Annotated in this window: 223 protein-coding genes, 1 tRNA gene and 2 pseudogenes (2 of these 226 running past the window's edge); 103 read left to right on the forward strand and 123 right to left on the reverse strand. The window is 58.6% G+C overall.

Annotated features, from left to right (window positions below):
- The 9 genes from flgJ to flgB form a co-directional block, all read right to left on the reverse strand.
- On the reverse strand, window positions 1-690 hold the 5' portion of the coding sequence (flgJ, locus tag AACX99_RS04965) for a flagellar assembly peptidoglycan hydrolase FlgJ (RefSeq protein WP_339409971.1). The gene continues 483 nt to the left of window position 1, outside the view; only the first 690 of its 1173 coding nucleotides appear in the window; it begins with the start codon at window positions 688-690; the stop codon falls past the left edge of the window.
- Between the two features lie 13 nt (window positions 691-703).
- A complete protein-coding gene (locus AACX99_RS04970) occupies window positions 704-1807 on the reverse strand; it encodes a flagellar basal body P-ring protein FlgI (protein ID WP_339409972.1) in 1104 nt (367 codons plus the stop codon).
- 11 nt (window positions 1808-1818) lie between these two features.
- Window positions 1819-2559 (reverse strand): flagellar basal body L-ring protein FlgH, encoded by a 741-nt coding sequence (gene flgH, locus AACX99_RS04975; RefSeq protein ID WP_339409973.1) that lies wholly within the window; start codon window positions 2557-2559, stop codon window positions 1819-1821.
- 123 nt (window positions 2560-2682) lie between these two features.
- Window positions 2683-3468 carry a flagellar basal-body rod protein FlgG gene (gene flgG, locus AACX99_RS04980; protein WP_274088298.1) on the reverse strand — a complete coding sequence of 262 codons (786 nt, stop codon included), beginning with the start codon at window positions 3466-3468 and terminating at the stop codon, window positions 2683-2685.
- Between the two features lie 46 nt (window positions 3469-3514).
- Window positions 3515-4255 carry a flagellar basal body rod protein FlgF gene (locus AACX99_RS04985; RefSeq protein WP_339409976.1) on the reverse strand — a complete coding sequence of 247 codons (741 nt, stop codon included), beginning with the start codon at window positions 4253-4255 and terminating at the stop codon, window positions 3515-3517.
- A 205-nt stretch (window positions 4256-4460) separates the two neighbouring features.
- On the reverse strand, window positions 4461-5777 hold the full coding sequence (gene flgE, locus AACX99_RS04990) for a flagellar hook protein FlgE (protein ID WP_339409978.1): 1317 nt from the start codon (window positions 5775-5777) through the stop codon (window positions 4461-4463).
- A 42-nt stretch (window positions 5778-5819) separates the two neighbouring features.
- Window positions 5820-6488: a flagellar hook assembly protein FlgD gene (gene flgD / locus AACX99_RS04995; protein ID WP_339409979.1), complete on the reverse strand. Its 669-nt coding sequence runs from the start codon at window positions 6486-6488 to the stop codon at window positions 5820-5822.
- A gap of 25 nt (window positions 6489-6513) precedes the next feature.
- Entirely contained in the window at window positions 6514-6957 is a 444-nt protein-coding gene (flgC, locus tag AACX99_RS05000; protein WP_339409980.1) for a flagellar basal body rod protein FlgC, read from the reverse strand.
- 15 nt (window positions 6958-6972) lie between these two features.
- A complete protein-coding gene (flgB, locus tag AACX99_RS05005; RefSeq protein ID WP_339409982.1) occupies window positions 6973-7380 on the reverse strand; it encodes a flagellar basal body rod protein FlgB in 408 nt (135 codons plus the stop codon).
- Between the two features lie 393 nt (window positions 7381-7773).
- Between flgB and AACX99_RS05010 the strand changes: the two genes are divergently transcribed.
- Window positions 7774-7992 carry a bacterioferritin-associated ferredoxin gene (locus AACX99_RS05010; RefSeq protein WP_339409984.1) on the forward strand — a complete coding sequence of 73 codons (219 nt, stop codon included), beginning with the start codon at window positions 7774-7776 and terminating at the stop codon, window positions 7990-7992.
- Window positions 7993-8187: 195 nt separating this feature from the next.
- Window positions 8188-8658, forward strand: coding sequence for a bacterioferritin (bfr, locus tag AACX99_RS05015; protein ID WP_339409985.1), 471 nt, complete (start codon window positions 8188-8190; stop codon window positions 8656-8658).
- A 212-nt stretch (window positions 8659-8870) separates the two neighbouring features.
- Here the strand turns inward: bfr and grxD are convergent, their stop codons facing one another.
- Together grxD and AACX99_RS05025 are read right to left on the reverse strand one after the other, a co-directional pair.
- Complete coding sequence (gene grxD, locus AACX99_RS05020) at window positions 8871-9197, reverse strand: Grx4 family monothiol glutaredoxin (RefSeq protein WP_339409986.1); 327 nt, start codon at window positions 9195-9197, stop codon at window positions 8871-8873.
- A 118-nt stretch (window positions 9198-9315) separates the two neighbouring features.
- On the reverse strand, window positions 9316-11424 hold the full coding sequence (locus AACX99_RS05025) for a molybdopterin oxidoreductase family protein (RefSeq protein WP_339409987.1): 2109 nt from the start codon (window positions 11422-11424) through the stop codon (window positions 9316-9318).
- Between the two features lie 309 nt (window positions 11425-11733).
- Between AACX99_RS05025 and argF the strand changes: the two genes are divergently transcribed.
- Both argF and AACX99_RS05035 read left to right on the forward strand, forming a co-directional pair.
- The gene (gene argF / locus AACX99_RS05030; protein WP_339409988.1) at window positions 11734-12654 is read left to right on the forward strand and encodes an ornithine carbamoyltransferase; all 921 of its coding nucleotides are present in this window, start codon (window positions 11734-11736) and stop codon (window positions 12652-12654) included.
- Complete coding sequence (locus AACX99_RS05035; protein WP_339409989.1) at window positions 12651-13757, forward strand: ABC transporter ATP-binding protein; 1107 nt, start codon at window positions 12651-12653, stop codon at window positions 13755-13757. The genes argF and AACX99_RS05035 overlap by 4 nt, the downstream gene beginning before the upstream one ends.
- 1 nt (window position 13758) lies before the next feature.
- On the opposite strand, the gene AACX99_RS05040 is transcribed toward AACX99_RS05035, so the two are convergent.
- Complete coding sequence (locus tag AACX99_RS05040) at window positions 13759-14559, reverse strand: PhzF family phenazine biosynthesis protein (protein WP_339409991.1); 801 nt, start codon at window positions 14557-14559, stop codon at window positions 13759-13761.
- A gap of 340 nt (window positions 14560-14899) precedes the next feature.
- Here AACX99_RS05040 and AACX99_RS05045 point away from each other — a divergent pair, with 340 nt between their 5' ends.
- On the forward strand, window positions 14900-16129 hold the full coding sequence (locus tag AACX99_RS05045) for a hypothetical protein (RefSeq protein WP_339409993.1): 1230 nt from the start codon (window positions 14900-14902) through the stop codon (window positions 16127-16129).
- Window positions 16130-16194: 65 nt separating this feature from the next.
- The gene (locus AACX99_RS05050) at window positions 16195-16977 is read left to right on the forward strand and encodes a type IV pili methyl-accepting chemotaxis transducer N-terminal domain-containing protein (RefSeq protein ID WP_339409995.1); all 783 of its coding nucleotides are present in this window, start codon (window positions 16195-16197) and stop codon (window positions 16975-16977) included.
- A 96-nt stretch (window positions 16978-17073) separates the two neighbouring features.
- Here the strand turns inward: AACX99_RS05050 and glpK are convergent, their stop codons facing one another.
- Both glpK and ybaK read right to left on the reverse strand, forming a co-directional pair.
- Window positions 17074-18561, reverse strand: coding sequence for a glycerol kinase GlpK (gene glpK / locus AACX99_RS05055; RefSeq protein ID WP_339409997.1), 1488 nt, complete (start codon window positions 18559-18561; stop codon window positions 17074-17076).
- Between the two features lie 39 nt (window positions 18562-18600).
- Complete coding sequence (gene ybaK / locus AACX99_RS05060) at window positions 18601-19071, reverse strand: Cys-tRNA(Pro) deacylase (RefSeq protein ID WP_339409998.1); 471 nt, start codon at window positions 19069-19071, stop codon at window positions 18601-18603.
- Window positions 19072-19168: 97 nt separating this feature from the next.
- Between ybaK and AACX99_RS05065 the strand changes: the two genes are divergently transcribed.
- Together AACX99_RS05065 and glpD are read left to right on the forward strand one after the other, a co-directional pair.
- Complete coding sequence (locus AACX99_RS05065; protein ID WP_339409999.1) at window positions 19169-19927, forward strand: DeoR family transcriptional regulator; 759 nt, start codon at window positions 19169-19171, stop codon at window positions 19925-19927.
- Window positions 19928-20091: 164 nt separating this feature from the next.
- Window positions 20092-21633 carry a glycerol-3-phosphate dehydrogenase gene (gene glpD, locus AACX99_RS05070; RefSeq protein WP_339410000.1) on the forward strand — a complete coding sequence of 514 codons (1542 nt, stop codon included), beginning with the start codon at window positions 20092-20094 and terminating at the stop codon, window positions 21631-21633.
- Between the two features lie 199 nt (window positions 21634-21832).
- Here glpD and ccoM read toward each other — a convergent pair whose 3' ends face one another.
- The 4 genes from ccoM to AACX99_RS05090 form a co-directional block, all read right to left on the reverse strand.
- Complete coding sequence (gene ccoM, locus AACX99_RS05075; protein WP_325175658.1) at window positions 21833-21949, reverse strand: cytochrome c oxidase subunit CcoM; 117 nt, start codon at window positions 21947-21949, stop codon at window positions 21833-21835.
- Window positions 21950-22104: 155 nt separating this feature from the next.
- Window positions 22105-22266 carry a hypothetical protein gene (locus AACX99_RS05080; RefSeq protein ID WP_090248299.1) on the reverse strand — a complete coding sequence of 54 codons (162 nt, stop codon included), beginning with the start codon at window positions 22264-22266 and terminating at the stop codon, window positions 22105-22107.
- Complete coding sequence (locus AACX99_RS05085) at window positions 22263-22865, reverse strand: alpha-ketoglutarate-dependent dioxygenase AlkB family protein (RefSeq protein ID WP_339410566.1); 603 nt, start codon at window positions 22863-22865, stop codon at window positions 22263-22265. Before AACX99_RS05085 ends, AACX99_RS05080 begins: the two co-directional genes overlap by 4 nt.
- A gap of 11 nt (window positions 22866-22876) precedes the next feature.
- Window positions 22877-23176: an aspartate-semialdehyde dehydrogenase gene (locus AACX99_RS05090; protein WP_339410001.1), complete on the reverse strand. Its 300-nt coding sequence runs from the start codon at window positions 23174-23176 to the stop codon at window positions 22877-22879.
- Between the two features lie 173 nt (window positions 23177-23349).
- On the opposite strand from AACX99_RS05090, the gene rapA reads away from it, so the two are divergent.
- The 4 genes from rapA to AACX99_RS05110 all read left to right on the forward strand — a co-directional run bounded on the left by rapA (window position 23350) and on the right by AACX99_RS05110 (window position 29698).
- Complete coding sequence (rapA, locus tag AACX99_RS05095; RefSeq protein ID WP_339410002.1) at window positions 23350-26193, forward strand: RNA polymerase-associated protein RapA; 2844 nt, start codon at window positions 23350-23352, stop codon at window positions 26191-26193.
- Window positions 26194-26446: 253 nt separating this feature from the next.
- Window positions 26447-28294, forward strand: a complete 1848-nt coding sequence (locus tag AACX99_RS05100; protein ID WP_339410003.1) for an adenylate/guanylate cyclase domain-containing protein — start codon at window positions 26447-26449, stop codon at window positions 28292-28294.
- Window positions 28287-28790 carry an SH3 domain-containing protein gene (locus AACX99_RS05105; protein WP_339410004.1) on the forward strand — a complete coding sequence of 168 codons (504 nt, stop codon included), beginning with the start codon at window positions 28287-28289 and terminating at the stop codon, window positions 28788-28790. The genes AACX99_RS05100 and AACX99_RS05105 overlap by 8 nt, the downstream gene beginning before the upstream one ends.
- 20 nt (window positions 28791-28810) lie before the next feature.
- On the forward strand, window positions 28811-29698 hold the full coding sequence (locus AACX99_RS05110; protein WP_339410005.1) for a M48 family metalloprotease: 888 nt from the start codon (window positions 28811-28813) through the stop codon (window positions 29696-29698).
- Window positions 29699-29799: 101 nt separating this feature from the next.
- On the opposite strand, the gene AACX99_RS05115 is transcribed toward AACX99_RS05110, so the two are convergent.
- Both AACX99_RS05115 and AACX99_RS05120 read right to left on the reverse strand, forming a co-directional pair.
- Complete coding sequence (locus tag AACX99_RS05115; RefSeq protein ID WP_339410006.1) at window positions 29800-31758, reverse strand: HD domain-containing phosphohydrolase; 1959 nt, start codon at window positions 31756-31758, stop codon at window positions 29800-29802.
- 110 nt (window positions 31759-31868) lie between these two features.
- A complete protein-coding gene (locus tag AACX99_RS05120) occupies window positions 31869-33200 on the reverse strand; it encodes a spinster family MFS transporter (RefSeq protein WP_339410007.1) in 1332 nt (443 codons plus the stop codon).
- A 418-nt stretch (window positions 33201-33618) separates the two neighbouring features.
- Between AACX99_RS05120 and AACX99_RS05125 the strand changes: the two genes are divergently transcribed.
- Window positions 33619-35706 carry a hypothetical protein gene (locus AACX99_RS05125; protein WP_339410568.1) on the forward strand — a complete coding sequence of 696 codons (2088 nt, stop codon included), beginning with the start codon at window positions 33619-33621 and terminating at the stop codon, window positions 35704-35706.
- A 46-nt stretch (window positions 35707-35752) separates the two neighbouring features.
- Here the strand turns inward: AACX99_RS05125 and AACX99_RS05130 are convergent, their stop codons facing one another.
- The 4 genes from AACX99_RS05130 to AACX99_RS05145 all read right to left on the reverse strand — a co-directional run bounded on the left by AACX99_RS05130 (window position 35753) and on the right by AACX99_RS05145 (window position 38280).
- Window positions 35753-36535, reverse strand: a complete 783-nt coding sequence (locus tag AACX99_RS05130; protein ID WP_339410008.1) for a hydroxypyruvate isomerase family protein — start codon at window positions 36533-36535, stop codon at window positions 35753-35755.
- Complete coding sequence (locus tag AACX99_RS05135) at window positions 36532-37437, reverse strand: NAD(P)-dependent oxidoreductase (RefSeq protein ID WP_339410010.1); 906 nt, start codon at window positions 37435-37437, stop codon at window positions 36532-36534. Before AACX99_RS05135 ends, AACX99_RS05130 begins: the two co-directional genes overlap by 4 nt.
- A gap of 81 nt (window positions 37438-37518) precedes the next feature.
- On the reverse strand, window positions 37519-37887 hold the full coding sequence (locus AACX99_RS05140) for a DUF5064 family protein (protein WP_339410011.1): 369 nt from the start codon (window positions 37885-37887) through the stop codon (window positions 37519-37521).
- A gap of 75 nt (window positions 37888-37962) precedes the next feature.
- Complete coding sequence (locus tag AACX99_RS05145) at window positions 37963-38280, reverse strand: DUF2288 domain-containing protein (RefSeq protein ID WP_339410012.1); 318 nt, start codon at window positions 38278-38280, stop codon at window positions 37963-37965.
- A gap of 309 nt (window positions 38281-38589) precedes the next feature.
- On the opposite strand from AACX99_RS05145, the gene AACX99_RS05150 reads away from it, so the two are divergent.
- The 12 genes from AACX99_RS05150 (at window position 38590) to AACX99_RS05200 (ending at window position 49014) form a co-directional block, all read left to right on the forward strand.
- Entirely contained in the window at window positions 38590-39711 is a 1122-nt protein-coding gene (locus tag AACX99_RS05150; RefSeq protein ID WP_339410013.1) for a branched-chain amino acid ABC transporter substrate-binding protein, read from the forward strand.
- Between the two features lie 118 nt (window positions 39712-39829).
- Window positions 39830-40753, forward strand: a complete 924-nt coding sequence (gene livH, locus AACX99_RS05155) for a high-affinity branched-chain amino acid ABC transporter permease LivH (protein ID WP_339410014.1) — start codon at window positions 39830-39832, stop codon at window positions 40751-40753.
- A complete protein-coding gene (locus AACX99_RS05160) occupies window positions 40750-42018 on the forward strand; it encodes a high-affinity branched-chain amino acid ABC transporter permease LivM (protein ID WP_445261835.1) in 1269 nt (422 codons plus the stop codon). The genes livH and AACX99_RS05160 overlap by 4 nt, the downstream gene beginning before the upstream one ends.
- Entirely contained in the window at window positions 42015-42782 is a 768-nt protein-coding gene (livG, locus tag AACX99_RS05165) for a high-affinity branched-chain amino acid ABC transporter ATP-binding protein LivG (protein WP_339410016.1), read from the forward strand. The genes AACX99_RS05160 and livG overlap by 4 nt, the downstream gene beginning before the upstream one ends.
- Complete coding sequence (locus AACX99_RS05170; RefSeq protein WP_339410017.1) at window positions 42782-43483, forward strand: ABC transporter ATP-binding protein; 702 nt, start codon at window positions 42782-42784, stop codon at window positions 43481-43483. The genes livG and AACX99_RS05170 overlap by 1 nt, the downstream gene beginning before the upstream one ends.
- Window positions 43484-43653: 170 nt before the next feature.
- On the forward strand, window positions 43654-43740 hold the full coding sequence (locus tag AACX99_RS22130) for a hypothetical protein (protein WP_442963444.1): 87 nt from the start codon (window positions 43654-43656) through the stop codon (window positions 43738-43740).
- A gap of 302 nt (window positions 43741-44042) precedes the next feature.
- Window positions 44043-44753 carry an rRNA pseudouridine synthase gene (locus AACX99_RS05175; RefSeq protein WP_339410018.1) on the forward strand — a complete coding sequence of 237 codons (711 nt, stop codon included), beginning with the start codon at window positions 44043-44045 and terminating at the stop codon, window positions 44751-44753.
- 48 nt (window positions 44754-44801) lie between these two features.
- Window positions 44802-45263, forward strand: coding sequence for a YehS family protein (locus AACX99_RS05180; protein WP_339410020.1), 462 nt, complete (start codon window positions 44802-44804; stop codon window positions 45261-45263).
- A gap of 120 nt (window positions 45264-45383) precedes the next feature.
- Window positions 45384-46154 (forward strand): SDR family oxidoreductase, encoded by a 771-nt coding sequence (locus AACX99_RS05185; RefSeq protein ID WP_339410022.1) that lies wholly within the window; start codon window positions 45384-45386, stop codon window positions 46152-46154.
- Between the two features lie 163 nt (window positions 46155-46317).
- A complete protein-coding gene (tsaA, locus tag AACX99_RS05190) occupies window positions 46318-47013 on the forward strand; it encodes a tRNA (N6-threonylcarbamoyladenosine(37)-N6)-methyltransferase TrmO (RefSeq protein WP_339410024.1) in 696 nt (231 codons plus the stop codon).
- Window positions 47014-47091: 78 nt separating this feature from the next.
- Complete coding sequence (locus AACX99_RS05195; protein WP_339410025.1) at window positions 47092-47505, forward strand: VOC family protein; 414 nt, start codon at window positions 47092-47094, stop codon at window positions 47503-47505.
- Between the two features lie 174 nt (window positions 47506-47679).
- Window positions 47680-49014 (forward strand): diguanylate cyclase domain-containing protein, encoded by a 1335-nt coding sequence (locus tag AACX99_RS05200; RefSeq protein WP_339410026.1) that lies wholly within the window; start codon window positions 47680-47682, stop codon window positions 49012-49014.
- A gap of 48 nt (window positions 49015-49062) precedes the next feature.
- Here AACX99_RS05200 and fpr read toward each other — a convergent pair whose 3' ends face one another.
- A complete protein-coding gene (fpr, locus tag AACX99_RS05205) occupies window positions 49063-49842 on the reverse strand; it encodes a ferredoxin-NADP reductase (protein WP_339410028.1) in 780 nt (259 codons plus the stop codon).
- Between the two features lie 123 nt (window positions 49843-49965).
- Between fpr and AACX99_RS05210 the strand changes: the two genes are divergently transcribed.
- Window positions 49966-50892, forward strand: coding sequence for a LysR family transcriptional regulator (locus tag AACX99_RS05210; RefSeq protein ID WP_275961221.1), 927 nt, complete (start codon window positions 49966-49968; stop codon window positions 50890-50892).
- An 11-nt stretch (window positions 50893-50903) separates the two neighbouring features.
- Here the strand turns inward: AACX99_RS05210 and AACX99_RS05215 are convergent, their stop codons facing one another.
- Complete coding sequence (locus AACX99_RS05215; protein WP_339410571.1) at window positions 50904-51275, reverse strand: diacylglycerol kinase; 372 nt, start codon at window positions 51273-51275, stop codon at window positions 50904-50906.
- 52 nt (window positions 51276-51327) lie between these two features.
- Entirely contained in the window at window positions 51328-51978 is a 651-nt protein-coding gene (gene erdR, locus AACX99_RS05220) for a response regulator transcription factor ErdR (protein ID WP_339410031.1), read from the reverse strand.
- Window positions 51979-52177: 199 nt separating this feature from the next.
- On the opposite strand from erdR, the gene AACX99_RS05225 reads away from it, so the two are divergent.
- Complete coding sequence (locus AACX99_RS05225; RefSeq protein ID WP_339410033.1) at window positions 52178-53065, forward strand: DMT family transporter; 888 nt, start codon at window positions 52178-52180, stop codon at window positions 53063-53065.
- A 3-nt stretch (window positions 53066-53068) separates the two neighbouring features.
- On the opposite strand, the gene AACX99_RS05230 is transcribed toward AACX99_RS05225, so the two are convergent.
- Together AACX99_RS05230 and AACX99_RS05235 are read right to left on the reverse strand one after the other, a co-directional pair.
- Window positions 53069-53779, reverse strand: coding sequence for a tRNA-uridine aminocarboxypropyltransferase (locus AACX99_RS05230; RefSeq protein ID WP_339410034.1), 711 nt, complete (start codon window positions 53777-53779; stop codon window positions 53069-53071).
- Window positions 53780-53934: 155 nt separating this feature from the next.
- Window positions 53935-55632 (reverse strand): OmpP1/FadL family transporter, encoded by a 1698-nt coding sequence (locus AACX99_RS05235; RefSeq protein ID WP_339410036.1) that lies wholly within the window; start codon window positions 55630-55632, stop codon window positions 53935-53937.
- A 308-nt stretch (window positions 55633-55940) separates the two neighbouring features.
- On the opposite strand from AACX99_RS05235, the gene AACX99_RS05240 reads away from it, so the two are divergent.
- Window positions 55941-56342: a quorum-sensing-regulated virulence factor family protein gene (locus AACX99_RS05240; RefSeq protein ID WP_339410037.1), complete on the forward strand. Its 402-nt coding sequence runs from the start codon at window positions 55941-55943 to the stop codon at window positions 56340-56342.
- A 3-nt stretch (window positions 56343-56345) separates the two neighbouring features.
- Here the strand turns inward: AACX99_RS05240 and AACX99_RS05245 are convergent, their stop codons facing one another.
- Both AACX99_RS05245 and AACX99_RS05250 read right to left on the reverse strand, forming a co-directional pair.
- Complete coding sequence (locus AACX99_RS05245) at window positions 56346-56546, reverse strand: hypothetical protein (RefSeq protein WP_339410038.1); 201 nt, start codon at window positions 56544-56546, stop codon at window positions 56346-56348.
- 36 nt (window positions 56547-56582) lie between these two features.
- The gene (locus tag AACX99_RS05250; protein WP_339410040.1) at window positions 56583-56747 is read right to left on the reverse strand and encodes a hypothetical protein; all 165 of its coding nucleotides are present in this window, start codon (window positions 56745-56747) and stop codon (window positions 56583-56585) included.
- A 396-nt stretch (window positions 56748-57143) separates the two neighbouring features.
- Here AACX99_RS05250 and AACX99_RS05255 point away from each other — a divergent pair, with 396 nt between their 5' ends.
- Complete coding sequence (locus AACX99_RS05255; RefSeq protein ID WP_339410041.1) at window positions 57144-58265, forward strand: LOG family protein; 1122 nt, start codon at window positions 57144-57146, stop codon at window positions 58263-58265.
- Between the two features lie 130 nt (window positions 58266-58395).
- Here AACX99_RS05255 and recX read toward each other — a convergent pair whose 3' ends face one another.
- The 3 genes from recX to AACX99_RS05270 all read right to left on the reverse strand — a co-directional run bounded on the left by recX (window position 58396) and on the right by AACX99_RS05270 (window position 60517).
- The gene (gene recX / locus AACX99_RS05260) at window positions 58396-58860 is read right to left on the reverse strand and encodes a recombination regulator RecX (RefSeq protein WP_339410042.1); all 465 of its coding nucleotides are present in this window, start codon (window positions 58858-58860) and stop codon (window positions 58396-58398) included.
- An 11-nt stretch (window positions 58861-58871) separates the two neighbouring features.
- Entirely contained in the window at window positions 58872-59915 is a 1044-nt protein-coding gene (recA, locus tag AACX99_RS05265) for a recombinase RecA (RefSeq protein ID WP_339410044.1), read from the reverse strand.
- Window positions 59916-60004: 89 nt separating this feature from the next.
- Entirely contained in the window at window positions 60005-60517 is a 513-nt protein-coding gene (locus AACX99_RS05270; protein WP_339410046.1) for a CinA family protein, read from the reverse strand.
- A gap of 78 nt (window positions 60518-60595) precedes the next feature.
- Between AACX99_RS05270 and mutS the strand changes: the two genes are divergently transcribed.
- Window positions 60596-63169: a DNA mismatch repair protein MutS gene (gene mutS, locus AACX99_RS05275; RefSeq protein WP_339410048.1), complete on the forward strand. Its 2574-nt coding sequence runs from the start codon at window positions 60596-60598 to the stop codon at window positions 63167-63169.
- 138 nt (window positions 63170-63307) lie between these two features.
- Entirely contained in the window at window positions 63308-63631 is a 324-nt protein-coding gene (gene fdxA / locus AACX99_RS05280) for a ferredoxin FdxA (RefSeq protein WP_090248347.1), read from the forward strand.
- Window positions 63632-64200: 569 nt separating this feature from the next.
- Here the strand turns inward: fdxA and rpoS are convergent.
- The 9 genes from rpoS to AACX99_RS05325 all read right to left on the reverse strand — a co-directional run bounded on the left by rpoS (window position 64201) and on the right by AACX99_RS05325 (window position 72232).
- Window positions 64201-65211, reverse strand: coding sequence for an RNA polymerase sigma factor RpoS (rpoS, locus tag AACX99_RS05285; protein WP_339410049.1), 1011 nt, complete (start codon window positions 65209-65211; stop codon window positions 64201-64203).
- 105 nt (window positions 65212-65316) lie between these two features.
- The gene (locus tag AACX99_RS05290; RefSeq protein ID WP_339410051.1) at window positions 65317-66177 is read right to left on the reverse strand and encodes a peptidoglycan DD-metalloendopeptidase family protein; all 861 of its coding nucleotides are present in this window, start codon (window positions 66175-66177) and stop codon (window positions 65317-65319) included.
- Window positions 66178-66227: 50 nt separating this feature from the next.
- A complete protein-coding gene (locus AACX99_RS05295) occupies window positions 66228-67166 on the reverse strand; it encodes a DUF368 domain-containing protein (RefSeq protein WP_339410053.1) in 939 nt (312 codons plus the stop codon).
- A gap of 24 nt (window positions 67167-67190) precedes the next feature.
- Window positions 67191-67826 carry a protein-L-isoaspartate(D-aspartate) O-methyltransferase gene (locus AACX99_RS05300; protein ID WP_339410572.1) on the reverse strand — a complete coding sequence of 212 codons (636 nt, stop codon included), beginning with the start codon at window positions 67824-67826 and terminating at the stop codon, window positions 67191-67193.
- Window positions 67827-67867: 41 nt separating this feature from the next.
- Complete coding sequence (gene surE, locus AACX99_RS05305) at window positions 67868-68617, reverse strand: 5'/3'-nucleotidase SurE (RefSeq protein WP_339410054.1); 750 nt, start codon at window positions 68615-68617, stop codon at window positions 67868-67870.
- Window positions 68605-69663, reverse strand: a complete 1059-nt coding sequence (gene truD, locus AACX99_RS05310; RefSeq protein WP_339410055.1) for a tRNA pseudouridine(13) synthase TruD — start codon at window positions 69661-69663, stop codon at window positions 68605-68607. The genes surE and truD overlap by 13 nt, the downstream gene beginning before the upstream one ends.
- Complete coding sequence (gene ispF / locus AACX99_RS05315; RefSeq protein ID WP_339410056.1) at window positions 69660-70133, reverse strand: 2-C-methyl-D-erythritol 2,4-cyclodiphosphate synthase; 474 nt, start codon at window positions 70131-70133, stop codon at window positions 69660-69662. The genes truD and ispF overlap by 4 nt, the downstream gene beginning before the upstream one ends.
- A gap of 100 nt (window positions 70134-70233) precedes the next feature.
- Complete coding sequence (fghA, locus tag AACX99_RS05320) at window positions 70234-71079, reverse strand: S-formylglutathione hydrolase (protein WP_339410057.1); 846 nt, start codon at window positions 71077-71079, stop codon at window positions 70234-70236.
- Between the two features lie 40 nt (window positions 71080-71119).
- On the reverse strand, window positions 71120-72232 hold the full coding sequence (locus AACX99_RS05325) for an S-(hydroxymethyl)glutathione dehydrogenase/class III alcohol dehydrogenase (protein WP_339410059.1): 1113 nt from the start codon (window positions 72230-72232) through the stop codon (window positions 71120-71122).
- A gap of 122 nt (window positions 72233-72354) precedes the next feature.
- Between AACX99_RS05325 and AACX99_RS05330 the strand changes: the two genes are divergently transcribed.
- The gene (locus AACX99_RS05330) at window positions 72355-73242 is read left to right on the forward strand and encodes a LysR family transcriptional regulator (RefSeq protein ID WP_339410060.1); all 888 of its coding nucleotides are present in this window, start codon (window positions 72355-72357) and stop codon (window positions 73240-73242) included.
- A gap of 138 nt (window positions 73243-73380) precedes the next feature.
- On the opposite strand, the gene ispD is transcribed toward AACX99_RS05330, so the two are convergent.
- The 23 genes from ispD to rpsB form a co-directional block, all read right to left on the reverse strand.
- On the reverse strand, window positions 73381-74091 hold the full coding sequence (gene ispD, locus AACX99_RS05335) for a 2-C-methyl-D-erythritol 4-phosphate cytidylyltransferase (RefSeq protein WP_339410061.1): 711 nt from the start codon (window positions 74089-74091) through the stop codon (window positions 73381-73383).
- Window positions 74088-74369, reverse strand: coding sequence for a cell division protein FtsB (gene ftsB / locus AACX99_RS05340; RefSeq protein ID WP_090248365.1), 282 nt, complete (start codon window positions 74367-74369; stop codon window positions 74088-74090). The genes ispD and ftsB overlap by 4 nt, the downstream gene beginning before the upstream one ends.
- Before the next feature lie 65 nt (window positions 74370-74434).
- Window positions 74435-75724: a phosphopyruvate hydratase gene (gene eno, locus AACX99_RS05345; RefSeq protein WP_339410062.1), complete on the reverse strand. Its 1290-nt coding sequence runs from the start codon at window positions 75722-75724 to the stop codon at window positions 74435-74437.
- Between the two features lie 145 nt (window positions 75725-75869).
- Window positions 75870-76715, reverse strand: coding sequence for a 3-deoxy-8-phosphooctulonate synthase (kdsA, locus tag AACX99_RS05350; protein ID WP_339410063.1), 846 nt, complete (start codon window positions 76713-76715; stop codon window positions 75870-75872).
- Between the two features lie 4 nt (window positions 76716-76719).
- The gene (locus AACX99_RS05355) at window positions 76720-78351 is read right to left on the reverse strand and encodes a CTP synthase (RefSeq protein WP_339410064.1); all 1632 of its coding nucleotides are present in this window, start codon (window positions 78349-78351) and stop codon (window positions 76720-76722) included.
- Between the two features lie 166 nt (window positions 78352-78517).
- The gene (gene tilS / locus AACX99_RS05360) at window positions 78518-79834 is read right to left on the reverse strand and encodes a tRNA lysidine(34) synthetase TilS (RefSeq protein WP_339410065.1); all 1317 of its coding nucleotides are present in this window, start codon (window positions 79832-79834) and stop codon (window positions 78518-78520) included.
- A gap of 60 nt (window positions 79835-79894) precedes the next feature.
- Window positions 79895-80845 (reverse strand): acetyl-CoA carboxylase carboxyltransferase subunit alpha, encoded by a 951-nt coding sequence (locus AACX99_RS05365; protein WP_339410066.1) that lies wholly within the window; start codon window positions 80843-80845, stop codon window positions 79895-79897.
- Between the two features lie 161 nt (window positions 80846-81006).
- Window positions 81007-84528, reverse strand: a complete 3522-nt coding sequence (gene dnaE, locus AACX99_RS05370) for a DNA polymerase III subunit alpha (RefSeq protein ID WP_339410067.1) — start codon at window positions 84526-84528, stop codon at window positions 81007-81009.
- A 111-nt stretch (window positions 84529-84639) separates the two neighbouring features.
- Window positions 84640-85236 (reverse strand): ribonuclease HII, encoded by a 597-nt coding sequence (rnhB, locus tag AACX99_RS05375; RefSeq protein WP_339410068.1) that lies wholly within the window; start codon window positions 85234-85236, stop codon window positions 84640-84642.
- On the reverse strand, window positions 85236-86369 hold the full coding sequence (gene lpxB, locus AACX99_RS05380) for a lipid-A-disaccharide synthase (RefSeq protein ID WP_339410069.1): 1134 nt from the start codon (window positions 86367-86369) through the stop codon (window positions 85236-85238). The genes rnhB and lpxB overlap by 1 nt, the downstream gene beginning before the upstream one ends.
- Window positions 86370-86372: 3 nt before the next feature.
- Window positions 86373-87149, reverse strand: coding sequence for an acyl-ACP--UDP-N-acetylglucosamine O-acyltransferase (lpxA, locus tag AACX99_RS05385; protein WP_339410070.1), 777 nt, complete (start codon window positions 87147-87149; stop codon window positions 86373-86375).
- A complete protein-coding gene (gene fabZ, locus AACX99_RS05390) occupies window positions 87146-87586 on the reverse strand; it encodes a 3-hydroxyacyl-ACP dehydratase FabZ (protein ID WP_160015687.1) in 441 nt (146 codons plus the stop codon). The genes lpxA and fabZ overlap by 4 nt, the downstream gene beginning before the upstream one ends.
- 48 nt (window positions 87587-87634) lie before the next feature.
- Window positions 87635-88696: a UDP-3-O-(3-hydroxymyristoyl)glucosamine N-acyltransferase gene (gene lpxD / locus AACX99_RS05395; protein WP_339410573.1), complete on the reverse strand. Its 1062-nt coding sequence runs from the start codon at window positions 88694-88696 to the stop codon at window positions 87635-87637.
- On the reverse strand, window positions 88696-89199 hold the full coding sequence (locus tag AACX99_RS05400) for an OmpH family outer membrane protein (protein ID WP_090248384.1): 504 nt from the start codon (window positions 89197-89199) through the stop codon (window positions 88696-88698). Before AACX99_RS05400 ends, lpxD begins: the two co-directional genes overlap by 1 nt.
- 43 nt (window positions 89200-89242) lie before the next feature.
- A complete protein-coding gene (gene bamA, locus AACX99_RS05405) occupies window positions 89243-91591 on the reverse strand; it encodes an outer membrane protein assembly factor BamA (protein ID WP_339410071.1) in 2349 nt (782 codons plus the stop codon).
- Window positions 91592-91680: 89 nt separating this feature from the next.
- Window positions 91681-93033 (reverse strand): sigma E protease regulator RseP, encoded by a 1353-nt coding sequence (gene rseP, locus AACX99_RS05410; RefSeq protein ID WP_339410072.1) that lies wholly within the window; start codon window positions 93031-93033, stop codon window positions 91681-91683.
- Window positions 93034-93054: 21 nt separating this feature from the next.
- A complete protein-coding gene (ispC, locus tag AACX99_RS05415) occupies window positions 93055-94239 on the reverse strand; it encodes a 1-deoxy-D-xylulose-5-phosphate reductoisomerase (protein ID WP_339410074.1) in 1185 nt (394 codons plus the stop codon).
- Window positions 94236-95051: a phosphatidate cytidylyltransferase gene (locus AACX99_RS05420; protein WP_339410075.1), complete on the reverse strand. Its 816-nt coding sequence runs from the start codon at window positions 95049-95051 to the stop codon at window positions 94236-94238. Before AACX99_RS05420 ends, ispC begins: the two co-directional genes overlap by 4 nt.
- Window positions 95051-95806, reverse strand: coding sequence for a polyprenyl diphosphate synthase (gene uppS / locus AACX99_RS05425; protein WP_339410077.1), 756 nt, complete (start codon window positions 95804-95806; stop codon window positions 95051-95053). The genes AACX99_RS05420 and uppS overlap by 1 nt, the downstream gene beginning before the upstream one ends.
- 16 nt (window positions 95807-95822) lie before the next feature.
- The gene (gene frr, locus AACX99_RS05430) at window positions 95823-96380 is read right to left on the reverse strand and encodes a ribosome recycling factor (protein WP_090248391.1); all 558 of its coding nucleotides are present in this window, start codon (window positions 96378-96380) and stop codon (window positions 95823-95825) included.
- Window positions 96370-97119: a UMP kinase gene (pyrH, locus tag AACX99_RS05435; RefSeq protein ID WP_339410079.1), complete on the reverse strand. Its 750-nt coding sequence runs from the start codon at window positions 97117-97119 to the stop codon at window positions 96370-96372. The genes frr and pyrH overlap by 11 nt, the downstream gene beginning before the upstream one ends.
- A gap of 189 nt (window positions 97120-97308) precedes the next feature.
- Entirely contained in the window at window positions 97309-98175 is an 867-nt protein-coding gene (tsf, locus tag AACX99_RS05440; RefSeq protein WP_339410080.1) for a translation elongation factor Ts, read from the reverse strand.
- 181 nt (window positions 98176-98356) lie between these two features.
- A complete protein-coding gene (rpsB, locus tag AACX99_RS05445; protein ID WP_339410081.1) occupies window positions 98357-99100 on the reverse strand; it encodes a 30S ribosomal protein S2 in 744 nt (247 codons plus the stop codon).
- A 285-nt stretch (window positions 99101-99385) separates the two neighbouring features.
- Between rpsB and map the strand changes: the two genes are divergently transcribed.
- From map to AACX99_RS05480, 7 genes are all read left to right on the forward strand, one after another.
- Window positions 99386-100168, forward strand: a complete 783-nt coding sequence (gene map, locus AACX99_RS05450; RefSeq protein ID WP_339410082.1) for a type I methionyl aminopeptidase — start codon at window positions 99386-99388, stop codon at window positions 100166-100168.
- Between the two features lie 169 nt (window positions 100169-100337).
- Window positions 100338-103040, forward strand: coding sequence for a [protein-PII] uridylyltransferase (locus AACX99_RS05455; protein WP_339410084.1), 2703 nt, complete (start codon window positions 100338-100340; stop codon window positions 103038-103040).
- A gap of 69 nt (window positions 103041-103109) precedes the next feature.
- Complete coding sequence (gene dapC, locus AACX99_RS05460) at window positions 103110-104306, forward strand: succinyldiaminopimelate transaminase (protein WP_339410086.1); 1197 nt, start codon at window positions 103110-103112, stop codon at window positions 104304-104306.
- Complete coding sequence (locus AACX99_RS05465; protein ID WP_445261836.1) at window positions 104306-104650, forward strand: ArsC family reductase; 345 nt, start codon at window positions 104306-104308, stop codon at window positions 104648-104650. The genes dapC and AACX99_RS05465 overlap by 1 nt, the downstream gene beginning before the upstream one ends.
- A gap of 39 nt (window positions 104651-104689) precedes the next feature.
- Entirely contained in the window at window positions 104690-105724 is a 1035-nt protein-coding gene (gene dapD / locus AACX99_RS05470) for a 2,3,4,5-tetrahydropyridine-2,6-dicarboxylate N-succinyltransferase (protein ID WP_339410088.1), read from the forward strand.
- A gap of 126 nt (window positions 105725-105850) precedes the next feature.
- The gene (locus AACX99_RS05475) at window positions 105851-107056 is read left to right on the forward strand and encodes an aminotransferase class V-fold PLP-dependent enzyme (protein WP_339410090.1); all 1206 of its coding nucleotides are present in this window, start codon (window positions 105851-105853) and stop codon (window positions 107054-107056) included.
- Entirely contained in the window at window positions 107053-107487 is a 435-nt protein-coding gene (locus AACX99_RS05480; RefSeq protein ID WP_339410092.1) for a SufE family protein, read from the forward strand. Before AACX99_RS05475 ends, AACX99_RS05480 begins: the two co-directional genes overlap by 4 nt.
- On the opposite strand, the gene AACX99_RS05485 is transcribed toward AACX99_RS05480, so the two are convergent.
- Entirely contained in the window at window positions 107466-108269 is an 804-nt protein-coding gene (locus AACX99_RS05485; protein WP_339410094.1) for a substrate-binding periplasmic protein, read from the reverse strand. The two genes, AACX99_RS05480 and AACX99_RS05485, sit on opposite strands and share 22 nt — an antisense overlap.
- A 74-nt stretch (window positions 108270-108343) precedes the next feature.
- On the reverse strand, window positions 108344-109165 hold the full coding sequence (tcdA, locus tag AACX99_RS05490) for a tRNA cyclic N6-threonylcarbamoyladenosine(37) synthase TcdA (RefSeq protein WP_339410096.1): 822 nt from the start codon (window positions 109163-109165) through the stop codon (window positions 108344-108346).
- Window positions 109166-109405: 240 nt separating this feature from the next.
- Here tcdA and AACX99_RS05495 point away from each other — a divergent pair, with 240 nt between their 5' ends.
- From AACX99_RS05495 to AACX99_RS05510, 4 genes are all read left to right on the forward strand, one after another.
- Window positions 109406-112000: a glycosyltransferase gene (locus AACX99_RS05495; protein ID WP_339410097.1), complete on the forward strand. Its 2595-nt coding sequence runs from the start codon at window positions 109406-109408 to the stop codon at window positions 111998-112000.
- A gap of 93 nt (window positions 112001-112093) precedes the next feature.
- Window positions 112094-113251, forward strand: coding sequence for a succinyl-diaminopimelate desuccinylase (gene dapE / locus AACX99_RS05500; protein ID WP_339410098.1), 1158 nt, complete (start codon window positions 112094-112096; stop codon window positions 113249-113251).
- A complete protein-coding gene (locus AACX99_RS05505) occupies window positions 113245-114048 on the forward strand; it encodes a putative RNA methyltransferase (RefSeq protein WP_339410099.1) in 804 nt (267 codons plus the stop codon). The genes dapE and AACX99_RS05505 overlap by 7 nt, the downstream gene beginning before the upstream one ends.
- Before the next feature lie 2 nt (window positions 114049-114050).
- Window positions 114051-114422 (forward strand): hypothetical protein, encoded by a 372-nt coding sequence (locus tag AACX99_RS05510; protein WP_339410577.1) that lies wholly within the window; start codon window positions 114051-114053, stop codon window positions 114420-114422.
- Between the two features lie 100 nt (window positions 114423-114522).
- Here the strand turns inward: AACX99_RS05510 and fadD1 are convergent, their stop codons facing one another.
- Together fadD1 and fadD2 are read right to left on the reverse strand one after the other, a co-directional pair.
- Window positions 114523-116211 carry a long-chain-fatty-acid--CoA ligase FadD1 gene (gene fadD1 / locus AACX99_RS05515; protein WP_339410100.1) on the reverse strand — a complete coding sequence of 563 codons (1689 nt, stop codon included), beginning with the start codon at window positions 116209-116211 and terminating at the stop codon, window positions 114523-114525.
- Between the two features lie 380 nt (window positions 116212-116591).
- Complete coding sequence (gene fadD2, locus AACX99_RS05520) at window positions 116592-118280, reverse strand: long-chain-fatty-acid--CoA ligase FadD2 (RefSeq protein WP_339410101.1); 1689 nt, start codon at window positions 118278-118280, stop codon at window positions 116592-116594.
- 185 nt (window positions 118281-118465) lie between these two features.
- Between fadD2 and AACX99_RS05525 the strand changes: the two genes are divergently transcribed.
- The 4 genes from AACX99_RS05525 (at window position 118466) to AACX99_RS05540 (ending at window position 121322) form a co-directional block, all read left to right on the forward strand.
- Window positions 118466-119194 carry a substrate-binding periplasmic protein gene (locus tag AACX99_RS05525; RefSeq protein ID WP_339410102.1) on the forward strand — a complete coding sequence of 243 codons (729 nt, stop codon included), beginning with the start codon at window positions 118466-118468 and terminating at the stop codon, window positions 119192-119194.
- 72 nt (window positions 119195-119266) lie between these two features.
- Window positions 119267-120229 carry an alpha/beta hydrolase gene (locus AACX99_RS05530; protein ID WP_339410103.1) on the forward strand — a complete coding sequence of 321 codons (963 nt, stop codon included), beginning with the start codon at window positions 119267-119269 and terminating at the stop codon, window positions 120227-120229.
- Window positions 120226-120696 (forward strand): MaoC family dehydratase, encoded by a 471-nt coding sequence (locus tag AACX99_RS05535; RefSeq protein WP_305590930.1) that lies wholly within the window; start codon window positions 120226-120228, stop codon window positions 120694-120696. Before AACX99_RS05530 ends, AACX99_RS05535 begins: the two co-directional genes overlap by 4 nt.
- A 119-nt stretch (window positions 120697-120815) precedes the next feature.
- On the forward strand, window positions 120816-121322 hold the full coding sequence (locus tag AACX99_RS05540; RefSeq protein ID WP_339410106.1) for a DUF1993 domain-containing protein: 507 nt from the start codon (window positions 120816-120818) through the stop codon (window positions 121320-121322).
- A gap of 265 nt (window positions 121323-121587) precedes the next feature.
- Here AACX99_RS05540 and AACX99_RS05545 read toward each other — a convergent pair whose 3' ends face one another.
- On the reverse strand, window positions 121588-122577 hold the full coding sequence (locus AACX99_RS05545) for an alpha/beta fold hydrolase (protein ID WP_339410108.1): 990 nt from the start codon (window positions 122575-122577) through the stop codon (window positions 121588-121590).
- A 178-nt stretch (window positions 122578-122755) separates the two neighbouring features.
- Entirely contained in the window at window positions 122756-125062 is a 2307-nt protein-coding gene (metE, locus tag AACX99_RS05550) for a 5-methyltetrahydropteroyltriglutamate--homocysteine S-methyltransferase (protein ID WP_339410110.1), read from the reverse strand.
- A gap of 149 nt (window positions 125063-125211) precedes the next feature.
- Here metE and metR point away from each other — a divergent pair, with 149 nt between their 5' ends.
- From metR to AACX99_RS05585, 7 genes are all read left to right on the forward strand, one after another.
- Window positions 125212-126132, forward strand: coding sequence for a transcriptional regulator MetR (metR, locus tag AACX99_RS05555; protein ID WP_339410112.1), 921 nt, complete (start codon window positions 125212-125214; stop codon window positions 126130-126132).
- 50 nt (window positions 126133-126182) lie between these two features.
- A complete protein-coding gene (locus tag AACX99_RS05560; protein WP_339410113.1) occupies window positions 126183-126947 on the forward strand; it encodes a substrate-binding periplasmic protein in 765 nt (254 codons plus the stop codon).
- A 108-nt stretch (window positions 126948-127055) separates the two neighbouring features.
- Window positions 127056-127724 (forward strand): TetR/AcrR family transcriptional regulator, encoded by a 669-nt coding sequence (locus AACX99_RS05565; RefSeq protein WP_339410114.1) that lies wholly within the window; start codon window positions 127056-127058, stop codon window positions 127722-127724.
- A gap of 5 nt (window positions 127725-127729) precedes the next feature.
- Entirely contained in the window at window positions 127730-128812 is a 1083-nt protein-coding gene (locus tag AACX99_RS05570; RefSeq protein WP_339410115.1) for an efflux RND transporter periplasmic adaptor subunit, read from the forward strand.
- 1 nt (window position 128813) lies between these two features.
- The gene (locus tag AACX99_RS05575; RefSeq protein ID WP_339410117.1) at window positions 128814-131960 is read left to right on the forward strand and encodes an efflux RND transporter permease subunit; all 3147 of its coding nucleotides are present in this window, start codon (window positions 128814-128816) and stop codon (window positions 131958-131960) included.
- 123 nt (window positions 131961-132083) lie between these two features.
- Window positions 132084-132821 carry a glutathione S-transferase family protein gene (locus tag AACX99_RS05580; protein WP_339410119.1) on the forward strand — a complete coding sequence of 246 codons (738 nt, stop codon included), beginning with the start codon at window positions 132084-132086 and terminating at the stop codon, window positions 132819-132821.
- A 25-nt stretch (window positions 132822-132846) separates the two neighbouring features.
- Complete coding sequence (locus tag AACX99_RS05585) at window positions 132847-133176, forward strand: DHCW motif cupin fold protein (RefSeq protein WP_339410121.1); 330 nt, start codon at window positions 132847-132849, stop codon at window positions 133174-133176.
- Between the two features lie 16 nt (window positions 133177-133192).
- On the opposite strand, the gene AACX99_RS05590 is transcribed toward AACX99_RS05585, so the two are convergent.
- On the reverse strand, window positions 133193-133612 hold the full coding sequence (locus AACX99_RS05590) for a VOC family protein (RefSeq protein ID WP_339410123.1): 420 nt from the start codon (window positions 133610-133612) through the stop codon (window positions 133193-133195).
- Between the two features lie 25 nt (window positions 133613-133637).
- Window positions 133638-134324 (reverse strand): class I SAM-dependent methyltransferase, encoded by a 687-nt coding sequence (locus tag AACX99_RS05595; RefSeq protein WP_339410124.1) that lies wholly within the window; start codon window positions 134322-134324, stop codon window positions 133638-133640.
- Window positions 134325-134624: 300 nt separating this feature from the next.
- Here AACX99_RS05595 and AACX99_RS05600 point away from each other — a divergent pair, with 300 nt between their 5' ends.
- Entirely contained in the window at window positions 134625-137708 is a 3084-nt protein-coding gene (locus AACX99_RS05600) for a transglycosylase domain-containing protein (protein WP_339410578.1), read from the forward strand.
- A 58-nt stretch (window positions 137709-137766) separates the two neighbouring features.
- On the opposite strand, the gene cheR is transcribed toward AACX99_RS05600, so the two are convergent.
- Together cheR and AACX99_RS05610 are read right to left on the reverse strand one after the other, a co-directional pair.
- Window positions 137767-138594: a protein-glutamate O-methyltransferase CheR gene (gene cheR / locus AACX99_RS05605; RefSeq protein ID WP_160015726.1), complete on the reverse strand. Its 828-nt coding sequence runs from the start codon at window positions 138592-138594 to the stop codon at window positions 137767-137769.
- 44 nt (window positions 138595-138638) lie between these two features.
- Entirely contained in the window at window positions 138639-139571 is a 933-nt protein-coding gene (locus AACX99_RS05610) for a chemotaxis protein CheV (RefSeq protein WP_339410128.1), read from the reverse strand.
- 73 nt (window positions 139572-139644) lie between these two features.
- Here AACX99_RS05610 and flgA point away from each other — a divergent pair, with 73 nt between their 5' ends.
- From flgA to AACX99_RS05630, 4 genes are all read left to right on the forward strand, one after another.
- On the forward strand, window positions 139645-140403 hold the full coding sequence (flgA, locus tag AACX99_RS05615) for a flagellar basal body P-ring formation chaperone FlgA (RefSeq protein ID WP_339410129.1): 759 nt from the start codon (window positions 139645-139647) through the stop codon (window positions 140401-140403).
- Window positions 140404-140560: 157 nt separating this feature from the next.
- Entirely contained in the window at window positions 140561-140905 is a 345-nt protein-coding gene (gene flgM / locus AACX99_RS05620) for a flagellar biosynthesis anti-sigma factor FlgM (RefSeq protein WP_339410130.1), read from the forward strand.
- 85 nt (window positions 140906-140990) lie between these two features.
- Complete coding sequence (locus tag AACX99_RS05625) at window positions 140991-141458, forward strand: flagella synthesis protein FlgN (protein WP_339410132.1); 468 nt, start codon at window positions 140991-140993, stop codon at window positions 141456-141458.
- 81 nt (window positions 141459-141539) lie between these two features.
- Window positions 141540-142289: a flagellar brake protein gene (locus AACX99_RS05630; protein WP_339410133.1), complete on the forward strand. Its 750-nt coding sequence runs from the start codon at window positions 141540-141542 to the stop codon at window positions 142287-142289.
- A gap of 2 nt (window positions 142290-142291) precedes the next feature.
- Here AACX99_RS05630 and AACX99_RS05635 read toward each other — a convergent pair whose 3' ends face one another.
- The 4 genes from AACX99_RS05635 to AACX99_RS05650 form a co-directional block, all read right to left on the reverse strand.
- Entirely contained in the window at window positions 142292-142903 is a 612-nt protein-coding gene (locus tag AACX99_RS05635) for a TIGR04282 family arsenosugar biosynthesis glycosyltransferase (RefSeq protein WP_339410134.1), read from the reverse strand.
- The gene (locus AACX99_RS05640; RefSeq protein ID WP_339410135.1) at window positions 142900-143592 is read right to left on the reverse strand and encodes a TIGR04283 family arsenosugar biosynthesis glycosyltransferase; all 693 of its coding nucleotides are present in this window, start codon (window positions 143590-143592) and stop codon (window positions 142900-142902) included. Before AACX99_RS05640 ends, AACX99_RS05635 begins: the two co-directional genes overlap by 4 nt.
- On the reverse strand, window positions 143589-144905 hold the full coding sequence (locus AACX99_RS05645) for an MFS transporter (RefSeq protein ID WP_339410137.1): 1317 nt from the start codon (window positions 144903-144905) through the stop codon (window positions 143589-143591). Before AACX99_RS05645 ends, AACX99_RS05640 begins: the two co-directional genes overlap by 4 nt.
- A 225-nt stretch (window positions 144906-145130) precedes the next feature.
- Complete coding sequence (locus AACX99_RS05650; protein ID WP_339410579.1) at window positions 145131-146372, reverse strand: glutamine synthetase family protein; 1242 nt, start codon at window positions 146370-146372, stop codon at window positions 145131-145133.
- A 448-nt stretch (window positions 146373-146820) separates the two neighbouring features.
- Here AACX99_RS05650 and AACX99_RS05655 point away from each other — a divergent pair, with 448 nt between their 5' ends.
- Window positions 146821-147207 carry a phage infection protein gene (locus AACX99_RS05655; protein ID WP_339410139.1) on the forward strand — a complete coding sequence of 129 codons (387 nt, stop codon included), beginning with the start codon at window positions 146821-146823 and terminating at the stop codon, window positions 147205-147207.
- Window positions 147208-147257: 50 nt separating this feature from the next.
- On the opposite strand, the gene AACX99_RS05660 is transcribed toward AACX99_RS05655, so the two are convergent.
- Complete coding sequence (locus AACX99_RS05660; RefSeq protein WP_339410141.1) at window positions 147258-147917, reverse strand: YceH family protein; 660 nt, start codon at window positions 147915-147917, stop codon at window positions 147258-147260.
- Between the two features lie 273 nt (window positions 147918-148190).
- Between AACX99_RS05660 and sstT the strand changes: the two genes are divergently transcribed.
- The 3 genes from sstT (at window position 148191) to AACX99_RS05675 (ending at window position 150221) form a co-directional block, all read left to right on the forward strand.
- Window positions 148191-149408 (forward strand): serine/threonine transporter SstT, encoded by a 1218-nt coding sequence (gene sstT / locus AACX99_RS05665; RefSeq protein WP_339410142.1) that lies wholly within the window; start codon window positions 148191-148193, stop codon window positions 149406-149408.
- Window positions 149409-149535: 127 nt separating this feature from the next.
- On the forward strand, window positions 149536-149817 hold the full coding sequence (locus AACX99_RS05670; protein ID WP_339410144.1) for a peptidylprolyl isomerase: 282 nt from the start codon (window positions 149536-149538) through the stop codon (window positions 149815-149817).
- Window positions 149818-149969: 152 nt separating this feature from the next.
- Complete coding sequence (locus AACX99_RS05675) at window positions 149970-150221, forward strand: hypothetical protein (protein WP_339410145.1); 252 nt, start codon at window positions 149970-149972, stop codon at window positions 150219-150221.
- Window positions 150222-150395: 174 nt separating this feature from the next.
- Here the strand turns inward: AACX99_RS05675 and AACX99_RS05680 are convergent, their stop codons facing one another.
- On the reverse strand, window positions 150396-151280 hold the full coding sequence (locus AACX99_RS05680; protein WP_339410146.1) for an EamA family transporter: 885 nt from the start codon (window positions 151278-151280) through the stop codon (window positions 150396-150398).
- A 272-nt stretch (window positions 151281-151552) separates the two neighbouring features.
- On the opposite strand from AACX99_RS05680, the gene AACX99_RS05685 reads away from it, so the two are divergent.
- From AACX99_RS05685 to AACX99_RS05715, 7 genes are all read left to right on the forward strand, one after another.
- Entirely contained in the window at window positions 151553-152254 is a 702-nt protein-coding gene (locus AACX99_RS05685; RefSeq protein WP_339410147.1) for a YebC/PmpR family DNA-binding transcriptional regulator, read from the forward strand.
- A 189-nt stretch (window positions 152255-152443) separates the two neighbouring features.
- On the forward strand, window positions 152444-153058 hold the full coding sequence (locus AACX99_RS05690) for a hypothetical protein (RefSeq protein ID WP_339410149.1): 615 nt from the start codon (window positions 152444-152446) through the stop codon (window positions 153056-153058).
- Between the two features lie 96 nt (window positions 153059-153154).
- Entirely contained in the window at window positions 153155-153763 is a 609-nt protein-coding gene (locus AACX99_RS05695; RefSeq protein ID WP_339410150.1) for a hypothetical protein, read from the forward strand.
- 14 nt (window positions 153764-153777) lie between these two features.
- Window positions 153778-154356, forward strand: a complete 579-nt coding sequence (locus AACX99_RS05700) for a hypothetical protein (protein ID WP_339410152.1) — start codon at window positions 153778-153780, stop codon at window positions 154354-154356.
- A 141-nt stretch (window positions 154357-154497) separates the two neighbouring features.
- On the forward strand, window positions 154498-154824 hold the full coding sequence (locus AACX99_RS05705; RefSeq protein WP_339410153.1) for a DUF2025 family protein: 327 nt from the start codon (window positions 154498-154500) through the stop codon (window positions 154822-154824).
- A gap of 124 nt (window positions 154825-154948) precedes the next feature.
- On the forward strand, window positions 154949-156691 hold the full coding sequence (locus tag AACX99_RS05710) for an N-acyl-D-amino-acid deacylase family protein (protein WP_339410155.1): 1743 nt from the start codon (window positions 154949-154951) through the stop codon (window positions 156689-156691).
- 115 nt (window positions 156692-156806) lie between these two features.
- The gene (locus AACX99_RS05715) at window positions 156807-157694 is read left to right on the forward strand and encodes a hypothetical protein (protein WP_339410156.1); all 888 of its coding nucleotides are present in this window, start codon (window positions 156807-156809) and stop codon (window positions 157692-157694) included.
- On the opposite strand, the gene AACX99_RS05720 is transcribed toward AACX99_RS05715, so the two are convergent.
- The 4 genes from AACX99_RS05720 to AACX99_RS05735 all read right to left on the reverse strand — a co-directional run bounded on the left by AACX99_RS05720 (window position 157672) and on the right by AACX99_RS05735 (window position 162415).
- The gene (locus tag AACX99_RS05720; RefSeq protein ID WP_445261837.1) at window positions 157672-158994 is read right to left on the reverse strand and encodes a phospholipase; all 1323 of its coding nucleotides are present in this window, start codon (window positions 158992-158994) and stop codon (window positions 157672-157674) included. The two genes, AACX99_RS05715 and AACX99_RS05720, sit on opposite strands and share 23 nt — an antisense overlap.
- Before the next feature lie 128 nt (window positions 158995-159122).
- Entirely contained in the window at window positions 159123-159983 is an 861-nt protein-coding gene (locus AACX99_RS05725; RefSeq protein WP_339410157.1) for an FHA domain-containing protein, read from the reverse strand.
- 132 nt (window positions 159984-160115) lie between these two features.
- Window positions 160116-161618: a serine/threonine-protein kinase gene (locus tag AACX99_RS05730; RefSeq protein WP_339410158.1), complete on the reverse strand. Its 1503-nt coding sequence runs from the start codon at window positions 161616-161618 to the stop codon at window positions 160116-160118.
- A 23-nt stretch (window positions 161619-161641) separates the two neighbouring features.
- Window positions 161642-162415, reverse strand: coding sequence for a PP2C family protein-serine/threonine phosphatase (locus AACX99_RS05735; protein ID WP_339410159.1), 774 nt, complete (start codon window positions 162413-162415; stop codon window positions 161642-161644).
- Window positions 162416-162632: 217 nt separating this feature from the next.
- Here AACX99_RS05735 and AACX99_RS05740 point away from each other — a divergent pair, with 217 nt between their 5' ends.
- From AACX99_RS05740 to AACX99_RS05765, 6 genes are all read left to right on the forward strand, one after another.
- The gene (locus AACX99_RS05740) at window positions 162633-163067 is read left to right on the forward strand and encodes a GNAT family N-acetyltransferase (RefSeq protein WP_339410161.1); all 435 of its coding nucleotides are present in this window, start codon (window positions 162633-162635) and stop codon (window positions 163065-163067) included.
- A gap of 130 nt (window positions 163068-163197) precedes the next feature.
- On the forward strand, window positions 163198-164229 hold the full coding sequence (locus tag AACX99_RS05745; RefSeq protein ID WP_339410163.1) for a GGDEF domain-containing protein: 1032 nt from the start codon (window positions 163198-163200) through the stop codon (window positions 164227-164229).
- Between the two features lie 146 nt (window positions 164230-164375).
- Complete coding sequence (locus AACX99_RS05750) at window positions 164376-164930, forward strand: magnesium transporter (protein ID WP_339410165.1); 555 nt, start codon at window positions 164376-164378, stop codon at window positions 164928-164930.
- Between the two features lie 117 nt (window positions 164931-165047).
- On the forward strand, window positions 165048-165563 hold the full coding sequence (gene msrB, locus AACX99_RS05755; protein ID WP_339410167.1) for a peptide-methionine (R)-S-oxide reductase MsrB: 516 nt from the start codon (window positions 165048-165050) through the stop codon (window positions 165561-165563).
- 2 nt (window positions 165564-165565) lie between these two features.
- A complete protein-coding gene (gene msrA / locus AACX99_RS05760) occupies window positions 165566-166228 on the forward strand; it encodes a peptide-methionine (S)-S-oxide reductase MsrA (protein ID WP_339410169.1) in 663 nt (220 codons plus the stop codon).
- 120 nt (window positions 166229-166348) lie between these two features.
- Window positions 166349-166786, forward strand: a complete 438-nt coding sequence (locus AACX99_RS05765) for an abscisic acid-deficient protein Aba4 family protein (RefSeq protein WP_339410170.1) — start codon at window positions 166349-166351, stop codon at window positions 166784-166786.
- 1 nt (window position 166787) lies between these two features.
- On the opposite strand, the gene AACX99_RS05770 is transcribed toward AACX99_RS05765, so the two are convergent.
- Window positions 166788-167123 carry a hypothetical protein gene (locus AACX99_RS05770; RefSeq protein WP_339410172.1) on the reverse strand — a complete coding sequence of 112 codons (336 nt, stop codon included), beginning with the start codon at window positions 167121-167123 and terminating at the stop codon, window positions 166788-166790.
- A 282-nt stretch (window positions 167124-167405) separates the two neighbouring features.
- Between AACX99_RS05770 and AACX99_RS05775 the strand changes: the two genes are divergently transcribed.
- The gene (locus tag AACX99_RS05775) at window positions 167406-167942 is read left to right on the forward strand and encodes a thermonuclease family protein (protein WP_339410174.1); all 537 of its coding nucleotides are present in this window, start codon (window positions 167406-167408) and stop codon (window positions 167940-167942) included.
- Between the two features lie 284 nt (window positions 167943-168226).
- On the opposite strand, the gene AACX99_RS05780 is transcribed toward AACX99_RS05775, so the two are convergent.
- The 9 genes from AACX99_RS05780 to qatA all read right to left on the reverse strand — a co-directional run bounded on the left by AACX99_RS05780 (window position 168227) and on the right by qatA (window position 178672).
- Window positions 168227-169501 (reverse strand): hypothetical protein, encoded by a 1275-nt coding sequence (locus AACX99_RS05780; RefSeq protein WP_339410176.1) that lies wholly within the window; start codon window positions 169499-169501, stop codon window positions 168227-168229.
- Window positions 169502-169656: 155 nt separating this feature from the next.
- Window positions 169657-170955: a ParA family protein gene (locus tag AACX99_RS05785; RefSeq protein ID WP_339410177.1), complete on the reverse strand. Its 1299-nt coding sequence runs from the start codon at window positions 170953-170955 to the stop codon at window positions 169657-169659.
- Window positions 170952-171365, reverse strand: coding sequence for an SAM-dependent methyltransferase (locus tag AACX99_RS05790; protein ID WP_339410178.1), 414 nt, complete (start codon window positions 171363-171365; stop codon window positions 170952-170954). Before AACX99_RS05790 ends, AACX99_RS05785 begins: the two co-directional genes overlap by 4 nt.
- Before the next feature lie 358 nt (window positions 171366-171723).
- The gene (locus tag AACX99_RS05795; protein WP_339410180.1) at window positions 171724-171972 is read right to left on the reverse strand and encodes a hypothetical protein; all 249 of its coding nucleotides are present in this window, start codon (window positions 171970-171972) and stop codon (window positions 171724-171726) included.
- 212 nt (window positions 171973-172184) lie between these two features.
- Entirely contained in the window at window positions 172185-173486 is a 1302-nt protein-coding gene (locus AACX99_RS05800) for a hypothetical protein (RefSeq protein WP_339410182.1), read from the reverse strand.
- A gap of 227 nt (window positions 173487-173713) precedes the next feature.
- The gene (gene qatD, locus AACX99_RS05805; RefSeq protein ID WP_339410184.1) at window positions 173714-174481 is read right to left on the reverse strand and encodes a Qat anti-phage system TatD family nuclease QatD; all 768 of its coding nucleotides are present in this window, start codon (window positions 174479-174481) and stop codon (window positions 173714-173716) included.
- Entirely contained in the window at window positions 174478-175854 is a 1377-nt protein-coding gene (qatC, locus tag AACX99_RS05810; protein ID WP_339410186.1) for a Qat anti-phage system QueC-like protein QatC, read from the reverse strand. Before qatC ends, qatD begins: the two co-directional genes overlap by 4 nt.
- Window positions 175851-176714 carry a Qat anti-phage system associated protein QatB gene (qatB, locus tag AACX99_RS05815; protein WP_339410188.1) on the reverse strand — a complete coding sequence of 288 codons (864 nt, stop codon included), beginning with the start codon at window positions 176712-176714 and terminating at the stop codon, window positions 175851-175853. The genes qatC and qatB overlap by 4 nt, the downstream gene beginning before the upstream one ends.
- 8 nt (window positions 176715-176722) lie before the next feature.
- Entirely contained in the window at window positions 176723-178672 is a 1950-nt protein-coding gene (gene qatA / locus AACX99_RS05820; protein WP_339410190.1) for a Qat anti-phage system ATPase QatA, read from the reverse strand.
- Between the two features lie 475 nt (window positions 178673-179147).
- On the opposite strand from qatA, the gene AACX99_RS05825 reads away from it, so the two are divergent.
- Window positions 179148-179573, forward strand: a complete 426-nt coding sequence (locus AACX99_RS05825) for an MbcA/ParS/Xre antitoxin family protein (RefSeq protein ID WP_339410192.1) — start codon at window positions 179148-179150, stop codon at window positions 179571-179573.
- Window positions 179574-179683: 110 nt separating this feature from the next.
- Window positions 179684-180463 carry a hypothetical protein gene (locus AACX99_RS05830; RefSeq protein ID WP_339410194.1) on the forward strand — a complete coding sequence of 260 codons (780 nt, stop codon included), beginning with the start codon at window positions 179684-179686 and terminating at the stop codon, window positions 180461-180463.
- Window positions 180464-180961: 498 nt separating this feature from the next.
- Here the strand turns inward: AACX99_RS05830 and AACX99_RS05835 are convergent, their stop codons facing one another.
- Both AACX99_RS05835 and AACX99_RS05840 read right to left on the reverse strand, forming a co-directional pair.
- The gene (locus tag AACX99_RS05835; protein WP_339410196.1) at window positions 180962-183391 is read right to left on the reverse strand and encodes an LPD7 domain-containing protein; all 2430 of its coding nucleotides are present in this window, start codon (window positions 183389-183391) and stop codon (window positions 180962-180964) included.
- Entirely contained in the window at window positions 183381-183779 is a 399-nt protein-coding gene (locus AACX99_RS05840) for a plasmid mobilization protein (RefSeq protein ID WP_339410198.1), read from the reverse strand. The genes AACX99_RS05835 and AACX99_RS05840 overlap by 11 nt, the downstream gene beginning before the upstream one ends.
- A gap of 699 nt (window positions 183780-184478) precedes the next feature.
- Between AACX99_RS05840 and AACX99_RS05845 the strand changes: the two genes are divergently transcribed.
- The 11 genes from AACX99_RS05845 (at window position 184479) to AACX99_RS05895 (ending at window position 191924) form a co-directional block, all read left to right on the forward strand.
- Complete coding sequence (locus AACX99_RS05845) at window positions 184479-184871, forward strand: hypothetical protein (protein WP_339410200.1); 393 nt, start codon at window positions 184479-184481, stop codon at window positions 184869-184871.
- A 14-nt stretch (window positions 184872-184885) separates the two neighbouring features.
- Window positions 184886-185611 (forward strand): conjugal transfer protein TraL, encoded by a 726-nt coding sequence (locus AACX99_RS05850; RefSeq protein ID WP_339410202.1) that lies wholly within the window; start codon window positions 184886-184888, stop codon window positions 185609-185611.
- Between the two features lie 3 nt (window positions 185612-185614).
- Window positions 185615-186334, forward strand: a complete 720-nt coding sequence (locus tag AACX99_RS05855; protein WP_339410204.1) for a hypothetical protein — start codon at window positions 185615-185617, stop codon at window positions 186332-186334.
- Between the two features lie 178 nt (window positions 186335-186512).
- On the forward strand, window positions 186513-186875 hold the full coding sequence (locus AACX99_RS05860; protein WP_339410206.1) for a hypothetical protein: 363 nt from the start codon (window positions 186513-186515) through the stop codon (window positions 186873-186875).
- Window positions 186862-187323, forward strand: a complete 462-nt coding sequence (locus AACX99_RS05865) for a hypothetical protein (protein ID WP_339410207.1) — start codon at window positions 186862-186864, stop codon at window positions 187321-187323. Before AACX99_RS05860 ends, AACX99_RS05865 begins: the two co-directional genes overlap by 14 nt.
- Window positions 187316-189628: a DotA/TraY family protein gene (locus AACX99_RS05870; RefSeq protein ID WP_339410208.1), complete on the forward strand. Its 2313-nt coding sequence runs from the start codon at window positions 187316-187318 to the stop codon at window positions 189626-189628. Before AACX99_RS05865 ends, AACX99_RS05870 begins: the two co-directional genes overlap by 8 nt.
- Window positions 189629-189741: 113 nt before the next feature.
- Window positions 189742-190014 carry a hypothetical protein gene (locus tag AACX99_RS05875; RefSeq protein ID WP_339410210.1) on the forward strand — a complete coding sequence of 91 codons (273 nt, stop codon included), beginning with the start codon at window positions 189742-189744 and terminating at the stop codon, window positions 190012-190014.
- A 24-nt stretch (window positions 190015-190038) separates the two neighbouring features.
- On the forward strand, window positions 190039-190212 hold the full coding sequence (locus tag AACX99_RS05880) for a hypothetical protein (protein ID WP_339410212.1): 174 nt from the start codon (window positions 190039-190041) through the stop codon (window positions 190210-190212).
- The gene (locus tag AACX99_RS05885) at window positions 190212-190724 is read left to right on the forward strand and encodes a hypothetical protein (protein WP_339410214.1); all 513 of its coding nucleotides are present in this window, start codon (window positions 190212-190214) and stop codon (window positions 190722-190724) included. The genes AACX99_RS05880 and AACX99_RS05885 overlap by 1 nt, the downstream gene beginning before the upstream one ends.
- Before the next feature lie 243 nt (window positions 190725-190967).
- Window positions 190968-191303: a hypothetical protein gene (locus AACX99_RS05890; protein WP_339410215.1), complete on the forward strand. Its 336-nt coding sequence runs from the start codon at window positions 190968-190970 to the stop codon at window positions 191301-191303.
- A 6-nt stretch (window positions 191304-191309) separates the two neighbouring features.
- Window positions 191310-191924: an HAD domain-containing protein gene (locus tag AACX99_RS05895; RefSeq protein WP_339410216.1), complete on the forward strand. Its 615-nt coding sequence runs from the start codon at window positions 191310-191312 to the stop codon at window positions 191922-191924.
- A gap of 66 nt (window positions 191925-191990) precedes the next feature.
- On the opposite strand, the gene AACX99_RS05900 is transcribed toward AACX99_RS05895, so the two are convergent.
- From AACX99_RS05900 to AACX99_RS05945, 10 genes are all read right to left on the reverse strand, one after another.
- A complete protein-coding gene (locus AACX99_RS05900) occupies window positions 191991-192272 on the reverse strand; it encodes a bacteriocin immunity protein (RefSeq protein WP_339410217.1) in 282 nt (93 codons plus the stop codon).
- A 9-nt stretch (window positions 192273-192281) separates the two neighbouring features.
- Window positions 192282-193535 (reverse strand): S-type pyocin domain-containing protein, encoded by a 1254-nt coding sequence (locus AACX99_RS05905; RefSeq protein ID WP_339410218.1) that lies wholly within the window; start codon window positions 193533-193535, stop codon window positions 192282-192284.
- Window positions 193536-193683: 148 nt separating this feature from the next.
- On the reverse strand, window positions 193684-194430 hold the full coding sequence (locus AACX99_RS05910) for a metallophosphoesterase (RefSeq protein ID WP_339410219.1): 747 nt from the start codon (window positions 194428-194430) through the stop codon (window positions 193684-193686).
- A 9-nt stretch (window positions 194431-194439) separates the two neighbouring features.
- Complete coding sequence (locus AACX99_RS05915; RefSeq protein WP_339410221.1) at window positions 194440-195174, reverse strand: CPBP family intramembrane glutamic endopeptidase; 735 nt, start codon at window positions 195172-195174, stop codon at window positions 194440-194442.
- Between the two features lie 201 nt (window positions 195175-195375).
- Complete coding sequence (locus tag AACX99_RS05920) at window positions 195376-196242, reverse strand: replication initiator protein A (RefSeq protein WP_339410223.1); 867 nt, start codon at window positions 196240-196242, stop codon at window positions 195376-195378.
- A 128-nt stretch (window positions 196243-196370) separates the two neighbouring features.
- Window positions 196371-196574, reverse strand: coding sequence for a helix-turn-helix transcriptional regulator (locus tag AACX99_RS05925; protein WP_339410225.1), 204 nt, complete (start codon window positions 196572-196574; stop codon window positions 196371-196373).
- Window positions 196575-196711: 137 nt separating this feature from the next.
- Window positions 196712-197428 (reverse strand): hypothetical protein, encoded by a 717-nt coding sequence (locus AACX99_RS05930; protein WP_339410227.1) that lies wholly within the window; start codon window positions 197426-197428, stop codon window positions 196712-196714.
- Window positions 197425-198645 (reverse strand): tyrosine-type recombinase/integrase, encoded by a 1221-nt coding sequence (locus AACX99_RS05935; protein WP_339410228.1) that lies wholly within the window; start codon window positions 198643-198645, stop codon window positions 197425-197427. The genes AACX99_RS05930 and AACX99_RS05935 overlap by 4 nt, the downstream gene beginning before the upstream one ends.
- Window positions 198646-198832: 187 nt before the next feature.
- Window positions 198833-198908: transfer RNA gene (locus AACX99_RS05940), tRNA-Thr, on the reverse strand.
- A gap of 135 nt (window positions 198909-199043) precedes the next feature.
- Complete coding sequence (locus AACX99_RS05945; protein ID WP_339410229.1) at window positions 199044-199886, reverse strand: CvfB family protein; 843 nt, start codon at window positions 199884-199886, stop codon at window positions 199044-199046.
- A 311-nt stretch (window positions 199887-200197) separates the two neighbouring features.
- Here AACX99_RS05945 and AACX99_RS05950 point away from each other — a divergent pair, with 311 nt between their 5' ends.
- Both AACX99_RS05950 and AACX99_RS05955 read left to right on the forward strand, forming a co-directional pair.
- Window positions 200198-200386, forward strand: a complete 189-nt coding sequence (locus AACX99_RS05950) for a hypothetical protein (protein WP_169852821.1) — start codon at window positions 200198-200200, stop codon at window positions 200384-200386.
- 229 nt (window positions 200387-200615) lie between these two features.
- Entirely contained in the window at window positions 200616-202841 is a 2226-nt protein-coding gene (locus AACX99_RS05955) for an LTA synthase family protein (RefSeq protein WP_339410232.1), read from the forward strand.
- 10 nt (window positions 202842-202851) lie between these two features.
- On the opposite strand, the gene AACX99_RS05960 is transcribed toward AACX99_RS05955, so the two are convergent.
- Window positions 202852-203574: a substrate-binding periplasmic protein gene (locus AACX99_RS05960; RefSeq protein WP_339410234.1), complete on the reverse strand. Its 723-nt coding sequence runs from the start codon at window positions 203572-203574 to the stop codon at window positions 202852-202854.
- A gap of 192 nt (window positions 203575-203766) precedes the next feature.
- A complete protein-coding gene (locus AACX99_RS05965) occupies window positions 203767-204159 on the reverse strand; it encodes a transcriptional regulator (protein ID WP_339410236.1) in 393 nt (130 codons plus the stop codon).
- 206 nt (window positions 204160-204365) lie between these two features.
- On the opposite strand from AACX99_RS05965, the gene AACX99_RS05970 reads away from it, so the two are divergent.
- The 3 genes from AACX99_RS05970 to AACX99_RS05980 all read left to right on the forward strand — a co-directional run bounded on the left by AACX99_RS05970 (window position 204366) and on the right by AACX99_RS05980 (window position 207630).
- On the forward strand, window positions 204366-206132 hold the full coding sequence (locus AACX99_RS05970) for a S8/S53 family peptidase (protein WP_339410238.1): 1767 nt from the start codon (window positions 204366-204368) through the stop codon (window positions 206130-206132).
- A 93-nt stretch (window positions 206133-206225) separates the two neighbouring features.
- On the forward strand, window positions 206226-206528 hold the full coding sequence (locus AACX99_RS05975; protein ID WP_339410240.1) for a hypothetical protein: 303 nt from the start codon (window positions 206226-206228) through the stop codon (window positions 206526-206528).
- A gap of 121 nt (window positions 206529-206649) precedes the next feature.
- Complete coding sequence (locus tag AACX99_RS05980) at window positions 206650-207630, forward strand: zinc-dependent alcohol dehydrogenase family protein (protein WP_339410242.1); 981 nt, start codon at window positions 206650-206652, stop codon at window positions 207628-207630.
- A 37-nt stretch (window positions 207631-207667) separates the two neighbouring features.
- Here the strand turns inward: AACX99_RS05980 and AACX99_RS22135 are convergent.
- The 3 genes and pseudogenes from AACX99_RS22135 to AACX99_RS05990 form a co-directional block, all read right to left on the reverse strand.
- Window positions 207668-207937 (reverse strand): annotated as a pseudogene (locus AACX99_RS22135) (DUF1294 domain-containing protein); the annotation flags it as partial.
- A gap of 150 nt (window positions 207938-208087) precedes the next feature.
- A pseudogene (locus AACX99_RS22140) lies at window positions 208088-208189 on the reverse strand (hypothetical protein); the annotation flags it as partial.
- 4 nt (window positions 208190-208193) lie between these two features.
- Entirely contained in the window at window positions 208194-209543 is a 1350-nt protein-coding gene (locus tag AACX99_RS05990; RefSeq protein WP_339410244.1) for a DEAD/DEAH box helicase, read from the reverse strand.
- A gap of 253 nt (window positions 209544-209796) precedes the next feature.
- Here AACX99_RS05990 and AACX99_RS05995 point away from each other — a divergent pair, with 253 nt between their 5' ends.
- From AACX99_RS05995 to AACX99_RS06005, 3 genes are all read left to right on the forward strand, one after another.
- A complete protein-coding gene (locus AACX99_RS05995; RefSeq protein ID WP_339410245.1) occupies window positions 209797-210480 on the forward strand; it encodes a 7-cyano-7-deazaguanine/7-aminomethyl-7-deazaguanine transporter in 684 nt (227 codons plus the stop codon).
- Window positions 210481-210537: 57 nt separating this feature from the next.
- On the forward strand, window positions 210538-210951 hold the full coding sequence (locus AACX99_RS06000; protein WP_339410246.1) for an anti-virulence regulator CigR family protein: 414 nt from the start codon (window positions 210538-210540) through the stop codon (window positions 210949-210951).
- A gap of 86 nt (window positions 210952-211037) precedes the next feature.
- Window positions 211038-211592 carry a dihydrofolate reductase family protein gene (locus AACX99_RS06005; RefSeq protein ID WP_339410247.1) on the forward strand — a complete coding sequence of 185 codons (555 nt, stop codon included), beginning with the start codon at window positions 211038-211040 and terminating at the stop codon, window positions 211590-211592.
- On the opposite strand, the gene rarD is transcribed toward AACX99_RS06005, so the two are convergent.
- The 3 genes from rarD to AACX99_RS06020 form a co-directional block, all read right to left on the reverse strand.
- Window positions 211587-212483: an EamA family transporter RarD gene (gene rarD, locus AACX99_RS06010; RefSeq protein ID WP_339410581.1), complete on the reverse strand. Its 897-nt coding sequence runs from the start codon at window positions 212481-212483 to the stop codon at window positions 211587-211589. The genes AACX99_RS06005 and rarD overlap by 6 nt on opposite strands.
- A 198-nt stretch (window positions 212484-212681) precedes the next feature.
- Entirely contained in the window at window positions 212682-213281 is a 600-nt protein-coding gene (locus AACX99_RS06015; protein WP_339410248.1) for an FMN-dependent NADH-azoreductase, read from the reverse strand.
- Window positions 213282-213438: 157 nt separating this feature from the next.
- Window positions 213439-213753 (reverse strand): 3-phosphoglycerate kinase, encoded by a 315-nt coding sequence (locus tag AACX99_RS06020; RefSeq protein WP_339410249.1) that lies wholly within the window; start codon window positions 213751-213753, stop codon window positions 213439-213441.
- A gap of 77 nt (window positions 213754-213830) precedes the next feature.
- Between AACX99_RS06020 and AACX99_RS06025 the strand changes: the two genes are divergently transcribed.
- The 4 genes from AACX99_RS06025 to AACX99_RS06040 all read left to right on the forward strand — a co-directional run bounded on the left by AACX99_RS06025 (window position 213831) and on the right by AACX99_RS06040 (window position 218214).
- The gene (locus AACX99_RS06025; protein ID WP_339410250.1) at window positions 213831-214757 is read left to right on the forward strand and encodes a LysR family transcriptional regulator; all 927 of its coding nucleotides are present in this window, start codon (window positions 213831-213833) and stop codon (window positions 214755-214757) included.
- A gap of 15 nt (window positions 214758-214772) precedes the next feature.
- A complete protein-coding gene (locus AACX99_RS06030; protein WP_339410252.1) occupies window positions 214773-215585 on the forward strand; it encodes an alpha/beta fold hydrolase in 813 nt (270 codons plus the stop codon).
- 11 nt (window positions 215586-215596) lie between these two features.
- Window positions 215597-216151: a peptidylprolyl isomerase gene (locus AACX99_RS06035; RefSeq protein WP_160085194.1), complete on the forward strand. Its 555-nt coding sequence runs from the start codon at window positions 215597-215599 to the stop codon at window positions 216149-216151.
- Between the two features lie 230 nt (window positions 216152-216381).
- Entirely contained in the window at window positions 216382-218214 is a 1833-nt protein-coding gene (locus AACX99_RS06040) for an ABC transporter ATP-binding protein (protein ID WP_339410254.1), read from the forward strand.
- A 30-nt stretch (window positions 218215-218244) separates the two neighbouring features.
- On the opposite strand, the gene AACX99_RS06045 is transcribed toward AACX99_RS06040, so the two are convergent.
- From AACX99_RS06045 to AACX99_RS06055, 3 genes are all read right to left on the reverse strand, one after another.
- Entirely contained in the window at window positions 218245-218985 is a 741-nt protein-coding gene (locus AACX99_RS06045) for an MgtC/SapB family protein (protein ID WP_339410255.1), read from the reverse strand.
- Window positions 218986-219138: 153 nt separating this feature from the next.
- Window positions 219139-219615 carry an REP-associated tyrosine transposase gene (locus tag AACX99_RS06050; RefSeq protein WP_339410256.1) on the reverse strand — a complete coding sequence of 159 codons (477 nt, stop codon included), beginning with the start codon at window positions 219613-219615 and terminating at the stop codon, window positions 219139-219141.
- Between the two features lie 142 nt (window positions 219616-219757).
- On the reverse strand, window positions 219758-220882 hold the full coding sequence (locus AACX99_RS06055; protein ID WP_339410258.1) for a GNAT family N-acetyltransferase: 1125 nt from the start codon (window positions 220880-220882) through the stop codon (window positions 219758-219760).
- Between the two features lie 102 nt (window positions 220883-220984).
- On the opposite strand from AACX99_RS06055, the gene AACX99_RS06060 reads away from it, so the two are divergent.
- A complete protein-coding gene (locus tag AACX99_RS06060; protein WP_339410260.1) occupies window positions 220985-221584 on the forward strand; it encodes an inorganic diphosphatase in 600 nt (199 codons plus the stop codon).
- 314 nt (window positions 221585-221898) lie between these two features.
- On the opposite strand, the gene AACX99_RS06065 is transcribed toward AACX99_RS06060, so the two are convergent.
- The 4 genes from AACX99_RS06065 to AACX99_RS06080 all read right to left on the reverse strand — a co-directional run.
- A complete protein-coding gene (locus AACX99_RS06065; protein ID WP_339410261.1) occupies window positions 221899-222816 on the reverse strand; it encodes a ParB/Srx family N-terminal domain-containing protein in 918 nt (305 codons plus the stop codon).
- Window positions 222817-222903: 87 nt separating this feature from the next.
- Window positions 222904-224238, reverse strand: coding sequence for an OprO/OprP family phosphate-selective porin (locus tag AACX99_RS06070; RefSeq protein ID WP_339410262.1), 1335 nt, complete (start codon window positions 224236-224238; stop codon window positions 222904-222906).
- A 228-nt stretch (window positions 224239-224466) separates the two neighbouring features.
- A complete protein-coding gene (locus AACX99_RS06075; RefSeq protein ID WP_339410263.1) occupies window positions 224467-225066 on the reverse strand; it encodes an HvfX family Cu-binding RiPP maturation protein in 600 nt (199 codons plus the stop codon).
- Between the two features lie 45 nt (window positions 225067-225111).
- Window positions 225112-225380 carry the 3' end of an HvfC family RiPP maturation protein gene (locus tag AACX99_RS06080; protein ID WP_339410264.1) on the reverse strand. The gene runs 439 nt beyond the window's last position, so only the last 269 of its 708 coding nucleotides appear in the window; its start codon lies beyond the right edge, outside the window — the gene reads right to left on this strand; its stop codon occupies window positions 225112-225114.

Consider the following 225380-nt stretch of genomic DNA (forward strand, 5'->3'; position numbering starts at 1 on the left):
CTCATCCTTCGAGCCGAATGCGGCTTTACCCGGCGCCAGTGGCGGCTGGGCAATCCGCCGACCGGTGATCGCGTCCATACCGCTCAAACCCAACGCGGTATCGGCGGGGGCGGCAAAGGCCTTAGCGGGAATCCAGTCGTTCTGTGCCAACGGCTGGCCATCGGCGGCAGTGGCCGATGGCACGATGCCGGCCAATAGGCGATCAGTCAGCTTGCCCGGCAGAGAGAGACGGCGCTGGTTGATCAACGAGGTGTCGTCACGCGCGCTGTCGACCTTGGCCAATGGTTTGCTCGGCGCACTCGGCACCGGTTCATTCACCTGGGCAAAGGGATTGGGGCGGCTGCTGGCGTCCTTGATCTTCGACATCTGCCGCACCAGCACGTCGGCCAGGCCGATGCCGTTCTGGTGGTTGGACAGGGTCACCGACAACTGCTGGTCGTGCATGTCCTGATAGGTCTTGCTCTCGTTGCTGTTCATGAAGTTGCCTTCACCGAACACTTCGTTGGCCGAGCGCATGGCCTTGAGCATCTCATTGAGAAACAGCGACTCGAATTCCTGAGCCACCTTCTTGATGTTCTTTTCGCTGTCGCCGCCGACCTTGAACTGGTTGAGGCGATTGAGATCGTTATAGGCACCGCTGTCGACGGTGCTGGCGCCGCCGAGCAAACCGGCTGAAAGGCGAGAGTCCATAACGTGCGCTCCCTTAAATTACGATCAGGTCAGCCTGCAGAGCGCCGGCTTGTTTCAGCGCCTCCAGGATGGCCATAAGGTCGGAAGGCGAAGCGCCCACCTGATTCACCGCGCGGACAATTTCATCCAGCGTGGTCCCGGGACCAAACTTGAACATTGGCTTGGCCTCTTCGTCGGCATTCACCCGTGAACGCGGCACCACGGCAGTCTGGCCACCGGACAGTGCTTCCGGTTGGCTGACAATCGGGTCTTCGGTAATGGTCACGGTCAAGCTGCCGTGGGTCACTGCGGCAGGCTGCACGCGCACGTTCTGACCAATCACGATGGTGCCAGTGCGCGAGTTGATGATGACCTTGGCAACAGCCTGGCCGATCTCGACTTCGAGATTTTCCAGAATCGACAGGTAGTCCACCCGCTGGCCCGAATCCAGCGGCGCACTGACGCGAATCGAGCCGCCGTCCAGTGCCTGCGCAACGCCTGGGCCGAGTAATTCGTTGATATGGTCGACGATATTTTTCGCCGTGGTGAAGTCCGGACGATTAAGGTTCAGCGTCAAGGTGCTGCCCTGATCGAAACCGCTTGGTACCGGCCGCTCGACCGTCGCACCACCAGGAATGCGCCCGGCTGACGGGACATTGACGGTGATACGTGAGCCATCGCCGCCTTCGGCGTCAAAACCGCCGACCACCAGGTTGCCCTGAGCAATCGCGTAAACGTTGCCATCGATACCCTTGAGCGGGGTCATCAACAGACTGCCGCCACGCAGACTCTTGGCATTACCGATGGAAGATACGGTGATGTCGATGGTCTGCCCGGGCTTGGCGAATGCCGGCAGGTCGGCATGGATCGACACCGCAGCAACGTTCTTCAGCTGCACGTTGCCGCCCTGCGGTACCTTGATGCCGAACTGCGCCATCATGTTGTTGAAGGTTTGCACGGTAAACGGTGTCTGCGTGGTCTGGTCGCCACTGCCGTTGAGGCCGACCACCAGGCCGTAACCAATCAACTGGTTAGTCCGTACGCCCTGGATACTGGCCAGGTCCTTAAGCCGCTCGGCTTGAGCCAGCGAAGCCAGCAACATCGCGGCCGCAGCCAGTAGGTACTTGGAAAGGGTCATGGTAGCCATCCTCAGAACGGCCACATTGGGCTAAGAAAGAAACGGCTCATCCAGCCCGGCTGACTAGCGTCGGCAAAAGCACCAGTTCCCGAATAGGTGATGCGTGCATTGGCAATCCGGGTCGAGGACACGGTGTTGTCGGTGGCGATGTCATCCGAGCGCACCAGACCGGCAATGCGTACCAGCTCATCACCGGTGTTAAGGGTCATCCACTTTTCCCCGCGCACCAGCAGCACACCATTGGGCATCACCTCGGCCACCGATACGGTGATCGAGCCGGTCAGACTGTTGCTCTGCCCGGCTGCGCCGGAGCCATCAGCCGAACGGGTGGCGTCAAAACTTGAGCCCAAACTCAGGTTCTCAGCAGTCATGCCAAGCCCTTCGGCCACTCGCCCCAAGCCACCAATTGCTGTCAAAGGATTCTGGGGGGACACCGTCATACCGAACAAATTAGGTACACCCAAGTTGGCCGAGCTGTCCTTGCTGATCTGGCTATTGGTGTTCTTACTGGCCTGGGTGCGCTCATTCAGGGTGATCGTGATGATGTCACCCACGCGGTAAGCCTTGCGGTCACCGAACAGACCGTTCTCGAAACCCGCCTGATAAATCGAGCCATTGTTCTGCGCTGCCGGCAGCGGCGTACGCGGCATCACCGGAGCGTAATAGGGATCATCCGGCTTAGGCGCAGGAGCCATACAGCCGCTCAAAGCCAGAGGGCCAAGCAGTGCACTTATGATTATCAGCCGGTTCATATCTACTACCTCATGCGTTGCCTGGGATGGTGCGTACAACCTGTTTCACCAGTACCCGTTCAAGCCATTCCTTGCTGTTGTCTGGGCCATGCCAGCCGCTGCGCGACTAGCCCGCCTTACCTATCAAAGATTCTGTGAAATAAAGCCGAGCATCTGATCCGCAGTGGAAATGACCTTGGAGTTCATTTCATAGGCGCGTTGAGTGGTGATCATGTTCACCAACTCCTCCACCACGCTGACGTTGGAGTTTTCCAAGGTGTTCTGCAGCGTGGTGCCCAAACCGTTCAGGCCTGGCGTTCCGACCTGCGGCGCGCCGCTGGAGGCGGTCTCCAGAAACAGGTTGTTGCCGATTGCTTCCAAGCCCGCCGGGTTGATGAAATCAGCGGTCTGCAGGTTGCCGACGATCTGTGGCTGCGGGTTGCCGCTGGTGGTGACCGACACGGTGCCGTCCTCACCCACGGTAAAGGTGCGCACCTCGTTGGGCAGCACAATGGCGGGTTCCAAGGCATAACCGTTAGACGTCACCACCTGGCCATCGGAGTTCAGATGAAAGCTACCGTCGCGGCTATAGGAGACCGTGCCGTCAGGCAGCAAAACCTGGAAGAAACCACGGCCATTGATTGCCATATCCAGCGGCTGCTCGGTGGTTTGCAAGCTACCGGCAGTGAAGATCTTCTGCGTACCCACCACGCGCACACCGGTACCCAGCTGCAGGCCGGACGGCAATTGGCTGTCCTGGCTGGACTGGCCGCCGGGCTGGCGGCGGATCTGGTACAGCAGATCCTCGAACTCAGCGCGATCACGCTTGAAGCCGGTAGTCGAGACGTTGGCCAGGTTGTTGGAAATGGTGGTCAGGTTCATGTCCTGAGCGGACAGACCGGTCTTGCTGACCCACAGTGCCGGAAGCATATCGATTCTCCTCGGGCGCCGTTTTAACGGCGCCGCGTGCTGATAATTAGGTCATCTGCAAGACGCGCGCCATAGCCGCCGAATTGTCTTCGGCGGTGCGCATCATCTTCACTTGCAATTCGAATTGGCGAGACAGCGAGAGAATCGCGGTCATCTCTTCCACGGCGTTGACGTTGCTCGATTCGAGAAAGCCCGAGGTGATTTCCATATTGGCGTCCGCCAGCACAGGGCCCTGGCCCTTGAAGCGGATCATGCCGTCGGTGCCCTTCTCCATCTGCTTGAGGTCCGGGTTAACCAGCTTTAAACGATCCACCTCAGCCAGCACGTTAGGTGCCTCGCCCAGAGCGCGGATACTGATGGTGCCATCCTTGCCGATTTCGATTTTCTGCTCTGGCGGTACCGCAATCGGTCCGGCGTTGCCCATCACCGGCAAGCCGTTGCCGGTACGCAACACGCCCAAGGCATCGACGTTCAGACTGGCGGTACGCACATAGGCTTCGCTGCCATCCGCTGCCTGCACCGCCAGCCAACCCTTGCCGCCCACTGCCACATCCAGATCGCGACCCGTTTCCTGCAGCGAGCCTGGAGTGAAGTCAGTGCCCGGGCGTTCGCTCATGGCATAGACCCGCGACGGATAACCGTCACCAAAGATCGGCATGGAGCGCGCCTGCTCAAAATCCCGACGGAAGCCGTTGGTGGTTATGTTCGCCAGGTTGTTGGCGTGGGCACGCTGGGCCAGGGTGTTGTTATGGGCGCCAGTCATGGAAACGTACAGCATCTTGTCCATGGTTATTCTCCGAGTGGGCTTGCCGCCTCGCTGCTCTATGCAAGCTATAAAGCAATGGCTGTGCCAGCACTCGAAAAATAATTATAAGCGCTTGATAAATATGGTTTTTAAAAACAGAAAAGGCTCCGAATGGAGCCTTATAAACGCCAACGCGGCGTACTTTTGCCGCCCACGACAGGCACGCGCCTGCCGCAGGCAACACTTATCAACGCAGGTTGATAATGGTCTGGGTCACCGCACTCTCGGTCTCGATGGTTTTGGCATTGGCCTGGTAGTTGCGCTGCGCCACGATCAAGTTGACCAACTGATCCGACAGCTCGACGTTGGAGTCCTCCAGCGCCCCCGACTGCAGCGCACCCAGGGTGCCGCTACGCGGCGTACCAACCACCGGCTCACCCGAGGCAAAGGATTGCACCCAGGCGGTTTTGCCCACAGGCGTCAGCCCCTGCACGTTGGCGAAATTAGCCAGAATCACCTGCCCCTGGATGTTCGATTGGCCATTGGTATAGCGAGCAAAAATCACCCCGGTGTCATCAATCTCCAGCCCCGCCAATTGACCGGTGGTGTAACCGTCCTGACTAACGCGGTTAACCGCAAAGGAACTGGCAAACTGGGTGGACTGGCGCAAATCGATATTCACACCAGTGGCACTGGCATCAGCACCGTTGGCCGACCATATCGGCGGCACCGAAGTATCTGGCGCGGCAGGCACCCAGGTAGTCAGGTCAATGGTGCCATCAGCGCCAACCGTGAAGCCGGTTGGTGTCGAGGCGATGAGGGCAGCCACATCCAGCTGACCAGCCGTGGTGAATTGCAGATCCACCGATGAGGGTGTGGTCAGGGTCGGGTCGTCCGGGTTGCGTCCATCGATCAACACGTTCATCTGCCAGGTATTGGGCCCGGTCTTGAGGAAGTACTGGGTGAATACGTGGGAGTTGCCCTGGGTGTCGTAGATATTGGTCGAGGTTGAAGAATTGTAGGACGTCGGGTCAGTCGGATCGAATGGCACCGTGGTCGGCACAACATTGGTCGAATTAAGGTTGAAGGTCTGATCCAGGTTACTGGTCGGCAGCGGTGCCTGACTGGCCGTCTCAATCTGCAGGTCGCTGATCACGCCATTTTGCAGGTTGTTGTTGGCATCCACCGCATAGCCCTGCAGCTTGTAACCGAAGTTGTTGACCAGAAAGCCATCGCGATCAGTACCAAAGTAACCGGCACGGGTGTAGCTCACTTCGCCGTTATTACTCGTCTGAAAGAAGCCGTTGCCGTTGATCGCCAGGTCCAGAGCATTCTGCGTGTAGTTGATATTGCCCTGGTTGAACAGCTGCGACACATCACCCAGCAGCACGCCACTGCCCTGTGGATTGGCACCGGAGCCCAACACCGAAGCCGCGTAGACATCGGCAAACTCGGCACGCGACTGCTTAAAGCCAGCAGTACCGGCGTTGGCGATGTTGTTGCCGGTCACGTTAAGGTCACTGGTCGCCGCACGCAGACCGCTAAGACCGATATTGAAACCCATGGAAGACTCCTTGCCGGACAGCCGGCAGCTAAAACCTGTTAGTTACTGACCGATCACTTGGACTTGCGACATTGGCACGCTGCCAAGCCCCGCTAGGTTCAACATCAACTCTTTGCCGCCCAAGGTCACGCTGTCGACGTTGGCCGGCAGCATGGTGTAAAGCCCCTTGGTGCCGTCTGCGTAGGTAGCCTGCGCCTCGAACTTGTAAGTGCCGGGCGGCAACAGATTGCCGCTGGAGTCCTTGCCGTCCCAGATGAAGCTGACATTACCGGCCGCCTGCTCGCCCAAATTGACGCGCCCTACCGCAGAGCCGGCCTTGTCATAGATATTGACGTAGACGTTACTGCTGCTGGCCGGCAACACCAGGCTGGCCTTGAAACTCTCACTGGTATCGACCACGGCCTTGTCACTGGGGATGATCACCTTGCGCCCGACCAGCGAAGATGCCTGCAGCGCCTGGGAGGATTGATAACCGGTGAGCAGCGAGCCCATGCTGGTGTTCAACTTCTCGATCCCCTCAACCTGGCTGAACTGCGCCAGCTGGGCGATAAACTCGCCATTGCCTTGTGGCTCCAGCGGGTTCTGGTTATTCAACTGAGCCACCAGCAAGTTGAGGAACTCATTCTTGCCAAGATCCTTGTTTGTCCTGGTCTCATTCTTGATCTGGTATTGATCCAGTGCCGAACCACTGACATCGCCAACAGTACTCATAAGTCTGCGCTCCTTATCCGACGGCTTACTGACCCAGGGTCAATACGCGCTGCAGCATTTGCTTGGCGGTGTTCATCATTTCAACGTTGGTCTGGAAGGCCCGGCTGGCGGAAATCATGTCGGCCATCTCCTCCACCACGTTGACGTTGGGGTAATACACATAGCCGCCGGCATCGGCCGCTGGATGGTTCGGTTCATAACGCGGCATCAGACTGCTCTGATCTTCGACCACACCCAGCACCTGCACGCCGACACCCGCCTCATCCTGTTCGGCGAACAGCGAACCGCGATCACCGTTCTGCGCCGACTGGAACATGGTGGCGAATACCGGATGACGCGCGCGGTAGGTCTGGTCAATGCTCGAAGAGACGGTCTCGGCGTTGGCGATGTTGCTGGAAATGGTGTTGAGTCGAGTGCTCTGGGCGCTCATACCGGTTCCGGCAATGTTGAAAACACTGGCTAGTGACATGGCATCAGGCTCCTATTAATCGCCGCGCAGGGCGCTGACCAGCCCTTTGAATTTGCTGTTGAGCAGGGTAAAGCTGGCTTGGAACTGCACCGAGTTTTCCGCGTAATTGGACTGCTCGATCTGCAGGTCAACGGTGTTCTGATCAATCGATGGATGGAACGGGTTGCGATACGCCAGGCTGGCATCACCGACAATCACGCCATCAGCAGGTATATGCTGGCTATCAGTACGGTTCAGGCTGACCGGGCCACGCTGAGCCTTGGCACTCTGCTCAGCCAGCACGCTGGCGAACTGCAGATCACGCGCCTTGTAGTGCGGCGTGTCGGCGTTGGCGATGTTATTGGCCAGCACCTCGGCGCGCTGAGCGCGAAAGCCCAATGCCTGTTCATGTATGCCGAGTGCCCGTTCAAAACTGATGCTCATGGTCAGAAACCTTTGTCGGTTGCCGTTACTGTTTTCCGTACAAGACCATAAGCAATGCCTGTGCCATATTATTTTTTGCTTATTTATCAATGAATTAGATTTAAAAAACATCAATTAAGGCGGCAAAGCGGCAAGCGTTTTCCGCCTGTAGGCAAGCAAGCGGCAAGCGGTTTCTGCCTATTGCCACTCGCCCGGCAACCCTGCCGCAAGATTCAGCAAAAACTGCATTGCAACGACTGCTCAGCACAGGCAATCGCCGCGCGTGTCGTCATCAAATACACGCCAGCACCGCCCGTCAGGCAATTCTTAATCAGTAGCACACAGTTTTGACAAGCATTCTCATTAGCATTAGTATCCTTCGCATTAGCCACTGCCCTGCCACGAGCCTTAATCATGTACGTGTGTCTCTGCGAAGGTGTTACTGACGGTCAGATCCGCGAAGCCATATATGAAGGCTGCTGCAGCTATCGTGATGTGCGCGCCACCCTCGGCGTTGCCAGTCAATGCGGCAAATGTGCATGCCTGGCCAAGCAAGTGGTACGTGACACCCTGAATGAAGTGCAGAGCAGCCAGGCCGTCATGGCCTATCCAGCAAGTTTTGTTGCAGCCTGAATTTAGCGATAGAGAAAACCGGACCTGATGTCCGGTTTTTTTATGCCTGAAATTCAATACCTTAGCGCCAAAGTGCAGAACTTAAGCATTCGTATTCATATTAATTTTAACTTTAAATTCAAATACTTAGGTTTGACAGCTGAAAACCATCGGCTCAAAATTTAACGCTAACTCCCCTGCAAGGCAGACGCAGATATGAAAGGCGACAAGAAGGTCATCCAGCATCTGAACAAGATCCTCGGTAACGAGCTGGTCGCGATCAACCAGTACTTCCTACACGCCCGCATGTATGAAGACTGGGGCCTGAAGAAGCTGGGCGAGCACGAGTACCACGAGTCGATCGACGAGATGAAGCATGCGGATAAGCTGATCAAGCGCATCCTCTTCCTTGAGGGTCTGCCCAACCTGCAAGATCTCGGCAAAATCCTGATAGGGGAAAACACCCAGGAAATGCTTGAGTGCGACCTGAAGATCGAACACAAGGCACATATCGACCTGAAAGCGGCGATTGCCTACTGCGAAAGCATCGGCGACTACGCCAGCCGCGAACTACTGGAAGAAATCCTCTGCTCCGAAGAAGACCACATCGACTGGCTGGAAACCCAGCTCAGCCTTATCCAGGCCGTGGGCCTGCAGAACTATCTGCAGTCGCAGATGGACGAATAAGAACCTGCTTACGATCAGCTACGCGTCGGCCCTGCGTCGTTAAAAACAGACTCGGAATGCTCATGTACAAAAGTACACTCCGCTTCCTCGCCTGTTTTTGCCTTGCAGGACTCTAGCTCGCAAGATCGCCAACAGGTTCTGCCGCGCATAACGCCGCTCCATAAACAACAAACCCCGCACTTGGCGGGGTTTGTTGTTTATGTGCAGCCGAATTAAGCGTCGGCTTTCTGCACAGCGCCCTTGATCAGACTCTGCAGTTCACCCTTCTCGAACATCTCGACCAGGATGTCGCTGCCGCCGACCAGTTCACCACCTACCCACAATTGCGGGAAGGTTGGCCAGTTGGCGTATTTAGGCAGGTTGGCGCGAATTTCTGGGTTTTGCAGGATGTCGACATAGGCGAATTTCTCGCCACAGGCCATCACTACCTGTGAAGCTTTGGAGGAAAAGCCGCACTGCGGAGCGTTCGGCGAGCCTTTCATGTACAGCAGAACCGTGTTGGCGGCGATCTGCTCTTTGATGGTTTCGATGATATCCATTGGGCACCTCAGGACTTAACTTACCCGACTCACGGGTCGGCACGGTGGCGGCATTGTAGCGAAAAGCCGAGCGTAATGCTCGGCCTTCCCTGCCGCTTCCGTCGGTTGCGCGGCTCTGTTAAGCAGCCTCGACCTCAACAGGCACCCCATTGAGCGCCGCATTGCCCGACAGACTGTCGAGCTGACGCTCATCGGTCAGATCATTGGCACTGGCGCCTGGCTGCTCGCTGGCGATGCTCATTTTCACGCCAGGCCGCGCATGACCCCAGCCATGCGGCAGGCTAACCACGCCAGCCATCATGTCTTCACTGGCGGCCACCTCTACCTCGATGACTCCGACCCGCGAACGCACACGCACCAACTGGCCATCAGTGAGTCCGCGCTGGTTTAGATCCGCCGGATGCATCAACAGCTGATGCCGCGGCTTGCCCTTAACCAGGCGGTGATAGTTGTGCATCCAGGAGTTATTGCTGCGCACGTGGCGCCGGCCAATCAGCAGCAACTCATCAGCCTTGGCGGTAGGCTGCGAGGCAAAGCGCTGCAGATCGGCCATGATCACCGCCGGCGCAGCCTGAATCTGCTTGTTGGCAGTTTTCAGGCGCCCGACCAAGTTGGGCTTGAGCGCGCCCAGGTCGAGTCCATGCGGATGCTCGCGCAGCGCAGCCAAAGACAGCTTATGTTCCGACTTGTCGCCGTAAGTACCAATGCGCAGACCCATATCGATCATCTGCTCAGGTGCCATGGTCGGCTTGAGTTCTACGCCGGTCTTGTTTGCAAAGGCCTTGGCCAGGCCGACAAAGATTTCCCAGTCATGCAGCGCGCCCGCCGGTTTGGCCAGCACTGCCTCATTGAAGCGGGTGACATTGCGCACCGCGAACATATTGAAGGTGGTGTCGTAATGGTCGTGCTCCAGCGGCCCGGTCGGCGGCAGGATCAGATCGGCATAGCGGGTGGTTTCATTGATGTAGAAGTCGATGCTGAGCATAAACTCCAGGCCATCCAGCGCCTGCTCCAGCTGCCGACCATTGGGCGTGGACAGCACCGGATTGCCAGCGACCGTAACCAGCGCACGCACCTGCCCTTCACCCTCGCTGAGCATTTCCTCGGCCAGGGCCGACACCGGCAATTCGCCGCCGTACTCCGGCAAGCCGGATACGCGACTCTGCCAGCGATTGAAATGCCCACCGGAAGTCGAGGCCACCAGATCCACGGCTGGCTCGGTGCAGAGCACACCACCGACGCGATCGAGGTTGCCGGTTACCAGGTTGATCAGCTGCACCAGCCACTGACACAGCGTGCCGAAGGCCTGGGTCGACACACCCATGCGGCCATAGCACACCGCCGATTCGGCAACGGCAAAGTCCCGCGCCAACTGGCGAATCGTTTGCGCCGGTACGCCACAGCGGGCGCTCATGGTTTCGGCAGTAAAACCGGCAATCGCCTGACGCACTTCATCCAGTCCTTCGACCGCCAGGTGACTGGCACGGCCAAGGTTTTCTTCAAACAAGGTGTTGAGCAGGCCGAACAGCAGCGCAGCATCCTGACCAGGGCGGACGAATACATGCTGGTCAGCAATCGCCGCAGTCTCGCTACGGCGTGGGTCGACCACCACCAGTTTGCCGCCGCGTTTCTGGATGGCCTTCAGCCGCTTTTCCACGTCCGGCACGGTCATGATGCTGCCGTTGGAAGCCAGCGGGTTGCCGCCAAGGATCAGCATAAAGTCCGTGTGGTCGATATCCGGAATCGGGATCAGTAGGCCATGGCCGTACATCAGGTAGCTGGTCAGGTGATGCGGCAGCTGATCGACCGAGGTCGCGGAATAACGGTTACGGGTTTTCAGCTGGCCGAGGAAGTAGTTGCTGTGGGTCATCAGGCCGTAGTTATGCACGCTCGGGTTACCCTGATAGACCGCCACGGCGTTCTGCCCATGCTGCGTCTGGATCACGCTCAGACGCTCGGCCACCAGTTCGAAGGCTTCATCCCAGCCGATGGCCTGCCACTCATTGCCGACGCGGCGCATGGGCTGGCGCAGGCGGTCTGGGTCGTTCTGGATATCCTGCAAGGCAACGGCCTTGGGGCAGATATGGCCGCGGCTGAAGCTGTCCTGGGCATCGCCCTTGATCGAGCGGATCTGCGTGGAACCGTCGTCTTGCACTTCGGTTTCAATGCTCAGGCCACAGATGGCTTCGCAAAGATGGCATGCACGGTGATGGAGGGTCTTGGTCATGGCCGGGCCTCTTGTTTTGATTCGATGCTCCAAGCACCGTAAAGCATGACTATGGCGGCTGTTCGGAGACTGCACCAGCAGGGTTCGCTACGTGAATTGCGCGGCATCAGGTCAGCGGATATAGGGATATTGTCCCCCGCTCGGCGCATCCAGGTACGGCAGGCAGTTTGCGCCTGATCGGCGTTTGCTTATAAGATCGCGACTTCCCCGTTTCGTCGCATAGTGCGGCCCCCCAGCCGTAGGTTCTGCCGTTTCTTCTATTTAACTAGGCCATTGAACCTGCGCCCTGCTGTCAAAAGGTAGTTAACGATGAGCGCAAGACACTTTCTCTCGCTGATGGATTGCACACCGGACGAACTGGTGAGCCTGATCCGCCGCGGCATGGAGCTGAAGGACTTGCGCAACCGCGGCGTACTGTTCGAGCCGCTTAAGAATCGCGTGCTGGGCATGATCTTCGAGAAGGCCTCGACCCGCACCCGCCTGTCGTTCGAAGCCGGGATGATTCAACTCGGCGGCCAGGCCATCTTCCTCTCGCCGCGTGATACCCAGCTGGGCCGTGGCGAGCCGATTGGCGACGCTGCAATCGTTATGTCGCGTATGCTCGATGCGGTAATGATCCGCACCTTCGCCCACAGCACCCTGACCGAATTTGCCGCCAACTCGCGCGTGCCCGTGATCAACGGCCTGTCCGATGACCTGCATCCCTGCCAATTGCTCGCCGATATGCAGACCTATCAGGAGCTGCGCGGCAGCATCAAGGGCAAGACCGTGGCCTGGATCGGCGACGGCAACAACATGTGCAACTCCTATATAGAAGCGGCCATGCAGTTCGACTTCCAGCTGCGTGTAGCTTGCCCCGAGGGCTACGAGCCGAACGCCAAGTTCCTCGCGGCTGCTGGCGAACGGGTACAGATCCTCCGCGACCCGCGCGCCGCCGCTGCTGGCGCCCACCTGGTAAGCACTGATGTGTGGGCCTCCATGGGTCAGGAAGACGAAGCAGCCGAACGCCTCAAGCTGTTCCAACCCTACCAGGTCAACCGAGCGTTGCTCGATGCCGCGGCAGAAGACGTGCTGTTCCTGCACTGCCTACCGGCCCACCGCGGCGAGGAAATCAGTGAGGACCTGCTCGACGACCCACGCTCGGCAGCCTGGGATCAAGCGGAAAACCGCCTGCATGCGCAGAAGGCGCTGCTCGAATTTTTGGTTGAGCCGGCGTACCACCACGCATGAACCAAACCCTGCTGAACCTGCGTGAGCTGAGCTGCGGCTACCCCGGACACAAGGTGGTGCAGAACCTCAACCTGCACCTCAATGCCGGCGATATCGGCTGCCTGCTCGGCCCTTCTGGCTGCGGCAAGACCACAACTCTGCGCGCGATTGCCGGCTTCGAGCCAGTGCTGGAAGGCGAGATTCAGCTGGCCGATCAGGTTATCTCCAAGGCCGGCTTTACCCTGGCCCCAGAGAAGCGCCGGATCGGCATGGTGTTCCAGGATTACGCACTGTTTCCGCACCTGAGCGTGGCCGAGAACATCGGCTTCGGCATCCGCAAACAAGCCAACTGCGAACGGATTACCCAGGAGCTAATGGAGCTGGTCAAACTCGGCCACCTCGGCAAGCGCTACCCGCACGAGCTGTCCGGCGGCCAACAGCAACGCGTGGCCCTGGCCCGCGCACTGGCCCCGGAACCGCAACTGCTGCTGCTCGACGAGCCGTTTTCAAACCTCGATGGCGAGCTGCGCCGGCGCTTGAGCCATGAGGTGCGCGATATCCTCAAGGCACGCGGCACCAGCGCGATTTTGGTGACCCATGACCAGGAAGAAGCCTTCGCCGTCAGCGATCACGTCGGCGTGTTCAAGGAAGGCAAACTGGAGCAGTGGGACACCCCGTTCAACCTTTACCACGAACCGCTAACGCCGTTTGTCGCGAGCTTTATCGGCCAGGGCTACTTTATTCGCGGCCAGCTGCTCAGCCCGGACTCCGTGCAGACCGAACTGGGCCTGATTCGTGGCAACCGCGCCTACACCTGGCCAACCGGCAGCGCGGTGGACGTGCTGCTGCGCCCGGACGATATCGTCTATGACCCGGACAGCACACAAAAGGCGCTGATCGTCGGCAAGACCTTCCTCGGTGCCGCCACCCTCTACCGCCTGCAGTTACCAACCGGCAGCCAGCTGGAATCAATCTTCCCCAGCCATGCTGACCACCTGCCCGGTCAGCAAGTCGGTATTCGCGTTGCCGCCGACCATCTGGTGGTATTCCCCGCGCCGGGCAGCATCGCCGCGCAGGTCAATCTGGGGGAGTCGGGAGTACGCCGCTACAGCAGCGACAGTTAACTCACGCCAACAATAGCCGGCCACTGGCAATCAACAGCGCCTGGCCGGCAATCTTCACCCGCTGACCAATCAGCTCGCAGTGCAACTCGCCGCCGCGCGCCGAACACTGGAAAGCACTCAGCCGGGACTTGTCCAAGCGCTGCGCCCAGTAAGGCGTAAGGATGCAATGGGTCGAACCCGTCACCGGGTCTTCATTGATGCCGATGGAGGGGGCAAAGTAACGCGAGACGAAGTCATGCTGAACACCAGGTGCGCTGATCAGCAAGCCCAGCCCTGGCAACTTGGCCACGGCTGCCAGATCAGGCCTATAAGCCCGCACCGCAGCCTCGTTCGGCAAAATGGCCAGCAGCTCCTGAATCCCCTGCCCTTCATACAACGCCAACACGCTGTCTACCGGCAGACCCAAAGCCAGTTCAACCTCTGCCTGTAAGTCGCACGACTGCGCCTGGCGCACAGGAAAATCCAGCACCAACTGGCCACCTGCACGGCTGACCCGTAGCGCGCCAGACAAGGAGGTGAAATCAATCACCTCACCCGGCTCGTCATAAACCTCGAACAGCACATGGGCACTGGCCAAGGTGGCATGCCCGCACAGCGGCACCTCCGCCGCCGGGGTAAACCAGCGGATATGCCAGCTTGCGCCGTCCCGTACCAAAAAAGCGGTTTCCGCCAGGTTGTGCTCGGCGGCAATCTGTTGCATCAGCGCATCGTCAAGCCAGCTATCCAGGCAATACACCATCGCTGGATTACCGGTAAATGGCTGCGTGGCAAAAGCATCTACCTGATGAAATTCAAGTTGCATGGGGCGACTTTCCTTATCTGTGATTGAGCAAAGCATGCCGCAGCACGCCAACGTACGCCCACTACAGCGGCCGACAATTGCGCCGGTACAGCTGCACTGTCTGAATGCGTACCGGGCTGCGACGGTGCACCGACTAATCGCAAAAGGTTCTTAAAAACCCACTAATTCTTAACAAATCAGCAGCTTATAAATTCTGGCACGCCGCCTGCTATGAGCCATCCCGGTCAGCACAACGGCGTGTCTGCCACTCAACCGACAACGACGTCACAGCACCCTCTCCTTTCGAGACATGGGCACTGTGGCGTTTTTTTTTGCGTTTTTGGCTTACAGGAAGACCGCTATGCGCATGATTAAACCGTCCCTGCTGTCACTGGCCATTGCCAGCGCCACCCTCAGCCACGCCGTTATCGCCGATGAGGCATTCAGCAACCTGTTCACCCAGGGCAAGCCGATTGTCGATGCTCGCTATCGCTTTGAACACGTCGACCAGGACAACGCCTTGAACAACGCCAACGCCCAGACCCTGCGCACCCGTATCGGTTTTCAGAGCGGTAAGTGGTACGGCCTCTCGGCGCTGATCGAAGCCGATAATGTCAGTCGCATCGGCGATGCCAGCTACAACAGCACACGCAATGGTCAGGGTGACTACTCAGTGGTCGCCGACCCGGACGGCAGTGAGGTCAACCAGGCCCTGCTGCGCTATGACCATCACTACGGCAGTGCAGTACTCGGTCGCCAGCGCATCAACCTGGACAACCAGCGCTTCGTTGGCGGCGTAGCTTGGCGGCAGAACGAGCAGACCTACGACGGCGTGCTCGGCCAGCTCAAGCCCCTGGACGGACTGACGCTGACCTATGCCTATATCGACAACATCAACAGCATCTTCGGCCCCGGCGACAATCGCTTCGATACCGCCGCCAACCCGGCCAATATCGAAGGCCACAGCCACCTGCTCAATACCCAATACGTGCTGATGCCAGAGCTGACCGCCACCGCCTACCAGTATCGCCTCGGTCTGGACAATCTGGCCGCCGGCAGCCAGTCGAGCAAAACCACTGGCCTGCGTCTCAATGGTGCCATCGCTGGCGTTAGCTACGTGCTGGAATATGCGCAGCAAAGCGAATACGCGGACAACCCGCTGGATCTCGACAGCGATTATTACCTGGCCGAACTTGGTTACAGCCTCAAGGGCGTGGCACTGAAGGCCGGCTACGAAGTACTCGGCGGTGATTCTGGCCTTGGCAACCGAGCGTTCCAGACGCCACTGGCGACCAAGCACGCGTTCCAGGGCTGGGCCGATATCTTCCTGCTGACACCGGCCGCCGGTGTCGAGGATGCTTATGTAGGCCTGACCGCACCGTTACTGGGTGGCACCCTGCAGGCCTGGTACCACGACTTTCGTGCCGAGGAAGGCAGCAGCCAGTACGGTGAGGAAATCAATGTTTCCTACGCCCACCCGATTCCAGGCGTGAAGGGCCTGGTTGGGCTGGTCAAATACGCCAGCTACGATGCCGACGACTTCTCTGTCGACACCGACAAGCTCTGGGTACAGCTGCAATACAGCTACTGACAGCCCCGCCCCCCGATCTACTAATGGACGCGCGGCGCTGGCGCCGCGCGTTTGTGGAGAGCCCTATGAATAGTCGTCTTATCGTTCCCCTGATCCTGCTCTGCAGCCTGCTCAGCCCAACAGCCTGGGCCACCATTAACGCGGCCGAAGCGATGAACCTGTCGGGCATGCAGCGCATGCTCAGCCAGCGTATTGCCAAAAGCTACCTGATGCTGGGGGCCGGGATTCGCCCTGAGCAAGCCGAACAACAACTCGACCAAAGCATTGCCAAATTCGAAAGCAACTACCTGGCCCTGAGCGAATACGCCCCCACCGCAGAAATCCGCAGCGCCCTGCTAACGGCCGGCGCAACCTGGCAGCGTTACCGCGAACTGGCGTTGTCGCGTCCCGATAAGCAACAAGCACTACTGGTACTGGAACTCAGTGACCAGTTGCTGAGCCACAGCGAGCAGGTGGTGCAACTACTTGAACGCCACAGCGGTGGCGGCAACGCGATGCTGGTCAACCGCAGCGGTCGCCAACGCATGCTCAGCCAACGTATCGCCAAACTGTACCTGGCCATCAGCTGGCGTTTACCGGTCGAGGGCCTGCAGCAGAGCTTCGAGCAAGCCGTCGGCGAATTTGAAGTGACCCTGCAAGAGCTGCAGCAGGCCAGCCAGAACACCGCCCAAATCAGCAAGGGCCTGACCCAGGCCGAAGCGCAATGGCGCTTTACCCGCGCAGGATTCAATCTGGCTAGCGATTCACGCTACGTGCCGACAGTAATCGCCACCACGACCGAGACCCTGCTGTGGCAGATGAACGAGCTGACCAGTCAGTATGAAGGGGTAATGCTGGCGGGCTCATGAGCCCTGCAGGAGCCCGCTTGCGGTGGTCCGGCAATGCGGGCGAGCGCTTGAAACGACAAGCACCGCCAGCAAACGTGCACCTAGAGCGCGTTAACCTCAGCCCTCGCTGCGCACCCGTTTCACCGCATCCAGCCAACCGTCATAGAGTTTGCTGCGGTGGTTACCCGCCATCCGTGGATCGAAGCGCTGCTGACGGTGCCAATGCCGAGCGATGCTTGCCAGATCCTTGTAAATACCGGCATGCAATCCAGCCAGATAAGCCACACCGAGGGCTGTGGTTTCGGTGACCTCCGGACGTTCCACCGGCACCCCGAGGATGTCGGCAAGAAATTGCATAACCCAGTTGTTTTCCACCATGCCGCCATCGACCCGCAACGCACTTGGCTCGGCCGCGCCATCCTGGCGCATGGCTTCGAGCAGGTCACGGGTCTGGTAACACACCGACTGCAGCCCGGCGGTGACGATTTCCTTGATCCCGGTGTCGCGGGTCAGACCAAAAATTGCACCCCGGGCTTTCGGGTCCCAGTACGGCGCCCCCAGCCCGGTAAACGCCGGCACCAGATACACGCCACAGGCATCACCGGTCTGCTCGGCCATGGCCTCGGTATCGCGGGCATGGTTGATCAGCTTGATGCCATCGCGCAGCCACTGCACAGCGGCGCCGGCAACAAAGATGCTGCCCTCAACCGCATAAGTGACCTTGCCGTTAAGACGATAGCCGACGGTGGTCAGCAAGCGGTTTTTCGAGGTGACCGGCGTACTACCGGTGTTCTGGATCATGAAGCAGCCCGTGCCGTAGGTGCTTTTGACCATGCCCGGTTCAAAGCAGGCCTGGCCGATCAGCGCGGCCTGCTGATCACCAGCCATACCGAACACAGGAATGAGCGCACCGAGCAGATTGGCTTCGGTGATGCCGAAATCAGCGGCGCAATCGAGCACCTCGGGCAACAGGCTGGCGGGAATCTCGAACAGTTTGAGCAACTCCTCATCCCACTGCTGGGTGTGGATGTTGAACAGCAGGGTGCGCGAGGCGTTGCTGGCATCGGTCTTGTGTGACTTGCCACCGGTCAAACGCCACAGCAGGAAGGAGTCCACGGTGCCAAACCGTAGCTCGCCGCGTTCGGCGCGCTCGCGGGCGCCAGGCACCTTTTGCAAAATCCAGCGCAGTTTGGTTGCCGAGAAATACGGATCGATCAACAGCCCAGTCTTGGCCGCCACGGCAGCCTCATGCCCGGCTTCTTTCAACTCGGCGCAGTAATCGGCGGTGCGGCGGTCCTGCCAGACAATCGCCGGGTGAATCGGCGCACCGGTCTGCGCATCCCAAACCAGAGTGGTTTCACGCTGATTGGTAATACCGATAGCGGCCACATCACTGGCATTCAAGCCGCTCTGTTTGAGAGCTTCGCGGCAGACCTTCAGGGTGCTCAGCCACAGCTCTTCGCCATCATGCTCAACCCATCCGTCCTGAGGGAAATACTGCTTGAACTCCTGCTGCGCGCGAGCGATGGGCAAGCCCTGAGCACTGAAGACAATCGCCCGGCTGCTGGTAGTGCCTTGGTCGATGGCAAGCAGGTAATGAGACATGCAGATTTCCTTGTTTTTATAAGTTGAAAAATTGAACGACTAGCCGCGTCCGATGGGCGCAAACAGCGCCTGCGTTAGCTGCGCCAGCACAGCGGCTTCCAGCTGCACTTCCAGCCCGCGCCGCCCGGCGCTGACGTAGACACTGGCAAACTGCTGCGCAGACTCATCGATAAAAGTGCGCAAACGCTTCTTCTGCCCCAGCGGGCTGATGCCACCAAGCAGGTAACCGGTAGCCCGTTGCGCTGAGGCGGGGTCGGCCATATCGGCTTTTTTCACCCCGGCGGCGTGAGCCAGGGCTTTCAGATCCAGCGTACCGGCTACAGGCACTACCGCTACCAGCAACTCGCCCTTTTCACTGGCAGCCAACAGAGTCTTGAACACCTGAGCAGGTTCAAGATTGAGCTTTTCCGCAGCTTCCAGACCATAGGAAGCCGCCTTCGGATCGTGGTGATAACTGTGCACTTGGTGCGCAGCTTCGGCTTTTTTCAGCAGATCAATGGCAGGCGTCATGTTCGAATGTGAAAACAATCTGACAAAGTTGGCGTACCTTAGCCTCAATTTGGCTGCGACGACAGCCTATAATGTCGCGCACTTTAAAGGACTCACCATGACCCTGCCGCCCCGCCAACACGATATTCTCGAACTTGCCCGCGAGCGCGGCTATGTCAGCATCGACGAGTTGGCCCAGGCATTTGCCGTTACCCCGCAGACCATTCGCCGCGACATCAACCAGCTCGCCGAGCAGGGCCTGCTGCGTCGCACCCACGGCGGCGCAGCGAGTGAAAGTTCCAGTACGCAGAACACCGCCTACAGCATGCGCGCCGGGCAGATGCGCGATGAAAAGCAGCGCATCGCCGCCGCCATCGCCGCGCAAATCCCCAACCACGCCTCGCTCTTCATCAACATCGGCACCACCACCGAAGCCATTGCCCGTGAGCTGCTCGGCCACAAGGGTCTGAAGATCATCACCAACAACCTACACGTGGCCGCCCAGCTCAGTGCCAAAGCGGACTTCGAGGTGCTACTGGCCGGCGGCACGGTGCGCAGCGACGGCGGTATCGTCGGCCAGGCGGCGGTGGATTTTATCCAGCAGTTCAAGGTCGATTTCGCCCTGGTCGGCATCAGCGGCATCGATGAAGACGGCAGCCTGCTCGACTTCGACTACCAGGAAGTACGGGTCTCCCAGGCGATTATTAACAATGCGCGCCAGGTATTTCTGGCCGTCGACTCCAGCAAGTTCGGCCGCAACGCTGTGGTGCGCCTGGGCTCGGTCACCCTGGTCGATCGGGTATTTACCGATGCTGCGCCGTCCACTGCGATCAACCGCCTGCTCGCAGAGCACAAAGTGCATCTCGACCTGGTGTAAACCCGCCAGCGCAGGCCAGGCAACCGCTTAGCCCCACTCCTCAGCCGACACCTGACAACCGCCGGGCGCGAAAGCGCACTTCGGGGTGGCGAAGTCGTGCATATTCGACTAGCATATTTTCGAAAGTGAACATTTTAAGTTCAATACTGACTTTCGGTGCCGCCATGTCTACTCATCCCGCCAGCAACACCCCACTCGCTGAAGTCTATGACCTTGCCGTGATCGGCGGCGGCATCAATGGTGTCGGGATTGCCGCCGATGCGGCAGGGCGCGGCCTGTCCGTATTCCTTTGCGAAAAGGACGACCTGGCGCAGCACACCTCATCGGCCAGCAGCAAGCTGATCCACGGCGGCCTGCGCTACCTGGAGCACTATGAGTTTCGCCTGGTGCGAGAGGCGCTGGCCGAGCGCGAAGTGCTGCTGAACAAGGCCCCACATATCGTCAAGCCCATGCGTTTTATCCTGCCGCACCGCCCGCACCTGCGGCCGGCCTGGATGATCCGCGCCGGACTGTTTCTCTATGACCACCTGGGCAAGCGCGAGAAGCTGGCCGGTTCACGCGGCCTGCGTTTCGGCGCCGGAAGCCCGCTGCAAGCGGAGATCAGCCGCGGTTTCGAATACTCCGATTGCTGGGTCGATGACGCCCGCCTGGTGGTACTCAATGCCATGGCTGCCCGCGAACAAGGCGCACACGTGCACAGCCGCACCCGCTGCGTCAGTGCACGACGCAGCAAGGGCCTGTGGCATATCCATCTGGAGCGCAGTGACGGCAGCCTGTTCTCGATTCGCGCCCGCGCCCTGGTCAACGCCGCCGGCCCTTGGGTGGCGCGCTTTATTCGCGAAGACCTGAAGCAGCAATCGCCGTACGGCATCCGCTTGATCCAGGGCAGCCATATCGTTGTGCCGCGCCTGTTCGACGGCGAGCAGGCCTACATCCTGCAAAACGAAGACCGCCGCATCGTCTTCGCCATACCCTACCAAGAGCGCTTCACCCTGATCGGCACCACGGACCGTGAATACCAAGGCGACCCAGCCAAGGTGGCGATCAGTGAGGAAGAAACCGACTACCTGCTGAATGTGGTCAACGCCCACTTCAAGAAGCAGATTCAGCGCAGCGATATCCTTCACACCTACGCGGGTGTGCGGCCGCTGTGCGATGACGAGTCGGACGACCCATCGGCGGTCACCCGCGACTACACCCTGTCAATGTCTGGTCACCCTGGCGAAGCGCCGCTGCTCTCAGTGTTCGGCGGCAAGCTCACGACCTACCGCAAGCTCGCCGAATCCGCGTTGGCGCAACTGGGGCCCTTCTTTCCCAAGATGGGCCCCAGCTGGACCGCCAGCAGCCTGCTACCCGGCGCGGAGCAGCTGGACAGCCAAAGCACGCTGGTGGAGGCGCTGTGCGCCCGCTTTGGCTGGCTGCCCACCTCACTGGCGCGGCGCTGGGCCAGCACCTACGGCAGCCGCAGCTGGGTGATGCTCAAAGGTGTCAGCAACCTCAGCGACCTTGGCGAACACCTGGGCGGCGGCCTATACACCCGTGAAGTCGACTACCTGTGCCAGGAAGAATGGGCCATGCAGGCGGACGATATTCTCTGGCGCCGCAGCAAACTCGGCCTGTTCACCACCCCGACGCAGCAGGCCAAACTCGACAGCTACCTGCGCATCCAATCACCGCGTAGCCCGGAAGATGCGCACGCGGCATGAGCGTCAACACCATATAAATCGCAGCCATAAAAATGATCAGGAATCATTATTAGCGTCGCGCAGCGACGGCCCGCAGGGTAGCCGCTATGGATGGCAGGCATAAAAAAGGGCGACCGAAGTCGCCCAAATTGCCTTGCGTGCCCCTTCGAACCGATTCAAAGCCTGCTGCACGGGCCTTGAATCGATCCTTCCAGCAGAATCAGCTCTGCTTGCGCTTGTGCGAATCCTGCCAGATGAAATAACCGACACCGGCGAAGAAGGCGACCATCAGACCGACGGTGCCGATACCGGCGAGAACTACGACATCGATAAACATGGTTGCCTCCTGCGTGAAGCCTGTGTGGGTATGGCTTCAAATTAACAGGGGCTGCAGAGGCGCTATTGATCCAGATCAACAAGCGGCGGGCGCTGGTAGGATGAAGCTGTCCTTAGCTGATCCAGATCAATAAATCAGCCTATAGCAGAGCGGCTTCAAGGCTTTTTGGGTTTGCCCTTGGGTTTTTTCTTGCCCTTAGGCAGCGGCAGGGCCTGCTCGAAGGCATCACGCATTTCATTGAGTTTCTTGTCGCGCAGGTCATGGATGCGCTTGTCGCGCTCGGCGGCGAAATCAATCAGCTTGTCGTCTTTGCTCATGGTCTCGGCTTGATCAAACGAAAGGTCAGGTTCAAACGTGGCGCACAGGCGCTGCGCGTCTTCGCCACTTGATGCTGCCAATAATGCTGGGTTGGCCCGCGCATGACCAGCAGCGAACCATGTTGCAGCGGCAACGAGTGCTCAATACGGCTCTGCCCTTTACGGCGCAGATCGAAGCGGCGAGTGCCTCCCAGGTTCAGCGAGGCAACCAGCGGATCGGGGCCCAACTCGGCTTCATCGTCGCTGTGCCAGCCCATGGAATCCTGGCCATCCCGGTAGTAGTTGAGCAACGCGCCATTCAGCGGCTGCCCCACCGCCTGCTCCACCTGCGCACGAATCAGGGCCAGCAGTGGCGTCCAGGGCAGCGGCTGATGAGTTTGCCCAGAGTAGCGGTAACTGGCCTCGGCATCGCCATACCAAGCCACTAGACGCGGCACAGGCAACTGCCGCCCGTAGATCTGCACCTGCGGCTGCTGCCAGGGCGTTTGCGCGCTCAACTCGGCTAGCCAGTGGTCGGCGGTCGCTAAATCCAGCCACTGCGCATGCAGCTGCAAGTCAGCGTTGGGCAGCTGCAATGGGCTGTCGGCAAATAGATCCATGGATAAATCACTCAAACTTCCACATCCACCCACAGCCCCTGGCGCGGCAGCTCACTGATCACGGCCTCATCAGCCTCGGCCACTTCGCCTTCGGCCAGCTCTTCTGGGCTGTAGCCATGGCGACGTTGCCGCCGACGTTGCTCCTCGCGCAGCAGGGCCTCGGCTTCCTGCGGGTGGCGCTTATCCAGGCTGACGCCACTTTCCTTGGCGCTTTCGGCCGTGGCGGTAACTGGCGGGATCTCCGGACGCGGCTTGACCACGTCCTGCTGAACGGTCACCGGAACCAGGCTGTGAGGAATCGGCGGCAGCATCTATTAGCCCTCCTTTGGTCAGACTGTCGGCCAGCCAAGCCACGACTTGAGCCCCGTCTCGCTACACTTTCGAGCTACCTAACCACACAAAGTGCCCGATGCGCAGCAATGCGCCTTGGGCCTGAGCGCAGGGTTCCGTTAACATAGTCGGCTTTTTCACGCGGGAGACAAGCATGGCGCAGTATGAACCGGGGCAACGCTGGATCAGTGACAGCGAAGCGGAGCTGGGGCTGGGAACCGTTCTGATGCAGGACGGCCGCATGCTCACCGTGCTCTACCCGGCCACCGGCGAAACCCGCCAGTACGCCCTGCGCAATGCGCCGTTGACCCGCGTACGCTTCTCCCCGGGCGATGAAATCACCCATTTCGAGGGCTGGAAGCTGACCGTGCAGGAAGTCGACGACGTCGACGGGCTGCTGGTCTATCACGGCCTCAATGCCCAGCATGAAAGCGTCACCCTGCCGGAAACCCAGCTGTCGAACTTTATCCAGTTCCGCCTGGCCAGTGACCGCCTGTTTGCTGGGCAGATCGACCCACTGCCCTGGTTCGCCCTGCGCTACCACACTCTCGACTACACCAGCCGCCAGTTGCAGTCCAACCTCTGGGGCCTGGGCGGCGTGCGTGCGCAGCCTATTGCGCACCAGCTGCATATCGCTCGCGAAGTCGCCGACCGCATCGCCCCGCGCGTATTGCTGGCCGACGAAGTAGGCTTGGGGAAAACCATCGAAGCCGGCCTGGTGATCCATCGCCAACTGCTCTCCGGGCGCGCCAATCGTGTGCTGATCCTGGTACCAGAGAACCTTCAGCACCAGTGGCTGGTAGAAATGCGCCGGCGCTTCAACCTGGATGTCGCGCTGTTCGACGAAGAGCGCTTTATCGAAAGCGACGCCAGCAACCCGTTTGAAGACTGCCAGCTGGCGCTGGTTGCACTGGAATGGCTGTGCGACGACGAGAAAGCCCAAGACGCGTTGTTTGCTGCTGGCTGGGATTTGCTGGTGGTCGACGAAGCGCATCACCTGGTCTGGCATCCGGAGCACGCCAGCCGCGAGTACGCGCTGGTTGAACAACTGGCCGAAGTGATTCCCGGTGTGCTGCTTCTCACCGCCACCCCGGAACAGCTTGGCCAGGACAGCCACTTCGCCCGCCTGCGCCTGCTCGACCCGAACCGCTTTCATGACCTGGCCGCCTTCCGCGCCGAAAGCGAGCACTACAAGCCGATTGCCGAGGCCGTACAGGAGCTGCTGGATAAAGGCCGCCTGTCCGATGCTGCGCACAAAACCATTCACGACTTCCTCGGCGCTGGCGGTGAAGAGCTGCTAAGCGCCGTCAACAGCGGCGACGGCGAAGCTTCGGCGCGTCTGGTGCGTGAGCTGCTGGATCGTCACGGTACTGGCCGCCTGCTATTCCGTAACACCCGCGCCGCCGTGCAGGGTTTCCCGGATCGCGAGCTGCACCCCTACCCGCTGGCCAGCCCCGATGAATATATGGAGCTGCCGATTGGCGAGCACGCTGACCTGTACCCGGAAGTCAGCTACCAGGCGCAGCCGGATGTCGATGAAGAACAGCGCTGGTGGAAATTCGACCCGCGCGTCGAGTGGCTGATCGACACCCTGAAGATGCTCAAGAAGTTCAAGGTGCTGGTGATCTGCGCCCACGCCGAAACCGCCATGGACCTGGAAGACGCCCTGCGTGTGCGTAAAGGCATCCCGGCCACGGTGTTCCATGAAGGCATGAGCATCCTTGAGCGCGACCGCGCAGCCGCCTATTTCGCCGACGAAGAGTTCGGTGCCCAGGTGCTGATCTGCTCGGAAATCGGCTCGGAAGGTCGCAACTTCCAGTTCGCCCACCATCTGGTGCTGTTCGACCTGCCGGCCCACCCGGACCTGCTTGAGCAGCGCATCGGCCGCCTCGACCGGATCGGTCAGAAGCACCGCATCCAGCTGCACGTGCCGTACCTGGAAAACAGCCCGCAGGAACGCCTGTTCCAGTGGTATCACCAGGCGCTGAATGCCTTCCTTGCCACCTGCCCAACCGGCAACGCCCTGCAGCACCAGTTTGGCAGCCGCCTGCTACCGCTGCTGGAAAGTGGCGACGACGATGAATGGCAATCTCTGGTCGACGAAGCCAAGACCGAGCGCCTACGCCTGGAAGGCGAGCTGCACGCCGGCCGCGACCGCTTGCTGGAGCTTAATTCCGGCGGTGCCGGTGAAGGCGAAGCACTGGTCGAGGCGATTCTTGAGCAGGACGACCAGTTTGCCCTGCCAATCTATATGGAGCAGTTGTTCGACGCCTTCGGCATCGACAGCGAAGACCATTCCGATAACGCGCTGATCCTGCGCCCCAGCGAAAAGATGCTGGATGCCAGCTTCCCGCTGGGTGACGACGAAGGCGTGACCATCACCTACGACCGCGACCTCGCACTGGTGCGCGAGGACATGCAATTTCTCACCTGGGAACACCCCATGGTGCAAGGCGGCATGGACTTGGTGCGCTCCGGCTCGATGGGCAACACCGGCGTTGCGCTGATCAAGAATAAAGCGCTGAAACCTGGCACCGTGTTGCTGGAACTGCTGTATGTCAGCGAAGTGGTGGCACCACGCGCGTTGCAGCTGGGCCGCTACCTGCCGCCTATCGCCCTGCGCTGCCTGCTGGATGCCAACGGCAACGACCTGGCGGCCAAGGTCTCGTTCGAGAAGCTCAACGAGCAGTTGGAAACCGTGCCGCGCGCCAGCGCCAACAAGTTCGTCCAGGCCCAGCGTGACAGCCTCAACCCGCTGATCAACGCCGGCGAAGGCAAGGTCGCCGAACGCCACACGGCGCGCGTCGACGAGGCCAAGCGGCGTCTGGCTGCCGAAACCGACGAAGAACTGGCCCGCCTGATCGCCCTGCAAGCGGTCAACCCAAGTGTGCGTGACAGCGAACTCAAGGCCCTGCGCCAGCAGCGCGAACAAGGCCTGGCCATGCTCGACAAGGCGGCGTTGCGTCTGGAGGCCATTCGCGTACTGGTTGCGGGTTAAGCAGCATTGGCTACTGACCGTTGAAACGTAGGCGAGGCCGCCGAGACAAGGCGAAAACAGGCGAGGAAGCAGAGTTTACTGCTGTAAATGAGCATTACTCTTTTCACTCGCCCTTCGGGCCGCGCTAAAGCGCGTTAGCCACAAGAGGCTTACCGAGCCTGTTTTCAACGCAGTATCGGCAACGCAGGTAGTTTCAACGGACTGCTAGAGTCAGAAGCAATACTTCTGTCACTCCAGCCCACAGGAGCTCCCCGTGCCTGCACGCGCCACCTCGCGCCGGTTTCGCCACAGTCTCGGCGGGCTCTGCCTGCTTGCGCTGCTCCTGCTTCCTTTGCTGCATCTGTGGCCCGCGCTAAACGGGCTCAATAACGCTCACCTCGACTGGCTGATCCGCCAACGCGCAGCGGAACAGACGCCTGACCCACGTCTATTACTGATTGATATCGATGACCTGAGCCTGCAAGTGCTGGCCGGTGAAGCCGGTAAATGGCCGTGGCCACGCTCGCTGCATGGCGAGCTGCTGGAATACCTGCTCAGCCAACAGCCCAAGGCTGTGGCTTTCGACATCCTGTTCAGCGAACCCGATCAGTTCAACCCGGACGCCGACAGCTACTTTGCCGAAGTGCTGCAACGCAGCGCCAACACCTACCTCGCCGCCCTGGTTCAGCAAACAGAAAAAGGCAGCCAGCCGCCACTGCTGCGCGACTATCCCGCAAGCACCTGGCAAGCGCCCGGGCAACGCGGTGCGGAGGATCAACGCGGCCTACTCCTGCTGCCCAACGCCTTCCCCAACGAACTCTGGCGCCTGGGCAGCATCAACTTTCGCCCCGACAGTGACGGTATCGGCCGGCGCTATGAGCTGTACCGCAGCTTTGCCGACTGGCGCCTGCCCAGCCTGCCTGCGCGCATCGTGCATGACCTGACCGGCAACGTGCCGCAGCAACAGAACCTGCTGCTGGACTGGCCCGGCACCAGCCGCCTGCCCTACCCCCGCCTGCCCTACGCCGCCGTACTGGCAGCAGCGCGCAATCAGGGTGAGCCGCTGGCAGCCGAACTATTCAAAGACCGCATCATCGTTATCGGCACCACCGCCGCTGGCCTGCACGACCTGCGCCCGACACCGCTGGATACCCTGTATCCCGCACCGTTTATCCTGATGACCGCCATCGATAACCTGCTCAACAACAACCAGTTGCACGAAGCAGAGAGTTGGCTGGAGTTGCTCGGCCCACTGCTGCTATTGCTCGGCCTGAGCCTTCTGCTGCTACGTGAGCAGTTACCAGCAGCCTTTGCCCTGTGCCTGCTCGGCAGCCTGGCGCTGTTTGCCGGCAGCTATTGGCTGGCCTTACAGGGCCTGCTGCTCGGCGTGCTGCCGGGGCTGATCTGCCTGTGGCTGCTCCTAGCTATCGCGCTCGCGCTGTTCTACCTGCGCAGGCGCCAGCAATTGCAGGACACCATTCGCCTGTTCAGCCGCTTTATGGACCCCGAGGTAGTCAACCAGCTGGTATCACGCGATGACCCGGAAGCCTTGCTCGCGAGTAAGGAATGTCAGCTGACGGTGTTGTTCTCGGATATCCGCAGCTTTACCACCCTCTCCGAGCAGCACACGCCAACAGAAATCGTGCACCTGCTCGAAGGCTATTTCAGCAGTCAGGTGGAGGTGCTGTTCAAGCACCAGGCGACCCTCGACAAGTTTATCGGCGACGCCATCATGGCCTTCTGGGGCGCGCCACTGGACAACCCGCAGCAGGCCGACCAAGCCATACTCGCCGCCATGGAAATGCTGGAGAATCTCGACGCCTTTCGCCGCGACTACAACTGCCCGGACTTCGACATAGGCATCGGCCTGCACACAGGACCAGCGGTCGTCGGCCTGGTCGGCGCAAAACAGCGCTATGACTACACTGCAATAGGCGACACGGTGAACCTGGCCAGCCGCATCGAAGGGCTGACCAAGGGCCGCGCCCATCTGCTAATTTCTGCCACCACCCGTGAGGCCTGTACCCTCGATCTGGACTTCGTGCCTCAGGGCGAACACCAGGTAAAAGGTCGCGCCGAAGCCGTAATGCTCTTTGAGCCGCGAAGGAGACATGATGAATAAAGGCCTCTGCAGTGCCCTTGCGGCGCTGGTATTCAGCTTCTACGGCTTTTCTGCGCTGGCCGAGGTACGCCTGGCGCATACCCTGCAAGACAGCGCCCTGCGCGCCGAGCCCAACGCCTCGGCTGCCAATGTGGGTCAGGTCGGCAAACAGACGCAGGTCGGGGTGCTGGAGCGCCAGGGCGGTTGGTACCAAGTGCAAACATCCAGCGGCCAGCGCGGTTGGTTGCCACTGCTCAGTCTGCGCTTTGCCAAGGACACGCAAGCCAGCCGCAACAATGACCTGGGCAGCCTACTCAAACTCGGCAATCAAGCCTCTCCCGCCAGCGGCGTAGCCACCGGTATTCGTGGCATCAGTGACGAAGAATTGCGCAGCGGCAGTGCCAACACTTCGGCCAGCGTGCAAAGCCTGGATGCCTTCGCCGCCAGCCCGGGCGAGGCGCGCAGCTTCGCTCAACAAGGCGGTCTGCGCAGCCAGAACCTGCCCTACGCCCGCTAACACGCCGCAAGGAGAGTGACATGCAAACAGCCGTATTACTCAAATGCGCCAGCCTGCTCGGCCTGATCGTTAGCCTCAGCGCCTGCCAGGGCTTGGAAGGCATGCAGATCCAGGGCGTCGATCTGGGCAAACTGGCCAGCGCCGGCCAGCACCTGACCAACATGGGCGAGAAAAGCGTCGATGAAGAGCGGGTAATTGGGCAGAACACCGCCACCATTCTGCTGAGCAAGGCAGCTGTGCTGAACAACCCGCCGCTGCAGGCCTATGTCAATCGCGTCGGGCTGTGGGTCGCCCAACACAGCGAACGCCCCGATCTACCCTGGCGTTTCGTCGTACTCGACAGCCCGCAGGTGGCCGCCTACGCCGCACCCGGCGGTTACGTGTTCATCACCAGCGGCATGCTGACGCGAATGAACAGCGAGGCCGAGCTTGCAGGGGTATTGGCCCATGAAGTGGCCCATGTGGTGCAGCAGCATCACCTCAAAGCCATTCAACAACAGGCGCAAACCGGCCTGCTGACCGACCTTGCCACCCTCGCGGTGCAAGCCGGTGCCGCCAACAAAGGCGGTAGCCAGGCCGGCGAGCTGACCGACCGTTTTAGCCGCAGCGTCAGCGACCTCTACAGCCGTGGCCTGGACCGTGGGGATGAATACGAAGCCGACGCCATGGGCGCGGTAATCGCCACCCGCGCCGGCTATGACGCCTACGGCCTGGCCGGCGTGCTACAGACCCTCGGCACCACCCGGCAGAACGATGCAGCGCTCACCAGCTTCCTCAAGGTGCACCCAGGTATCGACGATCGCCTGCAACGCTTGCAACCGGTCTATCTGTATATCGATAAGAACGCCAGCGGCCAGACTCAAAGCCTGGATGCCCGCTATCAGCAGGCGCTTAGAAGCAAACGTTAGAGGTAAAAAGCCACTTCATAACCTGCTTTTGATATCGCGAGCTAGAGCGAGCCTGTTTTTAACGCACTATCGCCGACGCGCAGCAGATCCAAAGCAGGTTCTCAGTGGGTGTGGGGATGCTCAAGGGTGCACGACGGCTCGTAATCACACACGTGATGGCTAAACGGTGAGGTGGTGTGCGAGCCCGGCGCGCCCGTCACCTGGAAGCAACGGCTGGCGATAAACAGCTGCACCAGCTCGGCATCGAGCAAACCGCTCTGCGCCTCACTCTTGAGAATATCCAGCGCCCGTTCCAGCGGCATTGCCGGTTTGTAGGGGCGATCAGCTGCGGTCAGGGCATCGTAGATATCGCAGATCGTCATGATTCGTGAAGCGCAGGGAATTGCATCGCCAATCAAGCCTTTCGGGTAACCGCTGCCATCGAGTTTTTCGTGGTGTGCGCCTGCGATATGCGGCACGCCTTGCAGGTCTGGGGTCCAGGGAATCAGGCTGAGGAACTGCTGGGTGTGCACCACATGCCGCTCAATCTCTTCACGCTCGGCCGTGGTCAGGCTGCCCTTGCGCACGGCCAGCGCGCTGAACTCACTCTCGCTAAGCAGGCTGACCAAGCAATTGCCGGGGGCCTTGACCAACTCGCCCTGCACTTCCTGCAGATGCTGGAAATCGCCCTCACTGAGCATGCTCGGCTCGTTGGCCTGGATGATGTTGCTCAGGTAGCGCTCCAGGCGCTCGCACTCATAGGCCAGCTCGGCCTCCAATTGCAGGCGCCGCTCATCGCTCAAACCGCCCTGATGGCGGTAGGCATGCAGCATCTTGCGCAGGGTCTGGTTGTGCAGATTTTCTTGAGCCAAGGCGACGCGATAACGCAGGTTTTCCAACACTGGTTCAGGCAGTTTCTTGGCTTTGACCAACACGTGCTCGCGCACGCCCACCTTGCCAAAGTCATGCAACAAGGCCGCGTAACGTAGCTCGCGTAAGCCATCGACGCTCAGCGCCTGCTCGCGCAACCGGGCTTCCGGAGCATGGGGCAACTGGTTGGCCAGGGTCAGGCACAGCTCGGCCACGCGGAAAGAGTGGCCACTGGTGGTGGGATCGCGTTGTTCAATGGCAAACACCGAGGCCTGAACGAAGCCGTCGAACAGCCTACTGATGTCATCCAGCAACTGGCGATTCTCAATGGCCACCGCCGCCTGGCTGGCCAGCGCACGCAGTGATACAGCGGTTTCTTCGTCGAAGGCAATCAGCTCCGGTTCAAGCTGGCCGCGGCCCTTACGCTGGCGGTTGATAAACTCCAGCACGCCGACCACTTCATGGCGATGATTGCGCATCGGAATCGCCAGAATCGACATGGTGCGATAGCCCATCTGCAGGTCGAAGGAACGGTTGAAACGATACGGCGCATCGGCGGCAATCGCATACACGTCCTCGATATTCAGCTCGGTACTGGTCAGCGCCACGTAGCCGGCAATCGAGGCCTTGCTCAACGGCATGCGCTGGTCCTGAAAGCTGTTCTGACTGAGCGTACCGTTCTGCGTCAGCTTGAAGATCAGTTGCGCCGGCGCATCCGGACGGCGGCTGACCAAAAACAGCGAGGCCGCATCGCTGTTGGACAAGCGCCGCCCTTCGATCAGGATCTTTTCCAGCAAACGGTCCAGATCACGTTCGGCCGACAGCGCCAGGCCCACGTCCACCAGCTTGCTCAGGTCATCATGTTTGCCGGCCAGGGCGGCGGCCAGTTGTTCGGTTTGATGACGCAGGCTGTACTGCTCACCGGCAAAGCGCAGCAGCGCCGACAGCTCCTCGACACTGGCATGCGGCGGCAACGGCAAGACACCGGGCTGATCCATGCAACCCACCAGAATCGCGCCACAAGCCAGCCAGTCGGACAACGGCCGCAGCGCCAGCAGCCGCTCGTCAAGCAGCACCAGCGCCAGGTCATCCGGTAACTCGTCAGGCGCGTCAATCGCCTGCAAGGCCAGCGGGCACTGGGTCAGAATGTTGTAGAGGGGGTGTTCGACAAGCGCATTGCTGTGGCCCAGCACAAGGCGGGAAGTGCCCATGGTGGTTGTCCTCAGTCGCAGTTGCGTGGCAGCAGTGCGACTGAGTATTGCACAGGATTTCACAGCCCACCCGACCGCCCAGCATGCGCCGGACGGCTCGGCAAAACGGCTTAGCTAGCGGGCTGCAGCTGCATGCCCTGCTGCATTGTTGTGGCGTCGGCTACGAAGCAGCGCGAGGCCTGTAACAGCGCCACCATCGTCAGCATCAAGGCCACCGGGATCAGGTACATGGCGTTGTGCAGGCCGACAGCCTTGAAGGTTTCGTTCATTTCACTGGCCCCGGCAGCGAGCATCGCCGCATGGGAGTAGTGATCCGACAGCATGCCCACCGCCAATGGGCCAAGGCCGCCGCCGAGCAGGTAAAGGCCGGCGAAGAACAACGCCATGGCCGTGGCGCGCAGACGCGGCTCGATCACATCCTGAATCGCGGTGTAAACGCAGGTGTAGAAGTTGTAGGCAAACAGCCAGCCAATGCTGAACAGCGCCACAAACACGGCGATTTCAATCCGCCCGGCCAACAGGGCGTAGCCCGTGGCGACGGAGGCGATCAACATACTCAGCGCGGCAAACAGCAGTCGCCCGGTCTGCCAGCGCTGGTGGATCTTGTCCGCCAGCCAACCACCGAGGGTCAGGCCGACCAGGCCGGTCAATCCAACGATTACCCCGGTGGCCATCGCCGCCTGCTCCAACGGCATCAGGAAGTAGCGCTGCAGCATCGGCACCATGAACGAGTTACAGGCATAGGTGGCGAAGTTGAAGGCCAGGCCGGCCATCACCAGCCACCAGAAGGTACGGATCGCCAGCACCTTGCGTAACGGTTTGTCCACCGGTGTAGTGCGCGATTGCACCCGCTCGGCCGCACCGCGCTTAGGCTCTTTGATAAAGAACATAAACAGCGCGAGGATCAGCCCCGGCACCGCCGCGATAAAAAACGGCGCCCGCCAGCTATCGAACGCCTTGACCATCGCGCCAATGGTGAAAAACGCCAGCAGCAAGCCGATCGGCAGGCCGAGCATAAAGATGCCCATGGCTCGCGCACGCTTGTGCGCCGGGAACAGATCGCCGATCAGCGAGTTAGCGGCCGGCGCATAGCTGGCCTCACCAATACCGACGCCCATGCGAATCAGCAGGAAGCTCCAGAAGTTCCAGGCCAGGCCGTTGACTGCGGTCAGGCCGCTCCAGACTGCCAGGCCCCAGCCCATGATCTTGCGCCGCGCGCCGGTATCGGCCATGCGCCCCAGCGGAATGCCGGCAATCGCATAGACGATGGTAAAGGCAGTACCAATCAAACCCAGCTGCAGGTCACTGAGACCCCATTCCATACGGATCGGCTCGATGATGATTGCCGGAATGGTACGGTCAAAGAAATTGAACAGGTTGGCAAGAAAAAGCAGGAATAGAATGCGCCAGGCATTCGCCGCTTGTAGGGACTGCTGCTGCATGGAATCCATCTCTTGTTGTTATCGAAGCAGGTCGGTGGCGCATGGCCAACCGCCGTATCCAGCATGTGCAGGTGCAATCTAGAGCCTTGCGTCTATGCTGTCTGTGACTATTTGTTGCGTGTATGCCGGGTAATGGCCGCCCGCGCAACCACGCAGATCACAAAGCGAATGGGAAAAACTCCGGATATGCCTCAGTAAAACCGGGTGAAACAGCGAGATTTTCCATTTTTCATGCTACAAACAGGCCTGTTGAGTGAAATGTGGCCATTTGCCTCTCCACCCTCGTTAGCCGCCGGACTGTCTCTAAATGAAAACAAAAAAAGACGCTGTGACCACCCCTGCGACCGAAGCCACACTGGCTGACCTGGCTGATACCCTACTCGCCCCCCTCGAGCGCCCCTCCCCGCTCAAGCCCCCCATGCGGCTGGACAGCAGCGGCGAGCAGTACATGTATTTCACCGAGCGCGACATTGATCGCATCCTCGATAACCTCGACGGCCTGCGCAGCCTGGTGTTCCCTCCAGCCCCGCAGGATGAAGACAATGAGCGGCGGGTGCAGCACTTCCCCTCCGTCTGCCTGATCGGCCTGGGCCGTTGCGGCTCGAACATCGCTTTGGATGTCGCCTCACTGGTCTACAACGCCCGGCAGTTCTACCTGAGCGAATTCAATAACGAAGAAAAAGCCGTGGCCGAGCAGGATTTCCGCCCCACACGCTGGATTCGCAGCAACCTGCTGCGCGCGCCGAGCAAGGACAGCAAGCCGGTGTTCCTGATCGAGCCCCTGGTGATGCTCGGCGACCTGGACAAGGACATTGAGGGGCGCATCCGCTTCTCTCGCAAGGGTGAAACCAGCGGGTTCCTCAGCGACTACAGCAAGATGAAGATCATGGACCTGTCCGAGGTGCATGCGGGTGGTGCCGGTAACGCGCCGATCCTCGGCCAATACCTGGCCAAGATCATCCTCAACAAGGACACCCAGCGCTTCACCAATGAAGACTGGAAGTTCATCCACAGCTACCTGATCGATTCCTGCGGCATTAAGGCCAACCAGTCGCGCCTGTACTTCTACATCTTCAGCGCCGGCGGCGGCACTGGCTCGGGGATGGCTTCGGAATTCGGCCTGGCTCAGCAATTTGCCTACATGAGCAAGACCTTCGACATCAAGAACTTCGATGAAAACCCGGAGAACCGCGACCACAGCTTCGTTTTCGAGCCAATTTTCACCAGCGGTATTTGCATCCTGCCGAATATCTCCGACCAGCGCAGCGAGATGTCCGAAGCCCTGCATATCAACGCAGGCCGCCTGCTGTGCAAGTACCTGGCCGAAGAATGGGACTTCTCCTACAACTTCGACAACGAAGAGAACAGTGAAGCCAGCGTGATGCGCCGCATCCGCCCATGGAACGCGATGATGCTGATCTCCAACGACATCATGCGCTACGCCGAAGAGAGCGACGACGGCAACATCCAGAACATCGACGTCAACGCCATGGAGCGTCACGCCAACCAGTACATCTCACAGCAGATCTTCAACATCCTCACCGCCCAGGCAGTGACCACCGACTACGACCAGAATTACTTCCGCCGCGCCGGCATCGACATCGGTGAAACCATCCGCCTGGACGCCAACGACCTGTTTATGAGCCTAGCCGGCCCGGTGGCCGTGGCGTATGCCGAATCGGTGGTGCCCGAGCAAAGCGCGGCCACGCTGGAGAAATTCCGCGTGCTGGACAAAGAACCATCGCGGCTGAATATCGACGACCTGTTCTTCCGCTCCATCGACCTGCCGCACTTCAACAAGGTGACCCAGGCCATCGAGGGCATCAGCCTGCTGCCGATCGAGTCCAAGCGTTACCGCGAAGCGCTGGATGAGTACAAAAAGTCCGACTATAACGCCGCCAAACTCAGCGACCTGCACTTCTTCAAGAACTGCTCTTCGGTGGTGTCGATCGTCTCGCTGCCGAAAGACTACAAGCTGTCCTATATGGACCTGAACCGGCTCAAGACCCACCTCAACAGCCTGTTCCCCAACACCACGTTGAAGCGCTATGCCCTGGTGATTGGCGCCTCGGCCAACCTGTCACTGACCACCCTAATCGCCAAGAGCCCGTGCCTGTCGGATGACTTCCTGACCCTGATCGTGGCCTTTATCAAGCGCTGCTTCGCCCGCGACCCGCACCGCTTTGACGAGAGCCTGGACAACGCCATTCTCGACTTCATCATGAGCGATGAGTTTGACGAAGTGCGGGTCGACGCCATGCTCAACGAGTTTGAGAACCCGGCGAAGATCCTCGATACCAACTGGTATGCGATCAAGCCGATGTACGAGAAGAAGTACCGCGAGCTGATCCACGATCAGGACAAGTTCGTCTCAATCAACGATATCCGCCTGTCACGCGACAGCGTGAAGAAAGCGATCAAGTACCTGCGCGAGATCTACCGCCACCGTATTGGTAAAACCCGGGTTATCTCGCTCAACAAGTACGCCGAAGATACGCCCGAGTAAGCCACTGCTACCTGCAACCCGAACCGTCGGGTTGCAGGTAAACGTCTCAGGCCGCTCGCCATTCACTCAACCAGCCCAAGCTGGCGTGGGTGCCCGCCTCTCCCGGTCGATATTCGGCCGCCAACCAGCCCTGATAACCATTGTCACGCAGAGCCGTCAGTAGCGGCGCAAACTGCAGCACGCCAGTGCCCGGCGCACCACGACCTGGATAGTCAGCAAACTGCACGTGGCCAATACGCCCAGCCAGCAAAGCGATACCTGCCTGCACATCCAGGCCTTGGCGCGCCATATGGTAGAGGTCGTACTGCACAGCCAGATTGGGATGAGCCACGGCTTTGAGCAGCGCATCCAGCTGTTCCGGGGTGTTGATCAGAAAGCCCGGCATATCCAGCGGATTGATCGCCTCCACCACTACGCCAATACCCAACAACTGAAAGGCTTCGGCGGTCTTGTGCAGGTTGTCGACCAGGCAAACCAGCGCCTGTTCAGGCTCAACACCTTCGGTTGGGCGTCCCGGCAGTACGTTGACCAACGCCGGTCGCACCATGGCGGCGTAGCTCAGTGCATCCTGTAGCGCCGCATCAAACTCGGCCTGGCGTGCAGGCACGGCGGCTAGACCGGCCCCGCCGCTCATCAAATCACCAGCCGGCAGATTGATCAGGCGTAGAGGCATACCAGCAGCAGCCAGCGCCTCTTTCAGGGCAATGGCCGGCAGCTCGTAGGGAAACTGGATTTCCACGCCATCAAAGCCCGCAGCGGCGGCAGCCACTACTCGCTCGATCAGCGGTAGCTCGCTAAACAGCAGCGACAGATTAGCTGCGATCTTCATGGCTGTGACTCTCGATGCTGTGGCTCCCGATACAGCTGTACCAAAGTCGCCGGATCACACTCCAGATTGCCCTGACTGCCGTGCTGACGCATCAGTTGCGCGGCCAGGCCACTGAGCGGTGTGGAGGAACCGATCTGTTGCGACAGCTTGACCGCCGTATCCAGATCCTTGAGCAGGGTGCGCACATGCCATTTGACCGGTTCGAACTGGCTCTCGGCCATCTGCGGTGCAAGAATCTGCAGCGGCTTGGAGTCGGCGAAACCACCAGCCAACGCCGGGGCGATGAGGCTGGCATCGACCCCGGCCTGTTCCGCCAGGGCCACCACTTCGGCGATCACCAAGGCATTACAAGCGACGATCATCTGGTTGCACACCTTGGTCACCTGGCCCGCGCCGACATCACCCATGCGCGTCAGGCGTTGCCCCAGGTGCGCGAGAATCGGCCGCACCCGCTCGATATCCTCAAACCGGCCACCAGCCATGATCGCCAATGTGCCATTGGCCGCGCCCGGTGTACCGCCGGAAACCGGCGCATCGACCCAGTGCATGCCGCAGCGGGCGTGCAACTCAGCAGCCATCTCGCGGGTAGCGGCCGGCTCCAGGCTGGAGAAATCCACCAGCAGTTGGCCAGGTTTGCCCGTTTCCACAATCCCGCTAGGACCAAACACCACTTCGCGCACGACCTCGGTGTTGGCCAGGCAAAGCATAACGATATCGGCCTGAGCACAGAGCTGCGCCGGGTTGGCCACCGTTTGCGCGCCCAACGCCTGCAGTGGCGCGCACTTATCAGGGGAACGATTCCATACGCTCAGCGGATAACCAGCGGCCAACAGGCGCTGGGTCATAGGCAGCCCCATCAGGCCAATACCAGCAAATGCCAAAGCAGGAAGGGAGGTGGACATAGGCAGACTCCGACTCATTGATGGCCGCCATCTTAACCCAGCGGCGGAACCTGTCCCTCCAGTCAACGCCCGAGCAACGACCTACAGGCCGTCTTTTTCCAGATGATCAAGATTGACCGGCTCGCCGCTATGCGCACCGAGCTTGGCGCGAATATCTTCGAACATCAGGTCGTACTCGGCGTGGCTACGCATGATCAGGCTGTTGTTGGTCGGCAGCCCATGCTTGTGCGCCAGGCGCGTGGCCACACTGGCGAAGTTGTAGGCAGTATCGCGGTGCAGCTCGAAGATCTCTTCAAACGCCTTGCCATCCACCTGCCCCTGCATACGCATATGCAACATTGGGCCTTCGGTTGGGTCCTGGCGCACTTCGTAGTGGAGATCAACGCTAAACAGCGGTGCGTCGTCCGTAGCCAAGGTATTGGCGCGATGTAAATGTCCGGGTTCAAACATGCTGGCAGCTCCTGCAATCAGTCTGTGGTGCTGCCAGCATAGTTACTCAGGATGACTCAAGGTGCACGCGCCAGATCAGTGCAGCGGCGCCCGCTCGCTACGCTCCTGCACCAACACCCAGGGCGCCACGACCACAGCCCACAGCTCTGGATCGCGGTTTAACAAGTATTCGGCGCGGCTATCATCAGCCTTGCTCAAGATACCCGCGGCCAGCCAGGCGGCGACTTTCCCCTCATCGTTCTGCGCCACCGCCTGCGCCACTTCGATCAGGTCTTGGCTGCCGTCGACCAGCAGCAAGGCGCCGCGAGCGAAGAAAGGTTGCAGCTCCTGCCAACTAATAGCTGCAGTTTCACCAAGCAGCTTGGCATAGAGGGTGCTAGGTTGTTCTGTCATGGATTGCCCTGTCATGGATGGCCGCTTTTTGAATCGGCCGCCATGATAGCGTCGACCAGCCCGCTGGCAAATTCGCAACGCAGTGCGCGACGTTGCCAGCGGCGATCAAGACACGCCGTTTTTCTATACATTTATTGCGTTAAAGCGACACCCCAGGGTTTTGCCCCCAGCAAGCCGCTTTTCAAGCCGCGAAGCCGCGCTCTACACTGCACCGGTACAGTTGCCGGGGGGATGACCGGGGAAACAACCCGGTTCTGCAGCTTTGGCCGCCAGAACTACAACAATGAAAACCAATAAGAGTGGAGCACTATGAACAAGGCTACTAAGCAGATTTCCAAACTGTTTGCCGCCATGGCCATGGCTGGCGTTGCCAGCTACTCGGTAGCGGCTGACACCATCAAAATTGGCCTGGCAGGCCCAGTCACCGGCGCCGTCGCGCAATACGGTGAAATGCAGTTCATCGGTGCCAAGATGGCCATCGAGCAGATCAACAAGGCCGGCGGGGTGAACGGCGCAATGCTCGAAGGCGTGGTGTATGACGACGCTTGCGATCCGAAGCAAGCCGTTGCCGTAGCCAACAAGATCGTCAACGACGAAGTTAAGTTCGTGGTTGGCCACCTCTGCTCCAGCTCCACTCAGCCAGCGTCGGACATCTACGAAGACGAAGGCATCCTGATGGTGACTGCGGCGTCCACCAGCCCGGACATCACCGCTCGCGGTTACGAGCTGGTGTTCCGCACCATCGGCCTGGACAGCCTGCAAGGCCCTACCGCCGGTAACTTCATCGCTGACCACGTCAAGCCAAAAGCTGTTGCCGTGATCCACGACAAGCAGCAGTACGGTGAAGGCATTGCCACCGCGGTCAAGCAGACCCTGGAAAGCAAAGGCACCAAAGTGGTTCTGTTTGAAGGCATCAACGCCGGCGACAAGGACTTCTCCGCGATGATCGCCAAGCTCAAGCAAGCCGGCGTGGACTTCATCTACTACGGTGGCTACCACCCAGAGCTGGGCCTGCTGCTGCGTCAGTCGGCTGAGAAAGGTCTGAGCGCCAAGTTCATGGGCCCTGAAGGCGTAGGCAACAAGGAAATTTCGGCCATTGCTGGCCCGGCTTCCGAAGGCCTGCTGGTAACCCTGCCGAAGTCGTTCGACCAGGACCCACGCAACCAGGCGCTGGTTGATGCGTTCAAAGCCAAAAATGAAGACTCCAGCGGTCCGTTCGTGTTCCCGGCTTACGCCGCGGTACAAGTAATCGCCGAAGGCATCACCAAGGCTGGCGATACCGACACCGCTAAAGTGGCCGCAGCTCTGCGCGCCAACAGCTTCGATACCCCAACTGGCAACCTGGCCTTCGATGAGAAGGGCGACCTGAAAGACTTCAGCTTCGTGGTTTACGAATGGCACCAGGACGGTACCAAGACTGAAGCCAAGTAAGCACTTCGCCTGAACCCAAAACCCACTGCTTCGGCAGTGGGTTTTGTTTATTAGAAGAAATTCCGGTTGCACGCTGCGCCATAAGCGCTGACGTGCGTGACAACCCAGGAGTTAGGCAATGCCTGATCTTTATCACTACCTGCAACAGCTGGTTAACGGTCTGACCGTTGGCAGCACCTATGCCTTGATCGCCATCGGCTACACCATGGTTTACGGCATTATCGGCATGATCAACTTCGCCCATGGCGAGGTTTACATGATTGGCTCGTACGTAGCCTTCATCGTGGTTGCCGGCTTGGCCATGTATGGCCTGGACAGTTTACCCATCGTGATGATTGCGGCCTTTGCCGCCAGCATCATTGTCGCCAGTGCCTATGGCTACAGCATCGAACGGGTCGCCTACCGCCCTCTACGCGGCGGCAACCGTTTGATTCCGCTGATTTCCGCCATCGGCATGTCGATCTTCCTACAGAACTTGGTGCTCCTCTCCCAGGACTCCAAAGACAAATCGATTCCCAACCTGCTGCCGGGCAACTTCATCTTCGGTGAAAGCGCCATGAATGGCGTGGTGATTTCCTATATGCAGGTGCTGATTTTCGTCGTCACCTTCTTTGTCATGGTCGGCCTGACGCTGTTTATCTCCCGTTCACGCCTGGGCCGCGCCTGCCGCGCCTGCGCCGAAGACCTGAAGATGGCCAACCTGCTGGGCATCAATACCAACAACATCATCGCCCTGACCTTCGTTATCGGCGCCGCGCTGGCCGCTGTGGCCGCCGTGCTGCTGGGCATGCAATACGGTGTGATCAATCCGCACCTGGGCTTCCTCGCCGGAATCAAGGCGTTCACCGCAGCTGTACTCGGCGGTATCGGCAGCATCCCTGGTGCAGTGCTCGGTGGCCTGCTGCTGGGTGTGGCCGAAGCCTTCGGCGCCGATATCTTCGGCGACCAGTACAAAGACGTGGTGGCGTTCAGCCTGCTGGTACTGGTGCTGCTGTTCCGCCCGACCGGTATCCTCGGCCGTCCGGAGGTTGAAAAAGTATGAGTACCTCCATTAAGAAAAACCTCAAGACCGCGATCTTCAGCGCCCTACTGGTGCTCGCCGTGGCCTACCCGGTTATCGGCCTGAAACTCTCCACGGTCGGTATCAAGCTCGAAGTACAGGGCGCTAGCCCGGCGGTTCTATGGACCATCTTCGGCTGCTCGATTGCCATGTTCTTCTGGCAATTGTTCCGTAACCACCTGAGCGCCGCCTGGAGCCATGCGCCCAAGCTGCCGAGCATGCCGGGCAAAGCCAGTGAGTTTCTCACCCTACCCTCGACTCAGCGCTGGATCGTTCTTGGTCTGATCGTCGTTGCCCTGGCCTGGCCGTTCTTCGGCTCGCGCGGCGCGGTGGATATCGCCACACTGATCCTGATCTACGTGATGCTCGGCCTCGGCCTGAACATCGTGGTCGGCCTGGCCGGTCTACTCGATCTCGGCTACGTGGCCTTCTACGCCGTGGGCGCTTACAGCTACGCGCTGCTGTCGTTCTACTTCGGCCTGAGCTTCTGGATCTGTCTGCCGATTGCCGGCCTGATGGCGGCGTTCTTCGGCTTTATCCTAGGCTTCCCGGTGCTGCGTCTGCGCGGCGACTACCTGGCCATCGTCACCCTGGGTTTTGGCGAGATCATCCGCATCCTGCTGAACAACATGACCTGGCTGACCGGTGGCCCCAACGGCATCGGCTCGATCCCCAAGCCAACGCTGTTCGGCCTGTCGTTCGATCGCAAGGCCGCCGAAGGCATGCAGACCTTCCACGAGTACTTCGGGGTGGCTTACAACTCGATCAACAAGGTGATCTTCCTCTACCTGATCGCCCTGTTGCTGGTGCTGTTGACCCTGTTCGTGATCAACCGCCTGCTGCGCATGCCGATCGGCCGCGCGTGGGAAGCCCTGCGTGAAGACGAGATTGCCTGCCGCGCCCTGGGTATGAACCCTACCGCGATCAAGCTCTCGGCCTTCACCATCGGCGCTTGCTTTGCCGGTTTCGCTGGCAGCTTCTTCGCCGCGCGCCAGGGCCTGGTTAGTCCGCAGTCGTTCACCTTTATCGAGTCGGCGATCATCCTCGCCATCGTCGTCTTGGGTGGCATGGGCTCGCAGCTCGGCATCATCCTCGCGGCAATCGTGATGATCCTACTGCCGGAGCTGGCACGTGAATTCAACGAATACCGCATGCTGATGTTCGGCGCGCTAATGGTATTGATGATGATCTGGCGTCCGCAGGGCCTGCTGCCCATGCAACGTCCGCACCTGGAGCTGAAGCAATGAGCCGCTCGATCCTGGAAGTAAGCGGCCTGTCCATGCGCTTCGGCGGCCTGCTGGCCGTTAACGGGGTGAACCTGCAGGTTGCAGAAAAACAAGTGGTGTCGATGATCGGCCCCAACGGCGCCGGCAAGACCACCGTATTCAACTGCCTGACCGGCTTCTATCAGCCCACCAGCGGCAGCATTCGCCTCAATGGCGAGCAGATCGAAGGCCTGCCTGGCCACAAGATCGCCCGCAAAGGCGTGGTGCGCACGTTCCAGAACGTGCGCCTGTTCAAGGACATGACCGCGGTGGAAAACCTGTTGGTGGCCCAGCATCGCCACCTCAACACCAACTACCTGGCGGGCCTGCTCAAGACCCCGGCGTTTCGCAAGAGCGAGCGCGAGGCCATGGAGTTCGCCGCGTATTGGCTGGATCAGGTCAACCTGACCGAATTCGCCAACCGTACAGCCGGCACCTTGGCATACGGTCAACAACGTCGCTTGGAAATTGCACGCTGCATGATGACCCGCCCGAGCATCCTGATGCTCGACGAGCCAGCCGCTGGCCTCAACCCACGCGAGACCGACGACCTCAAAGCACTGATCCGTGTACTGCGCGATGAGCACAATGTCACCGTGCTACTGATCGAGCACGACATGAAGCTGGTCATGAGCATTTCCGACCACATCTATGTGATCAACCAGGGCACGCCCCTGGCGGACGGCACGCCGGAGCAAATCCGCGAAAATCCGGACGTGATCAAAGCCTACCTGGGGGAAGCGTGATGCTGTATTTCGAGAACGTTTCCACCTTCTACGGCAAGATCCAGGCGCTGCATGACGTCAACGTCGAAGTCCGCCAGGGTGAAATCGTCACCCTGATTGGCGCCAACGGTGCCGGCAAGTCGACTCTGCTGATGACCCTCTGCGGCTCGCCCCAGGCGAGCAGCGGCAGCATCCGCTACCAAGGTGAAGAGCTGATTGGCCAGGACACTCCGAGCATCATGCGCAAGAGTATTGCCGTGGTGCCGGAAGGTCGCCGGGTGTTCTCCCGCCTGACCGTGGAAGAAAATCTGGTGATGGGCGGCTTCTTCGGCAGCAAGGCCGACAATCAGGAGCAACTGGACAAGGTTCTGCACCTGTTCCCGCGCCTGAAGGAACGCTTTGCCCAGCGCGCTGGCACCATGTCCGGCGGTGAACAGCAGATGCTTGCCATCGGCCGTGCACTGATGAGCAAGCCCAAGCTGCTGCTGCTCGACGAGCCGTCACTGGGTTTGGCACCGATCATCATCCAGCAGATCTTCGACATCATCGAACAGCTGCGTAAGGAAGGTGTAACGGTGTTCCTGGTCGAGCAGAACGCCAACCAGGCGCTCAAGCTGGCCGACCGTGGCTATGTGCTGGAAAACGGCAGGATCGTTATGCAAGGCAGCGGTCATGACCTGCTGAACGATCCAAAGGTACGTGACGCCTACCTAGGCGGCTAACGCTCAAACAACAGCCCTTCGGGGCTGTTGTTCATTATGCGTAGGCGCAGTGTTCGTCTGTGCACTCCAACGCACTGCTATAACCGCCAAACGGCGCTGGCATTTTGTCTGAACGATGAGCCCTCAAGTCAGTCGGTATAAAAGAACCCGACGATTTATAGGAGCTGCACATGCTGAAATTTCTCGGTAGCACCATCGGCATAATTTTCCTTATTGGCCTGCTGGTTGTAATCGGACTGTTCATGCTGGTGTTCTGATTTGTCCTAATCGCTCGCCCCGATACCACTTACTCAAGCGCTGCTGACGGCAGCGCTTGAGTGATAAAAGCCCCTCTTCACCCCTCGCCCTTTCAACGGACATGCCGTCCATTACTCAACTTCAGGTTTGACGCGGCAGTTCATGGCTAAGGTTCTCCATGACGTGATCGCGGACAAACGTATCGCAATGTTCACTAGCAACTAGCGCGGCGCCGATTTTCCGCACCGTTCACCTGATTGAGCCGCGCACAATGTTCGCGGGCAGTTACAATAGCCGCCCAATTCTGCTGACGAACCCCGTTATGACCGAGCCAACCCGTCTGTCCAAACGCCTGATCGAAGTGATCAGCTGCTCGCGCCGTGAGGCCGAACTGTATATCGAAGGCGGCTGGGTCACGGTGGATGGTGTGGTCGTAGAAGAGCCGCAATTCAAGGTCACCGAGCAGCGCGTTGAACTGCTACCCAATGCAGTGTTGGCGCCGGTCGAGCCGGTCACCCTGCTGCTGAACGTGCCCAATGGCCACAACCCCGATCGCGCAGCGGAAGGCATTAACTCAGCCAGCCACTGGCCGGAAGACGGCTCAGGCATTCGTCCACTGAAAGGCCATTTCGCCCGCCTTATCTCCTGCATCCCCCTACAAGCCGGTGCCGATGGCCTACATGTACTGACCCAGGACTGGCGCATCGAGCGCAAGCTCAAGGAAGACCTGAGCAAGCTGGAGCAGGAATATGTGGTCGAGGTCATCGGTACCTTGAGCGCCAGCCAGCTCAAGCGCCTGGCTCACGGTTTGACCTTCAACGGCGTGGCATTGCCGCCGTGCAAGGTCAGCTGGCAGAACGAAACCCGCCTGCGCTTCGCCCTGAAGAATCCGCTGCCCGGGCAGATCGTCTTTATGTGCAACAGCGTCGACCTCAAAGTGCTGGGCATGAAGCGCATCCGTATCGGCGGCGTGCCGATGGCCAAAGTCCCCGCGGGCCAGTGGCGCTACCTGGCAGGCAAAGAACGCTTCTAATTTTTTAGCTGATGCGTCTTGCGTATCAGCCCATTTCAGGACCACCCCATGCTTAATAACGACGTACTGCGCAGCCTGCGCTACACCCTAGACATCAGCGATGCGCAGATGCTCGAGATCATCCAGCTCAGCGGCAAGCAGGTCGCCCTCGACGACCTCGCGGCCATGCTCAAGAAGGATGATGAAGAAGGCTTCACCCCTTGTGACGACGAGCTGATGGCACATTTTCTCGACGGCCTGGTGTACTTCAAGCGCGGCAAGGACGACAGCCGCCCGGCGCAGCCGTTCGAGCTGCCGATCACCAACAATATGGTACTGAAGAAACTGCGCGTGGCTTTCGAGCTGAAGGAAGACGACATGCACGCGATCATGAACAGCGTCGACTGCCCGGTTTCCAAACCGGAGATGAGCGCGCTGTTCCGCAAGTTTGGCCACAGCAACTACCGCACCTGCGGCGACCAATTCCTGCGTAACTTTCTTAAGGGGCTGACCCTGCGCGTTCGCGGCTAAGTCCCAGCGCCTCACTGCCATGCCTGCCCGCATGGCAGCGTATTTCCACGGGCAATGATGACTGCCATGGCGCAGCCAGATGATTAGGGTAGTGGCACTCATCCGCTAAAAGGATTCGCCATGCACCCTTATTTCAGCCTGCAAGGCCGCACCGCCCTGGTTACCGGCGGCACCCGCGGCATCGGCAAGATGATTGCTAAAGCCTTTGTCGAAGCCGGCGCTACCGTCTATGTATGCGCCCGCGACGGCGAGGCTTGCGCGCAGACCGCTGCCGAACTGTCGGCCCTAGGCTCCTGTCACGGCATCGCCGCCAACCTGGGTAGCGAAGAAGGCGTGCAGGTGTTGGCAGAGCAGCTAACCAGCAAGATCGACAACCTGGATATCCTGGTCAATAACGCCGGCACCACCTGGGGCGCGCCACTGGAGAGCTACCCGGCCAAGGGTTGGGAAAAGGTCATGCAGCTCAATGTGACCTCGGTGTTCAGCTGCATCCAGCAATTGCTGCCGCTGCTGCGCAAAGCCGGTAGCGCGGCGAGCCCAGCACGGGTGATCAATATCGGCTCGGTCGCCGGCATCACCTCCCACGGCGAAGACGCCTATGCCTATGGTCCGAGCAAAGCGGCGCTGCATCAGCTGTCGCGCATGCTGGCCCGTGAGCTGGTCGGCCAACATATCAACGTCAACGTAATCGCGCCGGGGCGCTTCCCGAGCAAGATGACCCAGTTTATCGCCCAGGACGATGCGGCCATGGCCGAAGACTGTGCCTTGATCCCCATGCAGCGCTGGGGCCGCGAAGAGGAAATGGCCGCTCTGGCCATCAGCCTCGCCAGCACCGCTGGCGCCTATATGACCGGCGCGATCATCCCCATCGACGGCGGCTTTCACCTCTAGAAGCACTTGACCGCAACTGCCGCACATCTGTAGGAACCGCGGGATGCCTAATCCATGCGTGCGAATCGCCGGCATGGCCGGCTCCTATGCGACGGCGGTAAACGGTCTGTGACGCGACACGAGTCAGGTACTATGGCGGCGTTTTCCTGCCGATCATGCCGCCATGTCCTACTCCGTCTCCCCCATAGGTTTTATTCGTTCCTGCTTCAAGGAGAAGTTTGCCATTCCGCGCCAACCGCAACTGGCACCGGCGGCCCGTGGCGTGCTGGAACTGATCGCCCCTTTCGATAACGGTGATGCCGTACAGGGGCTGGAGCAGGTCAGCCATGTCTGGCTAGTGTTTTTGTTTCACCAGGCCCTAGAAGACAAGCCGCGTCTCAAGGTGCGCCCGCCTCGCCTGGGCGGTAATCAGTCGGTCGGCGTATTCAGCACTCGCGCCACCCACAGGCCCAATGGCATCGGCCAGTCAGTGGTCAAGCTGGATCGGATAGACGCCGGCAAGCTGTGGCTGTCCGGTATCGACCTGCTAGACGGCACCCCGGTGCTGGATATCAAACCCTACGTGCCCTATGCCGACAGCGTCGCCGGAGCCTACAACCGCATCGCCGACAGCGCGCCGGCGCTGATCGAGGTCATCTGGCAGGGCAACGCGCTGACCCAGGCCCATGAGCATGGACAACGTCTGAGTGAACCGCTGGTCGAGTTGATCGAGCAGTGTCTGGCCCAAGACCCGCGCCCGGCCTATCAACAGCCCAGCCCTGAACGCCGCTATGGCGTGCGCTTCTGGGATGTCGATGTGCACTGGCATTACCCGCAACCGGACAGTATTTGTGTGCTGGAAGTCGTGCCGGCGGGTTGATCCAGTGACGCGCATAGGCTGAACAGCTATTTTGTCTTATATTTACCAGATAAATGTATACAAAATAGGATGCTTACCATGCTCGAACGCCCCGGTCGCCTTAACGGCTTACGCCACATCGCCCTGCTGGTCCCCAATCTGGAAGCCTGCGAGCGCTTCTACGTGGATATTCTTGGCATGCAGGTGCTGCACCGCGCCAATGAAGATTTGGTCTACCTGACCTGCGGCAACGATAACCTCTCCCTGGGCCGCGCCTTTGTGCCCAGCAGCGGTGAGCAAGCGGTGGATCACTACGGTTTTATCGTCGATAGCATTGACGAGTTGCATGCCTGGCATGCCTACTTTAAAGCGCAAGGGGTAACCCTGCTCGACCGTCCCTTTGCCCATGGCGACGGCGCGCACAGCTTTCATTTGCTCGACCCCGCCGGTAACAAGGTGCAGCCGATCTACCATCCGGCCGTTTCCGGGCAGCGCTTCAGCAGCGAGCAATAGCCTGTCAGCACTGCGCTGGCTCAAGGTCCTACACTGGTTAAATGCCAGACACCTGCAGGCCGCAATCAAGCGTTCACTCTTCGGCACCATGCGGGTATGGTGAATAGGCCGTACTGCCAAAGCGCCAGCACCGGCCCAGCTGAACCATCATCACCATCAATACAATGTGAGCGCATGAAAACCAGCACCTACGTGCCGACCGAGAACCTTGTCGATTTGCTACTCGACGCGATCTGCGTGGTCGACAAACATGGACGCTTCGTTTTTGTCAGCGCCGCATGCCAGCGCATTTTCGGCTACAGCGCAGATGAGATGATCGGCCAGGTGATGATCGAGATGGTGCACCCCGAAGACCGCGCGAAAACCCTGCAGGCCGCCAAGGAAGTAATGGCCGGCGCGTATAAACCGAACTTCGAGAACCGTTATCTGCGCAAGGACGGCAGCACCGTGCACATCCTCTGGTCCGCGCGCTGGTCGGAGGATGACCAGGTACGTATCGCCGTCGCCCACGACATTAGCGAACGCAAGCGCAGTGAAGCCCTGCAGACCGCGCTATACGGCATATCCGAAGCCGCCCATTCGGCCAAGGACCTGCTCGGGCTGTTTCAGCAGGTGCACCAAATCATTGGCGAACTGTTGCCAACTATCAGTTTTTCCGTGGCGCTGTACGATGAACAGAGCGACGAGCTGAGCTTCCCCTACCCCGCCGAACAACCGCCAGCAACAGCTGCGGATACGCGATTGAATGCCGCAGCACTCACCGCGCAAGTGATTCGCAGCGGCAACACCCTGCTGCTGTCCAGCCCCTGCCCGACACAGACTAAAACCCAACATAGCTGGCTGGGCGTACCGCTACGCTCACATCGTGGAATTATCGGCGCACTGCTGGTGCAAAGCAGCGCCTCTACTCGCTACAGCGAACGGGACCGAGAGCTGCTGCAGTTTGTCTCGACCCAGGTGGCCACAGCCATCGAGCGCCAACAGATGCACAGCCGCCTGCAGTTTATGGCGCAGTACGACCAACTCACCCAGTTGCCCAACCGCGAATTGCTGCGCGACCGGCTGCACACGGCCCTGGCCCGCGCGCGCCGCGAGCAGTCGCAGGTAGCGCTGTTGTTTCTCGATCTGGACAAGTTCAAACAGGTCAACGACAGCCTCGGCCATGCCGCCGGCGATCAACTGCTGCAAGGCGTCGCCCAACGTATCCAGCTGTGCCTGCGCGAGGCCGATACAGTGGCACGCTTTGCCGGTGATGAATTCGTCGTGCTGCTGGAAGACTTTCACTCGGCCGATCACGCCAGCGTGGTGGCCGAAAAAATCCGCCAGAGCCTCAATCAGCCCTTCGAGCTGTGCGGACAGAGCCAGACCATCCTGCCGAGCATCGGCATCGCTCTGTATCCGCAACACGCCCAGGATGAACAGCAACTGCTGCAACACGCCGACAACGCCATGTACCAGGCCAAGCAGAAAGGCGGCAACTGCGCGTATAGCGCCCTTGAGCTGGAATAAGCGCGTATAAAAAACCCGCCGATTGGCGGGCTTTTGATGACTGCAGGCCTACTTCTCGACGAAGGCGCGCTCGATCAGGTAATCACCCGGCTCGCGCATGCGTGGGGAGATTTTCAGGCCGAACTCGTTGAGCACTTCGCTGGTTTCATCAAGCATGCTCGGGCTGCCGCAGATCATTGCGCGGTCGTCCTGCGGATTGATCGGCGGCAGGCCGATATCCTGGAACAGCTTGCCACTGCGCATCAAGTCTGTCAGACGACCCTGGTTCTCGAACGGCTCGCGGGTCACCGTCGGGTAGTAAATCAGCTTGCTCTTTAGCGCATCACCGAAGAATTCATTTTTCGGCAGGTGATCGGTGATGAATTCGCGGTAGGCCACTTCGTTCACATAGCGCACGCCGTGAACCAGAATCACCTTTTCGAAGCGCTCATAGGTTTCCGGGTCCTGAATCACGCTCATAAAGGGCGCCAGGCCAGTGCCGGTGCTAAGCAGGTACAGGTGCTTGCCCGGGTTGAGGTCATCGAGCACCAGGGTGCCGGTGGGCTTCTTGCTGATGATCACCTCGTCGCCTTCCTTGAGGTACTGTAGCTGTGAGGTCAGCGGGCCGTCCGGTACCTTGATGCTGAAAAACTCCAGATGCTCTTCCCAGTTCGGACTGGCGATCGAGTAGGCGCGCATCAGCGGACGACCAGTATCCTGCTGCAGGCCGATCATCACGAACTGGCCATTCTCGAAGCGCAGACCCGGATCACGGGTGCACTTGAAGCTGAACAGCGTGTCGTTCCAGTGATGAACGCTGAGAATGCGCTCGGAGTTAAGGTTGCTCATGTGCCGGGGGCTCCGAAGAATGGACTAGGTCTGCGCGCCTGTGCGCAATTGCACGGCATTGTAATGAGCGGCAGAATATCTGTTAACTTGATTATCAAGATATAGGTTATCGGTTATATAGATATGCGATTTACCCTCAGACAACTGCAAGTCTTCGTCGCCGTGGCCCAACATGAAAGCGTGTCGCGCGCGGCCGATTCCCTGGCCCTGTCGCAATCGGCAACCAGCACCTCGCTCAGCGAACTGGAGCGTCAGTCCGACTGCCAACTGTTCGACCGTGCGGGGAAACGCCTGTGCCTTAACGCCCTCGGCCTTCAGCTGTTGCCACAGGCGGTGGCGTTGCTCGACCAGGCCAAGGAAATCGAACGCCTGCTGGGTGGCAAAAGTGGCTACGGCTCGCTGAATGTCGGTGCCACCCTTACGGTGGGCAACTACCTGGCCACCCTGCTGATCGGCAGTTTTATGCAGCGTCACCCGGAGTGCCGGGTCAAACTGCAGGTGCACAACACTGCCTACGTGGTGCAGCAGATTGCCCACTACGAGCTGGACATGGGCATGATCGAAGGTGACTGCCAGCACCCGGATATCGAGGTGCAACCCTGGGTTGAAGATGAGCTGGTGGTGTTCTGCGCGCCGCAACATGCCCTGGCGCAGCGCGGTGAGGCGAGCCTGGAAGAGCTGACGCGTGAGGCATGGATTCTGCGTGAGCAAGGCTCCGGTACGCGACTGACCTTCGACCAAGCCATGCGTCACCACCCCAGCAGCCTGAATATTCGTCTGGAGCTGGAACACACCGAGGCGATCAAACGTGCGGTGGAGTCAGGCCTGGGCATCGGCTGCATCTCGCGCCTAGCGCTACGCGATGCCTTTCGCCGGGGCAGCCTGGTGGCGGTGGAAACCCCCGAGTTGGATCTGCGTCGGCAGTTCTACTTTATCTGGCACAAACAGAAGTACCAGACCGCCGCCATGCGTGAATTTATCGAGTTGTGCCGCGCCCTGACCGCAGGCGTGACGCGCAGCGATCAGATCGTCCTGCCAACCATCGCCTGAGGGCGGCAAAATTAACCGAGCAGGATAATCGCCCACACCAGGGCGATCAGGCTGAGCGCGGTGAACTGGGCGGCGCTGCCCATGTCCTTGGCATTTTTCGACAGCGGGTGCAACTCCAGGGAGATGCGGTCGATGGCCGCCTCCACTGCCGAGTTGAGCAGCTCGATGATCAAGGCAAGCAGACACACCGCAACCATCAACGCGCGCTCAACGCGGCTGACATCTAGATAGAACGCCAAAGGCACCAGTATCAGGTTGATCAGCAGCAGCTGACGAAAAGCTGCCTCACCGGTAAAAGCAGCGTGCAGGCCGGCCAACGAATAACCGGTGGCATTGAGAACACGTTTAAGGCCGGTCTGGCCTTTGAATGGCGACATCATCACAACCATCTGGAGAAAGCCCGGCAGGCTACGCCAAGCCCGGGAGAAAAGCACTTCAGCTAGACGGAATCGATTCCAGCTGCTGCAACAGCAACGCCGCCTGCGTGCGAGTGCGCACTCCGAGCTTGCGGAAAATCGCCGTGACATGGGCCTTTACCGTGGCCTCGGACACGCTCAGTTCATAAGCGATCTGCTTATTCAGCAGACCATCACAGACCATGGTCAGCACGCGAAACTGCTGCGGCGTCAGGCTGGCCAGGCCGGCGCTGGCCGCCTTGGCTTCAGCCGACAGGGCAATCGCTTCCTGAGTCTGCTGCGGCCACCAGACCTCGCCATCAAGCACCAGGCGCACCGCCTGCTGGATGGTTTCCAACGGGCTGGATTTGGGGATAAAACCGCTGGCGCCGAATTCCCGCGAACGCGCGACGATGGACGGCTCTTCCTGGGCGGAAATCATTACCACCGGAATATGTGGGTACTGCCCACGCAGCAGCACCAGGCCGGAGAAGCCGTAGGCACCGGGCATATTGAGATCCAGCAGCACCAGATCCCAATCGGTTTTCTGCGCCAGGCAGGCTTCCAGCTCGGCGATGCTGGCCGCTTCGACCAGCCGCACATCCGGACCCAACCCCAGGGTCAGTGCTTGCTGCAAGGCACTGCGAAACAAGGGGTGATCATCGGCAATAAGGATTTCAAAAGCGGCCATGGTAAATCCTGTTTTTGTTATGTGGATACCCGCCAGGGGTACTGTCCAAGGCACGGTGAGCAGTGCGCGCAGGCCACAGGGTTGCAGCGCAACCAGGCCTGAAAACGCATAAAAGCGACCAAGCATGCCCAGCACTGACGGGGTGGTCAAGCACGACGCTTTGCGGCACAGTTCGCAGCTTTGCCGACGAGAGCCTGAAATGCAAAGCCACGCCCTGCGCGCTGACCTGTTGATGCTGCTGACCGCAATGATCTGGGGCTCGGCATTTGTCGCGCAGCGCCTGGGAATGGACTCCATCGGTCCCTTCCTCTATAGCGGCCTGCGCTTTGCCTTAGCGGCACTGATTCTGCTGCCCGTGCTGCGCCTGCTGGAAGGTCGCAGCAGCAGCGCGACGGTCACGCCGTTGAACCGCCAGTTGCTGCGTGGCGGCGTGCTGATGGGTCTGGCGCTGGCACTGGGGATCAACCTGCAGCAGGTTGGCCTGCTGTTTACCAGTGTGACCAACTCCGGCTTTATCACCGGGCTATACGTGATCATCGTGCCGCTGCTGGGGCTGTTTATCGGCCATAAGACCGGCCTGGGCATCTGGCTCGGTGCCTGCCTGGCGGTGGTCGGCATGTTCCTGCTCAGCGTTGGCGAAGGCTTTACCGTGGCCTCCGGTGATTGGCTGCAACTAGCCGGCGCTTTTGTCTGGGGTGTGCATGTGCTGCTGGTGGGTTTCTTTGCCGGCCGCCATGACCCGCTGCGCCTGGCCCTGGTGCAGTTCGTCACCTGCGCGGTGATCAGCCTGGTGCTGGCGGTGATCTTCGAGGAAATCCAGCTGCAAGCGATCATCGCCGCCGGGCCGGCGATCCTCTACGGCGGCATCTTCGGCGTGGCCATCGGTTTTACCTTGCAGGTGGTAGCGCAGAAAGACGCCATCGCCTCCCACGCCGCCATCATCCTCTCACTGGAAGCGGTATTCGCCGCCATCGCCGGGGCCTGGCTACTGGGTGAATCGCTGGAGCTGCGCGGCTACTTCGGCTGCGCGCTGATGTTTGCCGGCATGCTGCTGGCACAGTTGTGGCCAAAGAAACTGGCCCACTAGCCGCTAGAGAAACTCGCGCAGGCGGTCATGCATTGGATCATCCAGCCGCACTGCGCGCGGCGCCTTGGCGGCTAGGTAGTGCTGGCTGAAGACATCCAGATAGGCATTTAAGCCATCGGCCGCGCGCTGATCGCCGGCCAGTTCCAGGCACAAGGCAGCGACCTCAGCGGTGCAGAAATGGTCGTCGCGTTTCGAGCGGCGCAGCTTGTAGCGTGACAACTGCTCGGCCTGCAGACTGAGCACCGGCAGACTATCGAGGTAGGGGCTTTTGCGAAACATCTTGCGCGCCTCGCTCCAGGTGGCATCCAGCAACACGAATAACGGCCGCTTGCCCGGTGCCGGCTGTACCTCGCTGACCACTCGCTCGGCCGCGACATATTCACCGGGAAACACCAGATAAGGCTGCCACTGCGGGTCGCGCAGCAACGCCGGCAACTCGGCATCCACTGCAACGCGTGACCAACCAAATGCCGAGGTATCGGCCAGCACGTCGGCAATCAGCCAGCCGGTATTGCTCGGTTTGAGCGCTTCGACATCGTGCATCAGCAGACACACCGCAGAGCTTGCGGCAATGCGCGGGCGCCAGGCGCACAGGCAGTGGGTCATCACCAGACGGCAGTCATCACAACGCACCGAGCGGCTGCCACGGGCAAGAAAAGGTTTGGCACTGCGGGCAATCCGCGCAGCCCGCAACCGTGCGACAGCGTGGCTCATTGCCGGCCTCGGACGCAGGCCGCGATAGATGGGCAGCTCGGTAGATAGAAACAAAAGCAGGACATGCGCGCGCCTGGCATATAACGAAGGGCGCGCAGTCTAGCAGGACAGAACGACTCATATCCCCGCTTTGCGACAGCCTGCTGAGGCGGCGATCAGAAACGATGATTCAGTGCCAGGCCAATAAAATGAATCCGTGTTTCATACTCGCCGTTGTAGTTACCGCCATTACCAGTGCAGCGCACGCCACTGTCTTGATATAGCCCTCCGCTACCCGGCACCCACCCCGCCGGAGAGCAGTTATCGGTGTAATCCATCTTCCCGGTAGCAAACTTGACGAAGCTGTAGGCCAGGTCCACCGAGGTGTCCCGGGTCACACGGTAATTGGCCCCAAGCGATAACCAGTAGCGGTCGGCATCGGGAAATGCAGGATGACGCAATCGAGTCGAATTCACTGGAGATTTGTCATAGGCCACGCCTGTACGCAGTAGCAGCTTATCGTCGTACTGATAGTTCATCCCCAGGGACAATTTGTAGGTGTCCTTCCAGTCCTGTTTAACTGCCAGATCGCCCTCGGTCACACCGTTGAAATAGGGATAACCCGAAACCTGATCAAGGCCAATACGCACCTCATCGAGACGCGAATGACGTGTAAAGGTCAGGTCGGCCATCAGCGCAATCTGCTCGTTGAGCTGATGAAAGGCATTGAAGGACAGCATTTCCGGGGTATCAATGGCCGTCTTGGCCTTGCTGTTAGGGTGCAGCCGTTCCCCGGCAAAACGCCCCGGATTGACCCAATTGCCTTCATCGAATAACTGCTGCAACGCCTCAGCGGGCGGTACATAAATGTCAAATATCGGAATGGTAACCCCGCCTTCCAACGAGGTATCCGGCGATGGAACGCCCCCCTGCACACTGGAGAAACTCCATTTACTCTCGCCTTCCAGCGTGTGGCGAATATTTGACCGGTACGACACGCCAAAGCGTGTCGATTCGGTGGGCTCCCATAAATAACCGATGTTCCAGCCAAATCCCCAGTCATCTCCCTTTACACGGAAATAACCATCGCCCTGAACGTTATCGGCAAAGTTACTCGCCACACAGTCGACGAAACCATCCCGGTCAGCCACGCCTCCGCAGGAGGTGATCTCGTCAGGCACAGGCACCCCGGCGATCAGACCTACAACCGGTCCCAGAATCGGGTCGGCGGCATTGCGGGTACTCTCGTAGTTCACATCGACAAATTGCCCGGCCAACTGCCGCGATGCACCTTTCACATCGGCCGCTCCCCGCTGCACCGATTTGATGTATTGAGCGGAGATGCCAAAACCGAAGCTGTGGTGTTCATTTAAGCGAAAAGCGAGGCTCGGGTTGAAATTCACTGTTTCCAGGCTCGCCGATTGAATGCCATAGCGTCCGGCCCAGTCTTCCTTGTAGTCGAGCTTGGCGCCAAAGGGCGTGAAGATACCCAGACCAACGCTGAGCCATTCGTTGACCTCATGTGAGAAGTAAAGATTTGGCGCGGCTGCGGCCTCAGGAAGAAAAGAGCCTGCGTCGCCGCTCACCGGCTGACCGAATACATCGGTACTGCCGGTATCCTGGTATTGGCCGTCCGGCAACAAAATGCTCAGCCCTGACGTTACCTGAGTCCCCTCAAGCCGAGCCAGACCAGCCGGATTATAGAAAATGGTCGACGGGTCGGCAGCCTCGGCACCATTGGCATGGGCAGAGCCCTGAGCAGAAACAGATTGCGAACCGAAGTGGTACCCCGATGCCTGGACCATGCCAGATGAGGCGATTAGCGGAGCTGCGGCAAACAACACCAATGACCCATAGCGTGTAATTCTTGTCATTATTGGATGCACTCCTGCGCAAGTCGGAAATACCCAGGGCGGCTCATACATCGTCTAGAAAGGCCAGAACTACGAGCAATCACACCTGAATCGCTGGAATTGCTTGGCCAGCCTATTTCTCGGACTCAGAAGATCAGCGTCCGATCCCCCGTCTTTGGTCGTGGAGGTACGCTGCAGGTAGGCAAAGGTGTCGCGATTGGTAACAACATTGAGGGCGGTACAATTCACGCGAATGCGCCCCCCCTGCACACGAACATTTTTCCCGCGAGCGGGTCTACTCGCATTAACTGATTTTAGGGAGTCACACCATGCTGCGTTTCATCCTTCCAGCTCTCGCCGTTGGCCTGTTTTTGCAGGGCGCGCAGGCAGCCTCGCTAAGCGATTACGAATTGAAGAAAACGCTGGAAAAAGTGGCGCGCGAGAGCAGTGTGGGCACGCCACGGGCGATCAATGAAGATATTCTTGATCAGGGCTACACCGTTGACGGCAGCGAACTGGTCAACCACCTCAGCGTGCGCAGCGAGCATGCAGCGCAGATGCGTGGCAACCCGGATGTAGTACGCGCGCAACTGGCCAATAGCGTATGCCGCAACGCCGGTTACCGTCAGTTGCTGACGCGCGGTGCAGCGCTACGCTATGAATTCAGCGAATATAAGAGCAACCGTCCGGTAACCACCGAGCGCTTTAGCAAAGCAGATTGCGGCCTGTAAGTTTCAACCGCCACCCTGCTGCGCGCGCCGCTGCTCATCATCGGCGCGCAGATCTGCCAGCAAAGCGTTCATATAACGCGAACGCCGCGCCGCACCTTCAAGCCGCTGCAAGCACTCTTCCTCAAGGCTCACCTGGTTTACGCGCGCGGTCTGCTGCAACAGGCGGTATAAATCCACATTAAGATCCAAGGTCAATTTAGGCATACCTGCCCCTCCTTTTCCCGCCCCCACTGGCCTGCGCTAACGCAGGCAGTGTGGTTCTCCCCGCCCTTGCACGGCTGCTTGCTCCTCGGCACTGAGCAAATCGCCAAGCGGCTTCTCCAGCAACCCAGCGGCGGCCTCCAGCACATGCGCCCAACTCGCCTGGTTGGCGAACAGCACCGAGCAGCAGCCCCAGATACCCATGGGCGACTTCTGTGCAAATACAAATCAGCAGTACGCTGCCGTGCATTGGCAACCGGGGAAAATCGCCTGTTCCCAGGTATCGCAGACCGCACGAAAACACCCCGACTCCTGCAAGTAAACCAGACGCCAAACGTATTCGGCCGTGCTCAGACGAACGGCCGCGCGCGGCATTCCCGCCAAATTTATGGCTGCCGATGGCGCCGAGCAAGGCTTTGCGGCTAACTCGCCAACATCCCTAAAGCCGGCAAGCAAATCGCCCTCTGATATTGTCCTGGCGTAGGTTGGTGGTGATAACGCGGCAGTGTGCGCCGCACAAACCATCAGCTAGCAGCCATACTAGGACAAGGCCGACGCGGCAAGTACATGCCTCGATCGGCAATCAAAAGGAGAAGTTGTATGCCCAATGAGTCGGATGATTTCCTGTCCCGGCATTTTCAGACCAGCGACGCCGACCTAACCACACGCGTGGAAGAACTGGGCATCCTCGCCGCACCGCCCGACAGCCCCAACACCAAGCTCTACCAGGCTATGCTCGGCACGGTTGTGCGCATGGCCCAGGCTGATCGCAACCGCTGGGATGCCAAGATCATGCTGCAGACCCTGCGCGAGATGGAGCATGCCTTCAGCGCCCTGGAACAATTCAAGCGGCGACGCAAGGTGACCGTGTTCGGCTCGGCGCGCACGCAGCCCAACCACCCGGTCTACAGCCTGGCTCGCGATCTAGGTGCGACCCTGGCCAAACATAATCTGATGGTTATTACCGGTGCCGGTGGCGGCATCATGGCCGCGGCCCACGAAGGGGCCGGCCTGGAAAACAGCCTGGGGTTCAATATCACCCTGCCCTTCGAGCAGGGTGCCAATGCCACTATGCAAGGCAGCAACAACCTGCTGTCGTTTCACTTCTTCTTTCTGCGCAAGCTGTTCTTCGTCAAGGAAGCCGACGGTCTGGTGCTCTGCCCAGGTGGTTTTGGCACCCTGGACGAAGCGCTGGAAGTGTTGACCCTGATCCAGACCGGTAAAAGCCCGTTGGTGCCGGTGGTACTGCTTGACCAGCCTGACGGCACCTTCTGGAGCAGTGCTCTGACCTTTCTGCAGGAACAGCTGCAGAACAACGGCTACATCCTACCCAGCGATATGCGCCTGATACGCCTGGTACACAGCGCCGAAGAGGCAGCCGAGGAAATCGCCCAGTTCTACCGCAACTACCACTCCAGCCGCTGGCTTAAAGAACGCTACGTTATCCGCCTCAATCATCCGCTGAATGAAACGGCCATACAGCAGCTGAACAATGAGTTCCTCGATCTGTGCAGCCACGGAGACTTCCAACAGCAAGCGCGCTGTGAGTCCGAGCTGGACGAACCGGAGCTATGTCATATGACGCGCCTGGTGTTCACCTTTAACGGCCGTCACCACGGACGCTTGCGCGAATTACTGGATTTGGTCAATCAGACGCACAACTGGGCGGAAATGCCTGCGCTACCACTCCCAGCCGACAAGCTGCTCGCAGGCTATCGGTAAACGCAGCTTTGCTGGCCAACAGGGGCAGATCGGCTACAGGCACTTCTGCGGCATCATCGGAGTGTGGAGTAGCTAACAGGGAGAACGGAGGGAATTGATAGCGGCTGGTAACCGAGCTGCGAGCTGCGGCTTAATCGTCCAACGAACCACGCAACAACCGCTCGATCAGCTCCGGCGGATAACCCCGATAACTGAGGAAACGCCCCTGCTGGGCACGCGCGCGAGCATCATGGGGTAGCTCACCGGCAAACTTGCGTTGCCAGGTTTCCTGCAGATGTTCACGCCAGTCAATACCACTGTCGCGCAAGACCTGCTCGACATCACTGCGAGCCAGACCGCGCTGGGTCAACTCTTCACGGATACGTAACGGTCCATAGCCGGCGCGCGCGCGGTAGCTGACAAAAGCTTCCAGATAACGCGCCTCAGACAACAGGCCTTCCTCGGCCAGACGATCAAGAGCAGCCTCGATCAACTCATCGGCCGCCCCACGACTGCGCAACTTGCGGGTCAACTCGACGCGGCCATGTTCGCGCCGCGCTAGCAGATCCATGGCCGCCCGCCGCACTGCGACGGGATTATCCAGAGCAATGGACATAGACTGATAAATCAGGCGTCGGCGTCAGCCAGGTCATCAGCCGTGGAGTTGGCCTTGACCGCCGGACTGACCACCAGCAACTTCTCGCGGATCAAGCCTTCAATAGTGCGCGCCACTTCCGGGTTGTCTTCCAGGTACTTGGCCGAGTTGGCCTTGCCCTGGCCGATCTTGCTGCCCTGGTAGCTGTACCAGGCACCGGATTTCTCCAGCAGGCCGAGCTGGACACCCAGGTCGATGATCTCGCCGTTGCGGTAGATGCCCTTGCCGTAAAGAATCTGGAACTCGGCCTGACGGAACGGCGGCGCGACCTTGTTCTTTACCACTTTGACCCGTGTTTCGCTGCCGACCACCTCGTCGCCTTCCTTCACCGCACCGGTACGACGGATATCCAGACGTACCGAGGCGTAGAACTTCAGCGCGTTACCACCTGTAGTGGTTTCCGGGCTGCCGAACATCACGCCGATCTTCATGCGGATCTGGTTGATAAAGATCACCAGGCAGTTGGCGTTCTTGATGTTACCGGTGATCTTGCGCAGCGCCTGGCTCATCAGACGAGCCTGCAAGCCCACGTGCATATCGCCCATCTCGCCTTCGATCTCGGCCTTCGGCACCAGAGCCGCCACCGAGTCAACGATGATCACGTCGATGGCGTTGGAGCGCACCAGCATATCGGTGATTTCCAGGGCCTGTTCGCCGGTATCCGGCTGCGAAACCAGTAGGTCGTCGACGTTGACGCCGAGTTTGCCGGCATAGTCAGGGTCGAGCGCATGCTCCGCGTCGACGAAAGCGCAGGTGGCGCCGAGCTTTTGCGCTTCGGCGATCACCGACAGGGTCAGGGTGGTTTTACCGGAAGACTCAGGGCCATAGATCTCGACGATACGACCTTTCGGCAAACCGCCAATGCCCAGGGCAATGTCCAGACCCAGCGAGCCGGTGGAGATGGCCGGAATCGCCTGGCGATCATGATCGCCCATGCGCATCACCGCACCCTTGCCGAATTGTTTTTCAATCTGGCCCAGGGCTGCCGCCAAGGCGCGCTTCTTATTCTCGTCCATTTAAGTCCTCACTAATCAAGAAGGGCCAGCTAGCGGCCACCAACAACTGTATAAGTAGACAGTATTATTCCACAGGGCAAGTCGCCCGCCTACCCCGCGCTTGGTTTTTCTTGCGCAAGCAGGCGCAACAGCCCAGCCAGTGCGGCCTCAACCGTTTGTCGGCGAACTTCGCTGCGGTCCCCAGCGAACTGGCGGCGCACGCTGAATAGCTGCTCACCATCGCCCCAGGCCAGCCAGACGGTGCCCACCGGTTTCTCCGCCGAACCGCCATCCGGCCCCGCGACACCACTGACCGCTACCGCGAAGCGCGCTCCACTATTAGCCTGCGCCCCCCGTACCATGGCCTCGACCACTTCCTGACTCACCGCACCAACCGTAGCGAACAGCGCCTCGGGTACGCTCAGCTGTTTAGTCTTCTGCGCATTGGAGTAGGTGACATAACCGGCTTCAAACCAGGCAGAGCTACCGGGAATGCGGGTAATCGCCTCGGCAATGCCGCCGCCGGTGCAGGATTCGGCGGTGGTCACCTGAGCCTTGGCGGCAATCAATTGTGCGCCCAGCTCGGCAGCCAGTTGGGTCTGGGCATATTCATTAGCAGTCATCTGCTCTCCGGGGTTAAAGCCAGCCAGGCCGATACCGTACACTAGGCGCTTTTGCGATTCAGCCGGACAGTTAAAACGATGAGCCAAAGCGACCTCAGTTCTCACACGCCAATGATGCAGCAGTACTGGAAGCTGAAAAATCAGCACCCGGAACAGCTGATGTTTTACCGCATGGGCGATTTCTACGAGATCTTCTACGAGGACGCGAAAAAGGCCGCCAAACTGCTGGATATCACTCTGACTGCGCGCGGCCAGTCAGCCGGCCAGGCGATTCCCATGTGCGGGATTCCCTACCATTCGCTGGAGGGCTACCTGGCCAAACTGGTCAAGCTCGGCGAATCGGTGGTGATCTGCGAACAGATCGGCGACCCGGCTACCAGCAAGGGACCGGTAGAACGCCAAGTGGTGCGCATCATTACCCCAGGCACCGTCAGCGACGAGGCCCTGCTTGATGAGCGGCGCGATAACCTGCTGGCGGCAGTATTAGGTGATGAACGGCTGTTCGGCCTGGCCGTACTGGACATCACCAGCGGTCGCTTTAGCGTGCTGGAAATTAAGGGCTGGGAAAATCTGCTGGCCGAGCTGGAGCGCCTGAATCCAGTTGAGCTACTGATTCCCGATGACTGGCCACAGGGTTTGCCCGCCGAAAAACGTCGTGGTGCACGCCGCCGTGCACCCTGGGATTTTGAACGCGACACCGCGCACAAGAGCCTGTGTCAGCAATTCGCCACCCAGGACCTCAAGGGCTTCGGCTGCGAAAGCCTGACCCTGGCCATCGGCGCTGCCGGATGTCTGCTCGCCTATGCCAAGGAAACCCAGCGCACCGCCTTGCCGCACTTGCGTAGCCTGCGCCACGAACGCCTGGACGACACGGTAATTCTCGACGGAGCCAGCCGACGCAATCTGGAGTTGGATATCAACCTCGCCGGCGGACGCGATAACACCCTGCAATCGGTAGTCGACCGCTGCCAGACCGCCATGGGCAGCCGCCTGCTAAGCCGCTGGTTGAACCGTCCTCTGCGCGATCGCACTGTACTGGAAGCACGCCAGGAATCGATTGCCTGCCTGCTCGAACGCTACCGCTTCGAAACTCTGCAGCCGCAGCTCAAGGAAATTGGCGATCTGGAGCGCATTCTCGCCCGCATCGGTCTGCGCAATGCGCGTCCGCGCGATCTGGCGCGCCTGCGCGACGCCCTCGCCGCGCTGCCCACGCTGCAGATGGCCATGACCAATCTGGAGGCGCCGCACCTGATCGAGCTGGCGGGCGTGGTCAGCACCTACCCGGAACTGGCCGAACTGCTGGCCAAAGCGATTATCGACAATCCACCGGCAGTGATCCGCGATGGCGGCGTGCTGAAAACCGGTTACGACGCCGAATTGGACGAACTGCAGTCGCTCAGCGAAAACGCCGGCCAATACCTGATGGATCTGGAAACCCGTGAAAAAGCCCGCACCGGCCTGGCCAACCTCAAGGTCGGCTACAACCGTGTGCACGGCTACTTTATCGAGTTGCCGAGCAAGCAGGCCGAATCGGCCCCGGCCGACTATATCCGCCGCCAGACCCTAAAAGGTGCAGAGCGCTTTATCACTCCCGAGCTCAAGGAGTTCGAAGACAAGGCGCTGTCAGCCAAGAGCCGCGCCCTGGCCCGCGAGAAGATGCTCTACGACGAATTGCTCGAACATCTGATCGGCCACCTCGGCCCGCTGCAAGACAGTGCAGCAGCCCTGGCCGAGCTTGATGTCCTGAGCAACCTGTCTGAGCGCGCGCTGAATCTGGACCTCAATCGTCCACGGTTTGTCGACGAACCCTGCATGCGCATCGACCAGGGCCGCCACCCGGTGGTCGAGCAGGTGCTGACCACGCCGTTTGTGGCCAACGACCTGAGCCTGGACGATGACACGCGTATGTTGATCATCACCGGGCCGAACATGGGTGGTAAATCCACCTATATGCGCCAGACCGCGCTGATCGTGTTGCTGGCTCATATCGGCAGCTTTGTGCCGGCAAAAAGCTGCGAGCTGTCGCTGGTCGACCGCATCTTCACCCGTATCGGCTCAAGCGATGACCTGGCCGGTGGCCGTTCGACCTTTATGGTGGAGATGAGCGAGACCGCCAATATCCTACACAACGCCAGCGAACACAGCCTGGTGCTGATGGACGAAGTGGGCCGCGGCACCAGCACCTTCGACGGTCTGTCGCTTGCCTGGGCCGCAGCCGAACAACTGGCCAAACTGCGCGCCTACACCCTGTTCGCCACCCACTATTTCGAACTGACGGTGCTGCCGGAAAGCCAGCCGATCGTGGCCAACGTGCACCTCAACGCCACCGAGCATAATGAGCGCATCGTGTTCCTCCACCACGTGCTGCCTGGCCCTGCTAGCCAGAGCTACGGCCTGGCTGTGGCACAACTGGCGGGTGTGCCGAATGAGGTCATCCTGCGCGCCCGCGAGCATCTGGCAAGGCTGGAAACCACCAGTCTGCCCCACGAACTGCCACCGACGCAGCCTGGTCAGGCTGCCGCACCCATGCAAAGCGATATGTTCGCCAGCCTGCCCCACCCGCTGCAGGAGGAATTACGCAAGATCAATCCGGATGATCTGACTCCGCGTAAAGCGCTAGAACTGTTATATACATGGAAGACACGCTTCTAACGTTATTGCGCGCGAACTGTTAGAATCGCGCGCATTTTTATGACTGCCCGACTTAAAGCCTGAGCCGTGGCCACTACCCCTAGCCTGCTGAAATCCGCATAGAACGGAGCAGGCTGGCGCCCGAGGAGAGAATCAGAAATGACCTTCGTCGTTACCGACAACTGCGTCAAATGCAAATACACCGACTGCGTGGAAGTCTGCCCGGTGGACTGCTTCTACGAAGGCCCGAACTTCCTGGTGATCCACCCGGACGAGTGCATCGATTGCGCACTCTGCGAGCCTGAGTGCCCTGCACAAGCCATCTTCTCCGAAGATGAGGTGCCGGAAGATCAGCAGGAGTACATTGAACTGAACGCCGATCTGGCCGAAGTCTGGCCGAACATCACCGAGAAGAAAGAATCCCTACCGGACGCTGAAGAGTGGGATGGCGTGAAGGACAAGCTGCAGTACTTGGAGCGCTAGTAGCCGACTCAGCTAGTTGCACAAAAACCCGCCTCGCGCGGGTTTTTACTTTTCTGCAGACACCAATCCACTAACGCACTTTTGACGTTACACAGCGACGGGCCGCAGAGATGGCGGACAAAAAACGCAGACAAAAAAAGGGGCGGCTTGCGCCGCCCACTCTTTTGTCCCTAGTCCCTGTATTTCCCAGCTCATCATCCTGATGAATCGCGTCTTGCGATGTCCTGATTGTCTCCCTGACAACCTGTGCTTGTCCCTAGCACAGGTGTGATATTAGCGATTCCCGGCCTCCAAACAAGCGCTGAAAATATCACCCGCACAGTATTGAACCCTGCCTCATTAATTTAATTATTGTATTAAATCAATAAGTTAATGATACCAAGAGGAGTATACCGACCTCATGCACACCAATGGCTTACGCGCTCTGTAAGCAATGACTTACACAAGCGCTCACAAAATACCGCCGAGAGTCATTCTCAGCTCCACTCCGTGCAGCCCAGGAATATATACCGGAATGGCAGGCCACAAAAAACCCGGCCTTGGCCGGGTTCAGTGTCAGCACACCAACGTCACTGAAACAGCGAGTCGCTCGACAGGCCGTTCTTTTCAAGGATCTCCCGCAGACGCTTGAGCGCTTCGACCTGAATCTGCCGAACGCGCTCACGGGTCAGGCCGATTTCCTGGCCAACTTCTTCCAGGGTGCAGCTTTCATGACCGCGCAGGCCGAAGCGGCGAATCACCACCTCACGCTGCTTGTCGGTCAGCTCAGACAGCCACTGGTCGATGCTCTGCGATAGATCATCGTCCTGCAATAACTCACAGGGGTCCGTCGGACGATCATCGGTCAAGGTATCGAGCAGGGTTTTGTCCGAATCCTGGCCCAGTGAAACGTCCACCGAGGACACACGCTCATTCAGGCCCAGCATGCGTTTGACTTCACCCACCGGTTTTTCCAGCAGGTTGGCAATTTCTTCTGCAGAAGGCTCATGGTCGAGCTTCTGGGTCAATTCGCGAGCTGCACGTAGGTAAACGTTGAGCTCTTTCACCACATGAATGGGTAGGCGAATTGTACGGGTCTGATTCATGATCGCCCGTTCTATGGTCTGGCGGATCCACCAGGTGGCATAGGTCGAAAAACGGAAACCGCGCTCGGGATCGAATTTCTCTACCGCTCGGATCAGACCGAGGTTGCCCTCTTCAATCAGATCCAGCAGGGACAAACCGCGATTGACGTAACGGCGAGCGATTTTCACGACCAGGCGCAGATTGCTTTCGATCATGCGCTTGCGGCCGGCAGGGTCACCCTTCTGCGCCAGGCGCGCGAAGAAGACTTCTTCTTCAGGGGTCAGTAGAGGGGAAAAACCAATTTCGTTGAGGTACAGCTGAGTGGCGTCGAGCGCGCGGGTGTAATCGATGTATTTATGCTGCTTGCTGCTCGCGGTGGAAGCTTTTGCTTTGCTGCGGGAAAGTGGCGGTTGCGCTTCTTCGTCTGAATCATCGTCAAGGACAATAGCGGGCTCCATCAGGAGCACTTCATCATCGACGTCAAACCCCGGCGCTTCTTTTTTATTGAGAGCCATTTTTGTTATTCCTTGCTGAGTTCGACAGCAAGCCCTAGCGCGACCACATCCCTGGTTACACCAAAGCCCGTCCCGCCCACGTGGTGGAGACAGGCTAGCGCAAGGTCAACGTCGCGGCAGGTATTGCAGCGGGTCGACAGGTTTACCTTGGCGGCGTACTTCGAAATGAAGTTTCACCCGGTCGGTTCCTGTGGAACCCATTTCGGCAATTTTCTGCCCAGCTTTGACCTGTTGCCCCTCCTGCACCAACAGCCTGCGGTTGTGACCGTAGGCGCTTACGTAGGTATCGCTATGTTTGATGATTACTAATTCGCCGTAGCCCCGTAAACCACTCCCGGCGTAGACCACTGAACCATCAGACGCAGCTAAAACAGGCTGGCCCAATTCCCCGGCGATATCAATGCCTTTATTCAAACTGCCGTTTGAGGAAAAACGCCCGATAACAGGCCCACTAGAAGGCCACAACCAACCCGATGCAGAGCGCTGGGTTGGCGGTAAGGCGGTGACGCTTGGGGTGGTTTTCACGGGTGCTGGCGGCTGCGTTTGCACAGGCCGAGTCTGGATGGGTGTAGTCGGCCGACCGGGCGGCGTGACAACTACAGGAGCCTTCGCTACCACAGGCGGGCGGCTGGCTGGCTGTCCATCGAAACGAATGATCTGGCCAACGCGGATCAGATAAGGCGGCGCAATGCCGTTACGTGCAGCCAGCGCCTTCCAATCCCAGCCGAAGCGGAAAGCAATCGAGTACAACGTATCTCCGCGCTGCACTTGGTACTGGCCACTGCTGACCGGCTGACGCTGCTGAGCCTGAGTGGTACCACCTTGGGTACGGTCAACCACCTTGACGCCACCCGGCGGCGGACTCGCACAAGCGCTGAGCAACGCACCAAGGACAAGACCACTCAACAGGGTACGAGCACTGCTGGCGCGAATCGGCAATTGAATGGCTGTGAAACTCACCTGCATCCCCCTCGGGCAAAACTGCTTACATCTAACTGGCGTGCATTGTGCCGCAATTATGGGTTATCAGCAGCGCTTTGCGGGTTGCGCCCAGCCAGCCACTCTAGGCCTAGCACCAGCAGAATAGCGGCAACCACCAAGGCAATCGCCAGGAACAACTGCGGGTCTTGGCCACTGATTTCAGCGAACTGTTGAGGCAAGAGATTGGCTTGAAGCAACGGCACCTGATCACCATGACGGTCAGTGCGCCAGGTCAGGGTTTCCTTCCAGGGCCAGATCTTGTTTAGCGAGCCGATCATCAGTCCAGTCAGAAACGCCAGCGTCAGATCACGCCAGCGCGCCAGCAGCCAGCGCAGCATCCCGGCAAAGCAAGCAATCCCCACCAGGCAACCGCTGGCAAAAATCAGCAGCACCGTAATATCCAGGCCCTTCACTGCCGTCAGCACAAAGCTGTACAGCCCCAGCAGTACCAGAATAAAGCTGCCGGAAATGCCCGGCAGAATCATCGCGCAGATGGCGATAGCGCCAGCGAAGAACAGACTCACTGGGTCATGCCCCAGCTGTAGCGGCGAGGCCACGGTAATCCAGTAAGCAAATACGCCGCCCACCAGCAGGCTGAGCACACGCGTCCAATTCCAATGCTGAATCTCGCGCACCACCAGATGCGTGGAAACCAGAATCAGACCGAAGAAAAACGACCATACAGGAATCGGTTGTTCATCCAGCAAGTAGGTAATCAACCGCGCTAGACTAAGCATGCTGGTCATGATGCCCAGTAGCAGCACCAACAAAAATGTCGCATTGGCGGCCTTCCAGGCCTCGACAATCCGTCCGCGCAAAAACAGGCCTAGCGCTACAGGGACACTCGCAATCGAGCGCAGCAATTCGTCATAGATGCCGGTAATAAACGCTACCGTTCCGCCCGACACACCAGGCACCACATCGGCCGCGCCCATGGCAATGCCTTTGGCGTAGAGCAGGAAATACTTCTTCATGGGTTCATCCGTAAACAGTTGAAATCAGGCCAAAGGCCCGTTGAGCAAGGGTACAAAGCGCACCGCATCCAGCACATGCCGGGAGAAACCATCTTCTTCACGGACGATCAGCAGCAGTTCCTGCACATCACCCGCCCCGACCGGAATAACCAAGCGCCCACCTGGGGCCAGCTGATCGAGCAAGGCCTGCGGCACATTGGCCGCCGCCGCGGTAACGATAATGCCGTTGTACGGCCCCAAAGCATTCCAGCCTTCCCAGCCGTCACCCCAGCGAAACACCACATTACGCAGGTTAAGCTGCGTCAGACGCTCCTTGGCCTTGTCCTGCAGGTTCTGGATCCGCTCGACGCTGAATACGCGCTCAACCAGCTGCGCCAGAATCGCGGTCTGATAGCCCGAGCCGGTACCGATCTCCAATACCTTGTCCAAGGGCCCAGCGGCCAGCAGCAGCTCGCTCATACGCGCAACCATATAAGGCTGGGAGATGGTCTGGTTGTTGCCAATTGGCAGTGCAGTGTCTTCATAAGCGCGATGGGCCAGAGCTTCATCGACAAACAGATGACGCGGTGTGCGGCGAATGGCCTCCAGCACATGGGCGTTGGACAGCCCTTCCTCATACAGCCGCTGAATCAGCCGCTCGCGGGTGCGCTGCGAGGTCATGCCAATGCCGCGATGGTGCAATTCGTCCTGTTCACGGCGGATCACAGCAGGCCCTCCAGCCAGGGTTGCAGACTGTTGAGCCCGTCGGCAAAGGTGCGATCCAGCTGCAGCGGGGTGACCGAAACATAGCCCTGCATCACTGCATGAAAATCCGTACCAGGGCCGCCATCTTCCGCCTCACCGGCCACCGAGATCCAGTAACCCTCTTTACCACGTGGATTGACCACCTTGACCGGTGCCGCAGCACGGGCGCGATGGCCTAGACGGGTCAACTGGATACCGCGGATATGCTCCAGCGGCAGATTGGGGATATTTACATTGAGTACAGTGCGCGGCGGCAGATCAAGCTGCTCGTGGGCCTCGACCAACTTGCGGGCGAAATAGGCCGCAGTCACCAAATGGTCCGGCATACGCGAAAGCAGGGAGAAAGCGAACGCCGGGCGAGCCAGAAAACGCCCTTCAAGGGCTGCGGCCACAGTGCCGGAATACAGCACGTCGTCACCCAGGTTGGCACCTAGGTTGATGCCTGAAACCACCAGATCCGCCACCTGCGGCAGCAGACCATTGAGACCCAGGTGCACGCAGTCGGTCGGTGTGCCATTGAGGCTGATATAGCCATTGGGCAAGGTAGTTGGGTGCAGGGGCCGGTCGAGGGTCAGCGAGCTGCTCGCGCCGCTCTTGTCCTGATCGGGAGCGATCACCGTGCACTCGGCATAGTCGGCCAACGCCGCATGCAGCGCAGCCAGGCCTGGCGCAGCAACGCCGTCATCATTGGAAATCAGAATACGCATGGGTTGTCCGTCTGCCCTGCCGGCAACAGATCGACGAGCTCACGCACCAAGACGGTGGCGAAGCATCCAGCCGGCAGGACGAATTCCAGTTGCAGAATGTCAGGCTCGGGATAATGCCACGACAGGCCGCCAATGGGGAGGCGCAGGATACGCCGTTCGTGCGTCATGTCCGCTTCTGCCAACCAATCGACCAAGACACTTTCACGCGCGCCAATCTGTTGTTCCAGCGCTTGCGCGACACCACCGGCGGTAGAAACACCCGCACCCCATAACGGGCCCGTAGGATGCAGATCGAGAATCGCCAGGCGCGGATCGTTGCACTCCGCCTCGCCGGCCGCAAAGAAGCTGCGGCTGTCGGTAAAGGCCAGCAGATCACCGAGCAGTGCCTGATTCCAGGTGCCGGCGGCGACCCGCTCAGCCAGCACCTGATTGAACAGGTAACTGCGCGCTGCCGAAAGCACCCGTGAACGCACATTGCGTTTCTCCGGCAGATTCTTGTTCGCCGCAAAGTGCCTAGCATGGGCGACATTGCCGCCTTCATGACCGAAGCGCTGCAAGCCGTAATAGTTGGGAATACCCTGAGCGGCGATTTGCGTGAGACGCTGATCCAGCGCTTCGCGATCAGCAGCCAGCTGGGTCAGACGCAGGGTAAAGCCATTGGCTGCATGGGCGCCGCGCTGCAGCTTACGGGTATGCCGCACCTGGTTAAGGATGCTCAGGCTGGCATCTTCGGCGGCCCTCAGGTCGGGATCGAGCTTGCCCGGCAGATGCAAGCTAAACCACTGACGGGTCAGGGCCTGGCGGTCCTTGAGGCCCGCGTAGCTGATCAGCTTCAGCGGCACACCAGCGGCACGGGCGAGGCGTTTGGCCGCTTCCTCGGTGTTCAGCTCGCGCTTTTCTACCCACAGCCAGAGGTGTTCGCCCTCACCAGCCAGGGGAATATCCAGCACTTCATCAACCTGAAAATCCTCCGCCACGGCCTTGAGCACCGCAGTGCCGCACGGCTCGCCATAGGCACGCGGGCCTAGCAGCTCAAGCTCGTTCATCGGGCAACCAACAGCGCAACGGCATGCACGGCAATACCTTCTTCACGGCCGGTAAAGCCGAGCTTCTCAGTGGTGGTGGCCTTGACGTTGACCTGATCCAGACCCACTTGCAGATCTTCGGCAATCCGCGCACGCATGGTCTCGATATGCGGTGACATCTTCGGTGCCTGAGCGACGATGGTGGCGTCGACATTACCGACCTGCCAGCCTTTGCCATGAATCAACCCGAGCACATGGCGCAGCAGCACACGGCTGTCGGCGCCCTTGAAGGTCGGCTCGGTGTCGGGAAAATGTTTGCCGATATCACCCAACGCGGCCGCGCCGAGCAAGGCATCGCTCAGGGCATGCAGCAGCACGTCGCCATCGGAATGGGCCAGCAGGCCAAATGTGTGAGGGATTTGCACGCCGCCCAAGGTAATAAAGGAGCCCTCACCGAAGCGGTGCACATCGTAGCCGTGGCCAATACGCATAAGAAACAACGCCCTGAAAAAGTCAGGGCGTGATTCTAACTGAAAGCTACCTATAGGGGCCGGCTAGCTGGCGAACCAAACTTTGTCCGCCAGCACCGGCTCAGCTCAATAGCGCCTTGGCGTGATGACGCAGGTGGTCATCGATAAAGCTGGCGATAAAGTAGTAGCTGTGGTCATACCCCGGCTGCAGGCGCAAGGTCAGTGGATGACCAGCGGCCTGCGCTGCCGCCTTCAGGGCATCCGGCTTGAGCTGGTTTTCCAGGAAGTCATCACGATCGCCCTGATCGACCAGAATCGGCAGCTTTTCCGTTGCTTCGGCGAGCAAGGCGCAGGCATCCCATTCGCGCCAACGCGAGCGTTCGTCGCCCAGGTAACGCGAGAACGCCTTCTCACCCCAGGGGCAGTTGCTCGGGTTGCTGATCGGCGCAAAGGCCGACAGCGACTGATAGCGCCCTGGGTTGCGCAGCGCGCAGACCAGCGCACCATGTCCACCCATGGAGTGACCACTAATGCCGCGCTTGTCGGATACAGGAAAGTTCGCCTCGATCAGCGTCGGCAGCTCCTGCACCACGTAGTCATACATGCGGTAATGCCGCGCCCAGGGCTCCTGGGTGGCGTTCAGGTAGAAACCCGCGCCCAGACCGAAATCCCAGGCTTTCTCCGGATCATCCGGCACCTCGGCGCCACGCGGGCTGGTATCCGGCGCAACAATGATCATCCCCAGCTCGGCCGCCAGCTTGTGCGCGCCGGCCTTCTGCATAAAGTTCTCATCGGTGCAGGTCAGCCCGCTCAGCCAATACAGCACCGGCAGCTTGCCGCCCTGCTCGGCCTGTGGCGGCAGGTACACGGCAAACACCATATCGCAGCCCAGCACCGCCGAACGATGGCGGTAGCGCTTGTGCCAGCCACCGGCACTCTTCTGGCAGGAAATATTTTCCAAGGTCATGAGGCCTCCATTGGGCGGCTACGACAGCCGCCCAGCGCAATCAGAAGTGGATAACGGTGCGGATGCTCTTGCCTTCATGCATCAGGTCGAAGGCCTTGTTGATGTCTTCCAGCGGCATGTTGTGGGTAATAAAGGTATCCAGCGAAATTTCACCCTTCTGCGCCTTTTCCACATAACCCGGCAGCTCGCTGCGGCCTTTGACGCCACCGAAGGCCGAACCGCGCCAGACGCGGCCAGTCACCAGCTGGAACGGACGGGTGCTGATTTCCTGACCGGCACCGGCCACACCGATAATCACCGACTCGCCCCAGCCCTTGTGTGCGCATTCCAGCGCCGCCCGCATCAACTGCACATTGCCGACGCACTCAAAGGAATAATCCACGCCGCCGTCGGTCATCTCGACGATGACCTCTTGAATCGGCTTGGCGAAATCTTTCGGGTTAACGAGATCAGTCGCGCCCAGCTCACGCGCCACCTCGAACTTGGCCGGGTTGATATCGATGGCGATGATGCGCGAAGCCTTGGCCATCTTCGCCCCGATGATTGCCGCGAGACCGATACCACCGAGCCCGAAGATTGCCACGGTGGCGCCCTCTTCCACCTTGGCGGTGTTGAGCACCGCACCGATGCCAGTTGTCACGCCACAGCCGAGCAGGCAGACCTTTTCCAGCGGCGCCTCTTTGGGGATCACCGCCAGGGAGACTTCCGGCAGCACGGTGTACTCGGAGAAGGTCGAGCAGCCCATGTAGTGGTAGATCGGCTCGCCGTTGTAGCTGAAGCGGCTGGTGCCATCGGGCATCAGGCCCTTGCCCTGGGTGGCGCGTACCGAGCTGCACAGGTTGGTCTTGCCGGAGGTGCAGAATTTACAGGTGCGGCATTCGGCGGTGTACAGCGGGATCACGTGGTCGCCGACCTGCACCGAGGTCACGCCCTCGCCAATGGCCTCGACGATGCCGCCGCCTTCATGACCGAGAATCGCCGGGAATACGCCTTCGGAATCTTCACCGGACAGGGTGTAGGCATCGGTGTGACACACGCCAGTGGCGACAATGCGTACCAGCACTTCACCGGCCTTGGGCGGCGCCACGTCGACCTCGACGATTTGCAGCGGCTGATTGGGGGCAAAGGCTACGGCAGCACGGGACTTGATCATGATCGCTCTCCAGCGGATTCAACGGTGGCGCAGAGTGTAGATCAGTGATGCAGATAGATAATCCAACAAGAAACAAAACATTCTTGCTATATAGGGACAATCAACACGCAGAGGACATTCACATGAATCGCTGGGAAGGCCTCGATGAATTTGTCGCGGTCGCCGAGTGTGGCCAGTTCACCGCCGCAGCTGAACGCCTGACCCTGTCGTCATCTCAGGTCAGCCGACAGATCGCTCGCCTGGAAGAGCGCCTGCAAACCCGCCTGTTCTACCGCAGCACCCGCCGTGTGGCGCTGACAGAGGCCGGACAGACGTTCTTACAACACTGCCAGCGACTGCAGGACGCTCGTGAGGAAGCCCTGCGTGCCGTCGGCGATCTGGGCAGCGAGCCCAAGGGGCTGCTGCGCATGACCTGCGCGGTGGCCTATGGCGAGCGCTTTATCGTGCCGCTGGTCACCGACTTTATGGTGCAGCACCCACAACTGCGGGTAGACATCGAGCTGAGCAACCGCACCCTTGATCTGCTGCACGACGGCCTCGACCTGGCCATCCGCCTAGGCCGCCTACAAGACTCACGGCTGGTGGCTACGCGCCTGGCTCCACGGCAGATGTATCTGTGCGCCGCCCCTGCATACCTACAACGCTACGGCCGGCCGCATTCGCTGTCGGAGTTGGCACGGCACAACTGCTTGATCGGCAGTTCGGATCTTTGGAGTTTTCAGGCCAGCGGCCGCGATTCCAGCCTGCGGGTGCAGGGCAACTGGCGCTGCAACAGTGGCCAGGCCGTGCTGGAAGCCGCCCTGCGCGGCATTGGCCTGTGCCAGCTGCCGGACTATTACGTGCTAGAGCATTTGCGCAGCGGCGCGTTGGTCTCGTTGTTGGATAACCAGCAGCCGCCGGATACCGCCGTGTGGGCGCTCTACCCACAGCAGCGCCACCTGTCACCCAAGGTGCGGCAGCTGGTGGAGTTTCTTAAACAAGGGTTGGCGCAGCGCAGTGAATATCGCTAGAACCAGTTTACGATCTTGCGAGCTAGAGCCCTGCAAGGCAAAAACAGGAGAGGAAGCGGAGTGTACTTTTGTACATGAGCACTCTGAGCCTGTTTTTAACGCGGCAGGGCCGACGCGCAGCAGATCGTAGATAGGTTCTTAGCTCTTGAGGTGCCAAAGGCTGGCCAAGCTGCGCAAATCTTCAGGACGGGTGACTTTGAGGTTATCCGCACGCCCTTCGATCAGCCGTGGCGCCCGCCCGGCCCATTCGATGGCCGAGGCTTCATCGGTAATCGCTACCCCAGCAATCAGCGCATCGGCCAGCGCGCGCTGCAAATCACCCAGGCGGAACATCTGCGGGGTAAATGCCTGCCAGATCGTCGAGCGATCCACCGTAGTTTGCACGCGACCATCGGCGCCGGCGCGTTTGAGGGTATCGCGAGCCGGCACGGCAAGCAGACCGCCGACCGGGTCATCAGCCAGTTCGCTGAGTAGCAGGTCGAGATCACTGCGCGCCAGATTGGGCCGCGCCGCGTCATGTACCAGCACCCAATCCTGTTCCTGAGCACCCAGTTCACTCAAACGCAGCAAACCGCTGAGTACAGAATCGGCACGCTCGGCACCGCCATCTGCGCGATGGATGCGTGGATCATGCACGCAGCTCAGGGCCGGCCAGTAGGGGTCATCCGCCGCCAGGCTGACCACCACCGCACGCAGCTGTGGATGCTCGAGAAAGCACGCCAGGGTGTGTTCGATAATGCTTTTGCCGGCCAGTTGCAGGTACTGCTTGGGCCGGTCGGCGCGCATCCGGCTGCCAATACCAGCAGCCGGGATCAGCGCCCAGAAAGGGGGTAACTCCGAGGTATTCATTCAGCCAACTGATAGAGGGTTTCGCCCTCTTTAAGCATGCCCAGCTCGTGGCGCGCACGCTCTTCGACGGTTTCCATCCCGCTTTTCAGCTCCAGCACTTCTGCTTCGAGAATCCGGTTACGCTCTTGCAGCTGCTGGTTTTCGCCCTGTTGATCGGCGATCTGCTGCTGCAACTGGGCCACCTGCGCCAGGCTGCCATCGCCGACCCATAGGCGATATTGCAGGCCTGCCAGCACGGCAATCAGCACGATAAATACCCAGTAAAAATTATTGCGCATAGCGTAAAAAGCTTCCGAACGAAAAAGGGGCGACTCGCGCCGCCCCTCTTTTACCATGCCTGGGTTCAACCACGGAACTCGGCGCGACCACGATAGGCAGCCTTGCCCGCCAGCTGCTCTTCGATACGCAGCAATTGGTTGTACTTGGACACGCGGTCCGAGCGGCACAGCGAACCCGTCTTGATCTGTCCAGCAGCAGTACCCACGGCCAGATCGGCGATGGTGCTGTCTTCGGTTTCACCCGAGCGGTGCGAGATCACGGCGGTGTAACCCGCAGCCTTGGCCATCTGGATGGCTTCCAGGGTCTCGGTCAGGGTGCCGATCTGGTTGAACTTGATCAGGATCGAGTTGCCGATCGACTCATCAATGCCGCGCTTGAGGATCTTGGTGTTGGTGACAAACAGATCGTCGCCAACCAGCTGCACTTTCTCGCCGATCTTGTCGGTGAGGACTTTCCAGCCAGCCCAGTCGGACTCGTCCATGCCGTCTTCGATGGAGATGATCGGGTAACGCTCGGACAGACCAGCGAGGTAATCAGCGAAGCCGGCAGCGTCAAACACCTTGCCTTCGCCAGCCAGGTCGTACTTGCCGTCCTTGAAGAACTCGCTGGAGGCGCAGTCCAGGGCCAGGGTGACGTCGTCGCCCAGGGTATAACCGGCGTTGGCCACGGCTTCGGCGATGGCAGCCAGAGCATCTTCGTTGGAGGCGAGGTTCGGCGCGAAACCGCCTTCATCACCGACGGATGTGCTCAGGCCACGGGCCTTCAGTACGGCTTTGAGGTGGTGGAAAATCTCGGTGCCCATGCGCAGGGCGTCGGCGAAGGTCTTCGCGCCCACCGGCTGCACCATGAACTCCTGGATGTCGACGTTGTTATCGGCATGCTCGCCGCCGTTGATGATGTTCATCATCGGTACTGGCATCGAGTAGACGCCTGGAGTGCCGTTCAGGTCGGCGATGTGCGCGTACAGCGGCACGCCCTTGGCCTGAGCAGCAGCCTTGGCGGCAGCCAGGGACACGGCGAGGATGGCGTTGGCACCCAAGGTGGCTTTGTTCTCGGTACCGTCGAGGGCAATCATCGCCAGGTCGAGGGCTTTCTGGTCAGCGGCGTCTTTGCCCAACAGTAGGTCACGGATCGGACCATTGATGTTGGCCACGGCCTTCAACACGCCCTTGCCCAGGTAACGGCTCTTGTCGCCATCACGCAATTCCAGCGCTTCACGCGAACCAGTGGAGGCACCGGACGGCGCGCAGGCGCTACCGATGATGCCACCGTCGAGAATTACGTCGGCTTCCACAGTTGGGTTACCACGGGAGTCGAGAACCTCACGGCCTTTGATGTCGACGATCTTTGCCATTGCGTGTAGCACTCCAAAAAATTGACGAAAAGGATAGTACCGAGCTGCACACTCATTGCGCACCGGTGGTTACTACGGCGCACAACATGTACCGACTATAGAGTCAGATTGTATACAAATAGCACTTTACCGGAGATTTGCCGTTTCAGGCAGTCTCAATCGGCGCAAAACTCTTGATCAAATCATCCAGCTGCTTGAGCTGGGTGAGGAACGGCTCCAGCTTGTCCAGACGCAGGGCGCAAGGGCCGTCGCATTTGGCATTGTCCGGGTCCGGATGGGCTTCGAGGAACAGACCAGCCAGGCCCTGGCTCATGCCCGCCTTGGCCAGATCGGTGACCTGAGCGCGGCGACCGCCGGCAGAGTCGGCGCGACCACCCGGCATTTGCAGGGCGTGGGTCACGTCGAAAAACACCGGGTAGTTGGTCTGCTTCATGATGCCGAAGCCGAGCATGTCCACTACAAGGTTGTTGTAACCGAAGCTGGAACCGCGCTCGCAGAGAATCAGCTGGTCATTGCCCGCCTCTTCGCACTTGGCCAGGATGTGTTTCATCTCCTGGGGCGCGAGGAACTGGGCTTTCTTGATATTGATCACCGCGCCGGTCTTGGCCATGGCCACTACCAGATCGGTTTGCCGCGAAAGAAACGCCGGCAACTGGATAATGTCGCAGACCGCAGCCACTGGAGCTGCTTGCTCAGGCTCATGCACATCGGTAATCACCGGCACGCCAAAGGTCTTTTTGATTTCCTCGAAGACCTTCATACCCTCCTCAAGGCCTGGGCCGCGGAAGGAGGTCACCGAAGACCGGTTGGCCTTGTCGAAGCTGGCCTTGAACACATATGGGATACCGAGCTTCTCGGTTACTCGCACGTACTCTTCACAGGCGCGCATGGCCAGGTCGCGGGATTCGATTACGTTGATCCCGCCGAACAGCACGAACGGCTTATCGTTGGCGATTTCAATGCCGCCAACCTTGATAATTTTCTGCGTCATATCCTTATGCCTTCTTCGCTTTCTGGGCCAGCGCGGCGTTGACGAAACCACTGAACAGTGGATGACCGTCACGCGGAGTGGAGGTGAATTCCGGGTGGAACTGGCACGCAACGAACCATGGATGGTCAGGTGCCTCGACCACTTCAACCAGTGCGCCGTCGCCGGAGCGGCCGGTAATATTCAGCCCAGCCTCGATCAGCTGTGGCAACAGGTTGTTGTTCACTTCATAACGATGACGGTGGCGCTCGACGATCACATCCTTGCCGTAGCACTCACGCACGTTCGAGCCGGCCATCAGTTGGCAGTCCTGCGCGCCCAAGCGCATGGTGCCGCCCAAGTCGGAAGCATCGGTGCGCTGCTCGGTCACGCCAGTGGCGTCTTGCCATTCAGTAATCAGGCCGACCACCGGATGCGTGCTGACGGTGTCGAATTCGGTGGAGTTGGCATCGGTCCAGCCCAGCACATTGCGGGCGAACTCGATAACTGCGACCTGCATGCCGAGGCAGATACCCAGGTAGGGAATCTTGTTCTCACGAGCGTACTGCACGGTCTTGATCTTGCCTTCCACACCGCGCAGACCGAAACCGCCCGGCACCAGAATGGCATCTACACCTTCAAGCAACGCGGTGCCTTTATTCTCGATGTCTTCGGAGTCGATATAACGCAGGTTGACCTTGGTGCGGTTCTGGATACCGGCATGGCTCATTGCTTCGATCAGCGACTTGTAAGCATCCAGCAGCTCCATGTACTTGCCGACCATGGCGATGGTGACTTCGTGCTCCGGGTTGAGCTTGGCATCGACCACACGGTCCCACTCGGACAGATCGGCACCGTTGCACTCCAGACCAAAACGCTCGACGACGAAGTCATCCAGGCCTTGGGCATGCAGCACGCCCGGAATCTTGTAAATGGTGTCGACGTCTTCCAGGGAAATCACCGCACGCTCTTCAACGTTGGTGAACAGCGCGATCTTACGGCGCGACGACACGTCTACAGGGTGGTCGGAGCGGCAGATCAGCACGTCGGGCTGCAGACCAATGGAACGCAGCTCTTTCACCGAGTGCTGAGTCGGCTTAGTCTTGGTTTCGCCAGCGGTGGCGATATAGGGCACCAGGGTCAGGTGCATCAGCATGGCGCGTTTTGCACCCACTTCCACACGCAGCTGGCGAATGGCTTCGAGGAACGGCTGCGACTCGATATCGCCGACCGTGCCGCCGATTTCGACCATGGCCACGTCGGCATCACCGGCACCCTTGATAATGCGGCGCTTGATTTCGTCGGTGATGTGCGGGATGACTTGAATGGTCGCGCCCAGGTAATCACCACGGCGCTCGCGGCGCAGCACGTCTTCGTAGACGCGGCCGGTGGTGAAGTTATTATTCTGGGTCATGGTGGTGCGGATAAACCGCTCGTAGTGGCCCAGGTCGAGGTCGGTCTCAGCGCCGTCGTGAGTGACAAACACCTCACCGTGCTGGAACGGGCTCATAGTGCCCGGATCGACGTTGATATAGGGATCCAGCTTGAGCATGGTGACCTTCAGGCCCCGCGCCTCCAGGATAGCCGCCAATGAAGCCGAGGCGATGCCTTTCCCCAATGAAGAAACAACACCACCCGTGACGAATATGTAGCGCGTCATGAAAAACCCTAGAAGTCTGCGTTAAGCGGTCAGTGCCGCCGGGAAAAGCGAAGGAGTACCCAAGCCACTTGCTGCAACACACTGCAATAAGCTAGCCCTGCCGACTCCCAAGGGAGTCAACAAAAGCACTAGTAAGACGGGAGCGTAGTCTACCGGAAAGGCCTTATCAGCTCAAACCTTGATCATTCGTCGGTGGCTGCCAATGCAATTGCCAGCTGCCATCAGCGGCACCTTGCAGACCCGGCAGGTTGGCGACTGCCACCACCTGGTTATTCAAGCGCAGCAGCGGCAGACGATCCCGCGCAAAAGCCGGAATGCGTAACTCATTGAATAACCGTTTGAGATCACGGTGACCGCGACCTGGTAACAACATCTGATCACCAACCTGGCGATAACCCAACTGCCACTTGCCCACGGGCAGCAAACCCTCAATCCACACACGGCCATTGGCAGGCAATACCACCTGCTGATTACCTTGAACCCTCACATTGACCGGCTCTGGAAAGCGCAGCCAATCACCTGACAGCCACCACAGGCGCTCATCACTGCGGCGCAACTCCCCCGCCGCCAGCTTCCAGATGGGCGCAGCATCCGACGCCGCATCGCGCAACGTTTGCCAACCAGCCCAATGCTCGCTGTCGGGCATCGCCGTCAACGGGCGTAGCCAATAACGCAAAGCATTGCGTTGGCGCGGCTCACTCAGATCGCGCAGCGCAGGCAGTGCAAGATTAGGTAGAAGCAGCCAAGCAAACTCACCCGGTACGTCGGCCGCAGCCATATCCTGCTGCGCCAACTCATTGAGCAACTGCGCAGCCTCACTCAAGTGCGCAGCGCTGCGGGCCATATTTATGGCGGCCTGTGGCCAGCGATTGAGCAACGCGGGTAACACCTGCCGACGCAGATAATTACGCGAGAAGCGCTCATCGGCATTTGACGGGTCTTCAACCCAAGACAACTTGTGTTCACAGGCATAGGCCAACAGTTCATCGCGCGAGCAGCTCAGCAGCGGTCGAACCAGCTGCCCCGCTCCCAATGCACGACTCACCGGCATGGCCGACAAACCTTGCACCCCGGCACCACGTAACAGGCGAAACAACAGCGTTTCGGCCTGGTCATCGCGATGCTGCGCGGTCAGCAGCAACTCATCAGCCCCCAGATGCGCAGCAAAGGCCGCGTAACGGGCATCGCGCGCAGCCTGCTCAAGACTGGCACCGGGAACCACCTGCACATATTCAATCTGCAGCGGTACGGATAAAGCCGCGCACAGCTCACGGCAATGCGCCGGCCAGACGTCGGCAGCAGCCTGCAGACCATGATGGATATGAATAGCGGAAAGAGGCGGCAATGCTTCGCGTTGCGCAAGACTGGCAAGCAGGTGCAACAGCACCGTGGAATCCAGCCCACCGGACAGGGCTACACACCAACCTGGGGCACTACGCCAGGACTGCAGGGCATCACACAAACGGATATGTACGGGAGTCATCGGCCAAGCTTAAAACAACAACGGGCCCGAAGGCCCGTTGTATGCGCAACTGCCGAACAATCAGGCAATCCCGTAGCTCATCAAACGCTCATAACGACGCTTGAGCAGTGCGTCAGTATCGAAAGTCTTGAGCATATCCAATTGCGTACGTAACGCCTGACGCACTGACTCGGCTGCAGCCGCCGGGTCGCTGTGCGCGCCACCGAGTGGCTCACCGATCACCTGATCAACAATGCCCAGACCTTTCAGGCGCTCGGCGGTGATGCCCATAGCTTCGGCAGCATCCGGAGCCTTTTCTGCGGTTTTCCACAGAATCGAGGCGCAGCCTTCCGGCGAGATCACCGAGTAGGTGGAGTACTGCAGCATGTTCAACTGGTCGCACACACCAATGGCCAAGGCGCCACCGGAACCACCTTCACCGATTACGGTGGCGATGATCGGAGTTTTCAGGCGCGCCATCACACGCAGGTTCCAGGCGATAGCCTCGCTCTGGTTACGCTCTTCTGCGTCAATACCCGGGTAAGCACCTGGGGTATCGATAAAGGTCAGGATCGGCATTTTGAAGCGTTCGGCCATCTCCATCAGACGACACGCCTTGCGGTAGCCCTCCGGTCGCGGCATGCCAAAGTTGCGGCGTACCTTTTCGCGAATCTCGCGGCCTTTTTGGTGACCGATGACCATCACCGGCTCACCGTCCAGACGAGCAACGCCGCCCACCAAGGCCGCGTCGTCTGAGAAGTGACGGTCACCATGCAGCTCATCGAACTCGGTAAAGATGTGCTGCAGGTAATCCAGGGTGTAAGGGCGGCGTGGGTGGCGCGCCAGCTGGGCGATCTGCCAGCTGCTCAGGTTGCCGAAAATAGTTTCGGTCAGCGAGCTGCTCTTGTCCTGCAGGCGGGCGATTTCATCGTTGATGTTCAACGAGTTGTCGTTACCAACCAGGCGAAGCTCTTCGATCTTGGCTTGCAGGTCGGCGATCGGCTGTTCGAAATCGAGAAAATTCGGGTTCATAGTCATCCGTCTTGCGTCGACGGCCAAGTGGCCGGGAGCTGTATCCGTTATCGCGCCCTACCTTATAGCAGTAGGCGCATTCAGGTCGACACCGGACTGCAGGTAAACCGTGCAGCCGTTCAAGGCGTCGCAACTGAAACGCGGAGCCTGGGCCCCGCAAATCAGCGGTAGTGCAAAAAGACGTTGTCTTTGCCGAACTGGTCACGCAATGCCTGAATCAGACTGTCCGCCGGTTCGATCCTCCAGGCTTCGCCGAACTGCAATTGCGCCTTGGCATCCACACCGCTGTAGTCAACGGTGATCGGGCACGCGCCGCGATGACGACCGCACAGCTCAGCCAACCAACGCATACGGTCGCCCTGCAAGGCACTGCTGGCAACCTTCAGACGCAGGCTGTCGGCCAGGCCGGTACGCGCCTCTTCCAGGCTCATCACCCGCTTGGCACGCAGGCGCAGGCCGCCGGAAAAGTCGTCGTTGCTCACTTCGCCTTCAACCACCACCAGGGCGTCGGTCTGCAGCAAGGCCTGAGCGCTGTTAAACGCCTCGGCAAACAAGGAGGCTTCGATCCGTCCGGAGCGGTCATCGAGGGTGATAAAGCCCATCTTATCGCCCTTCTTGTTCTTCATTACCCGCAGGGCGACCACCAGGCCGGCAATCGTCTGATCACCGCGCGCAGCTTTCAAGTCGACGATGCGCTGGCGAGCAAAGCGCCGCACTTCTCCTTCGTACTCATCAATCGGGTGACCGGTCAGATACAGGCCCAGGGTATCTTTTTCGCCTTTCAGACGCTCTTTCAGCGTCAGCTCGCGGGCGCGCAAGTGATTGAGATAGACATCCGCCTCTGCATCGGCAAACACCCCGCCAAATAGATCCATATGGCCGCTGTCGTGACTGCGCGCGGTCTGCTCGGCCGCCTGCACGGCCTCCTCCATGGCAGCCAGCAGCACCGCGCGGTTACGGTCGATATTGGCCTTGTAGGCCTTCAGCTCTTCATGAAAGTGCGGCCCCAGACGGTCCAATGCACCGCTGCGAATCAGTGCCTCCAGGGTGCGTTTGTTAATGCGCTTAAGGTCGACCCGTGAGCAGAAGTCGAACAGATCCTTGAACGGTCCTTCCTGACGCGCCTCGACGATGGCCTCTACCGGCCCTTCGCCGACACCCTTGATCGCGCCCAGGCCATAGACGATCCAGCCTTCGTTGTTAACCGTGAACTTGAATTCGGAGATGTTCACATCCGGCGCATCGAGGCGCAGCTTCATGCTGCGGCATTCCTCGATCAGGGTGACGACCTTGTCGGTGTTGTGCATATCCGCCGACAACACCGCCGCCATAAAGGCCGCCGAGTGGTGCGCCTTGAGCCAGGCGGTCTGATACGAGAGCAGACCGTAGGCAGCCGAGTGGGATTTGTTGAAGCCGTAGCCGGCGAACTTTTCCACCAGGTCGAAGATGTTGCCCGCCAGATTCGCATCAATACCGTTGCTGGCGCAGCCTTCGATAAAGCCGCCGCGCTGCTTGGCCATCTCCTCGGGCTTCTTCTTACCCATGGCGCGGCGCAGCATGTCCGCACCACCGAGGGTATAGCCGGCCATGACCTGGGCAATCTGCATCACCTGTTCCTGGTACAGGATGATGCCGTAGGTCGGTTTCAGCACCGGCTCCAGGCCTGCGTACTGATAGTCCTGATGCGGGTAGGAAATCGGCTCGCGACCGTGTTTACGGTTGATAAAGTCGTCCACCATGCCCGATTGCAGCGGCCCCGGACGGAACAGGGCCACCAGAGCGATCATGTCTTCCAGGCAGTCTGGCTTGAGCTTTTTGATCAGCTCCTTCATACCGCGTGATTCAAGCTGGAACACCGCAGTGGTCTCGGCCTTCTGCAACATGCTGAACGTCGGTTTGTCATCCAGCGGGATAAAGTCGATGTTCAGATCCGGCAAACCCTTCTTGGCCTGCTCGCGGTTGATGGTTTCCATCGCCCACTTGATGATCGTCAGGGTACGCAGACCGAGGAAGTCGAACTTCACCAGGCCGGCGGACTCCACATCGTCCTTATCGAACTGAGTGACCAGGCCACCACCCTCATCATCGCAGGCTATCGGCGAGAAATCGGTGAGCTTGGTAGGCGCAATCACCACGCCACCGGCGTGCTTGCCGGTACCGCGACAGATGCCTTCGAGCTTGAGCGACATCTCCCAGATTTCCCGGGCGTCTTCGTCGACCTTGAGGAAGTCGCGCAGCGGCTCTTCCATCTCGTAGGCTTTTTCCAGGGTCATGCCGACTTCGAAAGGAATCATCTTCGACAGGCGATCCGCCAGGCCGTAGGACTTGCCCTGGGCCCGCGCTACGTCGCGCACCACCGCCTTGGCCGCCATGGTGCCGAAGGTGATGATCTGGCTCACCGCGTTGCGCCCGTATTTCTCGGCCACGTAGTCGATCACCCGATCACGGCCATCCATGCAGAAGTCGACGTCGAAGTCGGGCATGGAAACCCGTTCCGGGTTGAGGAAACGCTCGAACAGCAGGTCATAGGCCAGCGGGTCGAGGTCGGTGATCTTCTGTACATAGGCCACCAACGAGCCGGCACCCGACCCACGGCCTGGACCCACCGGCACGCCGTTGTTCTTCGCCCACTTGATAAAGTCCATTACGATCAGAAAATATCCGGGGAAGCCCATCTGGATGATGATATCCAGCTCGAAATTCAACCGATCGATATAGACCTGGCGCTTCTCTTCGTAATTCGGCGTGGTGTCCTTCGGCCAGAGCACCGCCAGGCGCTCCTCCAAGCCCTCAAACGAGACCTGGCGAAAGTATTCGTCCATGGTCAGGCCGGCCGGCACGGGGAAGTCTGGCAGGAAGTATTTGCCCAGCTGCACTTCGATATTGCAGCGCTTGGCGATCTCGATGGTGTTTTCCAGCGCTTCCGGCAGATCACTGAATAGCTCGGCCATTTCCTCCGGGCTTTTCAGGTACTGCTGATCGGAATAGGTGCGCAGACGGCGCGGGTCGTCAAGGCTGCGGCCTTCGCCAATACACACGCGAGTTTCGTGAGCAGCGAAGTCGTCCTGCTTGATAAAGCGCACATCGTTGGTTGCTACCAGCGGCGCGCCAATCTTGTCGGCCAGGGCTACCGCAGCGTGCAGATGCTCTTCATCATTAACCCGGTTGGTGCGCTGCACTTCCAGATAGAAACGCTCGGGGAATACCGCCATCCACTCGCGCAGAATGGCTTCGGCCGCCGCAGGCTCGCCATCGAGCAAGGCATGGCCGACCTCGCCTTCCTTCGCGCCAGACAGGGCAATCAGGCCTTCGGCCGCTTGCTTGACCCAATCACGCTGGATGATCACCAGGTCATTGCTCTGCCCTTCGCTCCAGCCGCGCGAGACCAGCTCGGTGAGGTTGCGATACCCCTTGGCATCCATCGCCAGCAGGGTCATGCGGCTCAGCGGACCATCTTCTTCCGCGCTGGCCAGCCAAATGTCGGCACCGCAGATCGGCTTGATGCCACCGCCCATGGCTGCCTTATAGAACTTCACCAATGAGCACATATTGCTCATATCGGTAACCGCCACCGCCGGCATGCCGGCTGCCGCCACCGACTTGATCAGCGGCTTGACCCTTACCAGCCCGTCAACCAGGGAAAACTCGGTGTGCAAACGCAGGTGGACGAACGAAGCGGTCATGGCAGTCCTATACAAAACGCAAAAACGACAAGGCAGGGATTGTACAACCGCAGCAGCGCGCGACAAGCGCTACTGGGCAGAGGATGACGAGGGAATTTCTTAAGCGTTGTGTCAGCTGTCTAACAACGCACGGACCGGGGCAAAGGAGCGCCGGTGAATCGGCGTAGGCCCCAGACGTCGCAAGGCTTCCAGGTGGACCGGGGTGGGATAACCTTTATGCCCGGCGATACCGTAACCGGGATATTGCGCATCAAGCAGTTGCATCTCGCGATCACGGCTGACTTTGGCCAGAATGGATGCCGCAGCAATTGCGGGAACCTGGCTGTCGCCTTTGACCACCGCGGAGCTGGGCATCTGCAAAACCGGGCAGCGATTGCCATCAATCAACGCCAGCTTGGGCGTGATGCCTAAGCCCTCGACCGCGCGCTGCATGGCCAGCATGGTGGCGTGGAGAATATTCAGTTTATCGATCTCTTCCACCTCGGCGCGAGCGATACACCAAGACAAGGCCTTTTCGCGAATCTCGTCGAAGAGTTTTTCCCGCCGCGCTTCGGTGAGTTTTTTCGAATCGTTCAGCCCGAGAATCGGCCGCAATGGATCGAGAATCACTGCAGCCGTCACTACTGCACCGCAGAGCGGGCCACGGCCGACTTCATCGACACCCGCCACCAGCTCTTGCACCAGGGTGAAATCCAGTCCGAGCTGCATCAACTGCGACCTGTCAGTTGCAGCACAGCCTGAGCGGCTTGCACCGAGGCATCACGACGCAACGCCCGATGAATCACATCAAAGCCTTCGGTCTGCACCGCGCCACTATCGAGCAACGGCGCCAGCAACTGGGCCAGAGCCTCGGGCGTAGCAGCATCCTGAATCATTTCCGGCACCAGCAACCGCTCGGCCAGCAGATTGGGCAGGGATATATAGGCACTGGTAACCAGGCGCTTGAGGATGCGATAGGTCAAGGACGCAACCTTGTAAGCCACCACCATCGGCCGTTTGTACAACAGGGCTTCAAGAGTCGCCGTGCCGGAGGCGATCAACACCGCATCACAGGCGGCCAGCGCCTCATGGGATCGACCATTGAGCAAGGTCAGCGGCAAGTCGCGCCCCACCAGCATCTGCTCAAGTTGTGCACGGCGCTCAGGGCTGGAGCACGGCAAGACAAACTGGATACCAGGGCGCAAGGTGCGCAAACGCACAGCCGCATCGAGAAACAAACTGCCCAAACGCGAGACTTCGCCACCACGGCTGCCAGGCATCAAGGCCACCACAAGCTGATCCTGCGCGAGGTTTAGCGCCTCACGGGCCGCGGCGCGGTCCGCCTGCTGCGGGATGGTGTCGGCCAGCGGGTGGCCGACAAACCGCACCGGTACCTGATGATCCTGATAGAACTGCGCCTCGAACGGGAACAGGGTCAGCATCAGGTCACAAGCTTCGCGAATCTTCAACACGCGCTTCTGCCGCCAGGCCCACACGGACGGGCTGACATAATGCACGGTCTTGATGCCGGCCTGACGTAACTTGAGTTCAAGGGTCAGGTTGAAATCCGGCGCATCGATACCGATAAACACGTCTGGTTTGGCGTCGATCAAGGTATTAATCAGACGCTTGCGCCGTGACAGCAGCTCAGGTAGACGGCCCAGCACCTCGACCAGCCCCATCACCGACAAACGCTCCATCGGGAAATAGGAATTCAGTCCCTGGGCCTGCATCAGCGGGCCACCGACACCGATAAATTCGATCTGTGGGTTTTGGGCTTTGAGGGCCTGCATCAGGCCCGCACCGAGAATATCGCCAGACGCCTCGCCGGCGACCAGCGCGACACGCATCAGGTCAGTCATAAATTATCGGGTAATGCCGCGGCTTGAAGCCTGAATGGAATCGCGGAAGATCGCGACTTCGGGGAACTCAGCAGACGACTCGGCCAGTTCAATCATCGCCTGCTCAACCGTAAGCCCCTGGCGATAGACAATCTTGTAGGCACGACGCAAGGCAGCAATCGCCTCAGCGCTGAAACCACGACGGCGCATGCCTTCGAAGTTCATGCTGCGCGCTTCGGCCGGGTTGCCAAACACGGTGACAAACGCCGGTACGTCCTTGCCAATCGCTGTGCCCATACCGGAAAAGCTGTGCGCACCGATACGGCAGAATTGATGGACCAGGGTGAAGCCGGAGAGAATCGCCCAGTCATCGACCCATACGTGCCCGGCCAATGCGGTGTTGTTGACCAGAATGCAGTGGTTGCCGATCACGCTGTCATGGCCGATATGGGCATAAGCCATGATCAGGTTGTGGTCACCAAGAGTAGTTTCGCTGCGATCCTGCACGGTACCGCGATGGATGGTGACACCCTCACGGATCACGTTGTGGTCGCCAATTACCAGGCGGGTCGCCTCGCCCTGGTACTTGAGATCGGGGGTATCTTCACCCACCGAAGAGAACTGATAGATGCGGTTATGTTTACCGATCCGCGTCGGCCCCTTGAGGATCACATGGGGGCCGATCACTGTACCCTCGCCAATTTCTACATCGGCCCCGACTATCGACCAAGGGCCGACGACAACGTCGTCAGCCAACTTGGCGCTGGGATCGATGATGGCGCGAGGGTCAATCAAACTCATAGCTTGCGTTCCGCACAGATGATTTCTGCCGAGCAGACTTCCTTGCCGTCGACGCTGGCCTTGCACTCGAACTTCCAGATGCTGCGCTTGCTGCTCAGGTAGCGGGCTTCGAGGATCAGCTGATCACCGGGCACCACGGGCTGGCGAAAGCGTAGCTTGTCGGAGCCGACAAAGTAATACAGGGTGCCATCGGAGGGCTTCAGGTCCATCATCTTGAAGCCGAGAATACCGGCAGCCTGAGCCATTGCCTCGATGATCAACACGCCCGGCATGATCGGGTGCTCAGGAAAATGCCCGTTGAAAAACGGCTCATTGATGCTGACATTCTTGTAGGCACGAATACGCTTGCCTTCAATATCAAGCTCAGCCACCCGGTCCACCAAAAGGAACGGATAGCGGTGCGGCAAGTATTCGCGAATCTGGTTGATGTCCATCATGTGCAGAGAAGCCTGTAAGAGAAAAAAGAGAAGCCGGCAAACACCGGCTCAGGCATCAGATGAAGTGTCGGCAGCTGGGGTCACGGCGGCCAGCTGCTTTTCCAACTGTTGCAGGCGTCGCGCCATGTCATCCAACTGACGAATCCGTGCCGCGCTCTTGCGCCATTCAGCCGCTGGCTGCATGGCTGTACCGGAGGAGTATGAGCCCGGCTCGGTGATCGAACGGGTAACCATTGTCATACCGGTGACGAACACGTTGTCGCACACCTCAATATGCCCAACCATGCCCACACCACCAGCGATCATGCAGTTCTTGCCGATCTTGGTGCTGCCGGAAATACCCGCACAACCGGCCATGGCCGTGTTGTCGCCAATCTGCACGTTGTGCGCGATCATGATCTGGTTATCCAGCTTGACCCCATTGCCAATCAGCGTATCTGACAGCGCGCCACGGTCGACGGTGGTATTGGCCCCGATCTCGACGTCATCACCGATGGTCACCCCACCGATCTGCGCGATTTTCTGCCAAACCCCTTTCTCGTTGGCAAAGCCGAAGCCCTCACCACCGATCACCGCACCGGACTGAATAACCACGCGCTTTCCGATCCGCACATCGTGATACAGCGTCACTCGTGGAGCCAACCAGCCGTCCTCACCGATCACCGAGCGCGCACCGACAACGCACTGCGCGCCTACGGTTACACCAGCAGCGATTTGCGCGCCACTTTCGATCACCGCATAGGCGCCGATACTGGCACTCACATCGACGTGCGCATCCGCAGCCACCACAGCAGAGGGGTGCATGCCAGGCAGGGCCTGGGGCTTTCGGTCGAATAGATGAGAGAGCTCGGCATACGCCAGGTAAGGATTGGCAACAACCAAGGCATTGCCGGCATAGCCTTCGGCATCAGCAGCGGTCAACAGCACCGCGCCAGCCTGGCAGCCCGAGAGAAACTTGCGGTATTGCGCATTGGCAAGAAAGCTCAGCTGATCAGCGTCTGCCTCCTGCAAGGTGGCCAAACCGCTGACCGGCTTGTCTGTGTCGCCACGCAAGGTGGCGCCCAGACGCTCGGCCAACTGGCCAAGGGTATAAACCGTTGCACTCATGATCAGCGCAGCTGATTCATGCGCTCGATAACCTGGCGAGTGATGTCGAACTGAGGTTTGACATCAATCACCGCGCCGCGCTCCAGCACCAGATCGAAGTTACCGGTCTTGATCACTTCTTCCACGGCCTTGTCCAGATTCGGCTTGAGCTTTTTCAGCATTTCACGATCGGCCACAGCCTTGGACTCATTCAGCTCCTTGGACTGGAACTGGAAATCACGGGCTTTTTGCTTGAATTCAAGCTCCAGGCGCTCACGCTCGGCGGTCTGCATTTTTTCGCCATCTTTGACCAGCCGGTCCTGAATGCGCTTGGCGTCGCTTTCCAGGGTTTTCAGCTTGTTCAGCTGCGGGCCGAACTTCTTCTCGGCGTCTACGGCGTAACGCTTGGCAGCGTCAGATTCCAGCAAAGCCATTTGATAGTTCAATACCGCTACTTTCATCTCGGCAAAAGCCGGAGTTGCCAGCAGGGCAACGCTTAACAAAACCAGTTGAGTCAACTTACGCACGGTACAACTCCTGCAAAACTGTTGGTATTCAAAAATCCGACGTTTAGAACGTCTGACCGAGAGAGAACTGGAAAATCTGCGTATCAGCATCATCCGGCTTGATGATTGGCATGGCCAAGCTGAAGCTCAACGGGCCCAGCGCTGTAATCCAGGTCAGGCCGACACCCACGGAACTGGCCAAGTTACCAGGGTCAATACTGCCGCACTCTTCCTGGGACTTACCACAGCTAGTGTCGAAGACATTACCCACATCCCAGAACAGGGCAGTACGCAGAGAGCGCTGATCCTTGACGAACGGCATGGGGAACAGCAACTCAGCACCACCTTGAATCAGGACGTTGCCGCCGAACGGCAGTGGATCCTGATCAGGATCGAAGGCTGTACCAGGGTTAGTTCCCCGACTTGGGGTACTGCGCGGACCCAGGCTGCTGTCTTTGAAACCACGTACCGAGTTGAAACCACCGGCGTAGTAGTGCTCATAAAATGGCAAGTCGGAAGTAGAGCCGTAGCTTTCACCATAACCCAGCTGGCTATGCAGGCGTAAGGTATAGGTGTTGCTCAGCGGTTTGAAGACCTGACCACGGTAATCCACCTTGAAGAACGACAGGTCACTGCCCGGTACTGTGGTTTCGAATACCAGACTTTGCGAGTGACCACGGTTCGCCAGCACGCCACGGTTCAGTGTCGACTCAGACCAGCCAACCGACGCCTTGAGGTTCAGGTAACTGTCACCTTCGGCATCGATAAAGTCGAAGATTTCATCAACGGTATACACGCCGGTACCGATGCTGTCGTTCTGTATGGTCAAGCCATAAGTCAGACGCGAGGTGTCACTGATTGGATAACCGATGCTTGCGCCCGCACCGTAGCTGTCCACCGAGTAGCTGGATACATCAGTATTCAGCTCGTCGTAATCGGTCTCACGGAAGAAGGCGTTGTAGCCCAAGCTGACACCGTCTGGCGTCCAGTAGGGGTCCACGAAGCCGAAGTTGTAGTTGCTTTGGTACTCGCTACGGGTCAAGCCGACGCTGACCTTGTTACCAGTACCCAGGAAGTTGTTCTGGGTAATCGAGCCACCGAGAATCAGACCCGCATTCTGAGCAAAACCAACGCTGGCGGTGATAGAACCGGAAGCCTGCTCTTCAACGCTGTAGTTGACGTCGACCTGATCGTCAGTACCCGGCACCTGCGGGGTTTCGACGTTGACTTCCTTGAAGTAGCCCAGACGCTCAAGACGGGTCTTGGATTGGTCGATCAGGTAGGTCGAAGCCCAGCCGCCTTCCATCTGACGCATTTCACGGCGCAGCACTTCATCTTCAGACTTGGTGTTGCCGCGGAAGTTGATGCGGTTAACGTAGGCGCGCTTGCCCGGATCGACCACAAAGGTAATCGACACGGTGCCATCGTCATGAGCTTCTGGCACGCCGTTAACGTTGGCAAAGGTATAGCCTTCGTTACCCAGGCGACGGGTAATCAGCTCGGAGGTTGTGGTCATCACCTTGCGCGAGAACACCTGACCTTCCTGAACCAGCAGCAAAGCGCGTACATCCTCTTCTGGCACTTTCAGCTCACCGCTGAGTTTGACCTCACGCACGGTGTACTTCTCGCCCTCGTCAACGTTGACCGTGACATAGACGTGCTTCTTGTCCGGGGTGATGGATACCTGAGTAGAGCTGATATCCATATTGATATAGCCGCGATCCAGGTAATAGGAGCGCAGGCGTTCCAAGTCACCGGAGAGTTTCTCGCGGGCGTACTTGTCATCATTTTTGAAGAAGGACAGCCAGTTGGTGGTCTTCAGCTCGAACAGATCAATCAGATCTTCATCGGAGAATACCGAGTTGCCCACCACGTTGATGTGCTGAATGGCGGCAACCGAACCTTCATTGATATTGATCTTCAGCGCCACGCGGTTACGTGGCTGCGGAATCACTTCAGCTTCAATTTCGGCAGAGTAACGGCCCTGAGCGACGTACTGACGCTGCAGCTCGTTGCGCACACCTTCCAGAGTGGCCCGCTGGAAAATCTCGCCTTCAGCCAAGCCCGACTGATTTAGGCCTTTAAGCAGGTCTTCGCTGCTGATGGCCTTGTTGCCTTCGATCTCGATACTGGAGATCGACGGGCGCTCGACCACGGTAACAACCAGCACATCGCCATCGCGACCAAGCTGGATATCCTGGAAGAAACCGGTTTTAAACAGTTCGCGGGTTGCCTCAACCAGTGACCGGTCGTCGGCTTGCGCACCCACGTTAAGAGGCAAGGCTCCAAATACGCTGCCAGCGGAAACACGCTGCAGACCGGTGACCCGGATATCGGAGATGGTGAAGGACTCGGCGTGAACTTCGGTGATCATCAGTGCGGCAAGCACCGCAGGTAGCAGCAGACGTTTCATGAAGTCCTTTCTTATTCCAACTGACAATAAAAAATCTGCCGCTTAGTGCGACACGTCTTGTTCGTACCGAGAGCGTAATTCAGCAGCGGCTACAGGCGACCCAAGTCGTTTACCAGGGCCAGCAACATCACCCCGATGACCAAACTGATGCCGATCTGCATCCCCCAACCCTGTATCCGTTCCGACAGCGGGCGACCACGCACCCACTCGACCAGATAAAAAAGCAGATGCCCCCCATCCAGCACGGGAATCGGCAATAAATTAAGAACCCCCAGACTAATGCTCAAGTAGGCGAGAAATTTAAGAAAATCACTCAAACCTGACTCAGCAGAAGCGCCCGCCACTTTAGCAATGGTTATCGGCCCGCTCAAGTTTTTTACCGAGAGCTCGCCAAACAGCATTTTCTTTAGGGAGTTAAGGGTCAGAACACTCATTGCCCAAGTGTTTTTGGCACCTTCGGCGATGGCTTCCAATGGGCCATAGCTGACTTCGCGTAGCATCTCAGGCGGCCATTCGCCCCCCGCGACACCCGCTCCCATATAGCCACTGAGTGATTCACCCTCACCACGCGCAGCCAGGGTCAGCGGCACATTCAACTGCTGGCCTTGACGCTCCACCTGCAGGTTAATCTTTTTACCCGGCAAGCCGCGAAGCTGATCTACCAACTGCTGCCAATCGGCCAGAGGCTGACCATCAAGGGCAAGCAAACGGTCACCAACCTGCAAGCCCGCCGCAAAAGCCGGCCCCTCAGGATCAAGCTGCGCCAGAATCGGTTGCAGCACCGGCCGCCAAGGGCGAATACCTAAAGAAGCGATAGGGTCCGGCTCATCGGCACCGCGCAGCCAGTTGTCCAGTACGATCTGCCGAGGACTGTCGACCGAGGAACCTGGCTCGCGCACCGCTAGATCCAGGCGACCGCTCTCACCCAAGCGGCTGACTAGCTGCAGATTCACTGCAGCCCAGCCGGTGGTGGGCTGGCCATCGATTGCGACGATCTCCTGCCCGACCTGAAGACCAGCGACATCGGCCAGGCTGCCCGCCTCGACCGCACCGATAACCGGACGCACCTGCTGACTACCAAGCATCGCCACCGCCCAGAAGAACAGCAGTGCAAGCAGAAAATTCGCCACCGGGCCGGCCGCCACGATAGCAATGCGCTGGCGAACCGACTTGCGGTTGAACGATTGATCAAGCAGTTCAGGCGGCACATCGCCTTCGCGCTCATCGAGCATTTTCACGTAGCCGCCCAACGGGATGGCGGCCAAAACAAACTCCGTTCCCTGGCGGTCATGCCAACGCAGCAGCGGGCTGCCAAAGCCGACAGAAAACCGCAGCACTTTGACCCCGCAACGACGGGCTACCCAGAAGTGCCCATATTCGTGGATGGTTACCAACACCCCGAGCGCAACCAGGGTACCGACCAGCATATAAAGCGCACTCATCAAACTTCTCCGCGTCAGCGATCAGCGCCGACTCAGCCATTGCTCAGCCAGATTGCGGGCGCGGCCATCAGCGGCCAGCACCGTATCCAGGCTCTCAACCGCCAGGGCGGGCTCAGCATGCAAAACGTCTTCGATGATACTCGCGATCTCAGGAAAGCGGATGCGCCGCTCCAGAAACGCGGCAACCGCCACTTCATTGGCCGCATTGAGCATGGCCGGCGCTGTACCGCCGACCTGGGCTGCCTCGCGCGCCAGACGCAGACAGGGGAACCGCTGCTCGTCCGGTGCCTGAAAATCCAGCCGAGCGATAGCAAACAGATCCAGAGGTGCAACACCCGAATCAATACGCTCAGGCCAGGCCAGTGCGTGACTGATCGGCGTTCGCATATCCGGATTGCCCAGCTGAGCCAACACCGAGCCATCGACATAATCGACCAGCGAATGAATCACGCTCTGCGGATGCACCACTACTTCAATCTGCGCCGGTGCGGCATCAAACAACCAGCAGGCCTCGATCAACTCCAGACCTTTGTTCATCATGCTTGCCGAATCGACCGATATTTTGCGCCCCATCGACCAATTGGGATGGGCGCACGCTTGCTCAGGGGTGACCGCATGCAACTGCTCGAGCGGCATTTCGCGGAACGGCCCACCCGAAGCGGTCAGCAGAATACGTCGCACTCCGACTGACTGCAGACCGCGAGCGTAGCCGCCTGGCAAGCACTGAAAAATTGCATTGTGCTCACTGTCGATTGGTAGCAGCACAGCACCACTTTTACGCACAGCCTGCATAAACAGTGCGCCCGACATCACCAAGGCTTCTTTGTTGGCCAGCAGCACCTTCTTGCCAGCCTCAACCGCAGCCAGAGTCGGCGACAGGCCGGCCGCACCGACGATGGCGGCCATCACCGCATCCACTTCAGGATGCGCTGCCACTTCACACAAACCCTCGGGACCATGCAGCACCTGAGTAGCCAGGCCGGCAGCACGTAGACATTCCTGCAGGTGACGGGCTTGCAGAGCCTGCGGCACCACCGCAAAGCGCGGACGGTAGATCATGCACAACGCCTCCAGCTCAGCCAGGCGGCTGAAACCAGACAACGCGAATACTTGATAACGCTCAGGATGACGAGCGATGACATCGAGGGTACTTAGACCGATCGAACCGGTCGCCCCCAGCACGGTAATCTGCTGCAGTTGACTCACAACGAGCCCCAGCCCGCCAACCACAGCAACGCGGCAAACACCGGAATCGCCGCCGTCAGGCTGTCGATACGGTCGAGTACACCGCCGTGGCCAGGCAGCAGATTACTGCTGTCCTTCACTCCGGATTGGCGCTTGAACATGCTTTCGGTTAAATCGCCGACCACCGAGATCAGCACCACCACGGCCGTGCCGACCAGCCCCAGTAGCAGACTGATAAACGACCAGTCACGGTAAATCGCCACGCCCACGCAGATCAGCAACGTTGCCAGCAAGCCGCCGAAGACGCCTTCCCAGCTTTTACCGGGACTCACCCGCGGGGCCAGCTTGCGCTTGCCGAAGCGTCGGCCGGAAAAATAGGCGCCTATATCCGCACCCCATACCAGCACCATCACGGCGAGAATCAGCCAGTTTGCTTCAGGCCATTGCTTGAACAGCACAAGCCCCTGCCAGGCCGGCAGCAGAATCAGCAGACCAATCAGCAACCTGACCGGTGCCTGCGCCCAGTATCGGCTGCTGGCCGGGTAGCCCAGCACCAGAAAGGTCGCCACCGCCCACCACGCCACGCCAATCCACAGCACCCAGAGCGCCAAAGCAGGCAGCAGGTACAAGCCGAACAATAAGACAGCTACCAGCGCGGCGTAGGCCACTCGCTGCACTTGCGCAGTAAAACCTGCCAGGCGCGCCCACTCCCAGGCGCCCAGACTGACCACTGCGCCGATAAACAGTGCAAACAGCGCGCCGTCTAACAGAAAGAAGCCACCTAAGGCGAATGGCAACAACACCAGCGCCGTGATAATTCGTTGTTTGAGCATCAGCTACGGACCTCAGCAGCCACCTGATCGCTGGTTTTCCCAAAGCGACGCTGGCGGCTAGCAAAATCGGCCAAGGCTTTGCGCATGGCGTCGTGTTTGAAATCCGGCCAAAACAGGTCGGAGAAATACAGCTCGGTATAGGCCAGCTGCCAGAGTAGGAAGTTACTGATGCGGTGTTCGCCGCCGGTACGAATGCACAGGTCCGGCAACGGCAAATCGCCAGTCACCAGACAGCTCTGCAGCAATTCAGGAGTGATGTCCTCGGCACGCAAATGGCCGCCTTGAACTTCACGGGCCAAACGCTGCGCCGCCTGAGCAATATCCCACTGACCGCCATAGTTGGCCGCCACCTGCAGGACAAAACGCTTGTCACCGGCAGTCTGAGTCTCAGCTTCACGCATCGCGGCCTGCAGCTCAGGGTGAAAGCGCGAGCGATCACCGATAATGCGCAGGCTGATGCCGTTGGCGTCGAGTTTCTTCGCCTCGCGGCGCAGTGCGCCGAGGAACAGCTCCATCAGGGCGCTGACCTCTTCGGCCGGACGCTGCCAGTTTTCACTGGAGAAGGCGAACAGGGTCAACACCTCGACCCCCGCCTCAGCGCACACCTCAATTACCGCGCGCACGGCATCGACGCCGGCTTTATGGCCGGCAACGCCAGGCAGCAGACGCTTCTTCGCCCAGCGATTGTTACCGTCCATGATGATCGCCACATGCCGTGGCACAGCGAACGGACTACCGTCTTTGGTCTTTTCCATGACGATATCCTGGCCGTTAAACGGCCATCAGATCCGCTTCTTTCTGCTTCACTGCCACTTCGATTTCCGCGACGAACTTGTCGGTCAGCTTCTGAATTTCGTCGGCTGCACGGCGCTCTTCGTCTTCACTGATTTCCTTCTCCTTGACCAGATCTTTCAATTGGCTCAAGGCATCGCGGCGAATATTACGCACAGCAACACGGCCATCTTCGGCAGCATCACGCGCCTGCTTGGTGAAGCCCTTACGGGTTTCTTCGGTCAGCGCCGGCATGGAAATCAGCAGCAGCTCACCTAGGTTGGTCGGATTGAAGCCCAGACCGGAGCTCTGGATTGCCTTATCGACAGCCGCCAGCATATTGCGCTCGAAGGCTACAACTTGCAGGGTGCGGGCGTCCTTGACGGTAACGTTGGCCACTTGATTAAGCGGGGTGTCGGAGCCGTAGTAAGGCACCATCACGCCACCGAGAATGCTCGGGTGCGCCTGACCGGTACGGATACGGCTAAAGGCATGGACCAGCGATTCCAGGCTCTTCTGCATACGTACCTGGGCGTCTTTTTTGATCTCATTGATCATGTTTATCTTCCTCAATCAGAGTGCCTTCAGCGCCGCCGACTACAACGTTCAGCAGGGCACCGGGCTTGTTCATATTGAAAACGCGCAACGGCATAGCATGGTCACGGCACAGACAGATGGCCGTCAGATCCATGACACCCAGCTTGCGATCAAGCACTTCATCGTAGGTCAGGCGCTCGAATTTCTCGGCATGCGGATCCTTGAACGGATCGGCAGTGTACACACCATCCACCTTGGTCGCTTTGAGCACCACATCGGCATCGATTTCGATGGCGCGCAGGCAAGCGGCCGAGTCGGTGGTGAAGAACGGATTACCAGTGCCAGCGGCGAAAATCACCACCTCACCGGTTTTCAGATGACGCAGCGCCTTGCGCCGGTCGTAGTGATCAGTCACCCCAACCATGGAGATGGCCGACATGACGATTGCCGGGATGTTCGAGCGCTCCAGCGCGTCGCGCATGGCCAAGGCGTTCATCACGGTAGCCAGCATACCCATATGGTCGCCGGTTACCCGATCCATACCCGCCGCGCTCAGCGCCGCGCCACGGAACAGGTTGCCACCACCGATCACCAGGCCGACCTGCACGCCGATGCCGACCAGCTGCCCGACTTCCAGCGCCATACGGTCAAGCACTTTGGGGTCGATGCCGAAATCTTCCGACCCCATCAGGGCCTCGCCGCTGAGTTTGAGCAGAATGCGCTTGTAGCGCGGTTGACGACCACTCATCTGCTGAGCCATTGCGAGTCTCTCCTGCGGCGTTTGAATTCTGTGCAAACCTTAGTTCGCTTTTATCGAGCGCTTCAACAGCGCCCTGAGTTATTGACGCCAAAGCCCCAACTCCCCCACAGCTTAGCTGTGCCCTCAATTTGACAAAGAGGCCGCGCGCGTTAGCGGGCAGCCTCTTCGGGGCAACAGCGATTAGCCGTCTTACTGCTTGCTGGCAGCAGCTACTTGCGCAGCAACTTCTTCAGCAAAGTTGTCGACCGGCTTCTCGATGCCTTCGCCAACCTTGAAGTAGGTGAAGGAAACGATTTCAGCACCGGCTTTCTTGGCCAGAGCACCGACCTTGATTTCCGGATCCTTAACGAAGGCTTGCTCAACCAGGCTGGCTTCAGCCAGGAACTTGCTGATACGACCAGCAACCATCTTCTCGACGATCTCGGCTGGCTTGCCCTTGATCTTGTCTTCGTTGAGGCTGACGAACACGGCTTTCTCACGCTCGATGGCTTCAGCGGAAACTTCCGAAGGCAGCAGGAACTCAGGGTTGCTGGCTGCTACGTGCATAGCGATGTCTTTGGCCAGGTCGACGGTGCCGCCCTTGAGCACAACCACAACACCAATCTTGTTGCCGTGCAGGTAAGAACCCAGGACGTCACCTTCAATACGCGCCAGACGACGGATATTGACGTTCTCGCCGCACTTGGCAACCAGGGCCAGACGGGCTTCTTCTTGAGCTGCGATCAGCGGCTCAACATCAGACAGTTTGTCAGCGAAGGCTTTCTCGACACTGGCAGCCACGAAGTTCTTGAAATCGTCCTGCAGAGCCAGGAAGTCGGTCTGCGAGTTGACTTCGAGAATGACGGCAGTCTTGCCATCTTCCTTGATGCTGATGGCGCCTTCGGCAGCCACGTTGCCAGCTTTCTTGGCAGCCTTGATCGCGCCGGAAGCACGCATGTCGTCGATGGCTTTTTCGATGTCGCCGCCAGCCTTGGTCAAGGCTTTCTTGCAATCCATCATGCCTTCGCCAGTACGCTCACGCAGTTCTTTAACCAACGCTGCAGTAATCTCTGCCATTTCTAAATTCCTCTTGGATAGGTTTTAACCATTCCACCCGCGAACGGGCGCTCAATTCTTAACGCATCGCCGACTGTGACTTCAAACAATTGCAACTAAACGTCGGCGAGGGTTTTCAAGGTGGCAAAAAGGGGGCTAAGCCCCCTTTTCGCGAACTAAGTAAACGCTATGCGCGTTCTACTTAGCCTTCAGCAGCTTCTACAGCTGGGGCTTGCTCGACGAATTCGTCGGCGCCGCCGTTAGCGTTGGTGCGACCACGGATTACCGAGTCAGCCATTGCACCCATATACAGCTGGATGGCGCGGATGGCGTCATCGTTACCTGGGATGATGTAGTCAACGCCTTCCGGGCTGCTGTTGGTATCGACGACGCCGATAACTGGGATACCCAGCTTATTGGCTTCGGTGATAGCAATGCGCTCGTGGTCAACGTCGATCACGAACAGAGCGTCTGGCAGACCGCCCATGTCCTTGATACCACCCAGGCTGCGATCCAGTTTTTCCAGATCACGGGTGCGCATCAGGGCTTCTTTCTTGGTCAGCTTGGTGAAAGTGCCGTCCTGGGACTGAACTTCCAGATCACGCAGACGCTTGATCGAGGCGCGAATGGTTTTGTAGTTGGTCAGCATGCCGCCCAACCAGCGATGATCGACGTACGGCGAACCGCAACGTGCTGCTTCTTCAGCAACGATCTTGCCAGCGGAACGCTTGGTGCCCACGAACAGAATCTTGTTTTTGCCCGAAGCCAGCTTCTCAACGAACGACAGCGCGTCGTTGAACATTGGCAGGGTTTTTTCAAGGTTGATGATGTGAATCTTGTTGCGCGCGCCGAAAATGTACTTGCCCATTTTCGGATTCCAGTAACGGGTCTGGTGGCCGAAGTGCACACCGGCCTTCAGCATATCGCGCATGTTGACTTGGGACATGATAGTTCCTTGATAAGTCGGGTTAGGCCTCCACGTATCCCGATCTCCAACCCGGCGAACTTGTCGCAAGGCACCCAGGAAACCGTGTCGATACGTGTGTGGGTTTAAGCTTTCGGGCACACAGCCCGTAAAGCGGCGCGTTTTATACCATAAAAGTCAGGGCCAAGCTACTCGCAGACCGCAACATATACAGCCGACTCACCGCAGGTTTTCACGTGGCGCTTATGGCTGGCGGCTTGTAGCTGTTAAGATGACGCCCTTTCTGTTCGCGTTCGAGAGCCGCACATGACCGTCACCATCAAAACGCCCGACGAAATCGAGAAAATGCGCGTAGCCGGTCGCCTAGCTGCCGAAGTTCTGGAAATGATTGGCGAGCACGTCAAGCCCGGCGTCACCACCGAAGCGCTCGACCGTATTTGCCATGACTATATTGTCAACGTGCAACAGGCCATCCCTGCGCCGCTCAACTACAAAGGCTTCCCCAAGTCGATCTGCACCTCGGTCAACCATGTGGTCTGCCATGGCATTCCGAATGACAAGCCGCTTAAAGAAGGCGACGTGATCAACATCGACATCACCGTGATCAAGGATGGCTACCACGGCGATACCAGCAAGATGTTTATGGTCGGCAAAGTGCCTGAGTGGGCCGAGCGCCTGGCCAAGATCACCCAGGAGTGCATGTATAAAGGCATCGAACTGGTCAAACCCGGCACTCGCCTGGGCGACATCGGTGAAGTGATCCAGAAGCATGCCGAAAAGAACGGTTTCTCCGTAGTACGCGAATACTGCGGCCATGGCATTGGTGCGGTATTCCATGAAGAGCCGCAGGTGCTGCACTACGGCAAGGCCGGCACCGGCATGGAACTGAAAGAAGGTATGACCTTCACCATCGAGCCGATGATCAACCAGGGTCGCGCGGAAACCCGCACTCTGGGTGACGGCTGGACCGCGATCACCAAGGACCGCAAGCTCTCCGCCCAGTGGGAGCACACCATTCTGGTGACCGCTGACGGCTATGAGATCTTCACCTTGCGCAGTGATGACACCATCGCCCGCACATCAGCCTGAGAACCTACTCAAAGTCTGCTGCGCGTCGGCCCTGCTGCGTTAAAAACAGGCTCGGAATGCTCATGTACAAAAGTACACTTCGCTTCCTCGCCTGTTTTTGCCTTGCAGGACTCTAGCTCGCGCGACTTTGAACAGGTTCTGAACCTGAATATATAGAAGGAAGGCCGCAATGCCGCAGGTAGATCCCGAGCTGTTCGACCGCGGCCAGTTCCAAGCAGAACTGGCTCTCAAGGCCAGCCCTATTGCGGCATTCAAGAAGGCCATCCGTCACGCCCGAGAGGTGCTCGACGGGCGCTTCACCAGCGGCCGCGATGTGCGCCGCCTGGTCGAAGACCGCGCCTGGTTTGTCGACCAGATCCTGCGTGAGGCTTGGGAACGCCTGGACTGGAGTGAAGACGCCGATATCGCCCTGTTGGCAGTCGGCGGCTATGGCCGTGGCGAACTGCACCCCTTCTCCGACATCGACTTGCTGATCCTGCTCGACAATGCCGACCACGAGACCTTCCGCGAGCCCATCGAGCGCTTCCTTACCCTGCTCTGGGACATCGGCCTGGAGGTCGGGCAAAGCGTGCGCAGCGTCGATGAGTGCGCCGAAGAGGCGCGCGCCGACCTGACGGTGATCACCAACCTGATGGAAAGCCGCACCATCGCTGGCCCCGAGCGCCTGCGTCAGCGTATGCAGGCGGTCACCAGCACCGAGCAGATGTGGCCAAGCAAGCAGTTCTTCCTGGCCAAGCATAAAGAGCAGCGCGCCCGTCACGGCAAATACAACGACACCGAATACAACCTGGAGCCCAACGTCAAAGGCTCACCCGGCGGGCTGCGCGATATCCAAACTATTCTCTGGGTCGCACGCCGGCATTTCGGCACGCTGAACCTGCACGCCATGGTTGGCCAGGGCTTTTTGCAGGAAAGCGAATACGCCCTGCTCGCCTCCAGCCAGGAATTCCTCTGGAAGGTGCGCTACGCCCTGCACATGCTCGCGGGCCGCGCCGAAGACCGCCTGCTGTTTGACCATCAGAGCAAGGTGGCAACTCTGCTCGGTTACGAGGAAAGCGACAACAAGCGCGCCATCGAACGCTTTATGCAAAAGTACTACCGCGTGGTAATGGCGATTGCCGAGCTCAGCGACCTGATCATTCAGCACTTTGAAGAGCAGATCCTGCGCGCCGGCGAGAGCGGCCCGGCGACCCAACTCAACAGCCGTTTCCAGGTGCGCAATAACTACATAGAAGCCACCCATCCTGGCATCTTCAAGCGCACTCCGTTCGCCATCCTGGAAATTTTCGTGGTGATGGCCCAGCACCCGGAGATTGAAGGTGTTTGCGCCGATACTATCCGCTTGCTGCGTGATCACCGCTACCTGATCGACGATGACTTTCGCCGCGACATTCGTAACACCAGCCTGTTTATCGAGCTATTCAAGTGCAAGGAAGGCATCCATCGCAACCTGCGGCGGATGAACCGCTACGGCATTCTCGGCCTCTATTTGCCTGAGTTCGGCCTGATTGTCGGGCAAATGCAGCATGACCTTTTCCACATCTACACAGTCGATGCGCACACCCTGAATCTGATCAAGCACCTGCGCAAGCTGACCAAGCCGGGGGTCGCGGAGAAATTCCCACTGGCCAGCGAGCTGGTCGAGAAGCTGCCCAAGCCAGAACTGATCTACCTTGCGGGGATTTACCACGATATCGGCAAAGGTCGCGGCGGCGATCACTCTGAACTCGGCGCAGTCGACGCAGCCGCGTTCTGCGAGCGTCATCAGTTACCCAGCTGGGATTCCAAACTGATTGCCTGGCTGGTGCAGAGCCACCTGGTGATGTCGACGACCGCGCAGCGCAAGGACCTTTCAGACCCACAGGTGATCTCAGACTTTGCTCATTTAGTCGGCGATCAAACGCGCCTGGACTACCTCTATGTGCTGACCGTGGCCGACATCAACGCCACCAATCCAAGCCTGTGGAACTCCTGGCGCGCCAGCCTGCTGCGCCAGCTGTATACGGAAACCAAGCGCGCACTCAACCGTGGCCTGGAAAACCCACTGGACCGCGAAGAACAGATTCGCCTGACCCAGGTCGCAGCGCTGGATATTTTGGTGCGTGGTGGCACCGATGCCGACGTGGCCGAACAACTGTGGGCGCAACTGGGCGATGACTACTTCCTGCGTCACACCGCAGAGGATGTGGCCTGGCACACGCTGGCAATCATCCGCCATCCAAACGATGGCAACCCGCTGGTATTGATCAAGGAAACCACCCAGCGCGAATTCGAGGGCGGCACGCAAATCTTCATCTACGCCGAAGACCAGCACGACTTCTTTGCCGTGACTGTGGCGGCCATGGCCCAGCTCAACCTGAACATCCATGACGCACGGATTCTCACGTCTACCAGCCAGTTCACCCTCGACACCTATATCGTGCTGGAAAGCGAAGGCGGATCGATTGGCGACAATCCGCAGCGGATCGAAGAGATTCGCCAGGGCCTGATCGATGTACTGAAGCATCCCGACGACTACCCCAGCATCATTCAGCGCCGCGTACCGCGCCAGCTCAAGCACTTTGCCTTTGCCCCGCAAGTGACGATTCACAATGACGCGCACCGTCCCGTGACCATCCTCGAAGTCACCGCACCGGATCGACCGGGATTGCTCGCGCGGATCGGGCGAATCTTCCTCGACTTCGATCTGTCGCTACAAAACGCCAAGATCGCCACCCTGGGCGAGCGAGTCGAAGACGTGTTCTTCGTTACCGACGCGCACAACCAGCCGCTGTCCGACCCCGAATTGTGCACCCGCCTGCAGGCCACCATGGTGGCGCAACTGTCCGATGCGCCGGGGGCGCAGGTCGAACCGAGCCGAATCATTATTTAAGCCACTTGCCCTTACCTTGAGCCGCCCGATATCTAAGATGCGGGCGCTGGCAGACCTCAGGAAGCAACAATGAACGACGCGTTAAACCAGCTTCAGCCCTACCCGTTTGAAAAGCTCCGCGCCCTGCTGGGCAGCGTGCAGGTTCGCGCCGACAAGAGCCCGATCGCCCTGTCGATCGGCGAGCCGAAACACCGCTCACCGGAGTTTGTCGCCGAGGCATTGCGCGCCAACCTCGACCAGCTTGCGGTCTACCCGACCACCCTGGGCATTCCGGCGCTGCGTGAAGCCATCGCCAACTGGTGTAACCGCCGCTTTGGCCTGCCGGCCGGCGTGCTTGACCCAGCGCGCCATGTGCTGCCGGTCAACGGCACCCGTGAGGCGCTGTTTGCTTTTACCCAGACTGTGGTCAAACGCGATGTCGATGGCCTGGTAGTCAGCCCCAACCCCTTCTACCAAATCTATGAAGGCGCAGCTTTTCTTGCAGGCGCGCAGCCGCATTACCTGCCGTGCCTGGAAGAGCACGGCTTTAACCCGGATTTTGACGCCGTCAGCGACGAGGTTTGGCAGCGTTGCCAGATCCTCTTTCTCTGCTCGCCCGGCAACCCTACCGGCGCACTGATCCCGCTGCCGACGTTGAAGAAGCTGATCGCCCTGGCCGACAGGTTCGATTTCGTGATCGCTGCGGATGAGTGCTACAGCGAGCTGTATTTCGATGAAGGCAACCCGCCAGCTGGCCTGCTGACCGCCTGCGCAGAACTGGGCCGCAGCGATTTCAAACGCTGCGTGGTGTTCCACAGCCTGTCCAAGCGTTCCAACCTGCCGGGCCTGCGTTCGGGCTTCGTCGCCGGTGATGCCGACATACTGAAATCTTTCCTGCTGTACCGTACCTACCACGGCTGCGCCATGCCGGTGCAAACCCAGCTGGCCAGCGTGGCCGCCTGGAACGATGAAGCCCACGTCAAAGCCAACCGCGACCTGTATCGCGAGAAGTTCGACGCGGTGCTGGCGATTCTTGAGGGAGTGCTGGATGTACAGCGCCCGGACGGCGGTTTCTATCTGTGGGCGAAAACCCCGATAGACGATGAAACATTTACCCGCGAGCTGTTTGCCCACGAGCATGTCACCGTGGTGCCCGGCTCGTACCTGTCGCGCGCAGTGAACGGTAGCAACCCCGGCGCAGGCCGCATCCGCATGGCCCTGGTCGCACCACTGGCCGAATGCGTGGCAGCAGCCGAACGTATCCGTGATTTTGTAAAGAGCCTCTGATGAACACACTGTTTGGCATCAAAGCCTGCGACACCATGAAAAAAGCCCGCACCTGGCTCGACGAGCACGGGGTAAGCTACGCCTTTCATGATTACAAAGCCTGCGGCATAGACCGCGGCAACCTGGAAAAGTGGTGCAATGAGCATGGTTGGGAAACCATCCTGAACCGTGCAGGCACCACCTTCCGCAAGCTGGACGAGACGCAGAAAAGCGACCTCGATCAGCACAAGGCGATCGAACTGATGCTCGCCCAACCGTCGATGATCAAACGCCCGGTGCTGGATCTCGGCAACAAGACCCTGGTTGGCTTCAAGGCCGACCGTTATGCCGCCGAACTGGTTTGAACCAGCCGGCCCACACGAATTTGCGGTAAGGAAAACAACATGAGCACGACACTCTTCAGCCTGGCCTTTGGCGTTGGCACCCAGAACCGTCAGAGCAACTGGCTGGAAGTCTTCTACGCCCAGCCACTGCTCAACCCGGCCAGTGAACTGGTTGCCAAGGTCATCGAGAAAATCGACTACCAAGGTGGCAACCACGCCATCATGATCAGCAACAACCAGGCCGGCGAACTGGCCGAAGCGCTGAAAAGCATCGATGCCGCGCAATCTGCCCTGCTCACCCGCCTGGCCGAAAGCCAGAAGCCGCTAGTTGTCACCCTGATCGAAGAAGACGGCGCACTGACCAGCACACCAGAGGCCTACCTCAAGCTGCACCTGCTGTCGCACCGCCTGGTCAAGCCGCATGGCTTGAACCTGACCGGCATCTTCCCGCTGTTGCCCAACGTGGCCTGGACCAGCCAGGGCGCGGTCGACCTCGCCGAGCTGGCCGAACGTCAGCTGGAAGCGCGCCTCAAAGGCGAGCTACTGGAAGTCTTCTCGGTCGACAAGTTCCCGAAAATGACCGACTACGTGGTGCCGACTGGCGTGCGTATCGCCGACAGCGCCCGCATCCGTCTGGGGGCCTATGTGGGTGAAGGTACCACCGTCATGCACGAAGGCTTCGTCAACTTCAACGCCGGTACCGCCGGTCCAGGCATGATCGAAGGCCGCGTGTCTGCTGGCGTATTCGTCGGCAAGGGCTCGGACCTGGGCGGCGGCTGCTCGACCATGGGCACCCTGTCCGGTGGTGGCAATATCGTGATCTCGGTCGGCGAAGGCTGCCTGATCGGCGCCAACGCCGGTATCGGCATTCCGTTGGGCGACCGCAACACTGTGGAATCCGGCCTGTACATCACCGCCGGCACCAAGGTGGCGCTGCTCGATGCTGACAACCAGCTGGTCAAGGTGCTCAAGGCCCGTGACCTGGCTGGCCAGCCGGACCTGCTGTTCCGCCGCAACTCGCAAACCGGCGCCGTGGAGTGCAAAACCCACAAGTCGGCGATTGAACTGAACGAAGCCCTGCACGCGCACAATTGACCCTGGCGAAAAACTGCAAGCCTGACGCTTGCAGTTTTGTAGGATGGGTTCAGCATCGCGATACCCATCACGCTCATTATGGGTATCGCTGCGCTCAACCCATCCTACGGTCTCGATTGCCTGCCCATGCCTATCCACTCCCCCTGGCGCGCTGACTTTCCTGGCATTCTGGCCCTTGCGGCCGAAGGTCAAACCTACCTCGACAGCGCTGCCACCGCACAAAAACCCCAACTCATGCTCGACGCCCTGCTCGGCTATTACGCCGGCGGCGCGGCTAATGTGCACCGTGCCCAGCATCTGCCTGGTGAACGCGCCACCCGCGCTTTCGAAGCCACGCGGGAAAAAGCCGCGCGCTGGTTAAATGCGTCTGACGCGCAACAGATTATCTTCACCCGCAGCGCCACCGAAGCCTTCAATCTGCTGGCTTACGGCCTGGAACAACGTTTTGAACCAGGCGATGAGATCGTTATCAGCGCGCTGGAGCACCACGCCAATTTACTGCCCTGGCAACAACTGGCGCTGCGACGCCAGCTCAAGCTGGTGGTGCTGCCGCTGGATAGCCATGGCCTGATCGACTTCACACACGCCGCGCAGCTAATCGGCCCACGCACCCGCCTGTTGGCGGTCAGCCAGCTGTCTAACGTACTCGGTTGCTGGCAGCCGCTTGAGCAGCTGCTCACGCTGGCACAGGCGCAAGGCGCGTTGACTGTGGTTGATGGCACCCAGGGCGTGGTGCATGGTCGACAGAATCTGCAGTCGCTGGGCTGCGACTTCTATATCTGCTCCAGCCACAAACTCTACGGCCCTGATGGCGTCGGCCTGCTTTATGGCCGCACGCACGCCCTGGAGCAGCTGACGCACTGGCAGTTTGGTGGCGAGATGCTGCTGCACACTGATTTCAGCACCGCCAGCTTTCGCCCCGCGCCATTAGGCTTTGAGGCCGGTACACCGCCGATTGCCTCGGTGATCGCCCTGGGTGCCAGCCTGGATTATTTGAGCAGCCTCGACGCCAATACCGTCAACGCCCACGAAGCGGCACTGCATAGCGAGCTGATCGCCGGACTGCAACAGCGCCAAGGTATACGCCTGCTCGGGACGCCCAACGTTGCCCTCGCCAGCTTTGTCGTCGACGGCGTGCACAACGCCGACCTCGCCCACCTGCTGACCGAGCAGGGCATCGCCGTGCGCGCCGGCCATCACTGCGCGATGCCGCTACTGCAGGGCCTTGGTCTGAGCGGGGCAATTCGCGTATCCCTAGGGCTGTATAACGATGGCGGCGATCTGCAGCGTTTCTTCAGCGCTCTGGATCAAGCGCTGGAGCTGTTGCAGTGAGCCACCTGCCCGCCAGCGCCCAGACTGCGTTACAGGCCTTTAGCGCCTGCGCCGGCTGGGAACAGCGCGCACGCCTGTTGATGCAATGGGGTGACCAGCTTGCCCCGTTCAACGACGAAGAACGCTGTGAAGCCAACCAGGTGCAAGGCTGTGAAAGTCAGGTGTGGCTATTGGCCGAGCGCGACGGCGCGCACTGGCAGTTTCGCGCCAGCAGCGATGCTCGACTATTGCGTGGTCTGCTTGCGCTGCTGCTGGCACGGGTCAATGGCCTGGGACAAGACGAACTGATAGCGCTGGATCTTGCCGATTGGTTTACCCAGCTCGGCCTCGCCCGCCATCTGTCGCCCTCCCGCAGCAACGGTCTGCAGGCTGTGCTGACACGGATGCAGCAATTGTTGGATACGGCCGATCAGGGCTCCGTCAGCCATTGATCGGCGTCACCTGAATACAAAGCCTGCTGCAAACGTCCCAGCTCGCCGCTCTCGGCCAGGCGGCGCAAGCCGGCATTGAACACCCTGCGCAACCGATCGGCCTTGGCATCGTCTTTGCGAAACAGCAGGTGCAGCGGTTCGGTATTCAATGTGCGCGGGTGGTGGGTAATTGCCGCGCGCGCTTCAGGGCCAAACATGCGCCGCAGCATGGCGTAACCCACCGCCCTATCCTGCGGATAAAAATCCACGCGGCCCAGCTCCAGCAGGCGAAAGCCGGTGTCTTCCTTACCGCTTTGCTGCACCTGCAACTGACCGCTCTGCACCGCCGCATCGAACTGCGGGCCATAGGAGTAGCCCAAAGTGGTGGCAATGCTGAAGGCCTTGAGGTCGTCGATAACATTCCACTTCAGCTGCTGGTCGCTGCGCTGGAACAGCACAATTTCACCTTGCACCACGGGATCACTGCACTCACTGATGCGCCGCCGCGAGGCTGAGCAGGAGTAAGGCATCACCGCATCCAGCCCGCCCTGTTCGAGCATCAGCAGATTGCGGTCCCAGGGGTAGTAGACGAACTCAACCTGATACCCCTCCGCCTTGAAGATATCGCGCACCAGTCGCGACAAGGCGCCACCATCAGTACGCTGTTGATCGACATAGGGCACCCAATCACCGGTGCCAACCCGTACAACCGGATGGGCATAAGTATTCAGGCAAGCGAAAAACGCTGCACACAGCAGCACAGATCGCGGGGGATGACGTAGCACATGACGCAGCAGGGACAACACAGCACACCTCAGAAGAGAATCGCCAGCACATCCCTGCTGAACATCGACCGCAATCGGTCATTCTTTAAAGCTTAGTTAACATCATCATGTGCGGGCCGCCGCTCCGCTGGCCGCCGCGTACCGGCGACCAACTTATCGACGATACGCGCGGCGGCTACCATGCCGAACGTGGCGGTCACCATCATCACCGCGCCAAAGCCGCCGGCGCAGTCGAGCTTGACCCCTTCGCCGACAAAGGCCTTGTATTGACACACCGTCCCATCGGGCTTGGGATAGCGCAGCTGCTCGCTGGAATAAACACACGGCACGCTGTAATTACGCCCCGGTGTGCGCGAAAAGCCGTAGTCGCGGCGCAGGGTGGAGCGCACTTTGGAAGCCAGCGGATCGTTCCAGGTCTTGTTCAGATCACCGACTTGGATCTGCGTCGGGTCGATCTGTCCGCCTGCTCCGCCAGTAGTAATCACCTGAATCTTGCGCCGCTTGCACCAGGAAATCAGCGCCGCCTTGGCGTTGACACTGTCAATACAGTCGATCACCGCATCAAGCTGCTCGGTGATGTAGTCAGCCATGGTTTCACGGGTGACGAAATCCGCCACCGCATGCACCACGCAGGCGGGATTGATTGCGCGAATACGCGCCGCCATCACCTCGACCTTGGGCAGGCCAACGGTGCTGTCGAGTGCATGCAGCTGGCGATTGCTGTTGCTGACACAGACATCATCCAGGTCAAACAGAGAAATCTCGCCCACCCCAGAACGCGCCAACGCTTCAGCAGCCCAGGAGCCCACGCCGCCAATACCGACCACCGCCACATGCGCAGCCGCCAGCCGTTCGGCCCCTTCGCGACCATACAAACGGGCAATTCCGGCAAAGCGTTGTTCATCTACAGGCATTCTTCTCTCTCGCTAACTACAGCGGCGCGCATTATAGGTAGCCGGCGGACAGCACCCAAGCGCTGTATTGCACCAACGCGTACTAACCGACGAAGAGCAGTAGCACTTAGCCACGACAGGAACCTTCCACGCGCACCACCGTCCCATCAACATGCCCTAGCTATACAGCCCTGCGGCGGCGTAGCATGCGCCACCCGACGCCCGTCGCTTTTTATTGCCCCTTCGCTGGACCTGCACACTATGCCTTCGCGTAAGTTTGGACTGAACCTGGTCATGTTCCTGGCGATTGCCGCCCTGTTTACTGGTATTTGGGCCCTTTATAACCGCCCGGTAACGGCCCCGGATTGGCCAGAACAGATTTCCGGGTATTCGTTTTCGCCCTTCCGCGCCGGGCAGAACCCGCAGCAGGACACCTACCCCAGCGATGAGCAGATGCGTGCCGATCTGGAGCTGCTGAGCACCCAGACCGACAACATCCGTACCTACTCGGTGGATGGTCCATTGGGAAATATCCCTTTATTAGCCGAAGAGTTCGGCCTGCGCGTAACCCTGGGCATCTGGATTAGCCCGGACCTGGAGCGCAACGAGCGGGAAATCACCAAAGCCATCGAGATTGCCAACAACTCACGCAGCGTGGTGCGTGTGATGGTCGGTAACGAGGCCCTGTTCCGCAGTGAAGTGACGCCAGAGAATCTGATTACCTATATCAAGCGCGTACGCGCTGCGGTCAAGGTGCCGGTCACCACTTCCGAGCAATGGCACATCTGGCAGGATCATCCGGAGCTGGCTCAGCACGTCGACCTGATTGCCGCCCACGTATTGCCCTACTGGGAGTTCGTGCCGATGGAAGATTCCACCGCGTTCGTCCTTGAGCGCGCCAAAGACCTGAAGAAGCTCTTCCCGAAAAAACCCCTGCTGCTCTCCGAAGTTGGCTGGCCGAGTAATGGCCGTATGCGCGGCGGTGCCGATGCCTCACAAGCGGACCAAGCCATCTACCTGCGCACCTTGGTCAACGCGCTGAACGCTAAGGGCTACAACTATTTCGTCATTGAAGCGTTCGACCAACCCTGGAAGGCCAGCGATGAAGGCTCGGTGGGGGCTTACTGGGGCGTATACAACCTCGAACGTCAGGCCAAATTCGCCTTTGAGGGGCCGGTGGTGGCGATTCCACAGTGGCGCTTGTTGGCCATCGCCTCGGTGGTACTGGCACTGCTTAGCCTGGCCATGCTGCTGATCGACGGCAGCGCTCTACGCCAGCGTGGGCGCACCTTCCTGACGGTTGTGGCCTTCGCCGGCGGCTCCGCTCTGGTGTGGATCGGTTATGACTACAGCCAGCAATACAGCACCTGGTTCAGCATCCTGGTCGGCCTGCTGCTGGGTATCGGCGCCTTCGGCGTGTTTATCGTCCTGCTCACCGAGGCTCACGAACTGGCCGAAACCGCCTGGACCCATGCACGCCGCCGGCCGTTCCAACCGGTCGTAACCGACACGGCCTATCGGCCCAAGGTATCGGTCCACGTGCCCTGCTACAACGAGCCGCCGGAGATGGTCAAAAAGACCCTCGACGCCCTCGCCGCACTGGATTACCCGGACTACGAAGTCATCATCATCGACAACAACACCAAGGACCCGGCCGTGTGGGAGCCGGTAGAGGCGTATTGCAAAGTACTGGGCCCGCGCTTCCGCTTCTTCCATGTCGCGCCGATTGCCGGTTTCAAGGGCGGGGCGCTGAACTACATTCTGCCGCACACCTGTCCGAGCGCCGAAGTGGTGGCGGTGATCGACGCCGATTACTGCGTCGACAAAAACTGGCTCAAGTACATGGTGCCGCACTTCAGCGACCCTAAAATCGCCGTGGTGCAATCGCCGCAGGATTACCGTGACGGCAACGAAAACGTCTTCAAGAAACTCTGCTACGCCGAATACAAAGGCTTCTTCCATATCGGCATGGTGACCCGTAACGACCGTGACGCGATCATCCAACACGGCACCATGACCATGATCCGCCGCACCGTGATGGACGAGCTGAAGTGGGCCGACTGGACCATCTGTGAAGATGCCGAGCTGGGCCTGCGCGTGTTTGAAAAAGGTTATAGCGCCGCCTACGCCCACGAAAGCTTTGGCCGCGGGCTGATGCCAGACACCTTTATTGATTATAAGAAGCAGCGTTTCCGCTGGGCTTACGGCGCGATACAGATCATGAAAGGCCATGCACGCAGCCTGTTCCTCGGCAAGGATTCTGAACTCAAGGCCGGTCAGCGCTACCACTTCGTCGCCGGCTGGCTGCCGTGGATTGCCGATGGCCTGAATATCTTCTTTACCGTCGGTGCGCTGCTTTGGTCGGCGGCGATGATCATCGTGCCGCAGCGGGTCGATCCGCCATTGATGATCTTTGCCATCCCGCCTCTGGCGCTGTTCTTCTTCAAGCTGGGCAAGATTTTGTTCCTCTACCGCAAGGCCATGGGCGTCGATCTGGTGCGTTCATTCCAGGCGGCAGTAGCGGGCCTCGCGCTGTCGCACACGATTGCCAAAGCAGTGCTCTACGGCACTTTTACCAAGACCATCCCGTTCTTCCGCACACCAAAGATGGCCAGCAATCACGGCATCATGGTGGCCTTGGCCGAGGCCCGCGAAGAAGTGTTTATCATGCTGCTGCTATGGGGAGCGGCCGCAGGTATCAGCGTTGTCCAGGGCCTGCCCAGCGCCGATGTGCAGTTTTGGGTGGCTATGCTGGTGGTGCAGTCGCTGCCCTACCTGGCGGCGCTGATCATGGCGCTGCTGTCGTCCTTGCCAGCGCCACAGGCAAGCGCGCAGGAAACGGTCGCTGCCAGCTGACACTGGCTATGCCCGAATGCTAGACGGCGGCCAAGGGCCGCCGTTTTGCTTTAAGATGGCGGCCTTTCCGCTTGATGCCGCCTTGGAGCCGCAATGACCGCCAACGCCACGCCCCTCTCCCCGACGCTGGAGCTTGCCTGCGAGCTGATTCGCCGTCCGTCCGTCACGCCGCTCGATGAAGGCTGCCAGGAACAGATGACGCGCCGCCTTGCCGCCTGCGGCTTCGTCATCGAGCCGATGCGGATCGAGGAAGTGGACAACTTCTGGGCCAGCCACGGCAGCCAAGAAGGTCCCGTACTGTGCTTTGCCGGACACACCGATGTAGTCCCAACTGGCCCAGTACATAACTGGCAGCACCAGCCATTCGATGCGCTGATTGATGAAGACGGCATGCTCTGCGGCCGTGGCGCAGCGGATATGAAAGGCAGCCTGGCGTCGATGATCATCGCCGTTGAGCGCTTTGTCGCCGAATACCCGAACCACAAAGGCCGTATCGCCTTTCTGATCACCAGCGACGAAGAAGGTCCGGCGCATAACGGCACCAAGGCCGTGGTCGAGCGCCTGCGCGAACGTAATGAACGCCTGGACTGGTGCATCGTCGGCGAACCGTCGAGCACCTCCCAGGTTGGTGACGTGGTGAAAAACGGTCGCCGCGGCTCCCTCGGCTGCACCCTCACCGTACGCGGCAAACAAGGTCACGTGGCCTACCCACATCTGGCGCGCAACCCGATTCACCTGGCCGCGCCGGCCCTGGCCGAACTGGCAGCAGAGCATTGGGACGACGGCAACGCGTTCTTCCCGCCGACCAGCTTCCAGATCTCCAACCTCAACGCCGGCACCGGCGCGACCAACGTGATTCCGGGTGAGTTGAAAGCCATCTTCAACTTCCGTTTCTCTACCGAATCGACGGTCGAGGGGCTGCAGCAGCGTGTTGAGGCCATCCTCAACAAACACGGCCTGGATTTCGAGCTGGACTGGGCGCTCTCCGGCCTGCCCTTCCTCACCGAGCCGGGTGCATTGCTCGACGCCGTGGCCGCCAGTATCAAGGCGGTCACCGGCCGCGACACCAAACCCTCGACCAGCGGCGGCACCTCGGACGGGCGCTTTATCGCCACCCTCGGCACCCAGGTGGTCGAACTCGGCCCGGTCAACGCCACCATCCACCAGATCGACGAGCGCGTACTGGCCAGTGATCTGGATGTGCTGACCGAGATCTACTATCAAACCCTGGTCAATCTGCTCGCATGCTGATCTGCCCGATCTGCCAGGCGCCGCTGCAGATGCTCGACAACGGCGTCACCTGTCCGGCCAACCACCGCTTTGACCGCGCGCGTCAGGGTTACCTGAACCTATTGCCGGTGCAACACAAGAACAGCCGCGACCCTGGCGACAATGCCGCCATGGTCGAGGCACGGCGGCGCTTTCTCGAAGGTGGTCATTACGCACCGCTGGCCAAACGCCTGGCTGAACTGGCCGCCAGCTACCAGCCGGCGCGCTGGCTGGATATCGGTTGCGGCGAGGGTTACTACACCGCGCAGATCGCCGATGCCCTTCAGCAGGCTGATGGCTACGCTCTGGATATCTCCCGCGAGGCGGTCAAGCGCGCCTGCAAGCGCGCGCCCCAGCTCAACTGGCTAGTGGCGAGCATGGCCCGCGTGCCACTGAGTGATGCCAGCTGCCAACTGCTCGCCAGCGTCTTCAGCCCACTCGACTGGCAGGAAGCCAAGCGTCTGCTCGCCCCCGGCGGCGGCTTGCTGCGCATGGGGCCGACGAACGAACACCTGATGGAACTGCGCCAGAAGCTGTATGACGAAGTGCGCGACTACGATGATCAGAAGCATCTGGAACTGATCCCCGAGGGCATGCGTCTGGCTCACAGCGAAACCCTCAGGTTCAATCTGCATCTGCCCAGCAGCGAAGCCCGTGCCGACCTGCTGGCCATGACCCCGCACGGCTGGCGCGCCAGCGCCGAACGCCGCGCGGCGGTGATCGCCGAACCCTGCGACGTGACTGTTGCCATCCGCTACGACTGGATCGAGAGACTATGACCATGCGCCAACCGGATATCGAGATCTACCTGAAAGACGCCGACCACACTGCCATCGGCGAGTGGTTGAATAGCGCTCTTGGCAGCTGCACGCCCTGGCAGCAGAAAGGCCAGACCTACAAATGCATGGCCGGTAACGTACCGATCACCTGGCTGCCCAAGGCCGTCGGCAAATGGCACAGCCTGTTTCTGGAAAGCGACGCCACCCCCTGGGCCGACGACCTGGCCTGCGCCCAGGCCGCCTTCGCCGCCCTGAATGTCGAAGTGCGCTGCGCACCCGGCGGCTGGCAGGAAGAAGAAAGCGACGAGCAGGCCGATCGCTGGATGCGTATCAGCGCCGATGGGGTGGAGGAAATCACCTGGCGCACCGCTTAACCGACCGCTGAAAACTACTGCACTCGGCTAGGTTTTCAACAAGCGCTGTTAAGCAGATACAAAAAACCCCGCCTAGGCGGGGTTTTGTTTAACCGGACGTTTACTTCTTGCCCCGTTTCTTCAGTTCTTCGTCACGCAGTTCACGGCGCAGGATTTTGCCAACGTTGGTGGTCGGCAGCACATCGCGGAACTCCACGGCTTTCGGCACCTTGTAACCGGTGACGTTGGCACGCATGTGCTCCATGACCTGCTCTTTGGTCAGGGTTTCACCCGGTTTGACCACCACGAAGATCTTGATCGCCTCGCCCGACTTCTCATCCGGCACACCGATGGCCGCGCACTGCAGCACACCTGGCAGCGTGGCCAGCACATCTTCCAGCTCGTTCGGGTAGACGTTGAAGCCCGACACCAGAATCATGTCCTTCTTGCGGTCGACGATGCGCATGTAACCGTCTTCCTGGATCACCGCGATATCGCCGGTCTTCAACCAGCCCTCGGCGTCGAGGATTTCGTCGGTGGCTTCCTGGCGCTGCCAGTAGCCCTTCATCACCTGCGGACCTTTTACGCACAGCTCGCCAATCGAACCCAGCGGCTGCTCGACGCCTTCGTCGTCGATTACCTTGCACACTGTCGACGGCACCGGAATACCGATGGTGCCGATCTGGATATTGCTGAACGGGTTGACCGAGGCCACCGGGCTGGTTTCGGTCATGCCGAAGCCTTCGCAGATCGAGCAACCAGTCACTTGCTTCCAGCGCTCGGCGGTCGCCAGCTGCAACGCCATGCCGCCGGAGAAGGTGGCCTTCAAGGTGGAGAAGTCCAGCTTGCGGAAGTCTTCGTTGTTGCACAGGGCAACGAACAGAGTATTGAGACCGACAAAACCGGTGAACTTGTATTTGGCCAGGTCCTTGGTCATGGCTGGCAGGTCACGCGGGTTGGTGATCAGCACGTTGTGCCCACCAATCAGCATCATTGCCATGCAATGGAAGGTGAAGGCATAGATGTGGTACAGCGGCAGCGGCGCAATCAGCACTTCGCTGCCTTCGCTCATTTCCGAGCCCATCAGCGCTTTGACCTGCAGCATATTGGCGATCAGGTTGCGGTGGGTGAGCATCGCGCCCTTGGCCACGCCAGTGGTGCCGCCGGTGTATTGCAGCACGGCGATATCGCCATTGCTCGGCGCTGCATCCTTGGGTGCCTGGCCACGGCCTTTGCCCATGGCGGCGGTGAATTTGATGGCGTGCGGCAGGTTGTAGGCCGGGACCATCTTCTTCACATGCTTGACCACGGTATTGACCAGCAGGCGCTTGAGCGGCGAGAGCATGTCACCGACTTCGGTGATGATGACCGTCTTGATCCCGGTTTTCGGCAGAACCTGTTCAGCCAAATGGGCCATGTTGGCCAAGCTGACCAGAGCCTTGGCGCCGGAATCGTTGAACTGGTGTTCCATTTCCCGGGCGGTGTACAGCGGGTTGGTGTTGACCACCACCAGACCGGCGCGCAGAGCACCGAAGACCACAATCGGGTACTGCAGCACGTTGGGCAGTTGCACGGCAATCCGGTCGCCGGGCTGCAGGTCGGTGTTCTGCTGCAAGTAGGCGGCAAAGATGCCGGACAACTCGTACAGCTCACCGTAGGTAATAGTTTTACCCATATTGCTGAAAGCTGGCTTGTCGGCGAAGCGTTGGCAGGACTCTTTCAGTACCGCCTGGATGTTCGGGTACTGGTCAGGATTGATTTCGGCAGCAATCCCAACGGGATACTTATCCTTCCAAAAGTTTTCGGTCATGGAAGCCCACTCCTCAGCAACAGCTTGATCTTCACCGCGCGTAGACGGTTGTTTATTGTAGATTTGCGTGTTTTCTGCGATTTGAACGGCAAAGAAATTGCCGGGAGCAATTTTGGACGTCGCACAGCGCCGGCCCAAAAAGGCTGGTCGCCATGGATGATGGATCACAAAAAAGCCGCCCGAGAGTAGCAGCTTTGCTAAACAGCGACCAGCACCAATAAGCGCCGCGGCAGTCATAAAAGTGACCAATCACAACCATCTGGTCATTTCTATAATTTCGCTGAAACCGGCGGGCTATAGGCGTTGCGCAAGAACGGAAGGGTTCCAGCGCAACCGCAGGTGGCCTGCGGCATGCGCTGAAACGGTCCGACTTTCAAGGATCAGGCGATATCGCGCAGCTCTCGGCGCAAGATCTTGCCGACCGGCGTCATCGGCAATGAATCACGGAAGACAATCTGCTTGGGCACCTTGTAGCCGGTGAAGTTTTCCTTGCAGTAAGCCTTCAGCTCATCGGCGCTGAGGCTGCTGTCGCGGGCCACTACAAACAGTTTTACTGCTTCCCCAGACTTCTCGTCCGGCACACCGATGGCCGCGCAGCTGGCGACCTTCGGGTGGGCCATGACCACATCTTCGATTTCGTTGGGGTACACGTTAAAGCCGGAGACAATGATCATGTCCTTCTTGCGGTCGACGATGCGCACGAAACCGTCCGGGTCGATCACCGCCACGTCACCGCTCTTGAACCAGCCCTCGGCGTCCAGCACCTCGGCGGTGGCTTCTTCGCGGTTCCAGTAGCCCTTCATCACCTGTGGGCCTTTGATGCACAGCTCGCCACGCTCGCCCAGCGGCTGCTCGACGCCATCATCATCGATGACCTTGAACGCCGTGCCCGGCACCGGAATGCCCACAGTGCCCAAACGCGCTTTGTCGCCATAGGGATTGGTGCTGGCCACCGGTGAGGTTTCGGTCAGGCCATAGCCTTCAACCACGGTGCAGCCAGTCATCGCCTGCCAACGCTCAGCGGTGGCTTTGACCAGAGCGGTACCGCCGGAATTGGTGACCTTGAGCTTAGAGAAATCCAGCTTCTGGAATTCGGGGTTATCCATCAGCGCGACAAACAGCGTATTGAGGCCCAGCAACGCGGAAAACTGCCACTTGCCCAGCTCCTTGACGAAGCCTGGGATGTCACGCGGGTTGGTGATCAGCACGTTGTGGTTGCCGTTGACCATCATGCACATGCAGTTCGCGGTGAAAGCATAGATATGGTACAGCGGCAGCGGCGCGATCATGATTTCCTGGCCCTGCTTCATCAGCGGGGTGCCATCGTTGCCCAGCTGTGACAGGCAAGCATCGACCTGCAGCATATTGGCCACCAGATTGCCGTGGGTGAGCATCGCGCCCTTGGCCACGCCAGTGGTACCGCCGGTGTATTGCAGCACGGCGATGTCTTCCTGGCCGACTTTGACCGGTTTCAGTGCATGACCATGGCCCTGCTTGAGGGCGTCCTTGAATGCCACCGCCTGCGGCAGGTGGTAGTCGGGAATCATCTTCTTGACCTTTTTTACCACGGTGTTGACCAGCCAGCCCTTGAGGCTCGGCAACATGTCACCCATCTTGGCTTCGATCAGGTAGTCGATCTCGGTATCCGGCAATACGTCCTGTACCAGCTTGCCGAACATATTCAGGTAGACCAACGCACGTACGCCGGCATCCTTGAACTGGTGACGCATCTCGCGGGCGGTATACAGCGGGTTGGTATTGACCACGATCAGCCCGGCGCGCATGGCACCGAACACGGCAATCGGGTACTGCAGCACGTTGGGCATCTGCACGGCGATACGCTCACCCGGCTGCAGGTCAGTGTGCTTTTGCAGGTAGGCGGCAAAAGCCGCCGATAGACGATCAAGCTCGGCGTAAGTCAGGGTCACGCCCAGGTTACTGAAAGCGGGCCGGTCGGCGAACTTCTTGCACGAGCGCTCGAACACCTCAATCACCGACTTATAAGCCCCCAGGTCGATGTCATTGGGTACGCCGGCCGGGCGTTTGTCGCTCCAGAAATCAGGCTGCATTATTTTTATCCTCTTGCCCTGAAATAATCCTTATCCGCATCGCGGAGTTGGCTGGAAGTTAACAGCTAACGCCAAACAGGCAAATAGCCAGGCTGCGTCATTGACGCACTGAATCTTGCAGCTCCGTGTGGAACTATCCTGCCGCGCCGCCTATAACCAATCTGCCCCCTCAGCTGTGGTCGCTCATGCCTATCGTGCTATTAGCTGCAACATTGCTGTTTCTCATCGCGCAATCGGCGCAGGCCGAACCACAGCTGCGCATGGCCACCCTGGAATACCCGCCCTACAGCTCTGAACATCTACCGGATGGCGGCAGCATCGTTGCCCTGACCCGTCGCGCCTTTGCTGTGCGCGGCTATCAAGTACAGATCGACTTTCTGCCCTGGGCGCGGGTACGCGTGGAACTGGGCAACGGCAACTACCAAGGCGCGCTGGCCCTATGGCCCAAGGAAGTCAAAGAGGAAGGCCTACAGCCCTCGCGCCCGCTGTTCTACAGCGAGCTGGGTTTGTTTATCCGCAACGACTATCCGCTGCAGTTCAGCCAGCTGCAGGAACTACGCGGCAAAACCCTGGGCATTGTGCGTGGTTACGGCTACCCACAACATATTCTCGACGCCGGGCTGACGCTCGAATACGCCGTGGACGACATCAGCAACCTGCGCAAACTCAATGCCCGACGCTTCGACATGGTGCTGCTCGAGCGCATTGTCGGTAACCACCTGATCACCCACGATGAGCAGCTGCGCGGCAAACTCAGCTGGCACGGCAATGTGCTGGAGCGCATCCCGCTACTGGTCGGCTTTACTCCGAAAAGGGCCGATGAGCCAGACTGGAGCGCCGTGTTTGAACAGGGCCTGCGCGATCTGCACCGCAGCGGCGAATATATGCAGATATTGCGCAGCCATAACCCTTGAGCTCGCGCGGACTTTGCGTCGCGCCGCGCGGGGTGCACAATGCGCAGCTTCTGCAGGCTTAAGGGATTCGCCATGCTCCACCAAGCGTTCTGGCTCAATAGCACCGATGCAGCGCCCCTCTACGTCAATCGTTGGTACGCCGAGCAGCCACCCAAGGCGCTGCTGATGGTCGCTCACGGCATGGCCGAGCACAGCGGGCGTTATGCACGCCTGGCCGAAGCGCTGGTGGCGCAGGGTTTCGAGGTGTATGCGCATGACCAGCGCGGGCATGGCAGGACTGCCGAACACGGCCTGCTCGGCCACTATGCCGACAGCAATGGCTGGAACCTGGTGGTCAATGACCTGGCCCAGCTCAACCACCATATACGCCAGACCCACCCGCAAACGCCGATTTTCCTCCTCGGCCATAGTATGGGCAGCTACATCGGCCAGGCCTACCTGATGCAGCACAGCTGCAGCCTGCAGGGCGCAATTCTTTCCGGCTCCAACTACCAGCCCGTGGCGCTGTACCGCGCCGGCCAGTTACTGGCGCGCTTCGAGTGCTGGCGGCAAGGTCCGCAGGCTTACAGCGCCCTGCTCGAATTCGCCTCATTCGGCTCATTCAACAAGGCCTTCAAGCCCAACCGCACCGCCTTCGACTGGCTGAGCCGCGACCCGCTGGAGGTCGATAAATACGTCAACGACCCGCTATGCGGTTTCCGCTGCAGCAACCAGCTGTGGGTCGACCTGCTCGGTGGCTTGCAACAGATCACCCCATTGCACAGCCTGGCGCAGATTGACAGCAGCCTGCCATTGCTGGTGATTGGCGGCGCCTGTGACCCGGTCAGCGACGGCCGTCGTCAGCAGGACCTGGGCAATGCCCTGCTAGCCGCCGGCAACTCGCATGTGCAGGTGAAAATCTACCCGGACGCTCGACACGAGCTGCTCAACGAGAGCAACCGCGACGAAGTGACCGCCTACATCATCGACTGGTTGCAACAGGCCCTCAGCCAACCGCGCCAGCGCCATCTACAGAACCAAGAGAGTCATCCATGAGCCAAAGCAGCAACACGCCCTACGACGCCCTCGAAGTCGGCCAGACGGCCAGCTACAGCAAGACCGTCAGCGAACGCGATATCCAGCTGTTTGCCGAGGTTTCCGGCGACCATAACCCGGTACACCTGGATGCCGAATACGCCGCCACCACCATGTTCAAGGAGCGTATCGCCCACGGCATGTTCAGTGGCGCATTGATTAGCGCCGCCGTGGCCTGCGAACTGCCTGGCCCGGGCACTATTTACATCGGCCAGAGCATGCGTTTTACCGCACCGGTAAAACTCGGTGACACCCTCACCGTGCGCCTGGAAATCCTCGAAAAACTGCCGAAATTCCGCGTGCGTGTGGCCACTCGCGTGTTCAACCAGAACGATGAACTGGTGGTGGACGGCGAAGCGGAAATTCTAGCCCCACGTAAAGCACAGACTGTTGAACTGACCAAGTTACCGCCGATCACCATCGGCTAAAACTGCTCACGCTCGCCTGCCCATTGCTCGGCGACAAGATCGTCGCCGCCTGCGGCAGTGCACTGCCCTTCTACAAAATCGCGCCCGGGCAATCGGCCTCGGCGCTTCTGGAGATTTTCATGTCACTGTCCATGTACCAAGCATCCATCCCGGTCTTTACCCGTCAGCTGAATAACCTGTCGACCATCCTCAGCATCGCTGCCGCCCACGCCGAAGACAAAAAAATCGAGCAGAGCGTATTTCTCAATGCGCGCCTGGCACCCGATATGTTCCCACTGAGCCGCCAGGTGCAGATCGCCTGCGACGGCGCCAAGGCTGGCGCTGCACTGCTGGCTGAAGTAGAAGCACCGAGCCATGCCGACGACGAAACCAGCTTCGCCGAACTGCAAGCGCGCATCGCCAAAACCCTGAGCTTTCTGCAAGGCCTGAACGCCGCACAGATCGACGGCAGCGAAGCCCGCACCATCACCCTCAAGCGCCGCGACAAGGAAACCCACTTCCAGGGCCAAGCCTTCCTGCTTGATCACGTGCTGCCAAACTTCTACTTCCACCTCACCACCGCCTACGCGATCCTGCGCCATAACGGCGTGAGTATCGGTAAGCGTGACTTCCTCGGCACCCGCTAAAAATCGATTTACGATCTGCTGCGCGTCGGCCCTGCCGCGTTAAAAACAGGCTCGGTAAGCCACTTGTGGCTAACGCGCTTTAGCGCGGCCCGAAGGGCGAGTGAAGCGAGTAATGCTCATTTACAGCCAGTAAACTCGCGTGCGAGCCCAGTCCGCTTGATTCGCTGCGCTCACCCTACGGGACAGCCGTTGGCTGTTACTAACGTAGCACCTTGCAGGTCTCTAGCTCGCGAGATCGTAAAACAGAACTTAAGAGTCGACAGCCTTAAAGCCGTGCCCACTGCCCATCCCCTCGATGGGCCTGCAGGTGCGGCAACACTGCCGCCAGCAAAGGCTCCTTAAACGCTTCCTGAAACCGATGTGCCAGGCCAGGTATCAGCTTTAATTCGCTGTTTTTAATATGCGCCGCCACATGCACACCGTGCATCACCGGTAGCAGCGGATCGGCCGTGCCATGCACCACCAAGGTTGGCACACGCAGACGGTTAAGCAGCTCGACCCGGCTTGGTTCCGCCAAGATCGCTAACAACTGCCGCTGCACACCTTCCGGATTAAACGCACGGTCGTAGGCGATCTGCGCCTGTTGCAGCAATAACTGCCGGTCATCGCTGACCGTGGGGCTGCCCAATGCCGCCAGCAGGTCGGCTTGTTGCTCCAACGCTATCGCGCGGTTGGGCGCTTCACGCTTGGCCAGCAGGCTCAGCAGCGCGCTGCTTGGTGTCGGCAGGCCCTGGGCACCGGAGCTGGTCATGATCAAGGTCAGGCTCTGCACCCGTTCAGGCGCAAGGTCAGCCATATGCTGGGCAATCATTCCGCCCATACTCGCTCCTAGCACATGCACCTGATCCACCGCCAAGGCATCCAGCAGGCCCAGGGCATCCACCGCCATATCACGCAGCCCATAGGGCGCAGCCACCGACAGGCCAAGCCGATAACGCAGCGCTTCATAGGTCAGATTGATTTCCGGCGCGCTGCCAGCCCAAGTGCTCAGGCCGACATCCCGGTTATCGAAGCAGATCACCCGAAAGCCTTGCTGACACAGGCGCGCAACCACTTCATCTGGCCAGTGGATCAGCTGCCCACCGAGACCCATAACCAGCAGCAGCGCCGGATCACTCTCACGGCCAATGCTCTGGTACGCCAGACGCACCTCGCCCACATCAGCCGTGTGCGTCGGCACCTGAGTATCACAACGCTGCGCCGCAAAAACCGGCAGGCCGCACAACAGTGCGGCGAAAAGAATCAACCCACGCATAACATCACCCAGACCTAGGGCAGCAGAACGCAGCCCCCCATTAAGGCGCGAGTGTGGTGATGTTTGTGCGAGCGCGCTGCCACACAAGCATGACAATTTAATGAAGGGAGACGAGCGGTCTCCCCTGCTAGATCTGATCGGGCGTGAGGGAGGCGCTTTTGCGGCGACAAAACTCTGCTCAAGCCAGCTCACTACGCAGCTGCCGTGCGGCAGATACCATATTGATCAGCGCTGCCTCAGTCTCCGGCCAGGCGCGGGTTTTCAGGCCGCAGTCCGGATTGACCCATAGGCGTTCGGCGGGTATGCGCTGGGCGGCCTTGCGCAGTAACTTGACCATCTCGCTGCTGTCCGGCACCCGTGGCGAGTGGATGTCATAGACCCCGGGGCCAATGTCGTTGGGGTAATCGAAGCGCTCAAAGGCCTCCAGCAGCTCCATGTCCGAACGTGAGGTTTCGATGGTGATCACGTCAGCATCCATGGCAGCGATGGACTCGATCACATCGTTGAACTCGCTGTAGCACATATGGGTGTGGATCTGCGTTTCATCGCGCACACCGGAGGCGCACAGACGGAACGCCTCGGTGGCCCAGTTCAAGTAGCCCTGCCACTGCGCCTGACGCAGCGGCAGGCCTTCACGGAACGCCGCTTCGTCGATCTGGATGACCTTGATCCCGGCGGTTTCCAGGTCAACCACCTCGTCACGAATGGCCAGGGCCAGCTGGCGCGCCTGCTGCTCACGGGAGATATCGTCACGCGGAAATGACCACATCAGCATGGTCACCGGGCCGGTCAGCATGCCCTTCATCACTTTATCGGTGAGGGTTTGTGCATAACCGATCCAGGCCACAGTCATGGCCTTGGGCCGGCTCAGATCGCCATAGATCACCGCTGGTTTGACGCAGCGCGAGCCATAGCTCTGTACCCAGCCAAAACGGGTAAAGGCATAACCGTCGAGCTGCTCGGCGAAGTATTCGACCATGTCATTGCGCTCGGCTTCGCCATGCACCAGCACATCCAGGCCAAGGTTTTCCTGCACCTGGACGGCGTGGCGAATCTCGCTGTGCATGGCCTCGGTGTAGTCACCTACCGAGAGCTTGCCAGCCTTGAACGCCTGACGTGCCAGACGGATGGCTGCGGTTTGCGGGAACGAACCAATGGTGGTGGTCGGGAACGACGGCAACCGCAGACGCGCACGTTGCAGCTCGATGCGCGTGGCAAACGGCGACTGCCGCTGGCTATCAGCGGCAGTAATGGCTGCCAAACGCGCCTGCACGGCAGGTTTGTGGATACGCGGTGATTGCGCACGGCTGGCCTGCACGGCATTGCTGGCCGCCACTGCGGCTTGCACCTGGGCGTTCTGCGGATCATTCAGAGCGCGGGTCAGCAGCGCAACTTCCTCGCACTTCTGCACGGCGAAGGCGAGCCAGCTTTTCAGCTCGTCATCCAGCTTATCTTCACGGTTCAGATCGACCGGGCTGTGCAGCAGCGAGCAGCTCGGCGCGACCCATAACCGTTCCCCCAGGCGCTTCTGAGCCTGTTGCAACGTCTCCAGCACAGCCTGCAGATCGGTACGCCAAACGTTGCGGCCGTTGACCACGCCTAGAGACAGCACTTTATAGGCCGGCAGGCGGTCGAGAATGGTCGGGAACTGCTCGGGGGCTCGCACCAGGTCGATATGCAGGCCGTCCACCGGCAGGCTGGCGGCCAGGCCGAGGTTGTCTTCCAGGCCGGCAAAATAGGTGGCGATCAGCTTCTTGCCCGGTTCACGCTGCAGCAGGTTATAGGCACGCTCGAATGCATTCTTCCAGTCTTGCGGCAGGTCCAGCCCCAGGATCGGCTCGTCAATCTGCACCCACTCCACCCCCTGAGCGACCAAGCGCTGGAGAATTTCGCCGTAGACCGGCAGCAAACGCTCCAGCAGGTCGAGTTTGTCGAAATCGGCGCCCTTGGCTTTGCCCAGCCACAGATAGGTCAGCGGGCCGATCAGCACCGGTTTGATGCGGTGACCCAAGGCGCGCGCTTCTTCTACTTCATCAAACAGTTGTTCCCAGCTCAGCTGGAAATGCTGGTCGGCCGTGAGTTCAGGGACCAGGTAGTGGTAGTTAGTATCGAACCACTTGGTCATCTCTTGCGCATGAGCACCACCGCAACAGGTGTTCTGGCTGCTCTTGTTTCCAACGGCACCACGCGCCATGCCAAACAGGGTATCCAGGGTCGGCTTGCCATTTGCTGGGCGAAAGCGCTCGGGGATCACGCCAAAGGTCAGTGAGTGGGTGAGCACTTGGTCATACCAGGCGAAGTCACCGACCGGTAGCAAGTCAATGCCGGCGTCTTTCTGCACTTGCCAATGGGCGGCGCGCAGCTGACGGCCGACCATCTGCAGACCGGCCTTATCCAGTTCACCTTTCCAGTAGGCCTCCAGGGCTTTTTTCAGTTCACGGTCGCGACCGATACGCGGAAAACCAAGGGAATGGGACAGGGCCATGTCAGAACGCTCCAGCAGATCAATAAGATGCAGCCATTCTCGGCATCCTGCCTAAGTGAGACAAACTCAATCTATTCGCCTTGATCTACAGTTTTACTCATGTTCTGCTTGTCGCCAGAATCCCGCCCTGCCAAAAACCGAGGCCCGCCATGCTCGAATTGCGCCACCTGAAAACCCTGCATGCCCTGCGCGAAAGCGAAAGCCTGGTGGATGCTGCCGAGCGCTTGCACCTGACCCAATCAGCACTCTCCCATCAGTTCAAGGAGTTGGAAGAACGCCTGGGCATGCAGCTGTTCGTGCGCAAGACCAAGCCGGTACGCTTTACCAGCGCCGGTCTGCGCCTGTTGCAGCTGTCCGACACGGTATTGCCGCTGCTGCGCGGGGCCGAACGCGATCTGGCGCGCCTGGCCGGCGGTACAGCCGGCCGCCTGCATATGGCCATCGAATGTCACAGCTGCTTCCAGTGGCTGATGCCGACCATCGACCAGTTCCGCGATGCCTGGCCAGAGGTGGAACTGGATTTGGCCTCGGGCTTCTCCTTCGCTCCGCTGCCGGCGCTGGCACGCGGCGATCTGGACTTGGTGGTGACCAGCGACCCCGTCGAGCTGGCCGGTATCACCTATGTGCCGCTGTTTACCTACGAGGCCATGCTGGCAGTGGCCAACCAGCATCCGCTGGCAAGCAGACCATGCATCAAACCTCAGGACCTGGCCACGGAAACCCTGATCACTTACCCGGTGGAACGTGATCGTTTGGATATCTTCACCCGTTTTCTCGAACCCGCCGATGTCGAGCCCGCTCAGGTACGCACCTCCGAGCTGACGGTGATGATGATGCAGCTGGTGGCCAGCGGTCGCGGGGTGTGCGGCCTGCCCAACTGGGCGCTGCATGAATACAGTTCACGCGGCTACGTAACCGCCAAGCGCCTGGGCGACAAGGGCTTGTTCGCCACCCTGTATGCAGGTATCCGCACCGACATGCTCGATGCGCCGTTTATGCGCGACTTCCTGCTGACCGCCAAGGACACCTCCTTCGCCAACCTCGAAGGCGTCAGCGTGGCGCGCGGCTAGAGTGAGTGTGCTTAGCTTGAATAAACCGCCACTTGAATATCGAGCACTGCATGCGTCGTTTGCTCACCGCTTTGCTGCTCTGTGCCGGCCTTTGCCAACCCGCACAGAGCCAGGAACCTATCCGCATCGCCATCGGCGAATGGCCGCCCTTTATCGGTGAGGCGCTGCCGCACTATGGGGTGGTGCCACAACTGATCAACGAAGCCTTCGCCACCCAGGGCATCAGCGTGGAATACGGCTTCTTCCCCTGGAAACGCGCCTATGCGGAAGTTAAACGGGGCCGCTGGCAAGCCTCGGCCATCTGGGGTCGCACGCCGGAGCGCGAGGCCGACTGCCTGTTTTCCACGGTGGTGTATCGCGATGAAGTGGTGCTGTTCTACCGCCGTGACAATCCCATCAGCTGGGACGGTAGCCTGGCCGGAGCCGAGCAGCTAAACGGCCTGCGCATCGGTATTCCGCTGGGCTCGGCGAAGATGCCGGTGCTGGAGCAAGCCGAACAACGCGGCTGGGTGCAGTACGAGGCAGGCGGTGATGAACTGATCAACCTGCGCAAGCTGGCCGCCGGGCGCATTGATGCGGTGGATATCGTTAAAGGCTCGGGTAGCCATGTACTCAGCCAGCTCAGCACCAAGGAGCGAGCCCGCCTGACCACCACGCAACCCTATGAAACCTGGGACTACCACTTGATCTTCTCCCGCCAGCTACCCGAGAGCGAACGCCTGCAGCAATTGTTCGACCAGGGCCTGCGTGAGCTCAAGGACAGCGGCCGCTACGCACAGCTCTGGCAACAGTTCCACTCGCCAACCGCCCCCTGACAGCCCCAATCGAATCGGACCACGGCAAAGCCTGTTACATCTGCCAGCTTGCCCATCGTGACCAACAGTCATAGCATGACCACCGGTCACGACTTTCGATAAATACCCATGCGCTACCAAAACCAACTCTTTGAACAACGCGAGAAAGCCCTCCTCGACGCGGCCCGCCAGCTGTTTGCCGAGCAGCCCTGGGACCGCGTAACCATTGCCGAAGTGGCGATTGCCGCCGGTATCGGCAAAGGCACGGTGTATAAACACTTCCCCAGTAAAGAAGCCCTGTATGCGCGCCTGGTGCTCGACCTCAGTCACGACAACTTGCTAGAACTGCGCGAGCTGCATGCCGCTAGCCCAGCGCAGGACGCCATGCGCCGAGTGATCCACCGCGCCTTCGAACAAATGCTGGCCAACCCGATCCAGGCGCAACTGTGTTTGCACTGCGACCGTCCGGAGTTTCAAGAGCGCCTGGAAACCCCATACCGTCAGCAGTTCCTCGATATGGAGCGCGAGTTCCAGCTGTTCTTCGGCGACATGCTCGGCGTCGCCTTAAACAACCAGGCGCTAAGCCAGCGCGACTGTCAGAACCTGTTGTGGGGCGTCGAGGCCTGCGTCAACGGGGTGATGGCGCGCATCGCCTCCGGTGGTTTTGTCCACTGGGCCGAACCGATTGCCCTGGATGAGTATTTCGCCCGCGTCACCGACTTCATCATTGCCGGCCTGCGTACACAGGCCGCTGAATTGCTTGCGCAAGCCCCTGCTCAACCTCATAGCCACGAGTAACCGCCATGTTCAGTCAGCTGTTCAAACGCCCCTGGTTGATCGCCGTCGCCATCAGCCTGCTGCTCGTGCTCTGGCTGTTCAGCGGTGCGCTGTTCAAGGCTCAGGAAACCGCCACGGCCGATGCGCCCACAGAAAAACAGGGCCTGGCCAAGGTTGAAGTGCAATGGCTGGAAGCCAGCCCGATGCAACGCCAACATGTGGTACAGGGGCAGATCGAAGCCTGGCGCCGGGTCGAATTGCGCTCGCAGATCAGCGGCACAGTGGTACGTCTGGATCAGGATAAAGGCAACCCGGTCAAGCAAGGCCAGCTACTGCTTAGCCTGTCCACGGACAACCGCCCGGCTCAGGTGGCCAAGGGTGAAGCGGATGTACGCCAGCGCGCTGCCGATGCCAGCGCTGCCGAACGACTGCGTGAACGCAACATGGTTTCCGCCAACGAGCTGATCCGCCTGCAGAGCGAGCTGGCCAAGGCCCGTGCCGAATTGGACCTGGCGCGCATTCAGCTGGGCAATACGCAGATCACTGCGCCCTTTGCCGGGGTGTATGACCAACGCATGGTCGAGCTGGGCGATTTCGTTCAGCCAGGACAAGGTCTGCTGACCCTGGTGGACATCAGCCAACTCAAGGTCAGCGCACAGATCGCCCAGCAGGAAGTCACCCAATTGACTTTGGGCCAGAGCGTGCGCGTCGAGTTGCTCGATGGCCGCGAACTGCAGGGCGAGCTGCACTTTATCGCCGCAGCTGCAGACCCCGGCTCACGCAGTTTCCGTATCGAGGTCAAGGTCGACAATCCGCAGGCTCTGCGCCTGGCGGGTGCCAGCGCCACCCTGCATGTACAGACTGGCGAAGCCCTGGCCCATCGCCTGTCACCCGCCCTGCTGAGCCTGGATAAAGCCGGCCGGCATGGCGTCAAGTGGGTGAATGAGCAGCAACAGGTGGAATTCACGCCCGTGCAACTGATCAGCGTCGACAACCAGGGGGCCTGGGTCAGCGGCCTGCCAAACAAGGTGGCCTTGATCACTCTCGGCCAAGGTTTTGTCGAGCCGGGCCAGCAGGTCATCAGCCAGCTGGCCAAAGGGGGTAGCTGATATGCATGGCCTGATCGCTGCAGCGCTCGATCGCAGCCGCACCAGCCTGTTGTTATTGCTGTTTCTTATGCTCGGCGGGCTGACGGCGTATTTCGCCATCCCCAAGGAAGCCAATCCGGATGTCAGCATCCCGATCATCTATGTCTCGGTAACCCTCGAAGGCATCAGCCCGGAAGACGCCGAGCGCCTGCTGGTAAGGCCGCTGGAGCAGGAGCTGCGCAGCCTCGAAGGGGTCAAGGAAATGCGCTCCATGGCCAGCGAAGGCCATGCTTCGGTGACTCTGGAATTCGATGCCGGCTTCAATGCCAAACTGGCCCTGGCCGATGTGCGCGAGAAGGTCGATACCGCGCGCAGCAAGTTGCCCGAGGAAGCCGAAGAGCCTACGGTCAATGAAGTCAACGTGGCGCTGTTTCCAGTGCTGTCGATTGGCCTCTCCGGGCCGATTGCCGAAACCGAACTGGTGTACATCGCCCGTCGCCTGAAAGAAAACGTCGAAGGCATCGCCGAAGTGCTGTCGGTAGAAATCGGCGGCGACCGCGAGGACCTGCTGGAGATCGTCGTCGACCCGCAGGTACTCGACAGCTACGGCATCGATTACAACGAGCTGTTCAATCTGATCAGTCGCAACAACCGTTTAGTTGCCGCCGGTAGCCTGGACACCGGTGCCGGGCGCATGAGCATGAAAGTGCCCGGGGTGATCGAAAACCTCGAAGACGTGCTGTCCATGCCGATCAAGGTGGTAGGCAACAGCGTGGTGACCTTCGGCGATGTCGCCACCATTCACCGCACCTTCAAGGACCCTACCGGTTACGCACGAATCAATGGCCAGCCGGCGGTGGTGCTGGAGGTGTCCAAACGCAGCGGCGCGAACATCATCGACACCATCGAGCAGGTCAAAGCGCTGATGGTCAAGGCTCAGCCGCTGCTGCCCGAAGGCCTCAAGATCAGCTACATCATGGATCAGTCGCAGCAGGTGAAAACCATGCTCAGCGACCTGCTCAACAACGTGATAACCGCCATCGTGCTGGTGCTGATTCTGGTGGTGGCGAGCATGGGTATGCGCTCGGCCTTGCTGGTTGGCTTGACTATTCCGGGGGCTTTTCTGACCGGCATTTTGCTGATTTGGATGCTCGGATTCACCCTGAATATCGTCGTGCTGTTCAGCCTGATTCTGGTCGCCGGCATGTTGGTCGATGGCGCCATTGTGGTGTCTGAGCTGGCCGACCGTTACCTGCACCAAGGGCAAACGCCGCGCCAGGCCTGGGCTAACGCTGCCACGCGAATGGCCTGGCCGGTAATCGCCTCCACTGCCACCACCCTGGTGGTGTTTCTGCCGCTGCTGTTCTGGCCCGGTGTGGTCGGCCAGTTTATGAAATACCTGCCGGCCACGGTCATCGTCTGCCTGCTGGCGTCGCTGGCCATGGCACTGGTGTTTCTGCCGGTACTCGGCGCGGTCACCGGCGGCCAGCCGCTGCCGCAAGCCACCCAGCCCGGCCGTGGCGCCGTAGGTTATCGACGCCTGCTGGGCAACTTGCTGAAACGCCCCGGCCTGACCCTGCTGGGCATGCTCGCAGTGATCGCGCTGATCTACACCGCCTATGGCCGCTTTAACCATGGTGTGGAGTTCTTCCCCGAAGTCGAACCGGAAAACGCGCAAATCTGGCTGCGCGCCCGTGGCGATTTATCCGTGCAAGAGAAAGACGTTCTGCTGCAAAAGGTGGAACAACGCCTGCTCGGCATGAGCGAGGTCAAGGCGCTGTATGCCCGCTCCCTGGCGCAGCCGGACGGCCAGCTCGGTGCGGATGTAATCGGCACCCTGCAGTTCCAGTTCGTCGAATGGCACGAGCGGCGCTCGGCCGGCAAGATTCTCGCGGACATGAGCACGCGCACTGCGGATATCCCCGGCATCGTTCTGGAATTCCGCAAGCAGGAAGAAGGCCCGAGCAGTGGTAAGCCGGTGAAACTGCAGGTCAGCTCGCTGGACCCGGCCAAGGCTGATCAGTGGGTCGAGCAGGTACGCGCCAATATGCAGCGCCTGGGCGGCTTCAAAGACATCGAGGATGACCGCGCCCTGCCGGGCATCGAATGGCGGGTCAAGGTCGACCGCGAGGCGGCCGCGCGTTTCGGCGCGGATGTGCTAAGCGTGGGCAATGCCGTGCAGATGGTTACCAATGGCCTGAAACTGGCCACCTACCGCCCAGAAGACGCCAATGATGAAGTGGATATCCGCGTGCGCCTACCGGCCAACTGGCGCTCCCTCGACCAACTCGGCCGGCTGACGCTGAACACCCCGGCCGGGCAGATTCCGCTGAGCAACTTCGTCTCCCTGCAACAGGCGCCCAAGGTCGGCACCCTGCGCAGGGTCGATGGCAACCGCACCATCACCGTGCAGGCCGATATAGCCGAAGGCGCGCGCCTGGACGAACGCCTGCAAGCCCTGCGCGCGGCCATGGGCGAAGTGTCCAGCGATGTGCAGGTGAAGTTCGCCGGCGAGGATGCAGACCAGCGTGAAGCCGCGACCTTCCTTGGTACCGCCTTTGCGGTGGCGATCTTCCTGATGTTTATCATCCTGGTAACCCAGTTCAACAGCATCTATCAGTCGCTGCTGGTGCTCTCGGCCATCGTTCTGTCCACCGCTGGAGTGCTGATGGGCCTGCTGGTCAACGGCCAGTCGTTCGGCATCGTCATGGTCGGTATGGGCCTGATCGCCCTGGCGGGCATCGTGGTGAACAACAACATCATCCTCATCGACACCTACAACCAGCTACGTCGCCAGGGTCTGGAGCCGCGTGAAGCGGCACTGGAAACAGGCAGTTTGCGCTTGCGCCCGGTGCTGCTCACTGCCGTCACTACGGTGCTCGGCCTGGTGCCAATGGTGATCGGGGTCAACGTCGACCTGCTCACCCCAAGCCTGGGCTTTGGCGCGCCGTCAACCCAGTGGTGGACCCAGCTGTCCAGTGCGATTGCCGGTGGCCTGAGCTTCGCCACTGTGCTGACTCTGCTGCTGACGCCTTGCCTGCTGGTGCTCGGTTCGCGCTTCGAGCGTCGCCCGCCGCCGCTGGAGACCTTCGACGATGACCTGTTCGACCTGCCGGAGCACCTACTGGCCAATGCGCCAGGCAAAACCGAGCTGCAACGCACGCCATAAAACCTATGCCCAGGTCAGCAGTGGCCTGGGCATAGCCCCCAACGAAAGCCTGGACTGCAGGCTGCGACTGGGTAGTCGGGCCGCCAGCCCGTACACTCGGCGCATCATTGCCGAGGGCACACCATGCGCACGCTTTATCAGTTCCCGATTTCCCACTACTGCGAAAAAACCCGTTGGCACCTGGACCACAAGGGCCTCGACTTTCAGGTCGACAACCTCTTCCCCGGCCTGCACCGATTGAAGAGCAAGCGCCTGGCGGATATCGTCACCCTGCCGATTCTCAGGGATGGCGACAGCGTGATTGGCGACTCCACGCAGATCGCCCTGTACTTGGAACAGCGCTACCCGCAGCGCCCATTGCTGCCGAGCGACGCCGCACAACGCGCCGAGGTACTGGAGCTGGAAGAACAGTTCGATCGCCTGGGCGTGCATGTACGGCGCTGGCTGTATGGCCAGATCAAACAGTGGGACTCGGTGATGCACGCCATGCTCAAGGTCTACCGTCCATTGCTGGGCCTGCGCGACCTGATGAAGCCGGTGCTGATCAACGGAGTACAACGCCTGTATGGCGTCACCCCACCGCGCGTGGCGAAGTCCCAGGCCGAGCTGCTCGAAGGCCTGGCGCTGATCGAATCACGCATCCACGGCGATCCGTCACGCTATCTGGTGGGTGAGCAACTGACCCTGGCCGATATCAGCGCCGCCGCGCTGTTCGCCCCGCTGTTCACACCAACCGGCACGCCATGGGCTGGCATCGCTGGGCATGACAGCAAAACCCAGGCCTTTCTCGATGAGCTGCACGCTCACCCAGCTGGCCAGTGGGTACTGCGCCGCTATGCCGAAGATCGTCAACGTAACTGAGTCGTTTCACTAAAGGATTCATGCCATGAACATCAGCGATATCCCCTTCGGCGTCACCGACTGGAACCAGGTCGAGCGCAGCGAACATGCCGGCGAAACCGGCATGGCCTATTGGCGCACCCAGGTGTTCGGCAATATCCGCGTGCGCATGGTCGAATACAGCGCCGGTTACCTGGCCGATCACTGGTGTAAGAAGGGCCATATCCTGCTGTGCCTGGATGGCGAACTGCACACCGAACTGGAAGATGGCCGGCGCTTTGTGATGACGGCGGGCATGAGCTATCAGGTCGCCGATCAAGCCGAAGCGCATCGCTCATCCACCACCAGCGGAGCGCGACTGTTTATCGTCGACTGAGGGCATATACATGCCCTCAGTCATGCTGGCCATCATCCACTTCGGCATAACCCTGGCCTTGCCATTGCAACAGGCAGCAGCCATGGCCAAAAGGGTCGCGCAGGCCGACCAGACGCCCCCATGCCTGGTTCTGGATCGGTCCTTCCTGCCGTGCCCCAGCCGCCAAGGCGCGGGCCAGGGCGTCATCCAGGTCCTCGACCAGCAGGTCCAGGTGCAGCGGAGTCCAGTGCGGTTGATAGCTGCGCTCTGCAGTACTGCCCGCGAAGGGCGCGGTACCTGCAGCCTTGGCCAGCAGATAGATGGGCAGCGGCGCCCCCAATAGCTCGCGCACCTGGCCGGCAAACAGGCTCCGCCCCAGTTGCAGGCCAAAGGCCTGGGTATAAAACGCGCTGGCCGTATCGATATCCGGCACGTCGATATTCAGCAGCAGTTGCATACACCCTCCTCTTTTCAGAGACCTGCTAGCCGCGCTCTGAGCTGAGCAGCATTAGCAGCGACACCGGCTGCTCGCTCTCTGGGTGCAGCGGCTCCTGCAGCCATTGCAGGCGCCAGCCGGTGTCACTGAACAGGCCCAGCCAAGACTCCAGCGTGCGGAAAAACCAGGGCATCGGCTGGGCAAAACCTTCGCCAAAGCCGGCAAAGGTTTCCACGCGCCAACCATCGCGATAACCCGCATCATTGCAGGCACGCCAAGGATGTAGAGTCTGGATCAGCAGCCGACCATCGGCTGCCAGCAAGCCATGCAGGGCATTCAGGGTGGGCGCCAGGGGTTCTTCCAGCAGGGCGAAATTGCCCACCAGCGTATCGAAACGCCCTAGCTGCGCGGCCTGGCTTTCCAGCTCGGCATAACCGCACACGCGGTACTGCGATGCCCCGCCGGCCGCCTGTTGTGCCACGGCAATCAACGGTGCGGAGGCATCCACGCCGACCGCCTCAATGCCATGTTCGACCAGCCCACGGCACAACCAGCCCTCTCCGCAGCCCAGATCCAGCACACGCTTGGGCGCCAAGGCGAGAATCGCCTGAACGATCGCCGCATCCGTCACCAGTCGACGGCTCTCGATGCGCTGCTCGCGCACTGCGGCCGTCCAGGCATCGGCATTAGCCTGCCAACTGAGGTTAAGTTGCTCCCGATGGTCGCGTTGCATAACTCACTCGTCGCCTGTTCCGTCACGGCAAAATTCTAGCAATCTGCAGGTGCACGCAGCGCCAAGGGCAATCCTGCGCCAGTTATCGGGCAGCTGTGTTGCCGCTGATCACTTAATCCGCACACGGCGCATAAATACCAGCAAAAAATCCTACCTCCACCACGCCCAGCCATGCCTACCTGGCACACCAGCGGCTAAACTGCAGACAGTGGCCAGCTGAGAGGAACTCAGTGTTCAAGCCCGCTGAAGTTATTCAGCAACCTGTCAAACCTATGGATGAGTAACTCAGGCTAAATGAATATGGGCGCACCCTGGCAACTCGACATCACCACCCTGCCAGCCGGAGAGCAACCCAACCGGCGCAAGCGCACCAGCAAGCTGAAGGTCAGCTTCTGGCTGCTCGTTCTGCTGTCATGCATCGCCGCTGGGCTGCTGCTTGTAGAGGAAGTGCGTACCTCGCGCTTCCAGGCTCAGGAGCTGAGCCGCTACGCGCAAACCCTCAATTATCGGGTCAAACCTGGCCCCAGCCCGTCGATCATCTACCCCAAAGAAGGCCCCTTCGATAAGCGCCAGGGCTACACCTATCTGCCCTTGATGCTGGAACGCCTTGGCCAGCGTAGTTTTATCGTCCAGCAACAGGCGCAGTTCTCCCCCGCCCTGCTCGACTATGCCCAGCGCGGCCTGTTTGTGCCCTACCCCGAGAAGATCCAGAGCGGCTTGCGCATCAGTGATTGCAGCGGTACGCCGTTCTATGAATTCCGCTACCCGCAGCAGCGCTACCCGAGTTTCAACGCCATCCCGCCGCTGGTAGCCGGCAGCCTGCTGTTTATCGAAAACCGCAAGCTGCTTGATCCTGAGCAACCACTGGCCAACCCGGCGGTGGATTGGCCGCGCTTCGTTATGGCGGCCATTTCCCAGGTCGGCAAGCTGTTGGATATGCAGGATCAGTCAGCAGGCGGCAGCACCCTGGCCACCCAGCTGGAGAAATATCGCCACTCCCCGGACGGCCTAACCTTGTCGGCCACCGAGAAACTGCGGCAGATGCTTTCCGCCAGCGTGCGCGCTTACCAGAGTGGCCCGCAGACACTGGCTGCGCGAGAAAATATCGTGCGCGACTATCTCAATAGCGTGCCGCTCTCTGCCGCCCCTGGGCACGGCGAGGTACATGGTCTGGCCGATGGCCTGCGTATTTGGTTCGGCGCGGACTTCGCACGGGTCAACCAGTTACTCGACCCCGCACGCTCTCCAGATGCCAGCCTGGCAGAGCGCGGCCTGGCACTGCGCCAGGTACTGGCGCTGATGATTGCCCAGCGCCGGCCGTCCTATTACCTGGCCCAAGGTCGTAATGACCTGGCCGAGCTGACTGACAGCCATATCCGCCTGCTTGCCGGCGGCGACCTGATTGACCCGGCGCTACGCGATGCAGCGCTGCGCGAGCAACTCAGCTACCGCGACTGGACGCTGGAGCCCAATCTGCAGCCAGTAGACAGCAATAAGGGCATCAGCGTCTCACGATCACGGCTGTCAGCCATGCTCAACATGCCGTTCTATGACCTCGACCGCCTCGACCTGAGCACCACCAGCACGCTGAACAACGAACTGCAGCAAGCCACCAGCCACTACCTGCAGCAATTGGCCGACCCGGAGTTTGCCGGGCAGATCGGCCTGTTTGGCGAGCGCTTGCTGTCCCCAGAGAAAACCGCCGACGTGCGCTACAGCTTCACCCTGTTCGAACGTACCAGTAACGGCAGCGTGGTACGGGTGCAGACCGACAGTACCGACCAGCCGTTCGACATCAACGAGGGCAGCAAGCTGGAACTAGGCTCCACCGCCAAGCTCAGGGTGCTAGCCACCTATCTGGAAATTATTGCCGAACTGCACCAGCGCCACACTGGGCAGAGCGCCAGCGAATTACGCGCGGTCAACGCCCAGGACAATCTCACTCGCTGGGCTATCAGCTACCTGCAGAGCACCCCTAACGCCAGCCTGTCGGCCATGCTCGACGCCGCGCTGGAACGCAAATACTCGGCCAACCCTGGCGAGCGCTTCTTCACTGGCGGCGGCATCCACACCTTCGCCAACTTCCGCCGCGAGGATAATCAGCGCATCGCCAGCATGCGTGAAGCCCTGCGCGAGTCGCTCAACCTACCCTTTATCCGCCTGATGCGTGACCTGGTGCGCTACAGCACCTATCAGGGCAAGGAGAACAGCGCCGAACTGCTCAAGGACGACAACGACCCGCGCCGCCAGGCCTATCTGCAAGACTTCGCCGACCGCGAAGGCACCACCTTCCTGCTGCGTTTTTGGCGCAAGTACCAGGACCAGCCTGAACAACAGCGCCTGGATACCTTTCTCAACGGTCTGCGCCACACTTCTGTGCGCCTCGCCGCCGTGCACCGCTACCTGATACCGCATGCGGACGAAGCCAGCTTCGCCGCCTTCCTGCGCAAGTACCTGCCCCAGGAAAAACTCAGCGATAAGCGCATCAGCGAACTGTATAAACGCTATGGCCCAGGGGCCTACAGCCTGCCGGACCAGGGCTATATCGCTCGCGTCCACCCGCTTGAGCTGTGGCTATTGGGCTATCTGATCGAACAACCGCAAGCCACCTTCAGCAATGCCGTGGCCGCCAGCCAGGATGAGCGCCAAGAAGTCTACGGCTGGCTGTTCCGCAGCCGCCATAAGAGCGCCCGCGACAGCCGTATCCGCATCATGCTGGAGGTGGAAGCCTTCCTCGATATTCACCAGCGCTGGCAAAACCTTGGCTATCCCTTCGCCCACCTAGTGCCGTCGCTGGCCACCGCCATCGGCAGCTCCGGCGACCGACCAGCAGCGCTGGCCGAACTGGTTGGGATTATCCAGAACGATGGCATTCGCCAGCCCACCGCACGCATCGACAGCCTGCACTTCGCCGCCGATACGCCCTACGACACCCTGGTGGTACGCGACCACACCGAGGGCAAGCGAGTTATGGCCTCTGAGGTCGCGGCCGCGCTGCGTAGCGCACTCGCCGATGTGGTTGAAGCAGGCACCGCGCGGCGCTTGCTTGGCAGCTTTACCCAGACCAACGGACAACCGCTCAAGGTAGGTGGCAAAACCGGCACAGGCGATAACCGCATAGAAACCATTGGCGCTGGCGGTCGAGTGCTCAGCTCGCGAGCGATGAACCGCACCGCGACCTTCGTCTTCTACCTCGGACCACGCCATTACGGCACCCTTACCGCCTTCGTCCCAGGCCGCGCTGCAGAGAACTTCCGCTTCACCTCAGCGCTGCCGGTGCAGGTGCTCAAGGGCATGGCACCCATTCTGCAGCCCTACCTTGAGCCGGGTACCTACAGTAAATGCCTGCCTCCTACGCCAGCGGTCCAGGCCAGTAGCTTGTAAGGCAGCAATAAAAAACGGGAGGCTAATGGCCTCCCGTTTTTTTGCTCCTTAACGACTATTACTTCGCTTTATAGATAATCCCAGGGCTGCACTGCACCATTTGGTAATGGTTAGGCAGGCCATTGAGCGCTTCAGAAGCCCCCAGGAACAGATAACCACCCGGTTTCAACATGGCATGAATGCGCGTGAGAATGTCCTTCTTCACCTCGGCCGAGAAGTAGATCAGCACGTTACGGCAGAACACCACATCGAACTTGCCCAGGCTGGCGTAACTGTCCAGCAGGTTCAGCGGACGGAACTCAATGCGGCTACGAATCGCCGGCTTGACTACCCAGCGCCCGGGCCCTTTAGGGTCAAAATAACGTTGCAGACGCTCCTGAGAGAGACCGCGGCCCATTGCCAGGCTGTCGTACTCACCGGATTTACAGTTGATCAACATCGTCGGCGAAAGGTCGGTGGCAACAATCTGCAAACCGCCTTTGAGCTGACCGATATTGGTCTTCTCGAACTCATCGATGGTCATCGACAACGAGTAAGGCTCCTGACCGGAAGAGCAAGCCGCCGACCAGATGCGCAGGCGCTGACCCGGGCTAGCCTTGATCATCTCAGGCAGCACGCGGTTCTTCAGTACCTCGAACGGATAGGTGTCGCGAAACCACAGGGTTTCGTTGGTGGTCATGGCATCCACCACCTGCTCACGCAGACCGCTGCGTGGCTGACTCTGCATGCGCTGCACCAGCTCACCCAGGGTCTTGATGCTGTTCTGCTCCATCAACTTGTTGAGCCGACTGGAAACCAGATACTGCTTGTTGGTGCCAAGCAGGATGCCGCAGGCTTTTTCCAGGAAAGTCCGGAACTGCTCGAAATCCAAATTACCTGTAGACACTCGCGAGGCCTCGACAAACATATGATTCACTGAGGGCCAAGCCCTCAGTCCCCTGCCGCGATATTAATGCGGTCAGCTACCCGTGCCGCCAGGTCATCCGGGCGAAACTTGGCGAGAAAATCATCTGCGCCCACCTTCTTCACCATGGCCTGGTTGAACACGCCCGATAACGAAGTATGCAGGATGATGTGCAGCTTTTGCATGCGCGGATCAGCGCGGATCTCTGCGGTAAGCGTGTAGCCATCCATTTCCGGCATCTCAATGTCGGAAATCAGCATCAAGAATTCCTCTGCGGGATTTTTGCCTTCCTCAACCATCGCCTTCAGATAGTCCAGCGCCTGACGCCCGTCGTTCAGCGCCACCACCTCCACGCCGATAGTCTCTAGACAGCGGGTTACTTGCTTGCGCGCCACCGAGGAATCGTCGCAGGTCAGCACACGCAAACTCACCGCACGCGCCTGGGTCTCAGCACTAAGAACACCTTCGGATATAACTTCGGATGTCGGCGCCACCTCGGCCAGAATCTTCTCGACATCAATGATCTCGACCATCTTGTCATCCAAGTGGGTGACCGCAGTCAGATAATGGTCGCGGCCGGTTCCCTTGGGTGGTGGATGAATCGACTCCCAGTTCATATTGACGATGCGCTCGACCGAGTGCACCAGAAAGCCCTGAACCTTGGTGTTGTATTCAGTGATGATCACAAAGCTGTTGTCGAGATTGGCCAGCGGCGCGCTGCCGGTGGCCATGGACAAATCAAGAATCGGGATAGTGCCGCCACGGATGTTAGCGACACCGCGAACGACCGGACTGGACTTCGGCATGATGGTGAGTTTCGGGCATTGCAGCACCTCTTTCACCTTGAATACGTTGATCCCATACAGCTGGTTGCTGTTCAAACGAAACAGCAACAACTCTAAACGATTCTGTCCAACCAACTGAGTTCGCTGGTTAACCGAATCCATCACACCGGCCATACCCAAACTCCTTATTTGAGTAACAGATTGCTGTCAGCGTAGCAGGCGGCACGCACCTTGCTATCCAACCCATATGAACATTGAAACGACAACTAACCGACACTCAATGGCAAAATGCCGCTACTGGCTGGCAGTTGTACCCGCTTTGCTGGCACTCGGCTATAGCGCCTTGGCAACAGCCAATGTAACGCGGCCTGAACAACTTATCGGCGCTGGCGAAGTTTTTCTTGAGCAAGCGGTGAGCGATTATTTACAGCGTAGCAACATCGCTGGCCGCCATGAGATTCAAATCAACCGGCTCGACCCACGCCTGCGGCTGCCGCTATGCGAACACCCCCTAACCACCACCCTGGAAAGCCCCGCCGAACCTATCGGCCGAGTGACAATGAGGGTGCGCTGTGATGGTTCTGCGCCATGGACAGTATTTGTCCCCGGGCAAGTGCGGCTATACCGTGAAGTGGTGATCGTCAGTCGTCCACTCAAGCGCAACAATGTAGTGACGGCTATGGATATCGCACTGGCCGAACGCGATGTCGGCCTGCTCAATCAGGGTTATCTCACGAGCCTGCAGCAGGCAATTGGCAAAAAATTGACGCGACCACTGTCGCCAGACCAAGTGCTGGCACCGATCCATGTGCAAACAGCGGAAGCCATACGCAAGGGCGATCAGGTCGTAATCAGTGCCCGCAGTCGCGGCATCAGTGTGCGCATGCCAGGTGAAGCCCTGTCGGACGGCGTTGTTGGTAAGCAGATAAGCGTGCGCAACCAACGCTCGAATCGAGTCATCCGAGCTCGTGTGGTCGGGCCTGGACAGGTTGAAGTGGCGATGTAGCCATGACTCTTGTCTTAACTTTGTGCACTCATAAAGCTGACGATTATTCACACTGTGTTTAGACTGTTATCTGACGCACATATTTTTGCCCTAAAGTTTTCCAAGGCAATGCCGACAAGCTAGGCAAGCGTCCAAATACTGTTCGAGGTTTTGCATCATGGTCATCGACATCAACCGGCTCAACAATGCCGCAACGCCAGCAAACTCGGGGCGGACCGGTAGTGCGCAGGCAGGTGGCAAGAACGAAGCCATCGGCAGCAAACAACCTGAGAACGCAGCCAAACCTGCTGAGCAGGCGCAGCAGGCCGGCAAGAGCGGCGAGTCGGTACAATTAAGCCGTGAGGCTCAGCAGTTGCAAAAAGTTAGCGAAAAACTGCGCGATCAGCCAACCGTAAACAAAGAGCGTGTCGCCCAGCTCAAGCAGGCAATCGAAGACGGTAGCTACCAAGTTGATAGCCAGCGCGTCGCCAGCAAACTGCTTAATTTCGAGTCCCAGCGCTAGTCACAGGGCTACGCTGGGGTAAATGGTCGCCCAATAGACGCTTCAAGCAATGCCTTGAAGCGCTTATTACCCCGAAGAGCCCGCAATGCACGACACCAACCTGCTTGAACTATTCACCAACGATATCGGCACGGCCGAGCAGTTGCTTGAATTGATCGACACCGAATTCCAAGCCCTGAATGATCGCGACCTACCCCGCCTGCAGGGCATTTTGGCGGAAAAACTACCGCTGCTAACCCTGCTCGACCAGCATGGCAAAGAACGCAGCCAAGCACTCGCCAGCCTTAACCTCACCCCCAATCGCGAAGGCCTGCAAGCCCTTGCTGCACAGTCCAATCAGGGCGAACTGCTGCTTGAGCGCGGCGATCAGCTCAATGCCCTGCTCGAACGCTGCCAAGCGGCAAACTTGCGCAATGGCCGCCTGATTCGCTCAAGCCAAGCCTCAGCCCAGAGCATGCTCGGCATTCTACGTGGCAACGAGACGCCCAGCCTCTATGACAGCCGCGGCAGTGCCGCTAGAATCGGCCAGCAGCGCCCGCTCAGCCAGGCCTGAAACCTATAAAAGGCACAGGGGACATACTGTCACATTGCCAGTATGCTAGTGCCATAGCATTTGCTCGGAGAGTTATGGACCGTGTCCAGTCCTTTTAGCCAGGAAGATGGCCCGCAGCCGCCCAAGGTGCTCAAGGCACCGGTGGAAATAGTTGCCAACCTGCGCCAACTGCAACAAAACCATGACCCGCTGATCATCACCTTCCACGAACGTAATCAACGCTTCCAGAGCTACGTGATCGAAGTTGATCGCGACAAGAAGCTGCTGATTCTCGATGAACTGATGCCAAGTGACGGCGAGCGCTACCTGGCCAACGGCGAAGCCTTCAATGTCGAGGCCTTTCATGAAGGTGTGCGCGTAGCCTGGAAATGCGAAGAGAACGTGCGTATTGCCGAGCATGAGGGCGCGCGCTGCTACTTGAGCCCGATGCCGCTTGAGGTGACCTATCACCAACGGCGCAGCGCCTTCCGCGCCCCGCTCAAACAGGCAGAACTGATCAAAGTTGAGCTGGCCGGCGATAAGCTGCGCACCGCCCTACCCGGGTTATTGCTGGACATCTCGGCAACCGGCTGCAAATTGCGCTTCCCGGGCAATATCAGCAGCAGCCTGCAAGCTGGCCAGGTATACGAACGCTTTACTGCGAGATTTCCTTTCGGCGCCATGACCACTGCCATTGAAATGCGTCATGTGCAGTACGAGGAGAAGGTCGACACCACCTTTGTCGGCGCACGCTTCCATCGCATCAACGGCCAGGAACAGCGATTGGTCGAACGCTTCGTCTACCAGCTACAACGTGAAGCGCGCCGCGTCGAAAGCGACGGGCTGTTCTAGCGTCAGATAAGGATATCCAACGCCGCCAGGCGTGACAGGTCCTCAGGCCGATCCACATCCCACAACATAGTCAGCAGCGCTGGACACCAGTCCAGCTGCTGCAAGCGTTGCAGCGTTATATCGAAGACCCGCTCCGTGCCCCACGGCATATCGCTGAACAAGCTGGCGGTCATGCGACGCAACCCCAGCAACACATAACCGCCATCTTCGGCCGGCCCGATCACCACGGGCTGCTCCTGTAGAGCGCCACACGCCGCCTGCAGATAATTGCCATCGAGCGCCGGACAGTCATTGCCGATCAGAATTACCGCATCGCTTTCGGCCAACCCCAGAGTGGCAATACGGCGCATACGTTCACCCAGATCGCCAGCCGGTTGCTCTACCAGCGTCCAGCCGAGGTTTAGCGCCAGCTGCTGCAAACCAGCATCCGGCAAATCATCCAGCCAGAGAAAGCGCTCGCTAAAGCCATGAGCCGGTAACTGCAAGGCGCGCTCCAGCAACAACTGCTGCAAATCACAAGCGCCCTGCGCACCCAATGCTGGGATCAACCGTGTCTTTACCCGCCCCGCAACGGGTGCTCTAGCGAGCATATGCAATGAGATCGACAGATTCATAGCAGCGACCCTCGACGGTACTGACGAGCCAGTTTTTCCGGGCTGGCACCACAGTAATAGGCCAGCCGCAAACACCACATCAGCACCACGGTACGCCAGATTCCGTTCTGCTCCCAGCGCCGACTAGAAGTCACCAGCGGCGGGCGCAGACAACGCGGCCATGCCAGCGCCTTCAAACGGCGGCACAGATGCAAATCCTCCATTAACGGAATCGGCGCATAACCACCCAAAGCCTCGAATCGCTGCCGGACAACAAATATTCCCTGATCACCTGAAGCTACGCCGCTAAGGCGCGAACGCAGGTTGATCATCGCACCAATCAACCGTAATGCCAGGCCAGGCCCCGACAGACGCACATCGAAACGCCCCCACAGTGGCCGCTCGCTCAACGCCTCTTGCAGACTTATGAGGGACTCGGCACTAACCCGCGTATCGCCATGCACAAACCACAGGTATTGCCCACGAGCCACCGCTGCACCGGCGCCCATCTGCAGCGCACGGCCAGGGGATGTTCGGAGTAACTGATCAACCCGCCCCAGCGCCAGTTCGCAGGTGCCATCGCTGCTGCCGCCATCGACCAGGATCAACTCGGCACCAGTGGCGCGCAAATCCGCCAAATCATCCAGCAAGTCCGGTAACGCCTGGGCCTCATTGCGCACCGGGATCACCACACTGAGCAGCGGCGTCATCCGCGCGGCTCGGACTGAGCGGGAGGCTCAGCTGTAGGCTCTTGCGCTGTGTTGTTGTCGTGCATCTGCTCATGCACCACTTGCTCATCGACACGCGGGTCGAGGGCTGCCGTCAGCGGCGAGCTGGTGGTGCTATCCGGCATGGGGATATGGTGCAGCGGCGCATCTTCAACCTGATGCAGATGGGTGACGCGCTCTGGCCGGATACGCAGCACCAGAATCAAGGCGCAGACACAGACGAAAACATACAGCATGTTGGCGCCAAGAAAGCGCATCAGCACACCCGCCAGCAGCGGCCCGATACTCGCGCCAACACCGAAAGTCACCAGCAGCATCGCCGTCAGCGATACCCGTCGCTCAGCCTCGACATGGTCATTGGCCAGCGCCACCGCCAGCGGATAAAGGCTGAATTGCAAGGCGCACACCGCAAAACCGCCGGCAAACAACAGCGGCAAACTGGCCTGCGGCAGAATAGCCAGGGGCAGCGCCGCCAGTGCCAGCAAAGCAGCGCAACCACGAATCAGTTGCACGCGGTCATGTCGATCAGACAACCAGCCCAATGGCCACTGCACCACCAGGCCGGCGATGATGCAACAGCCCATAAACAGACCGATCTGCTCAGTGGACAAGCCCATGCGTGTGCCATACAGCGGCGCCAGACCGTAGAACGAGCCGATCAACAAGCCCGACACCACAATGGTGGTCAGCGACAACGGCACACGCTCGATAAAAAAACGCATTTCCAGCGGCGCCGGGTGCAATGGCGCCGGATGCAGCTTGCGGGTCAAGGCCACCGGTACCAGGCACAGGGCAAAGCACAGCGCCACCAGCATTAGCAGTTCAAGACCCAGCGTTGGGTGCACCACCAGCACCAGCTGACCAAGGATCAAGCCGAGGTAAGAAGCCCCCATATAGCCAGCAAACACCTGGCCACGCTGGCTAGTTTCCGCCTGCTCATTAAGCCAGCTCTCGATGACCATGTACTGGCACATCATGCCCAGACCGACCAGCATCCGCAGCAGCAACCAGCTGGGCAGCCAGTCGCTAAGTCCATGTCCGAGGACTGCCGCAGTTACCACACCGGCGCAGGCAACATAGGCGCGGATATGGCCGACCCGGGCAATCAACCGATGGCCAATCTTGCCGCCAAGCACCAAGCCCAGGTAGTTGGCCGCCATCAGCGCACCGACCCACAACCCATCGGCCGTTTCCGCCAGCCGCAACGCCAGGTAAGTACTCAACAAACCCGAACCCAACAGCATCAGCAGAGTGGCGAAATACAACGAACTAAATGATTTGAGGATCACAGACATGGGGCGGCACATGGCTCCATAAAGGCCGCCGAAACCCTGTTCGGCGGTCAGGTTTTTAGAGCCTGTTTACGATCTCGCGAGCTAGAGCCCTACAAGGCGCTACGTTAGTAACAGCCTTCGGCTGGTCAAAACAGGGGAGGAAGCGGAGTGTACTTTTGTACATGAGCATTCCGAGCCGGTTTTTAACGCAGCAGGGCCGACGCGCAGCAGATCGTAGGCAGGTTCTTAGGCGTGGGCCGCCAACACGCGACGCTCCCACGGGGTAATTTCGTTATAGAAGCTGGTGAGCTCCAACGTCTTGCTGGCAATGTAGCCTTCGATGAACTCTTTGCCGAACAGTTCCAGCGCCAAGCCACTGCGCTTGAGACGCTCAATCGCGGCATGCATGGTACAGGGTAGCGCCAATTCGTCTGGCACTTCGAACTCGCCTTGGATTGGCGCGCTGGGCTGCAGCTGCTGTTCAATCCCGTACAGACCTGCCGCAAGACTTGCCGCCAACGCCAGATAAGGATTGGCATCGGCACCCGGCAGGCGGTTCTCCACCCGCCGAGCTACCGGCGCACTGGCCGGAATGCGCAGGCCGGCAGCGCGATTATCCTCGGACCAGCAGGCGTTGTTCGGCGATGCGTAAGGATGACAAAGGCGCTGATACGAGTTCACATGCGGGGCAAATAACAGAGTGAAGTCGGCCATGGCTGCCTGCTGTCCGGCGATAAATTGATAGAACGCCGGCGTTGCCTGGCCATCGGCCGCGCTGAAAATATTCTGCCCACCGTCCTGCGTCACCACGCTCTGATGAATATGCATGGAGCTGCCGGGTGTGTGTGCCAATGGTTTGGCCATACACACCACAGTGATCCCGTGCTTGAGCGCGACTTCCTTGAGTAGGTGCTTGAACAGAAAAGTCTGGTCCGCAAGCAGCAGCGGATCGCCGTGCAGCAGGTTGATCTCGAACTGGCTGACACCCATCTCATGCATAAAGGTATCGCGCGGCAACCCCAGGGCCGCCATGCACTGATAGACCTCCTGGAAGAACGGACGCAGGCCGTTGTTAGAACTCACGCTAAAGGCCGACCCGCCATCTTCGCGCCGACCATCCAGGCCCAACGGCGGCTGAAACGGCTGCAGTGGATCGGCATTACGGGCAAATACAAAAAACTCCAGTTCGGTCGCCACCACCGGCTGCCAGCCATGGCTGGCATAACGCGCGATCACCTGTTTGAGCAGGCCGCGGGTGGACAAGCCGGAGCTGCGACCATCCAGCTCATCGGCATCGCAGATGGCCAGCGCGCGCGGCGCTTCACTCCAGGGCAGCCGGTGAATCTGCGTCGGTTCGGCATTCAAGGCCAGGTCACCGTCATCACTGCCGTAATAACACGGCGCCGGGTAGCCACCCATGATGCATTGCAGCAACACCCCACGCGCCAACTGCAGGCGCCGTCCCTCTAAGAACCCCTCAGCCGTCATCACCTTACCGCGCAGCACACCATTGAGATCGGGCGTCACGCATTCGATTTCATCAACACCACGCAGCAGTTCAGCCAAGGCAGTGCGGTCTGGGGTACTCATATTGCTGTTGTCCTTATTGAGCAAGAGGCCGCAGTTAAAACGGCGAGGCGTACAAAATACGCACCAGCCGTTTGATATTTCAAGCAAAGCCACATGCGAGAGCTGAGCCACAGGCTATGTACCCACATGCATCGATTAATTAGATATTAATGATCGTAAGAATATGGGCTAAAGACCACACTACAAATATCACAAATTAATCATAAGTTATTGATTTATATTTAGTTAACAGAACTATCGATACTGTCGATGTTCACCATGCCCAGCCTGCACTTCTTCATCAAATTTTCATCCGTATTATTGGCTCCGTACTCACTTACTACCCGCCCTTACGAGGAGCCTGAACATGAAAAAGCAAATTCTCACCGCCGTAATCCTGAGCAGCCTGTCCATCAGCGCCTTTGCCCTGCCACAGAACAACCCGCAGCCATTGTTGGGCGAAATGCAGGACAGCAGCGTAGAAACCCTGATGGGTTTTGGTAGCAACCTGCAAACTGAAGGTGGTGCCGAGCGTACTGGCGCTAACCACGTAGCCGAAGGCGGTGCCGAGCGTACTGGCGCTAACCGCGTTGCTGAGGGCGGTGCCGATCGCACTGGCGCTAACCGCTTAGCCGAAGGCGGTGCCGAGCGTACTGGCGTCAACCGCGTTGCTGAAGGTGGTGCCGAGCGTACTGGCGCTAACCGCGTTGCTGAAGGCGGTGCTGAACGCACACCAGGGCTGCGCTACAGCTGATCAGCGATAATCGACAACATAAAAGGTGCTCAATCGAGCACCTTTTATGTTTATTGCGTAGGCGATTCCAACTGTGCCAAGCGCTCTTCCAGAGCGGCGATGCGCGCTTCCAGAGCCTCCAAACGCTCATCCTGCTGACCGCCCGCCGTGGCGCGTTGCGGCTCACTGGCCCTGGCTGCAAGTGCCGCCTGCAGATCCGCCGGATCACCCAGCACATGCATATAACGGTCTTCACGCTGCCCGGACTGACGAGGTAGCAGGCAGGCCAGTTGGCGACTGATCAGGCGCTCAAGGTGATGCCGAACCTGCTCGGCATCCTCAAAATCATGCATGCGACTGCTGCGCGTCAGCAGTTCGTTGAGGGTCTGCGGGCCGCGCAACAGCAGCAGACCGAGCAATACCACCTGCGCCGCCACCAACTCCAGGGCCTTGTCGGCGCGGTGCTCCCAGCGATCCGCCCGGCTGCCCATCACCAGGCGCGCCATTTCTCGCCCTTCCAGGCTGCGCAGGGCTTGACCGACCTGGCCGGCAGTCAGATTCAACACGGGCTCGCGGCTGGTTTTCTGATTGCAGGCCAGCACCAGAGCATTCAGTGTCAAGGGATAGGCTTCCGGGGTGGTCAGCTGCTTTTCAATCAGACAACCCAGTACCCGCGCCTCGACAACGGTCAGGGTTTCCACAGCCATTACCTGCGTCTCTTCATTGGACATAACAACCTCGTAACCTGACAAAGACTCTAACCTAGCCCAGCTGACCGCGGGTTGGTAGGCATAAGCACCGCAGAGCAGCACGGGCTCGCCCGGTGCGCGTAAAACCTGACCATTGTGGTAGAGTCGCGCGCTATTTTTCAGCGTGGCCTTGTTTCACCCCCCGCGAAAAGCCTCATAACGCGCACTGCAGCCATGCATCCAGCCCCGGCGCCTCAAACCCGACAGGCAATAGGAAGAGATCGCAGGCCTGCTCGCCAAGTAGAGATGCATGTCATGACCACTGCCCAACACCCGCTTATCCAACTGCTCAACCGCACCAGCCTGGTGCTGCAAATTGCCATCGGTCTGGTGGCCGGTATCGCCCTGGCGCTGTTCCTGCCTGAAGCCGCGGCGAGCGTCAGCTTCCTCGGTACGGTGTTTGTATCGGCGCTGAAGGCCGTAGCTCCGGTGCTGGTATTCGTACTGGTGGCAGCGTCGATTGCCAACCATCAGCAAGGCCAGCAGACCCATATCAAACCAATCCTGCTGCTGTACCTGATCGGCACCTTCAGCGCGGCGCTGATCGCGGTGGCCGCCAGCTTTGCCTTTCCGTCCAGCCTGACCTTGGTGAGCAACAGCGCCGAGCTGTCGCCCCCTGGCGGCATCAGCGAAGTGCTGAAAACCCTGCTGCTGAATGTGGTGGACAACCCAGTCAATGCCCTACTCAAAGGCAACTTTATCGGCATCCTGGCCTGGGCCATCGCTCTGGGCTTTGCCTTTCGCCACGCCAGCCCCAACAGCAAGCAGATGCTCGCTGACCTCTCCAGCGCAGTCACCAGCGTCGTAAAACTGGTGATTCGCCTGGCGCCACTGGGGGTCTTTGGCCTGGTTGCAGCCACCCTGGCCGAGTCGGGCATGGCCGCCCTGCTCGATTACCTGCACCTGCTGCTGGTGCTGGTGGGCTGCATGCTGTTTGTCGCGCTGGTAAGCAATCCGGCGATTGTCTATTTCAAAACCCGTCGCAACCCCTACCCGCTGGTGCTGACCTGCCTGCGCGAAAGTGGCCTGACGGCGTTCTTTACCCGCAGCTCGGCGGCCAATATCCCGGTCAACCTGCAGCTCTGCCAGCGCCTGGGCCTGCATGAAGAAACCTACTCGGTATCGATCCCACTGGGCGCGACTATCAACATGGCCGGCGCGGCGATCACCATTACCGTGCTGACCCTGGCCGCCGTGCACACCCTGGGCATCGCCGTCGATCTGCCGACAGCCTTGCTGCTCAGCCTGCTCGCCTCGATCAGCGCTTGCGGTGCCTCGGGCGTAGCCGGTGGCTCGCTGCTGCTGATCCCGCTGGCGTGCAGCCTGTTCGGTATTCCCAATGATGTGGCCATGCAGGTCGTCGCCGTCGGCTTTATCATCGGTATCGTGCAGGACTCTGCAGAAACCGCGCTGAACTCCTCCACCGATGTGCTGTTCACCGCAGCTGCCTGCCAGGCCGAGCAGCGCGGTTAACGTCTGCTGAACGCCTTAACGGCTTACCCCCATGGGTAGGCCTTTTGCTAACCCGCTATCCCTGCGGCGTTTGCCTGACCGACTGATTACGGTAGGCTTTGCCGCTTCTCTATAAGGAGTAATTCCCATGCCACGCGCCACTGCCCGTCACATCCTGGTTGCCAGCGAAGACAAGTGCAACGAACTGAAAGCCGCAATCGAAGACGGTGCTGACTTCGCCCAGGTTGCCAAAGACAACTCCAGCTGCCCGTCCAGCCGCAGCGGCGGCGATCTCGGTTCGTTCGGCCCAGGCCAGATGGTCAAGGAATTCGACACCGTAGTATTCAGCGCACCGGTCAACGTGGTGCAAGGCCCGGTGAAGACCCAGTTTGGTTATCACCTGCTGGAAGTGACCAGCCGCCAGGACTGATCCTACCCGCTCGCTGGGCCGCCCAGGCCCGGCGAATCCCTTCGTTTCGTGCAGCGCCGCCAGGCACAGCGCCACTGACCAACAACCGCAAGCCTCGGGCAATAGCCAGGTATACTCGCCGGCCTTTTCTTCTCGCACCCGCGGACCTTGCCATGACCCAGACTCCAGCAGTTGAACCCATACTCGCCGTTCAGCCTGCCGACAGCGCAGCGCCGTCCGAAAGCGAAAATGCCGCTACCAGCGCACCTAGAACCAGCGGCTTTGCCTCGCTGTTCGGCGCAGCCAAGGCTGCTTCCGGCAAACAGAACGACCAGCCCTGGCACCAGAAGGGCAACAAGTCGAGCCACGAAAAGAAGATAGGTCCAGCGCCAAGTGGTACCCGCCGCGCCATGGGCAAACGCTAAAAACCTGCTTACGATCTGCTGCGCGTCGGCCCTGCTGCGTTAAAAACAGACTCAGAATGCTCATGTACAACAGTACACTCCGCTTCCTCGCCGTTTTGACCAGCCGAAGGCTGTTACTGGCGTAGCGCCTTGCAGGACTCTAGCTCGCAAGCTCGTAAACAGGTTTTATAAGGTCTAGGCCCAGCGCGCGCGCAAACGCTCCTGCAACCAGCCGCCGCAAAAATTCAGCAGCAAGCCGAGCATCACCAGCAGCACTCCGACTAACTGCAAACTGCTCAGGCGCTCATCGAGTAGCAATGCGGCAGAGGTCAGCCCGACCACCGGCACCAGCAGCGAGAACGGCGCCACCTGGCTGGCCGGATAACGCGACAGCAAGCGGCTCCAAAGGCCATAACCGAGAATGGTCGCGCCGAACGCCAGGTAGACCAGCACCAGCAGCGTATCCAGGCTAAAGCCGCGCAGCGCTGACTCGATCACCTCGGGGCCTTCCAACATCCAGGACAGCGCAAAAAACGGCAGCGGCGGCACCAGGCTGCCCCACACCACCAGCCCCACCAGATTCACCTTGCCCAACTTGCGCGTGACGATATTGCCCAGCGCCCACATGGCCGCCGCGCAGAGTGTCAGCAGAAAACCGGCCAGCGTCATCAGGCCGCTACCCTGCGAGCCGATCAGCAGCAAACCGCCGCTAGCCACCAACAATCCAAACAGATTGGCCAGGCGAAAGCGCTCACCCAACAACAGCACAGCAAACAGCAGGGTAAATAGCGCCTGCGACTGCAGCACCAGCGACGCAAGGCCGGCCGGCATGCCGACGGACATCGCAGAGAAGAGAAAGGCAAACTGCCCCAGCGAGATGGTCAAGCCATAGGCCAGCAGCCAACGCAGGGGAATCTGCGGGCGCTTGATAAACAGCACGGCCGGAAAGGCCGCCAGAAGAAAACGCAACGCGCCCAGCAGCATCGGCGGCATTTCGTGCAGGCCGATCTTGATCACCACAAAATTCATGCCCCAGACGATGATCACCACCAGGGCCAGCAGTAAATCCTTGGGTTGCATGGGCGCTCCGGATTCATCAATCAGTGCTTATTAAAGCTGCCAGCAGCGCCATAGCGCCCATACAGAAACCCGGCAAATAAGCCGTACAGCACATCACTGATCCGCAGATTGCAGCGCCACAGGTGCCGCCAGCGCCTCGAAGGGCTAGAATCGCAACCCTTAGAATTTGTTTTCGGATCTTGCGCAGCTCGAGCATCGCGTTTTTAGCGCGGTATCACCGAGGCGTAGCAGGCCCGAAATCCACCTATCAACCCGCAACGACGAGATACCCCATGGGCGCCCAGTGGAAAGCCAAACCTAAAGAAGCCGCGGCCAACGCCAGAGGCAAGATCTTCGGCCGCTTGGTCAAGGAAATCATGATCGCCGCCCGTAACGGCGCGGACCCCGACCTGAACCCCAAGCTGCGCCTGGCGATCCATCAGGCGAAAAAAGCCTCGATGCCCAAGGAAACCCTTGACCGGGCAATCAAGAAAGGCGCCGGCCTGCTGGGCGACACCGTAACCTTCCACTCCGCCACCTATGAGGGTTTCGCCCCACATCAGGTGCCAGTGATCATCGAGTGCCTGACCGACAACATCAACCGCACCGTGGCCGAAGTCCGCGTGCTGTTCCGCAAGGGCCAGATGGGCGCTTCCGGCTCGGTGACTTGGGATTTCGACCATGTGGGCATGATTGAGGCCAACACTGAGAGCGATGCCGACCCGGAGATGGCCGCCATCGAAGCTGGCGCTCAGGATTTCGAGCCAGCCGAAGACGGCAACACCCTGTTTATCACCGAACCAACCGACCTCGATGCCGTGTGCCGCGCGCTGCCGGAGCAGGGTTTCAACGTCAACTCGGCGAAAATCGGCTATATCCCGAAAAACCCGGTGAGCAGCCTGACCGCTGAACAACTGGAAGAGGTCGAAGCCTTCCTCGAAGCGCTCGACGCACACGATGACGTGCAGAACGTCTATGTTGGGCTTTCTGGTTAAACCAAGACTGATCAGATCCGCCGCGCAGGAAGCGTGGCGGGTCTACGAACGGCGCCCTTCAGTGTGCGCAGTTCGTCGTACTGGCAGATTGACCACTCCGCGCATCGCACAAAGCGCGTAGAATACGCGCCCGCCGCGCCACCAGCGCCCGGCGTGTACACAAGGACGTTGTCACACAGGAGTTTTACCGTGCACAAGTTTCTGATTCTGGCCGCCTGCCTGCTGCTTGGCGCCTGCGCCAGCAACCCGAAGACGACCTACCAGCAAGAAGTCATGGCGAGCAAAACGCCAATGGCCAAGAGCGCCTTGGAAGCCATCCATAACACCCAGGCTATCCCCCTGCCGCTCAACCCTGGTCTGCTGGCCCCGCAATGGCCGATCAGCGCTGATGAACCGCGCCTGGATTTCGGCAGTTCGATTTCCAACTACCGGATCTTTTCCCTGCAGCTGAAAAAGGGCGAGCGTTACACCCTCAATGTGCATTCACTGTGCAATAAGCCGTGCATGGGTGTCAGCAAATATGCCCTAAAGCCGCGTGCCATGCTGCTGGATGCCTATGGCGCGGTGATTGCCGACAAGCCCTCGCACGCCGAAGTCGTGGTCGGGCAGATCAGCCTGAGCTGGGATGGTGAAGCCGCCGAAGACGGCACCTACTACCTACTGGTAGCCGCCGATAACGACGACATCGGTGAAACCATCGTGATCGACGATGTCTGGGTCAACAACTCGCCGCTGATGGCAGTCAAGGTTGATATGCACAGCTCGCCGTTCGGCAAGATCAGCGCATTTTCCAGCACCCGGTAAACCAATACCAATACCCGCTTCCCCGTTACCCCAGACAGCACCTGAGTGCTGCCTGGGGTGACCTATTGCTGTGCAACACCTGATCAAGGATGAGTCATGAAAACTCTGCATTACCTTGTAGCCGCACTGTTCAGCCTGAGCCTGACTGGCTGTGTATCCTTTACTCCAGCAGGTCCAATTGGCGACCCTGAACAGCCCGCCAGCTTCACCCAGCCCCGCGCGGTCATGGTCGATGACGTGCAGATCTCCGACAGCAAGGTCAACGACAACCTGCGCAAGACCTTGAGCACTCAGTTCACCGAACAGCTGAGTAACCGCATCGAACGTGGGGAGTACTTCGCGAAAGTCATCAGCTTCCCGGCCACCCTCGGCGAGCAGGATGTAACGCTCAAGCTCAACCTCACTTCGCTCAAAGGTAAGCGCACACCTCACCCGGCTTATGTCCCCGGCGCCCTGCTGACACTGACTATGTGGATCTGGGTCAATGGCCCCATCTATGTCGACAAATATGACCTGGCCGGCGAGCTGTCGATTACCGACGCCCAGGGCAAACTGCTCGCCAGCAGTCGCCAACAGGTCAAGCTCGACCAGAACACCGGCCTCTGGGACAACGACTATTTCAACATGTCGCTTGGCTCAGACCAGCTCAACCAACTGATTGAACAGCTGTTGCAGGACAGCACCCGTCAACTCGCTCGCCCCTAACAAGGATGTTACGCATGAAAGCTGTTTTTACCGCCCTACTCGCCGCCGCCCTGCTGTCGCTGACGGGCTGCCTGTCCTACTCGCACCACGACCTGGCCCAGGTTGAACAGTGGCCACTGACGGCCACCGGGCAGCAGACACAGTCGGCCTATCTCAAGGTTGATAGCCAATACCTGTTCAACGACCAGACTCGCGCTGGCGGTTTCAACCAGGCCAACCTGGAGGCACTGATCGTCAAGCAGTATCAGGACAGCAAGCGTTTCAGCAACGTCACCACGGCCAAGCAGAACTCCGACCTGTATATCAGCGTGCGCGTCAGCAACCATGAGCGCGGCAGCCTGGCCAGTGCCTTTATCACCGGTTTCACCCTGTTTGTCATACCGGGCAAGTTCAGCAATGAACTGACTATGGAAACCACCTTCAAGGACGGTGACGGCAAGGTGCTGGGGCGCATCGAGAAACGCGAAACCATCACCACCTGGATGCAACTGCTGCTGATCGTGGCGGTGCCCTTCAACGAGTCGATTGACCCGATCCTCAACCAGCTGACCCAGAGCAGCCTGGAAGAAGCCGCACGACAGAAGTTGATCTAGTCACACCGTATCGGGCACCACGGCTGCAACGGTCGTGGTGCCCAACAGTCCATCCGCGCACTTATTGATCCATCGCAAGATGCTCCGCCCATAGCCCCTTAGCCTACGCCGATGACTTCCACTGCCATCGACGAGGTTTCCATGAGCATCACCTCTGCCAGCATCTGCGCGGCTGCCGACCAACTGCAAGGTTTTGTCGGCTTCAATGCCAAGATCGGTCGCTATATCGTGCGTTTCTCCGAAGACTCCTTCGGCCTCGACGTGCTCGAACAGAGCATCACCCCCACCTGCGAATTCGTCTGGCGCGCTTTTGAGGGCGAACTGATGAACCTCGACCGCGCGCGCCTGCAATTGCTGCTGGAACAGAATATCGATGATCGCCTGAACATCAGCGAACCGCTGCGGGTCTATGTGCGCCGCACCGATATGCCGGAGATCAGCGCCGAACGCCGTCGCCTTAACGCCTAAGTGGTTAGCGGGTTTACGCGCCCATGGCCGAATCGACCCCAGCTTGTTCACTTACGCCCTCACAGCCGTCGCGCGCAGCAGACTAAGCTCGATTGGCCGAGTTCATTCGCCCGGGAGCCTGCCGATGTTCGATGTGCTGATCAAGAACGCGCTGTTTTTCGATGGCAGTGGCGCGCCCGGCGTCGTGCGCCACCTGGGCATCCGCGACGGCAAGCTGGCCTGCATCAGCGCCAGTACCCTGGATGAACGCGGCTGTGGTCAGGTGATCAATGCGCAAAACCGCTGGGTAACGCCCGGTTTTATCGACATGCACACCCATTACGACGCCGAGCTGGTGGCCGCGCCTGCGCTCAAGGAATCGGTACGCCATGGCGTGACCACGGTGATGATCGGCAGCTGCTCGATCAGCATGGTGCTATCCAGCCCCGAGGATTGCTCGGATCTGTTTACCCGCGTCGAATCAGTGCCGCGCGAGCATGTGTTGCCGCTGCTGCAGGCGCGCAAGACCTGGAACAGCGCCAGCGAATTCGCCGCCTTTCTCGATCAGCATCCGTTGGGGCCGAATGTCTGCTCGTTCCTCGGCCACTCCGACCTGCGCGTCGCCGTGCTCGGTCTTGAGCGCGCGGTAGACGCCAAGGTACGCCCCAGCGAAAACGAACTGCAGCAGATGGAGCGCTTGCTCGAAGACGCGCTGGACGCCGGCCTACTCGGCCTGTCGAGCATGACCAACCCCTGGGACAAACTGGATGGCGACCGCCAACGCTCGAAATCCCTGCCCTCGGTGTATGCCCCTTGGGCCGAGTACGCGCGGCTGAACAAGATCCTGCGCCGGCGCGGACGCATCCATCAGGGTGCGCCGAACCTAGTGACCAAGCTGAATGTGCTGGCCTTTCTCTGGGACAGCATTGGCGGCTGGTGGCGCAAGCCGCTGAAGACCACCCTGATCACCCTGATGGACGTCAAAGCCGACCCTTGGCTGGCGCCGATTCTCGGCCCCGTGACCCGCTGGATTAATCGCCTGACCCGCGCCGACTTCCGCTGGCAAACCCTGCCAGTGCCGTTCGAAACCTATGCCGATGGTATGGAGTTCGTGGTCTTCGAAGAATTTCCCGCTGGCCAGGCCGCGCTGCACCTGGCCAACCACGATATGCGCAGCCAGCTATTTCAGGACCCAGCCTACCGCCTGCGCTTTCGCCAGGACGTGGAGAAGAAATTCGGCCCGCGGGTCTGGCACCGCGATTTTGACGACGCCTGGATTGTCGACTGCCCGGACGCCAGCGTGGTCGGCAAAAGCGTCGGCGAACTGGCCAAGGCCCGCGACGAGCACCCCGCCGATCTATTCCTCGACCTGCTGGTGGCCCACGGCCCGCGCTTGCGCTGGCGCACCCTGATCGCCAACCATCGCCCCGAGGTGGTGGAAAAACTGGTGTGCGAGCCCAGCACCCTGATCGGTTTTGCCGACTCCGGCGCGCATATCCGCAATATGGCCTTCTACAACTTCGGCGTGCGCTTGCTCAAGCTGGTGCGCGACGCCGAGCTGCGCGGCCAGCCGGTGATGCCGATAGAAACCGCGATCTGGCGCCTGACCGGCGAATTGGGCGAATGGTTCGACATCGATGCTGGCAGGCTCTATGAAGGCGCACGTGCCGATCTGGTAATTATCGACCCGACAGCGCTGGATGAGTCCCTGGCCAGCTACCAGGAAGCGCCAATGGACGCCTTCGGCGGCCTGCAGCGCATGGTCAACCGCGGCGCAGCAGTGGAGGCCGTGCTGATCAACGGACGCATCGCCTTTCAGCACGGCGAGTTCACCGGCGATCTTGGGCATGCACGCGGCTACGGACAGTTTCTGCGCAGCAGAACCTAGGCAGGTTTAGGGCATGCGACCTACGGCATAACGGCGGCGCGCCAGGCTGGCATAATGCGCTCCGCACAGCCCGGTCATATAACGCCGGGCCGGTATTGAAAGGACTCTAACCGAAATGCCCCGCACGCTTTCGCAGGTGGCCTGGCGCTGGCTTTGCGGCCTGCTGCTGGTCAGCCTGCTAACCCCACCCCTGCAGGCCGATGGCAGCGGCACGTTGCGCTACCCACGCCGGGCCGATGGCGATGAATTTCGCTCCATCTATGCCCTGGCGCAGCTAAAACTGGCACTGGATAAAGCCGGCAGCCCGCTGCGGCTGGAGCCTTCGCAATACAGCATGGAGCAGGAGCGCGCGCTGGTTAATCTGGAGCACAACGACCGCCTCGACGTGGCCTGGAGCATGACCAGCCATGAGCGCGAGCAGCGCCTGCTGCCGGTGCGTATTCCGCTGGACAAGGGCCTGTTCGGCTGGCGCATCGCCCTGCTGCCCAAAGACCGCGCCCAGCTGCTTAAAGATGTGCGCAACCTTGAGCAGCTACGCCAGTTCTCTGCCGGCCAGGGCCATGACTGGCCGGACAGCGAAATCCTCCGTGGCCATGACTTGCCGGTCAGGGTTTCATCCAGTTACGGCAGCCTGTTCCGCATGCTGCAGGCGCAGCGCTTCGACTACTTTCCGCGCTCGGTAATCGAGATCTGGGATGAGCTGGAGCACCCACGCGCAAAACATCTGGTCGTCGATCCGCATGTGCTGCTGCACTACCCCACGGCGATGTATTTCTTCTTCTCGCGCAAACGTCCGGAGCTGGCCGAAACCGTGCGCATAGGCATGGAGAAAGCGATTGCCGATGGCTCCTTCGAGCGGCTGTTCCAGCAGCACTTTGCCGCCAGCCTGCAACGTGCGCGACTCGACCAGCGTCAGCTGATCGAACTGCATAACCCACTGCTACCCAGCGCCACGCCTTTACAGCGGCGCGAGCTGTGGTTCACGGCACCACCGGTACGCTAGGCGCAGGCTGCGCTAGGGTGGTTTGCACCACATTGCGGGTGTGCGCACCGAAGCGTTTGAACAGCTCGATCAGCAACTGCTCCAGCAGCGGATCGGCTTGCGCCTGAGCCAACTGATTCCCGCCACTGAAACCCGGAGCCGCCGCCGGTTTGCGCGCCAGCCACTGACCAATCAACTCGTCAAAGGCATCGGCACTGGCATAGGACTCAGCAGCCACCACCTGCTGCGCGTAGTCCACCGAATAGGCTGGATAGCTGTCCTGTGGGTTCTGCGTATAGGCCTGCAACAGGGGCGAGGCCGCCTGCTCGTCCATTAGTTGCTGCATACGCTCCAGCTGATATTCCTCGATCGCCGTATGCCGATCCGCCACGCGGGCAATCGCCGCCAAACGATCTTCGGGATAACCAGCTGCACCCTTGAGGGCGATCAGCATCAGCTCAGCCGTGGCAAAGCCCGGCACGGTCTTGGCGTGGTAAGGCTGGGTCAGATCCTGCATGTAGTGCAACGCCCAGCCGAGAAAACGGTAACCCCAGTAATCGTGACCGCTTTCCAGGGCCAACCGAGCCAGGCCGGTGTACTGGTAGATACGCCAATGCGGCAGGGTACGGCGCAGATAAGGCGCGGCCTGCAGGACCAACTCCGGCTCATGGTAATAGCCAATATGAAATGGCGCCTGGGAGGAATACTCGAAGCGTGCATCGCCAAAGGGCTGCGCGCCGAAATTGTAGTGCGCGCCGACTTCGCCCGGGTTGTCGCTGAACAGGTTGATGTCGTGGCCATAGTCCGGCTCATCGGCGGCACTGCTCAGCACTTGCACAGCGCTCACGTCATCACCCGGCTGCAAGGCCAAGTAGCGCCAGTGGCTCCAGGGGCCGATCTTGCGAAACACCAGCACCTGCTCGGCAGCCAAACGCGGCCGTCCGTCATCGGCCTGCCCTGGCAACTGCTGAACGAAACCGGCCAGGCGAATCTGCGGATTGACCCGTAGCGCCTGCAAAAACGCACTGCGCCTATCGGCCGCGGTTGTGCTCGCAGCGCTAAAACGCAAGGCATCCGGACGCGCTGGATACTCCGCGAAATGCACGCGGGCAAAGGCTTCCTGCTGATCCAGCAGCTGCTCAATGGCCGGCGCCTGTGCGTTGAGAAAAGCCTCCAGCGGCTCGTAGCTCAAGGTGCGCTGCAGCTCCGGCACGGCCTGCAACGCCAACTGACTGCCCAGCGAATGATTCGACCAGGCCAGCGCGTTTAACGGCTGGCACACCAGGCAACAGGCAGATAGCAACAGGAGCAATGGCTTCACGGAGACTCCGACAGCAGATGGCAGGGCAAAGGCGCGTAGCCTAACGCCAAAGCAGCCATCTGGCACTGTCGTATCAAGTCAGTCCATTCACCAATCGAGCAGCACGCTGCATGTCCAACCAGGGCGGGTTAAAGCGCAAACACCGCAGCCGCCACCACCAATCCAGTCACCAGCAGCAACGCCAATGCCAGCAAAGGTTTGTTCAGGCCGCTGGGCGCACTGACGGGTGCCGCCGCAGCACGCATCGGATTGGCCTGCGCGGCCGTGCGCAGCGGGTTGGCCTGGCTGCTCGGCGAGCTGGACAGAGGTGCCGGTTTGAGCGGCTTGGGCAGATCCACAGCGCGCATAAACAGCGTGGCATCTTCATCCTCACTCGGCGCCACGGTGCTTTTCGGACCGATCACCAGCAGGCTGACCGAGCCCATCTTCAGCTGGTCGCCAGGCTGCAACACCGCCGTCGCAACCTTCTGCTGGTTGACCAGCAGGCCATTGGCCGACGCCAGGTCCTTGACCTCCAGCACGTCATCCTTGAGGTAGAACTCGCAGTGCCGACGCGACAACTCCTGGTCGCTGAAGCACAGCTCGCACTTCACCGAGCGGCCAAAGGTCATGGAGCCGTTGATGTGGAATTTCTTGCCTTCGTGCTCGCCCTTAGTCACCTGCAGATACCAGCGCGCGGCCTGCTCGGCCTTGGTCTTGCTGCGCGCCGGGTCAACCAGCAGCAGCTCTACCGCGCCCAGGCGCACGCGGTCGTCGGCGCGCAGCTGGAAGCGTGTATTGATCCGTTCGTCATTGACGAAAGAGCCGCTCGGGCTGCCAACGTCGGTCAGGTAGTAGAAGCCATGGTCCTGGCGAATTTCCGCGTGAAACGGAGCGATGCTCGGGTCCACCAGCACCAGGCTGTTGCGGCTGTCCTGGCCGATGGTGAAACGCTCGTCGACCAGCCAGATCGGGGCCTGACGATTATCACTGAAGTGAATTCTGAGCATCTGCGTACTCCGCCAAAACAGTTAGCCAACCATCAGGGACTCGCCACAACTTAGCATCAACAGCTGGCGCAATGAGCGAGGCGCGCATGCTGCCTGCCAATCAGCCAGGTAGCAATACGCCAGCATGACGACTTAATCAAAAATGTTGTTCCACAGCCGCTTGACTGGGTTAACCGGTGCCGGCTGCTTAGTCGCCCCCGGCCGGCGCGCAGGCGTCTGGGCCTGGCGCACGCGCTGTTCGTGGCCATCGAGCAGCTGCAGCAACTGCTCGTTGGCCGGCTCCACTTCCAAGCCCTGCTGCACCAGCGCCAAGGCCAGGGCAAACTCGCGGCGCTTGTAGGCGGCTTCGCTTTGCTCGATATAGCGCTGCGCCACCCGATTGATCCCGGCTAGAGCCAGCAGGTTGTCCGGCTCCCAGGCCAGCACCTGGCGGAAGTAGTGAGTGGCGCTGTCATCTTCCGGCAGCAGCAATTGCTGATCAGCCAGGCGCTGTTCGGCAAGTTGTAAGTACTGATTGATCCGCGCCTGCAGCACCCGCGCCAGGCCATCCAGAGCCGCAGGGTTATCCGCATCCAACGCCAGCACCTGGCGGAACAGGTAATCGGCATTGTCCTGCGGCGGCTCTCGCAGGCTGCCGTTTTGCAGGCGCAACTCGGCGCGCGCCAGGTAGTCGCTGATCTGCTTCTGCTGATACAGGTAATAACCACCACCGGCCGCACCAGCCAGCAGCAACACGCCGGCGAGCAGCCAGACCCACAGCGTACTGCGCGCAGTTTTGCCTCTGATCGGTTTGCCCAGGCTGAGCGCTGGGGCGATGCGCGTGCTGTCCGGGTCATCGCGGGTCAGCTCATCGAGGCTGGCCAGCAGCACCTTGCAGTCGGCAAATCGCTCATCCGGTTCTTTCGCCAGCATACGGTCGAGCAACCACTGGTAGCTCCGCAAATGCGCCGGCAGTTGCGGCACGTCCATCTGCAGGTGGTTCATCACCGTTTGGGTGTAATTGGCGGCGCGGTAGGGATTACTGCCAGTGAGCATCTCCAGCAGGATCACCCCCAGGCTGTAGATATCACTGCGCGCATCCAGGGCCTGGCACTGCGCCTGTTCGGGGCTGCTGTAGGACGGGCTGCCAACGGCGATGCCGAACTGGGTCAGGTCATGGTCCAGCTCGACTTCCTTGGCCACGCCGAAATCGGTGATTACCGCCGTGCCGTCGCTGCGAAAGAGGATGTTGGCCGGTTTGATATCGCGGTGTACCAGGCCCTTGGCATGCACCACGGCCAGGCCGCTGGCCACCTGCTGAACGATACGCAGCGCGCGCGGCAGGTCGAATACCTCGCCCTTGTGCTGCGCCAGATCGCCACCGGGGACGAACTCCATGGTCAAGTAGTGGCGACCATCGGCGAGCTGGTCAATGTCATAGATGGTGATGATCGAGGGGTGATGCAGGGACGCTACGATGTGGCCTTCCTTGAGGAAGCGCTGGCTGAACGCCTGATCATCCGCGCTCAGCAGTACCTTGATCGCCACCTTGCGCTGCAGCGACGCCTGAGTGGCCAGATACACCTCGGCCATGCCGCCTTTACCCAGGCGACCATGCACCTGATAACCGGGGATCTCGAGCAATTGTTCAGTCATGGAAGTCAGTGCACACCGGCGAATTAGGGCTTGCGGGAGGTAAACAGGCGGCTGAGCAAACCGCGCGGTTTGGCTTCGACGCTGGGCGCGGTCGCATCACGGCCGAGCACGATACAGGAGATATTATCCTTGCCGCCCAGCTCGTTAGCCTGCGCCAGCAGCTGCTCCACCAGCTCATCGAGGGTATGGGCGTTGCTACACAGCTGCTGAATCTGCGCGTCTTCAAGCTCGCCGGTCAGGCCGTCACTACAGAGCAGCAACAGCTCATGCTCACCGAGTACGCCCTGCAGCAAACCCACCTGCAGCGGCTGATCGTCGCGGCCCAGGCACTGCAGGATGACATTGCGCTGCGGATGGCTGCGCGCCGCCTCGGCGCTCATCTGCCCGGCATCGATCATCGTCTGCACCCAGCTGTGGTCGTGGGTCAGGCGCTCGATATGCCCGGCGCTGACCCGATAGGCGCGGCTGTCGCCGGCCCAGGCAATGGTGAATGCGGCGCCAGCAAAGCGCACTGCCACCAGGGTTGTGCCCATGCCGCGATGCTCTTCGGCGCGCGCAACTGAAAGAATCTGCCGATTGGCCGCATGCACCGCCTCGACCAATTCCTGGCCATCGGCGCAGGCCGCCTGCAATGTCTGCAAGGCCAGGGCGCTGGCCACTTCGCCGCATCGATGACCGCCCATGCCGTCGGCGATCGCCCACAGATTCAGCTGCGGGCAACACAACAGGGCATCTTCATTGTGCCCACGCACCCGCCCAGGCACGCTTTGGCCGGCGTAAATCAGCGCTTGTTCCATCAACGTCTCGACCTAGGGGTTAACAGTCGTACAGCAGTCAGGCTGCACGCGGCGTAATAAGCCCATGATGCGGCGGCAAACTCAGGCTGTCACCGCCAGCCGCCGATTTTGCCGGTGAACTGTTAACCAGTCGAACCCATATCCGCAAGGGCGTAAACTCGTAGCACCCGCCAGGCGCTTGCTCAGGCGTCAATCAGCCGCGCAACGACTATCTGCAATGCACTACCGCCGACTCCCCGCCTCGCTAAAACCACTTGCCGACAAGTTCTACCGCAACCAACGCTCAGTCATGCGTGCCACTGCGGGCGCCCAGCTATGGGTGGCAGAAGATCGAGAAATCGTCGCTGCGCTGTGTCTGCACAAGGTCGCGCACGGCCATTGGCTAACCAGCCTGCTGGTCGATAGCACGCGGCGCGGACAAGGCGTGGCGCGCCTGTTGATCGCAACCGCGCTGACCGATTGCGCCACGCCAGTCTGGCTGTTCTGCCACCCGCAGTTGAGCGACTTCTACCTGCGTCTGGGTTTTATCCCCTGCGCGGATCTGCCTCAGCCGTTGGCAGAACGGCTGGCACGCTATCAGCGCAGCAAAAGCCTGCAAGCATTCTCCCGTATGCCCTGCGCAAGCCTTGCGGCACAAGGATTGGAACCTTAGTACCAGAAATCTCTGGTGCCATTCAGCAGATAGAGTTCCACACTGGCACTTTGCTGGATTTTACTATTGCCATCGCCAAGGCAAGCTCTGCATGCTTAGCTCATAACAACGACAACAATGGTCTTTCTCTATGCGCATATCGCGGCTGCTCAGGCGCCTGCGTAACGATTTTCAGCTGTCCATCATTACGCTGATGGGCCTGTTTGGCGTGATTGGTATTACCCCCTATGCCGTCTACCGGCTAGCTACCGGTAACTATCTGGTAGGAACCGCCGACGCCGTAATTGTGGTGTCCACTGTGCTTGCGGTGCTCTATGCCTGGCGCACCGGCGACACAATCAAACCCGGCATCTACCTAGCCAGCATCTTCTCTATCGGTTCGACGCTGATCGCCATCAACCTAGGCGTCAACGGCCTGTTCTGGATCTACCCACTGATCCTTTTCAACTTCTATATGGTGTCACCCGCCAAGGCCTTGCTGGCCACCATTCTGGTGCTCGCCACCCTGGTCGGTTACGGTCAGCTCAACCCCGGCGCGGTGTTCGAAAGCGACTACCAAATGGTTTCATTTCTGGTCACTAGCATGATGGCCAGTATCCTCAGCTTCGTCTTTGCCTACCGCACCAGCAGCCAGCGCGAACAGCTGCAACAACTGGCCATCCATGACCCGCTGACCGGCGCCCGCAATCGCCGGGCGATGAATGAAGAGCTGAAAATCGCCGCCTCCACCTTCCGTCGCCATGGCAACAGCTACGGCGTACTGGTGATGGACCTGGATCACTTCAAGCGGATCAACGACAACCACGGCCACCAGGCCGGCGACCAGGTGTTGGTGGATTTTGTTGACCTGGTCAAAAGCTCCTCGCGTAAAGAAGACAGACTGTTCCGCTTCGGCGGCGAGGAATTCCTCCTGCTGCTGCCCAACACCGAACGCGCGGGCCTGGTGGCCGCCGCGCAGCACCTGCAACAGCAAGTGGCGCAGCACCTGCGCGGGCCTGGCGGGGCGGTGACCATGTCGGTCGGCGGGGCCATCCTGCGCCGCGACGAGCATTGGGAAAGCATGCTGCAGCGCGCCGACGAACGCCTGTATCGCGCTAAAAATGCCGGGCGCAACTGCATCATGATCGATGAAGACACCGCCACCGCGCTCCGTTGCCCGTAAACCCAGCGCCGCTACACAACGCCCGTATATCAGGCCAATTTCTGCTCTGCTGACGGGGCACTACACTGAACGCATAACCACAATGACCTACTTCAACACAAGCAGACTATGGGGACTCTGCGACCGGTAGCGAATGGAGGTGCAGCATGAACAGGCATTTTTACATCAGCGACAATCTGGATGATCTCGAATCTCTGGAACACGAACTGGAAGCCAGCGGCATCAGTACCGAGCAAATCCATGTACTGAGCGAAAATGATCGCGAACTCGAACGACATCACCTGCATGAAGTCTCGCCCCTGCTGAAAAAGGACCTGGTCAACTCAGGCAGCAAAGGCGTGCTGATCGGTGCAAGCCTAGCGGCAGTGGTAATCGCACTGGCGCACTTCACCGGATGGAGCAACAGCCCGGCAGGCTGGACACCCTTTGCCTTTCTAGCCCTGGTATTACTCGGCTTTTGCATCTGGGAAGGTGGCTTTCTCGGTATTCAACGCCCCAACAGTTACTTCGAGCGGTTCCAAACCAGCCTACACACGGGCAAACATGTGTTCTTTGTTGACGTCGCCGACAATCAGGAAGCCGTACTGGAACAGGTCGTCAGGCAACACCCGATGCTGCAGACGGCCGGCACAGGCGTCGCAATGCCTTACTGGCTGCTGCTCTGGCAACAGAAATGGCATCAGTTCAAGAAGGGTATCTAGCCTTCGGGTTGAGCGGTCTGAGCTAAATCGTGACACTTAATCTCGGCAGTTGCTGGCGTGCTGTAACAAGCCAGGCTCGGCAGTGTCTATTGGCCACACCTCACACAGAGCACTGCCATGAAAAGACGTTCCCTGCTCAAGGGGATGGCCCTGTTGCCAACCCTACCCCTGCTCGGCCACGCCCCACTCAGCCTGGCACAAGCCATCGCCAGCAGTGTGACGCCGCTGAATAAACCCCACAGCGACTGGCGCGATCTGCTGACGCCCGAAGCCTATGCCGTGCTCTTCGAAGAAGACACAGAAGCCCCCGGCAGCAGCCCGCTTAATCAGGAAAAACGCGACGGCACCTACGTCTGCGCCGCCTGCTATCTGCCACTGTTCGCCAGCCAGGACAAATATGAAAGCGGCACCGGCTGGCCCAGCTTTACCCAGCCGATTGCCGGTCATATGGGCACCAAGCGCGACTTCAAACTATTTTTCCCACGCACCGAGTACCACTGCGCGCGCTGCGGCGGCCATCAGGGTCATGTCTTCGACGACGGCCCGAAACCGCGGGGCGAGCGCTGGTGCAACAATGGCGTGGCCTTGCGTTTCATCCCCCAAGGCGAAGCCTTACCTGAGCTGCGGAGCTGAATATGACTGCGATTACCTCTACCTGGCGCCGCCGTCTGCTGGCCAGCAGCATTCTTGCTCTGGGCGCCCTGCTGGCCGCCTGTGAACCCACCGCCGCGCAGGCGCCACAGCCACAAGCCAGTGCGTCAACGGTGGAAAACCCTGGCGTGGCGATCTTTGCCGGCGGCTGCTTCTGGTGCACCGAATCGGACTTCGACAAAGTACCCGGCGTGATCGAAACCACCTCCGGCTATATCGGTGGGCATGTCGACAATCCCACCTACGAGCAGGTGTCGGCCGGCAGCAGTGGGCATATCGAAGCAGTGCAGGTGCGCTTCGATCCGAGCAAGACCAGTTACGCCCAACTGCTGGAAGCCTTCTGGCCCACCATCGACCCGATCACCGCCAACGCCCAGTTCTGCGACCAGGGCCCGCAGTACCGCAGCGCGATCTTCTATAGCAACGCAGAAGAACAGCAACTGGCCGAAGCATCGAAAGCGGCTCTGGATAAATCCGGACGGCTGCCGGCGCCGGTGGTCACGGAAATCCTCGCCGCCAGCACCTTCTACCCCGCCGAGGACTATCACCAGGACTACTACCAGCGTAACCCGCTGCGCTACAACTACTACCGCAACGGCTGCGGCCGTGATCAACGCCTGGAAAAACTCTGGGGCAAGAAGCAGTAAACCGCACTCATCAGCTGGCCCTCGTGCCAGCTGATGACGCGATATTCAGCCGCTGATACCTAGAGGCGGCAATTGCCGCATCCGCTATGGTTGAGTTCACTCCTTGCCCAAGAGCACACCATGGCCCCGTTGAAACCCCTGTTCAAACTCACCTCGCTGATCGCCCTGGGCGGCTGGCTGATGCTGGTCTGCCTGCCGTTCTGGCCCTATACCGATGAATTGGTGCTGGTCCTCAGCGTGGTTCTGCTGGCTATCGTCTATAGCTGGCTGCTGTTTGTCGCAATGCGCCAGCGCCCCGAACCGGGTAGCGGCAGGCCGGGCTTCTTCAGCCTCGGCGGGGTGCTATCGCTGCTGCGCCAACCCACGGCCGCGCTGGCAGCCTGGGTACATATCCTGGCGTTCGATCTGATGGTCGGGCTGTATATCCGCCATGAAGGCGCCATTGCCGGCATCAGTCACTGGGCACTGCTGCCCTGCTATGTGCTGACCTTGATGTTCGGCCCACTGGGCCTGCTGGCGTTTCTAGGCTTGCGCTGGGGCTTGGTGATCGCGGCCTGAACTAGCGGCTGCGCTCGTAGTATTCAGTGCTCTGCCCAGGGTACTGCTGCACCCTATAGCCATTGGGGTACTCGATCGTTTGCTTGATCGTTCCGCGGTTTTCTATCGACTGATTGCCGTAGCGTTGCTCATGACGCTGCAGGCCATCGGGTAGGCGCTGCCCACCATAGAGGTTATAGCTTTCGATGGTCTGCGAGCTGCCAATACTGCCGCTGGCACCGGGGCTGATATAGGTCTTCGGAATGACCCGCAGCGTCTGCGGCGCTTGCGGCTCGGCATACAGCGGAGTCACCAGCAGCAACCCCACCAGACTGAACACATATCTGCACACCGTCATCACAACCTCTGCGCTATCGGCGCGAAACGAACCTGAAGGTTTGGCAACAGCAGCCCGCTTGCGGTTCCGACCATTGATCCATCCAGGCGGACGCGAGCCATTTAGCTGCTCAAATTATGCGCAATCTTCCTCGTATTGTTGAAAAGCGCAAGCAAGCCCAGATGCCCCGAGCAGGAAACCATCTGGTAAATCCGACGTGCTGTTTCGCGATACCCGTCCCGCTTAATCTGCTGAGCATTTATTACTATCAATGGCCGCACTCGCCTGAGCATCGCCAACCTGATGACTACCCGTATCGCTTTACTCCTTCTCGCCTGCTTGCCAACCTTCACACTGGCTGAACCATTCACCTGCCGGGTGATGACCATCAGCGAAGGCGACACCTTTAGCTGCCTGACCACTGAAAATAAGCGGCTGCGGGTGCGCCTTGCGGAAATCGACGCGCCGGAAAGAAAGCAGCCCTATGGCGCCGAAGCCAAGCAGGCCCTGTCTGATCTGGTGTTGGAAAAGCAGGTGGTTCTGCATGTGCAAGAAGTCGATCGCTATCGCAGGACCCTGGCGCGCGCTTTCGTCAGCGGCGTTGACGTGAATTACACCCTGGTCGCACAAGGCGCGGCCTGGGCCTATACCGAACAGCTGAAAGACCACCGCCTCAAGGATGCCGAGACCCTGGCCAGAAATATGGGTAAAGGCCTCTGGCAGCTTCCTGCCGAAGATATAGTCGCGCCCTGGGACTGGCGCTACGCCGGCAGAATTGCTGCGCCACAAAAAACCAAACCCAGTCGAACGGCGTCGTTCTCCCAGTTTGGTGGCGGTTAACCGATTTGCTTAGATGGTGCCGGAGACAGGAATCGAACCTGAACCATCTAGACCATTAATAATAAGAGACAACCTTGATCAGAATTGTTAAAGGGCACTTAAATAGGTACTTGCATCATTGCCGCCTTCCCGCCGTCGGCACAGCTCTGTTTAACAGAATCTATTCGACTTGTTACAGGTCAGACGGCTATTCGCACTATCCGCAGTGATGTGATCCTCTAAACGAATCTCAATGCCATGCCCAACCGGTTAGAAGCAATCATTTACTTCATGCACTAACACGATCACTTGACCGGCTTCACTCCGCCGCGCCTCCCTAGACCAAACCCAACTCGATATAGGTCAGGTAAATTCACCCGTCCATCTTTCATCGTCTCGAAAATCCCAAGTCGTTCCAAATCGCTGCGCACGCCTGACCACCCCCGTTCCGCATGCTGAGGTGGAAGTCGTTGTTCCGATAAGTCCGAAAAACCTAAAGGAAGATGCAATTTCCACCGCTCTTCAACAGAATCGAATTGGCAAGGAACAGTCAATCCACGAAGCGGGTCCATGACTTTTGGCACCCAAGGATAGTCCTCAGCCATTTCAAGAACTCTTATCTGAGAAGCTTTTTGAACCCCGCGTTTGATGCTTTCGAAATGAAGGGGCTGATCGTAACTTGGATAAGTTTCCAGCGAGTCTTCAGCTGCCTGACGAATCGCAGCGAGGAAAGATCTAGGGGATGTTCGTCCCCGCCCGTCAGCGAGGTGACTGACCGACCAGATATAGGGAACACCTCGGCGGCGATCTCTTCCCATCCACGGCCCCGCAAGAGCGTTAAATAATTCACGTTGCTTGGTGCTTTCACGTTTGACATCTTCGGCAATCAACCAGACGCTGTTCTCCGAGCGTGGTGCGGCACCAATCACAGAGGCATATAGAGCTCGTAGATTGTCACCGTCGTCTCCCGGAGAGTTACAAAGGGTCTGCCACAGCAAACCGTGCAGATCGTGTGATGCCCAAGTCAGCTCTGCCTTTGTGGCAAGTAATTTCGATGCGTCAGGGAAGTCGGTGATCGTTCGATCAGACTGATCCTCACGCAGGAAGACCTTAGCGTGAAGGCGCGGGTATGACTTCAACCAAAGAACGACTCTCAACAGATCCTTTACGATCCGATCCATCATCCCCCAGTCATTACTAGTTCGATCAAGCGCATCGAATAAGATGAGGCCAAACCGGCCCTTGTTAGATAGTGCGCTATTAGTGTCCTGAACGACCCTCGCTAATAACTCGGGATTGTCCCTGACCCAATGGATTGTTTGCTCCCATGTTCCAGCTGGGATCGTTACTGGCTCCAGCTTAGAAAGCCAACGCGCGACCACCCCCTTCCATATCTCAAAAGGTTCATAGCCATTGTCGATTAGCTGAGCAAAGACCTCCATATCTGGAAATGCATCAATATCTGGCGCAACCCCGAAACCCACGTGAACATCTGTGGCTTGTAGCTCTTTTACGGATTTTCCAAGTGTTTGCCGCAGATCTGGTGCGCGGAGCGCTGCTGTCCAAAAGGACTTACCCACTCCCCTAGCACCGATCACAAGGTTGCACTCAAGCCTCAAGGCTTTCGCATGACCTGGAGGCATGTAAAGGTGCCGCCTATCGGGCGCCTCACCATGAGATGAGGTAGTCAGAGGGATCGCTTGCACAAGTGACTCTCTGATCTGTTCATGTGAAATCACGAGTGTTCCTCACTTTGCAAAACGCCAGAAATACCTTCGATCACTGGCCCAAAGACCGCCGAGACCTCAGCGGCATCGATGTCGTCCAGTCTCGAATGGACGGCACGAAGGGAATTAAAACCACGATTCCAGCGGACAGCCCAAGCGAAATGAGGACCACCTTCGTCAGCGCTGTCGAAGCTCCAAGTATCCCCAATCACTGCGGTACCAGCTGGTACCTCGTCATACAGTTCGTCTGCGAATAAGCTCCAGGCTTCTTCACGCAAACCAATCGTGTAGTCAACACTGTTTAACTCAGGAATTAACGCGCCAACGATCTGAAGACGCTCCCTAATTTCTCGAACCACACCGGTAGTTCGCCAGTGGCGGAAAAGTATCTTGTAGCCAGACCAGGTTTGATCCCCATCTAGCGCGAACAAGAGCACCAGATTAGCGCCTAAATCAGTGACGCACGCAGACGCCACTTCATCTATTCCCGCTCGTGAGTCAATCAAAATGACGTCAGGTGCCCAGCGCTCTTCAAGAGCCGAAATGAGCCTTTGCAGACGTTTCGACCAAGGTTCCTGGCCTTCCACCGATACTTTTGGCATCCAGACTCGGCCCAGCTTAGAGACGTATTCTCCCGATTTATCACCATGAGCAGGGACGACATAAATGTCTCCGTCATGTGATAACCCGCTAGAAGCGACCATGTTTTCGAAAACCTCATCTCCATTATCGACAAGGTCCTCTACCAACCAATCGGTAATGCCAAACTTCGGACGGCGGTCTAATGGAAGCAGAGACGTAGAAAGGCCTGGCGACTCGAGATCCAGGTCTAGAACCAAAACTCGTTTACCGCTCTGTGCCAATGACCATGCCGTTGCGGCTATCGCCGTTGAACGCCCAACGCCGCCTTTGATAGAGAAAAACACAATTCGAGCGGCCCCGGTCGAGGGACGCGTAATCATCGACCAATTACCCTGCGTAGCTAACCGATCAATCAGCAAAACGTCGGCGACCCCCTCAAGTACATAAACTGGTGAACCAAACGCAACAGTTTCAGGATTTTCTTCGAAAAGAACGGCCTGTTCAGAAGGAAATGCATGCCTACCGATTTTTCCAAGTATCTGGTGAGAGATGGCTTCAAGCTGATCCAGCGCACTCTGTTCTCTCTCCCATTTCGCCGAAACGATCAGCCGAATTCGTCCATTCAGATCTCTGTTGACGTACACAGGGCCAACCTGATGAAGGAAATCAGTATGGTTGGCAAGGATTTCCCGCAGCGCAGGAATAATCTCGTCAAATGTACTCATATCAATCCCTCTAACTGGGCTTTCCTGACCATAGCTGCGACAGTCTCAGCAGCGCCTTTATGAGCCTGAACGCTTGGGAGCAAGATGTCGTTGCTATTAGCGTATCTCTGCGACGCCTCCCAATCATGGAAGGGATTTGGACTAGGTAGGACGTAATTCGCACCACTGAGGTTGTTGAAACGATAGGTTTCGTAACGACCCCATACTTTATCTGCATGCACGCGATCTAGTCTGTCAGTTGGCGAACCGTCGGGCGTGACTAGCATTCCAAATCCGCTCATGAGTTTTTTTAGGCCGCATTCAGCTGCGAAGCTATAAAGCTGATCTGCATTAGCAAGCCGGGAAGCCTGAAAAAGGGTTTCAGCGTCAACCATGTGCCTGCGATGGGCATCTAGAAAATCTGCATTCATGTGTTGCTGCCCGTCCTTTGATTTCTGCGCAAAGCATTTGGTCGATAGCTCCCCGAGCTCTTAGCTCTCGTCACCTTAGGCAAAAGCGATCCGACATTCTGGCGATTATGCCCGTTCGCTCACTGTGGAGACTATTCTTGAATAAATTGCTCAGAAACCGTCACCACTCCACCTACCTGAACATAGATCGTAGAAACTCGCGTAAGGCTTGACAGCCAGAGCAGATGAGAGAATGAACGACGAAGTAGCGCTCTGCGGTAGCTCAACTGCCGGGCGCTAGGTGTTTGTTTCTGACATGCGCGTTCATCTGAAAGGGGACTGAAGTGTGCTGCCAGTCTTTTCGTCCAAGATGCGATACCTAGCTCAAGGCCTCGTCGATGACGGCGATGACTTCCTGCGGTGACATCTCAAAATAGTACTTGGACGGGGTACCGCTGTTTGCAAAGAACAGCACGTCCCCCTGAGGCCGAAAAACATGTCCACCCAAAGCGATTGTTTTGGTTGAACCCGCCTGGAGATGTGCCCTGAGCTTGAAGAGCTGGGTTTCACTCATCGAAAGCTTCATCCAATCGCCCCAGTAAGTGCGCAACGCAATGGATCGGGTCATAAAAGTCCTGTATGCCGTATGTGTGGGGGGGGGGTAACGGCGGCACCAAGCTACGCACCCCACTGAACTGACAGCAAGCTGCTCAAAACCAAGTGCTCTTTTTGCTCCCTGTTGGATACAAGAACCTGCCGCCCCGTCCGCCCAAACGCAGCGAGATCCGCTCGGTTTCCAGCCGATGCAACCTGTGCGGCAAAACCTACACTACCAGTCACTTAGGTAGCTTCAGCGCACACCCAAGCATCAACAAACGCCTTTGCTTTTTGCTTGTCAATCAACGGAGACGAATGGGGCCGAGGGGTAATTATTGATCGCAACTGATCTGGTGTAATGCACCTGAACGTCCCGCCAAGGCTCAGCCCATTTCCCTTCTCTAACTCCAACTTCATAGACCTCACTACACTGCAACAACCCATACAGATATGCCGTATCCGCCCCCATGCTGGACTTCGCCGATCTGGAGCATCAGTCAGAAAGCTAACCTTGCCCTTTCTAAATGTAACAATCTCAAATTTAGATCGATCGCATATTGGGCACTTCCAAGTGGAGTCCAATTCATTCCACATTCTTGCACACCCTGGCAACGACAATAAGATCGCAGTGTAGTTATCCGGAGGAGCCCCCCCTGCTGGCTTATTCTCAGTGCGCCATCTGGTCAGGTTGGCTTGGTGGGCAATAGTATTTCTGGTCATCTCATGCCCAAATGCCTCAGCATTCACCAACTCTAGCCCACCGTGCCTGCCATACCCATTGGTTAGCGTTGGAACCGCGACCATCCCTACCGGATATTTTTCATACCAGTAATCCTGCAAAACAGCTGCCTTAGCAACTTGATAGATCAGATTCATCCTTGCCACATAAGCTGGCCGAATCACTTGCCAGAGTGATTTTACCTTGGCCTCATCCATTTCATGCGAAGCATGCTTACTTACACTAATGAATTGGCGAATTTGACCTATTGAGAACGACTGCCACTCAACATTACACCCTTGCTCCGATAAAACCCTCTTTGCTACAGCATCAGAATTATTGCAGTCCTCGCAAATTAACACAGGCGCATATGCCGAGAAGGCTGGAGACATGCGCTCAACCATTGCCAACCCAGTTTTAGTTGAAACTCTTGTACAACTCTCAACGAAGACCTTATTAAACGCCGCTTTAAGGGCATCACTCATATGGTCGTGATGCTCAACTAACTTTGCAAGTATCTGCCCTTTATTCCCAACTCTAGATATTTCTAGCTTACTTCTATCACAGCAAGGACACCTCCAGTACTGCGAGGTCTCTACCCAGTTACTATTCATTTCAAACAGTTCAACACCATGAACTTCCATTATCTTTTTAGACAAGGGAGAGCCAACGCCATCAAGCGAGTCTAAAGTTCCATCATTAACACACTCGACAGCCAACCGTAGCGCGGTTTCTCTTTTCTCCACAATTGACTCATATGAATCGACCTTTCGTGCCCAAACCGCTAAAGCATTGCCTTGATGATCACTACTAGTATGATTTTTCATCACTACTCCGGCCATTTAACCAAACCTACTACCTAGCAAAAATGCACTCCACCTGGCTTATTTTTGCTAACTTCTTGATCTATGAGACCGAACTTTTTAGGCGGAAAATCTCGCAAGAAAGAGTTGTCTTGATAAAGTAACGCCGTATCTTTTTACCACCGGGTTCAAGCGTGAGGACGCCATTGCCAGGAGTTCCCAGTAGCAGGGACTCCTACGAGGATGAGGCACTAGTTACGTACTAAATCGCGCAGATTACTAATAATCTGCGCGGCTGCTTGCTCTGGCGATTGCTCTCGAAGCGTTGCCAGCGCTCGCACAGTTTTCGGAATATCTGTAGCAGGCCTGGTTGACCGCCCCTCGCTTTGCACGAACGGGCCATCGGTCTCTGTGAGGATTCGATCAGGAGGCAGTGAGGCAACTAGATTGCGATGTTTAGCTGAAGTCAGCATCTGGGAATTGATCGAAAAATAGCACCCAAGCTCCACAGCCCTCCTGGCTTCGCTGGGGGAGCCAGTGAACCAGTGGAGCACCACCGTTCCCCGGTCAATCGGAAGCAGGCGCTCGATATGGGACAGCACCTTTCCCACACTGCGTACGCTGTGGACAGTGAGGATTTTCCCGCCCTGCTCCGAGCAAGCCTCGAGCACCCTTTTGAACACCCGCTCCTGGGCCTCAAAACTTCGATAGAACTGGGGCCCGGCATCAAGCCCAACTTCTCCAACGTATCGAGTCTCCTCAAGCAGTCGCTCCAGGAGCGGCAGCTCCGATTCACGCTCTGCCACCAGTTGGGGATGCAGTCCCAATGCAACACGGACATGTCGAGAGGATGCCGCAAGTTCACGATTGCGCCGCCATGCTTTCGGTGTCGTGGTCACGGCCAAGGTGGCAACCTCTGCCTGATCGCACTCCAAGATGAGGCTCTCATGATCGGGATACAGGTCGAGATGGCAGTGGAAATCCACCCACTTTGGAATCGAGCTTTTTTGCGGTTTCATAGAGGTACGGCTGTGACACCCTCGAGATAGTCGTCGACCTCCAGCAGCCCATTTCGATAGACCTGTTCGAAGTCACCTAAACGGTCAGGATGGTCGATCAACGGCCCCGGCTCATGAATTGCGAACTTGGCTCGGTGAGGCGCACGCTTGAGACGAGCGATGGCGAGTTGGAAGGAACGTACATGTTCGCCGTCAGACTTGTTAGTGTCCAGCGCCTGCGCATGCAGATCTGGGATGACATATCGGGTCTGATCGGGGCCACACCCACGGAGAATAGCTGCTCGCCTGATGATGCAAGGGACGCAGAACCCACAGTGCTTGGGTGATCGATTCGAGGGGTCGGGATGGTACCTGGCCTTTCCAGGCGAGGAGCATGACATCGTTAGATGCACATAAGCCGCTAGGAACTCAGGGTCAGAGCACTGCTCTGCCATTTGACCCTTTGTGAGATGGCTGAACATGTTGAACAGCCTCGTGCTCAGGCCCAAACGCCCAAAGAGCTCATTCATCCGCGCCATGTAGTATGGATGCGTCGTGCGCGTGCTACATGCACCCAGGCGGCGTGGGTCTAAGGGGACGTTCAGAGAGATCAAGCCATTTTCAGGCACATGTATGGTAACCGAGTCGCCGATCGCTTCCGCAGCCATGGCCGCCAGCGCGAAGAACAAGAATGAGCGCGCTCGAAGTGTATCTTCACTACCTCCACCCTCCACGAGGTCGTGAGGGAACCCCACACGGGCCTGAACGTGGTTGATCGACGTCTCGGAAAACCTCTCCTGCAGCGCTGCCCGGCAGTCATTCTGGTAGGTACTGGTGCTGTTGGTATCCCAGTAATGGCTCACAAGCAATGGCTTACCGCCGCCACTGAGTAGATCGATCGCCCCAATGAAGCTGTCCATGCCCCCTGAGAACAGGCAGACGCTGTCCGACTCGTCTGTTCTCAAGCTCTCCGGAGCGGGAGATAGCTCATCGATATCTTTGGGCCGCTCGCGGAAGACCAGACGCCAGCGATCACCAGTAAGAAATTTCAATGTCGAGGCCAACATGTCGGACGTTGCTGTCCACAGTGCGGGGTCTGCGACGGGGACGTAGAGGTCGATCTCTCTCGTCCATGCGTTTTCCGACTCGGTGTCCCGTGAGACTCTGGTGTCCGCCGCCGTAAGAGTCGCTGCCAGAAGCGCTAGGTCGATGGCAGTTTCTCCTGGGCTCATACCCAGTTCAGCCAGTTGCTGAATGGCTTGACCAATCCCAAACTGCAGTCGCCCAAGTCCGTTAAGAAACTGGATTTCGGTAATGACGCTGCTTGGCTCCAGCAGAGCCAGATCCTGGTCATCCGTCTGGCCAAGCCGGCAAATAATGCTGTGGTGCCTCATTCCATCCCCTCCGCTGCAGTGGCGATAAGATCGAATGCCGCTTCATAGATCGCAGAGGTGACCTGATTGACCTCCTGGTCTGTGGGTGCCGGCCATTGCTCCATCCGATTGGCGAGCTGACCCCGCGTACAGCCCGTGATGAAGGAGCTCAGCTGAGATTGGATGCGCTCAACTGCATCCACATCATCCGGCATGGTGATTCCCCGGCCGCCCAAGTCCGCCATGATCATGCTCTCAATCGAGTTCGCTACGAAGTCGAGGAAGAAGTTCTGCCTATCAGCTTGGGTCATGTCTTCGAAGCTACCGCTGCCTGCCTCGTCCAGTTCGGCGATCGTATTCAACGCAGCCTGGCGAGCAACACCTTCGTCAATCGCGCCGCCAGGCGGGCAAATGAACTCAAGCAGCGTGAGCAGAACCTGTGAGGCCGGTTGCCCTGGTGCCACGGTGAGCTGCAAACGCCGCAGTGTTTCCGCTGCTCCATCGCGCTGAACATCTCCGAAGATACTGAGCAACTTTGCCGCAGTAGCGCGGGATGTCCCCATGCGGCGCGCTCCTCTCGACGATCCCCCTACGCCTTTACGCACATATGAAGACAGGGCGTTCCCCAAATCGCTGGGGCTTCCAGTGCGGGCGAACCGGGTGAAGCTGCTGCGAGCCCCCCGAAGGGAGCCAGTGCCGTCATTGTTTACCGGCCCTGACGGAGCTGAGCCAGGCTGAGATGGCGCAGAGCCAGGCGGAGATGGATTAGCTTGGCCTGGCCCGTTCGGTTGAGCAGCCGGTGCGGCTGGCTGCGCCACATCATCAATCCAGGAGGGCACCAAGCCGGAGCTTGGGCCTCCATATCCTTTGGAGGTACCCATATCAATCCTTATGATTTCCCGCTGAGCGTAAGTACGCGCTTGGCTGCCTTCTGAAGATTCCCGTTCTCGACCTGCTGACTCCAACCTCTCAGAATTGCATCGAGACCCTGGATGGCATTTGTATCCTTGAGGCACTCATGCCATGGGGCAGGAGCCCACATCCCGAGTTTTGACGTGGGCAGAGATCCGATAAATTCGATCAGGCGCTTTTGCAGCGCGGGGCGTTGTTTGACAAGCTCGATCAACCCCGCGACACCTTTGGGTTGATCCGAAAAATCGTCCGCCTGGATTATCTGATCGCGGAGTGCGTCAAAAACATTCTCGGCATCAACCTCAGCCAATCCCACAATTTCTTTCTTCGTGGTCGCTTGCCGGATCTGTAATGGTGGGCCCATGAGCTTGTCGACAAGCGCCTCGAGATGACTCACCGCGACCTGCCCCATCAAGGAACTGCGTTTGTCGCGAGTCACGAAGATGTAGGGGCGCAGATCCACGCCAGTCAGCGCGGGATCGATCGCCGCCCATTTGCTGATCCAATCACTCTTCTCCCAATCGTTCACATCGCCAGAGTTGGCCACTGCCTTGAGCTTCCCAGAGCCCTTCCCTTCATTCAGCTCTGAATCGGTTCCATTGGACTTCTTGGCCCGCTTTTCCAGTTCGGCGATGGCAGGCACCGTACCGCCCGCATCCAGGCTCGCGATCCGGGCCAACTGCTCGTAAAAATCAGGGTGGAAACGCTCCGCCAGCATGATTTTCGCAAGTATCGGACGCCGGATGTCGTCAGCAAATCCACGAGCTTCGGCGATGGCGTAACGCAGCATCATGGAGTTCAGGAAGCGTTTGATCTGCCGGGGGTTGCCCCTGGTACCTTCGCTCAAGATTCGGGCCAACAAGGCACTGGTATCCAATGCTTCCTGGGCATAGTCGGGAAGCGGGTTGCCGAAAGCGCCAGCTACGGCTTTGCGGTCGAGGCCGCTGCTCTTCCAGGGACGGAGCATGTCCTGCTGGGCGGTATTCAAGAGCGCCTTGAATCGATCGTCATCCGTTTTGACGAAGCTCTCCAACTGCAGCAGCGTGATGTAACTACGGGTTTCCGCCAGCCCTAGGGCCGGGATGCGGAACGGTACTTGAATGAGCTTTTCGAGGTAGTTACGCGCGTACGTCACAGGTCCCGCGCCTTGAGGGAGGTCTGGGAAGTGCTCGCGTACCGCGTACTCGATCATGGCCTCATCAGCACCGATTACGAATGCTGTTCGATTTACGAAGAGGAAAAGGCGAATGGCCTCAAGCGTGGCGATTGCTGTCTTCGGCAAGCATCGATCAAGGTCATCAACGATGACCACCAACTGGTCAATGTCGGCAGCCGTTAAGAGCTCTTCGAACTCGGCCCTGAATTCATGCATGTGCTCGGGAAGCTGCTCAGACTCGGTATCAGCATCTTTGATGAAGCCGCCAGCCTCTTTAGCAAGGTCATTGAGCCTTTCAAGGCTCAGATGTTCACCGGGGTTCTGCACGAAGGAAGAAATCGACTCCACAGCCCCCCTTAACTGATCGAGGTTGGGGATGCCTGTGAACGCAGTAATACCTAACCCACCTGCTTGCTTGGCCAGCTTGAACCAATCAACTCGGCGTAAGACCTTCTTTGCAGCCTCAGCAACCTTCACTGAGCCAGGGCGCGCACGCCTCAATTCGTCGACAATCGTTTGGATGACGACAGTTTTCGCGTCCTCAAAACCTTCGAACGTCCACCCGTTGAACCAGATACAGCAGACGCGATCATCAGAATTGAGGATCTGCTGGGTCATTTTCAGAACGCTGGATTTACCTGCCCCCCAGTCACCGTGAACGCCAATGGTGACCGGTGCCCCTCGTGATTCGCGAAGTAGACGCTCTACTGTTTTGGCGATGGGGGTGTAATACAGCAGGTCAGTAGCCGTTTCCTGGTCGTTCAGGAACATGCAAAGAACTCCCTTCCTAGCATTTTAGATCTACCCCATTGAAGTGAATTCAGCGCTGAAAGACGGCTGTTTCCACATTACCTGATAGGCATACATAGATGTTATGAGTAGGCCAAAGCCGGCGCGCTGATGTCAATACGCCATTCTGATGCGTTCGCGCTCGGCTGCCTCTCGTACTGTGCGACCATCACGCCTCCTTGCCCGCCCTCGCAATATCTGACAAAACCTAATGAGTGAGCCAGTTTTGCGCTGCCCCTCCGAAGGATCACTCTCATGAACTAGGCCGTGAAGAGCAGGCAGGATGAAGACGGCAGCATGAGCGTCCCGCTGCCTGGCCGGCCACTGGCTCAGCTTAGTGTGGGGATCGATGACTCGCGGTACCTAGTCGATAGTTCTGGGGCCTGACGAGGTGCCGAGACGGCCGAGAGTTTGCGAAAGTGGATAAACAGCGCAATCGTCAGCAAGGGTTCATCACATGACAAACGACCTTGAAGGTAGTTATGCGGCCACTGATACCCCATATGCGGGCAAAGTAGCATTGTCGTTCTTCTTTAGCTTGATGGATAAGTGGGGCTGCTCAGCAGCCGAGCAAAAGGTACTGCTCGGGTCGGTTGGCAACACCACCTATCACAAGTTCAAGAGCCTGCCTGAGGTGAACCTGAGCCATGACCTGATGGAGCGAATTTCCTACCTGATGGGTATCCATAAATCGCTACGGGTCATCTTCAGCAACCAAGTGGAGAATGCTTATGACTGGATAAGCAAGCCAAACCAGGCCACACCATTCAACGGACAAAGCGCGCTGCAGTTCATGCTTTCTGGTCGAATGGCCGAGCTGTCTGATGTGCGGCGCTACCTCGACAGGGAGGTACGTGAGTTGTCGAACCCTACAGTGGGTTGACGTTTCGACCGAGTTAATATCATCGGTGAATCACCCGACTTACTAGCTATCAGCGATCCTTCGCTGCACTAACCAGATGGACCTACCAAGGAATCTAACCAGGACAAAGCATGGACTTCATCGCTTCGCTACTCAGCAGCACGACTGCTTTCTTTACATCGATCGATTACACACCGCTCAAGCAATTCATCGATCTCAACGATGCCCGTAACCTAGCCGCCATCGTCGGTGTCATCATCGCGATCTATGCCGCCAGCAAGAAATGGGGAACCTCGGCGATCTACCAAGCAAAGATCAGCTACACCAGAAACAGACCCGCACGTGTAACCAACATATCGATCGCAAACCTCAAAGATAAACCCCTCGTTGTCTACGAAGTATTGGCCAAATTCGACCATCTCAAGGCATACGTAACGCTTCAGAGATTTGAACCACCTCTCGTGATCGAAGGGCTCCAGGCGACCTCCTTTGAACCAGATGACTTCTCGGGTTTGAACAGCGAAAAGAACCCATTTGAAGAGCTGAAAATAAGGATGAACCTGGTTCTTGTCACGGAAAGCACAGTCGTGACGTGCAAGCCAGCAAAGTTACCTGCCACCTTGGTCAGAAAACACCTGAAAGGATTCCAAGAAATCGGGAAATTCACTAACAAATTCAACGGCAAAGTTTACTCGAGAGAGGCAGCTTACGCCGTCATCTACCCGATCAAGGGTGTGACCCAAACTAGTTTTATACTCCATAGCGGTTTTATCTACGGCGAATGGCCATTCCAGTACAACGCAATATCGCCAGAGGATATGAAAACTGAGGACTCTGTGCGGCAAGCTGTCGAAGCACTCGCCCAAATGGTCAATGTCCCGATGCAAATACAGCGCCTGGATGCGCGCTAACCCTACCCCGCGCGCAAAAAGCCTGCACATCGGCGGGCTTTTCTATTTCGCAGGAGCAATCAGGACAGTGTCGTACTCTCGGGAACTTGCGTAACGAAGAGTCAGGTACGCGGCCTGAAGCCGCCGTTAGCCTAGTCGAACGCCATCTGGCATCAACCGAGCTCTAGAATCTAACCGAGGTGCCGACAGCGATCGAGCGGTTCGTCAACGTGGACAACCCGCTTCGCTAACACGGTGCGCCGCCTAGGCGTGGGCGTTCCTTCACGCACACACCTCCCCCCACTCCAGGAGCTGGGCAACCTGCAGTGCTGACGTTACAGCTGTACCTAGGACTTCGACGGGGGTAATGGTATGTAGCGGATTTCGTTTCGCACTGCGAAATGGCGAAACATGGCAGAAAGGGGAGTTTCTATCGGTCAATAGGTGTGCAAATTAAGCATTCACCGTTTCTCGCCTACTAACGTAAAGTAATTTTGGCTTTAGACCGTTTATTGCCGCTTAACGAAAAGAATTCTTTAGCTTACGTAAGCTTTGATCTTGAGTGAGGAACGTGGCGGGACTCGGGGTAACTGCTTCCTGCTCAGAGTGCTCAGCGTCCGGATGAGTCAATACAGCCGGCTGAGCCGAGACAATATCTTTAGCTTCGTCTTCGATCCACTTCCGTGCTTCAACTTCCTCCCGCTTTTGCTGCTCGGCCCATGCCCTCCCGCGCTGGTAGTCCCTTTCCTGCTCGGCCAGCCGCGTTTGATATATCCGCGACATCATTTCATCACTGAATTCGATTCGCAGGTGGCGCTCAACTGCAACCTTGATCAATAACGCCTTGAATTCGTTAGAGCCAGTTATAGAGAGCTGCGGCCCAAATTTCTGGAGAGCCAAGCGCAGTCCTGACTCGACAAAATCCTGGTGCGAATCTGACACTTGGACGCGACGCCCAGTGTCGATAAGAATTGTTCTTGTCTGCTCAGGATCAGAGAAATAGACAACCGCACCAGACCGCTCAATACGATATGAAAGCGGGGCCCGCGCGCTACTAGATGAGGCTTGTTCATTACCCTCGATCCGCTGTCGGTGCAGCATGCTTGGTATGCCGGCAACCCGTCGCAGCTCATCAAGGGCGGAGCCATCAGAGTCCGCACGCGCCAGCAAAAAGTCGATGTATTGATCAGAAAGTGGTCGCGCATAACGGGCTTTCAGCGCAGCTCGCTCTTGGGCAATTGATTCGCGCAAAGCTATATCCGCAGCCACCTTACTCATGGCCGTCAGGCTTAGAGCTGCACGCCGCGCCGCATGCGTTATTGATGCATTAGCTCTAATAGCGGCTTTGGTCTTTTGGTATTCACGCTTGTAGGTTTCGCGCCTAGTCCTTTCGGACGCATGTTGGTTCTCCCAGTCGAGGCCTTTTTGTGCAGTTGACTGAGGCCAAGAGTCGCTAAATTTTTTCCATAACTGTTTGTCGATTTCCTTGCGCGCCTCGATTACGTGATCGGCAACTTGACTGTGGTACTCCTCGATCAAAATTTCTGCAGCTTCGCTCCAGGGGATATTGCACTCTGCAGTCAGAAAATCAGACACATTAAGGTTACGCGTTCCACATTTAATCCTGTCACCGCCATCACGCCCCTTCGTAACCTTGTATTTGTCAATGATGACGCCATGCGTTTTACTTAGTGAAACGAGCAATCTTTGCGCATCCAATTCACGCTTGATTTTTAAAAAATCAGGGCTGCTCGATTCCTCTGAAACTATTTTCTCTTCAGCATGCACTCTCAACATGTGAGCGACCGCACTGTCAGCTTGAGCCTGCATATCGACTTTCGACTCAACTATACCTACGATGTTTTTAGAATCTAAATGAGCATTAGACAAATCAACATTCCGACTAACATCATACCGCTCATAAAAACGCTCTGAAAGTTCTGCGAGAATAGCTACACGCACATCATGAGCAGCCTCCCTAAAGCTCTTGTAAAGGCTTCGGCTACCGCTGTTTATATACTTCAACTCAAGCGCCCTAACCTCGTACCATTCCTTTAGCCGTTCTTCCAAATCGCCGGGCGTTGGCCTTGATGCACCTGACTCCGTATAGACTGACTTAGTCTCTTTGAGCATGGCAAGGCGCTTTTCCTCTATCGGCAGATCTACAAATTCACGACTAAACACGTACTCCTTTAAATTTATGCCTTTCTTAGCACCGAGAGGGAGCACATTAAGGTATTCACTCTTGAGTCCGTTGTTTCTAACTTTAACAATGCCAAAGGACTCGACATGCTTTTTAAACACTTCAAAGTCGCCAACCCTCCCAGACATCACATCGTCCACCAAGCATTGCTTGATATGAGCACCGGCTCCCTTAAAGGCATCGCCTTTATATCGTGAAATTATTTCGCTCTCACCTGTGAACTTCAGTCGTCGATTGTCTTTCGGGCTGGCCAGTCCATATTTATTATTAATATTTTCTTGAAAGGCCTCCAGGAATTTTACCTGCCGCTCTACCAGCCCAAATGGGTCAAGTCTTTTACCCGTGAGAAGATTATGCTCGGGTATCACTATATGTATATGCGGCTTCCTCTCTATGAAGTCACCACTACTCTTATTAATATAAGACTTAATTTTTGGCAAATGTGCTTCTGCATAAAAATTAAATTCATGACCTCGATATGCAGCCAGTGCAAATTTTCTAAACTCCTCAACAATTTCACGAATTATTTCCGTTGCAATCATTTCCTCTTTGAAGGCAAGCGTAATGTGAAGATATCTCTCCCCCTCGCGAGGGATTGCAGCAATAATCGACTCCGTCAGTTCAAGATCACCATAGAGGACAATTCGCTCGTCAAGTTCATCACGGCTGTATCCTCTCCCCTGCTTTCTTCCATCACGCAGGTACTTTCCAATACCAGCTGAGCCGCCACTAATTCTAATCAACATTGGTTATACCTGCGCGCAGAAAACCTGTGATTGCGTTAAGCTTATTAAGCATATCAAGAAATACTGCTTCACTTAGCACTCCATTAAAATTTGCCAAGTTAACGACATGAGCAATTTGGTTTAGATTGTTGCTCGCGTTATTAAAAAGGAAAAGCAATCGCTGACGATCTGCACTTGCAGGAAGCTTCGCCACGACCTCTGTTTTGTTTCCAAGCACACACGATCTGAAAAACTCAGAGCGTGTTTGCCCAGATGCCAAAACTTTAGAAAGCCACAGATCATGATCACTCGGCGTCAACCGCAGGGAGACAACGCACTCCAACTGCTCTTCACGATCAGCTCGCGGGTCGTCATCACCCTTTCTGCGTGTTAGTTTTTTAACGGCCATACAGCCACCCTCGTCTGATAATTCACCGACTTCTAGCCGAGACTTTAGGTCGGTAAATCGGGGCCTGAGCCACGCCGGGTTTCAAAGGGGCTTCCCCTTTGGCACGAGATATGTTCAAGAATGCGGAGCAGGCTGTAAACATATCCGACGTGCCTATGTAAAACATATAAAACCATACGGCATGACTAATAAATGCAGCGCGTACCAATTAGGATCACATAAAGATTAATAACACATTCACACCAGACGACTTATAAATAGAAAAGGGTTCAACAAGGTGCAAACTGAACTCAATTCGGAGGCAAAAAAATTCCAATCTAATCACAGACAGTCACAACCCACCGCCAACAGAGTGATTACGTATGCATGTAAGACGCAACGCGCCATGCTCATCCCCACATCAAAAATCGCAGACAACAAGACTCATCGGCAAAAATATCTAATATGTATGCACGAAGGACTCCACAAGAGTCTAAATGGGTGATAAACGGATTAAAACAGTGTTGCTCGGCAGGTAAAAAAGATGCAGGATTCCAACTGAAAAAGCCATACTTAGTTACACAAAATCGTGAATAGAGTACGTATGTATGCATTAAGAGCCACACAAGAAAAAGAAAACTCCCATTAAATATGCACCGCTAACGCAGAAGTATCACTCGATCGGCGCTGCAAGATTTTGTGAATGAAAGAGGGGGCTGGATGGACGGTAACGAGATCAGTGAGATCAACGAGCGTCTCGATGCACTCGCCAGAGACGGTAGGCGGAGATCTAAAACAGCTCGTCTACGCGATGTGTTCGATAAGGTGGAAGCGGCTCTGGCGGCTGGTGTACGCCAGGCGGATGTGCTGGCTGAATTGAGTCAAGCAGGGCTCGACATGCCGATTGATACATTTAAATCGGCCCTGCAACGAATACGTAGGGAGCGCTCTCAGTGCGCAACCCGAGCTACGAGGGGGGTCGCCCAGGCGACCGGAGCGGGAGCAAATCCCGAGGGAGATACCTCTAGGCAAAAACTTGCGGAAAGGCTTGAGCCCCAAAAAACAAAAAAATTTGAACACAAACCAAACTCAGACAAAAGCAAGCTTTTCTAAACGTGGAGCGTTTTATGCACAACACTATTCATTTCATATTGCAGGGCAAGGGTGGAATTGGTAAGAGCTTCGTCAGCTGTCTCTTGGCTCAGTATTTTAAGACCCAAAATGCGAGTCTGAAGTGCTTTGACCTTGACCAGGTAAACTCCACTCTAAGTTATTACAAAGCCCTCAACGTTGAACACTTTGATGTATTAGATGATGACGACACTGTTGTACCCAAGAAATTTGACGGCCTGATGGAAGAGCTATTTACACAAGAAGGCACGTTTGTCATAGACACTGGCGCAAACACCTTTAGCAATTTGCTATCCTACCTAATACAAAATGATATTTTCTCTCTACTCAGAGAGTATGGCAAGAAAGTCTACATTCACACTATCGTAGGTGGCGGGGACGCACTGTTAGACACTGCAAATGGGTTCAACTCTATCGCCACGGGCGCTGATGCAAGGTTGGTACTTTGGCTCAATCAGCACTTTGGAAAGTTAGAAACAGAGGAAGGGAAGGAGTTCATCGACGCTAAAGTTTTTAACGCACACAAAGCCAAATTATCTGGAATCGTTATTCTATCCTCAAGACAGAAAGACAAATACGGCGACGATGTAGTCAAGATGAATACTAAACGCTTGACCTTGACTGAGGTTATGGAAAGCTCAGAGTTCATGATCGCGGAAAAGCAGCGTATAAAAACGGTTATCAATGACGTTTTTCACCAGCTCAGCAAAATTGAGTGGTAACAAATGGATAGAGATCGCTTAGAGCAAATCATTGGAGCGGCACAAAATCGGTACGGAATAACTATTTCGACAGACGACCCGATTTTCGCGTTGGTCTTTCTGAATGAAGAGATTCTGAATGAATCTATGCACTCAGCGTTTCGCAAGATCGAACCCATCGCTCGCTCGATCTATGACGCTGAAGTGGCCGTACCTAAATCAATCAAGCTCAGTGCAGATGACGCTATATACCGACTTACTCAGATAGCTGGAAGTATCATCCGGGCTGGCGATAGTCTAAAAACAAACCTAAGCTCTGAGGTAGCCCTTTCGCGAAATGAAATTTTACGCATGGGAGTCCAATCGCAAAACAAAATACAGGCTGTGCTAGGTGAACGGCTTGAGGAAGTTGAGCGAACCACCGCAGCCTTAAAAATTGAGCTTGCGCGTGAAGCTAACAAACAAGCAGCAGCAATTAACATGTTAATTACCGAAACGATTAGAGTTAGCTTGGCAGATCATTCGAAAAATAGCACCCCATCGTCGAGATCAATGATACATCTTGTGGCTTCGTACACGACTGCATGCGCAGTAGCAATCTTACTTACATATAGCGCAATCAGATTTTTTGAGGACATAAAGCAAAAACAAGCAGCGGATATTGGCATAGCAGTTCAAGAGTCGTGGCAGCAGCTAGATGAGAAAAGCAGAGCTATAATTAAGAGCAAAATCAACCAACCCTGAGGCGTTAATAGTTAGCAATACCAAAAGCAGAGGGGCGCAGACCGCGCTCTTTTTTTTCGCCAACAGAAAACATTATAGGATATTACTTTATGTACTAACCACGAATACAACTGACCTTCCAGAAGATTTTTAACCAAGAACGAAAAATAGAACCATACGGAATTTAGCGAGATAGATCATGAACATGATACAGAAAGTAGCAATTGCAATTCAGAACCTTCTATACGGGCAGCGCCTGTCTATTAAGGCATACCGCAACGAGCTGAAAAATCACCAAGTTGCATATGACGCAGGCGACTACGTTAATGCCGAGTCAACGCGGAATTTAGCCATTTTTACTACCGCACTCATGATTGCAATAATTCCATTAAGCACAGTCGCAGCTCTGCTTTTCTATCGCGACTTTGCAACGCCTGAAAAGTTAATTTTTTCTTTGATTTCTATCGCACTGCTATATAGCTGGTTATGCATTGATGCCGGCAAAGTGCGCGCCGTGTGTGAAATTCTAGAATCAAGGGGCGGAGATAATGAGCAAAATTGAACCTCGTAAGGAAGCTGAAAACACGACTGCGAAGGCCAGCACTACTGCGTCAGTAGTGGGTTTTTTCACCGGCTACAGCAGCATGCAGCGCCAAGCGGCCATTCTGCGAAATAGATTGTCGTTCCCGCTCCTACGTCAAGTGCTCGCCGGTGAACTGGAGTCACAGAAAAGTTTGGTGATGCTTGACCAATTATCAACGCAACAACTGGCACGCTCATGTATTGGCCACATGCTGATTTTGTTAGTGACGGTGCCGAGCGGAATCTGGGCGCTTCTTACACTCACCCTCGGCGTTGCCGCTGCTGTTCGATTTGGCGTCTATCTAAACACCTGGCTGATGACCGGTATCCCGCTGACCATCTTCACAACCGTCACAGCAGCTAAGAGCTTCAAGGCGTATCGCTTATTTCGTGCCGAACTTATCGCGAGGAGGCTTACCGATGCCTAGCAAATTTTTTACCTGCTTTCTTTCCGGCGCAGTCTGCCTTCTTTTTTCAGCTGCTGCATTTGCTGCTGATCCAATGCTCCCAAGCACCGATGACTTTGCGCAACGCGTAATCAACATGTTGGCTTGGGGGAGCTTGGACGGTCAAAATGGCGACTCCAGCCTCGTCAGCACGTTGTCGCAGTGGATCAACGCTGCCGCGCTCTGGCTGATGGCAGTGCTGGCCATCGTGGGGGGTGCGAGTTTCGTCATTCATACCGCAAACAAAGGTGTCCCAGGCGGGCAGGTAATATCCTCGTTTTGGATGCCAATTCGAATTTGCGCCGCATCTATTCTGCTCGTACCGATGCCATCTGGATTCAGTTCAATCCAGCTCGGTGTGATTAAAATCGCGGAAACCGGCAGCGCGGACGCAAATGCGGTCAGCAAGATTGGTCTGAACTACATTGCCGAAAATGGCGTGCAGCGCTCACCATTTTTTGTCGATAACACCACCGCGTTGCTTGGCTGGGTTTCATCGGAGGTATGCAGGCAGTACATCAATAGTTTCCAATCGGGTAACTATGTTCAAACGATCAAGCGCACCCAGGAGGCACCTGGCGTCGTAGGGGTTGAATATTCCTACGATCAGATTGAGCGCGCTGAATCAGTGAACGCCTCAAACCCACGCAGGGGTTACTGCGGAAAACTATCTATATCTATGCCTCAAACCGGTGTCGCCGTACCCTTCACCGGCAAGGTTGTGCAGGACCCTAATTCAGCTGAAATGATTGCCTCTGCATCGATAGCGCGCGACTTTTACTCGCTGCTCGATGCCCTACAGCCGAGAGTCGAAATGATCGCAGCACTCGTGCTCAGTGACGAGTCTGCTTACCGCGAATTACAACGCTCGGGTGGATCGGCTCAATCTGCATTCGAGTCAGCAACGGCTCAAGTGCCGGCCAGGGTCGAATCTGCAGCTGCAGAATTTAATAGCCTGATCGCAGCATACGATGGCCAGCTGAACACCATAGTGGCCAGGGCTGTTGAGAAGGCAGCCCAACAGACATCTGGTGAGAGCTGGCGTGAGGAGATAACCAAAATAGGTTGGATGGGTACCGGCACGTTGTACTGGCAGATTGCAAACCACCAAGAGCGCATAAACGGGCTGGCGAAAACTCTAACTGCGCAACACTCAAGGGCGCTGCTCGATACGCACTACGCGGGGGATGAGCGGTTAGATGTGCTGCAATTACGCCTAGCTGGCTTGGATAAATTCGCCGCGGACAAGCCGCGTCTTGGCAGCGCCAATATCGTTTCAATCGAGATGGCGGGTGCGGACGGCACTGAAGACCTCCTTAAACGGATGATGGCCCAGATCGGCTTTTATGTTGCAAAAACGATGCTATACGACGGCTCGAATGGCGATGTGATCATGTCACTTCAGTATGCCGGCAGCGTTCTTAACACCATTGCCGATCTGAGCGGTGTCGCTGCGACTGCTGCAGTGGCGGGAACCACATCACTCGCAGAAACGACCGCGTTTACATTCAATACAGCTGCAGTGTCAGCCAGCAGTATTCCGTTCGGCGGGGCCGTGCTGGGCGCAGGAGCCGCTGCAGCAGGGTCGGTGGCTGTTGCCGCAACATCGTTCATAGCAAATGTGACACGCGAATACGCTGGTGAGGTGAAGTCCTACCTCAAGCCCCTAATTTTGGCGGGGTTCTTCCTGGCTGTCGTTCTCCCTACGCTGCCGCTCTTCATCTGGTTGATGGGCCTTATCAGCTGGATGCTATTTTTTATTGAGTGCCTACTCGTATCACCGTTCTGGATGGCAGCCCATGGCACCGCAGAGCACGAGGGGTGGGGGTCTGAGCACACCCGCCAGGGTTACATGCTGATGATTGGTCTCTACCTATCACCAATCCTTCGAACAACCGGTTTCTTTGCTGTGTACCTGGCTCTGGCTCCGCTGGGTGTGTGGGTGACGTGGCTGTTCAGTTACCTGCAAGGCGTCATCGTTAGCGGCTGGGTTTCCCCATCGATAATCGCGTGGACACCTCTGCTGGGGGTGATTTTCGTCTACTCAGCTGCAGTCAGAATATTCTCGCTACCAACTGAATTGTTCGAGCGCGGCCTGCGTTGGATCAACGGCGGCCAGGAGGTTACTGGCGATACCAATGCTGAGACACACAACCGTGGGCTGATTACCAACTTCGGCAACAACGCCAACACCATGGGCAAAGGTGCAGCAGCTAAGCACTCCGGTCCAACCCCGACTGCCATACAAACAGGGGTGCCAGGTGGAAACTCGATAGGCCCAGCCTAGAGCCCTACCCTCCCCTAATAACAATGGAGAGGGAAGCAACGAAAGGTCATTTGATCTCTTGTCACGCATTTAGTATTACGTAATACTAAATGCGTTAACGAACGGAGGTCTCCATGTTGATCGCGGAATTTACCAAGCAGGTTTCGAATGATGGGATAAGCCTCGTCATAGAAGGGGCGCTGCTGCCAGGTGAACCCATAGCAGAAATAACGAACATCAACTCAGGGCCAGCATTGGTTCTGCTTTGGCCTGATGAGGCAATAGTTCTGATGGGACTAGATGCTGAAACAGTCCTGATGTTGGCGCTCTCCAAGGCCCGCATCTATGAAACGGACACACATAGAAGGCTCATACCACAGCCAACTCTGCACGAAGGTTATACTTAATACTTTTGTGATTTGGAGTTAGAAATGGCACGGCCACGCGGCGATGAAGAACTGGTTCGGACAGCGATCACACTACCTAAAAGCATGTATCTCGCACTCGAAGAAGAAGCGCGTAAAAACAAGCTCGCCGGGAAAGATCCAAAGTCCGTTTCCGCTCTGATCCGTGAAGCGGTGGCGCTACGAGAGGGATCGAAATAATGATCAATGCAAACGAAAAACTAGACGCCTTTGCCTCAGCCGCAGAGCTTTCATCGGTAGGTGTGGAAGTCTGCCCGCCCTGGTCGAAGGTGCCAATGCAGGATACGCAACAGGGTTGCGCGCTGGCATTAATCCGAACCGGCAAGCTCGGTGCTGCTGAGTCAAAGTCGGGGCGGATGCAGCTATACATTGGCCGCGAAAACGCCGGCAAGCTTCGCTATAAGCTGGTTAACGCATGGCTGCTCTACATCGCAGTGGTTGTATCTGCCGTGCTACTGGTATGGCTTGGTCGCCAAGAAACGATGCTTTGCAACCTGGCCGGCAGTCTGCTTTCTACAGCGCTAGCGATCTACTTCGCGCCTCACGCATTTTCCTATTTTCGATTCGCTCATCTATGGGTGAGGGCGATCCGATTGGGCCAGCAAACCCGGCTAGGGTGTTGCGCTTTGGGATTCTTTATAGCTCTGGGTGGCATGTTCGAATTTTTCTCTCGAATCGTAGGGGGTGTGTAATGACCGGATGGACAATTGTTGGCCTGGTCGCTGTCCTTTTTATGCCAGCTGTTTTCGGACTGCTTCTGCTAACCATGGCCGGTAGTGAACAGTCAGAAAAGCTACTGCGGGAAGCCGGTGGTGTGTACGAGAAATGCGCGGATTTTGACGTGAGTGGCGTGAGCTCGAAGGCGACTACTTTCAGCCTTCTGGTTATCGCTGCAGCTCTTTGCGCCGTCCCATATTTGGCCTGATGCAATGGCCATGGTCGAGTTAGCGCCAACCACTGTCGCAGCCTTCAAACAAATCGTACATGCGCACCTGGTCACGCTCGATAGCGCTGAATTCGAACGGCTACGCAGTTATGCAGAAGGGCCTGTGCTGAGCTGTAGCGAGCTGATTCTCTGCGCGGTGGCTAGCTCTGGCATGTCGGTAAATGATGTGCTTGGCGAGCAGACTGACACGCCCACGGCAATCGCGATGCTCGATGACGCGCCGGTTTACTACCTGGACGGTTTCTATCTGTGGGGTCGCACCCCTGACAGCCTGCCGACGCTCGATATGTGGGTGACTTGGCCTGCATATCCGCCGACCTGGTGAGTGCCTGTGATCCTCTTTCTCGATGTTGATGGTGTTCTGCACCCACTCCTTGAGCACGAGCGCAAGCCATTATCTTGCCTGCCCAGGTTGGCCAATGTCCTGCAGGACTTCCCAGAGGTTCTGATCGTTATAAGCTCGACATGGCGGCTCACGCGCAGCCTAGAGGATATGCGCGCCATTTTCCCAGTTGGCCTGCGTGATCGGGTTATTGGCGCTACCGCTGTGCCTGGCTATGAGCCACGTCCTGGTGCTCGCCAATACGAGGCGCTGGCATGGCTTGATGGCTATGATCAGACAGCACAGTGGATCGCCCTGGACGACTACGCACCGCACTATTTTTCGCCGTCCAGGTTAGTGCTGTGCGATCACACGACAGGTTTCGCCGACGCCGAAGAACAGCAGCTGCGTGAGCGCCTAGAGCAGATTCGCCAGTTCGGCAGCTGGGCTGATTACCAGGCTCGCGTAATCGCTTTTTTTGGCGCAGCAGACAATGCCATCCGTTGGTTGAACAAGCCCATGTCGCAATTCAACGGCCACTCACTGCGCGACCTGTATGACGCTGGACGCCTGCAGGAGTTGGATGATCTGCTAATACGAGCGCAGCATGGGATGGCCCTTTAACGCCCTCCTGGTGGTTACTACAGGCGATAAGTCGGCATGGCGCAATAGGAAACGACAGCAGGTAGCTTAACTTGCCTTGAAGCTTGGCAGGCCATTGGTCTGACGCCATTTCTTCACTTCGGATAACACTCCTTCCGGGCTGTCATCGACGCCAGGGCCAGGATAAAAGATCAAATCAGACCCCTGAGGGTGATCCACAATACTGACGAAATGATCAGTGAGCTGACTTAGGTGAGACTCTAGAGCCGCACCTTTTAGGCCATTGGTATCCTCAAAGAACTCGCGCAAAAGCAGCATAAATTCCGCCTCCGTGTAGTCCTCAATGCTGCGTTTACTAAGGAAATCCATAGTCCCCCCTTACCTTGAACTGTGAATATTGATGTGATTTTTAGGGGTAGTAACCCTGAGGTTATCTACGTCATAAACTGCCCCACCATCAACGATTCGTTCGACGTGGTGCAGCTCATGCACCTTCCGCCCCCCTACTGCCTCCGTTTCCTGCACAAAGGGGGAGGAACCACCGCGCATCACCCTTCTGTTAGCAGCAGAAAACTGACTGCTTAGTTCAGGGTCTGCAGCCACTTCCGTCCAAAAGGCTTCCCTGAAATCGTCGAAGCGAGAGAACTCACGACCACGCAGCTTATCGGCTATTTGAGCAGGCACTGGTGCACCCAACTCCTTACCGGCCCCCGCCAGCCATATCCCTGTCACATCCTGGCCACGGCCAGTGACAACGCCAGGTTCATTACGAACACTGAGCACCACATAGATCGCCGGAATATCCGTTGCCGGGAACCAGATAATGGCGTCCTGATAGTCGGGCGGATGCACCGGGTTGACCAGGGCCTTATTGGATTGCTCGGTGGGCGGATAAATCCATACTGCTGGTAATTGGGGCGCACCTTCAAGCGCTGGGATACCTAGCTCGTTTGGGTCAGCTGCCGGCGTCCAAATTACCTCGACCCCCTGCCCCAGGTCGGCCACAAATTGCTCACCACGCGGGGTGGCAGCTATGACCTGGGCGGTCTCCCACTCCGGTTTGCGACCCGTGTAAAAGCCGTAGGCGTTGATTGTGTCCGCCGACAGCTGTTGGACATGCACACGAACACGAGTACGCCCCAAGGTGAGAGCGTGGTACTGCTCTTTCGTGTAGAGCGCGCTGTCGGCCGAGGTAGTGTTGGGCAGCAGCATGCCGATGGTGCCAAGCACAGCGCCGGCCGCCATCATCGCGCCCCCTTCGATCAACCCCAAGGACAAAGCACCGCCTAAGCGGGTGGCGATTGTGGTTACAGCAGTCGAGCTACCTATAAGCTGCAGGGGGGTGCCGCCTGCCCTGATGGCTGTACCGGTGCCCAAAACGGCCCAGTCTCCATAGTCCTTCAGCGGCTCAAGCGGGACGAATCCACCGGGGTTGTTGTGATTTATTACGCCATCCGGTAGGTTGCAAGACTTGGCGAACACACAACCGACCGGTTGAGCTTTTTCAGGGGTGTTATTTGGCTGTTTAGCCAGAACCAGAGGGCGCGGGGGTTGTTTGTCAAAATCGCCGTTGTAGGGTTCGATCACCGGGGCGGGCCGCTTCCCTCTATCATTGGCTACGTACCCACTCATTTCATCGTTCCTTCGATCAGGTATCCAGCGGCGAATCCTACCTGCATAGGCCCTGCATTGGCATGGCCCAGATCACAGTCAACACTGCGGGCAGCTCGGGAGGTGCTTACAGATGTTGGCCTGATTACACCAGGCGGACATGAACGGTTTACGAGTCGTACAGATCGATCACTAGGCCTGGATTAAAGTTTGTCTGCTCACCTGGATATCCGCGCGGATTACAAACAACGCGGGTACCGCCGGCACTGTAATCGACCGCTACGTGCGAGTGCCCGTGAAGCCAAAGAGCAACCTGGTCGTAGCCCATCAGATCATGCCAGTGATTCGCATATGCCGCGTCCAGGTGAGTTCCTGAGTGCGGGTTTTCACGCAGAGACTGCAGCAGAGGCGCGTGGTGCGTGATTACGACTGTCGGGCCATCATGCCCCTCGCTCAGCTTGCAACGTAGCCAGGACCTCGCCTGGGCGGCTTGTTCGATCAGGTCAGCGGCCCGGATACGGCGATAGTTATCTGTTCGGATTTGACGGAAGTCGTTCATGCGTTGCTGAGCGGCCATCACCGCCAACGGCTGATTGCCGGTCGCCGAAAAATCGGTCCAGGTGGTCGCACCGAGAAAACGCACATCCGCAATGACGACCTCATCCCGATCCAACACCCGCACCCGATCATCCTGAGCCAGGCGCATCTTTTCTAAGGTGCGGCTCAGATGACCGCCGTAGTACTCGTGATTACCTGGCACATATAAAACAGGGCCAGAAAAGGTTTGCCTGGCCCATTCCACTCCGCGATTTTTGACATCGATATCACCGGCCAATATGACCACATCGGCATCCAGCACCTCCGGCGCGAAACGGTTGAACTCATTGTGCAGGTCAGACAGCAGATGAATTTTCATGCGCGGCTCTTAGATGAATGCACCGGCGTTATACGCCGCGTGCAGCAATATCGGCGAAGCCAGTCCACCACTCACCAGCCGCGCGAGCGAAAAAATCACGCCACAGAAAAACAGCGCGGCAAAGGAGACGGCGCAGCTATAACCCAGATGACTAATTGAAAACACTGCCGAGGTAACGACTACAGCCACTATCGTCCAATTGATGGACCTCGCGAATGGAAACGCACGCAGCAAAAAATGCCTGAAGAAGATCTCTTCGCAGATCGGCGCAGAAACAACGACCAACCAGACAAATTGCAGCGACGTTTTGGAGCCCGAGGTGTTTTCTCTGCACTCAAAACCAGGCACGGCCAATCCCCATGACCAGAACTCCCTCACGAGCCAGCAGAGCACCCCAAGCGCGAGCAGATGCCAAACTCGCAGGTGTCCGAGAAGCGGCTCATCTGTGTGTATCTGTCGGAAAACCAGCAGGAGCGCTAGAGCGGCCGCAATTCTGAAAGTTTCACTCACAAAAACTGGCACACCTGCAGCGCTCATGACGACAACTAGGAAGTCTCCAAAAACCCATGCAGCCAAGCAGGTAATCACCCCATACCACCACCAGGAGTGACCTGGCCCTGGCGGTGCCGGTAGATCGCCCAGTTGCTCGCTGGCTGCAGAAAATTTAACGGCTGCACCATCCAGCACATCGGCAGCGGGCTGTGTTTCGCGCCCCTGAGAACTCATCTGTCGTCTGATTTGCACTGAGCACCTCCCGAGCCCGCGTATAAAGTTATAAATACTGTTTTAACGTCTTTAGAAGAAAAAAATTGAATAAAAACCATATACTTCAACAACTTGAAAAACTTTAGCGTGGCCAATATACGGAATTTTGTGGGCAATATACGGGCGCAGGTGGGTAATATACGGGTGTGGGTGGGCAATATACGGAGCGCGGTAAGCAACTTAAGAGTTATCCACAGGCTGACGCGCTGCCGATGTACTTCTGTGTGTAATGATCAGCTGAGGCCCGTACAGCCCTGCCTCTTCAACCAAGAGGTAGTCTGGCAGGCTATCGGACTTGATAAGGCGACGCAGGATGCGACAAAATTCTTTAAAACACTTCAATCCGCTTCGCTCATAAATTGTCTTAAACCCCCACTTTGCATTGCTCTTACCCGCTGCGCGTCGAGCCAAACGATATATGAAGCGCGCTATGGGTGAATCAATCAAAAAATATGCTTGGCTAACAGTTAGAACCACGGGCCCCTGACTATCAATCACTTGTCTATATATCCAGCGCGGCGCTTCAATCTGAATTCGATCTACTCGGCCGCTGGCGGTGTGAGAGAGCACAAGATAGTCACTAATCAGACTCTCCCCTTCAACCTGACGCATGAGACCTTTTCCGTTGCGTGAGGGGCGCTGGCGCACGCTCTTGATAGTTGTCCCTTTCAATCGATCTAATGCTGATTCAATTCTTCTCGCTTGATTACCGCCATCACCCCACTGACAGAATTTCAGAATATCCGAAACGTGCGGTGTAAATAAACGACCGGGCATCTCACCCCGACCTCGCTTATAGAGATTCATCGCCTCGGTTAAATGCGAAATCAGCATCAGCACAATGTCGTAATCCCAGATGGATGCCATGCCGTCTGGTCCTGCTTTAACCTCAATGTACCCATCTGCTAAGTCATAGCGAATCACCTCGCCCGCTCGGTTTTCCCGTTTGGACATGCGGAACAGGGCAACATCCATATAATCACGAGAGTCTTTTGTGGAGATGCCATCTGCCAAAACAAAACAATCGGCTCGCTCTCTCTCATCCACCAAAGTCTTATTTGTGCTGGATCTATTCAGCCTAGCAGCCGTGTCGTCCCAAGATTCACCAGGACGCGCCTCCGCTTGAATGCGCTGCCTATCCGCTTGAATGCGTTGCCTGAACGAAGACAACTGAATCAACCCTGCGCCGCATTAATTTTTTCAGAAACCCATGCGTTCACACGCTCGGCAGGCCATGCCACAGAGTTCGCTCCGAGCGGAATAGCGGCAGGAAACTCACCCGCACGGATCAGTCGGTATATCTGTGATTTGCTAAGTCCTACCAGAGCACAGACTGTGGGGAGGCGAAGTAGCGCTGGTGATACAGATTGAGTAGCCATCTAGTCGGGTCTCCTTGGAACCGGATTGGATGGCTAGGGATTTAATGGCACTTCATGTGGGGGGTTTTGGCAATTGCCATATTTTCAAGGAAATGCCAAAAAAATCACTTTCATGAAAGCTCAGACTCGCCTCGGAGTTACTGACCTTCCGCGTAAAACTCCAGAGTTTTTGGCTTTCGCATATCAACCCCAGCAACCTCTGCAAGAGATACAATGTCCGGATATGGATTAAAATTTTTGCGCGAATTATTGAGTCTGGATGCACTACGTATAATGTTTTCCGCACGTTTTCTTGCCTTATCATCTAGCGCGGGCTCAGCGTGAGCATTGTGAACCTCTCTTATCAGCTCAATCAAACCGCTAACTATCATCCTAATAGAAACTAACTCTTTCCCCTTAAATCCACCAAGCTCTTCACTACCCCCCGAGCACTCCTCTGCATTGCCATCTAATATAAAATCAGGGGGCTCAAGACCCGCAGCCATTACCCATTCGACCAGTGCCGACTTAGACAAATAGACGACGCCTGCTGGAATGCTTGTGTAGTCGTTCTCCGCACGACAGAAACAATTAAAAAGAGGACTGCCTGCCTCAGGTGAGTCAACCAGAGCTTTGAAGAACTTTCGTAGCCCACCGAAATCCAGCTCATAACCCTTTTTTGAGCGTTGAGAAGACTTTACCCCACCCACCCAAAATACGTTATCGGGCATCGAAGTACCTAGTCGCACAGCGCACTCACGGTATAAGTTCTCAATCAACTCATGAAGATCATATGCAGCCTCTTGAATACTAACCTCATGGTAACGAACATACTCAGGCACTAAATCCGACAAACGAATCAGATCGTCATTCATACGACTTCCTCCACCACTGCTATGGATTTATGCCCAACTTTGTTACCTGACAAAGAACCCAAATGATCTGCATACCACTGAAGCATCCCTCGCCGCCCCTCTAGATACACAGCATGGTTGTAGGTACCCCTGATGCTGTTCTTGTCTACATGCGCCAGCTGAATTTCAACCCACTCGCTGGGGTATCCCTGCTCATGCAGAGTGGTGGACATCGTGTGGCGGAATCCATGACCTGTGGCGCGCCCGTCGTAGCCGCAGCGCTTCAGCAGTTGGTTGATGGCGGCTTCGCTCATGTGCTTTGCCGGATCGTTCCGGCCAGGGAACGCCAGAGTGTAGCAACCTGTAATGGTCGCCAGCTCACGCATTGCAGATACAGCCTGCTTGGAGAGTGGAACCAAATGAGCGCGACGCATCTTCATGCGCGCAGCCGGGATGAGCCATAACTCTTTATCGAGGTCGAACTCCGACCAAGGCGCGCCTCTTAGTTCAGCCGTACGCACTCCTGTCAGGATCAACAGGCGAGTAGCGATCTTCACCACATCGTTACCCGGACAGGCCTGAATACTGCGTAAAAGCTCCGGGATTTCTGCAATAGGTAGGAAGGGGTAGTGCCTGGAGGTAGGGGTCTGCAGTGCCCCACCAATGTCCGCGATAGGGTTGTACTCAGCGCGGCCAGTAGCAATCGCGAAACGATACACCTCCTGGCAGCGCTGCCTAACCTTACGCAGCTTCTCCAGCGCCCCCCGTTTCTCAATGCGGCGGAATACCTGCAACCATTGCATCGGCTTAATGTCGGTTAGCGGAAAATTTCCAACCTGAGGGAAGATGTCCAATTCGAAGGCTTCCATAACGTCGCCGGCATACCCCTCCGACCAGCGTGGCGCTTTATGCTGATGCCACTCCAGAGCCAGGGTCTTGAACGTATTGACACGAGACATTGCTGCCTGAAACCGCATAGCACTGCGTTCAAGCCCTGGATGCCTGCCTTGCGCCACAAGCTGGCGAGCATCCGAAGCGAGTTGACGAGCCTGCGCAAGCGTTACCTTGTCGATGGTGCCAAAGGAAATGTGAGACTGCTTACCATCCAAACGAAAACGAAAGCGCCAAGACTTCCCGCCCGCAGTACGAATCCAAAGAAATAGCCCACCGCCATCAGCAAGGCCGTAGTCTTTCTCACGTGGTGAAGAATTCTTCACCTGCAGGACGGTCAAAGGCATACCGAGTACCTATAGATTATTGAACAATAAAAGATACTCATAGAGGTGCTCAATAAGCAAGGACTTGACTGGCCTCCCAGGCACCGGATGGCACCAGCACAAAACAAAAAGCCCCGCACAAAGCGGGGCTTTCATAGGAATTTCACAGTCTCACGCAGTGCCAGGGAGAACCGCAAAATTATAGTATTGGTGCCGGAGACAGGAATCGAACCTGCGACCTTCGCGTTACGAGTGCGCTGCTCTACCGACTGAGCTACACCGGCAAAATGTCGCTTAAGTCGCGCAGTACGCTACCTGCAACGCGACTCAAGCTGACACCTCAAGCCTAGCAAGCTAACAACAGAACGTACGACTCACCGCTGGCAATGCCGTGAGTCGTAAATGCGGAGCGCTGCTGCTTACTTGCCCGGCAGCTCGATACGATCTTCGTGGATCACGATACGGCCCTGTTTGTACAAACCGCCGATGGCTTTCTTGAAGTTGCCCTTGCTGACCCGAAACAGCCCAGCAATTTCTTCAGGCGAACTTTTGTCATTCACCTTGAGTACACCATCGTGCTCGCGCAGCTTGGCCAAAATCTGTTCACCCAGGCTGCTGGCCGCTTCCTGACCAACTGGCTGCAGGCTCAGGCTGATTTTGCCGTCGGCGCGCACTTCCTTGATAAAGCCTGTTTCCTGCATGCCGCTGCGCACGAACTTGAACAGTTCATTCTTGTGGATCAGGCCCCAGTGCTTGCCATTGATGATGGCCTTAAAGCCCATATCAGTGGATTCGGCCACCAGCAGGTCAACTTCCTCACCCGCCGTGTAGTTGGCCGGCACATTGTCCAGATAACGATCCAGACGTGCAGTGGCGGTGATGCGTTTGCTGCGTTTATCAAGGAATACATGCACCACGCAGTAATCACCAATCTGCAAGGGGCGTTTTTCTTCGGAGTGCGGCAGCAACAAATCTTTTGGCAAACCCCAATTAAGGAATAAGCCCACGCGATTTATATCCACAACTTTTAAACTGGCAAATTCACCGACCTGAACTTTTGGTTTTTCCGTGGTGGCAATCAATTTATCTTCACTGTCCAAGTAAATAAAGACGTTCAACCAGTCTTCCACTTCACTTGGGGTATCGCTGGGGATATAGCGCTTGGGCAATAAAATCTCGCCATCCGCGCCGCCATCCAGATACAGGCCGAAGTCGGTGTGCTTCACGACCTGCAAACTATTCATTCGTCCAATTACCGCCATGGTGCCCTACCCTCATTACCAGGCCAGCATTCTAGCCGACTCACCTGTTAATTTCTCGGCCTACCTGCCTCGCACGGCGCCAGCCTGATGGCTTGCCGGGCAATCCGACCGACGGCCCAGATCGCGAGACGTGGCCTCGACACGAATTATCTATTCTTATTAAAACAATCACTTACTGGCATATCCGATAATTACACAGATTATTTACAGAATAATCTCTCTGCATATCGCTACATCCGAGCTTTATTTATCAAGCAATTGTCAAGCATTTCGAGTATTATGCGCGGCCAAATTAATTTTTGAGTAGGTTAATGGCCGTCATGCGCGTAAAAGCATCCAACAGCAAACCCAAGCCGGCTCCAGCCGTGGAAACCAGCGCCTCGATCGACGCACAGATCGAAGCCTTCCTGAAATCCGGCGGGGAAATTCAGCAAATTGCCAAAGGCGTCAGCGGTCAGGTGTACGGCACCACCAAGCAGATCACCATCGGCAAAAAGTAACGCTTTCTGGCCATGCAGCGCTTTGCTCGCAATGACAAGGCGCTGGCCAGTGCATAACCACCCCTAATCTCCCCGCTCTCCACCTCATCACAACACCCGTTGTTTTGCCCTTTTGTGCCCCGCGCACTGGCGCTTAGCACATCCTTGTTTCAGAATCATGTCAGCCCGCATCTTGCGGCTGATTCGGCATTGCCGTAGCTAAACCATGGCAATTGCCCCAGGAGTACCCGTGCGCGTTACCTGCAATTGGCTGCGACAGCCTTTCAGCACCCTACTTATTCTCGGCTTGCTATTGCTTGTCCTGCCGTTGCTCAGCCGCTATGCCCTAGGCTGGTCACACACCTATGGCTATCTATCCGACCTGGCAATCGGCAGCCTGCTGCTGGTTGTTATTCACCAACGCTCCTGGCTGCTAGGCGTTCTCCTGCTGCTGGGCTGGTGCATCTTTACCCTAAGCACCGCCGAGCTGGTCAATGCAGTGGGGCGTATGCCCGAACCTGCCGACCTGCAATACCTGGGTGATGCACAATTTATCAGTCACTCAACTCAGGGCAGCGGCTTGAGCCAACCGTTACTGGCCTTGGCCATGGCTGTGCTGGTCACGCTTTACCTGGGCCTGCGCAGCGTACAAACGCCACGTCGCGCAGCCCCGCTTGCACGCACCTGGCTGCTACTTCCACTAGCACTGTTTGCGGTGCACAGCGTTGGCCAGCAATTCAAACCCAGCCAAGCGGATCAATGGCTGCAGTTCAACCTGCCGCACAAGCTGCTGGCGGAAAATAGCAATATCGCTCAACAACACCTAGCCGACTGGCTCGCGAATGATGAAGCCAGCAGCCCTGCCGATATCAGCGGCCTAAATCAACTTGACCTGAATGGCATGCCACTGCTCAAGCAGGCTGGCAGCGCCCGCAACGTGCTGATCATTACCCTGGAGGGCGTAACCGGCGCTTATTTGCAAGCCAGCCGTCAAGCCATCGGCAGCAGCTATACGCAAGACCCGATGCCGCGCCTAAGCCAATGGGCCGAGCGCGGCATGCTCACCACCGACTATGTGCTGCACGGCCATCAGACCATCCGCGGCCTCTACGCCATGCTCTGCGGCGACTACAACAAACTCGACTCTGGCACCCCGAAGGGCGTTGAACTGCTCAACAACCCGGCGCGCAGCGAGCAATGCCTACCCGCACAACTGCGCGAACGCGGCCTCAGCACGCACTTTCTGCAAGGGGCCGGGCTGCGCTTTATGGCCAAAGACCAGATCATGCCGCAGATGGGCTTCGACAAGACCTTGGGCCGCGACTGGTTCAAGAACAAGCCCTATCTCGAGTTCCCCTGGGGCATGGACGACAAGGCCTACTTCGAAGGCGCTCTGGGGTACGTGCAACAGCTGCGCAAGAAGCGCCAGCCCTGGATGCTCACCCTGCTGACTGTGGGCACCCACCAGCCCTACTCCGCCCCACAGGACTACCTAGACCGCCACCCCAACGCCAAGCTGGCGGCGATTGCCTATCTGGATGATGCCGTTGCCGACTTTCTCACTGCCCTGGAAAAACAAGGCGTAATGAAGGACACCCTGGTGATTGTCACCTCGGACGAATCCCACGGTCTGGAGAACGTCCGCCTGGCTTCGGCTTGGGGCTTCAACCTGCTGCTGGCCCCTGAGCAGACACAGTTGCCGGCGCGCAAGCACGGCGTTTATGGTCATGTCGACCTGACAGCCTCGGTACTCGACTATTTCGCCTTCCCGGTGCCGGCCAATATTGCCGGCCGCTCATTGCTGCGCGATTACACCACGGGCCGCGAGATCATCTCCTACACCAACGGTCTGTTACGCCAGCATGACGGCAACGGCACGCTGACCGAGTGCGACTTCCAGAATGTCTGTCGACGCTACGCCAGCCCTGGTTTTATTGCCGATAGCGCACGCTATCTGGGCCGTGTCAGCGGCAAGCCGGCGCGCTTGATCAGCCAGCAAGCGGCTCTGCTCGACCAATCGTTGAGCAACGGCAGCCAGGCCGAGCAGCGCTACCAGTTCGCCAACCAGCACCCCATCAAACTCAAACCCAGCGTCAGTGATGACTGGGCGGATAACCTGGTGGGTGCACAGTACCTGACGCTGGGGGCGAAAACTCAAACCACCGTGACCCTGAAAATCCGCGCGCTGGGTTTGGGTAAACAGGGCGCCACGCTGCAATTGAAAACCAAGGAATACGACCGCAATGTGGAACTGCCGATTCCTGAGCTGCCGCTGCTGACCCGCGACAAGCCAGTCGAAGTCAGCTTCACCTTCGACAATCCGCAAGCGCGCAAGGCGTTCTCCTTCCATCTGCTGGGACAAGGCCAGGGCGCTATCGAGATCGTCGATTTCAGCGTCAGTAGCAGCCCGCTACAAACCCGGACAAAGCTGCTGGCCGCCCAGGAGGGCCTCGACGAAGAGCCCCTGAGCCGCTAGGCCTGAGGCGTCAGTGCATCGCGTAACGGCGCTCGATGGCAATGTATTCACCATTTTCCCGAATCGTCGCCAACCCTTGATTGAAGCGCTCGCAATGAGCCTGCTGGCGGCAACCCAGCTTGTAGTCCGTAGCCGCAAAAATCGGATAGAGGGCTAGCGGCTGAGTTACGTCGACCTGGGTGTACACCTCGCGGTTGAAGTAACGCAGAATGCGCATATCCGTTACGACCACATCCACCCGGCCGCTGTAGAGCATGCGATTGCGGGCAATCTGGAAGGCTTCCTCGCGATAACGCGGGTTGTTTTCAGCCATGGCCTGAAACTCGCTACCCAGCAGAAAACGCGCACGCTGGAAGGCATTAACCGAGTAGCCGACCAAATCGCTAATGCGCTGGATATCCAGGTTTCGTGAACGCAACGCCACTGCAACGTTCTGGTAACGGATATAGACGTCCGAATAGAAAATTGAACCGCCACTGCGCTCGTTGGTGGTGGCGATAACGTCGATCTGGCCCTTGCTCAGCATCAGGTTCAAGCGCTCCATCGGCGCGTAGTACGCCACCGGCTCCAGCCCGCCGCGTTGCGCAGCAGTCATCACGATGTCGTACTCCAGACCACGGGCTTCACTCTCGAAAATATACGGCGGCTTGTGCGTACCAAAGCCTACGCGCAAGGCTTGCGCCGAGGCATTCAGGCTGCACGACAATAAACAACAGAGCCACAACCACTTCATGGTGATACCCGAGTTAAACCAGTGCCCAGCATAGCCGGCTCTGGGGTAACTCTGCATGGCTCTATCACTGAGGTCGATTAAGCAGCCGTGCAGGGAAGGCCTGCACGGTAGGCATATGCCGAGTGCTCCAAACAAATACCAAAGCCCTGGCTGCTGCCCAGCCATAACCCGGCCGGTCATAACCAGCGGCCATTAAAGGAGATTGGCTTTGCCTGCAGTTTCGTCAAAAACCTCCGGCACCAGGGCCGCCGTGCCTTGGTCGTCAAGCAGTTCACGGGAGTGCTCGCCCCCAGGAATACTGCTGTCAATCATGCTAAGCAGCTGCAAGCCGCGTGGCGTCAATACGAAGTTTTCGCCGTTACCACCCTCTTCCTCTGGTCGCGGCTCGATAAAACCCGCACTCAGCAATTGTGACTCATACTCTGCGGCCTGCGCCTTCAATGCATCCAGATCACGAGTGTGCTCACCCGCGCGCTCAAGCTCCTGCGCGAGTTCCTCGGCATAAGCCCGAGGGGCGAAATTTTTACCGGCAGAGTTTTGCACCTCATGCAGCAAGCGCTCGATAAGATCCCAGTTATAAGACATATCACCTTCTCCCGTTTACGTTGCGCTCACCCTGTGGCAAGCGCGAGGGACTCAATCGCACGTCGCGCATGGCCCTCTTAATTTCGGACCCATGCATAGCCGCTTAGGTTCGACCTTAAGCTGAACCGTGCCTGCGCACCCTGAACCATGCGCTTATAGCAGCAGTCAGACATTCGGCACCTGACATGCTTCGAGGTTTGTGCCCCATGCGTCTATCCCAGCCATTACTGGCCATTGCAATACTGACCATCATCACAGCTGCTCAGGCAGAAACGCCGCTGCGCCTGACGCACCTGCAGCGCTGCGGCGACCTATTCGACAAGCGTCAGCAGCATTTCTGCCTTGAGAGCCAGGGCTTACAACGCGGGCCGCTCAAGCTGATATTCAATGGCGCGCCGCTGCCGAGCACGGCAATAGAACGCAGCGGCAAGAAATTACAGATCAAGATTGCACAAGGCAGCCAAAAAAGCGGACCGATCTGGCTGGAGCAGCAGGGCCAAGCCAGCAATCCGGTTTGGCTGTCGCTCAAAGGTAGCCACGTGGTAGCCGCTAAACCCGACGAAGTGGCGAAGAACATGGACGGGCTGACCACCTATGTCGACCTGATCAGCCTGATTATCGAGGAAGACGCCGACGGCCTGGCCGTGTCGCGTCAGCTCGCGCAGAAATACGGCGCCACCGTGGTGGGTGCCATTGCCCCGCTCAACACCTACCAGTTGCGCTTACCCGTGGACAATCTCATTGAGCGTGACGCCATAGTGTTGCGCCTGGGCAGTGAGGTCAGCGTGGACGCCGTGGTGATCGAGGAATCCGGCGCGGAAGAAGGCGACGCTATGGCCCAGAACAGCCCTGCGGCAAATACGCCGAAGCAGAATGAATGGACCGCCAATCGCTTTCTCGACGCGGTCAATTATTACCAACGGCGCATTCCAGCCAAAAACTCGCCCATACCGACCACACCGGTGCGCATCGGCCTGATCGAGCGCGAGGTGGATTTCGATGCGGCCGATTTCAGTGACTACCTGGGTGCCGCTGCGCGCGCCGATGGCAAACCCCATACCCGCTTGTACGCCCGCGATGCCGCGCGGCCGGACGGGCACGGATCAACCGTCGCAGGGATTCTCGCCGCACGCTGGGATAAGGGCGGCAACACCGGCTTCCTGCGAGGTCTAGACGGCGCCGGGCCGGGCTTTGAGGTGATCGTTGAACGCAATTCGGATGCGGGCATCACTGCCAACATCGCCGCGTCGGTCAACTTGGTCGAGGATGGTGTGCGGGTGCTCAACTGGAGCTGGGGCCTTCATCGCATCGGTGCGAAAAACATTCGCGGCGACGAGGTCGACTCACTGGTTCGCTCGGGACTGGCCATGAGCGGCTATGAGGAACTGCTCGAAGAGTTTTTCTTGTGGCTGCGCAGCGAGCATCCCGAGGTGGTTGTGGTCAACTCGGCCGGCAATGGCGCGGCGTTCTCCGGTGCCGATGAATATCGGCTGCCGTCCTCGTTTATTACCGATCAGCTGCTGGTAGTGGGCGGGCATCAACGTAGCGAGAACGACGTGCCGGTGGAGGATGCCGGCTACGCCATCAAACGCAGCTCATCGAATGTCGATACCCGGGTCGATATCAGCGCCGCTGCCTGCGTGCAGGCCTCCACCATGGGCGCGGATGAGCAAGGCGATATCCATTGTGGAACCTCTTACGCCACTCCACTGGTCGCCGGCCTGATCGCTGGCGTGCTGTCAATCAACCCGGATCTGCACCCCGCCCAGCTGCGCATGCTGTTGCGCCGCAGCGCCATGACCTTGGGGGAGGAGTTCGACTTCGAACCGACCGACGCCGAGGACCTGACCGCGCCGATTCTGCCCTCCGAACGCAACTACGAGTTGAATAACCCGGACATCGGCCACTCCGCGCGACTCGATATGCAAAAGGCCCTCGATCTTGCGGTGAAAAGCCGCGACCGCGTGCGCTAGAGCCAACTGTAGCTACCCAACAACGCCTGAACTTCCAAGGCCAGCTGAACTCAACCGAAGACGCCAGCCTGTTTCGCCCGCGAGGACATAGCCATGAAGACTAATCTGCCAAGTAAAACTGCCATCGGCCTTTGCGCCGCCTTCGCTTTATTTGCCCAGAGCCCGACCTACGCATCCTGCACGGCCGAAGAGGCGACCGCCAAAGCCGAGCAACTCGCGGCAAAAATCGCAGAAATCACCGAGAAAGACCCAGACCGTGCGGCCCAGTTGCGCGCAGAACTTAAAGAAGTATCGCCGCAGACCTCCTCCGACGAATTAGACACGGCGTGCGAGGGTTATGAACAACGCATCAAAGAGCTGGAAGAAGCCGGCGATGAAGTTGATAGCCAAAACTAGCCATCGCTCAGGTTGTTCAACCGCCGCCAATCACTCATGTCGATGGCAGAGGATTCGCCTCGCCTTGGCCACTCCGGTCTAGACTGCAGCCACTGTGTCCAGCCCCTAGCGGAGAATGTCCATGCTTAAAGCCGAGTACCAACACCGCGGCCCGCAACCCCATGAAGTGATCAGCGCAGTTGAGCTACAACTGCCAGAGCCTGGTGCCGGTCAGGCGCGGATCAAGGTACTGGCCGCACCGATCAATCCATCCGATGTGCTGACCCTTACCGGCGAGTACGGCATGCTACCGCCGCTGCCTGCAATTGGCGGCAACGAAGGCGTCGGTCGGGTGGAAGCGTTGGGCGCCGAAGTCAGCAACCTGAAGGTCGGCCAGATGGTGCTACTACCGGTGGGCTGCGGCACCTGGGTCAGTCACCTGAACGCGCCGGCGAACAAATTGATCCCGCTGCCGGAAGCTGATCCGCAGCAACTGGCGATGCTCACGGTCAACCCGCCGACCGCCTCTCTGATGCTCAGTGAATTCGTCGACCTCAAGTCCGGCGATTGGGTGATCCAAAACGCCGCCAACTCAGGCGTCGGCAGCTACCTGATCCAGCTGGCCAAGCTGCGCGGCTTCAAGACCATCAACGTGGTACGCCGTGAGTCGGCCGTGGCCGGCGTTGAGGCCGAAGGCGGTGATGTGGTGCTGGTCGATGGCCCGGACCTGGCCAAGCGCGTACGCGCAGCCACTGGCGGTGCAGGCGTGCGCTTGGGTATCGATGCTGTAGGCGGCGAGTCGACCGATCACCTGGCTGCCAGCCTGTGCGAAGGCGGCGTACTGGTTAACTACGGGATGATGAGTCGCCAGCCGTGTCAGGTATCGCCCGCATCGTTTGTATTTCGCGATATCAGCCTGCGCGGTTTCTGGCTGGCCAAATGGTTCCAGAACGCCAGCCAGGCCGAGCAGATGAAGGTGTTTGGTGAGTTGGTGCAGCTGATCGCCAACGGCAAGTTGCACACCCGTGTGGCCGCGACCTACGACGTCAGCGAGATCAAGCAGGCCGTGGCGGCCGCCGCCAGTGGCGAGCGTGACGGCAAGATTCTGATCGTACCGAAGTAAAACGGCTAATCTGAAGACGGTGGCTGCCCCGCCGTCTTCAGCCGCCTGTAGGCGTATTGATCAACCACAGCACCAGCCCCGCCAGGGACAGGTGCAGCAAAACGATCAACCAGAACAACAGCTGATAACTCAGCTTGCGGTTCTTGTGCCGAATCAGCCGCTGCGCCAGCAAGCCGCCCGGCCAGCCACCCAACAATTCATACAGATGCAGGCGCGCCTCGGGCGTGCGCTGCTGACCCTTGATGGCGAACTGTTTGTCGCGGTAGTAGGCGATATAGCAGATCAGGCTCATCAGCCCGTAAACCAGAGCCAGCAGGGCCAACACATCGACCCCGATCAGCAGCGGCTGAACCCGCTCGTGCCAAAGCTGCGCAGCACCCTGCAGCAGCGGCGGGTAGCTGGCGTAGTCGCTGACACTCAAGGCCAGGTTGCTGTGGGCAATGCTGCAGGGCTGATCGGTGTAGAGCACCACACCGTCAGGCTGCACACATTTGTGTACCGCGCCCTGCGCCTGCGCGGCGATTAACAGTGCAACAATCCAGCAGACCCAGCGGCCCACGCCGTTACTCGGCAGCTGGCGTACGGCGCTTCAACGGCGCCAGGCCGTCCTGGCTGACCAGCACCGGCGCATCGGGTTTCGGCCGGTTGATGGTGTTGCGCTTCGGCGCCTTGGCTGCCGGCTTTTTCGTGGCGAGCTTCTTGCCGGTTTTCGGGTCGATCTTTTTCTTCTTCGGCCCTACCGCTTTGCCAGATGCCTTGAGGTTTTTCGGGCCCTGGTAGATGCCCTTGAGGTCCTTGATATTGCGGCGTTCGAAGCGCTGCTTGAGGTAGCGCTCGATGCTCGACATCAGCGCCCAGTCGTTGTGGCAGATCAGCGAGATCGCCAGGCCTTCAGCGCCTGCACGGCCGGTGCGGCCGATGCGGTGCACGTACTCGTCGCCGGAGCGCGGCATATCGAAGTTGATCACCAGATCCAGGCCATCAACATCCAGGCCACGGGCCGCCACATCGGTGGCCACCAGAATTTTCACCGCACCCTGCTTGAGGCGGTCGATGGCCAGCTTGCGATCCTTCTGGTCCTTCTCGCCGTGCAACACAAAGGTTTTGAAGTCGTGAGCGACCAACTTGCCATACAGGCGGTCAGCCTGGACGCGGGTGTTGGTGAAGATGATCGCCTTGTCGTAGGTCTCGTTCTTTAGCAACCACTCGACCAGACGCTCTTTGTGGTGGTTGTGGTCAGCGGTGATGATCTGCTGACGGGTGCCCTCATTGAGCTGACTGACGCGATTGAGCTGCAGGTGCTCAGGCTCTTTCAGCACCTTGCCGACTACCTCACGCAGCACTGCGCCGCCGCTGGTGGCGGAGAACAGCAGGGTCTGACGGTCGGCGTTGCACAGCTCGGACAAACGCTGCACGTCTTCGGCAAAACCCATGTCGAGCATGCGGTCGGCTTCATCGAGCACCAGCACCTCAACTTCATCGAGCAGCAGATTGCCGGCGTTGGCGTGTTCGATCAGACGGCCAGGCGTGCCGATCAGGATATCCACCTTACGCAGCATGGCGGCCTGCACCTTGAAGTCTTCACCACCGGTGATCAACCCGCCTTTGAGGAAGGTGAACTGAGCAAAGCGCTCGACTTCTTTCAGGGTCTGCTGCGCCAGCTCGCGGGTCGGCAGCAGGATCATCGCGCGAACGCTCATGCGTGGCTGGGAAGCGCCATCGCCGAGCAGACGATTGAGCATTGGTAGCACGAAGGCCGCGGTCTTGCCGCTGCCGGTTTGCGCGGTAACCCGCAGGTCTTTTCCTTGCAGCGCCAGCGGAATGGCCGCCAACTGCACCGGGGTAGGCTCGACAAAGTTAAGCTCGGCCACGGCTTTGAGCAGGCGTTCATGCAGGGCGAATTGGGAAAACACGGGTATACCTCGACAAAAAATCAGCAAAACAGCGACATAGATTACCGGTTCTGCCGGCTAAAAGCCCTAACGGCCTGGCCAACGGCGTCTGTAGCCTAGTTCGCAACCGTACAGCAGGAGGCGAAAGCGGCGTAGATCGACACCTCCGGTCAGGCCGCTACGCAAGCACTGCGTCACGCCGTTAGAATGCGCGCCGCCATTCAATTCCGGATGACATGGGTTCCCTAACCCCATTCAGCAAAAAGGTTTCGTCATGCTAATTACCGCCCCTCAGCGCCTACGCAATGCGCTTATTGCACTGGTGCTGTTTCATATCCTGATAATCATTGCCAGCAACTACCTGGTGCAGCTGCCGATTACCTTGTTCGGCTGGCACACCACCTGGGGCGCATTCAGCTTCCCGTTTATTTTTCTCGCCACCGACCTGACCGTACGCCTGCTCGGCAAACAAGCAGCGCGTCGGGTAATCGCCCGGGTGATGCTGCCGGCGCTGCTGATTTCCTACATCGTCTCGGTGCTGTTTCAGGAAGCCAGCTTTCGCGGCTTCGGTGCACTGTTGGAGTTCAACGAGTTCGTCCTGCGCATTTCCATCGCCAGCTTCCTCGCCTACGTACTAGGACAGTTCCTCGATATTCAGGTGTTCGACCGCCTGCGCCAGCTGTCGCTATGGTGGGTAGCGCCAACAGTCTCGACTGTCCTTGGCAACCTGCTGGACACCTACGCGTTCTTCTCGGTGGCGTTCTGGAACAGCAGCAACCCGTTTATGGCCGAGCATTGGGTGGAAATCGCCACGGTCGATTACGGGGTCAAACTTGTCGTCAGCCTGCTGCTGTTCGTGCCGCTCTACGGCATGCTGCTCAATGCCATTCTGCGCATGCTGGCCGGGCGCGATGACAGCATCCCGCCCGCCACGCCGGCCAATTCTGAGCCACACTGAAGGGAGCGACGCCGACGGCTGCGCTCGTGTTAACCAAGCCATTCGCGGAGTACCACCATGTACCGTTCCTTGTTGCTAACCGTCACCAGCCTGGCACTGGCTTGTGCCCTGAGCAGTGCCAGCGCCGCCCCAAAACACGACAAGCATGACAAGCATGACAAGCACGGTGGCGATGGCGATATACAGGTTGATATGCGCGGCCCGAGCATCGATATCGGCCGAGTGCGCATCATTCTTGGCGACAACCGCGCGCTGATCGGTCCAGCCCAGTCTCTGCCGCCAGGCATTCGCAAGAACCTGGCGCGCGGTAAACCACTGCCGCCGGGCATCGCCAAACGTTTCGACAATCGCCTGCTCGGTCAACTGCCGCACTACGAAGGCTACGAATGGCGGCAAGTAGGTACCGACGTGGTGCTAGTGACCCTGGCTACGGGGCTGATCTACGAGATTCTGCAGAACGTACTGGACTGAAGCTCGCCAGGAAACTTTGCCCCCTGATTGCCACTCCACTGATCAGGGGCCTCAGCCGAGCCCTGCGTTTGTAACTGGGGCTTACCATGAAACCCACCCTGATCTACTCCGTGGCCGCCAGTCTGGACGGCTATATCGCTCGCCCGGATGGCCGCATCGATTGGCTGGACGCCATCCAGGCTTCTAGCGATGAGCACAGTTACCACGCCGTGTATGACGGGATTGACGCTCTCCTAATGGGTCGCATGACCTTCGATGCGCTGATGGCGCTCGAAGGGGGCTGGCCCTATCCCGGCAAGCCCTGCCGGGTACTGACCCGCCATCCGCATGAACAATTGCCGGAGGGCGTGAGCATGCATCACTGCACCCCCATCGAAGCGTTGACGGAACAGGCCGAGCAAGGACACCAACGCATCTGGTTGGTCGGCGGCGGCTCGCTGGCCGGCAACTGCTTTGCTGCCGGCTTACTAGACGAGCTGGTGGTGAGCGTGGTGCCTTATGTGTTGGGTGCCGGCATTCCGATGTTCTCCAGCGGGCTGGAACGCAGCTTGCGACTGCACAAACAGCGCAACTTCAGCAGTGGCGTGGTGCAGTTGCATTACCAGGTGCTGGCGGAAAACCCTGCAAGTGCAGCCCTATAACCCTTGCCGCGCCTGCTTGAGCAACAATCGTGCGCTGTCCCAACCGACCAGCAGCACGGCCAGCCAAATTGGCAAATAGGTCAGCCATTGCGCGCTGTTGAACTGCTCACTAAGAAACACCAGCGCCACCAAAAATAGCAACACCGGCTCGACGTAACTGAGAATGCCAAACAACCCCATTGGCAGCAGGCGACTGGCGGCCATCATCGCGGCAAAGGCCAGGGAGCTGAGGATCGCCAACCCCGGCAGCAACCACCACAGCTGCGGCGCCTGGACAAACAACTGCGGCGGGCTCCATTGCAGCACCAGCCAGATTGCCACCGGGGCCATAAACAACATCTCAAAGGCGAAACCGGACAAGGCATCCAGGCGCATCCAGCGGCGCAACATAAAATACGGTGGGTAGCCCAGCACCGTGACCATCACCACCCAAGAGAACGCCTGGGTCAGCCACAGCTCATGGGCCACGCCAAGCAAGGCGCAGAACACCGCCAGGCGCTGCAAAGGCCGCAGCCGCTCGCCATAGAACACCCGCCCGGCCAGCACCATGGCCAGCGGCAGCAGGAAATAACCCAGCGACACTTCCAGCATGCGCCCGGCCAGTGGTGCCCAGACAAACAGCGCCCACTGAATGCCCATCAGCAGCGCAGCCAACGGCAAGCTGGCAAACAACAAAGGCTCGCGCCGCACACGGTCGCAGGCAGCCAGTAGCATCGGCCATTGCCGCGACAAGGTGATCAACAGCAACACCGCCGGCATCGACCAGAGCACCCGCTGGGCAAACACCTGCAAGCCATCCAGTGGCGCCAGCAGCCGCACATAGCCCGGCACCACGGCAAACAGCACCGAAGCAATAATCGACAGCGCTACACCACGCCCAGACAGCTGCATCACATTCCCCGGCTCAATCAGACCCCGGCATCTTGCCTGGCTTGTAGTTAAGACCACAGCTGCAAAGCGACACAGCTAGCCACCGAAACAGCCGTACAGAACAAATGCAGTACATAAAAAAGCCCGCACTACATCAGCAGCGCGGGCAGAGACGTCCAGGAGCACCGAACGCCAGGAGAGCAGGATGCAGCGGGAAAATCAGATGGCCTGGGCCAGTTGCGCCTTGGCCTGGTTCAGGCCCTTTTCCATAAACTCGCCGCCCAGGTTGAGGCCTTCGGCATGGATAAAGCTGACATCGTGGATGCCGACAAAGGCCAACGCCTGGCGCAGGTAAGGTTCCTGATGATCCTGCGCGCTACCGGCGTAGATGCCGCCACGGGCGGTCAGAACAAAGGCGCGCTTACCGCTGAGCAGGCCTTGCGGACCGGTTTCGGTGTACTTGAAGGTTACCCCTGCGCGCAGCACATGGTCGAGCCAGGCCTTCAGGGTGCTGGGGATGGAGAAGTTGTACATAGGGGCAGCCAGCACCAGCACATCGGCGGTCAGCAGTTCGTCGGTCAGTAGATTGGACAACGCCAGCGCAGCCTGCTCGGCTTCACTCTGCTGCCCGACCGGCGTCATCCAACCGCCCAGCAGGTTGGCGTCCAGGTGCGGTACCTGGTCAACCGCAAGGTCACGCACCTTGACCTGATCCGCCGGGTTGGCAGCCTGCCAGTTGGCGATAAATTGCGCTGTCAGCTGACGCGAGACCGAACCTTGCTGACGGGCACTGCTTTCAATTACCAGGACGTTTGCCATGTTGTTTGCTCCATCGAAGGGTTGTTGAACGTCGATGAGCAAAGAATACGAGCGAGCAAACCGATTAAAAAGCGCAAACAATTGCGCCAAACAATCTAATAATTTGATTTATAGCTAACCCCGGCTTAGTCTCTGGCCTGTTGCGGCCCAGTACTGACTAGCTGAGTTCGCAGGTCAGCTTGACCCGTAACTTGATAATGCTGCGAGTCGACTTCAGCGTCAGGTTGCCGCTTTCACCTGCAGCCAGACTGACCTTACGGGTACGTGGCGCCTCAGGACCATTGCGAAACACAGCCGTGCACTTGGCGTCGCTGCGGCCATAGTTGTAAAGCTGCACGGCGCCCATGTTGTGGTCGATTTCCTGGGTGGTGGCCGAAACCTCAGCGCCATTGAGCTGTTTCTCCAGCTCGATCGGGTAGGCCATTACAGTCAGCGGCAAGCAGGCCAGCAGTGCGCAACAGAGCTTTTTCATCAGGGCAGTCTCCGGCAAAAGACGGCCAGTTTAGGTTGATTGAGTGGGTATTTGCACCCTAAGTACGGGAATCGATTATGAAAGCCCCCCGCGTAACCCTTGACCAATGGCGCACCCTGCAGGCGGTGGTCGATCATGGCGGCTTTGCCCAGGCAGCCGAAGTGCTGCACCGCTCGCAATCCTCGGTCAGCTACACCGTGGCGCGGATGCAGGAGCAGTTGGGTGTGCCTTTGCTGCGTATCGATGGGCGCAAGGCAGTACTCACCGAAGCCGGTGACGTACTGCTGCGCCGCTCGCGGCAACTGGTCAAACAGGCCAGTCAACTGGAAGACCTCGCCCACCATATGGAACAGGGCTGGGAAGCCGAGGTGCGCCTGGTGGTCGATGCCGCCTACCCCAACGCCCGCCTGGTACGCGCACTGACTGCGTTTATGCCGCAAAGCCGTGGCTGCCGCGTACGCTTGCGCGAAGAGGTACTGTCCGGCGTGGAAGAAGTACTCAAGGACGGCATGGCCGACCTGGCCATCAGCGCGCTGAACATTCCCGGCTTTCTCGGCGCGGAAATGAGCACCGTGGAATTTGTCGCCGTGGCTCACCCCGATCATGCGCTGCACCGTCTACAGCGGGTGGTGACGTTTCAAGACCTGGAAACCCAGATGCAGGTGGTGATTCGCGACTCAGGTCGCCAACAACCCAAGGATGTTGGCTGGCTCGGCGCCGAACAGCGCTGGACCGTTGGCAGCCTGGCCACCGCCGCCACCTTTGTCAGCAACGGCCTGGGCTTTGCCTGGTTGCCGCGCCATCTGATCGAGCGCGAACTCAAGGACGGCCTGCTCAAGCCCCTGCTGCTGGATCAGGGCGGCAGTCGCAACCCGCTGTTCTTTCTGTATTCGAACAAGGACAAACCCCTGGGCCCGGCTACGCAGATTCTCGTCGAACTGATCCAGCGCTTCGATGCCGCCCCTTTGCATGCAGCCTTTGCTGCGCCCCTGCCCCCGGCCTGACAAGGAGCCCAGCAGATGTCCTATTTCACTAACGACGACTGCCAGCTGCACTACGAGGAATACGGCCATGGCGCACCGGTGCTGCTGGTGCATGGCCTCGGCTCAAGCACCCGCGACTGGGAATACCAGATTCCCGAACTGGCCCGCCATTATCGGGTGATCGCCCTCGATGTGCGCGGCCACGGCCGCTCGGACAAACCCCGCGAGCGCTACAGCATTCAAGGTTTTGCCGAGGATGTGGCGGCGCTGATTGAGCACCTGCAATTACCACAGGTGCATCTGGTGGGTATCTCCATGGGCGGCATGATCGGCTTTCAGCTGGGCGTGGATCGCCCCGAACTGCTGAGAAGCCTGTGCATCGTCAACAGCGGCCCGGAAGTGAAGGCGAAAAGCCCGCGCGACTATATCGAGATCGCCAAACGCTGGACGCTGTCACGCCTGCTCAGCCTCGACACTATTGCCAAGGCCCTGGGCAGACTGTTGTTCCCCAAGCCGGAGCAGGAAGAGCTGCGGCAGAAAATCCTGGTGCGCTGGCCGCAGAACGACAAGCGTGCTTATCTTGCCAGCCTGGATGCGATTATCGGCTGGGGCGTGCGGGAACGCCTGGCGCGAATCAGCTGTCCGACCCTGGTGGTCACGGCCGACCGCGATTACACCCCGGTGGCGCAAAAGCAGGCCTATGTTGACGAAATGCCCAATGCGCGCCTGCTTGTGATCGAAGATTCGCGTCACGCCACACCGCTGGACCAACCCGAACAATTCAACAGCAGCCTGCTAGCCTTCCTTGCCGAAGTCGAACAGACCGCCCCCACTGCCAAGCAACAATAAGGACTACCCGCATGTTCAAGACCCTCACCCTCGCCGCCTGCTCCATCCTGTTTGCCGGCAGCCTGCTGGCCGCAGAAAACCCGAAAGTGCTGCTGACCACCAGCCTTGGTGAAATCGAGATCGAACTGGATGCCGAGAAGGCGCCGATCAGCACCGCCAACTTCCTCGCCTACGTCGACAGCGGCTACTACGCCGGCACCCAGTTCCACCGCGTGATCCCAGGCTTTATGGTGCAAGGCGGCGGCTTCGATGCCGACATGCAGCAAAAAGACACCCAGGCGCCGATCAAGAACGAAGCCGACAACGGCCTGCACAACGTGCGCGGCACCCTGGCCATGGCCCGCACCCAGGTACGCGACTCCGCGACCAGCCAGTTCTTTATCAATCACAAGGACAACGCCTTCCTCGACCACGGCTCGCGTGACTTCGGTTACGCGGTATTCGGCAAAGTGGTGAAGGGCATGGACGTGGTCGACAAGATCGCCCAGGTGCCGACCGCCAACCGTGGCGGCCATCAGAACGTCCCGCGTGAGCCGGTGCTGATCACCGAAGCCAAACGTCTCTGATAGCACCACGCGGGGTGGGCCTGCTCACCCCGCGCGCGTCAGCCCTCCTTTTTCTGCGCAACACCCTCCTAAGCATTTGATTCGCTTCGCTCACCCCTTCGGGGCCGTGCTAAAGCACGTTCAGCCTCTGGCTGTGAGCCTGTTTTTAACGCCGCGATGGCAACGCAGGTAGTTTTGCAATGGCCTGTTAGAATCGGGCGCTATTCCCTGATCTAGGCAGGATGCCTGACATGTTGTTTCGCCGTTTCGAACACCTTATCGACGTCTTCAAAGCCAGCCCGGATGTCGAGCCTCCGGCCGGCATGCTGGCGTTTTATGTCTACTATTTGCGCCAGGTCTGGCCGTTGATGATCGCCGTGCTGGTGGTCGGTTTCGTCGCAGCCCTGATCGAAGTGGCGCTGTTCAGCTTCCTCGGTCAGCTGATCGACATGACGCAGAACACCCCGAGTGGCGAGTTCTTCGCGCAACACCAGAACACCTTGCTGTGGATGCTGCTGGTGGCGCTGGTCATCCGCCCGCTGGTATTCGGCCTGCACAACCTGCTGACGCATCAGACCATCAACCCTGGCCTGACCAACCTGATCCGCTGGCAGAACCATCGCTATGTGCTCAAACAGAGCCTGAGCTTTTTCCAGAACGATTTCGCCGGGCGCATCGCCCAACGCATCATGCAGACCGGCCCTTCGCTGCGCGACTCGGCGATGCAGGTGGTTGACGCGCTCTGGCATGTGCTGGTGTACGCCGCCAGCGCGCTGTACCTGTTTGCCGCCGCCGACCTGCGCCTGATTGCCCCGCTGCTGCTGTGGATTGTGGGTTACTGCGCGGCGCTCTGGTACTTCGTGCCGCGCATCAAGGAACGCTCTGCGGCGGCCTCGGCAGCGCGCTCGAAAGTCATGGGCCGGGTGGTCGACGGCTACAGCAACGTCACCACGCTCAAGCTGTTCGCCCACACCCAGGTCGAGGAACACTACGCCCGCGAAGCCATGCAGGAATTGCTCGGCAAGGTGCGTTTGCAGTCGCGCATCATCACCACCCTGGATTTCCTGATCACCTGCCTCAACGGCATGCTGATCGTAGGCACCGGCGCGCTGGCGCTGTGGCTATGGGATCAGCAACTGATCAGCACTGGCGCCATCGCCCTGGCGTTGGGCCTGGTAATCCGCATCAACGGCATGGCCGAATGGATCATGTGGGTGGTTAACGGCATTTTCGAGAACGTCGGCACTGTGCAGGACGGCATGAAAACCATCGTGCAGCCGCGCCAGGTGCTCGACCAGACCGAGGCCAAGCCGCTGCACGTCAGCCAGGGCGCCGTGCAGTTCGACAACATTCACTTTCATTACGGCAAACGCAACGGCGTGATCGCCGGCCTGAGCCTGACAGTGGCGCCCGGCGAGAAGATCGGCCTGATCGGCCCTTCCGGCGCGGGCAAATCAACCCTGGCCAACCTGCTGCTGCGCCTCTACGACCTGGAGAGCGGACGCATCCTGATCGACGGCCAGAACATCGCTGACGTGGCCCAGGAAAGCCTGCGCGCGCAGATCGGCATGGTCACCCAGGACACCTCGCTGCTGCATCGATCGATCCGCGACAACCTGCTCTACGGCAAACCCGAAGCCAGCGAAGCACAGCTGCTCGACGCCGTGCGCAAGGCCCGCGCCGACAGCTTTATCCCACTACTTGACGACGGCATGGGCGGCCATGGTTTCGACGCGCAGATCGGCGAGCGCGGAGTCAAACTCTCCGGCGGCCAACGACAGCGCATCGCCATCGCCCGCGTGCTGCTCAAGGACGCACCGGTCCTAGTGCTGGACGAAGCCACCTCGGCGCTGGACTCGGAAATCGAAGCGGCGATCCAGGAAAGCCTGGATACCCTGATGCAAGGCAAAACGGTGATCGCCATCGCCCACCGCCTGTCGACCATTGCACGGATGGACCGGCTGGTGGTGATCGACCAGGGACGCATCGTCGAAACCGGCAGTCATAGTGAACTGATCGCCGCAGGTGGCCTCTATGCGCGCCTTTGGCAGCACCAGACTGGAGGTTTTGTCGGCGTCGATTAATAACAATTCCAGGAGCAGATCGGGCGAAGCTCAGTTGCGCGCATGGGCCATCTGAAACTTCGCCACCCCTTCCAGCTGCGCCAGCTCATCGGCCATATCGCTGATCCGCGCACTCTTCTGCCCGTTCACCGCCACAGCGACAAAGCGCCATTCCAGCTGGCCCTGATCGAAACTCACGGTGAACGAGCCGCCGGCAATCACATAACCGCGCTCGCGGGCAATCTCACGTAAACGCGCCTCATGCGGGCGGACAAACCCGGGGGCGAAACGCAGCACAATGGCAATCGCCGGGCGCGACGGCAGCCGCGCCTCCAGCTTGGCGCCCCACATCATCAACCCGGCGGAAATCAGACTAAGCAACACCGCCGCGCCATAGAAACCGACGCCCACCAGCACACCAATCGCCGAAGACGCCCAGATCGACGCTGCGGTGGTCAGGCCGCTGATGCTCATACCGTCCTTCATGATCAGCCCGGCGCCGAGAAAACCGATGCCGGTGACCACGCCCTGAATCACCCGCGTCGGGTCGACGCTGGACAGTGAGTGATCGCCCAGCCAGTGCTGGGGGTACACGCACAACACTGTCAGCGCACAGGAGGCCATACAGACCATGCCATAGGTGCGCATGCCCGCCGCCCGACCATGGTAGGAGCGTTCATAACCCACCAGCAGGCCGAGCAGCAGCGCGCCAAGCATATTCAGAAACAGGGTCAGATTGACTGCCACGCCCGGCAGCAGCCAGAACTTATCGACCAGGGCAAATGCACTCACAACACACCTCGCGCAGCAGCGGACATGCTCTGAGCGTAGTTGCCGCCCCGACAAACTGCGCGAGCCGGGCGCATACCCCTGTAGGAGCGGGGGGGGCGCCCAGTCACATGCCCGCGAAAAGATTCTGGATACGCCAACCCGCGCGGAACAAGATCAAAGCCAGATAGCATTCCAGAAGGGATAAACCCCAATTCGCTTGACCAGGCCCGCCCGTAAAGGATTGGCAACGATGTAACGGGCGACTGCTTGCAGGTCTTCCTCTTCGCGCAAGGCATGATCGTGGAAGGCTTTCGACCACAGCGACCCCGTTCGATTCAGGGTGCGATTGCTGTGGCGGGAACTGGCTGATTTAAGCCGACCCACCACATCGCCAAGGGTGTCGGCATCACCAAGCTGAAGCAACCAGTGCGCATGATCCGGCATCAACACCCAGGCCAGCATGCGGCTACTTTTGAGCAAGGCGAGGTCTTCAAAACAGCGCGCGGCTGCACAAGCCGCAGGAAAGTGGGTAAACAGCGGTTCGCGATTTTGAGTTGTTGTGGTGATCTGATAGGCCGTATTGCAGATAGATGCACGTCCATTGCGTAATGCAGCGTGTCCTGGTTTTCGGTAGCTGTAACGCTCATCCATAAGCGTTCTCCTTGAGAGATTCGCGGGCATGGCCCGCTCCTACAGGATGACTACCGCACTACCCGTAGGAGCGGGCCATGCCCGCGAAGCGGTTTTCGATACGTAAGTGTAAGGGACACTTAGCTCCATGCCCGCGAAAACCTCAGTCCTGCCTATATGGCAACAACTCGCAAGCCTGTTCGGCATAGCCACGCACACCCTGCTGTTCTTCGATGAGGAAGTTCGCCACCGCTGCGCGCAGGCCAGGGTGGCAGAGGTAGTGCCAGGAGTGGGTGATTACCGGCTCGAAGCCGCGAATCAGTTTGTGCTCGCCCTGGGCGCCTGCGTCGAAGCGTTGCAGCCCATTGGCGATGGCAAAGTCCATGCCCTGGTAGAAACAGGTTTCAAAGTGCAGCCGGTCGAATTCGGCCAGGCAACCCCAGTAGCGTCCATACAGGCTGTCGCCGCCTAACAGGCTAAAGGCCATGGCCACCGGTCTGCCGGCCTGATGGGCGAGCACCACGCGGATCATCTCGGGCATGCGCTCGGCCAGCAGGCTGAAGAAAACGCGCGTCAGGTAGGGAGACTGGCCACGCACGCGGTAGGTATTGGCGTAACACAGGTAGACGAAATCCCACTCCAGTTCACTGAGCTGATGGCCCTCGCGCCAGTCGAACTCGATGCCCTGCTCCGCCACCTGCTCGCGCTCCTTGCGCATCTGCTTGCGTTTGCGCGAACTGAGTGCGTCGAGAAAGTCCTGAAAATCCCGGTAACCCCGATTGCGCCAGTGGAACTGACATCCCAGGCGCTGCAACCAGCCCTCGCGACCCTGCAGCAAGGCATTTTCAGCGTCGCTGGTGAAGTTGATATGCAGGCTCGACAGCCCCTGTTGATCCAGGCCCGCACTCAGGCCATCGAGCAACTGCCCAGCCACCTCCGGCGCGCCCAGCACACGCTGGCCAGTCACGGGAGAGAAGGGAATCGCGCCGAGCAGCTTGGGGTAATAGTCGATACCGGCGCGGTGGCAGGCATCGGCCCAGCCGTGATCGAACACGTATTCGCCGTATGAGTGGCTTTTCACATAGCTCGGCATGGCGGCCAGCAGCTGGCCCTGCGCGCCGTTTAAAACAGCATGGGCCGGCTGCCACCCACTGCGCCCCCCTATGCTGCCGCTGTCCTCAAGCGCGCTAAGGAAAGCATGCCGAAGAAATGGCTGGGGTGAGGCGCACAAGGCATCCCAGGCATCAGCACTCAAGCTGCTGACGGATTCGAGAAGGACAATCGGCATGCAGGATTCCATTTCGGGCGAAAACAACAGACAGCTGCAATATATCTCTAACAATGCCTACGCAAGATAGCGACTGCTCAATCCCCCTATCGAGGAGTCATCATGCAAAAGTCCCTGCTTGCCCTGGGCATCGCGCTGTTTATGGGCAGCACTGCGGTCATGGCTGAGAAAACCATTGTCCATCCTTTCCACGCCGCTCAAGCGGAAAATGCGCCAAACGACGTGCACATGGCCGTGGAAATCCCAGCCGGCAGCTTTACCAAGTATGAAATCAATGAGGAAGGCCTGGTCTTCGTCGACCGATTCCAATCCATGCCTGTGGTCTACCCGGCCAACTATGGTTCGCTATCGCGCACCCTGGGCGGTGACAACGACCCACTCGACGGCCTGGTGCTGACCCGCGAAGCCCTGCACCCCGGCGTGATGATCAAATTCCGCCCGATTGGTTATCTGAAGATGATCGACGGCGGTGAAGCCGATGAAAAAATCATCGGGGTGCCCAGCAGCGACATTGACCCGACCTACGACAACATCAAGGACATTGAGGATCTGCCGGTTATCGAGCGCCAGCGCATTGAAGCCTTCTTCCGCGTGTACAAACAACTGCCGGAAGGCCGCAAGAAGGTCGAACTCAACGGTTATGGCAACGCCGAAGAAGCCCGCAAGCTAATCCAGCAGGCGATGGATAACTACAAAAAATAAGCCTGCGCTGCAGATCACAACAAACCCCGCTAAGGCGGGGTTTGTTGTTTATCGGATTAGCAGACCGTTGAAAAACGTAGGCGAGGCAGTCAGCACAAGGCGAAAACAGGCGCTACGTAGCGAAGCGGAGTAACAGCTGCAGACTGGCCCGCAGGGCGAACGTAGTGAGTCAAAAGCGGAGTTTACGAGCTGTAAATGAGCATTTGATTCGCTTCGCTCACCCCTTCGGGGCCGTGCTAAAGCACGTTCAGCCTTCGGCTGTGAGCCTGTTTTTAACGCAGTGATGGCAACGCAGGTAGTTTTTCAACAGCCTGCTAGAGCGAACGCTTGTGCTGGATCATATAGCCCAGCTTCTTGCTGGCCATCTTGCTCATTTCCTTGCGGTCGACAGAAGCATAACCACCCAACTCGGCCGCCTTGAAGCCGCTGTCGCCCACTGGGCTGTCGGCCTGTAGCGCCACCATCAGTTTGGCAGCCTCGGCAATCGCGTCACGGTAGTCGTCCTTGTCGCGCAGGTCGTACTCGCTCAGTTTGAGCTCGCCGCGCAGCCAGTTGCCCCAGTAGAACTCGAGAAATTCCGGAGCCACTTCGCCCGAGCGCGGTTTGTCATAGGCCACCTCGCGAGTGAAATACACCAGCGCACGGTAGGGATCATCCGCCAGGCTGCCCAGGCCCAGCTGCGCTGGAATCTGCTCCGGGCTGATCACCTGGCCCTGGCCATCCTTGAGCCAGACCTTGCGCGCAGCCTGCATGCGTTGCCAGAAGCTATTCAGGTCCGGACTGTCGCTGAAGTTGTCGGTCACCTTGACCCACATCTGCAGCGTTGCGCCGCCTTCTGGCTGTTGCCACAGCGTGGTGAAGGTGTGGTGACCATCGGTCAGGTACAGCTGGCCCTCAGGGCCGACCACCACGGTCTTCATTTCGCTGCTATGCGCCCCCACCTCAGCCTGGCAGCTAAAGCTGTCCGGCTGATGCAGATTGGCACCCTTCGGCACCTTGCTGCTCTCGCCCTGGCCATTGGCCTCGCAGTACTCATCAAAGAGTTTGTTCGGCTCCTTGGCAAAGCGCCCGAGCTTGTAATAGATCTGGTCATAACCCACCACCGCCTGAGTCGGGTGCAACTGCTCAAGACGTACCTGCAACAACTCACCGGGCTTGGCCGTACGGTAGTCCTCGGCCACGGCAGCAACGCTCAAACCTGACAGCAGTAACAACACAGCACAAATGCGCATCAGACTTTTCCTCACACAGAAAACGCTGAAAAAAAGCCCCGCACGGGGCGGGGCTTAAAGATAGGAGCAGCGGTTAAACGGTATTGCTTAGAACACGTATTGCAGGCGACCTACGATGGCTTTACCGTCATCAACATTCTTGTTGTCACCGCCAGCAACAGCAGTGGTGTTGACGTTGTCGACTTCGTAGTCAACGTAGTTCAGGCTCATACGGACAGCTGGAGTAGCGAAGTAGTTGACCCCCACCACCACGGCGCTGGCTTCGAACTCATCGCTGGCATCCGCAGCCACGATACCGGCAAGGCCCAGGTTGCCAGGAATGGCGGTCGCATCGGAGTCAATCTCGGTGCTTTCATAGCGAGCGAAGACTTCCCAGGTGCCTTTCATATCGGTCGGCTTGTCCCACTTGCCGTCGCCACCCTTGTAGCCACGAGCAGCGCCGAACATGTAGGAAACCTGCGCGGTGTAACCGCTCATGTCGGAATCGGAATCCAACCCGCCAGCCGTCTCACCGCTAATGCTGCGCTGGAAGTATTCAGCCTGACCACGCAGGCCACCGAACTGAACACCAGACTCCAGCAACCACTCACTGTCTTTGTCCGCGACAGCTACATCTGCAAAGGTCAGACGCAGATCGTCGTCGCTGCGAATACCCAGGCGAGTACGGGCACGAGCGCGGTCATCGTCCGAGCTGCTGTCGTGGTAGTTGGCAGCCAAGTGAACAACGTCAGTGCCGTTCAGGTAAGGAGCCCAGTGAGCACGCAGGGTGTAGCCGAACAGCTCGTCGTTATCATCGGACTCGTAGTTGTTGTTGTTGTCGCTTACATCGTAAGTAGCAACCTGAGCCATCAGACCGTAGTTGTCGCCAGAGTGTTTGACGTTCACACCGAACTGCGCGTCTTCATCACCATGCAGGAAGTCGTACATAAATGGACGCTCGATGGCAGTGATCCAGGACGAACTGGTGGTGCCTTCCAGACCGTAGTCCACACCAAAACGGCCCACGGTTACATCGACAACATCAAAGCCGCTGTAGGTGATATAGGCACGGTCAACATCGGTGCCGTTTTCAAAGCCGTCATAGGACAGGCGCACGCCCCAACCCCAATCCTTGTAAGCAACACCTTCCAGGCTGATTTCACCGCGACGGATGTAGGTGTTGAAGGTGTCATCGAACGGGTCGTTCTGATCGGCTGCCTGCAGGCCATCAAAGTTGGTGGCATCCCACTGCAGCTTGCCGCCCAGCTTGAAGCTGAATTCTTTGTCGGTGGTAGCGACTTCCAGACCGCCTTTGGTCTTGATCACGATATCGGCGCCGTCAGATGTGACGGTACCGGCGAAAGCCTGGGCGGAAACGGCCAGGGCCAGAGCGCTGGTTGCGAAGCCGGCCATTACTCCACGAAAGCTGTGCTTACGGATCATCGAAGATTCCTCTAAATGGACTTTTAAGTGTTGAAAACACCCGAGCGCTGGGGCTCGTTCGTGCTGGAGGGAATCTTGGCGGCGGGATATTTCACGGCAGTTGCTGATATATAAATATTTGATTACAGCGGAACTTTTTACTTCCTTTGCCTATAAGCAGTGAGAACTGCTCTAGACCGGCCTTTGCCAACGGCCCGCACGCCCTTGCAGCGACGGGCCAGGTTTAACTCAAGATTGTTTGCGTAACGCCTTGCCCAGCCAGTAATCCAGGCTTAGCCAACGCCCGGCACCGCTGAAAAACAGCGCCACCAGCATTACCAGGTAGGTGGCGGCAAACTCGATGCCGTTGTTCAGTACCACCAGCTTGCCGCTGCTGGTCAGCCAGTCGTAGTTGCCGTGTTCTTTAAGCAGCTCGCGGGCCCGCGCAATTTTCTCTACCGAGTCCATGACCCGTTCATTGGCAAACGGCGCGCTGGCATCGGCAATCGCCTGCCAACCGTAGGGCAGGTGTACGGCGAAGATCGCCACCAGCATGGTGACAATCAACGGAATACTCACCCAGCGCACCGCCAGGCCGAACAACAGCAGCAGCGCCCCGCCCGCCTCGGTCAGCGCCGCCGCCCAGGCCAGCAGCTCGGGGAATGGCAGGCCCAAGCCCCAATCCGGGTTGCCGAACCAGGCCGCCGTAGCCTCAATATCGGCCAGCTTGTGCATGCCAGCCGTCCAGAACACCGGCACCAGATACAAGCGCAACAACAGTGGGCCAAGAAAATCCAGGCGGCGAGAAGCGTCCAGGGCGTCCTGGAGACGATTGAAAAAGCTCAGCATGGGATATCTCCACAGGTCGGCACTGTCGGTGCCGGGGTCAGTTAATTAATCGCTTGGGGGTTGCCAGATACCCTGGCGCTGCCAGTCCGCCAGCAGGCTCTGGGCATTGCTGAAGTAGTGTTTGTCCGCGGCTATGCCCTGGCTCTGGGCCAGGTCGCACAAGGCCGAATTGGCCTGCGCTCCTGCTTGCAGGCGCGCCGCCAACTGATAGGCAAAGGGGCTGAGTTGCATAAAGCGCACCTTGTCCTGCACATCTCGCCAGACCAACAGGCAGGTTGGCTCACCAGGCGGTGTGGCAGGCTGAAAATCAGCAC

This window comes from Pseudomonas sp. EA_35y_Pfl2_R5 (assembly GCF_963970805.1).
Lineage (GTDB): Bacteria > Pseudomonadota > Gammaproteobacteria > Pseudomonadales > Pseudomonadaceae > Aquipseudomonas.

What these genes read in the sequence shown, in the direction of transcription:
- AACX99_RS04970 (WP_339409972.1), bottom strand. Translation starts at nt 1,807, where the DNA reads ATGACCCTTTCCAAGTACCTACTGGCTGCGGCCGCGATGTTGCTGGCT.
- flgH (WP_339409973.1), bottom strand. Translation starts at nt 2,559, where the DNA reads ATGAACCGGCTGATAATCATAAGTGCACTGCTTGGCCCTCTGGCTTTG.
- flgG (WP_274088298.1), bottom strand. Translation starts at nt 3,468, where the DNA reads ATGCTTCCGGCACTGTGGGTCAGCAAGACCGGTCTGTCCGCTCAGGAC.
- AACX99_RS04985 (WP_339409976.1), bottom strand. Translation starts at nt 4,255, where the DNA reads ATGGACAAGATGCTGTACGTTTCCATGACTGGCGCCCATAACAACACC.
- flgE (WP_339409978.1), bottom strand. Translation starts at nt 5,777, where the DNA reads ATGGGTTTCAATATCGGTCTTAGCGGTCTGCGTGCGGCGACCAGTGAC.
- flgD (WP_339409979.1), bottom strand. Translation starts at nt 6,488, where the DNA reads ATGAGTACTGTTGGCGATGTCAGTGGTTCGGCACTGGATCAATACCAG.
- flgC (WP_339409980.1), bottom strand. Translation starts at nt 6,957, where the DNA reads ATGTCACTAGCCAGTGTTTTCAACATTGCCGGAACCGGTATGAGCGCC.
- flgB (WP_339409982.1), bottom strand. Translation starts at nt 7,380, where the DNA reads ATGAGCATCAGTTTTGAACGGGCACTCGGCATACATGAACAGGCATTG.
- AACX99_RS05010 (WP_339409984.1), top strand. Translation starts at nt 7,774, where the DNA reads ATGTACGTGTGTCTCTGCGAAGGTGTTACTGACGGTCAGATCCGCGAA.
- bfr (WP_339409985.1), top strand. Translation starts at nt 8,188, where the DNA reads ATGAAAGGCGACAAGAAGGTCATCCAGCATCTGAACAAGATCCTCGGT.
- grxD (WP_339409986.1), bottom strand. Translation starts at nt 9,197, where the DNA reads ATGGATATCATCGAAACCATCAAAGAGCAGATCGCCGCCAACACGGTT.
- AACX99_RS05025 (WP_339409987.1), bottom strand. Translation starts at nt 11,424, where the DNA reads ATGACCAAGACCCTCCATCACCGTGCATGCCATCTTTGCGAAGCCATC.
- argF (WP_339409988.1), top strand. Translation starts at nt 11,734, where the DNA reads ATGAGCGCAAGACACTTTCTCTCGCTGATGGATTGCACACCGGACGAA.
- AACX99_RS05035 (WP_339409989.1), top strand. Translation starts at nt 12,651, where the DNA reads ATGAACCAAACCCTGCTGAACCTGCGTGAGCTGAGCTGCGGCTACCCC.
- AACX99_RS05040 (WP_339409991.1), bottom strand. Translation starts at nt 14,559, where the DNA reads ATGCAACTTGAATTTCATCAGGTAGATGCTTTTGCCACGCAGCCATTT.
- AACX99_RS05045 (WP_339409993.1), top strand. Translation starts at nt 14,900, where the DNA reads ATGCGCATGATTAAACCGTCCCTGCTGTCACTGGCCATTGCCAGCGCC.
- AACX99_RS05050 (WP_339409995.1), top strand. Translation starts at nt 16,195, where the DNA reads ATGAATAGTCGTCTTATCGTTCCCCTGATCCTGCTCTGCAGCCTGCTC.
- glpK (WP_339409997.1), bottom strand. Translation starts at nt 18,561, where the DNA reads ATGTCTCATTACCTGCTTGCCATCGACCAAGGCACTACCAGCAGCCGG.
- ybaK (WP_339409998.1), bottom strand. Translation starts at nt 19,071, where the DNA reads ATGACGCCTGCCATTGATCTGCTGAAAAAAGCCGAAGCTGCGCACCAA.
- AACX99_RS05065 (WP_339409999.1), top strand. Translation starts at nt 19,169, where the DNA reads ATGACCCTGCCGCCCCGCCAACACGATATTCTCGAACTTGCCCGCGAG.
- glpD (WP_339410000.1), top strand. Translation starts at nt 20,092, where the DNA reads ATGTCTACTCATCCCGCCAGCAACACCCCACTCGCTGAAGTCTATGAC.
- ccoM (WP_325175658.1), bottom strand. Translation starts at nt 21,949, where the DNA reads ATGTTTATCGATGTCGTAGTTCTCGCCGGTATCGGCACCGTCGGTCTG.
- AACX99_RS05080 (WP_090248299.1), bottom strand. Translation starts at nt 22,266, where the DNA reads ATGAGCAAAGACGACAAGCTGATTGATTTCGCCGCCGAGCGCGACAAG.
- AACX99_RS05085 (WP_339410566.1), bottom strand. Translation starts at nt 22,865, where the DNA reads ATGGATCTATTTGCCGACAGCCCATTGCAGCTGCCCAACGCTGACTTG.
- AACX99_RS05090 (WP_339410001.1), bottom strand. Translation starts at nt 23,176, where the DNA reads ATGCTGCCGCCGATTCCTCACAGCCTGGTTCCGGTGACCGTTCAGCAG.
- rapA (WP_339410002.1), top strand. Translation starts at nt 23,350, where the DNA reads ATGGCGCAGTATGAACCGGGGCAACGCTGGATCAGTGACAGCGAAGCG.
- AACX99_RS05105 (WP_339410004.1), top strand. Translation starts at nt 28,287, where the DNA reads ATGAATAAAGGCCTCTGCAGTGCCCTTGCGGCGCTGGTATTCAGCTTC.
- AACX99_RS05110 (WP_339410005.1), top strand. Translation starts at nt 28,811, where the DNA reads ATGCAAACAGCCGTATTACTCAAATGCGCCAGCCTGCTCGGCCTGATC.
- AACX99_RS05115 (WP_339410006.1), bottom strand. Translation starts at nt 31,758, where the DNA reads ATGGGCACTTCCCGCCTTGTGCTGGGCCACAGCAATGCGCTTGTCGAA.
- AACX99_RS05120 (WP_339410007.1), bottom strand. Translation starts at nt 33,200, where the DNA reads ATGCAGCAGCAGTCCCTACAAGCGGCGAATGCCTGGCGCATTCTATTC.
- AACX99_RS05125 (WP_339410568.1), top strand. Translation starts at nt 33,619, where the DNA reads ATGCGGCTGGACAGCAGCGGCGAGCAGTACATGTATTTCACCGAGCGC.
- AACX99_RS05130 (WP_339410008.1), bottom strand. Translation starts at nt 36,535, where the DNA reads ATGAAGATCGCAGCTAATCTGTCGCTGCTGTTTAGCGAGCTACCGCTG.
- AACX99_RS05135 (WP_339410010.1), bottom strand. Translation starts at nt 37,437, where the DNA reads ATGTCCACCTCCCTTCCTGCTTTGGCATTTGCTGGTATTGGCCTGATG.
- AACX99_RS05140 (WP_339410011.1), bottom strand. Translation starts at nt 37,887, where the DNA reads ATGTTTGAACCCGGACATTTACATCGCGCCAATACCTTGGCTACGGAC.
- AACX99_RS05145 (WP_339410012.1), bottom strand. Translation starts at nt 38,280, where the DNA reads ATGACAGAACAACCTAGCACCCTCTATGCCAAGCTGCTTGGTGAAACT.
- AACX99_RS05150 (WP_339410013.1), top strand. Translation starts at nt 38,590, where the DNA reads ATGAACAAGGCTACTAAGCAGATTTCCAAACTGTTTGCCGCCATGGCC.
- livH (WP_339410014.1), top strand. Translation starts at nt 39,830, where the DNA reads ATGCCTGATCTTTATCACTACCTGCAACAGCTGGTTAACGGTCTGACC.
- AACX99_RS05160 (WP_445261835.1), top strand. Translation starts at nt 40,750, where the DNA reads ATGAGTACCTCCATTAAGAAAAACCTCAAGACCGCGATCTTCAGCGCC.
- livG (WP_339410016.1), top strand. Translation starts at nt 42,015, where the DNA reads ATGAGCCGCTCGATCCTGGAAGTAAGCGGCCTGTCCATGCGCTTCGGC.
- AACX99_RS05170 (WP_339410017.1), top strand. Translation starts at nt 42,782, where the DNA reads ATGCTGTATTTCGAGAACGTTTCCACCTTCTACGGCAAGATCCAGGCG.
- AACX99_RS22130 (WP_442963444.1), top strand. Translation starts at nt 43,654, where the DNA reads ATGCTGAAATTTCTCGGTAGCACCATCGGCATAATTTTCCTTATTGGC.
- AACX99_RS05175 (WP_339410018.1), top strand. Translation starts at nt 44,043, where the DNA reads ATGACCGAGCCAACCCGTCTGTCCAAACGCCTGATCGAAGTGATCAGC.
- AACX99_RS05180 (WP_339410020.1), top strand. Translation starts at nt 44,802, where the DNA reads ATGCTTAATAACGACGTACTGCGCAGCCTGCGCTACACCCTAGACATC.
- AACX99_RS05185 (WP_339410022.1), top strand. Translation starts at nt 45,384, where the DNA reads ATGCACCCTTATTTCAGCCTGCAAGGCCGCACCGCCCTGGTTACCGGC.
- tsaA (WP_339410024.1), top strand. Translation starts at nt 46,318, where the DNA reads ATGTCCTACTCCGTCTCCCCCATAGGTTTTATTCGTTCCTGCTTCAAG.
- AACX99_RS05195 (WP_339410025.1), top strand. Translation starts at nt 47,092, where the DNA reads ATGCTCGAACGCCCCGGTCGCCTTAACGGCTTACGCCACATCGCCCTG.
- AACX99_RS05200 (WP_339410026.1), top strand. Translation starts at nt 47,680, where the DNA reads ATGAAAACCAGCACCTACGTGCCGACCGAGAACCTTGTCGATTTGCTA.
- fpr (WP_339410028.1), bottom strand. Translation starts at nt 49,842, where the DNA reads ATGAGCAACCTTAACTCCGAGCGCATTCTCAGCGTTCATCACTGGAAC.
- AACX99_RS05210 (WP_275961221.1), top strand. Translation starts at nt 49,966, where the DNA reads ATGCGATTTACCCTCAGACAACTGCAAGTCTTCGTCGCCGTGGCCCAA.
- erdR (WP_339410031.1), bottom strand. Translation starts at nt 51,978, where the DNA reads ATGGCCGCTTTTGAAATCCTTATTGCCGATGATCACCCCTTGTTTCGC.
- AACX99_RS05225 (WP_339410033.1), top strand. Translation starts at nt 52,178, where the DNA reads ATGCAAAGCCACGCCCTGCGCGCTGACCTGTTGATGCTGCTGACCGCA.
- AACX99_RS05230 (WP_339410034.1), bottom strand. Translation starts at nt 53,779, where the DNA reads ATGAGCCACGCTGTCGCACGGTTGCGGGCTGCGCGGATTGCCCGCAGT.
- AACX99_RS05235 (WP_339410036.1), bottom strand. Translation starts at nt 55,632, where the DNA reads ATGACAAGAATTACACGCTATGGGTCATTGGTGTTGTTTGCCGCAGCT.
- AACX99_RS05240 (WP_339410037.1), top strand. Translation starts at nt 55,941, where the DNA reads ATGCTGCGTTTCATCCTTCCAGCTCTCGCCGTTGGCCTGTTTTTGCAG.
- AACX99_RS05245 (WP_339410038.1), bottom strand. Translation starts at nt 56,546, where the DNA reads ATGCCTAAATTGACCTTGGATCTTAATGTGGATTTATACCGCCTGTTG.
- AACX99_RS05250 (WP_339410040.1), bottom strand. Translation starts at nt 56,747, where the DNA reads ATGGGTATCTGGGGCTGCTGCTCGGTGCTGTTCGCCAACCAGGCGAGT.
- AACX99_RS05255 (WP_339410041.1), top strand. Translation starts at nt 57,144, where the DNA reads ATGCCCAATGAGTCGGATGATTTCCTGTCCCGGCATTTTCAGACCAGC.
- recX (WP_339410042.1), bottom strand. Translation starts at nt 58,860, where the DNA reads ATGTCCATTGCTCTGGATAATCCCGTCGCAGTGCGGCGGGCGGCCATG.
- recA (WP_339410044.1), bottom strand. Translation starts at nt 59,915, where the DNA reads ATGGACGAGAATAAGAAGCGCGCCTTGGCGGCAGCCCTGGGCCAGATT.
- AACX99_RS05270 (WP_339410046.1), bottom strand. Translation starts at nt 60,517, where the DNA reads ATGACTGCTAATGAATATGCCCAGACCCAACTGGCTGCCGAGCTGGGC.
- mutS (WP_339410048.1), top strand. Translation starts at nt 60,596, where the DNA reads ATGAGCCAAAGCGACCTCAGTTCTCACACGCCAATGATGCAGCAGTAC.
- fdxA (WP_090248347.1), top strand. Translation starts at nt 63,308, where the DNA reads ATGACCTTCGTCGTTACCGACAACTGCGTCAAATGCAAATACACCGAC.
- rpoS (WP_339410049.1), bottom strand. Translation starts at nt 65,211, where the DNA reads ATGGCTCTCAATAAAAAAGAAGCGCCGGGGTTTGACGTCGATGATGAA.
- AACX99_RS05290 (WP_339410051.1), bottom strand. Translation starts at nt 66,177, where the DNA reads ATGCAGGTGAGTTTCACAGCCATTCAATTGCCGATTCGCGCCAGCAGT.
- AACX99_RS05295 (WP_339410053.1), bottom strand. Translation starts at nt 67,166, where the DNA reads ATGAAGAAGTATTTCCTGCTCTACGCCAAAGGCATTGCCATGGGCGCG.
- AACX99_RS05300 (WP_339410572.1), bottom strand. Translation starts at nt 67,826, where the DNA reads ATGACCTCGCAGCGCACCCGCGAGCGGCTGATTCAGCGGCTGTATGAG.
- surE (WP_339410054.1), bottom strand. Translation starts at nt 68,617, where the DNA reads ATGCGTATTCTGATTTCCAATGATGACGGCGTTGCTGCGCCAGGCCTG.
- truD (WP_339410055.1), bottom strand. Translation starts at nt 69,663, where the DNA reads ATGAACGAGCTTGAGCTGCTAGGCCCGCGTGCCTATGGCGAGCCGTGC.
- ispF (WP_339410056.1), bottom strand. Translation starts at nt 70,133, where the DNA reads ATGCGTATTGGCCACGGCTACGATGTGCACCGCTTCGGTGAGGGCTCC.
- fghA (WP_339410057.1), bottom strand. Translation starts at nt 71,079, where the DNA reads ATGACCTTGGAAAATATTTCCTGCCAGAAGAGTGCCGGTGGCTGGCAC.
- AACX99_RS05325 (WP_339410059.1), bottom strand. Translation starts at nt 72,232, where the DNA reads ATGATCAAGTCCCGTGCTGCCGTAGCCTTTGCCCCCAATCAGCCGCTG.
- AACX99_RS05330 (WP_339410060.1), top strand. Translation starts at nt 72,355, where the DNA reads ATGAATCGCTGGGAAGGCCTCGATGAATTTGTCGCGGTCGCCGAGTGT.
- ispD (WP_339410061.1), bottom strand. Translation starts at nt 74,091, where the DNA reads ATGAATACCTCGGAGTTACCCCCTTTCTGGGCGCTGATCCCGGCTGCT.
- ftsB (WP_090248365.1), bottom strand. Translation starts at nt 74,369, where the DNA reads ATGCGCAATAATTTTTACTGGGTATTTATCGTGCTGATTGCCGTGCTG.
- eno (WP_339410062.1), bottom strand. Translation starts at nt 75,724, where the DNA reads ATGGCAAAGATCGTCGACATCAAAGGCCGTGAGGTTCTCGACTCCCGT.
- kdsA (WP_339410063.1), bottom strand. Translation starts at nt 76,715, where the DNA reads ATGACGCAGAAAATTATCAAGGTTGGCGGCATTGAAATCGCCAACGAT.
- AACX99_RS05355 (WP_339410064.1), bottom strand. Translation starts at nt 78,351, where the DNA reads ATGACGCGCTACATATTCGTCACGGGTGGTGTTGTTTCTTCATTGGGG.
- tilS (WP_339410065.1), bottom strand. Translation starts at nt 79,834, where the DNA reads ATGACTCCCGTACATATCCGTTTGTGTGATGCCCTGCAGTCCTGGCGT.
- AACX99_RS05365 (WP_339410066.1), bottom strand. Translation starts at nt 80,845, where the DNA reads ATGAACCCGAATTTTCTCGATTTCGAACAGCCGATCGCCGACCTGCAA.
- dnaE (WP_339410067.1), bottom strand. Translation starts at nt 84,528, where the DNA reads ATGACCGCTTCGTTCGTCCACCTGCGTTTGCACACCGAGTTTTCCCTG.
- rnhB (WP_339410068.1), bottom strand. Translation starts at nt 85,236, where the DNA reads ATGCAGCTCGGACTGGATTTCACCCTGGTGCAAGAGCTGGTGGCGGGT.
- lpxB (WP_339410069.1), bottom strand. Translation starts at nt 86,369, where the DNA reads ATGACTGACCTGATGCGTGTCGCGCTGGTCGCCGGCGAGGCGTCTGGC.
- lpxA (WP_339410070.1), bottom strand. Translation starts at nt 87,149, where the DNA reads ATGAGTTTGATTGACCCTCGCGCCATCATCGATCCCAGCGCCAAGTTG.
- fabZ (WP_160015687.1), bottom strand. Translation starts at nt 87,586, where the DNA reads ATGATGGACATCAACCAGATTCGCGAATACTTGCCGCACCGCTATCCG.
- bamA (WP_339410071.1), bottom strand. Translation starts at nt 91,591, where the DNA reads ATGAAACGTCTGCTGCTACCTGCGGTGCTTGCCGCACTGATGATCACC.
- rseP (WP_339410072.1), bottom strand. Translation starts at nt 93,033, where the DNA reads ATGAGTGCGCTTTATATGCTGGTCGGTACCCTGGTTGCGCTCGGGGTG.
- AACX99_RS05420 (WP_339410075.1), bottom strand. Translation starts at nt 95,051, where the DNA reads ATGCTCAAACAACGAATTATCACGGCGCTGGTGTTGTTGCCATTCGCC.
- uppS (WP_339410077.1), bottom strand. Translation starts at nt 95,806, where the DNA reads ATGGAAAAGACCAAAGACGGTAGTCCGTTCGCTGTGCCACGGCATGTG.
- frr (WP_090248391.1), bottom strand. Translation starts at nt 96,380, where the DNA reads ATGATCAATGAGATCAAAAAAGACGCCCAGGTACGTATGCAGAAGAGC.
- pyrH (WP_339410079.1), bottom strand. Translation starts at nt 97,119, where the DNA reads ATGGCTCAGCAGATGAGTGGTCGTCAACCGCGCTACAAGCGCATTCTG.
- tsf (WP_339410080.1), bottom strand. Translation starts at nt 98,175, where the DNA reads ATGGCAGAGATTACTGCAGCGTTGGTTAAAGAACTGCGTGAGCGTACT.
- rpsB (WP_339410081.1), bottom strand. Translation starts at nt 99,100, where the DNA reads ATGTCCCAAGTCAACATGCGCGATATGCTGAAGGCCGGTGTGCACTTC.
- map (WP_339410082.1), top strand. Translation starts at nt 99,386, where the DNA reads ATGACCGTCACCATCAAAACGCCCGACGAAATCGAGAAAATGCGCGTA.
- AACX99_RS05455 (WP_339410084.1), top strand. Translation starts at nt 100,338, where the DNA reads ATGCCGCAGGTAGATCCCGAGCTGTTCGACCGCGGCCAGTTCCAAGCA.
- dapC (WP_339410086.1), top strand. Translation starts at nt 103,110, where the DNA reads ATGAACGACGCGTTAAACCAGCTTCAGCCCTACCCGTTTGAAAAGCTC.
- AACX99_RS05465 (WP_445261836.1), top strand. Translation starts at nt 104,306, where the DNA reads ATGAACACACTGTTTGGCATCAAAGCCTGCGACACCATGAAAAAAGCC.
- dapD (WP_339410088.1), top strand. Translation starts at nt 104,690, where the DNA reads ATGAGCACGACACTCTTCAGCCTGGCCTTTGGCGTTGGCACCCAGAAC.
- AACX99_RS05475 (WP_339410090.1), top strand. Translation starts at nt 105,851, where the DNA reads ATGCCTATCCACTCCCCCTGGCGCGCTGACTTTCCTGGCATTCTGGCC.
- tcdA (WP_339410096.1), bottom strand. Translation starts at nt 109,165, where the DNA reads ATGCCTGTAGATGAACAACGCTTTGCCGGAATTGCCCGTTTGTATGGT.
- AACX99_RS05495 (WP_339410097.1), top strand. Translation starts at nt 109,406, where the DNA reads ATGCCTTCGCGTAAGTTTGGACTGAACCTGGTCATGTTCCTGGCGATT.
- dapE (WP_339410098.1), top strand. Translation starts at nt 112,094, where the DNA reads ATGACCGCCAACGCCACGCCCCTCTCCCCGACGCTGGAGCTTGCCTGC.
- AACX99_RS05505 (WP_339410099.1), top strand. Translation starts at nt 113,245, where the DNA reads ATGCTGATCTGCCCGATCTGCCAGGCGCCGCTGCAGATGCTCGACAAC.
- AACX99_RS05510 (WP_339410577.1), top strand. Translation starts at nt 114,051, where the DNA reads ATGCGCCAACCGGATATCGAGATCTACCTGAAAGACGCCGACCACACT.
- fadD1 (WP_339410100.1), bottom strand. Translation starts at nt 116,211, where the DNA reads ATGACCGAAAACTTTTGGAAGGATAAGTATCCCGTTGGGATTGCTGCC.
- fadD2 (WP_339410101.1), bottom strand. Translation starts at nt 118,280, where the DNA reads ATGCAGCCTGATTTCTGGAGCGACAAACGCCCGGCCGGCGTACCCAAT.
- AACX99_RS05525 (WP_339410102.1), top strand. Translation starts at nt 118,466, where the DNA reads ATGCCTATCGTGCTATTAGCTGCAACATTGCTGTTTCTCATCGCGCAA.
- AACX99_RS05530 (WP_339410103.1), top strand. Translation starts at nt 119,267, where the DNA reads ATGCTCCACCAAGCGTTCTGGCTCAATAGCACCGATGCAGCGCCCCTC.
- AACX99_RS05535 (WP_305590930.1), top strand. Translation starts at nt 120,226, where the DNA reads ATGAGCCAAAGCAGCAACACGCCCTACGACGCCCTCGAAGTCGGCCAG.
- AACX99_RS05540 (WP_339410106.1), top strand. Translation starts at nt 120,816, where the DNA reads ATGTCACTGTCCATGTACCAAGCATCCATCCCGGTCTTTACCCGTCAG.
- AACX99_RS05545 (WP_339410108.1), bottom strand. Translation starts at nt 122,577, where the DNA reads ATGCGTGGGTTGATTCTTTTCGCCGCACTGTTGTGCGGCCTGCCGGTT.
- metE (WP_339410110.1), bottom strand. Translation starts at nt 125,062, where the DNA reads ATGGCCCTGTCCCATTCCCTTGGTTTTCCGCGTATCGGTCGCGACCGT.
- metR (WP_339410112.1), top strand. Translation starts at nt 125,212, where the DNA reads ATGCTCGAATTGCGCCACCTGAAAACCCTGCATGCCCTGCGCGAAAGC.
- AACX99_RS05560 (WP_339410113.1), top strand. Translation starts at nt 126,183, where the DNA reads ATGCGTCGTTTGCTCACCGCTTTGCTGCTCTGTGCCGGCCTTTGCCAA.
- AACX99_RS05565 (WP_339410114.1), top strand. Translation starts at nt 127,056, where the DNA reads ATGCGCTACCAAAACCAACTCTTTGAACAACGCGAGAAAGCCCTCCTC.
- AACX99_RS05570 (WP_339410115.1), top strand. Translation starts at nt 127,730, where the DNA reads ATGTTCAGTCAGCTGTTCAAACGCCCCTGGTTGATCGCCGTCGCCATC.
- AACX99_RS05575 (WP_339410117.1), top strand. Translation starts at nt 128,814, where the DNA reads ATGCATGGCCTGATCGCTGCAGCGCTCGATCGCAGCCGCACCAGCCTG.
- AACX99_RS05580 (WP_339410119.1), top strand. Translation starts at nt 132,084, where the DNA reads ATGCGCACGCTTTATCAGTTCCCGATTTCCCACTACTGCGAAAAAACC.
- AACX99_RS05585 (WP_339410121.1), top strand. Translation starts at nt 132,847, where the DNA reads ATGAACATCAGCGATATCCCCTTCGGCGTCACCGACTGGAACCAGGTC.
- AACX99_RS05590 (WP_339410123.1), bottom strand. Translation starts at nt 133,612, where the DNA reads ATGCAACTGCTGCTGAATATCGACGTGCCGGATATCGATACGGCCAGC.
- AACX99_RS05595 (WP_339410124.1), bottom strand. Translation starts at nt 134,324, where the DNA reads ATGCAACGCGACCATCGGGAGCAACTTAACCTCAGTTGGCAGGCTAAT.
- AACX99_RS05600 (WP_339410578.1), top strand. Translation starts at nt 134,625, where the DNA reads ATGGGCGCACCCTGGCAACTCGACATCACCACCCTGCCAGCCGGAGAG.
- AACX99_RS05610 (WP_339410128.1), bottom strand. Translation starts at nt 139,571, where the DNA reads ATGGCCGGTGTGATGGATTCGGTTAACCAGCGAACTCAGTTGGTTGGA.
- flgA (WP_339410129.1), top strand. Translation starts at nt 139,645, where the DNA reads ATGAACATTGAAACGACAACTAACCGACACTCAATGGCAAAATGCCGC.
- flgM (WP_339410130.1), top strand. Translation starts at nt 140,561, where the DNA reads ATGGTCATCGACATCAACCGGCTCAACAATGCCGCAACGCCAGCAAAC.
- AACX99_RS05625 (WP_339410132.1), top strand. Translation starts at nt 140,991, where the DNA reads ATGCACGACACCAACCTGCTTGAACTATTCACCAACGATATCGGCACG.
- AACX99_RS05635 (WP_339410134.1), bottom strand. Translation starts at nt 142,903, where the DNA reads ATGAATCTGTCGATCTCATTGCATATGCTCGCTAGAGCACCCGTTGCG.
- AACX99_RS05640 (WP_339410135.1), bottom strand. Translation starts at nt 143,592, where the DNA reads ATGACGCCGCTGCTCAGTGTGGTGATCCCGGTGCGCAATGAGGCCCAG.
- AACX99_RS05645 (WP_339410137.1), bottom strand. Translation starts at nt 144,905, where the DNA reads ATGTCTGTGATCCTCAAATCATTTAGTTCGTTGTATTTCGCCACTCTG.
- AACX99_RS05650 (WP_339410579.1), bottom strand. Translation starts at nt 146,372, where the DNA reads ATGACGGCTGAGGGGTTCTTAGAGGGACGGCGCCTGCAGTTGGCGCGT.
- AACX99_RS05655 (WP_339410139.1), top strand. Translation starts at nt 146,821, where the DNA reads ATGAAAAAGCAAATTCTCACCGCCGTAATCCTGAGCAGCCTGTCCATC.
- AACX99_RS05660 (WP_339410141.1), bottom strand. Translation starts at nt 147,917, where the DNA reads ATGTCCAATGAAGAGACGCAGGTAATGGCTGTGGAAACCCTGACCGTT.
- sstT (WP_339410142.1), top strand. Translation starts at nt 148,191, where the DNA reads ATGACCACTGCCCAACACCCGCTTATCCAACTGCTCAACCGCACCAGC.
- AACX99_RS05670 (WP_339410144.1), top strand. Translation starts at nt 149,536, where the DNA reads ATGCCACGCGCCACTGCCCGTCACATCCTGGTTGCCAGCGAAGACAAG.
- AACX99_RS05675 (WP_339410145.1), top strand. Translation starts at nt 149,970, where the DNA reads ATGACCCAGACTCCAGCAGTTGAACCCATACTCGCCGTTCAGCCTGCC.
- AACX99_RS05680 (WP_339410146.1), bottom strand. Translation starts at nt 151,280, where the DNA reads ATGCAACCCAAGGATTTACTGCTGGCCCTGGTGGTGATCATCGTCTGG.
- AACX99_RS05685 (WP_339410147.1), top strand. Translation starts at nt 151,553, where the DNA reads ATGGGCGCCCAGTGGAAAGCCAAACCTAAAGAAGCCGCGGCCAACGCC.
- AACX99_RS05695 (WP_339410150.1), top strand. Translation starts at nt 153,155, where the DNA reads ATGAAAACTCTGCATTACCTTGTAGCCGCACTGTTCAGCCTGAGCCTG.
- AACX99_RS05700 (WP_339410152.1), top strand. Translation starts at nt 153,778, where the DNA reads ATGAAAGCTGTTTTTACCGCCCTACTCGCCGCCGCCCTGCTGTCGCTG.
- AACX99_RS05705 (WP_339410153.1), top strand. Translation starts at nt 154,498, where the DNA reads ATGAGCATCACCTCTGCCAGCATCTGCGCGGCTGCCGACCAACTGCAA.
- AACX99_RS05710 (WP_339410155.1), top strand. Translation starts at nt 154,949, where the DNA reads ATGTTCGATGTGCTGATCAAGAACGCGCTGTTTTTCGATGGCAGTGGC.
- AACX99_RS05715 (WP_339410156.1), top strand. Translation starts at nt 156,807, where the DNA reads ATGCCCCGCACGCTTTCGCAGGTGGCCTGGCGCTGGCTTTGCGGCCTG.
- AACX99_RS05725 (WP_339410157.1), bottom strand. Translation starts at nt 159,983, where the DNA reads ATGCTCAGAATTCACTTCAGTGATAATCGTCAGGCCCCGATCTGGCTG.
- AACX99_RS05730 (WP_339410158.1), bottom strand. Translation starts at nt 161,618, where the DNA reads ATGACTGAACAATTGCTCGAGATCCCCGGTTATCAGGTGCATGGTCGC.
- AACX99_RS05735 (WP_339410159.1), bottom strand. Translation starts at nt 162,415, where the DNA reads ATGGAACAAGCGCTGATTTACGCCGGCCAAAGCGTGCCTGGGCGGGTG.
- AACX99_RS05740 (WP_339410161.1), top strand. Translation starts at nt 162,633, where the DNA reads ATGCACTACCGCCGACTCCCCGCCTCGCTAAAACCACTTGCCGACAAG.
- AACX99_RS05745 (WP_339410163.1), top strand. Translation starts at nt 163,198, where the DNA reads ATGCGCATATCGCGGCTGCTCAGGCGCCTGCGTAACGATTTTCAGCTG.
- AACX99_RS05750 (WP_339410165.1), top strand. Translation starts at nt 164,376, where the DNA reads ATGAACAGGCATTTTTACATCAGCGACAATCTGGATGATCTCGAATCT.
- msrB (WP_339410167.1), top strand. Translation starts at nt 165,048, where the DNA reads ATGAAAAGACGTTCCCTGCTCAAGGGGATGGCCCTGTTGCCAACCCTA.
- msrA (WP_339410169.1), top strand. Translation starts at nt 165,566, where the DNA reads ATGACTGCGATTACCTCTACCTGGCGCCGCCGTCTGCTGGCCAGCAGC.
- AACX99_RS05765 (WP_339410170.1), top strand. Translation starts at nt 166,349, where the DNA reads ATGGCCCCGTTGAAACCCCTGTTCAAACTCACCTCGCTGATCGCCCTG.
- AACX99_RS05770 (WP_339410172.1), bottom strand. Translation starts at nt 167,123, where the DNA reads ATGACGGTGTGCAGATATGTGTTCAGTCTGGTGGGGTTGCTGCTGGTG.
- AACX99_RS05775 (WP_339410174.1), top strand. Translation starts at nt 167,406, where the DNA reads ATGACTACCCGTATCGCTTTACTCCTTCTCGCCTGCTTGCCAACCTTC.
- AACX99_RS05785 (WP_339410177.1), bottom strand. Translation starts at nt 170,955, where the DNA reads ATGAGTACATTTGACGAGATTATTCCTGCGCTGCGGGAAATCCTTGCC.
- AACX99_RS05790 (WP_339410178.1), bottom strand. Translation starts at nt 171,365, where the DNA reads ATGAATGCAGATTTTCTAGATGCCCATCGCAGGCACATGGTTGACGCT.
- AACX99_RS05795 (WP_339410180.1), bottom strand. Translation starts at nt 171,972, where the DNA reads ATGACCCGATCCATTGCGTTGCGCACTTACTGGGGCGATTGGATGAAG.
- AACX99_RS05800 (WP_339410182.1), bottom strand. Translation starts at nt 173,486, where the DNA reads ATGAAAAATCATACTAGTAGTGATCATCAAGGCAATGCTTTAGCGGTT.
- qatD (WP_339410184.1), bottom strand. Translation starts at nt 174,481, where the DNA reads ATGAAACCGCAAAAAAGCTCGATTCCAAAGTGGGTGGATTTCCACTGC.
- qatC (WP_339410186.1), bottom strand. Translation starts at nt 175,854, where the DNA reads ATGAGGCACCACAGCATTATTTGCCGGCTTGGCCAGACGGATGACCAG.
- qatB (WP_339410188.1), bottom strand. Translation starts at nt 176,714, where the DNA reads ATGGGTACCTCCAAAGGATATGGAGGCCCAAGCTCCGGCTTGGTGCCC.
- qatA (WP_339410190.1), bottom strand. Translation starts at nt 178,672, where the DNA reads ATGTTCCTGAACGACCAGGAAACGGCTACTGACCTGCTGTATTACACC.
- AACX99_RS05825 (WP_339410192.1), top strand. Translation starts at nt 179,148, where the DNA reads ATGACAAACGACCTTGAAGGTAGTTATGCGGCCACTGATACCCCATAT.
- AACX99_RS05830 (WP_339410194.1), top strand. Translation starts at nt 179,684, where the DNA reads ATGGACTTCATCGCTTCGCTACTCAGCAGCACGACTGCTTTCTTTACA.
- AACX99_RS05835 (WP_339410196.1), bottom strand. Translation starts at nt 183,391, where the DNA reads ATGTTGATTAGAATTAGTGGCGGCTCAGCTGGTATTGGAAAGTACCTG.
- AACX99_RS05840 (WP_339410198.1), bottom strand. Translation starts at nt 183,779, where the DNA reads ATGGCCGTTAAAAAACTAACACGCAGAAAGGGTGATGACGACCCGCGA.
- AACX99_RS05845 (WP_339410200.1), top strand. Translation starts at nt 184,479, where the DNA reads ATGGACGGTAACGAGATCAGTGAGATCAACGAGCGTCTCGATGCACTC.
- AACX99_RS05850 (WP_339410202.1), top strand. Translation starts at nt 184,886, where the DNA reads ATGCACAACACTATTCATTTCATATTGCAGGGCAAGGGTGGAATTGGT.
- AACX99_RS05855 (WP_339410204.1), top strand. Translation starts at nt 185,615, where the DNA reads ATGGATAGAGATCGCTTAGAGCAAATCATTGGAGCGGCACAAAATCGG.
- AACX99_RS05860 (WP_339410206.1), top strand. Translation starts at nt 186,513, where the DNA reads ATGAACATGATACAGAAAGTAGCAATTGCAATTCAGAACCTTCTATAC.
- AACX99_RS05865 (WP_339410207.1), top strand. Translation starts at nt 186,862, where the DNA reads ATGAGCAAAATTGAACCTCGTAAGGAAGCTGAAAACACGACTGCGAAG.
- AACX99_RS05870 (WP_339410208.1), top strand. Translation starts at nt 187,316, where the DNA reads ATGCCTAGCAAATTTTTTACCTGCTTTCTTTCCGGCGCAGTCTGCCTT.
- AACX99_RS05875 (WP_339410210.1), top strand. Translation starts at nt 189,742, where the DNA reads ATGTTGATCGCGGAATTTACCAAGCAGGTTTCGAATGATGGGATAAGC.
- AACX99_RS05880 (WP_339410212.1), top strand. Translation starts at nt 190,039, where the DNA reads ATGGCACGGCCACGCGGCGATGAAGAACTGGTTCGGACAGCGATCACA.
- AACX99_RS05885 (WP_339410214.1), top strand. Translation starts at nt 190,212, where the DNA reads ATGATCAATGCAAACGAAAAACTAGACGCCTTTGCCTCAGCCGCAGAG.
- AACX99_RS05890 (WP_339410215.1), top strand. Translation starts at nt 190,968, where the DNA reads ATGGTCGAGTTAGCGCCAACCACTGTCGCAGCCTTCAAACAAATCGTA.
- AACX99_RS05900 (WP_339410217.1), bottom strand. Translation starts at nt 192,272, where the DNA reads ATGGATTTCCTTAGTAAACGCAGCATTGAGGACTACACGGAGGCGGAA.
- AACX99_RS05905 (WP_339410218.1), bottom strand. Translation starts at nt 193,535, where the DNA reads ATGAGTGGGTACGTAGCCAATGATAGAGGGAAGCGGCCCGCCCCGGTG.
- AACX99_RS05910 (WP_339410219.1), bottom strand. Translation starts at nt 194,430, where the DNA reads ATGAAAATTCATCTGCTGTCTGACCTGCACAATGAGTTCAACCGTTTC.
- AACX99_RS05925 (WP_339410225.1), bottom strand. Translation starts at nt 196,574, where the DNA reads ATGGCTACTCAATCTGTATCACCAGCGCTACTTCGCCTCCCCACAGTC.
- AACX99_RS05930 (WP_339410227.1), bottom strand. Translation starts at nt 197,428, where the DNA reads ATGAATGACGATCTGATTCGTTTGTCGGATTTAGTGCCTGAGTATGTT.
- AACX99_RS05935 (WP_339410228.1), bottom strand. Translation starts at nt 198,645, where the DNA reads ATGCCTTTGACCGTCCTGCAGGTGAAGAATTCTTCACCACGTGAGAAA.
- AACX99_RS05945 (WP_339410229.1), bottom strand. Translation starts at nt 199,886, where the DNA reads ATGGCGGTAATTGGACGAATGAATAGTTTGCAGGTCGTGAAGCACACC.
- AACX99_RS05950 (WP_169852821.1), top strand. Translation starts at nt 200,198, where the DNA reads ATGGCCGTCATGCGCGTAAAAGCATCCAACAGCAAACCCAAGCCGGCT.
- AACX99_RS05960 (WP_339410234.1), bottom strand. Translation starts at nt 203,574, where the DNA reads ATGAAGTGGTTGTGGCTCTGTTGTTTATTGTCGTGCAGCCTGAATGCC.
- AACX99_RS05965 (WP_339410236.1), bottom strand. Translation starts at nt 204,159, where the DNA reads ATGTCTTATAACTGGGATCTTATCGAGCGCTTGCTGCATGAGGTGCAA.
- AACX99_RS05970 (WP_339410238.1), top strand. Translation starts at nt 204,366, where the DNA reads ATGCGTCTATCCCAGCCATTACTGGCCATTGCAATACTGACCATCATC.
- AACX99_RS05975 (WP_339410240.1), top strand. Translation starts at nt 206,226, where the DNA reads ATGAAGACTAATCTGCCAAGTAAAACTGCCATCGGCCTTTGCGCCGCC.
- AACX99_RS05980 (WP_339410242.1), top strand. Translation starts at nt 206,650, where the DNA reads ATGCTTAAAGCCGAGTACCAACACCGCGGCCCGCAACCCCATGAAGTG.
- AACX99_RS05995 (WP_339410245.1), top strand. Translation starts at nt 209,797, where the DNA reads ATGCTAATTACCGCCCCTCAGCGCCTACGCAATGCGCTTATTGCACTG.
- AACX99_RS06000 (WP_339410246.1), top strand. Translation starts at nt 210,538, where the DNA reads ATGTACCGTTCCTTGTTGCTAACCGTCACCAGCCTGGCACTGGCTTGT.
- AACX99_RS06005 (WP_339410247.1), top strand. Translation starts at nt 211,038, where the DNA reads ATGAAACCCACCCTGATCTACTCCGTGGCCGCCAGTCTGGACGGCTAT.
- rarD (WP_339410581.1), bottom strand. Translation starts at nt 212,483, where the DNA reads ATGCAGCTGTCTGGGCGTGGTGTAGCGCTGTCGATTATTGCTTCGGTG.
- AACX99_RS06015 (WP_339410248.1), bottom strand. Translation starts at nt 213,281, where the DNA reads ATGGCAAACGTCCTGGTAATTGAAAGCAGTGCCCGTCAGCAAGGTTCG.
- AACX99_RS06020 (WP_339410249.1), bottom strand. Translation starts at nt 213,753, where the DNA reads ATGAAAAAGCTCTGTTGCGCACTGCTGGCCTGCTTGCCGCTGACTGTA.
- AACX99_RS06025 (WP_339410250.1), top strand. Translation starts at nt 213,831, where the DNA reads ATGAAAGCCCCCCGCGTAACCCTTGACCAATGGCGCACCCTGCAGGCG.
- AACX99_RS06030 (WP_339410252.1), top strand. Translation starts at nt 214,773, where the DNA reads ATGTCCTATTTCACTAACGACGACTGCCAGCTGCACTACGAGGAATAC.
- AACX99_RS06035 (WP_160085194.1), top strand. Translation starts at nt 215,597, where the DNA reads ATGTTCAAGACCCTCACCCTCGCCGCCTGCTCCATCCTGTTTGCCGGC.
- AACX99_RS06040 (WP_339410254.1), top strand. Translation starts at nt 216,382, where the DNA reads ATGTTGTTTCGCCGTTTCGAACACCTTATCGACGTCTTCAAAGCCAGC.
- AACX99_RS06050 (WP_339410256.1), bottom strand. Translation starts at nt 219,615, where the DNA reads ATGGATGAGCGTTACAGCTACCGAAAACCAGGACACGCTGCATTACGC.
- AACX99_RS06055 (WP_339410258.1), bottom strand. Translation starts at nt 220,882, where the DNA reads ATGCCGATTGTCCTTCTCGAATCCGTCAGCAGCTTGAGTGCTGATGCC.
- AACX99_RS06060 (WP_339410260.1), top strand. Translation starts at nt 220,985, where the DNA reads ATGCAAAAGTCCCTGCTTGCCCTGGGCATCGCGCTGTTTATGGGCAGC.
- AACX99_RS06065 (WP_339410261.1), bottom strand. Translation starts at nt 222,816, where the DNA reads ATGCGCATTTGTGCTGTGTTGTTACTGCTGTCAGGTTTGAGCGTTGCT.
- AACX99_RS06070 (WP_339410262.1), bottom strand. Translation starts at nt 224,238, where the DNA reads ATGATCCGTAAGCACAGCTTTCGTGGAGTAATGGCCGGCTTCGCAACC.
- AACX99_RS06075 (WP_339410263.1), bottom strand. Translation starts at nt 225,066, where the DNA reads ATGCTGAGCTTTTTCAATCGTCTCCAGGACGCCCTGGACGCTTCTCGC.